Origin of the sequence: Rhodococcus sp. 06-418-5, assembly GCF_002258285.1 — a bacterium.
In the GTDB taxonomy this organism is placed as follows: domain Bacteria; phylum Actinomycetota; class Actinomycetes; order Mycobacteriales; family Mycobacteriaceae; genus Rhodococcoides.
On record NZ_NOYE01000016.1, the window covers coordinates 452,482 to 683,167 of the forward strand.

Annotated in this window: 225 protein-coding genes, 2 tRNA genes and 1 pseudogene (2 of these 228 running past the window's edge); 99 read left to right on the plus strand and 129 right to left on the minus strand. The window is 62.5% G+C overall.

The annotated features are described in order from the left end of the window. The 3 genes from CH274_RS14565 to CH274_RS14575 all read left to right on the plus strand — a co-directional run. Positions 1 to 234 carry the 3' end of an aldo/keto reductase gene (locus CH274_RS14565; protein ID WP_094631029.1) on the plus strand. 696 nt of this gene lie to the left of the window's left edge, so only the last 234 of its 930 coding nucleotides appear in the window; its start codon lies off the left edge, out of view; the stop codon is at positions 232 to 234. Positions 235 to 427: 193 nt separating this feature from the next. Continuing rightward, positions 428 to 790: an STAS domain-containing protein gene (locus CH274_RS14570; protein WP_094657832.1), complete on the plus strand. Its 363-nt coding sequence runs from the start codon at positions 428 to 430 to the stop codon at positions 788 to 790. Positions 791 to 942: 152 nt separating this feature from the next. Continuing rightward, the gene (locus CH274_RS14575; RefSeq protein ID WP_094657833.1) at positions 943 to 1,839 is read left to right on the plus strand and encodes a glucose 1-dehydrogenase; all 897 of its coding nucleotides are present in this window, start codon (positions 943 to 945) and stop codon (positions 1,837 to 1,839) included. Here CH274_RS14575 and CH274_RS14580 read toward each other — a convergent pair. Then, positions 1,832 to 3,451 carry an MFS transporter gene (locus CH274_RS14580; RefSeq protein WP_094657834.1) on the minus strand — a complete coding sequence of 540 codons (1,620 nt, stop codon included), beginning with the start codon at positions 3,449 to 3,451 and terminating at the stop codon, positions 1,832 to 1,834. The two genes, CH274_RS14575 and CH274_RS14580, sit on opposite strands and share 8 nt — an antisense overlap. Before the next feature lie 97 nt (positions 3,452 to 3,548). Continuing rightward, a complete protein-coding gene (locus tag CH274_RS14585; RefSeq protein ID WP_256993578.1) occupies positions 3,549 to 4,136 on the minus strand; it encodes a TetR/AcrR family transcriptional regulator in 588 nt (195 codons plus the stop codon). A gap of 119 nt (positions 4,137 to 4,255) precedes the next feature. Between CH274_RS14585 and CH274_RS14590 the strand changes: the two genes are divergently transcribed. The 5 genes from CH274_RS14590 (at position 4,256) to CH274_RS14610 (ending at position 9,561) form a co-directional block, all read left to right on the plus strand. After that, positions 4,256 to 5,944 (plus strand): nitroreductase family deazaflavin-dependent oxidoreductase, encoded by a 1,689-nt coding sequence (locus tag CH274_RS14590; protein WP_094657836.1) that lies wholly within the window; start codon positions 4,256 to 4,258, stop codon positions 5,942 to 5,944. A 41-nt stretch (positions 5,945 to 5,985) separates the two neighbouring features. Next, positions 5,986 to 6,939 (plus strand): ABC transporter substrate-binding protein, encoded by a 954-nt coding sequence (locus CH274_RS14595; protein WP_256993579.1) that lies wholly within the window; start codon positions 5,986 to 5,988, stop codon positions 6,937 to 6,939. 95 nt (positions 6,940 to 7,034) lie between these two features. Beyond that, positions 7,035 to 8,006, plus strand: coding sequence for an alpha/beta hydrolase (locus tag CH274_RS14600; RefSeq protein ID WP_094647474.1), 972 nt, complete (start codon positions 7,035 to 7,037; stop codon positions 8,004 to 8,006). A gap of 9 nt (positions 8,007 to 8,015) precedes the next feature. Further along, positions 8,016 to 9,065, plus strand: a complete 1,050-nt coding sequence (locus CH274_RS14605; RefSeq protein WP_256980506.1) for a helix-turn-helix domain-containing protein — start codon at positions 8,016 to 8,018, stop codon at positions 9,063 to 9,065. Between the two features lie 7 nt (positions 9,066 to 9,072). Then, a complete protein-coding gene (locus CH274_RS14610; RefSeq protein ID WP_094647472.1) occupies positions 9,073 to 9,561 on the plus strand; it encodes an SRPBCC domain-containing protein in 489 nt (162 codons plus the stop codon). A gap of 1 nt (position 9,562) precedes the next feature. Here the strand turns inward: CH274_RS14610 and CH274_RS14615 are convergent, their stop codons facing one another. Beyond that, positions 9,563 to 9,832, minus strand: coding sequence for a DUF7218 family protein (locus CH274_RS14615; RefSeq protein WP_032394647.1), 270 nt, complete (start codon positions 9,830 to 9,832; stop codon positions 9,563 to 9,565). A gap of 115 nt (positions 9,833 to 9,947) precedes the next feature. On the opposite strand from CH274_RS14615, the gene CH274_RS14620 reads away from it, so the two are divergent. After that, entirely contained in the window at positions 9,948 to 10,655 is a 708-nt protein-coding gene (locus tag CH274_RS14620; protein ID WP_045194528.1) for an enoyl-CoA hydratase-related protein, read from the plus strand. A 19-nt stretch (positions 10,656 to 10,674) separates the two neighbouring features. Here the strand turns inward: CH274_RS14620 and CH274_RS14625 are convergent, their stop codons facing one another. The 4 genes from CH274_RS14625 to CH274_RS14640 form a co-directional block, all read right to left on the minus strand. After that, positions 10,675 to 11,703, minus strand: coding sequence for an LLM class flavin-dependent oxidoreductase (locus CH274_RS14625; protein WP_094657838.1), 1,029 nt, complete (start codon positions 11,701 to 11,703; stop codon positions 10,675 to 10,677). Positions 11,704 to 11,785: 82 nt separating this feature from the next. Beyond that, the gene (locus CH274_RS29220; protein WP_176459068.1) at positions 11,786 to 11,956 is read right to left on the minus strand and encodes a hypothetical protein; all 171 of its coding nucleotides are present in this window, start codon (positions 11,954 to 11,956) and stop codon (positions 11,786 to 11,788) included. A gap of 341 nt (positions 11,957 to 12,297) precedes the next feature. Continuing rightward, positions 12,298 to 13,479 carry a lipase family protein gene (locus tag CH274_RS14635; RefSeq protein ID WP_179275744.1) on the minus strand — a complete coding sequence of 394 codons (1,182 nt, stop codon included), beginning with the start codon at positions 13,477 to 13,479 and terminating at the stop codon, positions 12,298 to 12,300. 109 nt (positions 13,480 to 13,588) lie between these two features. Next, the gene (locus CH274_RS14640; protein ID WP_200893158.1) at positions 13,589 to 13,912 is read right to left on the minus strand and encodes a putative quinol monooxygenase; all 324 of its coding nucleotides are present in this window, start codon (positions 13,910 to 13,912) and stop codon (positions 13,589 to 13,591) included. Between the two features lie 1,195 nt (positions 13,913 to 15,107). Between CH274_RS14640 and CH274_RS14650 the strand changes: the two genes are divergently transcribed. Beyond that, complete coding sequence (locus CH274_RS14650) at positions 15,108 to 15,491, plus strand: hypothetical protein (RefSeq protein ID WP_094657841.1); 384 nt, start codon at positions 15,108 to 15,110, stop codon at positions 15,489 to 15,491. A 112-nt stretch (positions 15,492 to 15,603) separates the two neighbouring features. Here CH274_RS14650 and CH274_RS14655 read toward each other — a convergent pair whose 3' ends face one another. The 3 genes from CH274_RS14655 to CH274_RS14670 all read right to left on the minus strand — a co-directional run bounded on the left by CH274_RS14655 (position 15,604) and on the right by CH274_RS14670 (position 19,917). After that, entirely contained in the window at positions 15,604 to 16,293 is a 690-nt protein-coding gene (locus tag CH274_RS14655) for a hypothetical protein (RefSeq protein WP_143546570.1), read from the minus strand. A gap of 106 nt (positions 16,294 to 16,399) precedes the next feature. Continuing rightward, entirely contained in the window at positions 16,400 to 17,206 is an 807-nt protein-coding gene (locus CH274_RS14660; protein WP_094657843.1) for a hypothetical protein, read from the minus strand. A 2,261-nt stretch (positions 17,207 to 19,467) separates the two neighbouring features. Beyond that, positions 19,468 to 19,917 carry a DUF488 domain-containing protein gene (locus CH274_RS14670; protein ID WP_094657845.1) on the minus strand — a complete coding sequence of 150 codons (450 nt, stop codon included), beginning with the start codon at positions 19,915 to 19,917 and terminating at the stop codon, positions 19,468 to 19,470. A 277-nt stretch (positions 19,918 to 20,194) separates the two neighbouring features. On the opposite strand from CH274_RS14670, the gene CH274_RS14675 reads away from it, so the two are divergent. From CH274_RS14675 to CH274_RS14685, 3 genes are all read left to right on the plus strand, one after another. Continuing rightward, positions 20,195 to 21,256, plus strand: coding sequence for a DUF3644 domain-containing protein (locus CH274_RS14675; protein WP_179275745.1), 1,062 nt, complete (start codon positions 20,195 to 20,197; stop codon positions 21,254 to 21,256). Between the two features lie 523 nt (positions 21,257 to 21,779). Then, positions 21,780 to 22,544 (plus strand): hypothetical protein, encoded by a 765-nt coding sequence (locus CH274_RS14680; RefSeq protein ID WP_143546571.1) that lies wholly within the window; start codon positions 21,780 to 21,782, stop codon positions 22,542 to 22,544. Between the two features lie 3 nt (positions 22,545 to 22,547). Beyond that, complete coding sequence (locus CH274_RS14685; RefSeq protein ID WP_143546572.1) at positions 22,548 to 23,477, plus strand: hypothetical protein; 930 nt, start codon at positions 22,548 to 22,550, stop codon at positions 23,475 to 23,477. A 69-nt stretch (positions 23,478 to 23,546) separates the two neighbouring features. Here the strand turns inward: CH274_RS14685 and CH274_RS14690 are convergent, their stop codons facing one another. Then, positions 23,547 to 27,689: an NACHT domain-containing protein gene (locus CH274_RS14690; RefSeq protein ID WP_094657849.1), complete on the minus strand. Its 4,143-nt coding sequence runs from the start codon at positions 27,687 to 27,689 to the stop codon at positions 23,547 to 23,549. A 1,717-nt stretch (positions 27,690 to 29,406) separates the two neighbouring features. Here CH274_RS14690 and CH274_RS28890 point away from each other — a divergent pair. Continuing rightward, positions 29,407 to 29,871: a hypothetical protein gene (locus CH274_RS28890; RefSeq protein WP_143546573.1), complete on the plus strand. Its 465-nt coding sequence runs from the start codon at positions 29,407 to 29,409 to the stop codon at positions 29,869 to 29,871. Between the two features lie 372 nt (positions 29,872 to 30,243). Here CH274_RS28890 and CH274_RS14705 read toward each other — a convergent pair whose 3' ends face one another. Further along, on the minus strand, positions 30,244 to 31,587 hold the full coding sequence (locus CH274_RS14705; RefSeq protein WP_094657852.1) for an MFS transporter: 1,344 nt from the start codon (positions 31,585 to 31,587) through the stop codon (positions 30,244 to 30,246). Beyond that, positions 31,587 to 32,681, minus strand: a complete 1,095-nt coding sequence (locus CH274_RS14710) for a zinc-dependent alcohol dehydrogenase family protein (RefSeq protein ID WP_094657853.1) — start codon at positions 32,679 to 32,681, stop codon at positions 31,587 to 31,589. Before CH274_RS14710 ends, CH274_RS14705 begins: the two co-directional genes overlap by 1 nt. A gap of 629 nt (positions 32,682 to 33,310) precedes the next feature. Between CH274_RS14710 and CH274_RS14715 the strand changes: the two genes are divergently transcribed. Further along, complete coding sequence (locus CH274_RS14715; RefSeq protein WP_256993598.1) at positions 33,311 to 34,279, plus strand: ROK family protein; 969 nt, start codon at positions 33,311 to 33,313, stop codon at positions 34,277 to 34,279. A 631-nt stretch (positions 34,280 to 34,910) separates the two neighbouring features. Here CH274_RS14715 and CH274_RS14725 read toward each other — a convergent pair. Beyond that, positions 34,911 to 36,266, minus strand: a complete 1,356-nt coding sequence (locus tag CH274_RS14725) for an MFS transporter (RefSeq protein ID WP_179275747.1) — start codon at positions 36,264 to 36,266, stop codon at positions 34,911 to 34,913. 149 nt (positions 36,267 to 36,415) lie between these two features. Further along, positions 36,416 to 38,062 carry a class I adenylate-forming enzyme family protein gene (locus tag CH274_RS14730; RefSeq protein WP_094657856.1) on the minus strand — a complete coding sequence of 549 codons (1,647 nt, stop codon included), beginning with the start codon at positions 38,060 to 38,062 and terminating at the stop codon, positions 36,416 to 36,418. A 212-nt stretch (positions 38,063 to 38,274) separates the two neighbouring features. On the opposite strand from CH274_RS14730, the gene CH274_RS14735 reads away from it, so the two are divergent. The 5 genes from CH274_RS14735 to CH274_RS14755 all read left to right on the plus strand — a co-directional run bounded on the left by CH274_RS14735 (position 38,275) and on the right by CH274_RS14755 (position 44,281). Continuing rightward, the gene (locus tag CH274_RS14735; RefSeq protein WP_094657857.1) at positions 38,275 to 40,251 is read left to right on the plus strand and encodes a flavin-containing monooxygenase; all 1,977 of its coding nucleotides are present in this window, start codon (positions 38,275 to 38,277) and stop codon (positions 40,249 to 40,251) included. Positions 40,252 to 40,312: 61 nt separating this feature from the next. After that, positions 40,313 to 41,641, plus strand: coding sequence for a histidinol dehydrogenase (gene hisD, locus CH274_RS14740; RefSeq protein WP_094657858.1), 1,329 nt, complete (start codon positions 40,313 to 40,315; stop codon positions 41,639 to 41,641). Between the two features lie 5 nt (positions 41,642 to 41,646). Then, positions 41,647 to 42,399, plus strand: coding sequence for an SDR family NAD(P)-dependent oxidoreductase (locus tag CH274_RS14745; protein ID WP_094658047.1), 753 nt, complete (start codon positions 41,647 to 41,649; stop codon positions 42,397 to 42,399). A gap of 14 nt (positions 42,400 to 42,413) precedes the next feature. Then, the gene (locus CH274_RS14750; protein ID WP_143546574.1) at positions 42,414 to 43,304 is read left to right on the plus strand and encodes an SDR family NAD(P)-dependent oxidoreductase; all 891 of its coding nucleotides are present in this window, start codon (positions 42,414 to 42,416) and stop codon (positions 43,302 to 43,304) included. Beyond that, a complete protein-coding gene (locus tag CH274_RS14755; RefSeq protein ID WP_094657860.1) occupies positions 43,301 to 44,281 on the plus strand; it encodes an NAD(P)H-dependent flavin oxidoreductase in 981 nt (326 codons plus the stop codon). The genes CH274_RS14750 and CH274_RS14755 overlap by 4 nt, the downstream gene beginning before the upstream one ends. A 23-nt stretch (positions 44,282 to 44,304) precedes the next feature. Here the strand turns inward: CH274_RS14755 and CH274_RS14760 are convergent, their stop codons facing one another. Next, positions 44,305 to 44,952 carry a carboxymuconolactone decarboxylase family protein gene (locus tag CH274_RS14760; protein ID WP_094657861.1) on the minus strand — a complete coding sequence of 216 codons (648 nt, stop codon included), beginning with the start codon at positions 44,950 to 44,952 and terminating at the stop codon, positions 44,305 to 44,307. Positions 44,953 to 45,109: 157 nt separating this feature from the next. Between CH274_RS14760 and CH274_RS14765 the strand changes: the two genes are divergently transcribed. The 4 genes from CH274_RS14765 (at position 45,110) to CH274_RS14780 (ending at position 48,143) form a co-directional block, all read left to right on the plus strand. Continuing rightward, the gene (locus CH274_RS14765) at positions 45,110 to 46,000 is read left to right on the plus strand and encodes an enoyl-CoA hydratase-related protein (protein ID WP_256993581.1); all 891 of its coding nucleotides are present in this window, start codon (positions 45,110 to 45,112) and stop codon (positions 45,998 to 46,000) included. Between the two features lie 57 nt (positions 46,001 to 46,057). Continuing rightward, a complete protein-coding gene (locus CH274_RS14770; RefSeq protein WP_094657862.1) occupies positions 46,058 to 46,564 on the plus strand; it encodes a nuclear transport factor 2 family protein in 507 nt (168 codons plus the stop codon). A gap of 2 nt (positions 46,565 to 46,566) precedes the next feature. Next, on the plus strand, positions 46,567 to 47,343 hold the full coding sequence (locus tag CH274_RS14775) for an enoyl-CoA hydratase-related protein (protein WP_094657863.1): 777 nt from the start codon (positions 46,567 to 46,569) through the stop codon (positions 47,341 to 47,343). Between the two features lie 128 nt (positions 47,344 to 47,471). Beyond that, entirely contained in the window at positions 47,472 to 48,143 is a 672-nt protein-coding gene (locus CH274_RS14780; protein WP_037189135.1) for a TetR/AcrR family transcriptional regulator, read from the plus strand. A 27-nt stretch (positions 48,144 to 48,170) separates the two neighbouring features. Here the strand turns inward: CH274_RS14780 and CH274_RS14785 are convergent, their stop codons facing one another. Continuing rightward, positions 48,171 to 49,037 carry a crotonase/enoyl-CoA hydratase family protein gene (locus tag CH274_RS14785; RefSeq protein ID WP_037189134.1) on the minus strand — a complete coding sequence of 289 codons (867 nt, stop codon included), beginning with the start codon at positions 49,035 to 49,037 and terminating at the stop codon, positions 48,171 to 48,173. A 659-nt stretch (positions 49,038 to 49,696) separates the two neighbouring features. Here CH274_RS14785 and CH274_RS14790 point away from each other — a divergent pair. From CH274_RS14790 to CH274_RS14830, 9 genes are all read left to right on the plus strand, one after another. After that, positions 49,697 to 50,830 (plus strand): sugar ABC transporter substrate-binding protein, encoded by a 1,134-nt coding sequence (locus CH274_RS14790; protein WP_179275748.1) that lies wholly within the window; start codon positions 49,697 to 49,699, stop codon positions 50,828 to 50,830. After that, the gene (locus tag CH274_RS14795; protein ID WP_143546575.1) at positions 50,827 to 52,332 is read left to right on the plus strand and encodes an ATP-binding cassette domain-containing protein; all 1,506 of its coding nucleotides are present in this window, start codon (positions 50,827 to 50,829) and stop codon (positions 52,330 to 52,332) included. The genes CH274_RS14790 and CH274_RS14795 overlap by 4 nt, the downstream gene beginning before the upstream one ends. Continuing rightward, positions 52,316 to 53,371: an ABC transporter permease gene (locus CH274_RS14800; protein WP_179275749.1), complete on the plus strand. Its 1,056-nt coding sequence runs from the start codon at positions 52,316 to 52,318 to the stop codon at positions 53,369 to 53,371. The genes CH274_RS14795 and CH274_RS14800 overlap by 17 nt, the downstream gene beginning before the upstream one ends. Positions 53,372 to 53,487: 116 nt before the next feature. Then, the gene (locus tag CH274_RS14805; protein ID WP_094657868.1) at positions 53,488 to 54,282 is read left to right on the plus strand and encodes an MBL fold metallo-hydrolase; all 795 of its coding nucleotides are present in this window, start codon (positions 53,488 to 53,490) and stop codon (positions 54,280 to 54,282) included. A 391-nt stretch (positions 54,283 to 54,673) separates the two neighbouring features. Beyond that, on the plus strand, positions 54,674 to 55,624 hold the full coding sequence (locus tag CH274_RS14810; RefSeq protein ID WP_094658049.1) for an aldo/keto reductase: 951 nt from the start codon (positions 54,674 to 54,676) through the stop codon (positions 55,622 to 55,624). A 108-nt stretch (positions 55,625 to 55,732) separates the two neighbouring features. Next, complete coding sequence (locus CH274_RS14815; protein ID WP_094657869.1) at positions 55,733 to 56,503, plus strand: SDR family NAD(P)-dependent oxidoreductase; 771 nt, start codon at positions 55,733 to 55,735, stop codon at positions 56,501 to 56,503. 93 nt (positions 56,504 to 56,596) lie between these two features. Next, positions 56,597 to 57,238 carry an NAD(P)H-binding protein gene (locus CH274_RS14820; RefSeq protein ID WP_094657870.1) on the plus strand — a complete coding sequence of 214 codons (642 nt, stop codon included), beginning with the start codon at positions 56,597 to 56,599 and terminating at the stop codon, positions 57,236 to 57,238. A 468-nt stretch (positions 57,239 to 57,706) separates the two neighbouring features. Further along, on the plus strand, positions 57,707 to 58,798 hold the full coding sequence (locus tag CH274_RS14825; RefSeq protein WP_094657871.1) for a PQQ-dependent sugar dehydrogenase: 1,092 nt from the start codon (positions 57,707 to 57,709) through the stop codon (positions 58,796 to 58,798). 768 nt (positions 58,799 to 59,566) lie between these two features. Next, positions 59,567 to 60,802 carry an MFS transporter gene (locus tag CH274_RS14830; RefSeq protein ID WP_256980240.1) on the plus strand — a complete coding sequence of 412 codons (1,236 nt, stop codon included), beginning with the start codon at positions 59,567 to 59,569 and terminating at the stop codon, positions 60,800 to 60,802. Between the two features lie 592 nt (positions 60,803 to 61,394). Here CH274_RS14830 and CH274_RS14835 read toward each other — a convergent pair. Further along, positions 61,395 to 62,099 carry a serine hydrolase gene (locus tag CH274_RS14835; RefSeq protein ID WP_179275750.1) on the minus strand — a complete coding sequence of 235 codons (705 nt, stop codon included), beginning with the start codon at positions 62,097 to 62,099 and terminating at the stop codon, positions 61,395 to 61,397. A 498-nt stretch (positions 62,100 to 62,597) separates the two neighbouring features. Here CH274_RS14835 and CH274_RS14840 point away from each other — a divergent pair, with 498 nt between their 5' ends. Both CH274_RS14840 and CH274_RS14845 read left to right on the plus strand, forming a co-directional pair. Next, complete coding sequence (locus tag CH274_RS14840) at positions 62,598 to 63,260, plus strand: SDR family NAD(P)-dependent oxidoreductase (RefSeq protein ID WP_037189116.1); 663 nt, start codon at positions 62,598 to 62,600, stop codon at positions 63,258 to 63,260. 98 nt (positions 63,261 to 63,358) lie between these two features. Continuing rightward, entirely contained in the window at positions 63,359 to 64,405 is a 1,047-nt protein-coding gene (locus tag CH274_RS14845) for an NAD(P)-dependent alcohol dehydrogenase (RefSeq protein ID WP_094657873.1), read from the plus strand. 126 nt (positions 64,406 to 64,531) lie between these two features. Here CH274_RS14845 and CH274_RS14850 read toward each other — a convergent pair whose 3' ends face one another. Both CH274_RS14850 and CH274_RS14855 read right to left on the minus strand, forming a co-directional pair. Continuing rightward, on the minus strand, positions 64,532 to 66,022 hold the full coding sequence (locus tag CH274_RS14850) for an NAD-dependent succinate-semialdehyde dehydrogenase (RefSeq protein WP_094657874.1): 1,491 nt from the start codon (positions 66,020 to 66,022) through the stop codon (positions 64,532 to 64,534). 82 nt (positions 66,023 to 66,104) lie between these two features. After that, positions 66,105 to 66,944: a hypothetical protein gene (locus CH274_RS14855; RefSeq protein ID WP_037189180.1), complete on the minus strand. Its 840-nt coding sequence runs from the start codon at positions 66,942 to 66,944 to the stop codon at positions 66,105 to 66,107. A gap of 147 nt (positions 66,945 to 67,091) precedes the next feature. On the opposite strand from CH274_RS14855, the gene CH274_RS14860 reads away from it, so the two are divergent. The 8 genes from CH274_RS14860 to CH274_RS14895 all read left to right on the plus strand — a co-directional run bounded on the left by CH274_RS14860 (position 67,092) and on the right by CH274_RS14895 (position 74,954). Beyond that, positions 67,092 to 67,913, plus strand: coding sequence for an SDR family NAD(P)-dependent oxidoreductase (locus CH274_RS14860; RefSeq protein WP_037189114.1), 822 nt, complete (start codon positions 67,092 to 67,094; stop codon positions 67,911 to 67,913). Between the two features lie 39 nt (positions 67,914 to 67,952). Further along, positions 67,953 to 69,407, plus strand: a complete 1,455-nt coding sequence (locus CH274_RS14865; RefSeq protein WP_094657875.1) for an aldehyde dehydrogenase family protein — start codon at positions 67,953 to 67,955, stop codon at positions 69,405 to 69,407. Between the two features lie 32 nt (positions 69,408 to 69,439). Beyond that, positions 69,440 to 70,231: an HpcH/HpaI aldolase family protein gene (locus CH274_RS14870; RefSeq protein ID WP_094639658.1), complete on the plus strand. Its 792-nt coding sequence runs from the start codon at positions 69,440 to 69,442 to the stop codon at positions 70,229 to 70,231. 23 nt (positions 70,232 to 70,254) lie between these two features. After that, positions 70,255 to 71,244 carry a ketopantoate reductase family protein gene (locus tag CH274_RS14875; RefSeq protein ID WP_179275751.1) on the plus strand — a complete coding sequence of 330 codons (990 nt, stop codon included), beginning with the start codon at positions 70,255 to 70,257 and terminating at the stop codon, positions 71,242 to 71,244. A gap of 45 nt (positions 71,245 to 71,289) precedes the next feature. Then, complete coding sequence (locus CH274_RS14880; protein ID WP_094657877.1) at positions 71,290 to 71,712, plus strand: nuclear transport factor 2 family protein; 423 nt, start codon at positions 71,290 to 71,292, stop codon at positions 71,710 to 71,712. Between the two features lie 194 nt (positions 71,713 to 71,906). Next, positions 71,907 to 72,239, plus strand: coding sequence for a cupin domain-containing protein (locus tag CH274_RS29695; RefSeq protein ID WP_141216753.1), 333 nt, complete (start codon positions 71,907 to 71,909; stop codon positions 72,237 to 72,239). A gap of 456 nt (positions 72,240 to 72,695) precedes the next feature. Further along, positions 72,696 to 74,132, plus strand: a complete 1,437-nt coding sequence (locus CH274_RS14890; protein WP_230596198.1) for a sugar porter family MFS transporter — start codon at positions 72,696 to 72,698, stop codon at positions 74,130 to 74,132. Between the two features lie 54 nt (positions 74,133 to 74,186). After that, a complete protein-coding gene (locus CH274_RS14895; RefSeq protein ID WP_037189109.1) occupies positions 74,187 to 74,954 on the plus strand; it encodes a glucose 1-dehydrogenase in 768 nt (255 codons plus the stop codon). An 89-nt stretch (positions 74,955 to 75,043) separates the two neighbouring features. Here CH274_RS14895 and CH274_RS14900 read toward each other — a convergent pair whose 3' ends face one another. Beyond that, on the minus strand, positions 75,044 to 75,895 hold the full coding sequence (locus CH274_RS14900; RefSeq protein ID WP_179275752.1) for an IclR family transcriptional regulator: 852 nt from the start codon (positions 75,893 to 75,895) through the stop codon (positions 75,044 to 75,046). 208 nt (positions 75,896 to 76,103) lie between these two features. Between CH274_RS14900 and CH274_RS14905 the strand changes: the two genes are divergently transcribed. Together CH274_RS14905 and CH274_RS14910 are read left to right on the plus strand one after the other, a co-directional pair. Next, positions 76,104 to 76,562, plus strand: coding sequence for a MarR family winged helix-turn-helix transcriptional regulator (locus CH274_RS14905; RefSeq protein ID WP_094657879.1), 459 nt, complete (start codon positions 76,104 to 76,106; stop codon positions 76,560 to 76,562). Next, positions 76,559 to 77,953, plus strand: coding sequence for an MFS transporter (locus CH274_RS14910; protein WP_094657880.1), 1,395 nt, complete (start codon positions 76,559 to 76,561; stop codon positions 77,951 to 77,953). The genes CH274_RS14905 and CH274_RS14910 overlap by 4 nt, the downstream gene beginning before the upstream one ends. Positions 77,954 to 78,037: 84 nt before the next feature. Here CH274_RS14910 and CH274_RS14915 read toward each other — a convergent pair whose 3' ends face one another. Further along, positions 78,038 to 79,537 (minus strand): aldehyde dehydrogenase family protein, encoded by a 1,500-nt coding sequence (locus tag CH274_RS14915; protein ID WP_094658050.1) that lies wholly within the window; start codon positions 79,535 to 79,537, stop codon positions 78,038 to 78,040. 238 nt (positions 79,538 to 79,775) lie between these two features. After that, positions 79,776 to 80,894: a tartrate dehydrogenase gene (locus CH274_RS14920; RefSeq protein ID WP_373453932.1), complete on the minus strand. Its 1,119-nt coding sequence runs from the start codon at positions 80,892 to 80,894 to the stop codon at positions 79,776 to 79,778. 158 nt (positions 80,895 to 81,052) lie between these two features. Here CH274_RS14920 and CH274_RS14925 point away from each other — a divergent pair, with 158 nt between their 5' ends. From CH274_RS14925 to CH274_RS14940, 4 genes are all read left to right on the plus strand, one after another. Then, positions 81,053 to 81,946: a LysR family transcriptional regulator gene (locus tag CH274_RS14925; RefSeq protein WP_094639652.1), complete on the plus strand. Its 894-nt coding sequence runs from the start codon at positions 81,053 to 81,055 to the stop codon at positions 81,944 to 81,946. Between the two features lie 182 nt (positions 81,947 to 82,128). Further along, a complete protein-coding gene (locus tag CH274_RS14930; protein WP_094657881.1) occupies positions 82,129 to 83,592 on the plus strand; it encodes an MmgE/PrpD family protein in 1,464 nt (487 codons plus the stop codon). 53 nt (positions 83,593 to 83,645) lie between these two features. Beyond that, positions 83,646 to 84,926, plus strand: coding sequence for a TRAP transporter large permease subunit (locus CH274_RS14935; protein WP_373453928.1), 1,281 nt, complete (start codon positions 83,646 to 83,648; stop codon positions 84,924 to 84,926). An 18-nt stretch (positions 84,927 to 84,944) separates the two neighbouring features. Then, positions 84,945 to 85,214 carry a hypothetical protein gene (locus CH274_RS14940; protein WP_141215359.1) on the plus strand — a complete coding sequence of 90 codons (270 nt, stop codon included), beginning with the start codon at positions 84,945 to 84,947 and terminating at the stop codon, positions 85,212 to 85,214. 58 nt (positions 85,215 to 85,272) lie between these two features. Here the strand turns inward: CH274_RS14940 and CH274_RS14945 are convergent, their stop codons facing one another. Continuing rightward, complete coding sequence (locus CH274_RS14945; RefSeq protein ID WP_094657883.1) at positions 85,273 to 86,394, minus strand: XdhC family protein; 1,122 nt, start codon at positions 86,392 to 86,394, stop codon at positions 85,273 to 85,275. Positions 86,395 to 86,739: 345 nt separating this feature from the next. Between CH274_RS14945 and CH274_RS14950 the strand changes: the two genes are divergently transcribed. Genes CH274_RS14950 through CH274_RS14960 form a run of 3 tightly spaced genes read left to right on the plus strand, consistent with a single transcriptional unit; the run spans position 86,740 to position 90,464 of the window. Continuing rightward, entirely contained in the window at positions 86,740 to 87,321 is a 582-nt protein-coding gene (locus tag CH274_RS14950; protein ID WP_094658051.1) for a (2Fe-2S)-binding protein, read from the plus strand. 3 nt (positions 87,322 to 87,324) lie between these two features. Continuing rightward, entirely contained in the window at positions 87,325 to 88,302 is a 978-nt protein-coding gene (locus CH274_RS14955; protein WP_094657884.1) for an FAD binding domain-containing protein, read from the plus strand. Then, positions 88,299 to 90,464, plus strand: coding sequence for a xanthine dehydrogenase family protein molybdopterin-binding subunit (locus tag CH274_RS14960; protein WP_094657885.1), 2,166 nt, complete (start codon positions 88,299 to 88,301; stop codon positions 90,462 to 90,464). Before CH274_RS14955 ends, CH274_RS14960 begins: the two co-directional genes overlap by 4 nt. A 481-nt stretch (positions 90,465 to 90,945) precedes the next feature. Here the strand turns inward: CH274_RS14960 and CH274_RS14970 are convergent, their stop codons facing one another. Continuing rightward, positions 90,946 to 91,605, minus strand: coding sequence for a DedA family protein (locus tag CH274_RS14970; RefSeq protein WP_094639643.1), 660 nt, complete (start codon positions 91,603 to 91,605; stop codon positions 90,946 to 90,948). A 286-nt stretch (positions 91,606 to 91,891) separates the two neighbouring features. Between CH274_RS14970 and CH274_RS14975 the strand changes: the two genes are divergently transcribed. Then, positions 91,892 to 92,761, plus strand: coding sequence for a helix-turn-helix transcriptional regulator (locus tag CH274_RS14975; protein ID WP_094657886.1), 870 nt, complete (start codon positions 91,892 to 91,894; stop codon positions 92,759 to 92,761). Positions 92,762 to 92,902: 141 nt separating this feature from the next. On the opposite strand, the gene CH274_RS14980 is transcribed toward CH274_RS14975, so the two are convergent. From CH274_RS14980 to CH274_RS15020, 9 genes are all read right to left on the minus strand, one after another. After that, positions 92,903 to 93,472, minus strand: a complete 570-nt coding sequence (locus CH274_RS14980) for a cyclophilin-like fold protein (RefSeq protein WP_255183337.1) — start codon at positions 93,470 to 93,472, stop codon at positions 92,903 to 92,905. Next, positions 93,469 to 93,927: a lipocalin-like domain-containing protein gene (locus tag CH274_RS14985; RefSeq protein WP_094639641.1), complete on the minus strand. Its 459-nt coding sequence runs from the start codon at positions 93,925 to 93,927 to the stop codon at positions 93,469 to 93,471. Before CH274_RS14985 ends, CH274_RS14980 begins: the two co-directional genes overlap by 4 nt. Positions 93,928 to 94,326: 399 nt before the next feature. After that, positions 94,327 to 94,728: a cupin domain-containing protein gene (locus CH274_RS14990; protein ID WP_094639640.1), complete on the minus strand. Its 402-nt coding sequence runs from the start codon at positions 94,726 to 94,728 to the stop codon at positions 94,327 to 94,329. Positions 94,729 to 94,772: 44 nt separating this feature from the next. Next, on the minus strand, positions 94,773 to 95,120 hold the full coding sequence (locus tag CH274_RS14995) for a carboxymuconolactone decarboxylase family protein (protein ID WP_094639639.1): 348 nt from the start codon (positions 95,118 to 95,120) through the stop codon (positions 94,773 to 94,775). Between the two features lie 174 nt (positions 95,121 to 95,294). Further along, positions 95,295 to 96,323 carry a zinc-dependent alcohol dehydrogenase family protein gene (locus CH274_RS15000; protein WP_094639638.1) on the minus strand — a complete coding sequence of 343 codons (1,029 nt, stop codon included), beginning with the start codon at positions 96,321 to 96,323 and terminating at the stop codon, positions 95,295 to 95,297. Between the two features lie 28 nt (positions 96,324 to 96,351). Continuing rightward, on the minus strand, positions 96,352 to 97,791 hold the full coding sequence (locus CH274_RS15005; protein WP_094657887.1) for an MFS transporter: 1,440 nt from the start codon (positions 97,789 to 97,791) through the stop codon (positions 96,352 to 96,354). 999 nt (positions 97,792 to 98,790) lie between these two features. After that, positions 98,791 to 99,642, minus strand: a complete 852-nt coding sequence (locus tag CH274_RS15010; RefSeq protein WP_094657888.1) for a class II fructose-bisphosphate aldolase — start codon at positions 99,640 to 99,642, stop codon at positions 98,791 to 98,793. A gap of 76 nt (positions 99,643 to 99,718) precedes the next feature. After that, positions 99,719 to 101,260 carry a four-carbon acid sugar kinase family protein gene (locus tag CH274_RS15015; protein ID WP_218829214.1) on the minus strand — a complete coding sequence of 514 codons (1,542 nt, stop codon included), beginning with the start codon at positions 101,258 to 101,260 and terminating at the stop codon, positions 99,719 to 99,721. 43 nt (positions 101,261 to 101,303) lie between these two features. Then, on the minus strand, positions 101,304 to 101,912 hold the full coding sequence (locus CH274_RS15020; protein ID WP_218828996.1) for an aspartate/glutamate racemase family protein: 609 nt from the start codon (positions 101,910 to 101,912) through the stop codon (positions 101,304 to 101,306). A 594-nt stretch (positions 101,913 to 102,506) separates the two neighbouring features. On the opposite strand from CH274_RS15020, the gene CH274_RS15025 reads away from it, so the two are divergent. Then, positions 102,507 to 103,751: an MFS transporter gene (locus CH274_RS15025; RefSeq protein ID WP_094657890.1), complete on the plus strand. Its 1,245-nt coding sequence runs from the start codon at positions 102,507 to 102,509 to the stop codon at positions 103,749 to 103,751. Between the two features lie 27 nt (positions 103,752 to 103,778). Here the strand turns inward: CH274_RS15025 and CH274_RS15030 are convergent, their stop codons facing one another. The 3 genes from CH274_RS15030 to CH274_RS15040 are packed head-to-tail and all read right to left on the minus strand — an operon-like array spanning position 103,779 to position 107,426. Then, complete coding sequence (locus CH274_RS15030; RefSeq protein ID WP_218828562.1) at positions 103,779 to 104,537, minus strand: SDR family NAD(P)-dependent oxidoreductase; 759 nt, start codon at positions 104,535 to 104,537, stop codon at positions 103,779 to 103,781. Between the two features lie 52 nt (positions 104,538 to 104,589). Continuing rightward, positions 104,590 to 106,071: an aldehyde dehydrogenase gene (locus CH274_RS15035; protein ID WP_094657892.1), complete on the minus strand. Its 1,482-nt coding sequence runs from the start codon at positions 106,069 to 106,071 to the stop codon at positions 104,590 to 104,592. Positions 106,072 to 106,124: 53 nt separating this feature from the next. Further along, a complete protein-coding gene (locus tag CH274_RS15040) occupies positions 106,125 to 107,426 on the minus strand; it encodes an MFS transporter (protein WP_179275754.1) in 1,302 nt (433 codons plus the stop codon). A 327-nt stretch (positions 107,427 to 107,753) separates the two neighbouring features. Between CH274_RS15040 and CH274_RS15045 the strand changes: the two genes are divergently transcribed. Further along, positions 107,754 to 108,587 carry an IclR family transcriptional regulator gene (locus CH274_RS15045; RefSeq protein WP_094657894.1) on the plus strand — a complete coding sequence of 278 codons (834 nt, stop codon included), beginning with the start codon at positions 107,754 to 107,756 and terminating at the stop codon, positions 108,585 to 108,587. Between the two features lie 33 nt (positions 108,588 to 108,620). Here the strand turns inward: CH274_RS15045 and CH274_RS15050 are convergent, their stop codons facing one another. The 3 genes from CH274_RS15050 to CH274_RS15060 all read right to left on the minus strand — a co-directional run bounded on the left by CH274_RS15050 (position 108,621) and on the right by CH274_RS15060 (position 112,318). Then, a complete protein-coding gene (locus CH274_RS15050; protein WP_256980235.1) occupies positions 108,621 to 109,967 on the minus strand; it encodes an MFS transporter in 1,347 nt (448 codons plus the stop codon). Between the two features lie 79 nt (positions 109,968 to 110,046). Next, entirely contained in the window at positions 110,047 to 111,552 is a 1,506-nt protein-coding gene (locus CH274_RS15055) for an MmgE/PrpD family protein (protein ID WP_218829215.1), read from the minus strand. A gap of 10 nt (positions 111,553 to 111,562) precedes the next feature. Continuing rightward, complete coding sequence (locus CH274_RS15060; RefSeq protein ID WP_037189051.1) at positions 111,563 to 112,318, minus strand: SDR family NAD(P)-dependent oxidoreductase; 756 nt, start codon at positions 112,316 to 112,318, stop codon at positions 111,563 to 111,565. A 1,349-nt stretch (positions 112,319 to 113,667) separates the two neighbouring features. On the opposite strand from CH274_RS15060, the pseudogene CH274_RS30075 reads away from it, so the two are divergent. Next, positions 113,668 to 113,978, plus strand: a pseudogene (locus tag CH274_RS30075) (IS30 family transposase); the annotation flags it as partial. Positions 113,979 to 114,025: 47 nt separating this feature from the next. Here CH274_RS30075 and CH274_RS15075 read toward each other — a convergent pair. Then, positions 114,026 to 114,985: an alpha/beta hydrolase gene (locus CH274_RS15075; protein WP_094657897.1), complete on the minus strand. Its 960-nt coding sequence runs from the start codon at positions 114,983 to 114,985 to the stop codon at positions 114,026 to 114,028. Between the two features lie 896 nt (positions 114,986 to 115,881). Next, positions 115,882 to 116,685 carry an exodeoxyribonuclease III gene (locus CH274_RS15085; protein WP_256993583.1) on the minus strand — a complete coding sequence of 268 codons (804 nt, stop codon included), beginning with the start codon at positions 116,683 to 116,685 and terminating at the stop codon, positions 115,882 to 115,884. Between the two features lie 738 nt (positions 116,686 to 117,423). On the opposite strand from CH274_RS15085, the gene CH274_RS15095 reads away from it, so the two are divergent. The 9 genes from CH274_RS15095 (at position 117,424) to CH274_RS15135 (ending at position 125,424) form a co-directional block, all read left to right on the plus strand. Next, positions 117,424 to 118,875 carry an NAD(P)/FAD-dependent oxidoreductase gene (locus CH274_RS15095; protein ID WP_094657901.1) on the plus strand — a complete coding sequence of 484 codons (1,452 nt, stop codon included), beginning with the start codon at positions 117,424 to 117,426 and terminating at the stop codon, positions 118,873 to 118,875. A gap of 135 nt (positions 118,876 to 119,010) precedes the next feature. Beyond that, positions 119,011 to 119,250, plus strand: coding sequence for a DUF3263 domain-containing protein (locus tag CH274_RS30000; protein ID WP_094657902.1), 240 nt, complete (start codon positions 119,011 to 119,013; stop codon positions 119,248 to 119,250). A gap of 30 nt (positions 119,251 to 119,280) precedes the next feature. Next, positions 119,281 to 119,685 carry an SDR family oxidoreductase gene (locus tag CH274_RS30005; RefSeq protein ID WP_094657903.1) on the plus strand — a complete coding sequence of 135 codons (405 nt, stop codon included), beginning with the start codon at positions 119,281 to 119,283 and terminating at the stop codon, positions 119,683 to 119,685. A gap of 15 nt (positions 119,686 to 119,700) precedes the next feature. Further along, complete coding sequence (locus tag CH274_RS15110; protein WP_094657904.1) at positions 119,701 to 120,837, plus strand: Re/Si-specific NAD(P)(+) transhydrogenase subunit alpha; 1,137 nt, start codon at positions 119,701 to 119,703, stop codon at positions 120,835 to 120,837. Positions 120,838 to 120,996: 159 nt separating this feature from the next. Then, a complete protein-coding gene (locus CH274_RS15115; protein ID WP_094657905.1) occupies positions 120,997 to 121,323 on the plus strand; it encodes an NAD(P) transhydrogenase subunit alpha in 327 nt (108 codons plus the stop codon). Next, positions 121,323 to 122,765 carry an NAD(P)(+) transhydrogenase (Re/Si-specific) subunit beta gene (locus tag CH274_RS15120; RefSeq protein WP_094657906.1) on the plus strand — a complete coding sequence of 481 codons (1,443 nt, stop codon included), beginning with the start codon at positions 121,323 to 121,325 and terminating at the stop codon, positions 122,763 to 122,765. The genes CH274_RS15115 and CH274_RS15120 overlap by 1 nt, the downstream gene beginning before the upstream one ends. 113 nt (positions 122,766 to 122,878) lie before the next feature. Continuing rightward, positions 122,879 to 123,082 carry a cold-shock protein gene (locus CH274_RS15125; protein WP_037192129.1) on the plus strand — a complete coding sequence of 68 codons (204 nt, stop codon included), beginning with the start codon at positions 122,879 to 122,881 and terminating at the stop codon, positions 123,080 to 123,082. A 467-nt stretch (positions 123,083 to 123,549) separates the two neighbouring features. Beyond that, on the plus strand, positions 123,550 to 124,365 hold the full coding sequence (locus tag CH274_RS15130) for an SDR family NAD(P)-dependent oxidoreductase (protein WP_094657907.1): 816 nt from the start codon (positions 123,550 to 123,552) through the stop codon (positions 124,363 to 124,365). 54 nt (positions 124,366 to 124,419) lie between these two features. Continuing rightward, positions 124,420 to 125,424, plus strand: a complete 1,005-nt coding sequence (locus tag CH274_RS15135; protein WP_094657908.1) for a GAF domain-containing protein — start codon at positions 124,420 to 124,422, stop codon at positions 125,422 to 125,424. Between the two features lie 95 nt (positions 125,425 to 125,519). Here the strand turns inward: CH274_RS15135 and CH274_RS15140 are convergent, their stop codons facing one another. After that, positions 125,520 to 125,996, minus strand: coding sequence for a helix-turn-helix transcriptional regulator (locus tag CH274_RS15140; RefSeq protein ID WP_255183334.1), 477 nt, complete (start codon positions 125,994 to 125,996; stop codon positions 125,520 to 125,522). A gap of 1,101 nt (positions 125,997 to 127,097) precedes the next feature. On the opposite strand from CH274_RS15140, the gene CH274_RS15145 reads away from it, so the two are divergent. The 15 genes from CH274_RS15145 (at position 127,098) to CH274_RS15215 (ending at position 145,473) form a co-directional block, all read left to right on the plus strand. After that, the gene (locus CH274_RS15145) at positions 127,098 to 128,432 is read left to right on the plus strand and encodes a hypothetical protein (protein WP_256993584.1); all 1,335 of its coding nucleotides are present in this window, start codon (positions 127,098 to 127,100) and stop codon (positions 128,430 to 128,432) included. 49 nt (positions 128,433 to 128,481) lie between these two features. Further along, the gene (locus CH274_RS15150) at positions 128,482 to 129,075 is read left to right on the plus strand and encodes a hypothetical protein (RefSeq protein WP_256993585.1); all 594 of its coding nucleotides are present in this window, start codon (positions 128,482 to 128,484) and stop codon (positions 129,073 to 129,075) included. A gap of 74 nt (positions 129,076 to 129,149) precedes the next feature. Beyond that, positions 129,150 to 129,806, plus strand: coding sequence for a hypothetical protein (locus CH274_RS15155; protein WP_094639814.1), 657 nt, complete (start codon positions 129,150 to 129,152; stop codon positions 129,804 to 129,806). Then, on the plus strand, positions 129,806 to 131,002 hold the full coding sequence (locus CH274_RS15160) for a MinD/ParA family ATP-binding protein (protein WP_256993586.1): 1,197 nt from the start codon (positions 129,806 to 129,808) through the stop codon (positions 131,000 to 131,002). Before CH274_RS15155 ends, CH274_RS15160 begins: the two co-directional genes overlap by 1 nt. Positions 131,003 to 131,135: 133 nt before the next feature. After that, positions 131,136 to 133,202, plus strand: a complete 2,067-nt coding sequence (locus tag CH274_RS15165; RefSeq protein WP_094657909.1) for a cutinase family protein — start codon at positions 131,136 to 131,138, stop codon at positions 133,200 to 133,202. 142 nt (positions 133,203 to 133,344) lie between these two features. Continuing rightward, positions 133,345 to 135,042 carry a peptidoglycan DD-metalloendopeptidase family protein gene (locus CH274_RS15170; RefSeq protein ID WP_094657910.1) on the plus strand — a complete coding sequence of 566 codons (1,698 nt, stop codon included), beginning with the start codon at positions 133,345 to 133,347 and terminating at the stop codon, positions 135,040 to 135,042. Continuing rightward, the gene (locus CH274_RS15175) at positions 135,039 to 135,638 is read left to right on the plus strand and encodes a hypothetical protein (protein WP_094657911.1); all 600 of its coding nucleotides are present in this window, start codon (positions 135,039 to 135,041) and stop codon (positions 135,636 to 135,638) included. The genes CH274_RS15170 and CH274_RS15175 overlap by 4 nt, the downstream gene beginning before the upstream one ends. A gap of 58 nt (positions 135,639 to 135,696) precedes the next feature. Further along, positions 135,697 to 136,110 (plus strand): hypothetical protein, encoded by a 414-nt coding sequence (locus CH274_RS15180; RefSeq protein WP_037172763.1) that lies wholly within the window; start codon positions 135,697 to 135,699, stop codon positions 136,108 to 136,110. Positions 136,111 to 136,178: 68 nt separating this feature from the next. Next, positions 136,179 to 136,913 carry a hypothetical protein gene (locus tag CH274_RS15185; protein WP_094657912.1) on the plus strand — a complete coding sequence of 245 codons (735 nt, stop codon included), beginning with the start codon at positions 136,179 to 136,181 and terminating at the stop codon, positions 136,911 to 136,913. An 8-nt stretch (positions 136,914 to 136,921) separates the two neighbouring features. Continuing rightward, positions 136,922 to 139,096, plus strand: a complete 2,175-nt coding sequence (locus tag CH274_RS15190; RefSeq protein ID WP_094657913.1) for a hypothetical protein — start codon at positions 136,922 to 136,924, stop codon at positions 139,094 to 139,096. 3 nt (positions 139,097 to 139,099) lie between these two features. Then, entirely contained in the window at positions 139,100 to 140,686 is a 1,587-nt protein-coding gene (locus CH274_RS15195) for an SCO6880 family protein (RefSeq protein WP_094657914.1), read from the plus strand. A gap of 14 nt (positions 140,687 to 140,700) precedes the next feature. Next, positions 140,701 to 142,185, plus strand: a complete 1,485-nt coding sequence (locus CH274_RS15200; RefSeq protein WP_094657915.1) for an ATP/GTP-binding protein — start codon at positions 140,701 to 140,703, stop codon at positions 142,183 to 142,185. Then, positions 142,182 to 142,991, plus strand: a complete 810-nt coding sequence (locus CH274_RS15205) for a hypothetical protein (RefSeq protein WP_094657916.1) — start codon at positions 142,182 to 142,184, stop codon at positions 142,989 to 142,991. The genes CH274_RS15200 and CH274_RS15205 overlap by 4 nt, the downstream gene beginning before the upstream one ends. Then, on the plus strand, positions 142,988 to 144,835 hold the full coding sequence (locus CH274_RS15210) for a type IV secretory system conjugative DNA transfer family protein (RefSeq protein WP_094657917.1): 1,848 nt from the start codon (positions 142,988 to 142,990) through the stop codon (positions 144,833 to 144,835). Before CH274_RS15205 ends, CH274_RS15210 begins: the two co-directional genes overlap by 4 nt. Further along, positions 144,832 to 145,473, plus strand: a complete 642-nt coding sequence (locus tag CH274_RS15215; protein WP_094657918.1) for a DUF4913 domain-containing protein — start codon at positions 144,832 to 144,834, stop codon at positions 145,471 to 145,473. Before CH274_RS15210 ends, CH274_RS15215 begins: the two co-directional genes overlap by 4 nt. A gap of 263 nt (positions 145,474 to 145,736) precedes the next feature. Here CH274_RS15215 and CH274_RS15220 read toward each other — a convergent pair whose 3' ends face one another. The 3 genes from CH274_RS15220 to mobF form a co-directional block, all read right to left on the minus strand. Beyond that, positions 145,737 to 146,420, minus strand: coding sequence for an HNH endonuclease (locus tag CH274_RS15220; RefSeq protein WP_179275755.1), 684 nt, complete (start codon positions 146,418 to 146,420; stop codon positions 145,737 to 145,739). Further along, positions 146,404 to 147,768 carry an AAA family ATPase gene (locus tag CH274_RS15225; RefSeq protein WP_094657920.1) on the minus strand — a complete coding sequence of 455 codons (1,365 nt, stop codon included), beginning with the start codon at positions 147,766 to 147,768 and terminating at the stop codon, positions 146,404 to 146,406. Before CH274_RS15225 ends, CH274_RS15220 begins: the two co-directional genes overlap by 17 nt. A gap of 103 nt (positions 147,769 to 147,871) precedes the next feature. After that, a complete protein-coding gene (mobF, locus tag CH274_RS15230) occupies positions 147,872 to 151,921 on the minus strand; it encodes a MobF family relaxase (protein ID WP_094657921.1) in 4,050 nt (1,349 codons plus the stop codon). A gap of 415 nt (positions 151,922 to 152,336) precedes the next feature. On the opposite strand from mobF, the gene CH274_RS15235 reads away from it, so the two are divergent. The 3 genes from CH274_RS15235 to CH274_RS15245 all read left to right on the plus strand — a co-directional run bounded on the left by CH274_RS15235 (position 152,337) and on the right by CH274_RS15245 (position 153,725). Next, the gene (locus CH274_RS15235; protein ID WP_256993587.1) at positions 152,337 to 152,654 is read left to right on the plus strand and encodes a hypothetical protein; all 318 of its coding nucleotides are present in this window, start codon (positions 152,337 to 152,339) and stop codon (positions 152,652 to 152,654) included. Between the two features lie 182 nt (positions 152,655 to 152,836). Next, positions 152,837 to 153,043, plus strand: coding sequence for a hypothetical protein (locus CH274_RS15240; protein WP_094657922.1), 207 nt, complete (start codon positions 152,837 to 152,839; stop codon positions 153,041 to 153,043). 319 nt (positions 153,044 to 153,362) lie between these two features. Continuing rightward, positions 153,363 to 153,725 (plus strand): histone-like nucleoid-structuring protein Lsr2, encoded by a 363-nt coding sequence (locus CH274_RS15245; protein ID WP_094657923.1) that lies wholly within the window; start codon positions 153,363 to 153,365, stop codon positions 153,723 to 153,725. Positions 153,726 to 154,439: 714 nt separating this feature from the next. On the opposite strand, the gene CH274_RS29230 is transcribed toward CH274_RS15245, so the two are convergent. Beyond that, the gene (locus tag CH274_RS29230; RefSeq protein ID WP_179275756.1) at positions 154,440 to 154,592 is read right to left on the minus strand and encodes a hypothetical protein; all 153 of its coding nucleotides are present in this window, start codon (positions 154,590 to 154,592) and stop codon (positions 154,440 to 154,442) included. Positions 154,593 to 154,965: 373 nt separating this feature from the next. Here CH274_RS29230 and CH274_RS15250 point away from each other — a divergent pair, with 373 nt between their 5' ends. From CH274_RS15250 to CH274_RS30010, 4 genes are all read left to right on the plus strand, one after another. Then, entirely contained in the window at positions 154,966 to 156,045 is a 1,080-nt protein-coding gene (locus CH274_RS15250; RefSeq protein ID WP_094658055.1) for a type IV toxin-antitoxin system AbiEi family antitoxin domain-containing protein, read from the plus strand. Between the two features lie 119 nt (positions 156,046 to 156,164). Further along, complete coding sequence (locus CH274_RS15255; protein ID WP_179275757.1) at positions 156,165 to 156,944, plus strand: nucleotidyl transferase AbiEii/AbiGii toxin family protein; 780 nt, start codon at positions 156,165 to 156,167, stop codon at positions 156,942 to 156,944. 290 nt (positions 156,945 to 157,234) lie between these two features. Next, entirely contained in the window at positions 157,235 to 158,437 is a 1,203-nt protein-coding gene (locus CH274_RS28895) for a hypothetical protein (RefSeq protein WP_143546578.1), read from the plus strand. Positions 158,438 to 158,783: 346 nt separating this feature from the next. Then, a complete protein-coding gene (locus CH274_RS30010; protein ID WP_373453933.1) occupies positions 158,784 to 158,867 on the plus strand; it encodes a hypothetical protein in 84 nt (27 codons plus the stop codon). Positions 158,868 to 158,951: 84 nt separating this feature from the next. Here CH274_RS30010 and CH274_RS15265 read toward each other — a convergent pair whose 3' ends face one another. The 11 genes from CH274_RS15265 to CH274_RS15315 all read right to left on the minus strand — a co-directional run bounded on the left by CH274_RS15265 (position 158,952) and on the right by CH274_RS15315 (position 166,750). Next, positions 158,952 to 159,911, minus strand: a complete 960-nt coding sequence (locus tag CH274_RS15265; RefSeq protein ID WP_143546579.1) for a hypothetical protein — start codon at positions 159,909 to 159,911, stop codon at positions 158,952 to 158,954. A gap of 31 nt (positions 159,912 to 159,942) precedes the next feature. Then, positions 159,943 to 160,332 carry a hypothetical protein gene (locus CH274_RS15270; RefSeq protein WP_094657927.1) on the minus strand — a complete coding sequence of 130 codons (390 nt, stop codon included), beginning with the start codon at positions 160,330 to 160,332 and terminating at the stop codon, positions 159,943 to 159,945. Positions 160,333 to 160,571: 239 nt separating this feature from the next. Next, entirely contained in the window at positions 160,572 to 160,907 is a 336-nt protein-coding gene (locus CH274_RS15275; RefSeq protein ID WP_094657928.1) for a hypothetical protein, read from the minus strand. Positions 160,908 to 160,961: 54 nt separating this feature from the next. After that, a complete protein-coding gene (locus CH274_RS15280; protein ID WP_094657929.1) occupies positions 160,962 to 161,240 on the minus strand; it encodes an urea amidohydrolase in 279 nt (92 codons plus the stop codon). Beyond that, on the minus strand, positions 161,237 to 161,770 hold the full coding sequence (locus CH274_RS15285; protein ID WP_094657930.1) for a DnaB-like helicase N-terminal domain-containing protein: 534 nt from the start codon (positions 161,768 to 161,770) through the stop codon (positions 161,237 to 161,239). Before CH274_RS15285 ends, CH274_RS15280 begins: the two co-directional genes overlap by 4 nt. Before the next feature lie 108 nt (positions 161,771 to 161,878). Then, entirely contained in the window at positions 161,879 to 162,184 is a 306-nt protein-coding gene (locus tag CH274_RS15290) for a hypothetical protein (protein ID WP_094658056.1), read from the minus strand. 175 nt (positions 162,185 to 162,359) lie between these two features. Further along, complete coding sequence (locus CH274_RS15295; RefSeq protein WP_179275758.1) at positions 162,360 to 162,926, minus strand: hypothetical protein; 567 nt, start codon at positions 162,924 to 162,926, stop codon at positions 162,360 to 162,362. Between the two features lie 440 nt (positions 162,927 to 163,366). Further along, positions 163,367 to 164,167, minus strand: a complete 801-nt coding sequence (locus tag CH274_RS15300) for a DUF2637 domain-containing protein (protein ID WP_256993588.1) — start codon at positions 164,165 to 164,167, stop codon at positions 163,367 to 163,369. A gap of 71 nt (positions 164,168 to 164,238) precedes the next feature. Next, positions 164,239 to 164,589, minus strand: a complete 351-nt coding sequence (locus CH274_RS15305; protein ID WP_094657933.1) for a hypothetical protein — start codon at positions 164,587 to 164,589, stop codon at positions 164,239 to 164,241. After that, positions 164,589 to 165,377: a ParA family protein gene (locus CH274_RS15310; protein WP_094657934.1), complete on the minus strand. Its 789-nt coding sequence runs from the start codon at positions 165,375 to 165,377 to the stop codon at positions 164,589 to 164,591. The genes CH274_RS15305 and CH274_RS15310 overlap by 1 nt, the downstream gene beginning before the upstream one ends. Before the next feature lie 1,175 nt (positions 165,378 to 166,552). Further along, positions 166,553 to 166,750 (minus strand): excisionase family DNA-binding protein, encoded by a 198-nt coding sequence (locus tag CH274_RS15315; RefSeq protein ID WP_032368532.1) that lies wholly within the window; start codon positions 166,748 to 166,750, stop codon positions 166,553 to 166,555. Between the two features lie 139 nt (positions 166,751 to 166,889). Here CH274_RS15315 and CH274_RS15320 point away from each other — a divergent pair, with 139 nt between their 5' ends. The 5 genes from CH274_RS15320 (at position 166,890) to CH274_RS15340 (ending at position 171,135) form a co-directional block, all read left to right on the plus strand. Continuing rightward, the gene (locus tag CH274_RS15320) at positions 166,890 to 167,522 is read left to right on the plus strand and encodes a helix-turn-helix domain-containing protein (protein ID WP_094657935.1); all 633 of its coding nucleotides are present in this window, start codon (positions 166,890 to 166,892) and stop codon (positions 167,520 to 167,522) included. A gap of 61 nt (positions 167,523 to 167,583) precedes the next feature. After that, on the plus strand, positions 167,584 to 168,714 hold the full coding sequence (locus tag CH274_RS15325) for a tyrosine-type recombinase/integrase (protein ID WP_179275759.1): 1,131 nt from the start codon (positions 167,584 to 167,586) through the stop codon (positions 168,712 to 168,714). A 591-nt stretch (positions 168,715 to 169,305) separates the two neighbouring features. Beyond that, a complete protein-coding gene (locus CH274_RS15330; protein WP_179275760.1) occupies positions 169,306 to 170,151 on the plus strand; it encodes a tyrosine-type recombinase/integrase in 846 nt (281 codons plus the stop codon). 15 nt (positions 170,152 to 170,166) lie between these two features. Further along, entirely contained in the window at positions 170,167 to 170,676 is a 510-nt protein-coding gene (locus tag CH274_RS15335; protein WP_094657938.1) for a DUF2637 domain-containing protein, read from the plus strand. A gap of 18 nt (positions 170,677 to 170,694) precedes the next feature. After that, positions 170,695 to 171,135 (plus strand): hypothetical protein, encoded by a 441-nt coding sequence (locus CH274_RS15340; RefSeq protein WP_094657939.1) that lies wholly within the window; start codon positions 170,695 to 170,697, stop codon positions 171,133 to 171,135. Between the two features lie 81 nt (positions 171,136 to 171,216). Here the strand turns inward: CH274_RS15340 and CH274_RS15345 are convergent, their stop codons facing one another. The 64 genes from CH274_RS15345 to CH274_RS15635 all read right to left on the minus strand — a co-directional run bounded on the left by CH274_RS15345 (position 171,217) and on the right by CH274_RS15635 (position 212,573). Next, on the minus strand, positions 171,217 to 172,320 hold the full coding sequence (locus tag CH274_RS15345) for an SGNH/GDSL hydrolase family protein (protein WP_094657940.1): 1,104 nt from the start codon (positions 172,318 to 172,320) through the stop codon (positions 171,217 to 171,219). Between the two features lie 40 nt (positions 172,321 to 172,360). Continuing rightward, complete coding sequence (locus tag CH274_RS15350; protein ID WP_094657941.1) at positions 172,361 to 173,347, minus strand: hypothetical protein; 987 nt, start codon at positions 173,345 to 173,347, stop codon at positions 172,361 to 172,363. 1 nt (position 173,348) lies between these two features. Next, positions 173,349 to 173,519, minus strand: coding sequence for a hypothetical protein (locus CH274_RS29235; protein ID WP_179275761.1), 171 nt, complete (start codon positions 173,517 to 173,519; stop codon positions 173,349 to 173,351). Between the two features lies 1 nt (position 173,520). Next, complete coding sequence (locus tag CH274_RS15355) at positions 173,521 to 175,008, minus strand: SGNH/GDSL hydrolase family protein (protein ID WP_094657942.1); 1,488 nt, start codon at positions 175,006 to 175,008, stop codon at positions 173,521 to 173,523. A 10-nt stretch (positions 175,009 to 175,018) separates the two neighbouring features. Further along, the gene (locus CH274_RS15360) at positions 175,019 to 176,482 is read right to left on the minus strand and encodes a hypothetical protein (protein ID WP_094657943.1); all 1,464 of its coding nucleotides are present in this window, start codon (positions 176,480 to 176,482) and stop codon (positions 175,019 to 175,021) included. 1 nt (position 176,483) lies between these two features. Then, positions 176,484 to 176,993: a hypothetical protein gene (locus CH274_RS15365; protein WP_094657944.1), complete on the minus strand. Its 510-nt coding sequence runs from the start codon at positions 176,991 to 176,993 to the stop codon at positions 176,484 to 176,486. Beyond that, complete coding sequence (locus CH274_RS15370) at positions 176,990 to 177,181, minus strand: hypothetical protein (RefSeq protein ID WP_143546580.1); 192 nt, start codon at positions 177,179 to 177,181, stop codon at positions 176,990 to 176,992. The genes CH274_RS15365 and CH274_RS15370 overlap by 4 nt, the downstream gene beginning before the upstream one ends. Positions 177,182 to 177,273: 92 nt before the next feature. Next, complete coding sequence (locus tag CH274_RS15375; RefSeq protein WP_094657946.1) at positions 177,274 to 177,660, minus strand: phage holin; 387 nt, start codon at positions 177,658 to 177,660, stop codon at positions 177,274 to 177,276. Positions 177,661 to 177,686: 26 nt separating this feature from the next. Then, positions 177,687 to 177,809 (minus strand): hypothetical protein, encoded by a 123-nt coding sequence (locus CH274_RS29700; RefSeq protein ID WP_256993589.1) that lies wholly within the window; start codon positions 177,807 to 177,809, stop codon positions 177,687 to 177,689. Further along, positions 177,806 to 178,513 (minus strand): peptidoglycan-binding protein, encoded by a 708-nt coding sequence (locus tag CH274_RS29705; RefSeq protein ID WP_094657947.1) that lies wholly within the window; start codon positions 178,511 to 178,513, stop codon positions 177,806 to 177,808. Before CH274_RS29705 ends, CH274_RS29700 begins: the two co-directional genes overlap by 4 nt. Before the next feature lie 8 nt (positions 178,514 to 178,521). Then, the gene (locus CH274_RS15385) at positions 178,522 to 180,072 is read right to left on the minus strand and encodes a Gp37-like protein (protein ID WP_094657948.1); all 1,551 of its coding nucleotides are present in this window, start codon (positions 180,070 to 180,072) and stop codon (positions 178,522 to 178,524) included. Then, positions 180,069 to 180,911: a hypothetical protein gene (locus tag CH274_RS15390; protein ID WP_094657949.1), complete on the minus strand. Its 843-nt coding sequence runs from the start codon at positions 180,909 to 180,911 to the stop codon at positions 180,069 to 180,071. Before CH274_RS15390 ends, CH274_RS15385 begins: the two co-directional genes overlap by 4 nt. Then, a complete protein-coding gene (locus tag CH274_RS15395) occupies positions 180,908 to 184,777 on the minus strand; it encodes a hypothetical protein (protein ID WP_094657950.1) in 3,870 nt (1,289 codons plus the stop codon). The genes CH274_RS15390 and CH274_RS15395 overlap by 4 nt, the downstream gene beginning before the upstream one ends. A gap of 90 nt (positions 184,778 to 184,867) precedes the next feature. After that, complete coding sequence (locus CH274_RS15400; protein WP_094657951.1) at positions 184,868 to 185,080, minus strand: hypothetical protein; 213 nt, start codon at positions 185,078 to 185,080, stop codon at positions 184,868 to 184,870. Between the two features lie 32 nt (positions 185,081 to 185,112). Then, entirely contained in the window at positions 185,113 to 185,646 is a 534-nt protein-coding gene (locus CH274_RS15405) for a DUF7426 family protein (protein WP_094657952.1), read from the minus strand. A gap of 3 nt (positions 185,647 to 185,649) precedes the next feature. Then, a complete protein-coding gene (locus tag CH274_RS15410) occupies positions 185,650 to 186,471 on the minus strand; it encodes a phage tail tube protein (RefSeq protein ID WP_094657953.1) in 822 nt (273 codons plus the stop codon). Positions 186,472 to 186,473: 2 nt separating this feature from the next. Next, positions 186,474 to 186,932 carry a phage tail terminator protein gene (locus CH274_RS15415; RefSeq protein WP_094657954.1) on the minus strand — a complete coding sequence of 153 codons (459 nt, stop codon included), beginning with the start codon at positions 186,930 to 186,932 and terminating at the stop codon, positions 186,474 to 186,476. Further along, positions 186,929 to 187,255, minus strand: coding sequence for a hypothetical protein (locus CH274_RS15420; RefSeq protein WP_094657955.1), 327 nt, complete (start codon positions 187,253 to 187,255; stop codon positions 186,929 to 186,931). Before CH274_RS15420 ends, CH274_RS15415 begins: the two co-directional genes overlap by 4 nt. Before the next feature lie 11 nt (positions 187,256 to 187,266). Then, positions 187,267 to 187,587 carry a hypothetical protein gene (locus CH274_RS15425; RefSeq protein WP_094657956.1) on the minus strand — a complete coding sequence of 107 codons (321 nt, stop codon included), beginning with the start codon at positions 187,585 to 187,587 and terminating at the stop codon, positions 187,267 to 187,269. After that, positions 187,587 to 187,997 (minus strand): hypothetical protein, encoded by a 411-nt coding sequence (locus CH274_RS15430; protein ID WP_143544349.1) that lies wholly within the window; start codon positions 187,995 to 187,997, stop codon positions 187,587 to 187,589. Before CH274_RS15430 ends, CH274_RS15425 begins: the two co-directional genes overlap by 1 nt. Continuing rightward, on the minus strand, positions 187,990 to 188,559 hold the full coding sequence (locus CH274_RS15435) for a hypothetical protein (protein ID WP_094657958.1): 570 nt from the start codon (positions 188,557 to 188,559) through the stop codon (positions 187,990 to 187,992). The genes CH274_RS15430 and CH274_RS15435 overlap by 8 nt, the downstream gene beginning before the upstream one ends. 61 nt (positions 188,560 to 188,620) lie before the next feature. Then, on the minus strand, positions 188,621 to 189,583 hold the full coding sequence (locus CH274_RS15440; RefSeq protein WP_094657959.1) for a major capsid protein: 963 nt from the start codon (positions 189,581 to 189,583) through the stop codon (positions 188,621 to 188,623). Between the two features lie 56 nt (positions 189,584 to 189,639). Further along, complete coding sequence (locus CH274_RS15445) at positions 189,640 to 190,260, minus strand: hypothetical protein (RefSeq protein WP_094657960.1); 621 nt, start codon at positions 190,258 to 190,260, stop codon at positions 189,640 to 189,642. A 140-nt stretch (positions 190,261 to 190,400) separates the two neighbouring features. Further along, a complete protein-coding gene (locus CH274_RS15450; protein WP_094657961.1) occupies positions 190,401 to 190,703 on the minus strand; it encodes a hypothetical protein in 303 nt (100 codons plus the stop codon). Beyond that, positions 190,700 to 192,814 carry a toxin glutamine deamidase domain-containing protein gene (locus tag CH274_RS15455; protein WP_094657962.1) on the minus strand — a complete coding sequence of 705 codons (2,115 nt, stop codon included), beginning with the start codon at positions 192,812 to 192,814 and terminating at the stop codon, positions 190,700 to 190,702. Before CH274_RS15455 ends, CH274_RS15450 begins: the two co-directional genes overlap by 4 nt. Continuing rightward, the gene (locus tag CH274_RS15460) at positions 192,786 to 194,282 is read right to left on the minus strand and encodes a phage portal protein (RefSeq protein ID WP_179275762.1); all 1,497 of its coding nucleotides are present in this window, start codon (positions 194,280 to 194,282) and stop codon (positions 192,786 to 192,788) included. Before CH274_RS15460 ends, CH274_RS15455 begins: the two co-directional genes overlap by 29 nt. A gap of 17 nt (positions 194,283 to 194,299) precedes the next feature. Then, positions 194,300 to 194,926, minus strand: a complete 627-nt coding sequence (locus CH274_RS15465; protein ID WP_094657964.1) for a terminase — start codon at positions 194,924 to 194,926, stop codon at positions 194,300 to 194,302. Further along, positions 194,898 to 195,962, minus strand: a complete 1,065-nt coding sequence (locus CH274_RS15470) for a terminase (protein WP_094657965.1) — start codon at positions 195,960 to 195,962, stop codon at positions 194,898 to 194,900. The genes CH274_RS15465 and CH274_RS15470 overlap by 29 nt, the downstream gene beginning before the upstream one ends. Further along, positions 195,949 to 196,443: a hypothetical protein gene (locus tag CH274_RS15475; RefSeq protein ID WP_094657966.1), complete on the minus strand. Its 495-nt coding sequence runs from the start codon at positions 196,441 to 196,443 to the stop codon at positions 195,949 to 195,951. The genes CH274_RS15470 and CH274_RS15475 overlap by 14 nt, the downstream gene beginning before the upstream one ends. A gap of 154 nt (positions 196,444 to 196,597) precedes the next feature. Beyond that, positions 196,598 to 196,774, minus strand: coding sequence for a hypothetical protein (locus tag CH274_RS29240; protein WP_179275763.1), 177 nt, complete (start codon positions 196,772 to 196,774; stop codon positions 196,598 to 196,600). Further along, positions 196,771 to 197,121: a hypothetical protein gene (locus CH274_RS15480; RefSeq protein WP_094657967.1), complete on the minus strand. Its 351-nt coding sequence runs from the start codon at positions 197,119 to 197,121 to the stop codon at positions 196,771 to 196,773. Before CH274_RS15480 ends, CH274_RS29240 begins: the two co-directional genes overlap by 4 nt. Positions 197,122 to 197,681: 560 nt before the next feature. Further along, complete coding sequence (locus tag CH274_RS15495; RefSeq protein ID WP_094657970.1) at positions 197,682 to 198,035, minus strand: hypothetical protein; 354 nt, start codon at positions 198,033 to 198,035, stop codon at positions 197,682 to 197,684. Between the two features lie 9 nt (positions 198,036 to 198,044). Continuing rightward, on the minus strand, positions 198,045 to 198,347 hold the full coding sequence (locus CH274_RS15500) for a hypothetical protein (protein WP_094657971.1): 303 nt from the start codon (positions 198,345 to 198,347) through the stop codon (positions 198,045 to 198,047). Next, positions 198,344 to 198,664, minus strand: a complete 321-nt coding sequence (locus CH274_RS15505; RefSeq protein WP_143546581.1) for a hypothetical protein — start codon at positions 198,662 to 198,664, stop codon at positions 198,344 to 198,346. Before CH274_RS15505 ends, CH274_RS15500 begins: the two co-directional genes overlap by 4 nt. A gap of 208 nt (positions 198,665 to 198,872) precedes the next feature. Beyond that, complete coding sequence (locus CH274_RS15510; protein ID WP_094657973.1) at positions 198,873 to 199,817, minus strand: hypothetical protein; 945 nt, start codon at positions 199,815 to 199,817, stop codon at positions 198,873 to 198,875. Then, positions 199,814 to 200,371, minus strand: a complete 558-nt coding sequence (locus CH274_RS15515; protein WP_143546582.1) for a crossover junction endodeoxyribonuclease RuvC — start codon at positions 200,369 to 200,371, stop codon at positions 199,814 to 199,816. Before CH274_RS15515 ends, CH274_RS15510 begins: the two co-directional genes overlap by 4 nt. Further along, positions 200,368 to 200,613: a hypothetical protein gene (locus CH274_RS15520; RefSeq protein WP_143546583.1), complete on the minus strand. Its 246-nt coding sequence runs from the start codon at positions 200,611 to 200,613 to the stop codon at positions 200,368 to 200,370. The genes CH274_RS15515 and CH274_RS15520 overlap by 4 nt, the downstream gene beginning before the upstream one ends. An 8-nt stretch (positions 200,614 to 200,621) precedes the next feature. After that, positions 200,622 to 200,888, minus strand: a complete 267-nt coding sequence (locus CH274_RS15525; RefSeq protein WP_441346939.1) for a zinc finger domain-containing protein — start codon at positions 200,886 to 200,888, stop codon at positions 200,622 to 200,624. A gap of 5 nt (positions 200,889 to 200,893) precedes the next feature. Further along, positions 200,894 to 201,229: a DUF7352 domain-containing protein gene (locus tag CH274_RS15530; RefSeq protein WP_441346937.1), complete on the minus strand. Its 336-nt coding sequence runs from the start codon at positions 201,227 to 201,229 to the stop codon at positions 200,894 to 200,896. Positions 201,230 to 201,526: 297 nt separating this feature from the next. Then, entirely contained in the window at positions 201,527 to 201,919 is a 393-nt protein-coding gene (locus CH274_RS15540; RefSeq protein ID WP_094657979.1) for a helix-turn-helix domain-containing protein, read from the minus strand. Next, complete coding sequence (locus CH274_RS15545; protein WP_256993590.1) at positions 201,916 to 203,298, minus strand: DNA-methyltransferase; 1,383 nt, start codon at positions 203,296 to 203,298, stop codon at positions 201,916 to 201,918. Before CH274_RS15545 ends, CH274_RS15540 begins: the two co-directional genes overlap by 4 nt. Beyond that, positions 203,298 to 203,624 carry a hypothetical protein gene (locus CH274_RS15550; protein WP_094657981.1) on the minus strand — a complete coding sequence of 109 codons (327 nt, stop codon included), beginning with the start codon at positions 203,622 to 203,624 and terminating at the stop codon, positions 203,298 to 203,300. The genes CH274_RS15545 and CH274_RS15550 overlap by 1 nt, the downstream gene beginning before the upstream one ends. Next, positions 203,621 to 204,136, minus strand: a complete 516-nt coding sequence (locus tag CH274_RS15555) for a hypothetical protein (protein ID WP_094657982.1) — start codon at positions 204,134 to 204,136, stop codon at positions 203,621 to 203,623. Before CH274_RS15555 ends, CH274_RS15550 begins: the two co-directional genes overlap by 4 nt. Further along, complete coding sequence (locus CH274_RS15560) at positions 204,133 to 204,624, minus strand: ASCH domain-containing protein (RefSeq protein ID WP_256993591.1); 492 nt, start codon at positions 204,622 to 204,624, stop codon at positions 204,133 to 204,135. Before CH274_RS15560 ends, CH274_RS15555 begins: the two co-directional genes overlap by 4 nt. Beyond that, positions 204,606 to 204,941: a hypothetical protein gene (locus CH274_RS15565; protein WP_094657983.1), complete on the minus strand. Its 336-nt coding sequence runs from the start codon at positions 204,939 to 204,941 to the stop codon at positions 204,606 to 204,608. The genes CH274_RS15560 and CH274_RS15565 overlap by 19 nt, the downstream gene beginning before the upstream one ends. Continuing rightward, positions 204,938 to 205,060, minus strand: a complete 123-nt coding sequence (locus tag CH274_RS29710) for a hypothetical protein (RefSeq protein ID WP_256993592.1) — start codon at positions 205,058 to 205,060, stop codon at positions 204,938 to 204,940. Before CH274_RS29710 ends, CH274_RS15565 begins: the two co-directional genes overlap by 4 nt. Then, on the minus strand, positions 205,060 to 205,212 hold the full coding sequence (locus CH274_RS29245; protein ID WP_179275764.1) for a hypothetical protein: 153 nt from the start codon (positions 205,210 to 205,212) through the stop codon (positions 205,060 to 205,062). Before CH274_RS29245 ends, CH274_RS29710 begins: the two co-directional genes overlap by 1 nt. Next, the gene (locus CH274_RS15570) at positions 205,209 to 205,514 is read right to left on the minus strand and encodes a hypothetical protein (protein ID WP_094657984.1); all 306 of its coding nucleotides are present in this window, start codon (positions 205,512 to 205,514) and stop codon (positions 205,209 to 205,211) included. Before CH274_RS15570 ends, CH274_RS29245 begins: the two co-directional genes overlap by 4 nt. Next, on the minus strand, positions 205,511 to 205,684 hold the full coding sequence (locus CH274_RS29250) for a hypothetical protein (RefSeq protein ID WP_179273091.1): 174 nt from the start codon (positions 205,682 to 205,684) through the stop codon (positions 205,511 to 205,513). Before CH274_RS29250 ends, CH274_RS15570 begins: the two co-directional genes overlap by 4 nt. After that, positions 205,681 to 206,439 (minus strand): hypothetical protein, encoded by a 759-nt coding sequence (locus CH274_RS15575; protein WP_094657985.1) that lies wholly within the window; start codon positions 206,437 to 206,439, stop codon positions 205,681 to 205,683. The genes CH274_RS29250 and CH274_RS15575 overlap by 4 nt, the downstream gene beginning before the upstream one ends. Beyond that, a complete protein-coding gene (locus CH274_RS15580; RefSeq protein WP_094657986.1) occupies positions 206,436 to 206,849 on the minus strand; it encodes a hypothetical protein in 414 nt (137 codons plus the stop codon). The genes CH274_RS15575 and CH274_RS15580 overlap by 4 nt, the downstream gene beginning before the upstream one ends. Then, on the minus strand, positions 206,850 to 207,212 hold the full coding sequence (locus CH274_RS15585; protein ID WP_094657987.1) for a hypothetical protein: 363 nt from the start codon (positions 207,210 to 207,212) through the stop codon (positions 206,850 to 206,852). It lies immediately after the preceding gene. Continuing rightward, positions 207,209 to 207,538, minus strand: coding sequence for a hypothetical protein (locus CH274_RS15590; RefSeq protein ID WP_094657988.1), 330 nt, complete (start codon positions 207,536 to 207,538; stop codon positions 207,209 to 207,211). The genes CH274_RS15585 and CH274_RS15590 overlap by 4 nt, the downstream gene beginning before the upstream one ends. After that, positions 207,535 to 208,608, minus strand: a complete 1,074-nt coding sequence (locus tag CH274_RS15595) for a recombinase RecT (RefSeq protein ID WP_094657989.1) — start codon at positions 208,606 to 208,608, stop codon at positions 207,535 to 207,537. Before CH274_RS15595 ends, CH274_RS15590 begins: the two co-directional genes overlap by 4 nt. After that, positions 208,605 to 208,874, minus strand: coding sequence for a hypothetical protein (locus CH274_RS15600; RefSeq protein WP_094657990.1), 270 nt, complete (start codon positions 208,872 to 208,874; stop codon positions 208,605 to 208,607). The genes CH274_RS15595 and CH274_RS15600 overlap by 4 nt, the downstream gene beginning before the upstream one ends. Beyond that, a complete protein-coding gene (locus tag CH274_RS15605) occupies positions 208,871 to 209,818 on the minus strand; it encodes a YqaJ viral recombinase family protein (RefSeq protein ID WP_094657991.1) in 948 nt (315 codons plus the stop codon). The genes CH274_RS15600 and CH274_RS15605 overlap by 4 nt, the downstream gene beginning before the upstream one ends. After that, positions 209,815 to 210,462, minus strand: coding sequence for a molecular chaperone DnaJ (locus tag CH274_RS15610; protein WP_094657992.1), 648 nt, complete (start codon positions 210,460 to 210,462; stop codon positions 209,815 to 209,817). Before CH274_RS15610 ends, CH274_RS15605 begins: the two co-directional genes overlap by 4 nt. Continuing rightward, positions 210,459 to 210,845 carry a hypothetical protein gene (locus CH274_RS15615; RefSeq protein WP_143546584.1) on the minus strand — a complete coding sequence of 129 codons (387 nt, stop codon included), beginning with the start codon at positions 210,843 to 210,845 and terminating at the stop codon, positions 210,459 to 210,461. The genes CH274_RS15610 and CH274_RS15615 overlap by 4 nt, the downstream gene beginning before the upstream one ends. Next, positions 210,842 to 210,976 (minus strand): hypothetical protein, encoded by a 135-nt coding sequence (locus CH274_RS29715; protein ID WP_256993593.1) that lies wholly within the window; start codon positions 210,974 to 210,976, stop codon positions 210,842 to 210,844. The genes CH274_RS15615 and CH274_RS29715 overlap by 4 nt, the downstream gene beginning before the upstream one ends. Beyond that, the gene (locus tag CH274_RS15620) at positions 210,977 to 211,489 is read right to left on the minus strand and encodes a hypothetical protein (protein ID WP_143546585.1); all 513 of its coding nucleotides are present in this window, start codon (positions 211,487 to 211,489) and stop codon (positions 210,977 to 210,979) included. Continuing rightward, positions 211,486 to 211,716 carry a hypothetical protein gene (locus CH274_RS15625; RefSeq protein WP_094657995.1) on the minus strand — a complete coding sequence of 77 codons (231 nt, stop codon included), beginning with the start codon at positions 211,714 to 211,716 and terminating at the stop codon, positions 211,486 to 211,488. The genes CH274_RS15620 and CH274_RS15625 overlap by 4 nt, the downstream gene beginning before the upstream one ends. Next, positions 211,713 to 211,871 (minus strand): hypothetical protein, encoded by a 159-nt coding sequence (locus CH274_RS29255; RefSeq protein ID WP_179275765.1) that lies wholly within the window; start codon positions 211,869 to 211,871, stop codon positions 211,713 to 211,715. Before CH274_RS29255 ends, CH274_RS15625 begins: the two co-directional genes overlap by 4 nt. Then, positions 211,868 to 212,125: a hypothetical protein gene (locus CH274_RS15630; RefSeq protein ID WP_143546586.1), complete on the minus strand. Its 258-nt coding sequence runs from the start codon at positions 212,123 to 212,125 to the stop codon at positions 211,868 to 211,870. Before CH274_RS15630 ends, CH274_RS29255 begins: the two co-directional genes overlap by 4 nt. A gap of 190 nt (positions 212,126 to 212,315) precedes the next feature. Next, positions 212,316 to 212,573: a helix-turn-helix domain-containing protein gene (locus CH274_RS15635; protein WP_179275766.1), complete on the minus strand. Its 258-nt coding sequence runs from the start codon at positions 212,571 to 212,573 to the stop codon at positions 212,316 to 212,318. Positions 212,574 to 212,704: 131 nt separating this feature from the next. Here CH274_RS15635 and CH274_RS15640 point away from each other — a divergent pair, with 131 nt between their 5' ends. Then, positions 212,705 to 213,019 carry a helix-turn-helix domain-containing protein gene (locus tag CH274_RS15640; protein WP_143546587.1) on the plus strand — a complete coding sequence of 105 codons (315 nt, stop codon included), beginning with the start codon at positions 212,705 to 212,707 and terminating at the stop codon, positions 213,017 to 213,019. On the opposite strand, the gene CH274_RS15645 is transcribed toward CH274_RS15640, so the two are convergent. Then, a tRNA-Lys gene (locus tag CH274_RS15645) sits at positions 212,985 to 213,058 on the minus strand. The two genes, CH274_RS15640 and CH274_RS15645, sit on opposite strands and share 35 nt — an antisense overlap. A gap of 92 nt (positions 213,059 to 213,150) precedes the next feature. Continuing rightward, a complete protein-coding gene (locus CH274_RS15650; protein ID WP_032375974.1) occupies positions 213,151 to 213,372 on the minus strand; it encodes a DUF3618 domain-containing protein in 222 nt (73 codons plus the stop codon). Positions 213,373 to 213,449: 77 nt separating this feature from the next. On the opposite strand from CH274_RS15650, the gene bcp reads away from it, so the two are divergent. Continuing rightward, positions 213,450 to 213,923, plus strand: a complete 474-nt coding sequence (gene bcp / locus CH274_RS15655) for a thioredoxin-dependent thiol peroxidase (protein ID WP_094657999.1) — start codon at positions 213,450 to 213,452, stop codon at positions 213,921 to 213,923. On the opposite strand, the gene CH274_RS15660 is transcribed toward bcp, so the two are convergent. Together CH274_RS15660 and CH274_RS15665 are read right to left on the minus strand one after the other, a co-directional pair. Further along, a complete protein-coding gene (locus tag CH274_RS15660) occupies positions 213,912 to 215,291 on the minus strand; it encodes a dipeptidase (RefSeq protein WP_094658000.1) in 1,380 nt (459 codons plus the stop codon). The genes bcp and CH274_RS15660 overlap by 12 nt on opposite strands. A gap of 74 nt (positions 215,292 to 215,365) precedes the next feature. After that, the gene (locus CH274_RS15665; RefSeq protein ID WP_143546588.1) at positions 215,366 to 216,727 is read right to left on the minus strand and encodes a hypothetical protein; all 1,362 of its coding nucleotides are present in this window, start codon (positions 216,725 to 216,727) and stop codon (positions 215,366 to 215,368) included. Between the two features lie 380 nt (positions 216,728 to 217,107). Here CH274_RS15665 and CH274_RS15670 point away from each other — a divergent pair, with 380 nt between their 5' ends. Then, positions 217,108 to 217,749 carry a TetR/AcrR family transcriptional regulator gene (locus CH274_RS15670; protein WP_371828362.1) on the plus strand — a complete coding sequence of 214 codons (642 nt, stop codon included), beginning with the start codon at positions 217,108 to 217,110 and terminating at the stop codon, positions 217,747 to 217,749. Positions 217,750 to 217,826: 77 nt separating this feature from the next. Here CH274_RS15670 and acpS read toward each other — a convergent pair whose 3' ends face one another. Together acpS and CH274_RS15680 are read right to left on the minus strand one after the other, a co-directional pair. Continuing rightward, positions 217,827 to 218,219: a holo-ACP synthase AcpS gene (gene acpS / locus CH274_RS15675; RefSeq protein ID WP_008715184.1), complete on the minus strand. Its 393-nt coding sequence runs from the start codon at positions 218,217 to 218,219 to the stop codon at positions 217,827 to 217,829. Continuing rightward, positions 218,219 to 227,524: a type I polyketide synthase gene (locus tag CH274_RS15680; protein WP_094658002.1), complete on the minus strand. Its 9,306-nt coding sequence runs from the start codon at positions 227,522 to 227,524 to the stop codon at positions 218,219 to 218,221. Before CH274_RS15680 ends, acpS begins: the two co-directional genes overlap by 1 nt. A gap of 436 nt (positions 227,525 to 227,960) precedes the next feature. On the opposite strand from CH274_RS15680, the gene CH274_RS15685 reads away from it, so the two are divergent. After that, complete coding sequence (locus CH274_RS15685; protein WP_094647407.1) at positions 227,961 to 228,692, plus strand: hypothetical protein; 732 nt, start codon at positions 227,961 to 227,963, stop codon at positions 228,690 to 228,692. Here the strand turns inward: CH274_RS15685 and CH274_RS15690 are convergent. Next, on the minus strand, positions 228,659 to 229,450 hold the full coding sequence (locus tag CH274_RS15690) for a TetR/AcrR family transcriptional regulator (RefSeq protein WP_094658003.1): 792 nt from the start codon (positions 229,448 to 229,450) through the stop codon (positions 228,659 to 228,661). The genes CH274_RS15685 and CH274_RS15690 overlap by 34 nt on opposite strands. Before the next feature lie 93 nt (positions 229,451 to 229,543). Between CH274_RS15690 and CH274_RS15695 the strand changes: the two genes are divergently transcribed. From CH274_RS15695 to CH274_RS15705, 3 genes are all read left to right on the plus strand, one after another. Beyond that, positions 229,544 to 229,625, plus strand: a tRNA-Leu gene (locus tag CH274_RS15695). A 65-nt stretch (positions 229,626 to 229,690) separates the two neighbouring features. After that, complete coding sequence (locus tag CH274_RS15700; protein WP_032394807.1) at positions 229,691 to 230,350, plus strand: maleylpyruvate isomerase family mycothiol-dependent enzyme; 660 nt, start codon at positions 229,691 to 229,693, stop codon at positions 230,348 to 230,350. An 89-nt stretch (positions 230,351 to 230,439) separates the two neighbouring features. Next, positions 230,440 to 230,686: the 5' portion of a glucitol operon activator gene (locus tag CH274_RS15705; RefSeq protein ID WP_032394656.1), read on the plus strand. Its footprint extends 155 nt past the window's final position; only the first 247 of its 402 coding nucleotides appear in the window; it begins with the start codon at positions 230,440 to 230,442; the stop codon falls past the right edge of the window.

Consider the following 230,686-nt stretch of genomic DNA (forward strand, 5'->3'; position numbering starts at 1 on the left):
CGCGAGAACTACCCCGAACTCAACGTGGCGCTCGACGAGATCGCCGACGTACACGGCTCCACCCCGTCGGCAGTGGCAACGGCCTGGATCACCCGGCACCCGGCCGACATCCAGGTCGTGCTCGGCACCACGAACCCCGATCGAGTCGTCGAGGCCGCCGGAGGTTCCGATCTACGCCTGACCAGGCAGGAGTGGTACCGCCTGTTCCGGACGGCAGGCCACACACTGCCCTGAACGATGCTCAGCGCCGTCACATCTGCCGTTACCTCTTCGTTACCGACTAGCTATCGATCCGTGATGATCAGTCTTCGATTCGGTGACGTTGCGCTGTCAGGATTACTGCACGGCATGCAACGGAACCTGTAGCCCTCGGGTTCCACCCAGCGCATGTCGGTCGTTAGGCCATCCGAACTGAGAGGTTCGCACCGTGACTGTCACCGACCACTTCGATTCCCGCTTCGCAACCGCCGAGACCGCCGATGCTCGCTTCTCGATCAGTATCGAGTCCTACTCGCCTCGCCTGACGGTGGTTCGTGCCGGCGGCGAACTCGATTTGACATCGCGCTCCAGCTTGGCTGGGGAACTCGACGAGGCGCTGCGCGGCGAATCGGTTGTGCTGCTGGACTTGTCGGCGGTGTCGTTCATGTACTCGGGCGCAGCGAGCGTGATCATCGACGCTGCCGCTCGCGCGGCAGACCGCCTCGAGATCTTCGCTCCGACGCGGCCCGCACGCATGGTCCTCGACGCGCTGGGTTTGGCGACGATCGTCGACGATCCTCGCGCAGCCTGACCTGTCGAGGTTTACCAGTTCGTCGTTTCGGTGACCCTGGGCTGACATGGACTCACAAACGGCTGCGGCCGTGAGTCGTCTCCACTGAACCGAAGCGGCTCGTTCGACTTGCCGCGTGGAGCATTTCACGCACACCGAGGCAAGGATCGACAATGTCCGACCAGTTCAGCAAGTCCGACCCGACCACCGCATTTTCGATGCCCGACCGGGCCGAGCAAGCTCGCCTCGAGCACCCGGGACTGACCCGCGACATGGTCTCCACTCCCGATCACGGCGAGAATTCCTACAGTGGATCGGATCGACTGCACGGCCGCAAAGCACTGATCACCGGCGGCGACTCGGGCATCGGCCGTGCTGTTGCACTTGCATTCGCACGCGAGGGTGCCGACGTGGTCATCGCACACCTCGAATCCGAAGGTCCGGACGCGCAGACCACTGTCGACCTCATCGAAGGAGCCGGGCGCGCCGGTAGAGCCATCGCCTGCGATCTCACCGACGAGTCCCAGTGCGTGCAGCTGGTCGACACCGCCTCCGAGGTACTCGGCGGGCTCGACATCGTCGTCAACAACGCCGCTTTCCAAATGGCTCAGATGGGCGGCATCGCCGATATCACCACCGAGCAGTTCGATCGGGTACTCAAGACCAACCTGTACGCCTTGTTCTGGATCTCCAAACGCGCTGCCGAAATCATGGACGCAGGATCGACGATCATCAACACGACCTCGATTCAGGCATCGAATCCCTCTCCGGAACTGCTGGACTACGCGACGACCAAGGCAGGAATCGTGGCCTTCACCAAAGGCCTCGCCGGCGATCTTGCAGAGCGTGGCATCCGTGTCAATGCTGTTGCACCCGGACCGATCTGGACGCCGCTCATTCCCGCGACGATGCCGGCCGAGAAGTACGAGAAGTTCGGTGAGACCGTACCGCTCGGACGCCCGGGCCAGCCCGCGGAGTTGGCTCCGTCCTATGTGTTCCTGGCATCGAACGAGTCGAGCTACATCACCGGCGAGACCATCGCCGTCACCGGCGGAACGCCGTTCAACTGACCCCGTCGGCGTCCTTGGATGCACGCCACGCCAGAAGAACACCGCTCCCCTCGGGGCGTCGCCACGGCAGGAACAGCGCAACAGCGATCGCGCACGTCATGGCAGCCGCGACGGTGACAAACGACGCGAGCTGGAAGCCCTCCAACGAGGCCGCCTTCATCGCGTGGATCAGGTCGGCCTTCTGCGTCGCAAAGATCGGGTTCGTGGGTGCTTTCACGATCTCGATGACGCTGACGACGGTCTCGCGAGCGAACGCCTTCTGATACGGCTCCATGATCGCGTCGGGAATCGCATCGATCTTCGGACTCACCTGTGCGGTGTAGACCGATGCGACGATCGACCCGAGCACGGCAACTCCGAGAGTTCCGCCGATCTCGCGGGTGGTGTCGTTCACCGCGGATCCTGCGCCTGCCTCGTCGAGCGTTACCGAGGACATGATCGACTCGGTGGCAGGGCCCTGCACGATCGCCAAGCCGAGGCCCATCAGAACCATCGATACGAGAACCGGCCCCAGATAGGGCGTTTCGACCTTCACCTGCCCTGCGATGAACATGCCGATGCTCATCACCACCAAACCGAAGACGATCACGGCCGTGGTTCCGATGCGTTGGGCAATGATCGTCGCCAGCGGCGCACCGATTGCGATGGATATCGCGAAGGGCAGAGAGTGGACGCCGAACTGCAGTGGGGTCAACTCCATCACACCCTGGAAATACTGGGTGATCATGAACAGGAAGCCGAACATACTGAAGTACGCCACGGCAATTGCCAAGGCGGGCAGTGAGAATCGCCGGTTCCGAAACAGGTTCAGATCCAGCACCGGAGACGGTGTTCGCAGCTCCCACCAGACGAATGCGACGATGGCAGCCGATCCTGCCAAGTAGGCTCCGATGCTAGTAGCAGACAACCAACCGTTGTGTGGCGCTTCGATGATCGCCCAGACCAACACCGTGATACCCGCCAACGACAGCGCGATGCCCAGGGGGTCGTACTTACCGACGTGCTCTGCTTTCGACTCCGGCACGCAAGCCAGCGCAGCCACCAGAACGAGCAGTGCCACAGGGACATTGATCCAGAACACCGAGTGCCACGAGAAATGCTCGAGTAGGAATCCGCCCGCCGTCGGGCCGATGGCGATGGCGAACCCGGCCATGGCAGTCCAGGCCGCGATGGCCAGCGCTCGCTCCTTGGCGTCGGTGAAGATGTTGATGATCAGGGCAAGGGTCGCCGGAAACACCGCGGCCGCACACACACCCATAGCTGCTCGGGCCGCGACCACCTGCCCGAGATCGGCGGCCACGGCACCGCCTACCGACATCACCGCGATACCGGCCAGCCCGACCACCATGATCTTCTTGCGGCCGTAGCGATCACCGAGATGACCGAACGCAAGCAGCAATCCCGCGAACGTGAGCGTGTAGGCGTCGACCACCCACTGCAACCCACTGATGTCGGCACGCAGCTGCAGCCCCATCGAGGGCAGGGCGACATTGACGACGGTGTTGTCCAGCACGACGAGCAGCTCGGCCGCGCAGATGACGATCAGCGCGAGGTATCGCCGACGAAATTGCGGCACATCCGCCAGATGACGGGAGGTGGTGGGTGACGACATCTGATTTCCTTCCACTATGACGATCGACATAGTTATTGAAGGAAAGTTAGCTGTAACTGTCAGTTATAGCAATACCGGCCGCCCATCCTGACCGACGTCAGCGGCCGGCCGACGCCTCCAGTACCGCCTCCAGCAGGGCCGACAACTCCCCCTCGGTCCGATCCAACGCCGCCGTGGATCGCTGCGCCTTGGCCATGATCAGCGCACCTTCGATGGCGGCGATCGCGAATGTCGCCAACGAGTACGATCGCTCGCGAGTCAATCCGCGCTGCCACAGCGACGCCGCGATCACGTCCTCCCAGGACGAGAAGGACTCCCCTGCCGCGGCCAGCGCCTGCGGCGCATGCAACCCCTCGAGCGCGGCAGGCGCGACAGGACAGCCCGCCACGAAATCCGTGGCCAGCAGTTCGCCGCGGAATCCGTCCAGAATCGCCCGCACGGTCGCAGACGGACCGGCCGAAGCCAGGCCGGCCGAGATCATGGCGCTCATCGCGGCACCCGCAGTACGGGTCGCCTCTTCCACCAACTGAGGTTTGCCGCCCGGAAAGTGGTGATAGATCGAGCCGCGCGGTGCGCCCGCGTGATCGATGACGTCCGCCAGCGACGTCGCGTCAACACCGCGTCGACGAAACAGGTGTGCGGCGCTGCGCAACATGTCGTCCCGAGCACTGCTTCGATTCGCCATCCCAACCCCTCCCGAGGACGCCACAATGATTGACGTGACGACTCGTTACATCTACAGTCCCTCTGTAGCTATGTTGTCCATCATAGCTGGAGCCGCAGTCCAGGAACCGGAGCAACGCCATGTCCCCTGACACCGACGTGATCGAACTGAGCAGCCCGCTCACCCTCGCCTGCGGGCAGATCCTGCCGAATCGCGTGATGAAAGCAGCTCTCAGCGAAGGACTGTCCACCGCCGAGCACGGCCCGGACTCGCGCCTCGAAACGCTGTACCGCCGTTGGGGTGCCGGCGGCTACGGCCTGGTGGTGACCGGCAACGTGATGGTCGACCGGTCCCATCTCGGCGAACCGGGCAATGTCGTCATCGAAGACGACCGCGACCGCGATGCGTTGGCCCGCTGGGCGAAAGCGACGTCCGACGGCGGTGCACCCATCTGGATGCAGCTCAATCACCCCGGTCGACAGGCCAATCCGCTCGTCACCCGCACAAAGCCCGTTGCGCCATCCGCCATCGCACCCAACATTCCGGGGATTCCGGCACCTCGGGCGTTGAGCGAGAACGAGATCCACGACATCATCGGTCGATTCGCCACCGCGGCGGCTGTGGCCGAGACGGCCGGCTTCGACGGCGTCCAGATCCACGGGGCGCACGGCTACCTGGTGTCGCAGTTCCTGTCGCCGCTGTCCAATCGACGCGACGACGCCTGGGGCGGCGACCTCGACGGACGGATGCGATTCGTGCTCGAAGTCGTCCGCGCAATCAGAGCGGCGGTGTCCCCGAGTTTCGCAGTAGGAATCAAACTGAATTCGGCGGACTTCCAACGCGGCGGGTTCAGCGAGGAAGAATCACGCATCACCGTCGAGCATCTCGTTCGGGAATCCATAGATCTCATCGAAATCAGCGGTGGCAGTTACGAATCACCGGCGATGATGGGCACCGCGAGCACCCGCGATCGCGAGGCGTACTTCCTGGAGTACGCGCGGACGGTGCGAGACGCGGCCGCAAGCGTGCCACTGGCGGTCACCGGCGGCTTCCGTACCCGCTCGGTGATGAATGCGGCAGTGCAATCGGGTGAGTGCGACATGGTGGGCCTCGGCCGTCCGACCGCCCTCACCCCTGCCGTCGCGAACTCTCTGGTCGACGGCACTCTCGACCGGGTCGAATCGCCGCGCGTGGCTCTGCGCGTCCCGTCGAAATCCAGTGCGTTCAAGCAGATCAACGGCGCTCTCGATCTGCAGTGGCACACCGACCAGTTACAGCTCATCGGTGCTGGGCGGCAACCGAATTCGAGCCGTCCGGCATGGAAGACTGCGGCTACGATGATGCAGCGCAACGGCTGGGACGCGTTCCGCAATCGCCGGGGCTCCGCTCGGGTCGAGACATCTGCTGCCGCGACGAAGTTTCGCCGCGAGCGCTGGATCGGCAAGCACATCGCGAATCCGGTCGTCAACGGACTCACGTCGATCGGCGTCCGAACCTCCCTGGTCACCGATATCGAGACCGTCGGCCGCAAGTCCGGCCTGCGCAGGCAGGTACCGGTGTCGGCAGTGTTCGACGAGACCGGAGCCTGGCTGATCTCCCAGCACGGAACCCGATCCGGTTGGGGAGCCAACATCACCGACGAACCCAGAATCAGAATTCGTGTGGGCAGCCGATGGCGTACCGGCACAGCAACGTTCGTTCCCGACGACGACGTCGCGCTCCGAGCGCGATCCTTCTCGAACAATCCGGTGCTCGGACGCCTCATCGGCGCGGGCTTCCGAGCGCTCCAGACCGACCCGGTGTCGGTGCGAGTCGAGTACGACGATTGACCGACTCTTCACCATCGACTTAGGTTTGGTTTACTTAATTTGTGAAGACACTCCCCCGCTTGCACGTCGTCCTCGGCGCGGTCCTTGTTGCATCCCTGCTCTCGTCCTGCGGTGTCGACACCGAACCGGCGACGTCGGACTCGGCGACCCATTCGGTCACCACGCAGTTCGGCACCGTCGAGGTACCGGATCGAATCGAGTCGGTCGTCGTGATCGACGGACGACGCGACCTGGACATCGCCCTGGCGTTCGACCTACCCATCGTCGGGATGCCGGTGGAAACCGAGGCTCCACCTGAAATTCCCGGCCCGCTGACCGAGCCCACCAGGATGCTGCTCGCAGACGGAGTGCCCGAGCTGTATCCGCGAAACACCGTCGACCTCGAGGCCGTCGCACGCGTCGATCCCGACCTGATCATCGGCCGCGACGAGGTGATCGAAGAAATCTACGACCAGTTGAGTGCTATCGCGCCGGTGTTGCCGGTGGGCTCCACCGGAACCGGAGTCAGCTGGCAGCAGGACGTGGCAACGATCGGCGCGGCACTGAATCTGCAGGCCCGATCCCGAGCAGTTGTCGACGAATACACTACTCGCGTAGACGAACTCACGACGCAGTACGCCGATGCCATCGCCGACACCACCGTCCTGCCGATCAGTACATCGGAGGAAGGAGGGATCTCGATAGGACGTGACCGGGTGACGTCGATCGCGCTCGAGGATGTGGGAGCCCGCTTCGGCTCCGCGTGGAGCGCAGCCGCTCCGGAGATCGAGTACGGACCTGAGAACGTCACCGCCGCATCCGACGCAGTGGCAATGATTGCCGCCATCACGTCCGAAGAGGACTTGCAGGCAATGAACGCCAACCCGCTCTGGACCGGATTACCGGCTGTTCGCGGCGACCGCATCGTCCGGACGGACAAGTTCACCAACGACGGGGGTCCGCTGACCGCGCTGTGGACCCTCGGCTTGGTCGAGAGGCTCTACACCCCGAGTTGATCGACGGCGGGCGTCCGACACCCGTCGGACGGCACCTCTTGCACTTCCTCCATACGACAAGTGACACAGGACACAATTGTGCCGACTATGGGTTCATGACCAATTTCCCCACTCTCGACCCCGAACTCGCCGCTGCCGTCACGATGCTTCCGAGTGTCGATTTCGGCGACCTTCCCGCAGCACGATCGACCTTCACCGCACTTGTCGACGCCATGCTCGCCGACCTGTCCATGGACGGAGTTTCCCTGCGCGAGCTCGCCGTCCCTGGACTCGACGGTGCACCGGACGTCGTCGTTCGATTCTTCACACCGGAGCACGTCGACGGACCGTTGCCCGTGCTGGTGTGGATCCACGGCGGCGGATTCGCCATCGGGACAGCCGCGTCCAGCGATCCCTACTGCGTGGACGTCGTCCGTGAACTCGGTTTCGCAGTAGCCAACGTCGAGTACCGGCTCGCCCCCGAGACGCCGTTCCCCGGGCCGCTCGACGACTGCTACGCGGCGCTGGCGTACATCCACTCTCATGCGGACGAACTGGGCGTGGACCCGGACAGAATCGCGGTGGGCGGTCAGAGCGCCGGTGGCGGCCTGGCGGCAGGAACGGTGCTGCGGGCTCGAGACGAGGGCGTGGTGCCGGTGGCGTTCCAATTGCTCGAGATTCCCGAACTCGACGACCGACTGCACACCGTGTCGATGACGGAATTCGTCGACACACCGATGTGGCACCGGCCCAACGCGATTCTGTCGTGGCAGTACTACCTGGGCGAGTCGTACAGCGGACCGGACGACCCGAACGTCTCGATCTACGCCGCTCCCGCTCGTGCCACCGATCTGGCCGGACTCCCACCGACGTACGTCTCGACCATGGAGCTCGATCCGCTTCGTGACGAGGGCATCGACTACGCGGTCCGGTTGCTGCAGGCAGGCGTGAGCGTCGAATTGCATTCGTTCCCCGGCACTTTCCACGGATCCGCGCTACTGGCGACAGCAGAGGTGAGCAAGCGCGGACATGCGGAAGCGTTGGACGCCCTGCGTAGGGGCTTGCGCCTTCGCGTACCCGCCTCGTAGCGTCGCTTCATGCAAGGACTGATGTACCGGCTCGCGGAGCTCGATGCCGACTCCGCGGGTCTGGTGCGCGTGATCGACTATTTCGACGCACTGATCAGACATGGTGCCGACACCACCGCGATGCTCCGCGCCAGCGCTGCTCTCGCCGATTGCGTGGTCGGAATAGACGTCGTCGGCACGTCCGGCGGACACCGCCAGCGTGCGCGGTGCGATCCGAAGGGCCGCTGGCTGACTCAGGCCGCGGGCGAGCGGTCGGCAGCCAAAGACGTTGTCGTCGACGACGTCGTGATGGGCTCGGTGTGGATCGAGCGCGCAGGTCCCGCGCTCGCTCTCGACGACATGCTCGTCGATCGAATGGCCCTGACCGCAGCCGTCATTCTGGTACCACGGCACAGTCCGTCCGCTGCCGAACACACCCGTTCGGTGTTGTTCCCTGTGGACGACATCGCACTGCTGAGCTCGCTGACCGCCTTGCACATCGAACCGACCGACCGAGTGAGAGTGGCCATGGCAGCCGCGGACTCACCGCCGGGACCTGCCTCGCCGACGGCTGGTCGGTCGGTGCCGATCACGGTCGACGACCACGTCCTCTACCTCCTTACGGACGAACCGCCCGCACCGCCGGTCGGCTGCTGCCATCTGGGTGTCTCCCTTGCCCTGCGCGCCGACGATCTCCATCGACACCTCGGGAATGCTCGATTCGCCCTGGCGCAGGCAAGTGAGTACCGACCCGTCGTGATCGCTGATCGGCTCGGTGCACTGAACCTGCTGGACAGGGGAAGTTCGTTGACACTCCGCGACGTTCCCGACCTCGTGCGCGCGAACGAACTGCGCGCCACGCCTCACGGCCGGGAGTTGCTCGGCACGCTTCGCGCGTACCTGGGATCCGGAAGCCTTCGGGCGACAGCAGACCGAACGCACCTGCACCACAGCAGCGTGGCGCACCGACTTGCGAAGGTCTCCGAAGCAGTGGGGTACCCGGTCGATTCGATCGAACACCGTGCCCGCGCGACCGCAATGATGATGGTGCTCGACGGCAGCGACACCGCAGTCGCATAATCAGTCGATGGAACCGACGCCCACGGGCACGCTGCGCAGCACCGACACCGGCTTCGCTCTCGAGCTGACCAGGACCATCGCCGCTCCGCGCGAGGACGTGTGGGCCAGCATCACCGAATCGTCGCGAACGGCAAGGTGGTTCGGGCCGTGGGAGCGCATCTCGGAGAACACCGTTCGCGTCACGATGCGGTTCGAGGAGGGCGAGCCTGCATCGGACATGGCGATCGAAGCGTGCGAGCCGCCCGGCCGGCTGGCCGTGCGAACGCTCGACGTGATGCAGTGGCCGCTCGAGGTTCGCCTCGACGACAGGGACGGCTCGACGGTCGTCGTTCTGGTGCACAGTTGTGAGAGCACGGACGGTCTGGGCGACATCGGTCCCGGCTGGGAGTACTACCTGGATATGCTCGTCGCATCCAGGGACGACGCCCCGCTGCCGAGTTTCGACGACTACTACCCGTCGCTGCAGGAGTACTACGCGTCGCTTCGCCCGCAGTGAATCAGTGACTGCGTAGCGCGTCGATGAGCTCTTCCTTGTTCAGCTTCGAGTAGCCCTCGAGACCCAATTCCCTGGCTCGGTCGGTCAATTCGTCGACCGTCCAGTCCTCGTAGGATCCGGATTCTCCGCCCTTCTTGCCGACCTGGTCTCGCCCCTTCTTCGCTGCGGCATTCGAGATGCGGGCGGCTTTCTCCTTCGAGTTTCCGTCCTCGCGCAATTTCTCGTAGAGATCCTGGTCCTTGAGCTGTGGTTGATCGTCGTTGGTCGGCATACCGGCCCTCCGTTCCGTCGATAGTGCTCGTACAGCTACCCGCTTCGCCCCCGGGCAAACACGGACGCTTCCCTCGTTGTGAGCTAGAACAACAGAAAATGGGTACGTTCGGGATATGCCATACCTGGAACGATTCGACGACGTATTCGTGCTGAACCTCGGCAGTCGAGGTGTGGACGATACCGAGAACCGCATCAGCCCGAACTGGGTTGCCGAGATCAACGCGCTTTTGGACGAAATCGAGACCGGAACGGGTCCTGCTGCGCTGGTCACGACGGCGACGGGAAAGTTCTTCTCCACGGGAGTCGATCTGTCCTGGGGTGCCGAGAACCTCGACCAGATCAACCGATTCATCGGGACGGTGCAGGAGATGTTGGTGCGCTTCCTGACATTTCCGATGCAAACCGTCGCGGCAATGCAGGGACACACCTACGGTGGTGCCGCGTTCTTCGTGATGGCGCACGACTACCGGATCATGCGATCCGATCGCGGATTTCTCTGCTTCCCCGGCGTGAACATCGGTGCGACGTACAGCCCGGGAACCGTCGACATGGTGCGTGCCAGGTTGGCTCCACATGCGTTCCACGAGGCTCTGACGACCGGCCGCCGGTACGGCGGTGGCGACGCCATGGCGCTCGGCCTGGTCGACGCGGTCTCGACGCAGGAGCGGGTGCGCGAGGACGCCATCGCGCGCGCAGCCGAGTTGGCCGGCACCCGCGGTGACGTCCTGGGCGAGATCAAACGCACCATGTACTCGGCCGAGATCCGTTCTCTTCTGACGCCTGTCGCAGGCGTCGACGAAATGGAATGGGCCTCGAACTGACCGAGCCGCCAGCGCAGCGCTAACTACCTGCGACCAGAGGAGCGACCTCGGTGCCGAGGAGTTCGATCCCGCGCAACAGGTCACTGTGCGCCAGTCGCGGATTGGTCATCTGCAACGACAGCCGGTCCACACCTCCCAGTTGATCGCTCACTCGCAGGATCTTGTCCGCCACCGTCTTCGGATCTCCCATGAAGAACGCACCGTTGGGACCGGAGGTGGCATCGAACTGCTGCCGGCTGGGCCGAGCGAATCCGCGTTCCCGAGAGATCTTGGTGAACATCTCGTTCCAGCCGGGGTAGATGGTGTCGGCTGCGGCCGTCGTGGTCTCGGCGACGAAGCCGAACACGTGCAGGCCCACCTTCAGCTGCTCCGGCGGGTGGCCCGTCTGCGCTCCGGCGCGACGGTACAGATCGACGAGCGGGGCGAACTGTCGAGGTTCTCCGCCGATGATGGCAATCATCAGAGGGAGCCCGAGAAGCCCTGCGCGAGCGAAGGATTCAGGCGTTCCACCGACGCCGACCCAGATCGGCAACGGATCCTGCAGCGGACGCGGGTAGATACCCTGGCGGGTCAGCGCCGGGCGGTGCCGACCGGACCAGGTGACCTCGACGTTGTCGCGGATCTGCAGCAGGAGGTCGAGCTTCTCGGCGAAGAGCGAGTCGTAATCGGCCAGGTCGAGGCCGAACAGCGGGAACGATTCGGTGAAGGATCCACGTCCCACGACCAGGTCGATCCGGCCCTTGGAGATCAGATCCAGGGTGGCGAACTCCTGGAACACCCGTACCGGATCGTCTGCGCTGAGCACCTTGACTGCGCTACCGAGTCGGATGTTCTCGGTGCGCGCGGCTGCCGCGGCAAGAATGATCGACGGAGCCGAATCGTAGTACTCGCTGCGGTGATGCTCGCCGATGCCGAACGAGTAGAGTCCGACCTGATCCGCGAGGGCGATCTCTTCCAGCAGGTGACCCATTCGCTCCTCGGGAGCGATCACCCGGCCGTCGGTCGGATCGGTCACGGAAGAGACGAAGCTGTCTACGCCCAGATGCATGGTGGGACCTTTCGATTCGGGTTGGTCGACTCCATCAGCATCGGTGAAGATTCAATTATTCCGATCTGGGTCGAGCCGGCGACTACTCACCCCATCGTTTCAGCTCGTCTGCCGCGTAGTACATCTGCTGGGAAGCGCCGAAGCGAACGAGCAACTGTTGCTTGTCCTCGTAGAACCAGACCACGGTTCCGTACATACCTGCCATGGGCCCGATCAGCGGTGTGACTCCGTCGCCTACCTCGAATCCGTCCATCCCTGCACCGTACCGACCGAGGGTGCCGAAATCGGACACCCACCGTTCGGCTTATCGCTGTCCGCGCTTGCGTGCGCGCCGTTCCTCCAGCTTTCGCTTGCCGTAGCCCCATGTGATGCGGCCGAGACCCTCGAAGAGTCGGCTGGAGAGACTTCTGCGGTTGCTCATGGTGTGGCCTCGTTTCCAATGGTGATCATGTTCTGTCGGTCCGCTATCTGATGCAGCAGGCTTTCCGGTACGCCCTGCACCTGGTAGCTGTCGAAAGTGAGTCGAATCGAACGCGAGCAAGCACACATCGGTCACGGGTGATCTACGTCACTTACCACCTGTTGCGCGTCGCATCACGCCCGAGCGACAAGTCGATCGATCCACCCGATCACCTCGGGGTAGGCAGCGACGTTCGTGGCCGTGTGGTCGAACTCCGGCACGAGCTCGGTTCCGAAATCGAACTCGCGGACGGTGATGTCCACGGCACCCGCGGCGCGCCAACGCTGCGCGAGCAGTCGGCTCTGCTCGATCTCGACGGACGCGTCGTGGACGCCGTGCACGATCATCACGGGCGCGACGGGCGCGGTGAACCCGACGGTGTTCGCCACGGTCAGTGGCCCCAGCACGGGCCCGGTCATCAGTTCTCCCAGGGACGAGCCGTCAGCAGTCAGATCCTCGGATCGCAGCGGTCCGTACGCGAGCGCGTCGGTGGTACAGAAGTCCTGTGCCGCATCGAGAGCCGCACGTCCGCGATCGTTGAAGAGGGCGCGGATCCGGTCGGCGAGGTCGGGGTGTGCGCCGATCAGACCGTCGATCGTGTACAGCATCGTCGCGGCCCATGCGGAGCCGTCCTGGCCTTCGACGCGGACCACCGGATCGGTCGGAGCGGCACCGACGAAGGCCCCGACCACGGACAACTCGGGCGCGTAGGTGGATGCGAACTCTGCGGCGGCGGCCGATGCGACGCCGCCCGCCGAGTATCCGTAGAGCACGACGGGCGCGCCGGTCTCATGTGCTGCGGCCCGTGCCGCGTCCAGCAGTGCACGGGCACCGGCGACCCGGCCCAGGAACTCGTACTCACCCGGGGTTCCGAGCCCTTGGTAGTCCGTCGTGACCACCTGGTACCCCTGCGCCAGCAGTGGGAGCAGTGCCGGCATCGTGGTTGTCAGTCCCTGCTGGGTCGACCCCGAGCAACGATCGGCAACCCCGTAACTTCCTGGCGCATAGGCGATCACGGGCCGGGGTCCGGCACCGTCCCACGCCCGAGTCGGTGTCACCAGAAGCCCCGACACCGCCACCGCACGATCGCGGGGATCGGCCGATCGATACAGAATGCGTTCGGTGCGTGCTCCCAGGAGGTCGAGCTGCGGCACTGGTTCTCGGCGCACGATGGACCCGGGTGCATACGCCTCCAGGCCGACGACGGGCGCTCCGTAGAAATCGGCAGCGACGGGAGCCGCCGAGACGGGTGCAGCCGACATGACGAGCGCCCCGGCAAGGGCGAACGAAGCGAAGGTGACCCGTGGGAGTTTCATCTCGCGAGCAAGTATGCGGCGCTGCGCACCAATCCGCATTCGCTGCTCCGCCGCAACAAGTGCGGTGGCCGCGTGCACGGATCGCCATCACGATCATGGCGCTACTTACCTACTTGATCCACGTCGGGACGAGGCTGCGCACCTGTGGTGCGCCGGCCAACAGCGGTGCCACTTCACGTTCGTACGCCCGGTAGGCGGGTTGCTGGAGAAACGTGAGCGCGTCTTCGGCGGTGCGGTAGTGCTGGAAGGCTGTGATGCCATCGGGATCGTCGACGTCGAGACCGTAGTAGTAGGCGAGATGTCCGGGGTTGTCGAGGACGGCCGGTGCCATGTGCTTTTCCCAGAGGGCTCGGACGGCGTCGCGTTGGTTCGGCAGGGTCTTGTGAGAGACGATGACGGTGACACCGGACAGGACGGCGGTTTCGGCTGCCATGGAGAGCTTCCTTTCGACTGACCATCAGTTGCGGTTCACGGCGATCATGCAGCATGGGTCGGACAATCGACGATGGTGCGGATCCGTGACGGACTGGGCACGCTACTGGCAGCCGCAGGACGAAGAAAATATTCGGTTCGCCATACCGGAAACTGTTGCCGTACTGCGCCCGAGTGCATCTGCGATGCGGGTAGCCGCAGCCGACTGCGACATGTGCAGGGTACCCGTTCGACCAGTCTCGTCAGCACTCCTCGTCTGCGTGGCAAGGACATTCGACAGCCCCACCCGGGATTGTCTTCGCCGCGCTCGACTTCACTTCATCGTGCGCAAGAGTCCACATCCCCGCTTGATCAGGACAGACGCGGAGCTCCATGTGGATTGTCTGAAAACGTCAACATGAGACCGTGTGGTATGCGATTGTTCGAGGATTACATGTTCATTCCTGCCCAGTACGAGGGCTGGATCGGAAGCGGATACGTCTCGACGATAGTGTGCGCGGCGTCGCCATCGGAAGCCATCCAGGCGCTTCAGGCCGACGACCGTGAACGTGTCACGGCATCGGGCGTCAAGGGTGTTCAATATGGTTGCCGTACTGGCGCACCCACAGAATCCCAGCGAGGGAGACCACGTGGCACTCAACAATCGCTTCGACAAGTCGTTGTGACGCACCGAGTCAGTCTGTCAGCCCAGTGGGTCCGCGCCCGACGTCGCGGGCGCACCCCCAGCCTGCCTCATTCCTCGCGAACTCGGAACAATACGACCGAACTTGATATGCAGCGTTACCTGTAAGCCCTGCATATACTGCGCCACAGCATCTTTCGCGCTGTCACCGTGCAACCAAGCTCCAGTTCATGCAGTACTCGAAAGCCATCCGAAGAACGAATTCTTCTGCCGCCGTGGCCACCCGGTAGGGAGAATCGACTGCGTGCTCCCGCCTTTCTGGTGTCATCGGCGAGCGTCTCGATTCGGTTCGTCGCGGGATTGGGTTTATGGCAAAGACACGCTTGGACACCAATCCCCGTGACAGCATCGAACCGATCAGTCTTGATCGCCCATAGCAAGGAGCCCCTGATGAATTTCGCCGCCCGCCGCCCGCCGCCTGGCTGCCGCCGCTGCCGTATCCGGCGCGACCGCCCTTGCCCTGATTGCCAACCCCGCCCTGGCTGGAGCCGTCGTTTTCGCAGGCAACGCCGAGGTGACAGCCGAAGGCAATGTCATCACCGTCCAGTTCGCCAACGTCAAGTCCGACGGAGTCCTCTTCGGCTGCGAAGTCTGGGTAACCGACGACCCCGCGACCACGGTGATCGTCGACCAGCAATTCGTGCCGGTTGTGGGCGGATCCTTTGCCCCGGCCGTGGGCGGGACGGCTACCTACACCACGACACTGCCCGACGGTGACTACCTTGTCGCCGCTCTCTGCAGAGACTCCGATACCGGTCTTACTCTGACCCCGGATATCCCGCCTATCGCTTCATTCAACCTCGGTGACGGCGTACCGGTCACCCTGGTCACGCCCCCGCCTCCCGGCGGCGGGTTCTTCGGCAGCGTGGAGATGGGGAACCTGTTCGGCAGCTCGTAGCCGCCCACACCCTCATCACCCCACCCGGAGACCGACACGGACGTGGGTGTCGGGTGGGGACGGTGGCTGATTGCCCACGACAGCGACAGCCGCGATCGTCTATTGTCTGCGCTTACGGATACGAAGGCCCCAACTCGGGTTGGAATAGTTTCTGCGCTAGGGCATTCAGACGCCGTCGCGGGCAGGTACGAAAATATCGACGCTGGCTACGCTGGGTAACGGAGAATGCGACTATCGCGTTGCGACGTAACGTCGAGAGAGGGCTACACCCGCCTGTAGTCCGGCCGCGCAGAGCGCGGTCGGCCGCGTTCGTGAGCCAATGCCAGCTTTCCCGCGGCCACGTTGCCGCCTCGGCGCGCGCATCTGCCACGGTCACCACGCCGGTGTCAGAGCGCCGAAGAATCACCGAGTCGTCGTCCCAGTCGATCGAAGCAGCGCGTGCATCGAGGGGTCCGTGGGCGGCGATGATGTCGAGGTCGGCGTCGATCGGAAATGACTCGTGCTGCACCCGTCGCTGAAACTCGTTATGCAGCATCTGGTCCTGAGTCAGCGACGCTACGAACCACGGCCTCACCGTGCCGGTTGTAGAAGCCCGGATCAGCAACGCCGTCACCGCGCCCACCGAACCCGATCCTGAGTTCGTCACCGGCGCAACCACAATCGCCACGTTCTCGTCGATCACCACCACCGGCGCTCCGCCCAGACCCACGGATCGATCGGATTCCGATGCCGTTCCGAACGTGTCGTCGAAATCGCCCGACAGCAGCTGCTCCAGCAGTGGGCCCGTCGCGCGGCGCGCCACCGCCCACCGATCCCCACGCGCGATTGCCTCGACCAGGATGCTGACGTGGGCGACCATTCCCCCACGGCCCGTGGCCGCCGCGAGCCGGTTCACAGTCACAGTGCGGTCACCGATCTTCGTGTCGCGGTCGCGCCTGCTCGTCGACCACACTGCGAGCGGGGTTGTCACTGGTGGCGTGTGCCTCGCGGCCGGTGACGCCGGCGCCTTCGGGTGGGTGTGCGTACCAGCCGCTAAGACCGTCCGTAGCCATGGGCGCGCGAACCCCCGACCAGCCGATAGAGCGTGCTTCGGTGAGGATGTCGCGCTCGACACCAGCACGTTCAACCGGGAATTGGCGCCACCGAGCGAGGAGCCCCTCAACGAGTTCGAGAACGGTGACTTCGGGGCCGCTGCCCGGGTGCGGCCGCGGAGCGGCAGGAACATCGCTCCAGATGTGCGCCCCGATCACAGGATGAACGAACCCATCTGCAATACGCGCGGACATCATCCTGCTGTGCGCTCTCGCCCCGGCAGCACGTGCGCCGTCCCCACGATCACCACCGAGACGGGTGAACAATTCCTCCGCAAGTCGGTACTGTCCTTCGTTGATGCGCGACCCATCCGCAACGCGCTCATCTCCGGATTTGAACGGTGTGAAATGTAAGAGCACGTCCGCCACCACGTCGGCGATGTCGGGAGGTATCAATGGCGGCACCAACGTGAGGTCGCCGTGCACGGCCGACATGTAGCCCAAGCAAGCGATGGGAAATCTGCTCCAGTCGCTTTCCCCCACCACTACGGCCGTGGCGGCAAACACGAAGTCGTCGAACAGATCTCGGTGCACCGGCGGTAAGCGACGCATCGCGTTCGCGTCGGCCAGCGAGACACCGTCGTAGATGAATTGTTCGAGGACTCGACCCTCTACTTCTTGCAACCACGTATGAAAACCCGCGAACTAGGAGGACCGCCAGACGAAGCCGACGGACGCGGGGTCACCGAGCGCCAGTAAACACGCCCGGCCGTTCCTCCACAAGCCACGGCCTGAGGCGTCGTGGTCAGCTCGCCCTCGTCAGTTGCCGCGCTGTTGCCTTCGTGGTGGCAGGCGAATCAGAGTTCGGGCGCGGGCGGGTTCACTCTGTCGCACACAGGCGTGACGGGATCGGTGGGAGTAGTCCGAACGGCCTGTAGGTCCACCTGGGTGAGTCGCCGCCTTGCACGGTTCACTTGCGTTCGATTGCGAGGGTTCAAAAAGATGAGTAAGTGATGACTGGAGCATCCACAGACGTCCATCAGCTACCCGGCGGTGCGAATCCGGCACACAACTCGCAGGTCAGCGGCATAGCAACCGGGACCTGACTCCCGGTATTTGCGATTGGGAGTCAAGTCTCTGAAACGTCCTCCGCCGCTTGAAAACCCGCAGGTCAGGGAGTTGCGATTTTCGCGAAGCTTGCGGTCGGCTACACATACCCAGACAACAAAAAGCGCCCCTGACCAGCAAATATGCTGTTCAGGGGCACCTGTTGTGCGCCATCAGGGATTCGAACCCCGGACCCGCTGTACAAGAGATAACAATTCACGTGGATTCACTCGCGTCCATCAGTAGCCCGCTGAGCTGGGTTTTCGGCGAATCGAGTGACCACCCACGTCCGCGTGAATCCACCCGGGCCCGCCCCAAAGTGATGAGTAAAAGATGACCACCGGCGACCTGCTCCCGGTCCACCGGAGTCCCGTAAGATCCTGCACGGTATAAACGGACCGCCGTGGACATTCGACTCCACCATTATTGAAAGTGATGAGCTCCCTCGAACTGCTTGCACCCCAGCATCGAGACGAGGACGCGCTCCGGACACGCCGCACCGAAGAGAGCTTGCCCGTGCAACGCCCATTGCCGCTGACCTGCGAACCGTAGGCTACACCAATCCCAATGACCGCCGTTCACGAAAGATCACGGCCGAAAAGGTATGCCGGATCGTCATCGAGGATCTTCGCGAACATCGTTCGGAGCGGTAGGACATTCGGCTCGGCCCGCGCAAGACGACACGCACGATCCGCTCCAGCCAATTCGGACGAAGTCATACGTCTCCGCGCGACGGCCGGGCAGGTCTGCGTTCGAGATCGAACTCAATCCGGCCCGCCGCGGGCACCAAAATGTTCGACAGAACGAGTCTCTCTTGAACGGCGCAATCGAGACCACCTGCGTGACCCTATTATGTCCTTTCCCGAAGCCTAAAAAATGGACCACAGAGGGACTCAAGCCACGCCTTTACCGATTCAGGGCGGTATTGAATAAGCAGCCCTTGATCCCCGTTCGGCGTGTCGATTGCCGCTTACCATGGGAGTCATAGCCTAGAGTCGCAAGGTGCCTGTCGCGCAAAGAGCTGGTCAGTCAATAACCGCAGATGTCTTGATAACAGTCAAAACGTACCCAAACCCGTCGGTGAAACACCAAGAGATCGTCTGCACGGCCGGCGCACGCATCGATGGCGATCGGCCGTCATGGATCCGACTGTACCCAGTGCAGTTCCGCACCAGAGGAGACAACGAGCAGTTCCGTAAGTACGAGGTGATTCGGCTTGACGCCGTAAGCCGCGCACCGGCGGATTCGCGAGTGGAGTCGTACTCACCAGCGCCAGATTCGATACAACGTATTCGTCAGGTCGACACCCGCGCGAAGTGGGCACGACGACGAGACCTTCTCAGCAGCCTCGTCGGTGAAACGACAACATGCAACCTAAGGGCCTCCGCAACGGCTAAACCGATGAGCGTGCCGGCACCATCCTTAGGTTTAATCAAGCCCAGAGTCTCGCGTGTTGTCGTTTCTCGCGGGCTACCCTGGTCCGCCGACCAGCTAGCAAAAGTGAAGCAAGCGGCCGCTCCATCATTATTCGGAGATGAGCTTCAGGAGTTGGAACCCGCACCATACGACGTCAGGTACGAGTACAAATGTATGACATCGGAGTGCCGCGGGCATGCACAGAAAGTTCTCGACTGGGAACTGGGGCAAGCGGGACGGCGTTGGAGGAGGGAGAAAGGCGACACGCGCGCGATAAGTATGGTGAAGGAAAAGTGGGAGAATCAATTTCTCGATCCCTCACTCGACTTGCACTTCTATATCGGCAACCAACACCTTCATCGTCAATCATTTTCAGTTCTAGGGTGCTGGTACCCGCCGGCGGATGACCAGCTCGGATTGTTCTAAATGTGCGAAACTGCCAAATTCGGGAGTAATTCACCTACGGCGCTCGCCACCAGATCTCGATGACACGACCGATGATCGCGTTCGAAGCACAAGAGCGCAACCACGGCATCGTCGAGCATCTTTACAACATGCCCCACGGCTGACTGCCCCTGTTCGGATTCTAGGACCGCACGGAACCGGCCAAACGATTCGGCGATCCCGCTCCTATATCCCTCTCGGTTGTCTTTCGGATTACCCAGGGCGCGGTGGTGAACATACGCAATTCCAGAGTCGGCCAGCGCGGCCGCGAGCTTCGTCTTAGAAAGGCCAGGCTTCCGCGAGAGCGGGGTCAGTCGAACATCGACCAACACGTCGACGCGTTCAAGCTTGAGTCGCTCCACCAGCTGCCGAACGTCGCGCCCCTCGTATCCAATGCTAACCAACCGGGGGAACCCTGCTTTCGCCATTCCTACATGATGCCCGGTCAAGCGGTCATCGGGAAATGGCTGGTCGTCGACGCGCCGACCCCCAACGCCCAGTGGCGACGCTGGACAAACCGGGCGCGAGCATGACTCCACATCTCGGTCGAATCCGCCAACGGATACAGGTGTGGCTCACTCGCGAATGGAGCTTGCACCAATCCTCTGCGGACAATCCGAACGCAGCGTCACGTGAGGCAGATCCGGAGCCGGTCCCCATGCCAATCCAAACCTCGTGGTACGCACACGTACCATGAGAGTCCTTATGCCAAGACCGCAACGGTGGGAGCTGCTACTCAAGGCGTCCCAGCAAGAATCCTTGCTCGCAGTCCGCCTGTTCAACGATCCAGGTCGCGAGCGGTCGCTCGAAGGCTTTGTGATTCACATGCACATCGCCTGGCTCTATGCATTCCAGTCAAAGTGGATGAAAGCGGGCCACAACTACCATGTACTGCGTTCGGAAAACCCCCGTCGCTACAAGTACATCAACGACGAACGGATGTCCCAGTCCCTGGAGTGGTTTGTAGGTCAGGAGCACACGACCACGAATTCCGCAGTTCGCGCCAATCTTGAATTCTTTATTCTTCTTCGAAACAAGATCGAACATAGGCACACCGGCACCGACGAAGGCCTCATGACCGCAGTCAATGGTGAATGCCACGCAATGTTGCTGAATTACGAAGAGTTCGTTACAGGTTACGCCGGCCACGGCTACTCACTGGCACATCGTCTACACTTTCCCGTCTTCATCGGTGGCTTTACAGACCACGGCAAGAAGGACCTTTTACGCTCCACTCAAGCGCTACCGAAGGATTTGAGAACGTTTCTAGCGGATTACGACGCCGGACTCGACGACTCAGTTTCTCGCGATCCCCGCTATTGTATGCGGCTCACCGTCCTGCTGGAAGCCGGGAACCGGAAAGGCGACCTTTCCCTACAGTTCGTGAACCACCACGACCTAACGGATGAAGAGCGCACAGTCGCCGAGGGGATTGCGAGGGACAAAGGCTACGTTATAACAAAAGCCAAGACTCGTCCGGTATCTAATGACGACAAGATGAAACCGGGCATGGTCGCGGAACGCGTTCAGGCAGCGATCCCATACGTGTTCAGGACATACGAAATGTCTTTGTACTGGAAGAAGCACAAAATTCGACCCCCGAACGGTGCGGGGCAGCCTGAGGAAACAAAACAAGACTTTTGCGTGTTTGACCGCGTGCATGGTGACTACTTGTACACCGAAGCATGCGTGAAGTGGCTAATCAAGAAGTGCCAAACCGAAGCCGGGTTCAAGGAGGCAACCGGCATCAAGCCCCGACGGAACTGAACCCGTCCGATGGCGTCCGACTCTTCGAACAGCGGATTTTAAGTCCGGAAGGGTGGATTATGATGGACTCCTATGAATCCAAATTCTCATGCATCACAACAGCTTTCGTGCATGAAGGTACACACTAGTCCAGCCCGATCCGCACCGACTTGTGTCACTCTCGTGTCAACGAGAACAAACGATTGGACGCACCCGGATCAGTATGATCCCTCCCGCATCTACGTGGACCCGGTGTCCGATGTGGAGAACACCTCGATCTTCTGCGCCCGTCCGATAGGGCCAACATCTGTGTCAACGAACTCCGCCGCCTGTCCCACGGATATGGCAAGGATTCGAAGCCCTCAATCGCGACCGAACGCGACGTTCCTACGGACCTCCTCACGCACCACCCAAACCTGAAATACGCAAACGACCGTCACCGCACCGGCAGGAGATGTTGAGAGAAGCCCCCGGTTTACAGAGGTGAAGTATGCTCCGACCAAAGTATTGCTTCTTCGAGTCGGTGATTGCGGAGTATTGGCGAATGGATCGCGAAGAACATGACCGCTGGTTGATAGCGGCGCGCCGAACCGTCGAGTTGGACCGTCGTTCTAAAATGTCCCTCTCAGTTGCTGGCGAGGACACCGTTCGTTTCCGGTCCATGTATCCAATTGCGCGTCACGCACTGGCACAAGTGGGTGCCGCTCTCACACTGCACGATACCGGACGTAGTTTTGAGGCGTCGGCCAACGCGCGTGTCGCTCTGGAACATGCTCTTCTCGCGCAATGGATCGTGTTGACGGCCGATTCCGAAACGTTGCTAGCGAACTCGATCGACAAGTCGCACAGCCTCATGCTGAGAGGGCTCGAGCCCTTCGCACAATCCATCCCGGCCGACCTCCGTCCTCTACTCGTCCTACCTACTGCCGCACGTGTGCCCCCGATGGATCAGATTTGCGGCCGGTTCGACCGATCCGGACTGCTGTACACGATGTATCGAGGCCTGACAGGTGCCGTCCACCTCTCTGGCGCGAGCGTCGCCGAGTACGTGTCAGTCAATGGCGAAACAGGTGCGATCGTATTGCACCCCAAGCCGCGATCCCGGATGCCACCGACAGATTTCGAGAAGGCGCTGGGATGGGCGGCGGTGCTGGCCAAGGCAGCTTTGGAGATGCTGCTGGACGACGATTCGGATCTCGTCGAAGTAGCTGCGATCGCGCGGAACGCTGGCTTGCCGCACGACCTTAGCTTCGACGACCGATACCCTGAGCGGCAGCCACAGAATCACCCTCAAAGTGAAAATATGTGACACGTGAATATGCTTACATCGGCTAACCGCCTCGAAGACCTGGCGCAGCTCGCTGAGGCCTGCCGTGAAACATTTCTGGCGGTCGCTGCCGACTCACACTGGGCGCCTGCTCCACGATCTGCTGCTAGCCAGGCAAAACGGCTCGCTTCCAGTCAAGACCCGGCGTCGACCTCCGTTGGCCATATGGCAGGTTTCGATCTTATCTCCGAGGTGCTCGTCACCTATCTCGAAGTCGCGGCCGGGCACCTTGCGGGCCTTGGGGCGCTATACAGGGGTGGAGAAGTCATGTTTCCGCCGCTGCCACTTGCGCGCTCGATTATCGAGAATTGCGCGGCGGTGATGTGGGTCATCGGGACAACCTCGCCTTCCGAGAAGATTTTGGCCCGCGCCTACCTCGCGGAGTTTGCCAGCTGCGAGTTCGCCAAGATCGCTGCTGGGCGTATGGGATCCGAAGACGATGATGCCTACAAGGACGCGAACCAGCGTTGGACAGTTACCCGCGCTCGCGCGATTGCGGCGTTTCCTGGCACGAGTAATCAAGACCTCAGCGACGAGAAGCCAGGCCGCACGTTGGCTGGCGAGATGTTACCTGGGCTTGAAGCATCAGTGGCTCGAATGTTCAAATTTGTGCACGAGCAAGCTCAGGGCTCGGTCTCAGAACGACAAGCGCTCGGCATCTACAGCTTCCTGTCTGCCGGGACCCACCCCTCGCTCTACCAAGCCCGACAAATGAGGATCGCAGTCGACCACGGCGACCACCACGGTACCGACCTGAAGATCGAGATAAGCCACGTCGAAAATATCGCTCGCACCGCAATCCTTGCATTCTACAATGCATTGTCCTACACAATAAGTTTCTACGGGCTCAGTCGCGAACCTCACGACAACCTTACCGACGCAATCGAACTGGTATTCCCTGGGAGCCTGACCTAGTGGGCCGTCGACATCGCTCACTTCGTATCGGATGAGGCCATCTTTTCGGACGGAGACGGTTCGAAATCTCTAAATGTCGGACTTCGACAGGTTCCATTCGACATCGAATTCCTTCCGTGGGCCGGGTGCGTACCGGGCTGCATAAGCGTCGATCAGTTCGATTCCACCGTCAGTAAGCAGGTACGACGCGCTCGCGCTGATCCACCGATACTCGGGGCCAGGTATGCCGACATCCCCCGTCGAGTGTTCGTGCCCGGCCAGAACAGTCCAGAACAGTGTGAATCCAGCACCTCTGAGTACTGAAACCAGATCGCGTCTCAGGAGTAAAACATTCGGCCCGCCCTTGGTGGGTGATGGATCGATGACCGCTACACCGGAGCCGTCTCGCCATACGAAGTCCACTCCTTGTTGCAGTCCAAGAACTTGGAACAGGGTCCGGCTCGGGACGAAGCCTTGCGTCTCGCGATCTGCCGAGGTGTCACGGTCGGTGCCTGTTCCGCCGTACCACGCGCCGGTCTGTGAGAATTCGGTCGGCGGAGTTCCACCCTTACCGTTGTTCCATTCATCCGGGTCGTCGATGTCTTGCCAACGAGGCCCAGTCGGGTGACTTCCGAGCAACGCGTTGGAATTTTCGGTGATGTCAGGCATCCACAGCCCAGACCAGTCTTTCCCGACGGCCCACCCTCGCAGAGCAGATGCTGAGTTTGCAGGAACCAAGTACGCGTGGAGTGACATCCACGCATCTCGCGTAGGGGGTCGTAACGCCTCCACCTCAGGCGGGTGGTGTTGTTTCCACTTCGGATAGCTCAAGAGGTTGAGCCAATGCGTTCCGTCGGGATCAGTTATGGCGAGCATCTTCACGGGGTCCGGGATCCCCGTCACGTTGTCAGGGTAGCCGTCGACGATGGTGTCAGGGAAGGTGGCCATGACGGGAGAGAACCAGTGTTCATCGTGGCTTGTCGCGCTCGTCGATGGTTGCCGCGCCAACACGGTGACGTCGAGGTCCCGCCAAATCAACTGTTCGGGATATTCATATGGTCTCGGCGATTCTGACGACCATGCCGGTTTCAGTTGGAAGTGATCAGCGAGGGCACCGAGCACTTCGTAGAGTGCGATCCACTGGTACTTCTTCCCTATCCGCTCGTTGGGCCCGTCGGATCGTCCGCGGCGAAGCCCGCGGTCAATCGAATCGAACCTTGCCGGCGACCATCCGAGATTGCGGACGCGGTCGAAGATTGTTCGCTCGACTAGTTCGAGCAACGCGGGCCGGTCTTCTACGGTCAGGTCTCGAATCGCCGGCTCAAGAATGTAATTCCCGAAATCGCCCATTCCGGAGATCGAGTGCCAGATCGAGCTGTAGAGGTACTCGGGCGGTGCAGTGAGCTGCTCGATCTCGTCATGAGGTGTGGCATCGACGGGCCACTTGGCTCCGTACGGCGGAGCGCCAGTAGGCCCTTGCCACCCCGTCTTGGCGGCTTCATCGAAGACCGACCGAATGTAGTCGCGAGTGAGGAGGTGCTGCGGCCATGTGTCTGCCACGAACGCGGCCAACTCATCGGCGACTGTGTGCACGTCGTGTGGAACCGAGTCGCGAAGCACGATTCCACATGCAGCTGCGCTGACCCGTTCGATGACGTAAGGATCGTTGGCTTCCAGTAGCAGTTTTATGGCATCGACGAAGGCGGGCACGTTCTGCTCACCAACGGCAACCATCGCCTTGGTTGCTTGGTCTCGTACACGCCGATCCGATGTGGTCAGTAGCCATCCGAGTGCCAAAATGGCCAGTGCCCCAGTCTCACGATCGGGTACGACGCGCTGACTCGAGCTCGGAGGCCACGCCCATTCGATGAGCGTCCTGACCGGGGAATGTTCATCGGGATCCGACGCGCCAAATAACCACACGGACCATGCCGAATCTCGTTCGGCCAGATCTTGCCGTGCGAGGGACTCGTGAAGCCATCGTCCGTTCATGGGGTGGCCTGGTACGCAAGCGAGGCGGAATATCTGTGACCAGGTCTCATGGGCGTATCGGTTGCTGTCCAGCAGGCCCTCTGCGATCTGAATCGTGCGGGTAGTGACAGATGTAGGGTCGCGCAGAATCAAACTTTCCAAGTAGCTGTCGATGGCGACCTTCGGGACTTTGTTGTCGACCGTGGCGACATCGATGAGTTCCCTGCCATGTGTTTCTGGCAGGATTACCGCGAGCGCTCCGAGCGTGCCGCGCTCTCGCCACGAAGACAGCCCCGACGACCGAACCCACTGCTCGATCTCGGTCAACGATCTGGATGCGATCTCCTTGGACCTGGACACATCACCCAACCGCTGGTAACCGAAAGCTATTCGGTCGGTGCCGGTTTCGATCAGAATGCTGTTGTCGAGCAGCCCCTTCATCAGAGATTTCGACCACGGTCGACCCGGCAGTAGGTTCGTAGTTATTCGCGCAACGTCGGCCCTGTCGAAGTGACCACCTTCAAACTGCGCGAGCTGCTGGATCGTCGCCTGGACGAGGTTCCGAGCTGAGTCGTAGTCGCAACGTTGCGGACCGGAGAGACGTTTGTTCGTCGCCTCGACGAAAGCATCGCACACCGTGGTGAGCCCAGCTGAACCAAGAACGAAGCGGGAGGTGCCGAGAGTCTCTAATGCCTCGCAGGTCAGGCGTAGGAACAGAGGATTGCCGAACTCTGGGTTGAAAACGGGAAATGTAGGGACGTCGAGGTTGTATTCGGATGCGAAGCGGCGCACTGCGGTGTCCGTCGCCTCTTCGAAGCCGTAGTGCTCCTCGGTAGGCAAGTCGGTTGTTCCGACTACAGGCTCGACGAATTCAGTTCGACACGAAATGACCAGTCCCACGTGAGGATACCGCGCAGCTTTGGTCCGTAGAGCAGGGATCGCATCCGCCCACCTATCGGCGTCGTCGCTCTCGTTGATCGCGTCGATCATCAGCAGCGCCTTGTTTCCGGTTGCTTCGCCGGCTGCATCCAGAAGGGACAGCAAATCGTCTGTCGTACCGACGAACTCACCCAGTTCGGGGATCTGAGTCATCAATGCGCGGTTGTCGAACTCCTGTCCGAGAATCAAAATTGTGGGTTGTGCATCTACGATTCGACGGCGCGCAACATCGCACAGCAGGTGTGACTTGCCGACACCTGCCCGGCCGGTCAACAGCAATTCGCCGCGGATCGCCGCACGAGTGGCCGTGGAAATCCAGAGAGTCCAAGCCGCATTCAGGGCACTGAGTGACTTGCGAACGTTGCCGTAGAGCGTCGCGGCATCACCAACGTAGTATCCGCCCTCAGAGCGCGAGTGCGTGTGCAGAAGTTCGTCGAGTGCTCTGAGAGCCGAGATCGCGTCGGTGATTTCCTTATCGACACCTGCAAGGTCCTCGCATGTCTGTGCAGACTCGATCAAGCGTTGTAAAGCGTGATCAGCAATAGGCAAAACAGCGTCGCTGGTAGCTAGGGCACTGTCGAATTTCTCTTCTTGACCTTCAGGTGCTCTCCATCCCCACTGACGAGCGGAACGAAGCTGCGAGAGTGCCTGCTGCCAGCGTTCGATGTAGCTCGAGGTGCGACCGACCGCGTCGACGACCTGGACGACGTCGACCTCGACGTGCAGCTTCGGGCTGTATCGACGCCCGAGCTTCGCCGCTGTGTCGTCAATGCGGGTCTGCTGGTCCGACTTGGTCAGAATATTCGCATCGAACCAGTACTTGACTCGGCCTGCGTTCCTTGGTTCTGTCAAGGCGGTGGCCATCTGATGCATTCCTACATACACGAAATCGACTGAAAGGCCTTGCTCGCCGGCCAACGCCTGCCAGTTTGCGACCTCCTCACCCCACAGCGTGAACGCAGACTTTGCCCGATCGGTATCCCCTGCAGGCAGGTCGATAGGGAGAGCGACGAAGTATCTCGTGAGTGTGGACTCGTTTTCCAGAGTCCGTGTCAGTGACTTCTTGATCTGGCCAGCAGCTGAGCCGTCAAAGCCATGCAGATACTTCGCCTGCCAGGCCCAGACATCACCATTGGGCAACACGCCCTTACCCTCGCGTCCGCCATCGGGGTTCCCGAACCGAAAGAACGTGGTGCCTGCTGGCCAGTCGTCACGTTGTTCGATCAAAATCGAGGTCAATTCCTCGAAAGCGTTCGGGCGCGTGGCGGGTTGTCCGAAGGGGCGAATGTAGCGAAAGTCGATGTCGGGTGTTGACAGCGGCACAGGCGGACTCTTTCGGCAGGTGTTCGGGTCGGTCGGTCGTCCATCCACGCAGCCGAGCGCAGGTCACCGACACATTTGCCGTCCCAAAATACGCTGAACTGGCACTCTGCACATGATGGTGCGGAAAATGCAATTTAGAAGGTTGACATCGGCCACTGGTAGGTCGACTGAATCACCCGGCAAAAGGGTGCAGATCGCTCGGTGCGAACGCGCGTGGCGAACCGCCGTCAGGGCTCGAACGGATCCCACAAGAGTTTGATCCGGGATTCGAGATTCACGCGGTCGAAGCGTCCGAACCCCCGGCTCAGTTAGGGCGGTCGATGCGGACGGCTGTGGACACCGAGAATCAACTAACGAACGGGTAGTGACACTGAGCGGCACGGGGCCCTACATTCAGACAAAAAGGCGGCCTCGAATCTCTCCGAGACTGCCTCTGAACTGCTCGGTGTTGGGCTGACAGGGATTGAACCTGCGACCCCTTGACCCCCAGCAAGATCAATCATATTTCGATGGTCCCACCCGGACGCACCGAACCAACCTTGACCAGGCGTTTCTGTACAAACCGGTTCAGGTCGATCCACCCCCAGTTGACCCGAGCAGTGGCACGCTCGAACATCGATTGCTCAATGCGGATCCACCGAAGTCCCCCCACACACCACACAGGTCCACCGCTGCGAAAAGTGACTGAACCACCAACCCACGACGGTCTCATATCCAGACAGCGGGGACACCTTGAGCAAGAAGGCGTACATCGCCTCCCCCGACAATGGTGCCGCCCATGGCACCAACGGCGGAGGAGCCTCGGTCAGCGTGCTGACCACCGCGCCGGGCCATTCACCGGGATCATGTGCATACCAACCGGCTCCTTCGGGGGGGGTAGCGCCACGACAACACGGTCGAGCATGTTTCCGTACCTATCCGTGGGCACCGCCGTGGATAGCAAAATGGCGTATTGCCAACTCGGCACAGCATCGCTCGGGAGACACTCGACCCCCAATCGTTCTTCGAGGTTCCACCGCCCGCAGGCGACCGCGGATCGCGGGGAACTTCTAGGGAGTGCAGATTCTTACACCTGCTTCCGCCATTGGCTCTTCAGAATTTCGCAGTAAAAGAAGGCATCACAAGGCGTATCCCCGATCGAGACCGGACTCAAGGTGCTCCCCGGTGATCGAGTCACCGTGCTCTCCAACGCTGCGGGTACACAGGTGGCTGAACGGCTGGAGCACTTCGAGCGCCTCTATTGCGGACCTTGTGATGTCGCTGATCGGTGGCACTCCAAGGACCGCCATCGAGAGACGGTTTGGAGAACCAGTCGACCCACCAATCGCAGCGACCTCGACATTGTTAACGGCCTTGACCGGGCCGTTGAGGAATATGTTCTGGTCCGACTTCACCATTCTATTGAACTAACCACCCCAAAATTCTGTTGTCTGCGATCTCATCAATTGGGAACAGCAATAAGTGTGGTAGGTGTCCCCTATTAAGCTGCCAGACTGCCCGAAATGGCAGCATGTAAATTAACGTTTAGTTCCGCCTGCGAGTCAAAAACGGACACAGGGTGCATCTGCATGTTCTCATCTACGAGATGGTGCCGTGCCCTTGAAGACCTTCAGATTGTTCGTGTCGCGCAATCTCCAGACTCCTGGGGAGGAAGACCGGACGGCATGTAAGCCATCGTTCCGATGGCTCGCACCAACCAGGAAGTAGAAAAGAGATCATGGACATGAGCAGATCGAAAAATCGCCGGATCGTCGTAGGCACAGATTCCCAGGGTCGGTCGGTTGTCCTTTCGGACGCGCGGGACATGGCCGAATCCCATCCGGGGAAGGTGTCAATCGAAGAGGTCTGGTGGCAGCCACAGATTCCATTCCGTCCAGAACACGGCCTAGCGAGCCGGGTAGGCGAAGTTGGAATCGAGCCACCTTCGAGCGGAGCAGTAGTTCGCTTGCTGTCTGTTCCACCCGTGTCCGTCGGCCATGAGTGGGTACTCGATCTTCACTTCGACGACGCGCTCCATGTCATCACGTTGACCTCCGGGGCGCTCGACATAATCCTCGAAACCGGAGAGGTTAGCCTGGAAGTGGGTGACAGTATCGTTCTACCTGGCAGTATGCACGATCTACGCAACCTCGGACAGGTCCCAGCAACCTTCGTCTACACCTCTTTCCCACTCTCGCGCTGAGTGCTCTTCCGGGGGTCGGAGACCGCGCACCAGCGGAGACAAGATGCAAGGACAGACCCAACCTGATCCATATTCACGCGCAATCATCACGTCATCGCTTACGTCCGTGATTTAAAAATAACTGGGTTCCGACCAAACGCACATCCGAACGCTTGCATCCGTTGACGTAGAAGTGAAAATTGCGAAAATGCTGTTAGGTGCTCTGATCACCGGGCAGCTCGCCCTGCGCTCATCAGCCCGCCCTCACCAGACAGTCCCTAGGAGCCGTCCAGCGAGGGCGGAATTGGGGCGCAAAGATGCACCTTCTTCTCTTACGCAGCGATGCGCTGTTCTTCGTTCAACACCTAGCCGTGCGCCTCGTGCCGTTGCGGTCTAGTTGCTGCTTGTGTCGACTGTGGATCGGTCGGACGAAGAGATCCTCCCGGTTGGTCCAGTCGACTGCACAGAGGTTCGCAGATCCGTGTCCTTGGTTTCCGGCGTCATGGCAATGCCGGCCGCACCGAGGGTGAGGATCAACAACATCGCGTAGAACGCAGGGGCAACCGGGCTGTCGAGAGAGCCGACGAGGGCGGTGGCGACGAGCGGTGTGGTCCCTCCGAAGATCGCCGCGGATAGGTTGAACGAGAATCCATGACCGGTGCCGCGCACTGCAGTCGGGAATAGTTCTACGGCGGTAACAAAATAGCCGGCGGCAAAGATGGCGACTCCGATCGCTAGAAGGCTCTGTCCGACGATTGCACCCAGGAGCGTTCCGGATGCGGCGAGCGAGAACGCCGGGTACGCGGTCACCGCTAACCACGACGCGCCCCCGATGAGCAGTGGCTTTCGACCGATACGGTCACCCAGCGAGCCGAAGAACACTGCAATCACCGCGAGGACCAGGATTGCCGCGGCGTTGGAGAACAGAGCCGGCTTTTCATCGAGACCGCCTGTCTTCACGACGAAAGTAAACATGTAGCCGACGAGAAGATAGGCTCCTACGGCCTGTGGAACTTGCAGAAGTATCACTCGCAGCATCGATTTCCTCGAAGCAGCTACTTCCCGAATTGTGCTCCGCGCGTCACCCTGATTGGCAACTGCGGCAGTATATTCCTCCGGATCGTCGAGCGTGCGGCGTATCCAGAACCCTGCCACTGCGATGAGACCGCCGAAAATGAACGGCACTCTCCAACCCCAATCCATATAAGCCTCACTACCCAGAGCTGCTTGAACGCCGAGGACAAACACTGCGGCGAGCGAAGTCGGGACGTAGATGAAGCACACGGCAAAACCGATCCAACGTCCGCGTTTACCGTCCGGTGCGGATTCCACGATGAAACTGTAGCCGCCCGACGATTCGCCTCCCATCGAAAGTCCTTGCAGGAGCCTGCACAAAACGAGGAGCGCGGGCGCCGCGGTACCAATTGTTTCGTACGTGGGAAGCAGCCCTGTGACGACCGTTCCTCCGCCCATCAGCAGAATGGTCAACGACAATATCTTGAGGCGGCCGACCCTGTCCGCCATAAAACCGAACAGAACACCGCCCACTGGTCGCGCGAAGAAGGCCAGCGCGTAGATTGCAAAGGTTCCGAGCAAGGCAGCGGTAGGATTCTCTCGCGAGAAGAAGTGCAGCGCGAGCGCCGGTGCGGCGAGAGCGTAGATCGAGTAGTCGAAGACCTCGCAGACATTGCCAATACACCCTCCGATGAGGCGGCGGCGAGGATTTACTGCGTTCATTATCGATCCTCTCCGAAAATGGCGGATTCGGCACCGACTCGTTCGACATCTGAATCCAGTGCGTCGAACACAAAAACACCTTTTCCTGCATTCTGCTTGTCGAACTCTTCGTAAGCTTCGGCAGCCTCGCTCAGATGCCAACGATGACTGAATAATTCGTCGATCGGCAGCTTCTCGCGCGCAACGAATTCGGCGCACTGTCGTTGTTGGACGATAGACATCGTCCACGACGTCATGACTGTCACCTGGGTTCGATAGAAATCAGTCACGCGGAATCGTGCCTCACCCGCACCCAAACCGATCAGACAGATTTTTCCCCATGGTCGCAGGCAGTCCATTCCAGCGGAGATCGCAGAGGAGTTTCCGGAGGTTTCCAGTACGAGCGGCACTCCCGCTCCGTCGGTCAAATTCCGAATCATGTCCGAGGCGTTGCTTTTTACCGGATCGACGGTGGCTACGGCACCGAACCGCTCGGCATGGACCCGGCGGGCCGGTTCTGGATCGACGGCGATGACACGTGCACCCCTTGCTGTCGCGAGCATCGTCGCCGACAACCCCACCGGACCTTGTCCGAAGACCACCAATGTCGATCCCCCTACGTCGCCGAGACGTTCCAGGCCACCCCATGCCGTGCCGGTGCCACATCCGATGGCCGCGCCTGCCTCGAAGCTCAGCGAGTCATCGAGAGGCACCAAGGTCGCTGCCGGGACCACAATGTACGGAGCGTGTCCTCCGTGCTCCTGAGTCCCGAACGCACGAAACGGAGCTTTCGTGCACATCTGCGGCCACCCGGACCTGCAACTGTCGCACGTCGTACAACCGATGTAATGGTGCACCATAACGCGGTCGCCCGGCGCCGCGAGCTGGTCTCCTACTCCGGGCCCGACACTATGGACTACACCGGCAGGCTCGTGGCCCGCAATCGCTTGTCCGACCGTGTCGTCCCCGTCCCGTGCGGCACGGTATACGTGGAGATCGCTTCCGCACATGCCGGACGCTCGTACGGCGACAACTACTTCACCCGGTCCGGGCTCTCGAACCGGAAAGTTGCGGATTTCCACCCTGCGGTTGCCTGTAAAGACGATGCCTTTCATGGCTTACTTCCTTCTGTCGTTTTCGGCAGCACCGGCATTCTGAGACTCGGATTGGTCTCCGGCACAGATGGTTTCGATGTCTCCTGGTTGGCGGCGGGTCGATGGCGACCGGGCTCCAATATCGAAGGTGTGCTCTACGACACTAAGACGGTTCAGGCCTATAAGTCAACGATTGACTAAAAGATTTCTCGGCGTCGATCCCGAGTCCATTCCCGATTTGTCCCAGGCTATTACCGTTATTGATTTCTGCGTCTTTGAGACATCCGGTGGCGGTGTGAGCCGTGAGCTAACGGCAAGAGAACGCATCGCCAGTACGCTTGGGCACGCGCCCTCGGATTGTGGAGTTCAGATCCGCGTCGGCCTCTCTTCCGCCCGGCAGCAGGCGTAGCGGACAATACGAATCCATGACAGGTTCTCCCGCACTTTCCTCTGACGTCGGCCGACACAACTTGTCTCTGGTGATGGCCGCCGCCGCAGAGAACGCGCCATGCGCGCGTATGGAGCTGCGTGAGCGGACCGGCTTGGTCAGCGGGACTGTAACTACCATGGTGGAGGACTTGATTGCGCGGGGATTACTGGTCGAGTCCGGCAACGTCCAAGGACGACGGGGGCGACCGCGAAGGCTGTTGATGCCTGCACCGGATCGTGTCCGCACAGTGGCAGTTCAGCTATTTCCCAAATCGGTTATCGGCGAAGTCCGAGACCTGGCGGGTCAAGTTCTGTGGTCCGCGCACAGAGCCCACACCATCGAGCCAGGCGATGGATCAGGTTTCGTTACGGCGCTGACGGACATTTTCGATTCCGCCATCGAACACGCAAACCACGCCAGCAACGCGTGGATCGCGAACCCCGTGGCTGTTCTGCCGGCGATCGTTGCGCACGACTCGAACATCGTGGCCGCCCTGCCATTGGGCTTACGCGCGTTCGACGTTCGAACACCGCTCCAAGAGGCTTTAGCGCAACCCCGGAGCATCGAAGTGATCAACGAGGGGCGACTGAGCGCCCTAGCCGAATACACAACCTACCCGAGCGATACTCGGCCTCGCGCCATGGCATATATCAGCGCACAACGTGAGGGAGTGGGCGGTGCCTTGCTGATCGAAGGCGACATCTACGGCGGGTCGCACGGACTGGCTGGACTCGTCGGACACGTCGGCGTCGACATGGCGGGTCCGCAGTGCAGTTGCGGGGCCCGAGGATGCCTCGGGTTGTACCTCAGTCTCCACGCGCTCCTCGAACGCGCAGGCCTCGACAGTTCGCAATCTGTTACGGAGCTGATCGATCTACTGGAGGCCGACAACGCCGCCGCGCATGCTTCATTGCGTCGTGGAGGCGAGGCGCTCGCATCTGCCGTCGGAACAATGAGCAACTACACCGATGTCGACGTCGTTGTACTCGGCGGTATCCTTCCTCCGTTGTTTCCATGGTTGGAGCCGTACGTCAACGGCCTCATCCGCTCACGATCCGAAAGGGTGCCACAGTTCAACCCCCAGATCACTTTGGCCACATACGGACTGGAATCTCCATTGACCGGTGCCTGGCATCACGCGCGCAGGACCGTACTGGACAACCCGACCATCGTTCCGTACCTGACCTGAGTGCCCTCGTCGACAATCCACATCTAAGGCAAGCGTGTACAAGGTCGCACGTATTGCTCCCTTCGCAACATCGGCCGCAGCAGCCCACCCGCGACGACACACGAGACGGACGCTGACCGGTCCCAGTCCCTTCGAGATCAAATCGTCAGAGTCGGACGAGCTGATGCTCGAGTAGAGCCTCACGGAGAGCGTCGAACTAGCCTGTAGACGTTGACTGTTCGGCTATCTAGACACCGCTCTGAACGACCTTCGGCAAGCACTTCATTGGCGTCAGCCTGTCCCCTCGCACGTTGGCGCGCACGCACGCATCCGCCTTGCCTTTAAGGGCACACACGATGCGGACCACCCAGGTATCGATGCACTGGTACTCCAAGCGAGCGCGCCCACACGTCGGACAACGCGACATCGACCGACGCATCGTCGAACCGCACGTAGGCGACAACTCGTTGAATGTCACGCATGATTGTCACGATGTCATCTGTGGCCCACGACGACCTGCGGAATGCGCTCGGCAGAAACCCGCTCGGGCCAAGGATCGACCAAGACTCGTTGGTTCTTGAACTGTTCTACTCTGCGGCGCCCCCGGACCGACTGTGGTCAGCCTGCCGGCGACGCCGTTATGTGTCTGCAGCTATTGAGCAGATCCCGCATGCAGGTCGGGCTTCTTGACCGCTGCACCGTCGGACGCGGAATCAACAACGGACCGGGAGAGTGCGGTGGCGAGAGCAACGTCCTTGGTCTCCGGCGTGTACCGCAGGACAACCATGCCTACGACTCCCGCGACGACAACCATTGCAGCAGGAGCAGACGGACTTACCGCGTCTATCAGGCTGCCGGCAATTATCGGTGTGAAGCCCCCGAACACTACTGTTCCCATTCCGTAGGACAACCCATGCCCTGAGTACCTGCTCGACGTCCGGAAGAGTTCGAGCATCGTCACGATCGACCCGGAAACGAACAGGGACGTAGCAGAGGCGAGCAGCAAGCTGCCGCCGAACGCACCCCAGAACGTGGCGGTATTGACCAAGAACATAGCAGGGAACGCAATAACCGTCATGTAAGCCGCACCTGCCCACATCAACGGCTTTCGGCCGACACGATCTGCCACCCGCCCCAAGACTGGAACCAGAATCGCAATGGACGCACCTGCGAGCGTGTTGGCCAGCAAGGCCGTGTTCGGATTCATGCCAAGGTTCGAGACCATATGGGTGTAGAGGTACGTGATCCCGAGGTAGTACGCGATCAGCGTGGGCGCAAGGAGCAGGAACACCCGAAGCAGGGCAGGCCATTCCTCGACAACTGCTGTCTTGAGCGGGTTCTTGCTCGCAGCTACGCGTTCCTTCTTAGCCTTGACGAACTCCTGAGGATCACTCAGTTTTAAGCGGATCCAGAGACCACCACACGCCAGAAGTGCACCGAGGAAGAAAGGTAGACGCCAACCCCAGTCGGTGTAGGCGTCGTCACCGATCGCTCCACGCAAGCCGATGATCCCGAAGCCGAGCACCAGGCTCGGCAGAATGGTCACGGCATAGATGATGGCAATCCATGATGCTCGCTTGTCCGACGGTGCCGATTCCAGTACGAAACTCAGTGCCCCAGAATGCTCTCCGCCAGTAGAGAATCCCTGGATCAACCGGAAGATCAAGAGAAGGATGGGGGCGGCCATTCCGATACTGGCATATGTCGGCAACAATCCAATTGCCCCAGTTGCCACGCCCATCAACAAGATCACCGATGCCATGACGCGAATACGACCGTATTTATCGCCGAGATACCCGAACACGACTCCTCCCAATGGGCGGGCAATGAAGCCGACAGCGAAGATCGCGAGCGTCCCCAGCACTGCCGCAGAGGGATTGGACTTCGGAAAGAACAGCAGTGCGAGCGTCGGTGCTGTCACCGCGTAAGTCACGAAGTCGAACCATTCCACGAAAGTTCCGACTGCTCCGCCAAAGAGACGACGTCGGGCCGTGGGTTCTTCGATCAAAGCGACTGCGGGCGTTGATTCCTGAATCATGCGAATTCCTCGGTTCAGAGAAGCGCCGGGCAACTGCCGCAGCGGGGGAATCGATTCGTGGGACCTTCGATGCGATCAACACTAGCGTTGCCGACCGTGACAGGCAACACATTCGTTGATCACGAACTGGTTGCGGCCACCTCGCGGAGGGCCCTCTTGTTCACCTTCGTGGCCGACCTCGGCCACTCTTCGGCGCCCAGAAAGAACACCTGACGTGGGACTTTGAAGCTTGCAATCTGTCCCCTGCAGAACGCAATGATGTCGTCGGCACTTACAGTGGCACCTTCGCGCAATTCGACGAACGCGACGGGCACCTCATCGAGTCGGCGGTCGCGCTTCGCGACGACCTGCGCAAGTACGACATCGGGGTGCGTACACAGATATGACTCGACCTCGATGGCGGGGACGTTCTCACCACCCACCTTGATCATGTCCTTCAGCCGGCCCTCGTAGCGAAGATGCCCACTACTCAACGTGCGGAACAGATCTCCGGTGTGCAGCCAACCTTCCTCGTCGATTGCGGCGGCGGTCTGCACCGGGTCTCGGTAGTAGCGGGTCATCATTGCGTAGCCCTTCACGTAAAGCTCACCCAGCTCGCCGAGCGGCACAATACCCAACGTCACCGGGTCTACGATCTTGACCTCTACCCCATGTACAGGCATCCCGGAGGTGACCGCCCTCAATTCGACGTCGTCTGTAGGCTTGGACAAGGAAAAGTGACCTGCCATCTCGGACATTCCAGATCCGTTGATGAGCAATGCTTTCGGGAATCGTAATTGGACGAAGCGCATCTCGTCGGCACTGCCGACCGTGATCAACGACGTCGCATCCCCCAAGTCGACTTCCCGGAAGCCCTGTGCGTCCATCAAAGTATCGAAGGCCGACTGGAACATCGGCCACAGCGAGGTCGGACGCCACTTGCGCACCATGTCCAGCGCCCGCCCACCGTCGAGATACACGTCGGTCAGATACGTTGATCCCATTGCTACACAGGCAATCAGGCCCTGCAGTGCCGCGATGTGGAACAGCGGTGCCGGTGACCAGAACACCCTGTTCTCACGCGGCTCAGGGAATGGGACGGCCTGCGCCGTGCGTCCGATGGGCCCTCGTGTCACGGCCTCATGCGACAACACGCAACCCTTGGGTGAAGCAGTGGTTCCCGAGGTGTAAATGATCACGGCGTCGTCGCGCAGTCGCACCCGTTGTCTTCGCACCTCGATGTCGGCCTTCGTCACCGAGTGAGCAAGTTCGTCCACCGCCGATGCACCGACGATCCCGGGTCCCCCTTCACCCTTCAACATGACGATTTCTCGAAGGTGTGGTGCTTCGTGGAGCGCCAGGCCCAACGAGTCGCTCGTCGCCACTCCTGGAAAAGCTGCAGTCAGTTCCGTTCGGAAGTCCGTGCGGGGTGCGAGTGCGTCCGTGGTGAGCACGACCGAAATCTCGGAATGGGCAATGATGTAACTCAGTTCGCGACTGCGAAGACGTGGGTTGAGCGGCACGAGTACTGCGCCTGCGAGCGCCGTACCGAACGCGGCCTCGACGAATTCGCGTGAGTTGGGCGCAAGCACCCCGACCTTGTCACCGGCCCGCAGCCCGAGGGCGATGAGCAGGCGGCCGATACGGACCGCGCCGGCCGTCATCTCCCGGTACGACAGAGTCTCGTTCGGCAGTACGAACGCGGGATGATCGGGAAAACGTTCGCCGGAACGGATGAGCACATCGCCGAGGGGCATGCATTCGCTGAACACGGACTGGTTGTACATGGACCTGATCCTTGCATTCGTAGATCGTCCCAAGTCGATTCTTTTTGGAGACGGGGCTTTACGAGCCGAATCCGAATACTAGGCCGGTCCCGCACGGTCGTCAACGCTCCCGTTAACGGTCACCCGTTTTGACGAAATTGGTTTCAACGCATGTGTTGACGAGTCGTTAACGATCATGTTGACTGATCGAGAAATCTCGATACGGAGGAACGATGACCAATACGACGACCAAGGTGCATCACAAGACCGAGTCGCACGGCGCACCTGCCTTGACAGAAGACGAGGTTCGCGAGGCGGTCGAAGGAGCCTCGGTACCGGTGTTGCTGATGGTCCTCTACCAGGTGACCGGAGACGAGTCCTGGATAGGACCGCGATTCGCTCCCAGTCATTTCCGCGGAGTCTCACCTCGCCCGACCGGCGATATTGCCGAGGCCGATCAACGCGTCGTCCGCGACGCAGCCGTCGACGCGATCGCGTCTTTGCTAGCGCACCGGCGCCTGGTGCTGGATCTGCACGACGTTCGCGACATGGAGAAGGCCGCGAGCTTTTTCCTCGGTGAACCGATCGACCGGCGATACGCAGCGATTCTGACCGAGGAACTCCGTCGACGCTCCGCCGACAGCGGCGAACTGGACGAATTACCGGACGTCACCCCTCCTGCGGGGACGCGCGCCATCGTCATCGGAATGGGGATCTCCGGGCTTGCCGCCATCCACCTACTGCAGCAACTCGGTATCGAGTTCACCGTGTTCGAGCGGGGTACCGATGCCGGCGGCGTGTGGCATCAGAACCGCTACCCCGGCGCGGGTGTCGACACACCGAGCCACCTCTACTCGTTCTCGTTCGATTACCGAGACTGGGATAGACATTTCGAGCTCCGGGACGAGCTCTACGAATACTTCAACGGCGTGCTCGACTCGTTGGATGCCCGTACCGAGGTCTCGTTCGAGACCGAGGTCGTGAGCGCCGTATACGACGACAACACCGCACTATGGACCGTCACCACCCGAAACCGGGACGGTGATCTGGACACCCATGTCGCGAACATGGTCATCAGTGGGGTGGGTTCGCTGAACCAGCCGAAACTACCGTCGATCGCGGGGCGCGAGAAGTTCGAGGGACTTCAATTCCACTCGAACAGATGGCCGGATGGCTTTGATCTCACCGGCAAACGTGTAGCGATCGTCGGGGCAGGCGCGAGCAGCCAACAGATCTCACCATCGATCGCTCCGATCGTCGAACACCTGGCCATCGTGCAACGGTCACCGCAGTGGGTTGCACCCTTCGACCAGTTCCGCGAGGAAGTGCCTGCTGCTGAACGCACACTCCTGCAACATCTTCCGCTCTACAGGGCGTGGAACTGGATCGGGCTCTTCTATCAGCACGGTGACAAGATCATCGACGCACTCAGGGTGGATCCGTCGTGGCCGCACCCCGAACGATCGGTGAACCGGAGAAACGACCGACAGCGCGAATTCCTGACGGAATACATCGAGTCCGCCTTGGAAGGACGACCCGATCTGATCGAAAAAGCCGTCCCCGATTATCCGCCCTTCGGCAAGCGAATGCTCCTCGACAACGGGTGGTATCGAACTCTCAAGCGCGAGAACGTCGATCTGTTCACGAGCGGTGTCTCGGATGTGACACGGACCGGACTCACATTGTCCACGGGTGAACAACTCGACGTCGATGTCATCATCTGGGCGACAGGATTCGAGGCTGCACGGTTCTTGAGTTCACTCGAGGTACGCGGCGAGGGAGGGCTCGACCTCAGCAAGGCCTGGGACGACGACGACCCCCGCGCCTACCTCGGCGTTTCCATTCCGCATTTCCCCAATTTCTTCATGCTCGGTGGACCGCATTCGCTGCCGGGTAGCGGAAGCTTCATGTACTTCATGGAGCTTCAAGCTCGGTACCTCCGTGACCTTCTGGCCGAAATGTTCCGCAAGAACATCACTGCTATCAGCGCTACCGAAGACTCTACGAACCGATACAACGAACTCGTCGATACGATGCACTCCAAGACGGTGTGGACCCATCCAGGATTCGCGACTTACTACCGCAATTCCAAGGGCCGAGTCATTTTCGTCATGCCCTTCCTGAACGTCGAATACTGGGAGATGGTCAGACGCCCCGACCTCGGGGACTTCGACATCCTCGAAGACGCAGCGGTTCAGCAGGCACGGTAGTGCGGTCACCGTCGCATCGGATATTTCCCAACCCCACCAGCACCACAGAAAGGCGGCAATCATGCCCGACACACTTCATCTGAAGACACCCGCAAAGGTCGACACCGCGACCACCGGTGACCCCTCGGTCGCGGACACCGTATCCACGGTCATCGCCGACATCCGCGACCGCGGCGACGCTGCGGTCCGCGCATATTCCGAGAAATTCGACAGGTGGAGCCCGGAAAGCTTCAGACTGAGCGCAGAGAGAATCGACGAGATTATCTCGACAGTTCCTGCCGAGGTCATCGCCGACATCGAGACCGTTCAGCGTAACGTCCGAGTTTTCGCTCAGCATCAGCGCGATTCCTTGCACGACTTCGAGGTCGAGACCTCGCCGGGTGTCCATCTAGGACAACGCAATCTGTCGGTGTCCGCGGCCGGAGCATATGCACCGGGCGGTAGATACCCGTTGGTCGCTTCTGCGCACATGACTACCGTGACGGCGAAGGTCGCAGGCGTTCCACACGTCACGGCGTGCACCCCTCCGATCCGAGGCGAAGTCCCTGCAGCAACCGTTGCCGCGTTCCATCTCGCAGGTGCGGATGACATCTACCTACTCGGTGGTGTGCAGGCGGTTGCTGCAATGGCACTCGGCACCGAAAGCATTCGGAAAGTCGACATGCTCGCCGGCCCTGGCAACGCCTTCGTTGCCGAGGCCAAACGCCAACTGTTCGGCCAGGTGGGAATCGACTTGTTCGCCGGGCCAACCGAGGTCTTGATCGTCGCCGACTCGAATGCGGACCCGTTCATTGTCGCAGTGGACCTTCTCAGCCAGGCCGAGCACGGTCCGGATTCGCCTGCCGTTTTGATCACAGATTCCGAAGCCCTCGCTCGCAGCGTTATCGAGCACATCGACGCGATCCTGCCCGACATGCCTACCCGCGACTTCGCAGGTGTCGCATGGCGAGACCACGGACAGGTGATCGTCACCGCCGACATCGAAGCCGCTTACGCCCTCGCCGACACATTTGCGTCCGAGCATGTGCAGATCTTGACCGACACGCCGCGTCAAGCACTAGAAGCTATGAGCAATTACGGTGCACTCTTCCTCGGCGAGAAGACATGTGTTTCGTACGGAGACAAAGTGATCGGCACCAATCACACCTTGCCCACGCGCGGTGCAGCGCGTTACACGGGAGGGCTGTGGGTAGGAAAGTACCTGAAGACCGTGACCTACCAGGAGATAACCTCGGAGTCAGCGAGCGCCCAACTCGGAACCCTCTGCGGAAGAGCTGCGCGGGTGGAGTACTTCGAGGGCCACGCCCGCTCGGGTGATGTGCGTGCAGCGAAGTACGGCGGCGCACCGCTGCCATGGGCTCCAGCCACACTCTCGGTCCGGCCGCGGTAGACACTGTGCTCACGTTCTCGCTTTCAGGAAAGACTGCTCTGGTCACCGGAGCGAACAGGGGTCTGGGAAAGGCCATCGCAGGAGCGCTCACCGAACTCGGTGCGACAGTCTACGGGACATCGAGAACCGATGCCGGTGTTCGGCAAATCGAATCCGAGCTCGGCACAACGGGTTTCGTTCTCGACCTGGAGGACGTGAGCTCGATTGCGCCCTTCGTCGAGCGTTTCAGTGCACGTCTGCGCGGCACCTCCCTCGACATTCTGGTCAACAACGCGGGGGTCAATCACCCCGCACGGGCACTTGATGTCACGATCGAGCAGTGGAATTCCATTGTCGACACCAATCTGCGAGGTACGTTCTTCCTCACCCGAGCCGTTGCACAGCAATGGGTATCGGCCGGTACCTCTGGTGCTATCGTCAATATCGGGTCTCAAGCAGGCGCGGTGGGGATCGAGGAACGCACGGTGTACTGCGCGACCAAGGGTGGCCTCGACCAACTCACCAAAGTTCTCGCAATCGAGTGGGCCCCACACAGCATCCGAGTCAACACCGTTGCCCCCACTTTCGTACGGACCGAGTTCACCGCTGACACCCTGTCGCGACCCGGGTGGGGCGAAACTCTGCGCGCTCGGATCCCGTTGGGCCGCTTCGGGGAACCCGAGGATATCGTCGGTGCCGTCGCCTTTCTGGCCGGGGACGCAGCCGGTCTGATAACCGGCCACACTCTGCTGGTCGACGGCGGTTACACCGCGTGGTGAAAGGTGAGGAACGCATGAACATGACCGGGGCATCGTTGAACAGCGAATCCGTCGTCGTCATCACCGGTGCCGCGACCGGGATCGGGCGAGCGATGACGCTATCGTTCGTCGCTCGTGGAGCTCGAGTAATCGTCGCCGACATCGACGAAGCGGCTGCCGACGGACTCGTCACCGAGGTGTCCGAGCTCGGCGGAACAGCCTTCGCCGCAAGAGTCGACGTCAGCAATGCAGATTCGGTCGACCTTCTCGCCGATTCGGTCTTCTCTCGGCACGGTCGTGTCGATGTTCTGTGCAACAACGCCGGAGTGTCGATGCGGCCCCACCGCGCATCCTGGAACGCGTCGATCAGAGACTTTGCGTGGGCGATGGAGGTGAACTATTTCGGCGTGGTGCACGGGATCGTCAGCTTCGTGCCCAGAATGCGCAAGCAGCCCGGCCACAAACACCTGGTCAACACATCGTCTGTGACCGCGCTCGACATCGCTCCTGGACACGCGCCCTACGCGGCCTCCAAAGCCGCAGTCACCGCACTGTCCGACGCATTGCGATACGAACTCGAGGACCATGGCGACGACTTCGGCGTCACCGTGTTGTACCCAGGCCTCGTCCCTACTTCGATCGCGACCAGTGAACGCCTCCGGCCCGGCTCCGATAGATCAGCGGTTCGCAATATTGTGGCCTATGAGCCCGAACGAGCCGCGACGCTCACGTACAACCTTCCCGTAGCAGCAGAGACACTCGGCGAACTCGCCGTCGAGGCCGTGTTGTCAGGCCAGAACGCAGTGCTCACCCACGGCTACCCCGATGCCGAGATCGAGGCGCGCTTGAAAGACCTCCGAGACGGAGCGTCGGACCGGACGCTTCAGCAACTCACTCGCCACCTCAGCAAGGAAGAACCACGATGATCTCCACCCGATTCACGCAAGAGTTCGATATCGAACATCCGATAGTGTGCGGCGGGATGACCGGAGCCGGGCGAGCTGTCTTGATCGCCGCCGTCGCCAATGCCGGGGCGCTGGGATTTCTTTCGGCCCTGACGCAGCCGACGCCCGCTGCCCTGGACGAAGAAATTCGAAGAACGAAGGCCTTGACGGATAGGCCGTTCGGCGTAAATCTGACAATACTCCCCACGATCGCGCCCGTTCCTTACGACGAGTATTGCCAGGTCATCATCGACAACGGAATCTCGATTGTCGAAACAGCCGGCTCGAGCCCGAAGGACCACCTACCGTCACTCAAGTCCGCCGGTATCAAGGTAATTCACAAGACCGTCGCCGTGCGGCACTCGATCTCCGCGCAGAAACTCGGCGTCGACGCGTTATCCGTGGACGGGTTCGAGTGTGCAGGTCACCCCGGCGAGGACGACGTATCCAGTCTTGTACTCATTCCGGCCGTCGCGGCACGCACAGACCTACCGATCATCGCTTCGGGCGGATTCGCCACCGGCGCAGGCCTCGTCGCGGCTCTCGCGCTCGGCGCGGATGCAATCAATATGGGAACCCGCTTCGTCGCTACTGCGGAAGCTCCTGTGCATCGCAACGTCAAAGATCGGATCGTGGCCAATACCGAACGCGATACCAATCTGATATTTCGTAAATTCCGTAATACCGCGCGAGTTGCCAAGAATGCGGTATCTGACGAGATCCTCGACGTCGAGAAGCGAGAAGGAACGACATTCGAGGACATCGCATCGCTGGCGTCGGGTGCTCGGGGGCGTCAGAACGTTCTCGCTGAAGGCCGGATGGATGACGGACTGTGGTGGGTCGGACAAAGCCAGGCGTTGGTCACCGACATTCTGACCTGCGCGGATGTCGTGAAGCAGATCATCAACGACGCCGAAGAATTGATCGACCGCCGATTGACGGGCCTCGTCGCTTTCTAGCGTCGAGTAGGCCAATGCACGCCCTACTCGACGCCGATGAAACTCGGAGATTCGGCACCGAGCCTCAGCGCGTGATCAATAGCTGCACGTCCTGCACCCATCCTGACAGCATTTCGTAGATGCATCCGCATCCCTGGTAGGTATCTATGCGCTGTCGCTGCATCCGACGCCATGCTGATGAGTTCTTTCGTGATGTTCGGAACCAACTGTGCCCGGAACGGTAGTCCGCAATAGGTAATGAATCCCTCGAACGCTTCGGGAGACATCCGGAGCAGGGACTCCAAGAAGCCTGGAATCTCCTCCTGCATGGTAGTCCAGTACTTCGTGCCACCGATATGTTTGTCCCACAAATGTTGCCGCTGCTCGTCCAGGGGTGGCCAACCACCCTCCGGGCACGCCGCCGATGCCAGGGCACGAGAACTCTCGAAGAATGCATGGACTCCGACGCTGGATTGCAGCGTAACGATCTCGTGCAGCTGGTCGAACGTCGCTCCCGCCGCAACTGCACGTTCCGCCCATCTCCTGCTTCCGAGGGTGTCGAGGGACGAGGAGGTGGCGCGGAGTGCGAATTGGATCAACGCAACTTGGATTTCGGTCAGACCGTCCCCGTCGGGAACCCCTTTCAACAGCCGTGCCGCCTGCATGTCGACCTGTTGCTGACTGACTGTCACGACTCTCCTCGTCGATCGAAAAACGTTGTCGAGCCGAGCTTATCGACCTCGCTGAAGTGTTGGCAACACATGTGTTGACGGCGTGGTACCGGCTGCCTAGTGTGACGAGTACAGAAGCGGAGTCTCGAACCGGACACGTCTCGAATCAAGGAGCCACATGCCCGAACATCCGGCAATGCCCGACTACGTCAACATCCGGGTCGAGCACGATTCACCCGTGTCCTGGATCGTGCTGAATCGACCGGACAAGGCCAATGCACTGTCCAACGAACTGCTCGACGAGTTCTCCGACGCACTTGCGCGGCTGAAACATTCGGGCGAACCGGTGATCGCCATCCGGGGAGAGGGTAAAGGCTTCAGCGCCGGATACGACCTTGGACAAGTCGCTCCGACCACGGCCGCGGACCCCGTGGCCGACCGCACCCGATTGCAGAGGAATATCGATCGGTATCTCGCCATCTGGGACCACCCCAAGCCGGTTATCGCAGCAATTCACGGATACTGCGTCGCCGGAGCAACGCAGCTGGCCACCTTCACCGATATCACCATCGTTACCGAGAACGCGAAAATCGCCGAAGTCACCATTCCGATCGGGGCCGGTTACGTCTCGCCCGTCTGGGCAACCCTCGTCGGACCGAAACGGGCCAAGGAATTTGCGTTCGTTCCGGGCAACAGCATCGACGGACGAACCGCAGTCGAGTGGGGCTGGGCGAATCACGCCGTCCCGGAAAGCGAACTGATAGCACGCGTGGCCTCGCTCGCACGAAGAATCGCTCAGGTGCCGCCCAGCCTGCTCACCATCAAGAAGGTTTCGATCAATCGCGCGATGGAGGCGATGGGAACTCGTAATGCGCTGGGAGCTATAGCCGATGCGGACGCATTGGCCCACATGACCCCAGAGGTAGCAGCCTTACGTGCCCGCATCGCCGAAGAAGGCCTGAAGTCGGTGATCGAATCGTTCCGCGTCGCACCGACTTCCGATCTCTCAGCACCGATCCAGGCTATTCCCTTCACAGGCAACGGTACCGTTGACGAGCTGTCAACATGACCGTAGACTGACATGAACCATGGAACCGGATCGACACCTGAGAATGAATGGAGCGTCATGACTTCGGTCAACGAAGACAACATTATGGAAGTCGTACAGCGTCTTGTAGACGAAAGGGATATCGAACGAGTCCTTTTCCAGTATGCGTTTCATCTCGACGCAGCCGACCCCCAGTCGATGCTCCCCCTCTTCGTCGAGGACCTGTACGTCGCTTACGGCCCCTCCCACGGTGCCACCGGCGCAGAAAGCTACCTCGATGTGCTTTCGAACGATAAGACTGGAATCGCCGCATTCTTCGCAGGCACGAGTCATCACGTCAGCAACATCGTGATCGACTTCTTGAACAAGGACACTGCGAAAGTGCGGTCGGTTCTCTACGCGTGGCACAAGTACTACCGAGATCGTCCGGACGGGATCGTGTACGCCCAGTACCACGACGAGTTCACCCGGACCGACGAGGGCTGGAAGATCTCACGTCGCGAACAGAAGACGGCCGGAACCGAGAATTACCACGCGAAAGCCCACGCGCTCGTCCCGACGCCACGCACACAGAAGACGAGCTGACCGTGTCCGACGAACTTCTCTACGAGGTCCGGGACCACGTCGCCTACCTCACCTTGAACCGTCCGAAGGTCCTCAACGCAATCTCGGCCGAAGTCGACGAACAGTTGGCAATTAGATGGGACGAGATCGAGGACAACCCAGATATCTGGGCTGCCGTGCTCGGAGCAACGGGCGAACGAGCATTTTGCGCAGGTGCCGACATCAGCGGCGGTACGGCTGCGAGCCCATCCCGGCGTGCACTCGGAGGCGGCCTGACCGGCGTGGGAGGACCGCTTCGAGTACTGAACAAGCCCCTGATTGCGACTGTCCAAGGCTACGTCCTCGGCGGCGGGTTCGAGCTTGCCATGTGCGCCGACATCATCGTCGCCGCAGACAACACCCAATTCGGCCTTCCGGAGGTCAAAGCCGGAATTATCGGCGAATCCGGCGTTGTTCATCGGGCAATTCGCCATCTCCCACATCGCATCGCCATGGCACTGATCTTGACCGGTGACCGTATGGGGGCGCAGGACGCCTTGACTCACGGCCTGGTCAACGAGGTGGTCCCGTTCGAGGACCTGGATGCGGCCGGGGTGAGATGGGCGAAGAAGCTCACCACCGCGTCGCCGTTGGCTCAGCAGGCGGCCAAACACGCCGTCCTTTCCCGCGCCTCGTACCCGTTGGAAGTGGCACTGTCGACCAAGTTCGAACTGATCGAGGCCTACGCCGCATCGTCCGACGTCCTCGAGGGCCGGAAAGCGTTCGAGGAGAAGCGCAAGCCACAGTGGGCGGGGAAGTGACGCCGTGAGCCCCTCGCAAGAACGGCGCGAGCGAGGCCGGTCAACAGTGGCCTCTCGTAGCGGAATTTGTCGAACCTATACTGGCTGAACCATCCGAGAAGCGACGGTCACGAAGGCGAGGCAGGGCTGTGGCGAAGTCACCAGTCAGCGGAATTGCAAAACGGCGTAAGAGCGCGCTGACCGAAAATTCGGCCGACTATTCTGCAAAGCGAGCTGGGCTCCTCAGGGTCGCCGCAGAAGTGTTTCGCGAAAAAGGTTATGCCGCCGCATCATTGAATGACGTTGCGGCGGCATACGGCACCGACCGAGCTTCGCTCTACTACTATGTCGGCAGCAAAGAAGAACTGTTCCAGGAGTGCATCACGAGCACCGTGGTGACCAACTTGTCACGAGCCGACGAGATCGTGGCCAAGAAGCTACGACCGCGGGAGACGCTCGAAGCTCTCATTGCGATGCTGCTTGCATCTCAGGTGGAGCACTACCCCTACATGTACGTCTATATGCAGGAAGACTGGGGCCGGGTGTCATCGCTCGACTCGAAGTGGGCCCAGGAGATGGTGGACAACACCCACAAGATCGAGAAGTATTTCCTGGACGCCATTGCACTCGGGGTTGCCGACGGTACGTTTCGACCCGATCTGTCGAACACGTTGATAGCAAACAGTATTTTCGGCATGACCCAGTGGACGCATCGGTGGTTCGTGCCCGGCAAGAGCCGGTATTCGGCAGAGGATCTCTCACGCGTGTTCTCGGCAATATTCTTCGACGGAATCATGGCGGAGGGCGCAGCCGAGGACTGACAAAGCAGCCAGTGCGCGAGAGTCCGTTCACCCGAGGTCGGGTACGTCTGCGGCCGTACCCGAGAACCTCGGCTTCCGTTTTTCCAGGAATGCGGCAACGCCTTCCTTTCCGTCACCCATCGAGGCGTGCCACATCGCCAAACTCTCCCGTCGATGCGCCTCCACGGGATGCGCCGACCCCGAACCGGAATAGACCAGTCGACGAGACAGTGCGATGGCTGACGACGAACGCCCGGCGACGAATTTTCGGGCCAGCTCGATTGCCGCAGAAAGCAATTCCTCGGGTGGATGCACCGATCTGAGGAGCCGACCCGCCAGCGCCTGGTCGGCATCGAGAATATCCGCCGAGTAAATCCACTCGAGCGCTGTTTGCAGGCCGACAATCCTCGGCAGGAAGTAGGAAGACGTGGCTTCGGGAACGATGCCGAGTCGACCGAACACGAAGCCGATCTTTGCATCGGTGGAGGCCATGCGAATGTCCATCGCAAGAGTCATCGTCGCGCCGATACCGACCGCCGCACCGTTGATCGCAGCAATGACGGGCTTGTCGCAGGAATGGATGGCAAGCGTGACTTTCCCGCCGGTGTCCCGAACACCGGATTGGAACGGCTCCTCGGCCAGCCGCTCGCGCATGTCCGACACCGTCGGACTCAGCGACTCGTCCAACCCGAAGACATTTCCCTCGACAGCCAGGTCCATGCCGGCACAGAACGCTCGACCAGCACCAGTCACCACGACCGCGCGTATCGCCGGGTCGATGCGCACACGCCGGAATGCGCTCTCCAATTCTTCTGCCATCGTCACCGAGAATGCATTCAGATATTCAGGCCTCGACAGTGTCAGAACAAGAATGCCGACTTCATCGACGGACCAGTCGAGTGTCTCGTAGTTCATTTGCCTCCTTGATTACTTGCCACCCTGGTGAACAGGCTCGACCTGGACCTCAGACTGTCCATGCCATCCGTCCAGTCGTTGGCGACGAAGTGCACGCTGAGTGCGTCCCGCGAGGCGGGTGCTGGGAAACTCTTTCGTCAGGGTCGACCATTATCGTCACACTCCCACCACAGCCTGTCAACAGTCGCGTTGCCGACCTCGATTCGACGCAAGCACGACCCTTGAATACTCGGCCGAAGTCAATGGCCGAACATCAGAACGTGTCGCAGTCGACGACTTACAGGGAACGGCGGAATTTACTCGCGAAGCGCGAGACAGCCCGAATTCCTGCCGAGACGATGCTCAACGTCGAATTGACCCCAACCGTTGCAACCATTGTGCATAGCCGACGGCTATATGCATGATTCAAGATCGGTATTGGACACAGAGACATCCGGGCGCGTTAATAGTCCTGCACGAATGTGACACAGAACACCACTTGTCCCACCGGGCCGTCGATTGGGCAGCGATCGACGTGCTGCCCAATGAATCTTCACGAACACGTGTCGCTGACTGGTTCATGTGCATCTGAACAATTTGCGATCCACGCTGGCTGCATTCCTCAAAGGACCCTCACCTGTCCGGTAGCTCTCCGGACCCATTTCACGAAAGAAGCCTCTGTGAAGATCAAATGGATCGTGCCGGTCGTCGGCCTACTACTACTGACCACCGCGTGCGACTCACAGGCAGCGTCCCAGGACCGGACCTCGACGCAGGACTTATCGTCCTTTCAAGCGGTCGTCGACGACGCGCTGGCACCGGTGACCGACTGGACAGGCCCGACCGAAACACCGACACCACCGACCGACATCTCGATAGCAGTCGTGGTCTGTTCCGGGTCCGTGTCGGGGTGTGTGCGGCAGGCAGACGGGGTGACACAAGCCGGTGAAGCCCTGGGGTGGACAGTTACCCGGTTCGACGGCAAGGGCGATCCGGTCGGACAGAACCAAGCGATGACCCAAGCAATCAATAGTGGCGTCGACGCCATCATCCTCGCCGCGACAGATCCCGTTCCGCTCGGTGGCGCAATCGAACTCGCTGCCTCTCGGGGAATTCCGGTTGGAGCCGCGGGTCTCGGCATTGCCGCAACCGATGGCGTGTTGTTCGACGTCGCTCCGGACTACACGTTGTGGGGTGACCAGCTCGGATCGTGGATTGTCACGGACTCCGGTGGCACGGCGAACTTCTTGCCGACCGTCGACCGAGAGTTCCCGAGTTCCCCGGCGATCGCCGATGCGATGGTCGCAGCAGTAGACCGCTGTGACGAGTGCGTTGTCCAAGACACGCAACAGTTTGTCGTGACCGACATCGGGAACGGCCTCGGCCAGCGAATTGCCAGCGCACTGCAGGCAGAGCCGAGCATCGACTACGTCAGCGGAGCGTTCGATTCGGCAGCAGCCGACATGGTGCCCGCAATGGGCAACACGGGCCTCTCCGATCGTGTCACGCTCGTGTCTTGCGTCGGCGCACCGCAGAACCTTGGGTTCATTCGCGACGGCAACATCCAGGCCGCCGATGTCGTTCAGGACGACGTCTTCCTCGGTTACGGTGCTGTGGATCAGATGATCCGGGTCCTGTCGGGTCAGCCCCTCTGGGAGACACCCGGTGTCACCGATGATCGTTTGCGATACAGCCAGGGCGCGCCATCGCGCCTTTTGACGATCGACAATGTCGACGAGGTCACCGACCAATACTGGGTCGCCGAGAACGGTTACGTCGACCGCTACCTCGAACTGTGGGGTGTCACGCCGTGACCACCCCAGTGCGATTGGCCGTACGGAACCTCACTGTCTCCTATGGTCAACACGAGGTAGTACACGGCATCGACTTCGATGTAGAGCGCGGTTCGATCGTGTCTCTGCTGGGCGCAAACGGGTCGGGTAAATCCACCACGGTCAAAGCATTGACCGGAGTCAATCCGCTGCATGCGAAGTCGCAGGTCACGTTCAACGACAACCCAATTCGCGCCAAAGACCTCACCCCCGTAGCCGCCCGGAAAATCGGAATCCGGGTTGTTCACCAAGAGTCACCACTGATCGCAAACATGACGGTTGCCGAGATGACCGCGCTGCACACGGGGTTTCCCCTCGTGGGCGCCACCTTTGTCCAGAGGAGGGCATTGGCGCGAAAGACCGAGGGCATACTCCGCGAGTTCGACGTCGCGGTCCACCCGAACACGCTCTGTGCGGACTTGACGGCGGGCGAACGGGCGTTGGTTTCACTGGTGATTTCGATGGCCGGCATCTCTCCCGAACGCGCACTGTTGGTACTGGACGAAACGACTGCTCCGTTGTCCACTCGCGAGGCCGCGCGACTACTCGATCGAGTCAGAGGTGTCGCAGATCGGGGATTGTCAGTATTGATGGTCACCCATCGCCTGCCCGAGGTACGCGAATACAGCGACAGAACGATCGTGCTCCGAGACGGCAATCTCGTCAGCAACATCGGTGCCGACGATTTCTCGGAGGCCGACGTGATCCACGCAATGGTCGGCGGCGCGGGCCACAGCGCTTCCTCGCACGACCACGACCGCAGCCGCGGTCGCGGTCGCACCGATCGTCCTGCACTCGTCGTCGAGAATCTGGCCGGAAACGTCAGCCGTGAGCTGTCCTTGGCAGTCGGCACCGGGGAAATTCTTGGTGTGACGGGGCGATCGGGCGAAGGAGCCTCCGAGCTGCTTCGTCTCATAGGCGGGGTCGAGTCCACACATGTAGGAACAACAAGGATAGACGGCAACGACGCACCGATCACCGGTGCACGGGACGCCATCAGGGCCGGGATTTTCTACCTTTCCCTCGACCGACTCAACGAAGGCGGCATCGCGCTGATGACGGTGCACGACAACGTCGTACTCCCCCGAGTGGAACGTTACGGTGCCAATCGGCGCCGAGCCGCGTCCGACGTCGACCGGATGATTCGCGAACTCGACATCCGTCCGGCCGACCCGACCGTTCCGTACGCAAGCCTGAGCGGCGGCAACCAGCAAAAGGTGCTCCTCGCCAGGTGGCTGCTTTTGGAGCCGCGGATATTGCTTCTCGACGATCCCGCGGTGGGCGTCGACCCAAATACTCGCGAGATCATTTTCGACACCTTGCGCGAACTGGCCGCCCGCGGGACCACCGTCATCATCCGCTCGAGTGAGCCGGAACATCTCGTTCGTCTATGCGACCGCGTCATCGTCGTCAACGGTGGGCGCATCGTCGAAGAACTAACTGATCTCAATCTGGAGGACATCAGCCGTGCAACCTACGCATAGTGACAACGCCGTGGCGGAGAAATCCGAGGACGCGGCCGTTCGTACACCCGGCTCGTCGTCGCCGCGAACCTGGAAAGTCTCGACGCTGTTTCAGAACCACAGCATCTTGGCCCTGATCATCGGACTCACAGCGTTGTTCTCGATCCTGCTTCCCAGGACCTTCCCCACTACTGCCAATCTGCAGGGGCTCGCGTTGGGCCAGGCCGTGAGTGCGCTTCTGGCACTGTCGGTTCTGCTGGTCCTCGTCGTCGGCGAATTCGATCTGTCGGTCGGATATACCTTGGGGCTGTCGGCGGTACTCACGGCGAAGCTCGCCGGTGAGTCCGGGCTTCCGGTGCCGTTGACCGTCACGATTGCCTTGCTCGCCGGTGCATTCGTCGGATTGGCTTCCGGATTGCTGGTGGCTCGCTTGCGGGTCGTCTCGCTCATTGCGACACTGGGAGTCGGCTTGGCTGTCAGCGGTGTCACCGTGGGAGTCAGTGGGGGAATGACACTTTCGCAAAACATTCCCTCGGTTTTCCGAACCTTCGTTCAGACCGAGATCCTCGGAGTTGGTTCTGCAGTGTGGATTGTCGCGCTGATCGCACTGGTCATGTACATAGTTCTGACGAAGACACCATTTGGCAGCAAGGTTTACGCGGTTGGCGGTTCCGAGCAGGTTGCTCGGATGGTCGGTATACGCGTTCGACTCATCAAGTGCGTGATGTTCAGTGCAGCAGGTGCACTGGCAGCCCTCGCCGGAATAATGCAGCTCGGATTGGCAGGCGCGGCGAACCCCAGCTTCGGAGCGAACCTGCTCCTACCTGCCTTCGCGGCAACCTTTTTGGGTGCCACCACCGTTCGTCCCGGATTCTTCAATGTCGCTGGAACGATGCTGGCCGTCGTTCTTCTGGCCGTCGGATTTTCCGGACTGAGCCTGCTCGGGGCACCCTTCTGGTTCCAACCGGTTTTTCAAGGCGCAGCATTGGTAATCGGTGTTGTTCTGTCACAGTCGATTTCGAAGTCCGGACGCAAGTCTCGAGCCAAAAATCCTGCATAGGTCCAGACCGACACGGAACGGGTCTCCCACCGCGCGCGGCCACCGGCCGTGTTCGCGTCCGGGAGACCCGTCGCGCATACGTAGTCCAGCGTCAGGCCCGACCGAAAGAGACCGCTATGAAAGTCGGCACCCACGACATAGTGCCCATCATCGATGGCACCGCACACGAACCGATCGGTAACGCGGTCACCCATCCCGACGGCAAAATCTGGGATTGCGTCGAGCATCCCACCGACGAGACCGGTCGCATCCGTCTGGACATCGGCTCGTTCCTGATTCGAGTCAGAGACCGTGTCGTCCTGATCGACGCTGGAGGTGGAGTTCATTCCGGCGCGGACACCACAACTGGAAGCATGCTCGACAATCTTCGAGACGCTGGAGTCGAGCCGTCCGACGTGACGGACGTCTGTTTCACGCACATGCACTGGGATCACATCGGCTGGTCTACCGTCGACGGCCGAATCACGTTCCCGAATGCGACCTTTCGCCTGCACCAGGACGATTGGACGTACTTCATGACCGGTACCACTTCGGACCCCCGGATACGCGAAATCATCGCACCCATCGAGGACCACGTCGAACCGTTCTCCGTCGAACACGAGATCATTCCAGGCCTGATCGCCAGGCCGGCACCGGGGCATACACCGGGCAGCACCATTTACATCGTTCACGACGGCAAAGAACGTGCCCTTCTCCTCGGCGACACCCTCCACACTGTCGGCGAACTCACCGAGCCCGAATGGATCGGCATGTGGGATGTCGACCCCATCGCAGCGGGAATAATGCGCAACCGCATCGCCGACGAGCTCGCCTCCACCGGCGATCCATTCGCTCCCGCACATTTTCCCGAACTCGCCTTCGGCCGCCTGGCCACCCTCGACGGACTCCGTCGATTCACCTGGGCGCAGTGAGCAGCATCAGATTTTCGAGTATCAGAACTGATCGCCGACCCATCCAAGAACTCGTGCGACGGTGAGGCGTGAGGCCATGATTACGGCTTGGCCGCAATCCACCCGGTTCATCGGAGGTCGCGGGACGTCGAGCTGAATCCGGACCCCCACATTTATGGCTCTCCGCCGGCAGCTGACCGCCGCCGGTGGCCCGGGGTGCCCTGTCAGGGTATTCCACCCTGCCTGCCGATCGTCCTACGGTGGAAAGCGAAGCCGGCGTAAGCGAACGTGCTTCTCGTCGCGGTGGCGTTTGCGAACACGAGATGGCATGTCGGCAGGCTCAACCGTCCGCAGATCCTTCCCCAACGAGGCGACGGGGCGGATCACCCTTGACGAGACCTACGGAGGATTTATGCGTACCGTCCGGTTCGGATCGACCGATATCCAGGTGTCCAACATCGTCGCCGGCATGATGCGGATTGCGGGCAGTACCGATGAGGAGATCCGGCAGCTGTACAGGACGGCTCGCGAGGCGGGGATCGACTTCTTCGACCACGCCGATCTTTATGGGTTCAACCACCCCGGCGGTGGTCCGCACCTATGCGAGCGCCGGTTCGCCGAGGCTCTACAGCTGAGTCCGTCGGAGCGCGAGCAGATCACTTTGCAATCAAAGACCAGTATCGTCGCCGATCCGTGTGGATACGACCAGTCCTACGAGCACATCGTGACCTCGGCAGAGAAATCCCTGCAAGCCTTAGGCACCGACTACCTAGATGTGTTGCTGTTGCACCGTCCCGACGCGCTGGTCGAGCCGGAGGAGGTTGCCCGTGCGTTCGATCACCTGGAATCCACCGGGAAGGTTCGCGCGTTCGGAGTTTCCAACCACACACCGCGGCAGATCGACCTCCTCGAGACTGCGGTAACGCAGCGACTCGTCGCAAACCAGGTGCAGCTGTCTTTGACGCACTCCACAATCATTGCTCAGGGCCTGTCTGCGAACATGGCCGGGGAAGCGGACTCCGTGACCCGCGACGGCGGCGGCATCGTCGACTACTGCCGGATCAAAAAAATCACCCTTCAGGCGTGGTCACCCTTTCAAAAGGGCTTTCAGGATGGTGTGTTTCTCGGCTCCGAGGACTATCCCGAGCTGAACGCCGAACTCGACCGGCTCGCAAAGAAGTACGGTGTCACCCCGATTGCGATCGCGACAGCCTGGATCACCCGCCACCCCGCCGGGATCCAGGTCGTCCTTGGAACGACCACGCCGCAACGGGTGTCCGACGCCGCGGCGGGGTCGGACATAGCACTGACTCGCGGAGAGTGGTACGGACTGATTCAGGCTGCCGGCCACAACGTGCCCTGACCACCCCGCGCGACCCCTGAGGCGGCCGAGCAGCCACGGCTACCCGGGGGCCTCTCACTCACCTACAGCGGGTCCGAAGATCTACCCCGGAAACACGAAAGGTAAATCATGCCAGTCACTTTCGACTTCACGAACAAGAACGTATTCATCACCGGGGCCGGAAGCGGCATCGGTCGAGCCACGGCGGAAGCCTTCGCAGCCGCGGGTGCCGACGTCGCCGTCACCGACACCACAAAAAAGCCTCTACATGAGACCGCTGAGCTCGTCGAAGCGCACGGCCGACGCGTGCACATCGCCATCTGCGACGTCACCGACAGCAAGAGTGTCGAGGACGCGGTGAAGTCCTCTGTCGACGCTCTCGGTCCGATCGACATCGGGGTGAACAATGCCGGCATCGAGCAACCGCCGAAGCCCCTTGCCGAGATCGGCGATGAGGAATGGGACCGTCTCATCGCGGTCGACCTGCGTGGGGTGTTCGTCTCCATGAAGCATGAAATCCTCGCCATGACAGAACGAGGCGGCTCGATCGTCAACATTTCTTCAGGTGCCGGGGTTATCGGCATCAAAGGCCAGTCCGCCTACGCGGCTGCGAAGCACGGCATCCTCGGTATGACAAAGTCGGCGGCCCTCGATTACGCGGCGCAGGGCATCCAGATCAACGCGATCTGCCCCGGCATCATCGAGACTCCAATGATGGGCCGGTTCTCTGGTGACACACCGGAGGGGCGAGCGCGGGTCATCGCCCAGGAGCCGATCGGGCGCATGGGCACCCCCGAAGAGATCGCCTCAGCCGTCCTGTGGCTCTGCTCAGATCTCGGGGGTTTCACGATCGGCCATTCCCTGGTCGTGGACGGTGGCCAGACCGTCGGCATCAGCTAGCACCCGTATCCGCCGGCCGGCCCAAGTGTGACCTGGCCCGTGGTGTGGCTTGCCAGTAACGCATCGAACGCGCCCGTTCAGAAGGAGTAACCCATGAAGAACGTCGTCATCATCGGAGCGAACGGCCGGTCTGCACGAGAGATCACCTCTCGCCTGGCCCAGCAGAAAGACGTTGCCCTCACGCTGTTCCTGCGCCGGCCGCATCGCCTCGACGGCATCGCGACGGACACCATGACGCTGGTGGAAGGTGACGCACACGACCGGGACGCGCTCCGTACAGCGATGATCGACCAGGACATCGTGATCGTCGCCCTCGGCGGCGAAGACCTTGATACCACCACGGCCGCAGTGGTCGACGCTGCGGAGGAGGCCGGCGTTCGACGAATCGTCACTATCAACGCGGGAGGCATCTACGACGAGCTGCCGGAGCCCTTCAACACCTGGGACTACCAGCGCGCCGGGGCGACCCGCCCCAGGAACCGGAAGTCCGCGGATGTCGTCGAGCAGTCATCGCTGGCCCACACCATCCTCCGCCCGGTCTGGCTGACGGACGAGACGGTGACGGATGTGGAACTCACCCGAAAAGGCGAAACCTACAAGGGCACGGAGACCTCGCGCGCAAGCCTCGGAAAGTTCATCGCGGACATCGTCACCGACCCCAACTCGTACGTCGGTGAGAATCTGGGGATCACGCAGCCGGGTACGGACGGGGACAGACCGACGGCGTACCGCTGATACCCGTCACTCGGTTCCGATCATGTGGCGCAGACCAAAGAGAACGTTGTCCAGTGTGTACAGGCATATCACGCGGGCCTCGGGTCGAGAATCCGCAACAGTCGAGTCACTCCCTCTATGCCCTGCCGAGATCGACTCGAGGGTTCACGACATCGCAATCGCGAGCGGGTTCAGCACGAACCGAATCGGAGGAGCTAACTCGGAGCTGGCGTTGGCACCGCAGGACGGTTCGAGTGCTTGGGGATGTCGGTCGTACCGCTCGCCCCTTCAGCGCGATCAATGCAAAGGAGCAATACCCATGCCGCACGACAGTTTGTTCAGCGCACTGGGTCGACCAGGTCGATCAACCGCATCGAGCGCAGTACTCGAAGACGCTGGACACTCCACTTCGGCTGCAATGACTGAACCGTTGAGCGCCGCAGAACCGGTATCCAGGACGTCTCGGATATGTGCGGGACGGAACACCCGATGAGAAGTACGTACCGTGCTGCATTCTGCGCCGCCGCGTCCATCGTCGCCGTCACCCTTTCCTCGTGCGCGTCGCCGTCAGCCGAGGACGAGACGGCACCTGGCGGGTCCGCTGCGTCCGTAGAAGCACCCGCGGCGTCGGACTTCGGTGAGGCTTCAGTCGTGACCGATGGCTTGGATGCACCCTGGGCGATAGCTTTTTTCGAGACCAGCATGCTGATCAGCGAACGCGACACCGGACAGATCATCGAGCTCGGCGCAGACGGCAACCGCAGCACTGCGGGAACAGTTGATGTGGCCCCTGCGGGCGAAGCCGGGCTCTTGGGGCTCGCGGTCCGCGAAGGTGACCTTTACACATTTTCGACGGCCGCAGATGGAAACCGCATCGACCGATTTGACGTCCTCGGCGCACCCGGCTCCCTCACCTTGGGTGAACGAACCACTGTACTCGACGGCATCCCGGCCGCCAGCTATCACGACGGCGGCCGGTTGGCTTTCGGGCCGGACGGGATGTTGTATGCCACAACCGGGGACGCCGGACAACGTGACCGGGCCCAAGATCTCTCGTCGCTTGCCGGCAAGATCCTGAGAATCACCCCCGAAGGGGCTGTACCACCGGACAATCCCTACCCGGACTCATTCGTGTACAGCTACGGTCACCGTAACCCTCAAGGCATCACATGGGACGCAAATGGCGTGCTGTACGCAAGCGAGTTCGGTGCCAACACGTGGGACGAACTGAACCGCATCGAGCCCGGAAGCAACTACGGCTGGCCACAGATAGAAGGCATCGGGAATACCGAGGGCTTCGTCGATCCGATCCACCAATGGGCCACGAGTGAGGCCAGTCCGAGTGGCATCGCTATCGATGGTTCCACCCTGTTCATGGCGAATCTCAGGGGCGAACGCATGATCGAGGTGAATCTCGACGACCCCGCCTCGGTAGTCGATCGACTCGTTGGAACATACGGGCGGCTGCGAGACGTGACCGTCGCCCCGGACGGCTCACTATTGATACTGACCAACAACACCGATGGGCGCGGTAACCCAAACGCCGGCGACGACAGGCTTCTCCGCTTCAGCATCCGATGACGTGAATGCGCGCCGATGCCGCAGCTTCGCAGCGGTTGGGAAGAGGAAGTGCGTCGATCCGCAAACGTCGACAAAGGACAAAACATGGACAACGAAAACCGGCGCGGTCAAATACCCGGACCCGCCCCTCAGATGCCCACCGTTGTGCTCTTTGTCGTGCTGATAGTTCTGCTGGGGGTGCTGACTTACCTGGACGCGTGCGGTAGTTGAAACGACCGTGTAGCTCGATAGTTCGGATGACGGCGACCGTTGGAATGTGGTGTGGTGCCAACCACTCCTGTCCCGGCCGCTATCAGTCGCGGCTCACCTAAGTTGTTTCCGAATGCAATCGATGTCACTGAATCCTGACATCGAGATCTGTGTCACTTAAGCTTCATTCGAGCGAGCAGCCGCACAACGATTTTGGCAAACCCTACCTCCCGTCAATGATCGATAGATCGTCGAGAATACCGTCCTCGTTCGGTCAAAACCCTTTAGTGCGAATAGCTTTGGCACGCCCACGATCGCGAACGCATGAGGCGTACTCGAACTTCGGGCATTTCTGCCACAACCGTGCCGTACTCCATTTCCCGATCGACCCTGATGGGGTTCCCTGTCCGTGCCTTCCACGGATGCTTCGTAGCAAATAGTGTCGAAGACGGACCAGGTCAAGGCATATTCCTGTCCTAGGGGGCAAGTCGGTATCGCCACCCCAGGACCCGACGCCGATCTCGCCCGCGCCTGGTCCGAACTCGACACCTATACGACCCCATCCGAGAGAATTCAGCTGTGTCTATTTCCACCAATAAACGAAAGTCCTTGCCGTTCCTCGTCTACGTCCTCGCAATGGGTACGTTCCTCATGGGCACGTCGGAATTCGTCGTTGCCGGACTCCTGCCCGATATCGCCTCCGACCTCGCAATCGGCATCTCCGAAGCCGGACTGCTGGTCACTGCGTTCGCGATTGGCATGATCGCCACCCCGTTGATCGCGGTGGCGGTACTCAAGATGCCCGAACGGACGACTCTTCTGCTCGCGCTCGCCGTCTACTCCGCCGGACACATCGTGGTTGCACTCACAGACGACCTCTCCATCGTCCTCGTGGCCCGCTTCGTGACCGCGCTCGCAACGGGCGCATTCTGGTCGATCGCTGCATCTGTCGCGTCCCGCGTTGCGGGTCCGGACGCCAGTGCGCGCGCCATCGGCCTGGTCCTCAGTGGCGGCATTCTCGCGACGGTGATCGGCGTGCCCCTTGGCTCTGTCGCCGGCCAGCTGGTGGGTTGGCGCGGTCCGTTCTGGATCCTCGCGGTACTTGCCGTACTCGCATCAGTGCCGATTGCCCGCTTCGTTCCCGGTGGTCGTTCGTCGTCGACGGTCATCCCTCTGCGGTCACAACTCGCATCGATCGCCACCGCGCGACTCTGGGTGGTCATGACAGCATGCGTGCTGATCTCGACTGCCGTCATGTCCACCTACTCGTTCATCGCGCCCCTACTCACAGAACGCTCCGGCCTGTCCGCCGGACTTCTTCCCGTGGGTCTCGCCGTCTTCGGCGTGGGTGCCGTCACCGGCACGCTCTACAGCGGTCGGTTCGCAGACCGCGCGCCCTATGCAACCGCGCTGACCGGTGGCGTCATAGTCGTGATCGCACTCGGGTTGCTGAGCGTCTTCTCGTCGTTCGCTGCGCCATCGATCGCCCTTCTCGCACTAGCCGGGATGGCCGGTCTGGGCACGAACCCCGTGCTCATGTCGATGGCGGTCCGATTCGCAGAGGGCGCGCCGACTCTGGCCACCTCACTGTGCACATCGATGTTCAACCTCGGAACCGCCGTCGGCACATGGGTAACCGCACAGGCGATCAGCGGATACGGACCCGCCGCGATTCCTGTCGTAGGTGCACTGTTCGCGGTGCTACTCCTCGCTCCGCTGGCGACACTCGTGATCATGGACCGGGCACGTCGGGGTATCCATGGTGCGTCTGCATCGAAGCAGTCGGTGGCCCGTGACGAGGTGTCGGTGTGCTGACCGATCCCGTCGTCAACGCATCGCGGTGCCACGGTCGTTCGGAACGGTGAGCACACCGTCGACGATCCCAATTGTTCAGCGACGTCGGGCGTGGTGTCGAACCACACCCGACGTCGTGTCCAGAGCGCTCGAGAGCGTTGCATGCCCGCCGCCCACGGCCGAGGCGCGACCATTGAACTGTTCACTTCACCCCGATCTTCAGCGCGCCTATCGGCAGCGAAATGCGACATCGGCAGGAGCCGACGTACCCCTCGATTCCAATCCACGGTTCACCGATGGTCGCCGACACAGAAGCACCGAGAGACGTGCAGGCCCGTCGCTTGCGCAGGCTCACCGACGAGAAGACGTAGGTCGGTGTACCTACCCGGGCGGATCGGCTCGGATCACCAAAGGAATGGACCCGGCGTTCGAGTTGCTGGTCCTCGAATCGTGGGGCCGATGTTTGAACTCGCCCGATGTCCGGGACTGCCGGTCCTCTTGCCCTCGCTGCGGAGAAGTCCTGAACGCAGTGATCGTCCGCTCCCAAAGCCGAGAACTACTCGAAAACGACGAGACCACGCGGAGTTGAACTCAGGGTGTGACCTTGGGGGTTTCAGCGCAGATCGATTCGGCCCGAGGGAAACAGCGCGGACGCCGTCGCGGTCATGGTCCGGCGAGCATGGTCCGCACCGACCGAACCTCCGCCGAACGTGTTCGCGGACTCACGAGAGGCGATTGCGACGACGTAGCGATGGTCTGGACCGACGAACCCGGTCGACAGATGGATCCAGTCACTGCCCACGCAGCACATCCACCCCTGCTTGACCCCGATCTCGCTCTCATCTGGCAACGCGTCGGGAAGTCCGAAACGCTGGTAGTAGCCGTCCGCACCCAAACGCGTAAAGTTCTCCAAGTTCGAGAGAATCGCAACCGACCGAGAGGGCGAAAGACCACCAGCACCGTCGATCAGTGCGGAGTAGAAGGTGACCACATCGTTCATCGTGGTTCGAGTCCGCCACCATTCGTCGCCCGGCCGCACCGATGTGAAGGGCAACCCATAACGAGCAGCCACGCGCTCGACGATGTCGTTGCGCCCGAACCGGTTCCAGAGTTGCTCGGCCGCGGAGTCGTCCGAGGAGCGCAACATGGCGTCGATTTGCGCCATGTCACTTCCGCTCAGATCGACCTCACCTCGATCGTCACGGAACAGCAGATCGTCCGCGATGAAGAGCTTCGACACCGATGCGGTTTCGATGGGCTCCTCGTTGCCGTTGGTGGCCCGGCTCCTGCTGACACGGTCCATGAAAGCGATAGACACTCGCGCACCGTTCAGCGCCCCGACCTCGGTAGCCGTGCGCATTCGCACTTCGAGGCGAGCCGCGTCGAATCCTGACACTTCGGTGGCCGTCGCGGCAGATGGTCCCGCACTCTCGACAGCGCTCGGAGCAGTAACCAGGTCGGTTGCAGTGCAGTGCATCGGCGCCGATACAGACAATGAGAGGACGACGACTGCAGTCACAGCAGCACGGCCGACTGCAATTCGAGACCCGGCCCGAGCGAACCGCTGGCGCGGCACCTCAGCGCTCTGCACGAGAAGTCCTCATGGAAGGCGTTTGTCGTAGGGGCACGGGGTCGAGTAAACAGCGGGAACGGTGACGGCGGGAGTCCCTGCTGTGGGGTGTACTGACAGGGAACCACTCAGTGGACGAAAGACCAGGTCACCGCCGGCATCGAACTTGCCACTCGGCCGTCGACACGACAGTGTGGGAAGGACAGGAATCGGTACTCACAACCCCAACACGAGGAGTTAAGACAAATGACCACGATCGCAATCATCGGTGCGGGTGAAGGTCTCGGCTCCGCCGTGGCTCGCCGCTTCGGACGCGAAGGACTCGCAGTAGCGCTGATTTCCAGGAACCAGGACAACGTCGACCGCATCGCCGCCCGACTTGTCGACGAAGGGATCACCGCCCGTGGCTTCGCCGCCGATGTACGGGATGCTGAATCGCTTACGGCAGCACTGGATTCAGCAGTCGAGCATTTGGGCCCGATCGAGGTACTGCAATACAGCCCCGTGCCGGCCAAGGAGTTCATGAAGCCCGTCTTGGAAACCAGCGCCGAGGATCTGGCCGGTCCGGTGGAGTTCTCGATCTACGGTCCTGTCACGGCCGTGACACACGTGCTGCCCGGAATGCGCACGCTCGGGCGCGGCACGGTGCTGTTCGTGAACGGGTCGAGCGCTGTTCGCCCCGGAGCCTCCGTCGCGGGCACCTCGATCGCGTTCGCCGGGGAAAGCGCCTACGCGCAACTGTTGCACGATGCCCTCGCACCCGAGGGTCTGCACGTCGGTCAGCTGATCATCCCGCGGGGAATTGGTGCAGGTGAGCCCTCGCACGAGCCGGATGCCCTCGCACAGTCTCTGTGGGAGATCCACACCGAGCGTAAGGAATTCCGGATCTTCGTCGCGCCTCTCGACTGAGCCCGGAGCCGGCGGTCGAGCGTCGACGAAGGGCACCTTGCCGGTACACCCTTTCTCAGAGACTCCCTCGATCGCCGTCCACGGTGTTCGCTGATCACATGACTACTTCCGTGAAGGCCTACGCCGCCACCGCAACCGACCAGCCCCTGTCCCCCATCACGATCGAGCGCCGCGATCTCGGACCACACGACGTCCTTATCGACATCGAGTTCGCCGGCATCTGCCACTCCGACATTCACACCGCACGAGGCGAATGGGGCCCGGTGTCGTACCCGCTGGTCGTCGGCCACGAGATCGCAGGAACGGTAGCCGAGGTCGGATCCGAGGTCACCAAGCACGCCGTCGGCGATCGCGTCGGAGTCGGCTGCATGGTCAACTCGTGTGGTGAATGCGCCCAGTGCGTCAAGGGTCTCGAACAGTACTGCCTCGTCGGCAACATCCAGACCTACGGCGGCACCGACCGCGACGGCACGACCACGCAGGGTGGCTACTCCCAGCAGGTGGTCGTCACCGAACATTTCGTCGTAAAAATCCCAGCGGGCATCGCACTCGACGCCGCCGCGCCGCTGCTGTGCGCCGGGATCACCACCTATTCACCGCTCCGCCACTGGGGAGCAGGTCCCGGCAAAAAGGTCGCGGTGGTCGGCATGGGCGGATTGGGCCACATGGCCGTCAAGATCGCCCACGCCATGGGTGCCGAGGTGACGGTTCTGTCGCAGTCGCTGAAGAAGCAGGAGGACGGACTTCGACTGGGAGCCGACCACTACTACGCAACCAGCGACCCGGACACATTCGACAAGCTCGCGTCCACATTCGATCTGATCATCAACACCGTCAGCGCCTCGATCGATCTGAACGCACACCTGTCTCTGCTCGCCGTCGACGGCGCGATGGTCAATGTGGGCGCTCCCGCAGAACCCCTTCCGCTGCAGGTCTTCTCACTCATCCCCCACCGCAGAACGTTCGCAGGATCGGCCATCGGATCGATCGCCGAAACTCAGGAAATGCTCGACTTCTGCGCCGAGCATCATCTCGGAGCCGACATCGAAGTCATCTCCGCCGACCAGATCAACGACGCGTGGGAACGAGTGCTCGCCTCCGACGTTCGCTACCGATTCGTCATCGATACCGCGACATTCGTCTGAGTCCCAATCCGACTATGTGCCGGCCGTCGGTGCAAGCCCGAAAGGTGCTTGCGCCGACGGTCGGTGCCGTCGTCTCCGTGAAGTCGGCACTGCAGGTTCTGCGTGCCGGACGGATTCCGGTGCCGTTCAGGCGCGCGGTATCGCCATGTATTTGTACTCGAGGAACTCGTCGATCCCTACCCGTCCACCCTCGCGCCCCAAACCGGAGGCCTTGACGCCGCCGAACGGCGCAGCAGGATTGGACACGATGCCCGTGTTCAGACCTACCATGCCGACCTCGAGGGCATCCCCGACCCGGAAGCTTCGATCGACATCCTGGGTGAACAGGTACGCAGCGAGACCCCACGGGGTGTCGTTGGCGAGACGCACGGCTTCGTCCTCCGAGTCGAACGGAACTATGGCAGCCACGGGCCCGAAGATTTCTTCGGACATGAGGTCCGCGTCGGCAGGCACGTCGGCGAGAACAGTCGGCAAGTAGAAGTAGCCCGGACGGTCCGGCCTCGTACCGCCACAGATCACCTCGGCTCCTCCGCGGACGGCATCGCCGACGAGATCCTCGACTTTCGCCAGGGCTTTCGCATCGATGAGAGGGCCGACTTCCGTACCCGCGTCGACGCCGTCCCCGAGCGTGAGCGCGCCCAACCGCGCTGCCAGCCGCCTGGCGAACTCATCTGCGACCGATCGTTGCACGAGAATGCGATTGGCCGCCGTGCACGCCTCGCCCATGTTCCGCATCTTGGCCGCGAACGCGCCTTCCACGGCTCGATCCAGGTTCGCATCCTCGAACACGATCAGCGGAGCGTTGCCGCCGAGCTCCATCGACGACCGCATGACGTGCTGGGACGCCTGCTCGAGAAGCCTGACACCGACCGCCGTCGAGCCTGTGAAGCTGATCTTGCGGGCAATTCCACTGGCCATCCACGGCGACACGACAGCCGAAGCATCGGTCGTGCACACGACGTTGACGACGCCCTTGGGCAGGCCGACCCGAACAAGAATGTCCACTAGTGCGAGGGACGCGAGCGGTGCAAGATTCGCGGGTTTGAACACCACGGTGCATCCTGCCGCGATGGCCGGCCCGATCTTGCGCGTAGCCATCGCAAGGGGGAAGTTCCACGGCGTGATGAGAACGCATGGTCCGACAGGTTCACGAGAGACGATGATGCGACTCTTTCCGTCACCCGTCGTTGTGACGTCGCCGCCGATGCGAACGGCTTCCTCCGAGAACCACCGGAAGAACTCGGCTGCGTAGGCGACCTCGTCTCTCGCCTGCTCGATGGGCTTGCCCATCTCGCTGGTGATGATGTGTGCGAGGTCCTCCTGCTCGAGCAGCATCAGTTCGTACGCCCGGCGCAGGAGCTCGCTCCGCTCGCGGGGAGAGGTCCTGGTCCACTCCTTCTGGACGCGGCCCGCGGCCTCGATGGCACGACGCGCGTCCCCCGGCCCTCCGTCCGCTACCGTCGCTATGACGTGCTCATTTGCCGGATTGATGACCTCGAAACGGTCACCGGATGCCGCTTCTCCCCATTCCCCACCGATGAATACACCGGTGGGGACTGCGGCGATAGCCGCCCTTGCTCGTTGGGACGAACGGGAGTCGCCGAGTTGAGTAGTCATGGTGTTCTCAGCCTACTTTCCGGTGATGGAATGTCGTCCCGTCGCCGGCCGTCCAACTCGCGAGCATGCGGCGCATGCAGGCTCAGAAGGTATGCAGTACCGCGCGGAAGAATTCTGTGGGCTCGACAGCTTCGATGGTCACGGGCCCCTCGTTGGCCAGGAACTCGTAACCTGTTTCGGCACCGTACTTTTCGCCGCCGACAAGCACGTTGCCGTCGAGCTGGAAGAGAATCTCGATCGACGAGAATTGTCCGGCCCCGTAGGTCGCCCCTGCGTCCAGGCGGACGAACCCGAGGCGGAGGTTGCGTTCGGTGAAGTTACCGAGCCACTTGTCCCACACGCCCGAGTCACCCTGCTGGATCCAGTCGTACGCCTCTGGGTTCATGGCGATTACGTCGGTGTACCGCGGAGGAGCAAACTCGAGCTTGCGGCCGGTGGCGTGCTCGAAGATCGCCTGCGAACCGTCCGAGGTCTGCTCCACGCCATTCTCATCGGTGTAGTGGTAGAGCCCCTTCTTGAAAACACCCTTTTCGTTCAGCTCGGCGTTGGTCGCCTCACGCTGCGCCACAGAGAGATAGCCGTTGCCGCTGGCTCCACCTGCCTGCAGAACCAGTGTGCGCAAACCTTCTTCACGTTCCTGCGGTCCGTAATGGACACTCTCCGGGAAGTAGCCGACCCAACCCTGTTCCAGGTAGTCGGTCTCCGAGTACGGCAGCCGACCCTCGACGACGTAACGGACCTGATCGAAGTCGTGCCGGTGACGCGGGGTTCTCCACCCACCGCTACCGGTGTAGCCGGTGTTCAGGTCGTAGTTGTTGGGCGAGCCGTCCACACCGAACAGTAGATGCTTCTGTTCGAGCTTTCCCTCACGCATTGTGCCGACGGCTTCCTCACCGGTCTCCGATGCCCTACTCACTCGCATGTTCTGCTCCTTCACCACGTGGATGTTCGATCCGAACTCCGTTGACAATATCCCACAGTTCGGGATATTGTCCAATAATAGATAGATGCGGGTCACAATCCCGCAGTCACCGAGACACAACACACCGCGACTTCGACAAGGAACGACATGACGACAGCGCTCACACACGCCCCACAGGATTCGGGAGTTCCCGCTTCGGCGCGCGACTTCAGCGTGGAAGATCGGGTGGTCATCGTGACCGGTGCGGGACAAGGCATCGGACGTGAGATCGCACGACAGTTCGCTGCAGCCGGGGCTCTGGCCGTCGTTGCAGATCTCGACGAAGCCAGGGCGAAGTCTGTCGTCGGCGAGATCGAGAACGCAGGCGGAGTCGCGTTGGCCGTGCGGGTCGATGTCGCCGACGAGCAGGCCGTCGGTGCCATGGTGGATACCGTCGTCGCGAAGTGGGGCCGTGTCGACGTACTCATCAACAACGCATCCGTGTTCGCGACCATCGAAAAGGGACCCTTCGACGAAATTCCCGTCGCACAGTGGGAACAAGTATTGCGGGTCAATATCACCGGGACCTACCTCTGCGTCCGGGCAGTGGCGGCTCACATGCGCAAGGCGGGCTTCGGTCGCATCGTCAACATCTCCTCCGATGCGGTGACCCGCGGCACGGTGAACTACCTGCACTACGTGACTTCGAAGTCCGCACTGATCGGTATGACCAATTCGTTGGCGCGCGAGCTCGGTCCCCACGGAATCACCGTCAACTGTATTCGTCCCGGGTCGGTCGCCACCGAGGTCGAGCGAGTCATCAACCCCACGGCCGAGGTGCGCCAGCGCGCCCAGTCGCTTCAGTGCATTCCACGCGGAATGGTGCCGACCGATCTCGTCGGAATCATGTTCTTCCTGGCTACACCTGCGTCCGCATTCGTGACAGGGCAGACGATTGCGTGCGATGGGGGCTACACACACAGCAGCTAGGCCACCCGACGTGACATCTACCCCGAGGAAGGCTCGACCATGAGGCAGTACCCGCACCTGTACATCGACGGTCGATGGGTCGAGCCCATCGCACCCAGACAGCTCGAACTGATCGACCCCACGCGCGAGGAACCGTTCGCCACCGTCGCACTCGGTGGCGTTGCAGACGCTGACCTCGCGGTCGAGGCCGCGAGGCGCGCATTCGTTACCTTCTCCGAGACCTCTGTCGAGAGTCGAATCGCGTTGATCGACCGCATAATCGAGGTGTACGAGTCGCGCCTCGACGAATTCTCGGAGCTCATCGCACAGGAGGTCGGCATTCCGGTCTCGAACCGTGCACAGGTCGCAGGACCGGCCGATCATATGAAGGTTGCCCGCGACATCCTGCGCGACTATCCGTTCGAGTCGAGGGTCGGCACAGCGATCGTTCGTCGCGAACCGATCGGCGTGTGCGCGTTGGTCTCGCCGTGGAACTGGCCGGTTCAGACGGGCGTCATCAAAATCATCTACGCCTTGGCGGCCGGGTGTACCGTCGTCGCCAAACCGAGCGTCGAATCCGCTGCCAGCGGCGTACTTTTGGCCGAGGTGCTCCACGAAGCCGGTGTCCCCGCCGGCGTGTTCAACCTGGTGAGTGGTACCGGTCGCGAAGTAGGTGACCGGCTGTCCCACCACCCCGACGTCGACATGATCTCGTTCACCGGATCCACCGGTGCCGGCAAGCTCGTGGGAGCTGCAGCGGCGACAAGCACTGTGAAGCGGGTATGCCTCGAACTGGGCGGCAAGTCTGCGAACATCGTCCTTCCGGACGCCGACCTCGAGAAGGCCGCACGATGGAACATCCAGCGATGCTTCGTCAACACCGGCCAGTCGTGCCACGCCCCCAGCCGAATGCTGGTGCACGAGAGCCAGATCGAGAAAGTCATCCCGTTCCTCCTCGACGAGGCGGAACGCTTCCGCATCGGTGACCCACTGGACAGTTCGACCACCATGGGACCGGTCGTCAGCGCTGCCCAGTTCGCATCCATCCAGGATCTGATCCGGACCGCCATCGACGAGGGCGCCGTGCTGGAAACGGGCGGCCTCGACCGACCGAAGGGCATCGACCGCGGCTACTTCGTGCAACCGACGGTGTTCACCGGAGTCACACCGAAGATGACGATCGCCCGCGAGGAGGTATTCGGACCCGTTCTGGTCGTGCTTCCCTACCGCGACCAGGACGAAGCAGTGAACATTGCCAACGACTCCCCCTACGGCCTCGGTGGCTACGTGTTCGGGGGCGACCTCGTGAACGCCAAGAAGGTGGCGAACCGCATTCGCGCCGGACGCATCAGTGTCAACGGCGCAGCAACGGACTCCCACACACCGATGGGTGGCTACAAGCAATCCGGAATCGGTCGCTCGATGGGCAGGCTCGGCCTCGAGGAATATTTGGAAGTCAAGTCTGTCTACGGGTTCGACGACGAAGCGAGCGACTTGCCCGCCTTGTTCGGCTGAACACACACAGATCAAACAGGAGACCACAGCACATGAGCGACGAAACCCCAGTTCTACTGCACAATTTCGCCAAAGAGAAGCTCTCCAGAGGCGAACCCGTCTACTCGATGACCGTACGCCTCGTCCGGACAATCGACATCGCGTCGATCGCATATACCGCGGGTTTCGACACCGTCTACATCGACCTCGAACACAGCAGTTTCTCACTTCAGGATGCAGGCCAGATATGTATGGCGTGCAATCATCTCGGTGTCACCCCTCTGGTCCGCGTTCCTGACCTCGATCCGGCGCTTATCGCACGCGTGATGGACTCCGGCGCAATGGGAATCGTCGTTCCGGGTGTTGCGTCTGCCGACGAGGCGCGGGCCGCTGTTCGAGCCGTCAAGCACGCGCCGCTCGGTGAGCGCTCGCTTGCCGGGGCAGCCCCCCAACTGCATTATCGAACATTTCCCGCTGAACAAGTCGTGCGCGAGTTGGACCAGGCGTCGATGGTCATCGTCATGATCGAATCTCAGGCGGGTCTCGACGCGGCCGAGGACATCGCGGCCGTCGAGGGAGTCGATGTGGTGCTCGTTGGCGCCAACGATCTGAGCGTCGAACTGGGTGTCGCTGGGCAGGTGGATCATCCGAAGATTCACCAGGCGTACCTGCGCGTCATCGCTGCATGCAAGGCCGGCGGAAAGACTGTGGGAATCGGTGGTATGGGCGGTCGTCCGGACCTGATTCGTCAGTACTTGGAGATGGGTGCCGGATATGTCTCGACCGGCAACGACATTTCGTTCCTCGCCGGTGCCGCCGCACAGAAGCGTCAGCAGTTCTCCTGACGCGAGAAAGCAGCTACATGCCCATGAAAGTATGCATTTACGGAGCCGGAGCCGTCGGGGGACACCTCGCGGGCCGTCTTGCCGCAGGCAAGGGCGGACCCGAGGTCTCGGTTATCGCGCGAGGCCCCCATCTCGCAGCTGTGCGCGAACACGGCCTTCGGGTGCAAACCCACGACGGTGAACTGCACTCGCATCCGTTCGCGACCGAGCGCCCGGGCGATCTCGAGCCGCAGGACATCGTGTTCGTCACGGTCAAGGCCCCTACGCTTCCGTCCATCGCCGCAGACATCGCGTCGCTGCTGCACGACGACAGCCTCGTCGTGTTCGTCTCCAACGGAATTCCCTGGTGGTACTTCCACTCCCACGGTGGACCTCTGGACGGCACCGACCTACGACGACTGGATCCCGATGGCTCCCTGTTCTCGCTCATCGGTCCCGATCGCACAGTGGGTGCCGTGGCGTACACGGCGGGAACCGTCGTTGCACCAGGCGAAATCGCTGCGGTCAATCCACGCAACAGGCTGATACTCGGCACGCCCGATGGTCGAGTCGACAGTCGCGTGAATGCCATTGCGTCGCTCTTCGACTCGAGCGGTCTCGAAGCGACCACTACATCGACGATCCGCGACGCCGTCTGGGCCAAACTGTCGATGAATCTGGTCGGTGGCGCGCTGGGCGTACTGAGTAGCTCCGTGATGAAGGATGTCCTCGACAAACCCTCTATCGCCGCGACCGCGTTGACGATGGCGACGGAAAACAGCGCCATCGCCCGAGCGCTGGGATGCGAACCGGCCGATGCGGAGGACGTTCTACGAAAGCAATCGGCGTCGACTCATCTTCAGAGCGTTGTCCAGGATCTGCAGGCCGGCCGACCCATGGAGATCGACGCCCTGTTTCGAGTCCCTCTCGAGCTGGCCGCACTGGCTCACGTACCGACACCGACGTTGTCTTTCGTGATCGAACTGGTCACTCAACGAGCTCGTGCTTCTGGCCTCTACCGCGACCCGGCTTGAACCGTTGGACGTCACCTACCACTGTCAATTACGGAGATCGCACCCATGCGCGCAACATCCGACACGATCGTTCTGCTCACCGAGTACTACACGGCCATGCAGAAAAACGATCCTCGACAATTCGCAAAGTACTACGCAGAGAACATGACTCTGACGTTCGGGAACAGCCCAGAGATTGTCGGGCGGGAGAACGTCGTCTCGGCCTTCAGCGCCGCGCTGGACAGGGTCGAATCACTCGCACATGATCTCGTCAACGCTTGGGAAGAGGACGGCGGTGTCGTCTTCTTCGAGTCTCTCGGTCGTTGGACCCTGCGCGGCGGCGAGGTCGTCGAGATCAAGGCCGCCTCAAGGATCACCATTGTCGACGGGAAGTTCGTGGACCAGAGAATCTATGTGGACAATGCACCTGTAGACGAAGCACTGCTGCGCGAGTCGGCGACATTCGACAACGCAAGGAAGGGTCACTGATGACCGGAGAGCACCGCGAGTTTCAGTCTCGCCTGATCGTCACAGGCCTTGACGACGAAGGCCTGTCAACTATCACGAGTGATGGTCCTACGACCGACCGACTGGTAGCCGACGGCTACACCCGGAACCACCTATGGCAGGGAACCGAGGTTCCGACTCCGGTCACGGCTCCGAACGGCCCTCCAAGTGCCGCCGTGATTCCGCCCCCGCCGGCCGGATACAACTACGTCATCACCGCTTTCGCCCCAGACAACGAGTGGGACTACGAAGGCGGCTACGCGCGAATCCTGGCGGAATCGGGCGCAGGAGATGCGATCGACTCGACAGATCCCCCGGGTATGCACACGACGGACACCATCGACATCGTCACCGTCATCTCGGGTGAGGCATGTGTCTTACTCGACACCGGCGAGACGATCATGCGGCCGGGCGACACCATCATTCAGCGTGGAACCAAGCACGCGTGGCGAAACCGGACCAACGAATTCTGCGTGGTCTCCGCAGTGCACATCAGCGCGACTCGCTGACTCCCGCCGACCGAAGATTCCGGTTCCCTTGCCGCATCGGCCGCTGAACCGGAATCTGTTGTCCGTCAACATTACCGAAGCAGTCGCATCCTGGGCCGATGTCCTACACCCTGGATCCTGCTCCTTCAAGAGACGCACGGCGACGGCGCGCGACAGTTCTTACCAAACTGTTGACTATTTCCCATATGGCAGGATATCTTCAATTATGTGAGTGCGGTCACTTCGGGCAGCAACTGCACGATGCGGCACTCCATCGATGCGTAGACCACCAGGCAGCGCGGCCACTACCGCCCGCCCCGTGGCCCACGCCGCGCCTTCCACACCATAGAACCTGCCGCTGCCGTGCCAACCACGGATGCACCCACACTGTTGCCGAAGACCGACCGCAAGACCGGACATCGACCGAGACATGCGAACTTCCGCGGCACAGCCCGTTCATCAAGAAGGAGAATTTCTGTGTCCGACAAGTTGGACTCCACGCGGGTCTCGACCGACCAAGGTAGTCGCGAAGACCCCAGAACGTTTCTGTTCCGTCTGACGCTGATCGCCAGTATCGGCGGGTTGCTCTTCGGGCTCGACACCGGCGTGATCGCGGGTGCACTCGTGTATCTGCGCGACGACTTCAATCTCACCGCCGTCAGCGAAGGGTTGGTGGTCACCTCGCTACTGTTCCCCGGCGCGACAGCAGGTGCACTCCTGGGTGGCCCGATCGCGGATCGCTTGGGACGCAGAAAGTCATTGGTCATCGCTGGCTTCATATTCATTGTCAGCACCATCGTCTGTGCTCTCGCTCCGACAGTCGCAATTCTGGTCGCAGGACGAATTGCCTTGGGTTACGCGGTCGGAGTCGCATCCGTCGTCGTGCCGCTTTATCTCGCCGAGATGGCACCGGCGTCGCAGCGGGGCCGCATCGTCACGATGAATCAGTTGATGATCACCGTCGGACTGTTCCTTGCCTTCGTACTCAACGCGCTGCTGGCAAACCTTGTCGACAGCTCGGTGGTGTGGCGCTACATGATCGGCATCGCTGCGATCCCTGCCGTCGCCTTGTTCTTCGGCATGCTCGCGTTACCCGACACCCCGCGTTGGTACGCGAGCAAGCAGAGGTGGGACGAAGCGAAAAACGTGCTCCGACGTGCCCATGTGGCGGAACGGGTCGAAGCCGAGTACGAGCAGATTTCTTCGATCGTCGAAGACGATCAGATCAAGGGAAAAGTATCCGTCCTCGCCGTGCTTCGCAACGAACCGTGGATGAAGCGCTTGATCATGGTCGGCATCATTCTGGCGGTCGCTCAGCAGACCACAGGAATCAATGTGGTCATGTATTACGCACCGACAGTCCTGGAAACGTCCGGCCTGACCAGATCCGCCGCTCTACTCGCATCCGTCACGGTAGGTATTGCGATGATCATCTTCACGATCATCGGAATGTGGATCCTCGGCCTCATGGGACGACGCAAGATGATGATGTTCGGCTTCATCGGTGTCGCGGTGTCACACTTCGGGCTCCTGGTCACGTACATGATGCCCGAGTCCACCGTCCGTTCGTACCTGATTCTGCTGTTCATGCTCTCGGTCACGGGTTTCATGGTGACATTCCTCGGAACGACGGGCTTCCTGGTGCTGTCGGAACTATTCCCCCTGCCTATCCGTGGGTTTGCTATGGGTGCCTCGCTCGGCGGGCTCTGGATTGCGAACTCACTCATTTCGTTCCTTTTCCCGATCCTCGCGGAGCGGTTCGGGTCCGTGGTGGTGTTCGGCGGATTCATGGTGCTGAACGTTCTTGCCGCACTGTTCGCGTTTCGGTTCATCCCCGAGACCAAAGGCCGAACCCTCGAAGAAGTGGAAATCGAGATGCGAGCTCGCGGCACCGCGTCGGCAGCCGGTTCGTAACCGGACGCAGAGCAGACCTCTCTCACTCACCTAGCAGAATGCGATTACCCGAAAATGACTGAACGCAGATTCGCCGGAAAAGCTGTATTCGTGACCGGAGCCGGCAGCGGAATCGGCCGCGCAACCGCCTTGGCCTTCGCGAGCGAAGGTGCGGACGTGGTTCTGGCTGACATAGATGCCGTCGGAAACGACGAAAGCGCCAGGCTCGCAGCCGAACACGGCGGTCGAGCGGTAGCGATACGCTGCGACGTTTCGTCCTCCAGCGACATTCGTAACGCAATCGAGCGGACCGTCGAGGAATTCGGTCGGCTCGACATCGCGTTCAACAATGCCGGCATCGAACAGCCGGCCGCACCACTGGTCGACATCGAGGAAGACGAGTGGACACGGCTGATCGACATCGATCTGCGAAGCGCTTTCCTCTGCATGAAGTACCAGATTCCCGCGATGCTCAAAAACGGTGGCGGATCCATCGTCAACACGTCGTCGGGAGCAGGTGTCATCGGGATTCGAGGGCAGGCTGCATACGTCGCTGCGAAGCACGGATTGATCGGACTGACCAAGTCTGCCGCGCTCGACTACGCCGACCAGGGCATTCGAGTCAATGCGGTCTGTCCCGGAATCATCGAGACGCCCATGATGGACAGGTTTTCGGGCGGCACTCCGGAAGGCAGGGCTCGTGTGATCGGCCAGGAACCCGTCGGACGCATGGGAACCGCCGCCGAGATCGCGTCTGCGGTTCTGTGGCTCTCGTCAGACCTCGGAAGTTTCGCGACAGGTCATGCAATGGTGATCGACGGAGGTCAGACCGTCGGTCTCTGACCGACCTTCCGGTACCGGCAAATCGCCGTCAGACAGTGTGAGAGCACCTCGTCTGGCGGCGATTTGCCTTGTCTGCTTGGGAGATTCGATCACAAGGAACTCGAGACCGGTCCCGCCCCGTCGGCAGCGTCGGCGCGACGTTGGATGTCGGCCACTCCGTCCGAAATCTTCGACGCTGCGAGCTTCACGGCCGTCACTGCCCGCTGCACGTCGACATCGCGCCGCTCGTTCACATCCCACGCCACCCCAACACTTCCCAGTGCCGTCTTCTGTCCGGTGAGAACAGGTGCCGCGACTCCGCAGACGCCAGGGTTGAACTCCCCCACCGTGACGACGAAACCGTCTTTCTTGAATGCTCCCAAAGTCGTACGGAAAGCGCTCCACGAATCTCCCAGACCCGCCTGCTGGATCTGCTCACGTTGACGCGGGTACAACGCCTTCAGACGGTGATGTGGAAGGTACGCCAGGATTATTTTGGACACCGCTCCATGAAACAACGGACGCCGTTCGCCGCGAGAAAAACGGTTGGCCGGACTGAGCGGAGCGCGGTACTCACCGACACAGAGGACCGAGTCGCCGAATGGTCGACACAACAACGCGGAGTGACCGATGTTGTCGACAAGATCCTCCAGCACACCGCGGCTGGCCAATAGAAGTGGATCGGTCTCGCGAATCTGGCGATCCATCTCGATGATGCGGGGACCGAGAGTGTATTGCCCGTTACGCACCGCGGCGATCAACCCGGCATCGTTCAACGTCTTGATGTACCGATACCCCGTCGATCGAGACGTATCGAGGTATTCGAGGATCGCGGCGGTGGACCACATCGGCTGGGCTTCGCTGAACAGTTCCAGAATGTGGAGCATCTTCTCCAGGCTGCCGGCCGTGTCCGGGCTTTCCGCCACCTCATCGAGGTCATTCGATGCATGAGACCGTGCCATCGTTCGAGTCCGACCCATTTCTTCCGTCGTTCGCCGCGTACCACTCATCCTAGTGCTCCGGCCCACCATGATGCGTCACACCGCACTGACGCCCGACCGACCGGATATTAGCCAGTGATGCTGGCTACTTATCCGCCATCTTACATCCGAAAACGCGCTTACGGGCGTATGTTGATAAGCATTGCTGGCTATCAATAAGGAGGGTCACGTGGACGATCGGGTCGATGGACTCCGAGAAGACATCGTGCTGTTCAACCGCGCTATTCGAGCGAACGTTGCTGGCCACCTACTGACGCCCACCCAGCTTCAGACACTTGGGAATCTCGACCGCATCGGCGCAATGAGCGCCCGTGAACTGGCAAATGTAGAGCGGGTGACACCGCAGACCGTGGCTCGGACGGTCACACTCCTGGAAGAGCGCGGACTGGTTACACGCATCCAAGACCCCGATGACGGTCGCGCGCAGATTATTTCGATCACGCAGGAGGGCAAGGCGAAGCTCGGAGCCGACCGCCGCAAGCGCGACGAGTGGCTGGCGAACGCACTCGATACGCATTGCAGTTCGGTGGAACGTGACGTGCTCTTCGCTGCCGGTGCCCTGCTGCGTCGCCTGTCGAGCGCACCCGTCGTCGACGACAGCGTCGACGATCGGGCGGTGCGCGAATGACGCGGAGTACCGAAACGGAGCCGACGCGAACATCAATTCCCTTCAGCGTCCGAGGAGCGGCTGCCACCGGAACCGTGCTTCAACCGCTCAACTCGTCCATGATCGCTGTGGCCATTGTCGGAATCGCAGCTCAGTTCGGCCCAAGCGCCAACGTCTCGTGGGTCATCTCGGCCATGTACATCACAACCGCCGTCTGCGCGCCGATGGCGGGTCGCTTGGGATCGATGCTCGGCGCGCGCCGAGTGTTTGTGGCAGGTTTGGCTTTCGTGGCACTGGGTTCCGTCTGCGGGGCCTTCGCACCGAACATCGGGACGTTGATCGCGTCGTACGTTGTTCTCGGGATCGGGATCTCGGCGCATATGCCCAACGCCATGACCATGGTGCGCGCATACGGAGAACTCCACGGGCAGCAAACGCGCACTGCGCTCACCACCATCGTGATGTGCGGCCAGTCCGTTGCTGCGCTCGGCCCGACCGTCGGCGGGCTTCTGGTCGGAACGTTCGGCTGGCAGTCGATCCTGTGGGTGAACCTTCCCGTCGTGGCCATCAGCGCGATCGCAGTGTTGTCGGTCGACGTCGGAAACGAAGGTCGGTCTACGGTGTCCGTGCGAGAAGCTCTCGGAGCCATGGACGGAATCGGTATCGCGTTCTTCGTCACCGCAGTGGCGTCCTTGATGGTGTTTCTGGTGTCGATCGGAGACACCGTCCGATGGTGGATACTCCCCGTCTCTTCGGTCGCGTTCGTGCTGTTCGTCGTGTGGGAACGTCGCACGGACCAACCGTTCTTCGACGTGCGCGCTCTTGCCCAGAACCGTGCGCTGGCTGCGACCCTGGGCGGTGCACTCATCACCTACACGTGCTTCTACTGCGTGTTCTTCGGCATTCCACAGTGGCTGCAGGCTTCTCGGGGAATGACACCCATCGAGACCGGTCTGACCATGCTGCCGGTCGCCGGCGTCACCGTCCTGTCGACGGTCATCGGAGCCCGCGTGTACGGCCGGTTCGGCGCGCGACGCACCCTTCTCGCCGGCACGGTCATGATGCTCGTCGGCGGCACCCTGATTGCCACCGTCGAGTCCAGCACCGCCCCGATCTACGTTCTGCTTCTGGTCGCTGCCGTACTCGGAATCCCCAACGGCTTCCACAACATCGGCAATCAAAGCCTCATCAATGCGACGACCTCGGTCGACGATGTCGGCACCGCTATCGGGATGTACCGGACGATCGCCTTCGTCGGAGCAAATCTTGCGGTGGTCGTCTTGCAGATCACCGCAGGTCCGGTCGTCGACGACGACGGCCTGCACCGGACGGGCATGTTCATCATGGTGTGCGCCGCAGTCGTTCTCGCGGGGTTGCTCGCTTACCGTCGAGCGGCGACGTCGCGAGGGTGAGACAAGAAAGTGGGCCCCTTCCGTTGATTGCCCAGTAAGGCAACACAATCGAAGAAGGGCCCACTTTTCGGGGTCAGCGAGTCGTCACAGCTCCATGTAGACGCATTTGGTGTAGAGGTAGTTGTCCATGTGGGCAGCGTTGCCCTTGGCTCCGTATCCGCTCAACTTGGTGCCTCCGAAGCCGACCATGGGATCGATGTATCCGTAGCAGTTCACCCACATCGTGCCCGTGTGCACTCCACGGACCACCCTCATGGCGGTCGACAGACCTTGCGACCACACTGCACCGCCGAGTCCGTAGTCGCTGTCGTTGGCAATGTGAATAGCCTCGTCCACGTCGTCGAAGGGAAGAATCGAGAGCACCGGTCCGAAGATCTCCTCGCGGGCGATACGCATATCGTTCGACACACCGCCGAACACGGTCGGTGCCATGAAGTAGCCGCTGCCGAGATCGCCGCCCAACCGCTCGCCGCCACGGAGCAGTTCGGCTCCTTCCTCACGGCCGATGTCGGTGTAGGCCATGACCTTGTCCAACTGGGGCTGCGAGATGATCGGACCCAGGGTGGCCGCGTCGTCGAGGCTGTGTCCGACCCGGATCTCGTCCATGTACTTCAGGAGTCGCTCGGTGAATTGATCGACGATGGACCGCTGAACCAACACACGCGTTCCGGCGAAGCAGATCTGACCGGAGTTGGCAAACACACCCATGGCTGCTCCTGGTACCGCCTTGTCCAAATCTGCATCGGCGCAAACGATGTCGGCGGATTTGCCACCGAGCTCGAGCTGTAAGCCCTTGATGTTGACAGTCGAGGCCTTGATGATGCTGCGGCCGGTCTGCGTCGATCCGGTGAAAGCAATCCGGTCGACGTCCGGATGACTGGCCAGCGCGTTGCCCGCATCTTTGCCCAAGCCAGTGACCACGTTGACGACGCCGGCGGGAACGCCGGCCTCGTGCAGTATCTCTGCCGTTCTCAGAACGGACAGCGACGCGTCCTCGGAGGGCTTGAGTACGGTGGTACAGCCACTGGCCAAGACCGCACCGATGATCCAGAACTGGCCGCCCAACGGGCCGTTCCACGGGATGATCCCCCCGATGACACCCACCGGAGCTTTCAACGTCATCGTGGCGATGTCGCCAGGGATGCCATTCATCAATGTCTCACCCGAGATGTTCCCCGCTTGCGTCGAGAAGAACGACAACATCTTCATCAAGGCCGCCTTGGAGTTGCGCAACCTCGTGACCGGGGCACCCATGTCCAGTGCTTCGATCTGGATCAGTTCGTCGAAACGGTCGTCCATGATGTGCGCGATACGTGTCAATAGAGCTTGACGTTCGTAGGGAGACCAGGTGCTCCACTGACCGTGGAAGGCGCGGCGGGCCGCGACCACCGCCCGGTCGATGTCGGACTCGCCGCCTGCACCGATCCGGGCGAGAACCTCACCCGTAGACGGATTGACGGTCGTCAGAGTCTCACCGGAATCAACCGGAACATTGCGCCCGTCGACGAAGGGGTGGTGCACCTCCCGCGCCAGGAAACTCTGCGCACTGTCCAAAAGTACAAAATTCTGCAGATCCGTACTCACTTGCATCCTCTCGAAAATTATCGACGACACCGCATCGGTCGGTGGAGCGTCAACCGACTTGACGGTTCTTGTGTTTCAAAGCGCGCTCTACATCCATGAGCCGAAACTGATTCGCGTACAAGGATTTCACACCCGGTGTGCCCTCGGACAAACTACGCGCACGCTCGGGTGGAACTTCGTTGGAACCGGTCGGCTCGACAAGGGCCATATCGAGCCGACCGGGGTCTGATGCGCCGGGTCACACTGGCGTGAGCGCGGTCCGTAGCGCGTTGACGATGGCATCGGTGACGGTTTTGGTGTCTGCCGTGCCACCGATGTCGCGGGTGAGGACTCCCCCAGCTGTGGTTGCTCGAATGGCGTCTTCGATCTGCCTGGCCTCGGCGTGGCGTCCGAAGTGATCGAGCATCAGGGCTGCGCTGGCGATCGCGCCGATGGGGTTACTGATGCCTTTGCCTGCGATGTCGGGGGCCGATCCGTGGACAGGCTCGAACATGCTCGGATAACGACGTTCGGGGTTGAGGTTGGCACTAGCTGCGATCCCGAGGCTGCCGGCGAGTGCAGATCCGAGGTCGGAGAGAATGTCGGCGTTTAGGTTCGACGCGACGACAACGGACAGTTCCTCTGGGTGGAGGATGAATTTCGCGCTCATCGCATCGACCAGAACGCTCTCCGTGGCAACGTCGGGATAGTCCGCTGAAACTCGATGGAAGACCTCGTCCCACAGCACCATGCCGTACTGCTGGGCGTTGGACTTGGTGACCGAGGAGACCTTTGCGACAGTGCGAGTGCGCGCCAGATCGAACGCGAAACGCATGATCCGCTCGCAGCCCTTGTCGGTGAACAACGACGTCTGCAGTGCCACCTCGTTGCCAGGGCCGCGTCCGCCGAGGTTGCGTCCACCGAGGCCCGCGTACTCGCCCTCGCTGTTTTCCCTGACGACAACCCAGTCGAGTTCTGTGTCGTCCGCTTTGCGTAACGGGGATTGCACTCCGGGCAGAAACTTCACCGGTCGCACATTCGCCCACTGATCGAAGTTCTGTGTGATGTTCAGGCGCAGACCCCACAGACTGATGTGGTCCGGGACGTTCTCCCACCCCACGGCACCGAAATAGATGGCGTCGTAGGCTCTCAGAATCTCGAGGCCGTCGTCGGCCATCATTTTTCCTGTCCTCGCGTAATATTCGCTACCCCAGGGAAACTCGTCCCATTCGAAGGCGAACGCACCCCCGGAGTGCCCGGCCACGGCGTCCAGTACCCGTCTGCCCGCGTCCACCACCTCTGCCCCGACACCGTCGGCGGGGATCGACGCGATCCGATACGTGGTCGACTGCGAGCCCACTACTACCTCCGATGTCAGACAGATCACGCTTTGAGTCCATCAATTAAGACCTCGCAAGCTCCCCCCCGTCCAATACCAAGTTCCGATGTCACTCATAGGCTCGATCAATAGGAAGGGTTCGGCCGCAGCTAGACTGCATCGAACTCACGACGCTCACAACAAGGAGACAGGTTCGAGTGGATGCACGAAAGCTGAAGTATTTCCTGGCTATTGTCGATGAAGGAAGCATCAATCGCGCGTCCGAGGTGTTGCTCATCGCCCAACCCACTCTCTCTCAGGCCATCGCCGGACTGGAGCGCGAACTGGGGGTGCCCTTGTTTCATCGCATCGGTCGGCGACTCGTACTGAGCGCCGCCGGCGAAACCTTGGTGGGGCCGGCTCGAGTGGTATTGCGCGATCTGGACGACGCGGAAGCAGCCGTGCATGGCCTGAAGGGACTTCGAGGAGGACGCCTCGACCTGATCACGATGCCATCACCTGGGATCGAGCCTCTCACCACTATCCTCACCGCGTTCGGTCGGCTGTTTCCGGCCGTAACCGTCAATGCCCAAGCCGCATTCACCCCCGAGGAGGTCCTCCGAGCGGTTCGCACCGGCGTCAGCGAGATCGGCATTCTCGGCTCACCCCAGGCCGTTCAGGCACCGGACCTGCAGGTGGTGACATTCAAGAGCCAGCCTCTATTGCTGCTGTCGAGCCCCGACGCGGATCTACCCGACCGGCCCGAGATTCAGCGGTCAGAGCTGGCAGGGCTGAGGTTGATAGCTTCTCAACAGGGGTCGCTGATGCGATCGCTGGTGGACGACATTCTCGCCAGCGGGATCCCCGCCACTATCGCCGCCGAGGTCGCACACCGGACGTCCATTCTCCCCATGGTGCTCAGCGGCTTTGGCCACGCAGTCACTCCCTCTGCCTGGGCGGCGTCGGCAGAGCAGGCTGGTGCCCGAGTTCGCCGCATCGTCCCTGAGTCCTACCTGCACGTCGCCGCCGTGTGCCGACTGACACACATGACTCCCCCGGCACGAGTGCTGATGGACGAAGCCCAAAAGTACGCCGGCGAAGTACCGAATTGAGCATCACCGAGATTTTTTCCACATCCGAACATCGGCGTAATCGATAACTTCAATTGGCAAAACGTATTGGACATTTGAGGCTGCGTAACCCCTTAATAGATCGACTCGAACTGTGACCCAAGCGACAACGCGTGTCCGAAGCCGGACGCTGTCATTCGAGGTAAACGCGATAGGGGTTTTATATGCCGACCGAAACCGACGACCTGGTACATCACCTGGCGTACGCAGCTGCCAACACGACGTTCGAGACACTGGCACCGGAGGCGATAGACGCCGCCAAGAAAAGCATCCTGGACACTCTCGGGGTAATCCTTGCCGCCAGTGGCGTCGAACCAGCAGTACGCGCAGCTATCGACCTGGTCCGAGAGGGTGGTGGTACCCCAGAGGCGTCCCTCCTGGCTTTCGGAGGAAGAGTCCCGGCCATCGCGGCAGCGTTCGCCAACGGTGCCTTGGCCCACTGCCTCGACTACGACGATCAGACTCCCTGGGGCCAACATGCTTCCAGTTCCATCATCCCCGCCGTTTTCGCAGTCGCCGAGCGCAAGGGCGGAGTGACCGGCCAGGACCTCATCGCGGCGGTTGCGACGGGTCAAGACTTGTTCGCCCGGCTGCGATGCAACGTCGGTTGGCGTAAGGACTGGAACCTGTCGACGGTGGTGGGGGTGTTCGCTGCCACCGCAGCAGCAGGTCGCGTACTCGGCCTTTCCGCCAGTCAGCTCGCCCATGCACTGGGTATCGCGAGCATGCAATCGAGCGGTGTCATGGAGGTAGTGGCTGGAACCGGAAGCGACCTTCGTGGCATGTACGCGGGCTTTTCTGCCCGAGGCGCGGTGACGGCCGTTCTTTTGGCCGAGAAAGGCACCACGGGCGTCGACACCCTGTTCGAGGGCGAATACGGCATCCTGAAAACATACTTCGGCGGCGTATACGACCGCGAGAAGATTCTCGAGGGTCTGGGAACCGATTACCTGGGCAGCGGAACTCTCTACAAGAAGTGGCCGGCCGTCGGTACCGCCCACAGCCACATCCACGCGACCATCGAGCTACTGAAAGAAAACCACCTGACTGCGGACGATCTCAGCGAAATTCGTGTATTCGTCGGCGACTACCACGATCTCATGTGCCGTCCACTCGAAGCACGCCGAACTCCGACGACGCTGGTCGACGCGAAGTTCAGCCTCCCGTTTCTCGTCGCGGTCGGCGCAGTTCATGGGACCGTGAAGATCGCGCACTTCAGCAGTGAATCTCTGAAGGACACATCTGTCCTGGCCGTCGCTCAGAAAATAGTCCCGATAAGTGATGCGTCCCTGGACTGGACTCTCGAGTTACCCCCGGGACGAGTCGAGATCGTCACTCGGGACGGTCGGCGATACGAGAAGACCGGCACCGGGGTACCAGGAAACGACGATGCGCCGCTCTCCTGGAGCGATTTGGCCGAAAAATTTATCGACTGTGCGGCGGTCGCCGTTGTCAGGCATTTGGACGACAGTCTGGACGAGGTCGTGGACTCGATCAAGAAATTGGAATCGCTCGAGGACGCAACAGTGGTACTGGGAATTCTCAGTCCTGCTGCAAGCAATAGTTGTTCACCGGAGTACGAAACATCTTCGCAGACGACGTCGCCGAAAACCGGGGCGCGGTTGTGATCGCCATCTGGGCGCTCGTAGCATTCATTGGCACGATCGTGGTGTGGAATGCAGTGCTCAAACGAAATATCGGCGAGGCGATGCTCGTCGGCTTCGTCGTAGTCGGCGCATTTGCCGGCCGAGATGCGCCGAGGTATATGGCGAACGGCTTCGTCGACGCGATTCAGGCCGAAATTACTTTTGCGGCTCTGGCGTTCATCTTCATGAGTTTCATTCTGGCGAAGACACCGGTGCTCGATCGGCTCATCGATATTCTCAACTCATTCCTCGGGCGAATGAAGGGAGGACCGATTTACACCACGACTCTGGCCGGAGCGGTTTTCGGTGCGGTCGCCCACGTCGGCGCATCCATGGCCGCAGTAGTGGGATCGGTGACGGTTCCATGGATGAAACGTTCCGGCGTCAGCGGAGAGTTGTCTGCCACCGTCGTAGCCGGTTCTGCAGGTATGGGTTTGACGTTTCCATTCAGTGCCACGATGTTCATCCTGGTCGGATCGGCCACTGTCAGCGGCATGATGGACGCGGACGAAATCATCGTCCCCCTCGCCATCGCAGGCGTGTGGTGTCTCGTTTACCGACTTGTGCTCAATTTCTATCTGATACGCAAGAACGGCTTGCAGCCGATCGCTGTCGAGGACCGAATCCCTGCCCGACGCAGTCTTCGTGCTGGGTGGACCTCGGGCCTTCTACTCATTCCGCTGCTCATCCCCTTGTTCCTCACCCAGGGGCCGATCGCGAACGCACTCGGTCGATACACCGACTTGGTGATGTCGAGAGCGATAAGCATCATCACCTGGATCCCCGTGCTGATGATTCTGCTCGTCCTTTTTCTCGGACGTCGACACCTGCCCAGAGACGGCAAAGGCTGGTGGAAGATACTCGGCGAATCGGCACCTCAGTTCGGAATCATCGGCACGACGCTCGTCGCGGCGTTCTCCGCGTCCGCTGTTCTCGGCCAGCTGAGGCTACCCGAGCAATTGACCTCGATGCTCGAGTCATTGGCCGCACCGAAGTGGCTGATGGCAATCCTGGTCGGGATCATCATCGTCGTCATCGCGATCCCCCTGACGGCATCGGCCACCGTCGCAACCGTCGGACCGGTGGCCGTCGCAGCATTGGCCGGTGCCGGCGTCCCTGTACCGATTGCGGCCGCCGCGGTGCTGGTCTTCGCGTCGACCGAGGGAGCGTCACCACCGTCCGGCGCGCCGATCTACATCGCCGCAGGAATAGCAAGAATCGATCCGTCGAAAATCTTTGTGCCGCTGCTCAAGTACTACTGCATTCCAATTCTCGCCATCGGTGTGCTGATCGCGCTCGGCATTCTCCCCGTCTGAATGGATAGGACATCGTTCATGTTCCGCACGGCCGTATCGACACTTTTCCGCCTCAGCACCGTCGTCTTTCTGCTCGGAGGGCTGGTCATCGTCCTCTGCCAGGCGGCCGGACTGATCCTCGGCAGAGGGGAATTCGTTACTCAGACTTTCGCCTTGATGAGCCCTTACGTATTCGGCAGCGCGGGAGTAGCCGGGTTGCTTGCATTCGTGATGTCGTATCTCGGCGATCCCGAGGAAGACTCTGTGACCGAATCCAGCGTTCGTGACGCGGCACCGGATGCAGCATAGACCGCACGGCAATGAAAGTGGCCTGCGGACCCCACCGAGTAAAGCGCAATTGCACCGGCTAGACAACCGCATTCATCGACACGCGCGCGTCAACGCCGACACCCTCGTGCTGTCGATGTATCGGTCCGTCCAACTGCCGCAGCCGCTGTCCCGAAGCGCCACTTCGGTCAGCTATCAGTTGGGCCAGAATCGAGATTGCTGTCTCCTCGGGGGACCGCGCATCGAGGTCCAGTCCGAGGGGTGAGTTCACACGCGCGAGCACATGCTCGGAAAGCCCTGTAGCCCGTAATCGTCCTAGTCGCTCGGAATGCGTCCGACGTGAACCGAGCGCACCCACGAAGGCGAGCTCGTCCAGCTCCAATGCCGCCACCAACATCGGGACATCGAACTTGCTGTCGTGTGTCATCACGCATACGACCGTGCGAGCGTCGAGTCTGCCGGCAGCGTCTTCGGCTTTCAGATATCGGTGCGGCCAGTCGACCACTACCTCGTGCACGTTCGGGAAACGTTCGGTGGTTGCGAAGACAGGTCTGGCGTCGACGACGGTCACCCGATACCCGAGCAGCGTGGCAGACGCCCCCAATGCTCGGACGAAGTCATTGGCACCGGCCAGGATCATCCGCGGCGGAGGAGGGAAGGTATGAACAAACACTCGGGCACAGTCCCCCGCGTCTTCGACGATGCCGGTCGATCCCGACTCGTACACAGCAAGGGCACTCACAGGCAATTCTCGCGCCCAACCGTTGTCTAGCGACGCCTTCGGGTCGCCCAGTACGAAACGTCGCGGCTGATCACTCAGCACCGTGACCAGGGCGAACTGTCGTTCCTGGTCCCGGGCCACGATCAACCGATCGATCAATTGTCTGTGCGAGGGGTCGATTCGTTCGATAAAGACCTCGATCTCGCCACCGCACGGTAGTCCGATCTCGATTGCGTCGGGATCGGAGTAGCCGAACAGCTCGCGCGCGGACGTTCCGGTTCTGATGACCTCAACAGCCGTATGGATCACAACTGATTCGACGCATCCTGCCGACAATGAACCCAACGGTTCCCCGTCTGCGGTCACGACCATGCTGGCTCCGACAGCGCGCGGTCCCGCCCCGGACGTTGCCACGACACGTGCCAACGCGACAGGAGAGGTTTCCAGAAGACTACTGATGTCATCGAGCAATTCGTGCATTCAAGGGCCCTTCCCGGATCGCCGCGCGATTGGGCTCTCGGTATACGAGACCGCGTGCGATGCAAAATAGCGAAGTCGCTGATGCCGCTGTGTCGAAGTACGAACAATCAACTTATGATGCGGCGTTGGCTCGACGGTACGCCGCAATGACGGCCCTTGCCGTCAAACGTGCAGGCAGAGGGGTTCCCTGCCAGTACGTGCCTAGCCAGTGCCTGTCCGATCCACGAATTCGCTGCAAGCATGGGCCCAACAGTCGCGTCCCCACGTTCGTACAGTGCCTAGGAGAGTGCAATGGCCCCACAGCACGACACCGGTTCGCCCGAAGAAGCTAGCGTTCCACACACCATGACGCGCCGTACCTTCGTAGGTACCTCTATCGCTGCAGGTGGCGCGATTGCGGCCGTTTCTCTGTTGAACGGTTGCTCGAACGACGCAGGTGCCCCGGTCACCCCATCCGAAACGTCGCCGGTGCGATTGACGGTGAACGGTGCCGAACGTGAACTCGCCGTTGACAATCGCACGTCGCTGCTGGACATGTTGCGGGAGCACACGGAGCTGACGGGAACGAAGAAGGGCTGCGACCAAGGCGCGTGTGGGGCCTGCACCGTGCTGTCCGACGGTCAGCGGGTGTTGTCCTGCTTGACTCTTGCCGTTCAAGCAAACGGATCCGAGATAACAACCATCGAAGGTCTGGAGACCAATGGCCAATTGCATCCACTCCAGCAAGCATTCATCGACGAAGACGGCTTCCAGTGCGGATTCTGCACCTCAGGCCAGATTCTCTCGGGAATCGGCTGTATCCGTGAAGGTCACGCCGGCTCTCCCGAAGAGATCCGAGAATCCATGAGCGGCAACATCTGTCGATGCGGTGCGTACACCAACATCGTCACCGCCATCTCCCGCGTGGCGGAACAGGGAGGTGCGTGAACCATGTTTCCTTTTCAGTACGACACGGCTGCCGATGAGGCAGCAGCGCTGGACGCAGCCGACGGCGGTGCCCGTTATCTTGCCGGAGGGACCACCCTCGTCGACCTGATGCGTCAGACCGTCGAACGGCCCACCCGAGTCGTCGATATCAACGCGCTGCCCTACCGCGACATCGAACTCGACTCGAACCGCCTGCGCATCGGTGCCCTCGCTCGCATGTCCGAGGTCTCGGCCGATGAACAAGTGCAGGAACAGTTTCCGATGCTCGCCCAGGCGCTGGATCTCAGCGCCTCGGCGCAGCTGCGCAACATGGCTTCCATCGGCGGGAATCTGCTGCAGCGGCCACGTTGCCTGTACTTCCGCGATATCAATGCCAATTGCAACCGTCGCGAGCCCGGATCCGGTTGCGCCGCAATCGATGGCCGCAATCGCACGTTGGCGATCTTCGGAACCAGCACGGAATGCGTTGCAACCCACCCGTCCGATCTCGCCGTCGCGCTGACCGCACTGGACGCCACGATCGTCACCCGAGATCGAGACGGAGAGCGAACGATCCCGATCGCTGACTTTTTCAGGTTACCTGCGGACACACCCGATCGCGAGAACAACCTCGCGCCGGGAGCACTGATCACCGCCGTCGAGATCCCGATCCGCCCTGACACCAGACGATCCGGATACTTGAAGGTGCGTGACCGCTCGTCCTACGAGTTCGCGCTGTGTTCGGCTGCCGTCGCGCTCGACATCAGTGGCGGTACCGTCCGTTCGGCCAGAGTCGCTGCCGGCGGAGTCGGCACGGTGCCGTGGCGTCTGACCGGTGTCGAGGAACGACTCATCGGTCAGAGGCCGAGCCCCGAGTTGTGGACTACCGCGGCAGACGCTGCGGCGGAAGGCGCGCAACCCCTCTCCGAGAACGGATTCAAGGTGATACTGCTCCAACGCACCGTCCGACGTCAGCTCTCCAGAGTGGCGGCCCTGTCGTGACCACCCCACTGAATGCGAGACTGTCCGGTCAACCCCTCACCCGCGTCGACGGCCGTCGCAAGGTCACGGGAGCTGCGCTCTATGCTGCAGACAACCCCGTACCGGACCATCTGCACGCAGTCCTGGTGTGCAGTACGGTCTCTCGGGCAACCGTCGCGTCGATGGACACCGACGCAGCCAGTGGTCATCCCGACGTGGTCAATGTGATCACGAACTTCCCTGGTATCGAACTCCCCTACGACATCTCTCGGGTCAATTTCTTCGGCCAACCGCTTGCGGTGGTCGTCGCGAATACTTTCGAGGCCGCGACGCACGGTGCGGCTCTGGTGTCCATTCGGTACAACGAGGAACCGCAGAGCACCAATCTCGACGACGCAGCAGTAATGGGCCGCGAACCGAGCAGAATGGGTGCCCCGTACTCCCGCGGAGACGCCGACGCAGCACTCCGCACCGCACCTGTCGTCGTCGACCGCGAGTACTCCATTGCACGCAATTATCACAACCCGATGGAGATCCCCGCGACTATCGCGTCGTGGGACGGCGACCGCCTGACGGTGTGGGACAAGGTGCAAGGAATTCACTACAGCAGGGCCGCATACAGCGGCGCTCTCGGAATTCCTGCCGAGAACATTCGCGTCATATCCCCCTTCGTAGGTGGCGCATTCGGAAGCGCCGGCGAAACCTGGCCACATCAGTTCCTCGCAGCAGAGGTGGCGCGCCAGCTTCGCCGTCCGGTGAAGCTGTCACTGACGCGACCTCAGATGTACGCTGCGATCGGCTATCGCCCCACGAGCCGTCAGCGCCTTGCTCTCGGTGCCGATCGTGACGGAAGATTTCTTGCCACCGTGCACGAGAGCGAAGTCGAGGTATCGCGGTACGGCGGCTACGAGGACTTCCCCACGGAAGGGACGAGACTGATGTACACGTCGCCGGCATTCCGGACGGCCGCCAGCGTCGTTCCCCTCGATACCAGCGAGTCAACCTATATGCGAGGACCGGGAGCCGTCACGGGCGCATTCGCGCTCGAATGCGCCATCGACGAAGTCGCGGAGCAACTTCGACTCGATCCGATAGAAATCCGGTCGAGGAACGAGCCCACCGAAGACCAGACCACCGGAGCTCCGTTCTCGACGCGCCGACTTACCGAATGCTTTCAGCAAGGCGCACGGACGTTCGGGTGGTCTCGACGCAACGCGACCCCCGGTGCCGTACGTGACGGCGACCAGCTCATCGGCATGGGTACCGCATCGGCGCTCTACCACACCCTTCGCTCACCGTCTTCGGCGACGGCGCGAGTGAACTCCGATGGGACAGCCGAAATTTTCGCCGCCGCTAGCGATATCGGGCCAGGTACCTACACCGCGATGACTCAGCTGGCTGCCGATGCGCTGGGCTTGCCGCTCGACAGGGTCACATTCTCCCTCGGCGACAGCAACTACCCGGAGGCCGCAACCCAATACGGGTCACAAGGGATGGCGAGCGTCGGATCGAGCATCGAAATCACCGCAAACATGCTGCGTGATCGCATCATCAGAACCGCCGTACTCGATCCCGCATCCCCCCTGAACGGGGCTCGGCCGGACGAGATCGACATCGTCGACGGCCAGATGCAGTTGCGTGGCGACCCGGGCCGAGCAGAGACGTACCGGGACATGTTGCGCCGCCGCGGCGAACCGAGCATCGAAGCGTCCGAGACCTACACTCCTGAGGACGTAAGTGCCCGATTCTCCATGCACGCATATGGAGCCGTGTTTGCCGAGGTGGCAGTGGACGAGCTGCTCGGAACCGTGAGGGTGCGGCGAATGTACGCCGTGTACGACGCCGGCCGAGTCATCAACCCCAGGATGGCGCACAGTCAAGCCCTCGGCGGCATGACGCAAGGCATCGGTATGGCGCTGCTCGAATCTGCAGAAGTCGACTATCGCGATGGACGTCTGGTCAACGCGAACCTGTCCGACTACCTCGTACCGGTGAATGCGGACGTCCCCGTTCTGGACGCTGCGTATCTCGACGCCCGCGACGACATTGCAGATCCGATCGGCGTCAAAGGTCTCGGTGAAGTAGTGATGGTGGGAGTTCCCGCAGCGATTGCCAACGCTGTGTACAACGCCACAGGGCGCAGGGTGAACGATCTTCCCATCACCATCGAGAGCATGCTCTAACCCACGGCACGGAGCAGGTGCGGCCGGTAGCGCGTGCTGTCGGCCGCACCTGCTTTCATTCTCGGACTGTCACCTTTACTACCAATCGGCCGGATCCCCGACAGTGAAGACGCCGATCAGGTCTCCCCATTGGGGATTCGCGACCGATGATCGCGAGGCGGGTAATCCCTCCGCCGTCCCCAACCTTGGCCGAATAGTCCTGTGCTGCAACCATCCGCATCACCTCGACGAATGGTGCCCGCCGGAAAGCGTTGACTGCATTGTCCGTGACGATGCGGCGCTGCGGTCCCCCGTGATCAGCTCCATCGTGAGCCCCTGCTTCGGATTCAAGATGACGATCCTGGAAAAAATGTAGCTGGATCGAAGTACGTGCATGGGCGTGCGGAGCGGCAACGATTGGTCGTCTTCAAACGCGTTCCGCAATACCCCCAGTTACCATGTTGGAGTTCGTTACTGGGTTAGCCAGGAAGCGACGCCCCCGTTAAGGAGACGTCGCTACATCTAAGGTCGGTCCTGTATCTATCTGCCCTGCCGAGGACGTACGTGCCCGGCGCCGTACGAACCCCACGCCGTACGTGATGGACATCAGGCCGACACCGGCAGCGATGAAATACGGTGCGACGTTCGGGTTGGCACCGACGGTGCTACCCACCACCAGCAAAATCGTTACCCACAGCGCCGCGGCAGCAAAATTACACAGCGCGAAAGTCCGGAACGACATCGGGGAGGCCGCCGCCAAACGCGGACCGAAGGTTCTGGTGCCGCCGAACAGATGGCTCGCAATGGAGGCGACAGTGGCGTGGCGATCGAAACCACTCTGTGCCCGCCTGACAAACCTCGCTGAAGACATCTTCTTCGGAGGAATGGGCGTCGAACTCGCTCCGCCGCCACGACGGCGTCGTAGCAAGAAGGCTGTCTGCGCACCCCCGGACGACGCCACGACCATCACCACTGCCGCAATGATCGGATCCACGCGGCCGAGCCCGACGACCGACCCGACGATGAGCACGGTGCTGGTTCCCGGAAGGACGAGCCCCACGAGCAGCGCAGACTCCGCTAACAGGACGACCCCGGCTGCACCGAGAAGATACGGCGCACATACTCCGGCCAGGCAGACGAGAACAAGTCCGATATCGGGCACGGCCCCAACCTTCCTCTTACGTACGAGTAGCGGGTACGAGGCATCGAGCGCTACCTAGCGGCGATGCCGTTTATGAAGGTCACCGCACTGGCCTGTCGGCGCGCTCAGCAAGGACGGCGGACTAAGAGAGTCAATCGAGCCACGTTGCAAGAGCTGAACCGGTCGTATTCGTGATGGGAACAGCATTGCACGCGAAGCCGAAATATGCGACGTTGCGGCAGTGCCCCAACGAAAGGTGTACCGATAGGGCATCGTTCATTATCGCAATTGGCTCTAGGCTCATCTGATGGACAACAAAGCGGAGGTACGCGAGTTCCTGATGACCCGCCGCGCAAAGGTCTCGCCTGAGGAGGCAGGGATAACAGGCGGCGGGAACAGGCGCGTGGCCGGTTTGCGACGTAGCGAAGTCGCTGCTCTCGCCGGTCTGTCCGTCGAGTACTACGCCCGCATCGAGCGAGGCGCGATCGGCGGTGCGTCGTCCTCCGTACTCGACGCGCTATCGCGCGCACTGCGACTCGACGATACCGAGCACGCACACCTTCTCGACCTTGCGCGTGCTGCGGATGGCGTCCCCACCTCCGGACGCCCACGCCGAAAGACCGTGCGCGCCGCTGCACCTCGGATAAGCCTCCAGTGGGCACTGGATTCGATCACCGACGGCGTCGCTTTCGTACGCAATCAGCGACAGGATCTTCTCGCCACGAACAATCTGGGCAAAGCGTTCTACGCGCCAATCATCGGAGACGGTGGGCGAGTTCCAAATCTTGCACGTTTCCAATTTTTGGACCCGGTATCCCGCGAGTTCTACCCCGATTGGGATGCATTTGCTCAGATGTGTGTGTCGATCATGCGAGCCGAAGCCGGACGCGATCCACACGATAAGGGCCTGCAAGATCTGGTGGGAGAACTCTCGACACGAGACGAAACATTCCGGACGCTATGGGGCGCACACAACGTTCGCTCGCACGGCGCTGGCAAGAAGCGCTTCAATCACCCCATCGTAGGCGAGGTTCACCTCGCCTACGAGGAACTCGTCATCACCGCTGATCCCGGTTCCATCCTGATGGTCTACACGGCGGAACCAGGTTCTCCGAGCGCCGAACGACTACACCTCCTCGGCTCCTGGGCCGCCGAACACATCCCGAGTAGCAGTTAGTCCTGACACTGCCGATCTAGACCGCTGCCGGTTCGTCTCGTGCTCTGCGTCTTGGAAGGCGAACCGCCGAAAAAGCCACGCGTCGAGCACCCGCCCGCCGACTGGCAGGCGGGTGCACCGAAAAGCCTCACTGTCCGCTAGTCATCGGTCCGATCGAGTAACTGTCACCGTCACGCTGCCATCGATCGCGCCGACGACGTCGGGTCCGATCTCGTCCATGCTCCCCAGGATCACGATTCCCGGGAAGTAGCTTTGGTCGCCGTAGTACAGGACAAGATCATTTCCCGGCGAGTAGTACCCGATGTCCCCCGGATTCGGGTCCGCTCCCGAAGGTGAACCCTCAGTTGTCAATTCAGCAGGTAGCGGTCCGGTCTTCTCGACAGAACCGTGATCGGACAGTGTGATCGTCAGTGGAAGCTGCGCCAACAGGTCGCGACTTGCCGCGCTGTCGTTCAGCGTTCCACTGACCGTTCTGTCGCCTACCTCGATTTCGACGCGCATGCTATCTCCATTCCGTGGTGTAACAATCGGCTCGCCTACCGCACCGGTAGCTGGAGTCAATTGCTCTGCAGCAGCTTCCGATGTAGGTCCATCGGCTGAATCGGCCTCCGCGGAACATGAGGCGAGCGCGAGAACGCACAGCAGTCCAGCCATGGACGACGCCCCAAGCATTTTCAATTGTGTCCAGGCCGTCGTGCCTGTCTCGCTCACGAGCTCGAGTGGCGTTCGTAGGTCACACGAAACCCGTCGGCCGGATCACTCGGCGTCAGGACCAAAGTGTCGCCATCGACCTCGTAGTTTCGATCGAGGGTCTGCCCGATCAAATCGCGCGCCAACGCTGATTCGACTGTGACGGTGAAAGTTCCGGCATCCGGATCTGTGGTCAGGTCGCCGTAGAACGCCTCATATCCCTGCACCGTCAGAGCCGTGTCAGGTGCCTCGGTGTCCGGGTTCATGGCCTGGACGGACACGGTGTCGCTGGTGAAGGTGATCTGTCCCGAGTACGGAACCGGCTGTAGATCACCTTCGGTGCCGACCTCGAGCGAGGTCATGCGCCACTCTCCGGTCAGAGGGTCGCTACCCGCATCGTCCGAGCTCTGGGAACACGCGACGACCGAACCTATCAACCCCAATGTGACGGCCCCGGTGAGTATTTGCTTCTTCATTGTCCTACCTCGAGTGTGAGAAACGTTGTCCCGACAAACGGTAGGTGTACAAATCGGACATTGGGAGTCCCTGCCAGGGCACCTATCGCGATCTTCGGTCCGCTCGCGTACCGACCGATCAGGGGCCGGCGGGGTCGTGTCCGTCAGTAAAGGCCGGCCGACCGGGACATTCGAGCGTCGGTCTCATCGGTCCGGTGCGGTCAATGGATTGATATCTGGCGGCATCGGACCACGGTCGCCGGCACCGGCACCGGCAACCGCCCTATCCGGCAGCCAGATGCCGAACATGCCTTCCGCGCCGATACGTGCAGGATCCAACTAGCGTTCGACGAAAGCACCGGATCGATTACGCTCCGTGGCCACTAAAGCAGTGACCGAGCGATTGATTGCCCAACTAGCTCAGCGACCCTCGTACTCGTCATCGGTGATGTGTTCGGCCCAGGTCGTCGTAGTGGCGGGATCCTCGCCATTCTGAAGCATGGCGATGTGCTCCATGAACACGCCCGGAGCTGCAGCGTGCCAGTGCTCTTCACCGGGAGGGGTGTACAGAGTCTGCCCGGGGTGCACCTCGATGATGGTGCCGTCGCGGCTTCCGAAACGGGCGATTCCTTGCGTGACGCGCAGGTATTGACCGTTCTCGTGGGAGTGCCATGCCGTGCGAGCTCCTGGGGCGAAACGAACCGTCGCGACGACCATGGTCTGACTCGACTCGTGCGGGAGCGCGATCGGATCCAGCCAGACATCACCGGCGAACTGGGCTGCGGGGTTCTTCGTGGTGGAAACTGGCGGTTCGATATTCACAGTTCTACTTCCTATCGATCGGTTCGGCCGAATACGTTTGCAGTTCAGTTATTTTCGGCACCCGCAGGGTCGTCGAACAGCTTCTTCGCAACACCCATCGCCGCCATCCCCTTGGGCCAGCCCGCGTACAGCATGACGTGCGTGATCGCCTCGATGAGCTCGTCCTGCGTCACGCCGTTCTCGATGGCGCGGCCGAGGTGGAACCCGAGCTGCTCGGTGTCACCGCCGGCGGTGAGCACCGCTACCGTCAGGAGGCTTCGATCACGGGCGGCGAGTTCGGTCCTGTTCCAGACGTCGGCAAAGAGCACGTCGTCGGTGAGTTCGGCGAGCTTCGGGGCGAATTCTCCGAATATCGCCCGCCCACCTCCCATTTGCTTCGGTTGGTCTGTCACGGCAATCCTTCCTGGTCGATGTCACCAGCATGGCGCGAAAGGTCCGAGAAGGGGAGGCACTACCGAAGAGCGCACCGACAGGGAACTGTTCATTGCCGAGACCGAAGAGATACGAGCCCGTCAAGCTCTCGAGCCCTCCGACCAGCGCCCTGCCGCCCGATCCAGACAGCTGCGTCAATCGAAGACGAAAACGCCCTTGCCGATTTCACGTCGATCGAACAGCCGGTATGCACGTTCAGCTTCCGAAATCCGGAACTCGTCTGTGAACAGTGCCTCGATGTCGAGGCCACGCTCCGCCACGAACGCTGCGCACTCCTCTTGGAGGTTCTTGCTGAACGTGAGCGACCCCACGATCGTCTTGTGAAGGTGAATCAGTTCGTCACTGCTTATCTCCAAAGGTCCGAATACACCTACCATGCACGCAGTCCCCCACTGCCGAATAGACAGGACTGCCTGTTGTCGCACGGTCGCGTTGGCGCTGCACTCGATCGACTTGTCTGCACCTTCGCCGTCGCTGGTCAGCGCACGAACGGCGTCCACCGCGTCCACTTCGGCGGAATTGACGGCGAAATCGGCACCGAACCGCTTCGCCATCTCGAGTCGTGCAGGATCGATATCCACAGCAATGACGCGAGCACCGAATGCTTTGGCCAGCAGTGTCGCACTCAACCCGACCGGACCCTGACCGAAGATCGCGACCGTGTCGGTAGCGTTCAAATCGATCCTTTTGATTGCCGCGAATGCGGTACCCGTTCCGCACGAGATTGCAGCTCCGGTCTTGAACGACAACGATTCGGGCAGTTTGATCAGCGTGTGCGCAGGGACCTTCATGAAGTCAGCATGTCCGCCGTCACCGTTGAGACCCCCGTACACGATGCGGCCGTTCGGGCAGTACTGCGTCCAGCCCGAGCGGCAATACCGACATGCGCGGCACCCGTCGTAGTGATGCACCATGACACGATCCCCCACCTGTGCCTCGGTGGGTCGAACCGCATTTCCTACCGACTCGACGACACCGCTCGGCTCATGACCTTCGATCACCTGTGCGTCCGCGGGCCGCTGCGGGCTGTGCAAGTGATGCAGGTCGCTACCGCACATACCGGAGGCCTTGACCCGAATTACCACTTCGTCCGGACCTGGCACTGGATCCGGTAGGCGACGAACCTCGATCTTGTTCTCGCCCAGAAAAACTACAGCATCCATTTCGTGGCTCCCCTGTGTGGTTTACGGTTCAGTGGCCGGTTCGCGTGCGTACGACCGACACGTCGGTATCCTTTGCCGGCCCAGAGTCGGCTTCTTGACCATCGCCGGACCGAGCCTCCTCGGCTATCTGGCTGAGAGCCTCTCGAGAAGTGTCGACGCGGGCAACGGCGTACATCAGGGTCGCGATCACATACAAGCCAGAAAGAGCCAGGATCACCCCGACGATTCCGAAGTGGGAGTACAACCAAAGAACGATGAACGGGGAGAAGATCAACCCCACACGACCGACGGTCTGAGTCAATCCGCCGCCCCGAAAACGGAAAGCGGTCGGAAAGAACTCAGGCACTGTGCCCAGACACATCGTCAAGAACGATGCAGCCATCGCGACCAGGATGAATCCGATGACAACGATCAGCGCAGGCTGCTGCATGAAGGGATAGATACCGGCGAAAATCGCAGCTAGCGTTCCGAAGATCACGATGCTGTTTCGACGACCGATGCGGTCCGCGATCAGAACACACAGCAACGGCCCCACGACATACCCGGACATGATCGCAGCGTTGAAGCCTAGTGATCGAGACACGGTAAGCCCCTGTTCGACGAAGAACGTGGGCATCCAACCCGTGATTACGTTGGAACCGAACAGGCAAATGACAGTGAGGAACAGCGCCATTGCCGTCCGTGCGACCACTGGTCGGGAGAACAACACCGTGATCGGCACCCACTCCGCCTTCTCGCTGACCGGGGTCGACGCCGCATTGGAGCTCGACGATGAGTAGATCAGGGTATTCGGGGTGCCGTTCTGCCTTTCGATCTCCTGCATGACCGCTTCGGCTTCCTCGTACCGCCCGCGTGACTCCAACCACCGCGGCGACTCCGGCATCGAACGGCGTAGCCACCACGCAACGAGCGCACCGACGCCCCCGATCACGAACATCGCGCGCCACGAGAATGTGGGAATTACCAACCAACCCAAGACAGCGGACACTGTCACCCCCAGTCCGCCGAAGAAACCGAGGATTCCCAAATACCGACCACGACGAGCACGCGGAATGAATTCGGTGATCATGCCGTAGCAGATGACGTATTCAGCACCCATTCCTATACTCATGAGGAAGCGCAGGGCTATGAGAATTTCCATGTTGGGTGCCAATGCGGCGCACAACGCCAACACCGCGAACAGCCCCAGGTTGAACTGAAATGCGAAGCCTCGGCCGACACGGTCACTGAGCCAACCCGCAAACGCTGCTCCGATTGCCAGTCCCGCGAACGTGAACGACAAAAACAGAGAATTCAGTTGCAGCGTCGAAAATCCGGTCGGCAGCATCGAGGCAAGCACTGCAGCCGAAAGCTTGTTGTCAAACGCATCCCAGAACATTCCGAGCCCGACCAGAATGATCATGCGTCGATGAAACTTTCCCATCGGTAGGTTGTCGAGGCGTCTGCCCGCATCCATGCGTGTACTCACTGCCCCGCTCCCCTCAGCACCGGGTCGGTACCGAGACCGAGGAGCCACGCGCCTCGCATGGCTTGATCGACCGGACATGTTCGAAATTGGGTTTCCACAGCAACATACCTTTGGTTGGTGTTTCTATTTGTCGGGCGCAAACCGATCGCCGGGTGTTCCTCGCCAACTCGTTCAGCAGCACCATCCCGCCGACCGAATCCTGTTGCAAAGAGCACCATCGATCGAGAACCTGCAATCTTCCGCGATTCGTTCCTGATCGAACTCCGCTGCAGACGGGTTCGCCGCACAGCACGACCTACGAGTACAACCTCTCCGCCGATACGCTCGGCAAAAACCGGCGCGAGGTCACACCTGGTCGCGTGCAATGTCATGGTCCTTGATGTTGTACGAATCACTCTGGGCTCGTTGACCATTAAGTCGTCACAGCTCGCTCATGTCCAATACCGAAAGCCGATTTGACATATAGATCAGAGCGATGATTAGCGGCGAACTACTGGTCGAGTGAGGTACCGAACGCAGCGGATGCGCTTCACATCCTCTAATTTCGGGGGGGGTCATAGCCGCTGATTCGATGGATCTGTCGTATCGACTGCCGACCGAACACAGGGCTCGGCCGGCGATCACCCACACGCGATTCAGCCACTTCCGAGTAAAGAAGCGCGGATTTGCGAGCAGGCGTGCCGACCGGGTCCGCGCCCGACTTCTCGATCACCGGACGATTCACCCGAAGGCAACAGCTTCATTGCGAGGCTAATGCCGCACGTCCGTCTCGCACACGGTGGCATCGACATTGCTCGCTCGGCTGCATGGTGCATCCAGTCGCCATACTCGAGCGAGAACTCCTGCCGGACGTTCCATTGGAATACCGTCGAATTAGGCGTGGATGTACCCGCGTGGTGCCAAGCAAGAAGGATTGCCCCGAAAGATGTTCAGCTGCTGAGCTTTCGAGTTTCGACTGCTGCTATTCGAGAGGCTGCAGCACCGACGCCACTGCAGGACTCAGCGGGTGAGGGTGCCAAGGGTCGCGACGGCGAATGCCTGGGCGGCGTGATCCCACTGCCCCAGCAAACCGAGCAGGTTCTCCCCGTCCGCACGATACGACGGCAACTCACGTTCCAGAACCTCCAGAACGCCAGTTCGCAGCTCCGTGTTGAAGTTGATTTTGCCAACGTTCATCGTTGTCGCCCTGACCAGATCGTCTGCGGGGATTCCCGACGCCCCGTGCAAGACGAGTGGTATCGAGGTGCGAGAAGCGACGTTGCGTAGAACGTCCCATCTCAACTGTGGATCGCCGCTGTATCGGCCGTGAACGTTGCCCACTGCAACGGCGAGTAGCTGAGCACCGGTCCGATCCACGAAGTCCGCGACCAACTCCGGATCAGTGAGGCGGGCATCGGACGCCTCGGTGCCGGACGCGACGTGAGCACGGTCCTCGTCGCCGACAAGACCACCCAACTCTGCCTCCATCACGATGTTGGGGCCGATGAGCTCGCGTGCCGCTCGAACCAACGCAATGTTGTCCTCGTACGCCAGCGAAGAACCGTCTACAAGAACGGAATCGGCTCCCGCCGCCACGGCGGAGGCGATCATCTCCAAGTCTCCTGCGTGGTCCAACTGTATTGCGACAGGAACGCATGCTCCGTCTGCGAGACCTCGAAGCGCCGTTATCAGCCGGCGACCGTGCTCGGTCGCTGCCGATTTGGGGGCGACCAACAACGTCGTTCCGCAGCCGGAGGCCTCCGCAGCCGCAACAACGGCGAGCGCCGTCGTGAAGTCGTAACAGGTGAAGGCCGGCACAGCCGACCCATGCGTCAGGCTTGTGGAAACCAGACTATCGAGTCGAGTACGCATCAGAGGATGCCTTCCCAAGTCCCGGCAATCGAACCCGGTTGTAGACCGACCCGTAATTTCGTTCCGCGATACGTGCTCACGCTCGCCCCCCGACTTCTTGGTGGAACTTGCTACTCAGCTTTCGAGTGACATCGACCAGTGACAGATCGTCGCCGACGTTGCCAGGGAAGACGACGTACGGGATACCCCGGCCAGGCCCCTCGGCTGGCTCCCACAACGAGACAATGCCGGGCAGCATCGGCCCACGAACGATCGCGTGGCGGATCTCCATCCCGTGTGCAGCAACGTCGGAAGATGTAATGCCTCCCTTGGCGATGACAAATCGAGGTGGAAAGGCTTCGAGGGTCCGCTTCACCACAGCAACCACCGCCGCCGAGACGGTACGAGCGATTTCCAAACTCGACGACGCGTCGTCGGTCTTGACGAGCGATCGGCAGGTGTGGACGATGACATCGCTGCCGTGCAGGCCATCGACAACATCGGCGACGATAGCGTCCACATAAGGGTTGTCGAGCGATTGGCGACCGGCAAGCAGTAGTTGCTCGACACCGATTTCGATGACACGAGCCGAGCCATGAGCCGCTGTGAGGGCGTTGAGCTGACGTGTGGTGATAGCGACATGCGAGCCCACCACGATCAATCCGCCAGCGTCGGCGGAAGTGTTGCCCGCGTATACATCGTCCGAGACCAGTGCGGAACGAATCTCTTGGCCGATGCGTGCACGGACGAACGGCGGACCGACTCGGTAGAGCAACTTCTTTCCGCGGCGTTCGGCTTCCAGCAGTCCCAACGCGAGCGCTCGAAGGTCGTTCTCGGTGACGACGTCTGCGACGATCGGAGTCGAATTCGTTGCAGGCTCGATTGCATCGGCGATAGCGTTGGCCGAGATGAGCGGGTCCTGCGCTGCCGCACCCGCTCGAATCACATTCAAATCCAGAACGATCACGGACTGTGCGGGAAGTCGACCGTCCGACTTCTCTTCGATGTACTCGGGCAACGACGAGTGGACGAAGCCGAAGCTGGCATCGTTGGCGAACTCCGTTTCCCCTACGGGAATCAGTTTTCCGGTCTCGGTACCCGTAGCGCGCATGTAATGAACTCCACCGATGGTTATCCGCCCTGCGTCGGGAAACGCGGGTACCACCACAACGCCATCGGTGCCATCACCGGTTACTGCGGCCACGGTGGCGGCGATGACGTCGGGCTCGAGCGGAAAATGTCCGCGCAGGGTCGAATCACCCCGACTGACGAACGACAGAGTCAAGTCTCCGCCGACGGTGGCCGCTGCTGTCAGCGCGTTTCGTACCGCCTCCTCGTTCCGAGCAGCGGCCTCAGCCGGGCTCAGGCTGCGAGTGTTGGTCAGTACGTAGACGGCGGGCTTGGTTCCCTCGTCTCGAATGCGGTTGAAGGCCCAGTCGAAATCACTCGGTTCCCAGCTAGTGAGTACCGGTACGTCCCACACGGACTGAGTACCTGTGGGGTCATCGTCAAGAACAACCAACACGCGAGGACTATCGCCGTCGTGCGCAATGTTCTCCGACACTGTCGAGGCCGAAATAGCTACCTCGTCGGGAAAAGCTGACAACACTTCATGTTCGAGCAACACTGCGCACCCCATTGTGACGGTTAGTTCGGTTTCGAGACAGACCAACTGGAATCTGTCAGACGGCCAATTGAGAGACACGTTGAGCCAGGTAGCCAACACCCATCCGCGGACTGGACAACACCGTAACGCCGGTCTTCTCCTGCAATACCTCGGCGAGGCGGTTCATGGAAGCTTGCGCCAGGACGATCAAGTCGACCTTTTCGGCGAGGTTCGTCGCCTGCTCGATGATCAGCGCGTCGTGCTTTTCGCGGTCTCCCGCCATCAGAACCGCGAAAGCGCCTTCGCACAACCGCTGTTCGATCTCCACATCGCGGCCGATCTCGACTGCCTTCTTTTCGATCAGATCGGACGTAGGGCCCAGAGTGGTCGGCACCGTTGCCAGCACGCCGATCCGTCGACCGTCGCTGGCTGCTTGCAAAGCCATTGCCTCGTCGATCTTGACCACGGGCGTCCCGACGTTCTGCGCAGCAACGTCCAAAGCCGGGCCGAGCGAAGAGCACGCGGAAAAGATGATGTCGGCACCAGCGGCCTCTGCAGCCTGAGCAAGACGCGTCATTCGCACTTCACTGTTCGGCGAGATTCCCTGTTCACGAACAACTGTGGCCAAAACATCGGAGTCCACGAAATGCATCACCTCTGCACCGGGGATCAACTCGGCGATCAAGTCGTTGATCACAGGCTCGACGGAGACGAAAACGAAACTCGTGTGAAGAATTGCAATCTTTTTGGTCACGATATCCTCTTTCTTGGTGGAACCTGATTCTGAATCGGCGCGAAGTGGGCGAACACTTCGTGGGACAACCAGCCATATCCACAGGTCGCGAGGCCAACACCGTGTCGCCCCCGAGCAGCGGGCCGGCCGTGACCTCACCAGAAGCGAGACCGGACCGACGGTCAACGCGCTTGCGAAGCGACAGGTCCGCGGATACGGGCGACTGCATGGGCGCAGTCCGATCGATGTTCGAGCGCGATGCCACGATTCCCTTCGCCTTGGACGTCCGGTAGGTCCACCACCATTAACAGGCATCGACTATTCGATGTCCAATATCGGTTTGTGATCAGCCATATAGCCTGCCACTATCGACTCGTGCTCTGTATCACCACACGGGTTTAGTAGGACGGCCGCGCGCGATTACTCAATTCCCTCGCGTACAACATGTTTGACGATCGACGTAGAGTGTAGTCGACCGCCGGGGCACGGCGCGGTCCCCGATTAGCCTCACCGACGAGTATTCGACGCCCAGAGCAAGGATTAAAATTGGCATCGGCATTACGAGAACGAAATTGGACCATCCGTCTGCTTATCCTCGCCCTATCGGCTTCCATTGCAGTAAGCATCATCTATCTTCCACAGGCGCTCCTGACCGCCATGGCGGAATCGTTCGGTGTCTCACCGTTGGTCACCGGTGCAGTGGCAACCGCGGTCCAACTCGGATATGCGATCGGAATATTCCTGTTCGTTCCACTTGCCGACCGAGCACATCCGCGTCGACACATTACGATTCAGTCGGCTGCGCTGGGAGTGGCACTGGCAGTTTGCGCCCTGATGCCCAACGTCATTGCGCTCGCGGTCAGCTTCTTCGCGGTTGGGCTGGTGGCAAATATTGCGCAGGTCCTCATTCCGGTGGTCGGTAAATTGGCTCCGGGTGACAGACGATCCAGGGCGACCGGGACCATGGTCGGCGCTCTTCTGGTCGGGGTCTTCGGAGGCCGAATCATCGCCGGCCTGCTGGTCGAATGGATCGGATGGAGGCTCGTCGTCGCCTGTTTCGCTGCGACAATCCTCTGCACCATTCCGCTGACTCGGCGAATTCTGCAGGTGCAGTGGGTAACTCCAGCGCCGGGCAAAAAGTATCGCACGCTTCTGGCAGACACTTTGAGGCTCACCACGCGCAGCCCCGAACTCATCGGGTCCTCGTGCATACAGTTTTTCGCGTTCGCGACGTTCAACATGTTCTGGACTGTCAGCGTGATACACCTGACCTCGGAGACCCACGGCTGGTCTATTGCATCCGCGGGACTATTCGGACTGGTCGGGCTCTCAGCGGTTGTCTTCACCCCACTGTTCGGTCCAATCATCGACCGATTCGGATCTCTTGCAGTGATCGGAGTGAGCCTACCGATCCTGTTGTGCGCGTGCATATCTGTCGCATTCGACTCCAATCACATCGCACTGTTTGCGGTGTCGCTGTTCGTCGTGACAGCCTGCAACCAATCGCTGCAAGCGGCGAACCAGACGAGGGTGCTCTCTGCAAACGAACAGTACGAAGCGCGCGCCAACACCATGTTCATGGTCGCCGTCTTCGCGGGCGGTTCGACGGGCGCTGTCCTCGCACCTCTTGCGTACGGGCTCGGCCGCATGCCTGCCGTCGCGGTGATCGCAGCGATACTCGTCGTGCTCGATATCGCAGTGTGGTCCGCGGTCCGCGCGCGTCACAAGCGACGCACCGCGGGCCCATCGAGCGATCTGGAGCTGGTCGACGAGTCGACCAGCTCCAGATAGTCCAATACAATTGGCAGGCAGCTTATTTCAGTGGAAGGACCGGCCACCATCGGTCGCTAGCGCTGAGCCTGTGACGTATGACGACTCCGAGCTGGTCAAAAAGAGAATCGACCGAGCAATTTCGATCGGCTCAGCCAATCGGCCCAGCGCATAGTTCCCAACGTTGTTTCGGTGTCCATCCGCCATCGCGGTGTCCACCATCCCGGGGCACACACTGTTGACTCGCACTGTCGGTGCAAGCTCGGCGGCAAGAACGCGGGTCAGGTTCAACACTCCGCCCTTGGAGGCGGCGTATGCGGTGTATCCGGGAGCATTGGGTAGCAAACCTTGCGCTGACGCGATGTTCACAATCGTCGCGGTCTCCTCCTTCTGCAGCCAGGGGATACAACTACGCAGAACTATGTACGCACCGGTCAAATTGACCTCCAGCACGTGCCGCCAGTCACCCGCTGTGACATCGGATGCCAAGCCGCGAAACATAATTCCAGCGGCATTGACTACACCGTCGATGCCGCCCAGCGCAGTGGCCGCCCGATCGACTACGTCCGTGACCGCCTCCTCGTCCGTGATGTCGACTGCGTAACCGGTTCCGCCGGTGAGTTCGGCAGACCGCAGTACGCCATGTTCGTCACGATCCAGTAGCGCGAGCGAAGCGCCCTCACTAGCGAAGAGCTGGGCAGTCGATTTTCCGATCCCCGACGCCGCGCCGGTCACAACAATTCTGCGCCCGAGCAGTCGTTGCCCAGGCGTCGTCAGATGAGCTTCCATGGTTTCCGAAGGCGTCATGATGCCGCGTCTCTCTCTTTCGTATTCCGATCTCAACGATCAACGATCCGACTCAGCGCATCACGAAAGCATTGGATGGTGCACCGTCGTCGGTGGCGATAACAATGCTTTTGGTATCGAGATATCCGTCCACGGCTTCGATTCCGTGCTCGCGACCCAAACCGGACTGTTTGGTACCGCCGAATGGAACCATGTAGCTGTACGTACGGTAGGTGTTCACCCACACGGTGCCGACGTCGAGGGCCTTCGACATTCGTAGCGCGCGCCCGACGTTTTCGGTCCACACGCCAGCCACGAGGCCATACGCCACGTCGTTACCGAGGGCGATCGCGTGCTTCTCGTCCTCGAATTCGATGATCGAAAGGATGGGGCCGAACACCTCCTCCTGCGCGATCCGCATGTCGTTGGTGACGTCTGTGTAGATTGTCGGCTCGATGAACTGACCACCGGTCAGATCCGAGCCACTGGCCGGCTTTCCGCCGAGAAGGCAACGAGCTCCTTCGGCGTTTGCAATGTCGATGTAGTCCAGTACTTTTCGATATTGCGGTGGCGTAGCGATGGGGCCCACATTGGTCAGTGGATCGTTCGGATCGCCGAGTCGGATGCTGCGGGCAATCTCCACCAACTTTTCGGTGAACGCGTCCTTGATGGAACTGTGGACGAGCAACCTCGACCCGGCGGAACACATCTGGCCCGAAGCACCGAAAATCCCCGAGACCACTCCTGTCGCAGCCTTGTCCAGATCCGCATCCTCGAACACGATGTTCGGTGATTTTCCGCCCAGTTCGAGCGACACGCGCTTCATCGTGCGGGCGGCGCTCTCGTACACCTGCGCCCCGGTCGTATCGGACCCGGTAAAGGTAATCTTCGCGACATCGGGATGTTCCACGAGCGCCGAGCCGACGTCCGGGCCGAGTCCTGTCACGACATTGAACACACCGGCAGGGAACCCGGCCTGCCTGGTCAGCTCGGCGAATTCCAATGTACTGGCAGAAGCGAATTCCGACGGCTTCACGATCACGGTGCACCCGGCGGCCAGAGCCGGTGCACACTTGACCGCCGCGAACCACAGCGGCGAATTCCACGCAGTGAGAGCTGCGACAACCCCGATCGGCTCTCGGTACGTGAAAGCAACCGAATCGGACTTCTCTATGGGAATAGTCGATCCCTGAATTTTGTCAGCAAACCCGGCGTAGTAGTACCAAACCTCAGCAAGCGACGCCAACTGTCCGTTGACTTCAGCGAGAAGCTTTCCGTTGTCACGAACCTCGACGGCTGCCAAGTGATCGGCGTTCGCGAGGACAAGATCACCCAACCGGCGCATGATTTTCCCGCGCGCCGATGCCGACATCGACGACCACGGTCCATCGGTCATCGCGCGGCGCGCTGCCGATACCGCCCGTGTGACATCGTTCTGATTACCGAGAGGGATCTGTGCCCACGCTTCACCTCGATAAGGATCGACGGTGTCGGTCCATGTCCCTCCGTCGGGGTCGACCCAATCTCCGTCGACGAACAGCTGATACTTCTTCATAGTCGGTTCCCTTCGTGCGATTTGTCATGCGAGAAATGCCCATGCGAGTTCGATCACGGCGCAGGTCGAGCTCCGGCCGCACCGTGCACTGTGACGGCAACTCCGTCGGTCGTGTATTCGGCCAGCTCGATGTGACGGCCCTCGTCGAGATTGGACACCGCGTATACGGATCCGACGATCACTGCCAAGGTGAACACCATCACCAAGCTTGTGCCACCTACGGCGGCGAGAGCTGCTGCAACGAATGGTGCCGGGGCCGAGAAGATCAGGTTGGCGAACGTATGCGACATGGCAGCGCCTGAGAAGCGCACCTCGGTCGGAAACTGCTCCGCGAACAGTGCAGGCTGAGCGCCGCTGAGGAATTGAATGGAGCACAAGACCAAGGTCACTATCAAGCCTGTGACGAGTGCGTTCGCGCTGGCAAGGGTGAAGAAGAGCAAGATTCCGGCGAAGCAGCTTGCAAGTCCGATGTAGAAGACTTTTCTACGTCCGACGCGGTCACACACCCATCCACCGGCGATCGAGAAGAGGATGGATACGCCGTTGGCAATCATCAGGATCACGAACGCCGTCTGCGAGGACATCCCCGTCTCACTCGGAAGGTAGCTCAGCCCGTACACCGCGATCAAGTAGAAACTGAGTGACGAGCCGCCCCAGGCCAGAGTCAGCATGAACACCTTGCGGGGGTGCGTCTTCAAGACCGACAGTCCGGCACTGCGGGACTTCTCGATTTTTTGCTCGACAGCACTGTTGACGACGAACGCCGGGGTTTCCTCGAGCTTCGTTCGAATGAAGACGGCTACGACGACGATAAGGATGCTGCCGAGGAACGGCACCCGCCAACCCCACGACTCGAATTGCTGCTGGCTGAGTGTTGCACTGAGAACGACCAAGGCGAGGTTCGCGAGTACCTGACTGACCGGTGAGCCAACGATGATGAACGAGCCCAGTAGTCCTCGCCGGCTCTTGTCGCCGTGCTCCATCGTCATGAGTTGGTTTCCGATGGCTTCGCCGCCCAACGAAAATCCTTGAACGAACCTGAGACCCACGAGCACAGCGGCAATACCGAACCCCTGTCCCGTCGGCAAAAAACCGATCAGGATCGACGAGCCGCCCATGAGAATCAGCGTGGCGAACAAAACGGGCTTACGCCCATGTCGATCACCGAGATGGCCGAATACCACCGCACCTACCGGTCGTGCGACGAACCCGACGCCGAACGTCGCGAACGACGCCAGGAGCGCACCAGTGGACCCCAGACTGTGGAAGAACAGGACCGGGAACAGTGTTGCGGCGAGAGCGCCGTACACGGCAAAATCGAAATACTCCAGAGCAGACCCCAGCGTGCCACTCACGACGGCGCGAGTCTCCATCGTTCTGGGATGCGTACGCGCGGCCGGGATAGGAACCGCCGACTCCGGTTGACTACCTGTGGTCACTTCATTCTCCGAATCTCTCCATTGAGTCGCCAGGCGGTCGCTGCGGGTGGACCGGGGCCTGAACGTCCCGATGCGGAATAGCTGATCGATTTTTGGGTATCGATGTTGCTTCGATCACAACTCCCCTGATCCCATTAACCCCTGTCCGTAGACCCACGTCCAATACCGACATCCGAACACCCAGATAGCCGCTTCCTATTGCCCGCGTATCTTCGCGATGCTTCTTGACCCGACGTTTCATATATGAAACTATTCGGAAATCACGACGACTACCGCGAAAGTTGGGCTAGGGAATTGAGCGCAGAAGCACAGGATCAGAAGTACCGAGCGCCCGCGCTGGCGAAGGGTCTCGACATTCTCGAGCTTCTCGCTTCAACCGAAGACGGTCTTGCTCAGGCCGAAATCGGTAAGCAACTGGGAAGAACGACATCTGAGATCTTCCGAGTTCTGATGGTGCTGCGCGAGCGAGATTACGTCCAGGTCGATGAAGCCGACCGATACCGACTGACGACAAAGTTGTTCGAGATGGCGCACCGCACCCCTACCATTCAGCGTCTCACTGCAATTGCAGGGAGCGAGATGCAAAAGCTTGCCAATCGTATCGGCCAGAGCATTCACCTCTGCATCCTTCATTCTGGTCAATTACTTGTCGTCGCTCAGGTCGATTGCCCCGATACCAACGTGCACACCGTTCGGCTGGGCGCGCTCATTCCGATCGATAATTCCGCATCCGGCCGGGTACTTGCCTCGCAAATGGATCCCGGCGACCTCGACATTTTACTTACCCTTGCCGGGCCCGGTGACAATGACCAACGCACCAGGTTTCTAGCAGATCTCGCCCAGGTCCGGGCAGCAGGCTATTGTCAAGGAAGATCCCTTACGATCGAAGGTATCACCAACATTTCTGCACCTGTCTTCGACTTCACCGGCAATGCCGTGGCTGCGATGACCACCCCGTTCATACACCGACTGACGGGAACCGGAAATGTAGATCCAGACCATGCTCGGTCGTTGTTGGTACAGACTTGCGAAAGCCTTTCCCGCAGAATGGGAGCTGGAGCAAGCTGGAAACACTGACCTTGAATCGGATACCGGTTCAACTCAATCGGCTCAGCTCCGCTGCGCCTTTTCGATCCGGTTACTACGCGAGGGGTCTCGCTGCGGAACCTTGACGAAAAGCAATAGAATGAAGGCCAGAGATAGTGCAACCAACGGGACGCTCATTCCGACGATGATGTCGCCGGGGGTCGCTATCTTACCGATGAGGAACGGTCCGAAAAACCCGCCTGCGGAGGCGAGCGAGTTGATCACTGCAATACCGACAACGGCCTGGCGCTTGGTCAGAACCTCGCTGATCAAGGCCCAATATGTCGGAATGTTCCCGATGACGCCGCATGCAAGCAGTATCAATCCGATCATCCCCAGCAGCGGCGAGTCTCGGAAGACACCCGTTGTGACAAGACCTACTATCGCAGTGGCAAAGCAGAGCAGAACAATCGGCTTTCGTCGACCGCTGATATCGGCGTACCGAACCAAGAGCAACATCACGATGGCACCGCAGACGTACGGAATAGCTCCGTAAATTCCGATGCTGGTGGGTGAATATTGCGGATTCAGCTGGGACACAACCTGCGGGAGGAAGAACGTCATGCCGTACGTGGCAACTCCGGCAAGGGCATTGATGAGTCCGAGGTAGAGAACCTTGCGATTCTTCAGTGTCTTGAGCTCGCTCGAGTGCTCCTGATCGTCGTCCGGCATTGCCGCGTACTCGTCCGCAATCGAAGTCTCCAGCCAATTTTTCTCATCGTCGTTGAGCCACTTCGCTTTGTTCGGACGGTCCGCCAACGTCAGCAAGATCCACACTCCGAGCAGGACTGGGGGCAAACCTTGCAGGATGAAGATCCAGCGCCATGAACTGAGCCCGAACCATTCGACGTGATCGAGAATTAGCCCACCGCTGAGGCTACCGACGATGAGGGCGAACGGCATTGCAAGTGCCATCACACCTATCGCGCGGCCGCGATCGTTGTTGAGGAACCAAAACGTCAAAAACAGAATTAGCCCCGGGAACAACCCCGCTTCAGCGATGCCGAGCAAAATTCGTGCGACGTACAGTTGGGTAACGGAGTGTACGAATCCGGTTGCAACAGTGACCATGCCCCAGGTAATCGCGATACGCGCCAGCCATACCCTCGCACCGACCCGAGCGAGGATGATATTGCTCGGAACTTCCAAGAGCACGTAAGCGAGAAAGAAAATTGCCGCAATTGCACCGTAGGTTGCCACATCGATGCCGAGCTCACTACCCATCGTGAGTTGGGCATAGCTGATCGAAGAACGATCCATATAGTTGAACGCATACAGCAAAAAGACAATCGGCAGGATCGTCTTGCGTACTTTCCTGACAACGGCCTTGCCGTCGACCGGTGAACTTACCGGCTGGGGATTTGTAGTCACCGCGCTACCTCCATCTTGATTGGACCAGAATGGTTTGAACAGGAATTTCGGAAATCAATACTTCTACGACAACGACCGCTCAGCGAACGAGCTCGATGATTTCGGTCAGGTTGTTGCACTCCTCCAACCCCCAGAGCAGGGTCGTCACTCGGTCGATGTCATCCGTCGGTAATGGCCGAACAGACACACGTGCACAGTCATCGAACTTCTTGGCCAGCTCTTCTACAGTCATCGGTCGCTCCGGCGTGCCAGGAACATCGGAACCCCGGCGGGTAAAGATTTGTCCGTTACGAAGTTGCACCTCAACTTTGCCATCCGGCAATTTCAGATCCCAGTTGAGTTCGGCATCCTGTACCGGAACCACCTTGCTCGCCACCGAAAGGACTTCAGCATCTTTCAAAGTGTCAATAGAGAAGTCGGACAGAAGCATCGATCCCTTCACCAGCGCTACTGCGACTGTGAACGGTAGCGAGAACTTAGCGTCCATCATGGTTTGAGGTGCTTGTCGAGCGTGGAGTGGGAGAGCCATCCGTTCTGCGAAGTTGCCCACGTACACTCTGACCTCGGCGATGTCGGCAGCGTCGAAGGGGTTTTCGCGTACCAGCTCGATTGCGGCATGAATGTATGTGTGCGCGTTTCCGACCGCTGGCCAGTACTTGTACGTCATGCCTTCGCTCAGGTAGTCGACTCCCAGGCCCGCAAGCATTTTCGCACGGTCGAAATTTCCACCGAAGTAGACATTGAAAATTCCGGCCTCCCCCTCGAAGAGGTTCTGCATTCCATGCATACCCTTCTCTGCCAGGAGAGTTGCATTCACACAGCTTTGAGCAATGAATCCCGCGTACAGACCACGGACATCGCTACCGACACCGAATATCTGCTCCATGGTGCCGCCCGCGGTGAGGCTCGAGATGCCCAACGAGTGGGCTATTTGCTCTGCGGTCAACCCCATCAAGGAGCCACAGGCGGCAGTGCCCGAGTACGTCCCGACGACACTCGACAGATTCCAGTCCATGTTCCATCCGACATTGCAACGGAGCCGGATGAACAACTCTTGCCCGATCGCCACCGCAGTGATGAGGTCCTTGCCGGTCACGGAGCCCTTGCGTTCGGCCAGAGCGAGGAGAGCCGGCACAAGTGAGCTGTCCGGGTGCGCACCCCACGGAGTCTGACTGTCGTAGTCGAGACCGTGTGCGAGAGTGCCGTTCGCGAAGGCCGCGGCCGCGGCGGGGACGCGGCCACCGAAGCCGAGGATGCTTGCTTCTTCCTTACCACCCGCATCGGTGACAAGCTCGACGATCGGTCTGACAGCGGGCTCCATTCCACTTGCGCCCAGAATTACTCCAATTGTGTCGAGAATGCTCTTCTTGGCGGCCTCGACCGCGGCAAGCGGCAAGTCCACATATCGGGTGTTTGCAGCGAACTCTGCAAGGTCCTGAGAGAGGTCACGATTCGTCATCGTCAGTTTTCTCCAATTGAGTGATTGGTGTTTTCGGGTTATCGGGTTGGCCGTTTCGGCGGCAATGCAGATCTCGAAACAGCAGACCGCCGATACAAAGTGTCGGGGGTGGCCAATGACCACCACGTCCGTGCCCCTAGAGGCAAGCGGTCTGTCCGCCGTCCACCGAAACGACTGAGCCCGTCATGAAGCTGGCGTCATCGCTGAGCAGAAAGACGATCGCCGCCGCAATTTCTTCGGGATAACCGATTCGACCAATTGGATGTTTTGCGTTGATCGATGCAGCCTTCACCGGGTCGTTCATCATGTAGTCGGTGAGCGGTGTTCTGGTCATTCCGGGGGCCACCGCATTGACGCGTATCCCTAACGGTCCCAACTCTGGGCACATCGATTTCGTGATTCCGGAGATCGCGAACTTAGACGCGACGTACGAGAGCCGGTTCGGCACACCGAGAATGCCTGCCCCTGAGGAGATATTCACGATCGCCCGCGGTCCCTGGGCGTCCTTCACGGCCAGCACGAAGGCCTGGCACATGTTTATAGTGCCGTCAAGATTCACAGACATGATCTTGCGATGCGCCTCAGGGTCAAGGTCGACGATTGTTCCTGCACCGGTGATCCCGGCGCAATTGACGAGCCCATTGATACCGCCGAGCTTCTGTCGCGTCGTGTCGAGAAGATTCACGGCTGCGGCGTGATCGCAGACATCCAGCACCGCTCCGTGCACGCGGTCTGCGTTGGACACGTTGGCGATTGCCGCGTCGACCGCCTCCTGCGTCACGTCCACGACGACAACTGTCGCACCCTCGTCGATCAACCGAGCCGAGGTCGCAGCACCAATTCCGCTACCCGCGCCTGTCACAACGACAGTCCGGCCTTCAAATCGCAACATCACTCAATCTCCTACTGATCGGCAGAGGCGCTCAAGCTCACACCTGACACTGGATGTGATGAGACGCACTTTCGTACATGAAAGAGCGTTTCATATATAGAGAATGCCGTCAAGGCCCGGAAACCCACCGGCTGGGGGCGGTCGCTTCAGATCGAGAACCACGACCAGCGCGAGCAGGTCGACTGGGCAGCGGTTCCGTGCTTGCCAGCGCTGGCGTTGTAGCGCAGCTCGTTTCGGCTAAGCCGTCGGGGTCGACAACAATCGGCGAGTTCTCTTGGGGTTGGCATATGCCGACTTCGGTCAGGCAACGATGACGAAGCGGTTATGCGCCTGAACCACATCGAGGACCATCGGTGAAGTCCGGTATTTACCCCAGCCCGGGTTACACGGCCTCGCTGACATTTCAAGCTGTCTCTCAACGCGAAGAATCCACAGCACCGACCGGCGACGGCAGCGAAGCCTCGGTCCGGGGTACGCATCCGGGCGAACCGGATCCGTTCTGCCCCCACTCCCCCGGGAACACAGCGCAGCTACGGGCGGACTCGAGCGGCGGTCGCAACGTGCCTGATATCTGCGAATATGCGTGTTGATTCACCCAGGTTTCTCACATCAGGTTCGGATGCCGCTCTGGTCACCGCGTAGCACTGGTGTGCGGCCGCGGTCGACACCTCGGTCGAGAGGCCGCTTCTTGTCGTTCGAGGAACTCGAGTTCATCGCCAACGGCGTCCGGGACGAGTGGACAATGCCCGCCATCGCGCCGCGCCTGGGCCCAGCAGTGCCGATCCTGATTCGAGAATTCGAACAGGACAGCTATTCAGTGGTCCTCACAAGGATCACCGGGCCCAGCGTGCTGCCCGTAAATCAGTCAACAACCCAAAATCTCGTAGCTGGCATCGACCAGCTGCTTCGGGAACGGGTGCAGGTGCTTCTCGAATGGAGAACTCGCCGAGCAGATCTCGGCGACACTGAGGAAGGAAGTTCCCCACTCGGCGAAGGTGCGTGCATCGCACGAAAAGATCTACCGAACCCGCTATGGTCAAAGTGAAGCCGGCCGCCCCAAGGAGCTGCGCAGGCAATCCCCTGACGGGCGAACCTGTGAAACTTACGCACGTGCGTACCACCGAGCGCGAATCCCGCGGACGCTCAACATCTCCGACCAGCCTGCCGATGTCGCCGATCGAAGCGTTCCCGGCCGCTAGGAGGATGATCTGATCATCGAGACCAAGGGCGGGTCGACGATCTGGACGTTTGGTCAAGCGGACGTTTCAAGTGGTGATGTTGGTGTATTGCCCATCGCTTATTCGGCGTCGTGGGTCAAAGATGCGATGAGGGCAAAGATCGCGGAACCGCCTGCGAACCTGGACCCTTCGCTTGACAGGGATCAGGGTCGGGGAGATGGCCAGACATGCCGAGATCAAAATCGCCACGGGAGCGCAGATCCAGTTCTGCGATCCGCACTCCCCGTGGCAGAGGGGCAGCCACGAGAACACCAACGGTCTGCTCCGTCAGTACGTCAAAAGGTACCGACCTGTCAGCGCACGACCCCGAGCGATCCGACGTGGTCGCGGTCCTACTGAACCCCCGCACCTGCGCAGCCCTGGGATGGGCTACTCCGTTCGAGGAGCAGGAGAGACGAGGGCTCGTTGCGACCACCACGTGAACGCGTCGCGCTTCCCGCACCAGATCGACGCGCCCGTCGTCAGTGGATTATCGGACAAAGCTTTCGCTGAAGAATTGTGAAATCTTGTCGAACGGGATGAGGTCTGTGCGATCGTAAAAGTCGATGTGTCGAGCGCCAGGGACCACGACAAGCTCCTTCGGCTCGGCAGCCTGCTCGTAGACTGTGTCACTGAAGTATCGAGAGTGAGCATGCTCGCCTGTGATCAGCAGGATCGGCCGCGGCGAGATGTCCGGCAAATGAGCCAACGCGCCAAAGTTGATGTGCGAGGGACTACTTGTGACAGTGAATCCGCCGATCGACCGAGGGTGGCGACCGCGGTCGGTCACGTAGTACTCGTGGAATTCCGCCGTGACCGGATCGACGGCGTCGGGATTGAACTCGGAGGGAAAGACCCGCGTCAGCGCCGGCTCACCTGAATCTACGTCCAACCAGCGCTGCGCGGCGATGGCTTGCAGTGCTGCCCGACGCTCCTGGTCGGTTTGGGAGTCGAGCCATCCGCCTCGCGCGATGCGGTTGATGTCGTACAACGCGGAAGTTGCAACAGCTTTGATTCGAGGGTCGACCTGGGCTGCGTTCAGCGCGAAGCCCCCACTTCCGCAAATGCCGACAGCACCGATTCGGTTGCGATCGACGTAGCCGAGCGATCCCAGATAGTCGACTCCTGCACTGAAATCCTCAGCAAAGATTTCGGCCGACGACGCGTGCCGTGATTCACCGCCGCTTTCCCCATTGAAGGAGGGATCGAATGCAAGGGCGACGAACCCGCGTCTGGCGAGTTCATTGGCGTACACACCGGGGCTCTGCTCTTTCACTCCACCATAAGGCGGTCCGATCACGATTGCCGATTGCGGAACCGACCTGTCGACGTCCTTCGGCGTGTACAGGTCGGCGGCGATGACGATCCCGTATCGGTTCTTGTACCGAACGGGAGTTCGCGTGACCTCGGTCGATGGAGAGAACGTGAGATCGCCTTCTTCTTGTGCCATGGCGACTAGAGCTCCTTCTTGATCGGGTTCCGATCAGCCAGACCCGACTGACCAGCGATAGTGAACGTGAAAGCGTGGTTTCGAGTGGGGAGGCAGGCCGGGACTACGGGGGTGCCCGACACACCCCGCTGATACGAAGCTCGCCGTGTTGTGGACAGGTGAACGAGGTAGAAAACAGATTTGCCGTGCAGAGCTTTCTGACGACACGGCGGGCTCGTTTAGGCTCCGAGGACGTTGACTCCATGCTGGTGCGGGGCTACGCCGCGACGAGGTCGCAGTCTCGGCTGGGGTGAGGATCGAGTGGCATATCCGGCTGGAAAGTGCACACATCAACCGTATGTCGGATGAAGCAGATGTCTACCGATCGATGAAGTTGACCCTAATATCCCGACAGAATTCCTCGCCGAGGCGGACCGTTATTAGGTCACGGCGTCCGCATCATTCCTGCGGACCGTTCCGGATTGCTTGACATCGATTGTCCACGTTCCAGACGCATACGAACCTACCCGCACATGATCCTCGTCCAGGATCAGAATATCCCCGCCTTGCATTAGGCGAACGAGGCATGTCATCGGGTAGCAGTCTGCTGCCCCATCGCTGATCACGTGGATACAGCTGCGGTTCGAACCCGAGTCGTAACGCCCTGAGACCTGACAGTCTTCTGCGATCGTTCCTCTCGTGTTCGTGGTCATTCAGCTGCTTTCGAGATCGTGTGAGTATCGGCTGACGGTCGGAGATCGGACTTCCGAAAACGACCTCGGACCAATTTGACAGCTTTCCCAGAGCCAAGTCCAGTATCGAAAGGCAATACGACTTATAGGCAAAAAGAGTAACTTCTCCTTGACGTCGCTCTCCGTGCGGTGCTGCAGGATAGAGTCCGCTGTGCAACGGCAGCTTCACCTTGCGTCCGAAGGGGGTGGGACCATCGGACCGAGGTCTCCATCGGGAGCCACATCCAGGTCCATCAGCACTGGGGCGTGGTCGCTGGGTCGTGATCCTTTTCGGGCACCGCGATCTACCCAGGCCGCACACACGCGTTGTGCCACAGGAGCACCCGACAGGATGATGTCGTAACGCACCCCAAGATTCTTGTGAAACATTCCGGCTCGATAATCCCAATAGGTGAACACACGCTCGTCAGGCCACCGCTGACATACCACATCGTGTAACCCCAAAGACGTCAGTCGCAGAGCGACAGCGGCTTCTTCTTCGGTAGCCGCCACGCCGACCTCGAAGGCCTCGGGTCCGTACACATCAAGCAGAGACGGCGAGACATTCAGGTTGCCTGCCAGCACCACCGTATCCGGACCAGTTGCAACCAGTTCACACAAGGCAGCCAGCCATTCGAGCCTGTAACGATGTTTGGGAGACGCATCGCCAGGCCCGCTGGGAACGTACAGAGAATGAAAGCTCACCCCGGCACACGTAGCCATGACGGCCCTACCTTGCGAACCCGCCAATCCCGATGCAACGTCATCGAGTCCGACACGAGAGAGGAGGGCTACGCCGTTTCGCCCACCCTCCCCTGTATGCGAGTACTCGTATTCACGTTCGGACAAATCGACGTCGAGCAAATTTGCAAAATCAGTATCCGAGACCTTGGTTTCCTGCAAGCAAACTACATCGGGTCGCCGCAAATCGAGCCAATCGACGAACTGAGTTCGTCGTTGCCTGATGGAATTGACGTTCCATGTGCCCACACGAATTTCTGTTCACCTCACCAAAGTTGCATTGCCGTCTTCTCGTCGAGTTGATGGGTGAACCCTAGTGCACTTTCGCATCCGACAATCGATCCATCACCGAGCGGACTGCCCAGATTCATTCGACTCACGTCGTACCGCAACGAGAATCCTGGTCGGTACCGATCCGAGGGCCGAACCGTCCACGACTGCAACCCAGGCGGATAACTGCCCGATGCCGCCGAACACAGCCTTCGCAACGCTGCACGTCGTCGTCGACGGCACCTAACGACCACCGGCACTCGTTACACGTACGCCTAGACGCAACCATCTTCTGCTCCGTCATGGTCTTGACCCGAAACGGCATACCCGTATTAGTTGATTCCAGCTCGAGTCCCCAGTCCACGCTAAGCGATCCGTTTCGCTACGGCGTCTGGCCATTGGAACACGAAGTACAGGGCACCCCGCGCCGGGGCTGGTTGGACGCGTGGGACAGTCTCAGTCATCGAGTACCAGCTCGAGATGTCGAGGCACCGTGGTCGCGGGCAAGAGCTTCTGCATCAGTCTGAATTGCTGAGATCAATAAGCGGTATCGAGTTTCGATATTGGACTTGACTCGCCGGATGGTGGATAAAGAAGGCGTATCTGTGACAGCACCTACCACTGCAGCGGATGCGCACAGTAGTGACCCCGACGGTTTCCTGATTCGGCGAATGCTCGACTGCCGTATCCCCGTCCCGGATATGGAAGGACACCACAATTCTCGTATCTGACACGCCCGAGCTCACCCCTGCTCTCGCGCAGCGCATCCACAGACACCACGTCGTCATCATCGGCTCCGGGTTCGGTGGATTGTTCGCGGCGAAACAGTTGCGTAAGGCCAATGTGGACGTCACTCTCATCGCGAAGACCACCCACCACCTTTTTCAGCCCCTGCTCTATCAGGTGGCCACCGGCATCCTCTCGGAGGGCGAGATCGCTCCATCGACACGGCTGATCCTCAAGAACCAGCAAAACGCGTCGGTCGTCCTCGGCGACGTCACCACCATCGACATCGAGAACAAGGCCGTCACCTCACGCTTCCTCGAGCGGACCACCGTCACCGAGTACGACAGCATCATCGTCGCCGCGGGCGCGGGCCAGTCTTACTTCGGCAACGACCACTTCGCCGAGTACGCACCCGGAATGAAGACCATCGACGACGCCCTCGAACTACGCGGACGCATCCTCGGCGCATTCGATCAAGCCGAAGCCGCCACCGATCCAGCCGAGATCGAAAGGCTGCTCACCTTCGTCGTCGTCGGTGCCGGACCTACCGGAGTCGAAATGGCAGGCCAGATCGCCGAACTCGCACACAGGACCCTCGACGGCACCTACCGCCACATCGACAGCCGCAACGCGCGCATCATTCTGCTCGACGCGGCCCCGAAGGTGTTGCCGCCGTTCGCGGATTCCCTCGGTCAGGCCGCCGCGAAGCGGCTGTCCAAGATGGGCGTGGACATTCAGCTCGGGGCGATGGTCACCGATGTCGACGCCGACGGTCTGTCCGTCAAGCACGCCGACGGAACGATCCGACGCATCTCGGCGCGCACCAAGGTGTGGTCTGCCGGTGTTGCCGCCAGCCCCCTCGGCAAGCAACTCGCCGATCAGTCTGGAGCCGAGGTCGACCGTGCCGGGCGCGTGCTGGTGGGCAAGGACCTCACGCTTCCCGGTCATCCAGAGGTGTTCGTGGTCGGCGACATGATGAGTCTCGACAAGCTCCCCGGTGTCGCGCAGGTTGCTATTCAGGGCGGACGTTATGCTGCACAGGTCATCGAAGATGGCGTCGAAGCTGTACGGGCGGGCCGAAAAGTGCCTGCGCGCAGTGACTTCAAGTACTTCGACAAGGGCTCGATGGCCACGGTGTCTCGTTTCAGCGCCGTCGCGCAAGTCGGTCCGATCAAGATCACCGGGTTCATCGCCTGGGTCATGTGGCTGCTCGTCCACCTGCTTTACATCGTCGGCTTCCGCAGCCGACTGACCACCGTGATCTCCTGGCTGACGGCGTTCTTCTCCAAGGGGCGAGGTCAGCTCGCAGTGACCGAACAGCAGGTCGAGGCGAGGGCAGCAATGGTCTACTTCAACGCGCCGGATACGAACGATGCAGGCATCGAAGTCACCGCACCGGAACCAGCGCTCGCCGCGCACCCACTGCAAGCGACCCGCGCGTAAGCCAGTAGAAACACGCACGATTCCGCCGAATGCAGTACTGCAAGCTCTAGGAAGAGGTAAAGCATTTGCCGTTGATCGGTCGGACTTCGCACATTTCTGATCGATTTTATGAAACTATGACCCGAAAGAGTAAACATGCTCCTGAAATCAGACAGAGCTATTTTGGATTTCGCTTTGAAGTGGCTCCCGTGGGGAGGGGGGTCTGACGAAGACATTATGGTCGGATTCGGACTATCGGCTGTGCAATTCTACTCACGCTTGCAGGCGTTTCTTGATTCCGGAGCGCGTCCGCAAGATCTGAACGAGGCAAAAGTGGTCGAATTATATCGACTGTGCAATTCACATCTTGCACAGGTTCGACGCCTACGAAAGTAAGTCGATTCAGCACACACCAGATCTCGCACAATATTTCACACTGGGCTCTGCCTCCTTGCACATACTACATGCGTTGCGTCGGAACATGCCCTCGTCGGTCTGTATCGAACGGCAGCTTTGGACGACACAGCCAATAACACCCTAGTCAATTCCGTGGGTACCAGATATTTGGACCGTCCGCCCCTCGCGAACAGAGATCCGGCCAAGCTTGATGCTGCGGCTGCAATCCAGCCGCTAGGCCGATTGGCTCGATCAATGGAGATAGCATCCATGATCGTCTTCCTGTGCATTTCAGCGGTGGCCTTCGCAACCCGGGGCACATGTTCCCGTCGACGGTGGATACCTGGACCGCTGACTTCATTGCGGACATATGCCGGCCTAAATGAGCTCCCTCAAACATTATTTCGTTCCTACATTTCTACAAACTCGCTCTGATCAGAAAGCAACCCTATGACCGCTGATCCAAGAATTACGAGACACACCAAAGTCGGCGTCCTCCGCGAGTCATCGGACGGTGAACGCCGTGTGGCTCTGGTTCCCAAGATTGTTGGCTCCTTGATCGGCAGGGGTTTGGCGGTTGTTGTGGAGTCGGGGGCCGGCCTGTCCGCCCTCATTCCGGATCAGTTGTACGTCGAAGCAGGAGCCGAGATCGGCGACCCGTGGTCTGCCGATGTGGTGGTGAAAGTTGCCCCTCCCACCGATGCCGAAATAGCGAAATTGTCGCCGGGTACGACGTTGATCGGCTTCCTCGCACCTCGTAACGCCGACAACAAGATCGAGGCGCTCGCCGCAGCAGGAGTGCAGGCATTCGCCGTCGAGGCAATTCCGCGTATCTCTCGCGCCCAGGTGATGGACGCGTTGTCCTCGCAAGCGAACGTCGCGGGTTACAAGGCAGTGATTCTGGCGGCGTCGGAGTCCACTCGGTTCTTCCCGATGCTCACCACTGCCGCGGGCACGGTGAAGCCGGCGACAGTGCTCGTGCTCGGCGTCGGTGTCGCCGGTCTGCAGGCACTGGCCACGGCGAAGCGTCTCGGCGGTCGACCGACCGGGTACGACGTGCGTCCCGAGGTTGCCGATCAGGTGCGTTCGGTGGGTGCTCAGTGGCTCGATCTCGGCATCGATGCCGCTGGCGAAGGTGGGTATGCGCGTGAACTGACCGAAGACGAGCGCGCCCAGCAGCAGCAGGCTCTCGAAGAGGCCATCAAGGGCTTCGATGTCGTCATCACCACCGCATTGGTGCCGGGTCGTCCCGCGCCTCGTCTGGTCACTGCCGCAGCGGTCGAGGGCATGAAGCCCGGAAGTGTGGTCGTCGACCTCGCAGGTGAGACCGGTGGCAACTGCGAGCTGACCGAACCGGGCCAGACCGTCGTCAAGCACGACGTCACGATCGCCTCGCCGCTGAACCTGCCCTCAACGATGCCCGAGCACGCAAGCGAGCTGTACTCGAAGAACGTATCTGCACTGCTCGAGTTGCTGCTCGACGAGAACGGTGCCCTCGCACCCGACTTCTCGGACGAGGTCATAGCACAGTCCTGTGTGACCAGAGCGGAACCGGACGAGCAAAGCGAGACCGGAAATGCTGGCTGAAGTGACTTCTCTCGGACGTCCCGCGAACGCAATGGCCGACCGGTTGACGTCACTTGTCGGCCACCTGGTTTCTGCCCTCAGCAAGCCCCTCGAAGCTCGGCATCTCAGCCTTGAATTGGACGCGGCATCGCGTTCCCTGATTCCGGACAGTGAGTATTGATGTACACCCCACTTCTCGCGAACATCGCGATTCTTGTGCTGGCCGGCTTCGTCGGCTTCGCGGTCATCTCCAAAGTTCCCAACACTCTGCACACGCCGTTGATGTCGGGCACCAACGCCATTCACGGCATCGTCGTGCTCGGCGCGCTCATCGTCCTCGGTCGCTTGCCGGAGGACGCGTCGTGGGGCGTGCGCATCATTGCGTTCGTCGCGCTGATCTTCGGCACGCTCAACGTCGTCGGCGGGTTCCTGGTCACCGATCGGATGCTCAGCATGTTCAAGTCCAAGCCTTTGTCCGTCAAAGCAGCGAGGGGTGACGACTCCTGATGAACAACCTTGTCAACATTCTCTACGTCGTCGCCTTCGGCATGTTCATCTACGGCCTGATTGGTCTGACCGGTCCGAAGACCGCCGTGCGCGGCAACTGGATCGCCGCCGTCGGTATGGGAATCGCTGTGATCGCAACGCTGATCGAGGTGCGCGACGCCGCCGCGATCAACTGGATCCTCATCGCCGCGGGCCTGGCGATCGGTGTGCTCCTCGGAGTTCCACCGGCCAAGCGCACCAAGATGACGGCAATGCCGCAGCTAGTGGCACTGTTCAACGGTGTCGGCGGCGGCACAGTGGCGTTGATCGCGTGGGCCGAGTTCATCGAGACCGACGGATTCTCGGCATTCCAGCACGGTGAAGAACCGACGGTCCACATCGTCGTCGGATCCTTGTTCGCTGCCGTGATCGGTTCGGTGTCATTCTGGGGCTCGCTGGTGGCGTTCCTCAAGTTGCAGGAACTGCTCAACAAGAACGTGGAAAAGGCGTTCGTCAAGAACGCACGAACCTTCCAGCTGACCAACATCGTCCTGCTGATACTCGCCGTGGCGGTCGCGATCTACATAGGAATCGAATCCACCCCGGGTCATGGCACCTCGGTCCTGTTCATCGTGCTGCTGCTCGTCGCTGCCGGTCTGATGGGCCTGTTAGTGGTCTTCCCGATCGGCGGCGCCGATATGCCCGTGGTGATCTCACTGCTCAACGCTCTGACAGGTCTCTCCGCTGCGGCTGCCGGTCTCGCACTCGACAACACAGTGATGATCGTGGCAGGCATGATCGTCGGTGCCTCGGGCTCGATCCTGACCAACCTGATGGCAACAGCAATGAACCGGTCCATTCCGGCGATCGTGTTCGGATCGTTCGGAGGCGGCGGTGCCGACGCCGCTATCGGAGCAGACACATCCGGCGGCGTCGTCAAAGCAACGTCAGCAGCGGATGCAGCGATCCAGATGGCCTACGCCTCGCAGGTCATCGTCGTCCCCGGTTACGGCCTTGCCGTCGCGCAGGCCCAGCACGCAGTCAAGGACATGGCGGCAATCCTCGAAAGCAAGGGCGTTGAGGTGAAATACGCCATCCACCCCGTAGCGGGCCGTATGCCAGGGCACATGAACGTGCTCTTGGCCGAAGCCGACGTCGACTACGACGCGATGAAAGAAATGGACGACATCAACGGCGAGTTCTCACGCACCGACGTCACCATCGTGATCGGTGCCAACGACGTCACCAACCCGGCCGCGCGCAACGACCCGTCCAGCCCGATACATGGCATGCCAATCCTGAACGTCGACGAGTCGCGCTCGGTGATCGTGCTCAAGCGCTCGATGAGCTCCGGCTACGCAGGCATCGACAACCCGCTGTTCACAGCCGACCGCACCTCCATGTTGTTCGGCGACGCCAAGAAGTCGGTCAACTCTGTGATCGAGGAGCTTAAAGCGCTCTAAACACCATTGTTGTAAGTGAAATGTAGGCCGGCTATCTCTTCGAGGTGCTAGACCACTCCGCAGAGATACCCGAAAGGTGATGACGCGACTTTGAGCACGAAGGGTAAGTGGTTATGGCGAACGGCACCGTGAAGTGGTTCAACGGGGAGAGGGGCTTCGGCGTCATCGAGCAGGAGGGTGGCGGATCCGACGTGTTCGTCCATTATTCCGAGATCGAGGGGCAAGGTTTTCGCAACCTGGATGAAGGTCAGCGCGTGGAATTCGAGATCGGTCAGGGCATCAAGCGCCCGCAAGCAACCGGCGTTCGCAGCCTCTGATAGCGCGGAACACGCACCAGGGCAACCGCATCGAATGATTGGGCACGCACGTGGCCGCACCCAATCCGTCCTGAGCGGCAGCACCATGGCGGCTGTCAGATCGTCACCAACGGGCAACTCCTGCAGACACTCGCATTCCCGTGTATGCCACTCGCGCGTCACTGCCTCTTCCGTTTCAGGGTGTGTGAACACATCAGCATGCCACGGCGGGCGGTAACCGCAGGTAGTGATCTCGCATGGCTTGTCGGCAGAGTCGAAGGCGAGCAGGTCGATCGAGACAACAGTGGCGCTGAACTGGTGTTCGGTCCCTCTTCGGGCTTCTTGCGCTGGCTGCCGAGGCGATTACAGAGCCGGTCCGATACTGGATACAGACCGTTATACAGACCAGCTGGTTGCTAGCGCGACTGCGGACAGTTCGTTACTGTGCCTAGTTACCAAGGGCAGCGAGGTGCGGGAGGCGCGGTTAGATGCCAGGGGAATGGAGAGCAGCGGTCACCGGCGCAAGTTCTGGGGTCGGCCGCGAAATTGCGTTGCAGCTCGCAAGCCAGAACTGGTCTCTTTCCCTCGCAGACAAGAACTTCGACGCCCTCCTGGACGTCCAGTCACAGTGTGCGGCTACCACCAACGTCACACACGTGACCCGTCTAGACGTCGCCGACCGGTCTGAAATCGACTCGTGGGCAGCGTCTTCACGCTCCGCCTTAGGCGATATCGATGCGGTCTTCAACGTCGCGGGCATCCTCTACAGCGGCGACGTCATCGACACTCCCCCAGCTGACTTCGATCTCGTGATGGCAACCAACTTCGAGAGCGTGGTGAACAGCTCTCGCGCCTTTCTGCCGGATATCATGAAGTCACGTCGAGGTCGAATCATCAACGTGTCGTCCGCCTTCGGTGTCATGTCTGCACCCGGCTACTCGGCGTATAACTCATCCAAATTTGCCGTACGAGGTTTCACCGAGGCCCTAAACCAAGAGCTGCGGCTCGCATCACGAACGGCCCGTGCGACATGTGTCATCCCTGGTGGACTCAAGACGTCGATCGCGCGGACGGGACGGGCGGCACCCGGAGTTGATCAGGCGCGGACTGCCGAACTATTCGATAACCACGTAGCCCGAACCACCCCTGAAGTGGCCGCCCGCAAGATTATCGCGGGTGCGTGGAAGGGAAAGTCGCAGGTGACAATTGGGAATGACGCTCGCCTCATCGACGTGACCACGCGCGCGCTCGGCCCTCATTACCAACAACTGCTACCTGCGCTCCAAGCACTGCGGCGGCGCTGACAAGCCGTCACCAACGGACAATTCACTCACCAGACCTGCGGGGGTCGGTCAACCATGTCGAATAGCTGGATCTTGATAGAGACGTTCGGAGACGAAGAGCCATCGGTTATCGGAGTTGGGTCTTCGCCCAAGTCCTTTGTCTCACCTCGTAATGTTCTACGCAGCTCCTCCAGCCGCAACGAGGCAATGGCCGCGGTAGCGGAAGCATTTTCCACAGGGGCTGTGGTGGATCGGCTGTCTAAAGACCGCTACAGGCGAGTACTGGCCGAACCACTGCACACCTTCGCGGGCCGCACCCATGGCGTGTGGGTGTGGCTCGGCCATCGCGACGAGACTCCACCTCGACGAGACGCCGCTGGGGCGTGGCAGTTCAACCTCACCAAGAGCACCGCAAGCGGTAGCAACGATCTACTCGACCTTTACCGCGTTCCGCAGGACGAGCGCGAGACCCAGCGTGCACTCGCGGGCGCGTTCACCCGACTTGTCACCAACCGTGACGAGAGCGAAGCTATGGCCAAGATCGTTCAATCAGCGCCTGGCACCACTCATCAGGCGGTCTGGACCGTCAGGACGGACGATAGCGAGCTTCGGGCCGCGCACTTCTCGTGCCGGATGATTGCCGAAGACGGGGTTTCGGGCACCGAAGTGATCCTGAGGGGTATCACCCACGACATCGGCCCCGCAGGGGAAATCAATATCGCTCCCCCACCCACGATTCTCGAGCATCGCGTTCTGGAGGCTTCCACCAAGGAGGGCGAGTACCGCGCACTGGTCAACCTCAGAACTCTCAACCTGTTGCGCTGGTACAACTCTGACCCCGCACCGAATATCTGCTGGGAGAACCTTCCGGATGAACCGTTACCGGCGATTCATCCGGACGACGTACCAATTGCGAAGCAAATGTCGAACGCACTCGCACGCGAACGCACCAACGGCGTGCTTCGCTTCAGGACTCTCGACGGAAATTGGAAGCCAATGACAGTCGACGCGGTTTTGGTCTCGCTCGATCAGCACACCACAGCCGCGCTCGTCACTCTGACCGAATTGTCCGAGGAGTAAATAAGTTCGCGGATACGGACGAATCCACATAGCCCGTTTTGGACTCCGAGCGGTCGAAGTACACGCGCATAGATTCAGTTTTATAGTTGCGTCTTTCACAAGGATTGCGCGCGTGTCGTGCGGGCATCGCGGGTTCGACTCCACGCAGCCGCCACCGTCCGAATCGACACCCCATATGCATCGGCGAACAGTTCGATGCGCTCCTCGTTCTCGGGCTTGCGCCCACGTTCGATGTCAGCGAGAACGGTAGTCGACATCCCAAGCAGCTGCGCAGCGTCGCCTTGAGACAGCGCCGCGTGCACCCTCAAGTCGGACAGTTTGAGCTGGGACTCCGGGATCGGAACCAGCGCCGCGACCGACGTATGTAGGGCGTTCGCGATCCGGCCAAGCGTCGCAGGCGGTGGCGTCGAGCGCCCCGTCTCCCAGGTCGATACCGCCTGCCTCGTTGCACCCACTTTCGCCGCGAGGTCGTCAGCACTGAACCCCGCCCGTACCCTTAGCTCACGCAACCGGTCGGCGCGAAACCCACGAACTCCGCTTCGCGGCACTGTCCCCAACTCCCTGTCGATCATTCAAGACGGTCCCATCTTCCTCGATCCGGCGTGACCTTGAGCTCTTGTGCGTTTTATAGTTGCGCGTTACAGTTGCTACCATGCACCCATTCGATTTCGGTTCTACGAAGCTGAACCAATTGCGCGGTGCACCGAACCTGTTCTACAGTCCTGATGCGCGCCCAAAAGGGATTCCTCGGTGCTTGTCCATCTCGGCACTGCTTGTAGCGCGGGACATCAGGTCGGTCTGTTCACAGAATCCGTCCAATCATTCCTGTCGGGAGTTCCACATGTTCGCGTCGCTCGCCCTTGCCGCATCGCAGTTGCCGTCGACGGCTGAGACCAGCAATTACCATCGTCGAACTTCAGCGCTGGGCCATGACGGACGAGGTGCGACGGCAGGTGCATTCAGCCGACATTGCCGCTTTCGCCGAAGTTACGGGGACGAATCAAAGTGAGTGCCGCACGGGATGCGATGGTGCCAAATCTTCTCTCACTGAGTGAGTTCTGCGCATCAATTGTCGTAAATCGGACACACGGCGACCTGATTGCATGCTCGCTCGACCATGTGCATTCCGGTCGCCATCAATACATCGGTGACGACGGAGCCCTGCTAGCCGAGTGGGGTCCATCCGCATCATGCAATAAGCGGTCCACTCCTACCCCTAAGCCGTAGACCTGGCAGCTCGGACTGCAACCCGACCCGAGTGGGCTTTCGCTGATAGTCCCACTCGTGAGCTACAGGAGCTCCCCCACGCCCTGTAGCTCGACCGGTGGACCGGCGCGAGGGTCGCGCAGTGAGCGCATTTCATCATGTTCAGCGCTGCGCGGCCCCGCCGGGACATCACCCCTCGAACTCACACCTGTTCGCACAGAAAGGATTCCGATACCCGATGTGGATTTTTCAGCAGCCGTGGTTCTGGTCGGTGGTCTTCGGCTGGCTCTGAGCCTCTAGCACGTGATGGGTGCGTGCGACTGGCCCACAACCTATGGATCGCACGCACCCATCCACTTCTCTCGACCGACTTACCTAAAACCAAGTGTCGCCAGAACGGTTGCTCCGCAATCGCATTCACCAGCACGACCCGATCGCCGGGTCGCACCAGGAAGGGATCGACACCAATGCCAGCATCACAGGGCACCGTACACCACCGCCCATCGAAGAAGCGAGGGCGGGTGATCAAATCGCTGCCCGCCGTGGCCGCGGTGACGATCGCCGGCCTGACCATGCAGGCCGCTCCCGCGCAGGCTGCACCATCTCAGCCGGGAGTTACCAGTCCTCGAGGATCACAACCGGGGGTCACGAGCACACCGCAGACGGCACCGGTCACCCCGCCGCCGCCAGCTCCGAAACCGCGTGAGTACTTGGACGGCTACCAGCCCTCACCACAGGTGCAGCAAACCCCGTCGCGTAGCTACGACGACTACCTGGCCGGTAACCAGCAGTCCTCGAACTACCAGAACACCTACTACGAAGCCCCCGCTTCGCAGGCTGCCCCGAGCGAAGCACCCCCGGCGCTACAGGCGACTCCGCCGCCACCGCCGCCGGTCCCGACGGTGCAGCGCAAGGTCATCGCCCCGATCGAGGCCCCGCCCGGAACCTTCATCGCCGGCGGCACGTTGGTGCCGGTCGATACCAACATCGTCGACCAGAACCTGCTCACACGTACCAACAACACGTTGCAGGCGATACAAGCCGATGGCGGAAACTGGCTCGTGGACAACGGTTTCGCCGACGCGCCCCGCGCCGACCGGATCGCAGCGGGTACCGCGACCGGTGTCATCACCGGTGGCGCTGTCGGCCTCGCGGCATCGGTGGTCCCGGCCGCGGTGATCACCGGCACCGCTGCTGCTATCGGCGGCGGACTCGGATTGGCTGCGACGACCGCGGCTACACCCGCGGTCATCTGGGCCGGGCCGGTGGGGTACATCTTCGTTCCCGGCGCGGCTGCACTTGCCGGTGCCGGCGTCGGTGCTGCCCTGTCGGCACCGATCGTGCTGGGCCTGACCGGCACCGGCGCTGTCATAGGCGGCATCCTCGGTGCCACCGTCCTCGGCGGCGAGCAGCAGATCATCGAAGAGCCGGCCCCCGCCCCGGCGGTTGTTCCCCCGGCCGTCGACAGCGTCCCGGCGATTCCGCCGGCCGCGACAGTCGATCTCCCCGGACCCGTCGGGCAGGTTCGCGACACTCTCGCTGCCGACCCAAACGGCCGCCAGGTTCTCGCGGCGGCCGACACCGCAGTCCAGAACGCGGCTTCGATCGTCGACAAAGCCGTCAACGATGCGTCGGTGTGGACCGCACCGGCGGCCTCGGCAGTGCAGGGCTTCACCTCGAAGGCCCTCGAACAGCCGCAGGTGGCTCAGACCGTCGAGACGGTGCAGTCGGCTGCAGCTCCTCTGGTCGATCAGGCCACTGCCGCTCTCGGCGGCTTGCAGGCGGCGTTCGCACCCGCCTGATTCGCCCTACAGCCAGCTAGTTGAACAAGCCAGGAAGGACAACATCCAGATGATCCGCCGTTCGACGACATCTCCGATTGCCAGTGCCACCGGCCCCGCCCGGTCAGGGGTGCCGTCGAGCTCGCCCCGTGTGCCGCGATCGCGCCGACGCGCGGTCGCGGCAGCCGGGGCTGCTGTGGTGTTCGTGGCCGTCGCCGCCGCTGTGTTGTTCAGCGGTGGCGACTCCGAGCCGGACACGACAGCCACCGACACCATCGCCTCTTCCTCGGTCGCGCCGACAACCGTTGCGGTCGGACCGGATTGCTCGATGCCGTCCGGTGATCAGAACAGCGGCCCAGGGGTCATCGCCGCGTTCGAGCACGCCTACTACGTCCAGCGATCGGGCGCGGCCGCGCACGTTCTGGTTTCACCGAACGCCCCGGCGAGTGCCCCGTTCTCCGTCGAAGCCAACCTCGACGCAGGTATCGCCACCGTCCCGGTCGGCACCACCTACTGCCTCGACATCGACCCGCTGCACACCGGTTCCTACACCCTCACTCTCACCGAGAGCGGCCCGAACGGGCCTGGGACGCAGTACCGCCAACGGATCACCACCGACCAGGTCGACGGTCGCTACGTCATCGCCGCCATCGAGCAAGCGTGATCACCCACCGCCGCCACAGCGCGAGATCGCCGCAGCACCGCGGCGAACAGCCACCACGAAAGGAACGCCAGGACATGAGCGATGCAGCGAGCGAATGGGCCGAGGCCGCCACCGCAGTACGACAGGCACGCGAGACCCTCGAGGCGTCGACCGCGAGCGAGATCCGCGCATGGGCCGAAAAGTCCAGGCTGACCGACTGGTCGATGTGGCAGAAGATCAAACGCGAGCTCTACAAGCAGCTCGACCTCGACTACGACGGATTGCGCGCCAGCGAAGCCGAGCAGGTCACCGACGCGGTCGCCTCCGCGGCGTCGGCCGCACCGGTGGTCGAGCTCTACGCCGCAGGCGATGAGCGCGGCAGCTTCGCCGTGGTCGGAGACGGTGACGAAACAGCCTGGTACGGAACATTTCACGCCAAGGACGCGGTGTTCCGGCAGGGCGATCAGACCTCGGCCGACGACTCGGCGGCCGGCAAGGCAGCCTTTCTCGCCGGCAAGCTACGCGAAGAGCTCGACGCCCCCGCGATCCGGCTGATACTGCACATCTCCAACCCTCACCTCGACGGCACACGGCTCGCCGCTCTAGCCGCGCGATACGGAGTGCACCTCGAACGCCTCGAGATCGACGACGAGAACCCGGCCACCGTGTGGTGCGAGGTTCCCGGACACCGGCCGTGGCAGGCCATCCGGCTCTCCGATCTACTCGTCGACGATCAAGCCGAGGTCGGCTGATGGCCGAACAGCACCCGCGCCCAGACGACGACAACCCCGTCGCGGGCTACGAAGCCGAGGACACCGTCAACCTCCGAGCTCAACGCCTACGCCGACCCGAATCCGAACCGGACGAACAGCCTGCAGAAGAGCCGGCCGACGACACCGCACCGGACCCGTACGGGGTCGGGCAGGACGCATTGGCAGCGGTCGAGACACCCGATGTCGACCCCGCAGCGTTCTACCGCGCACGACTGTTCGACCGCCAGGAAGAAGACCCGACCGCCGAGCCCGCCGAAGCAGGCCTGAGGGGCCGGATCAACGCCGCCCTGGGAACTCACCTCAAACCCAAGCCCACCTCTGCCGAAGTCAGACTGCGTCAGTCGATTCGCGTTGTGCAACAACCCCTTCCCGGATGCTCGGTGGTCTCGGTCATCAATCCCAAGGGCGGAGCCGGCAAAACTCCGACATCGGTCATGCTCGGTTCGACGTTCGGCAAGCACCGTGGCCACGGGGTGACGGTCTTCGACGCCAGCGAATCACTCGGCAGTCTCGGCGATCGCGCCGCCCGCACCACCGATCCGGAGCTCACGGTGTGGGATCTGCTCGACCATGCACACGAGCTGGCGTCCTCGTCGGCGGTGTCGGGATCGCTCAATGCGTTCCTGCGGCGTCAACCGACGATGGAAGACATTCTCGCTGCGGACAATTCGGCCGACCGTGAGCGCAACCTGGGGTGGGACGAATGCGCCGCGGTGATGGCAGTGCTGCGCCGACACCGGGACCTGATCGTCATCGACACCGCAGCCAATCCCTTGGCCGAGAGTTGGCAGTGGGCCGTGCAGCATTCCGATGCCCTGGTCGTTCCGCTCCCGCTACGCCTCGACATCGCCCGGCAGGTCTACCAGATGCTCGAGGGCATCATTGCCCGCGGCTACGGGCACCTGCTGGCGTCGACGATCGTCGTGACCTGTGCAACACCCGATTCCAACCCGCAGTTGGCGTCGGCGGTCTTCGAGGACCTGCGCAATCTCGGTGTCCAGGAAAGCAATTTCATTCAGGCCCCGTACGAATCAGCTCTCGCCCGCGGCGATCAGATCGTCTACAAGGACCTCCCCCCGGACACGATCGAGGCCTACACCAATGTCACCGCCCTGGTCGCCGACAACGTCGCCGCGGCACGAGCCGGCGCGGCCTATCAGTTCACCGATCCGTAGTCCCCGCAGCCGGCGAACCGACAGCCCGACAGCGCACCACCCCCACAGCTCTCGCAGTGGGAGCGGCGCAGCCGCGACCGTCGCGGAGCCTGACCCGTCCCCACCCCCGCTCGACGCACACGAGGAGAACACCATGACCGGCCAGAGAACGCACACCACCCCGCGGCGACGACAACGCCGGACACTGTCGGCGCTGACCGTCGTCGTCTCCGCGGTGGTCCTGGCCGCGGGCACCGTCCCCGCATACGCCGCACCGGCAGCGACGGCGGCGACCTCGTGCGCGAAGTACGTCGCGATCATGGCCCCGGGTACGTGGGAGACCAATGCCGCCGCGAATCCGACCACACCGGTCGGCATGCTCGCCACCGTCGGCAACGCGCTGAAACAGAAGTACGGCAACGACATCGAGGTCTACTACCCGGCATACGCGGCCTCGGCATTCGACCAGGGCCGCACCTACGCCGACAGCAAGGAAACCGGCAAGAGCGCGATCAACAACATCCTCACCTCCGCGTGCGCCACATCGAAATTCCTGCTCTCGGGCTACTCCCAAGGCGCGGACGCCGCCGGCGACATCGCCGCCGAGATCGGCAACGGTCGCGGTGTCGTGCCCGCGGCCCGCATCCTCGGCGTCGGTCTGGTCGCCGATCCGCACCAGGGCACCGCCGGCGGCACCGTCGTCGGGCCGAAGGTCGACGGCCAGGGCATCGGCGGGGTCCGGCCGGAAGGCTTCGGCTCTCTCGCCCCGGTGGTCAAGCAGCTCTGCAATCCCACGGACCTGTACTGCTCGACGAACGCAGGCAAGGACGGTCTGCTCGCGGGCCTCGGCAAAGTCTTGGCGAACAAGCCCGTCGACCCGGCCATCACCGGCGGGCAAACCGGAAGCGGATCGACCGTAGCAGCGTCGACGACCGCGCAGGGAGGCGTCACGGGTGCCGGGACACAGCCCGGGACGACACCGTCACAGTCGGCTTCGGTCAGCGATTTCTCGTCGTCGCTGGTCTCGGACTTCTCCCGCGTCGATCTGGCCGGTGCCGCGAACACCGCATCGATTCTCGGGGAGCGGGTGGCCACCCTGCCCGACTCGGTGGGAACCAACCGCACTCAGTCTCAGGTCGCCAGCGTCGGGGCCTCGGCGTCATCGCTGCTCAACACCCTCGAACCAGTCGCCGATGTGCAGTCGGTGATCGCCGCGAACCCCGGCATCCGCTCGACTCTCGACACCGCACCGGAAGGATCGCCGGAAGCGAAGACCTCCACGGTTCTCGACGCACTCGACCAGATCGACATTCCCGCAGTCCTGAGCACAGCGACCTCGATCGCCGACACCGCCTCGTCGGTACTCGGCGGAACCGGCACCACCGCAGGCCTGACCGATACGGCCGCAACGCTCACCGGGCAGGTCGCACCGTTGCAGTCCGTGTCCCCGGATGCGCTGACCTCGGCAACTCAGGTGCTCTCGCTGCTCAAGCCGAAGACAGTGGTCAACCAGGTCGTCAACGTCGCGACCGGCTTCACGAGCCTGGACTACCAAGGCATCGTCGACAACCTGATTGCCCTGCCGCAGAAGGTCGCTGCTCTCGACGTCGCGGGATCGCACAAGATCGCCGGGGACCTCAACAACCAGTTTGCGCCGATCGTGAAAATGGCTGCGGGAGTGGACCTGCACACCCTCGCAGCGTTGGTGGCGATGATCCCCGACCCCAGCGGCTCGGCGCAGATCGCATCCCTGGTGCTGAGCTTGCTCGGCAACGTCGACGTGATCCGCCTGGCCAACGATGTCGGCGCGATTCAGGAAGTCGCGTGGAAGATCCTCGACACCGGCAACCTCGCCGCCACCGCCGAGCTGCTCCCGATCGGGCTCGACCTCGCCTCGGTCGCGGTCGGAGTCCTGACCGGCTCGGCCGCCAAGACCAGCCCCGACCAACTCGGCGCTCAGACCCAGGTCACCGGTCAGTCGGCAGCGATCGGTCAGCAAGCCTCCAGCGGCGATTTCGCCGGTCTCGCAGGCAGTCTCGTCTCACTGGCCTCGTCACCAGGCGCCGGCGATGCCGCCGAGCTCGTCGGTGCCGGTATCGACGCCGCGACGTTCTTCGCCTCCGGCGCGCACCAGTCCTACGGCGACTTCAAAGTCGACTCCACCGGCCGCAGCGCCCTGCAATGGCTCATCGACTTCTTCACCCAGAAGATCGGGGGCTGACCAGCCGCCGAGCAGGCTCTGCAGCCGGGCGGGCATGACGCAGAGCAACCGAAAACTACTGCACCACAACCGAACTACACGTACCACCACAGGTGTCCGGGCGGGCACTGATCATCGTTTCGATTCGTGAGGACATGCACCGATGGCAGCATCACAACAGGGCAGCAAGGGCAGTGCCGGCGCACTGAGCCTGCTGCTGATCGCCGCCGTTGCCGCGATCGGCCTGTTCGGTGTCCTCTCGGGCGATCGCACACCGCCGGCCGACGAAGGCACCTGTCTGCCAGCCGGATCGGCCGTGGTGGCTCCGCATTCGGGCACGGTGGTGATGCCGCTGCGTGAAGGCACATATCAAGCCACGAGCGGTTTCGGTGCCCGCACCAATCCGGTCACCGGCGAGGCCGAGGGTCACCAGGGCCAGGACTACTCCGCCCCGATCGGGACCCCGATCTATGCGGCCACCGACGGCACGGTCGTCAAGGCCGAACACGCCACCGGGTTCGGCAACTGGATCATCATCGACACCACCGTCGACGGCCAGTCACTCTCGACGGTCTACGGACACATCAACGACGACGGTGTCGGGGTGACCGCGGGCCAGACCGTCAAGGCCGGTGACCCGATCGGCGGGGTCGGCAACGCCGGTCAATCCACCGGGCCGCACCTGCATTTCGAGGTCTGGCCCGGCACGCGCCTCGCGTCCGGAACGAGCCCGGTCGATCCCATTGCCTGGCTCGCCGCCGCCGGTGCCACCGCCCCGACCCCGAGCGCGGACATTCTCGCCGCAGCCCCAGCCGGCACCTCCCCCACGACCCCGACCACCGGTGCCGCGGCGCAGGGCGTATCGAGTCGATCGGTCAAACTCGCCGCCGCGATCAAACCCGGGTGCGGAGTCCCGGCCGGGTCGACCGGCCTGCGGCCGGGGTCGGTGCCGGCGGACTTCGAGCCGTGGATCGTCAAGGCCGGCACCGTGTGCCCCGAGGTCACCGCCCCGGTCGTCGCGGCGCAGCTCGAACACGAGGGCGGCTTCGATGTCAACGCCCACAACAACGGTTCGGGCGCGGACGGGCCTGCGCAGTTCATGCCCGCCACGTGGGCGGCGAAAGGCGTCGACGGCGACGGTGACGGCCGCAAGGACACCCGCAGCATCGCCGATGCGGTGATGAGCCAAGCCGCCTACGACTGCGAGCTGGCGGGCATCGCCAAGGACTCGCTCGCCGCCGGCAAGGTCAGCGGCGACCTGACCGAGCTGTACCTGTCGATGTACAACTGCGGTCCCGGTGCGACCCTCTCGCAGGGCCGGGTGTGCCAGAACGCCGAGACCCTCGACTACACCGCGAAGATTCCCCGCCGCGCCGCAGAGGCGTTCTCCGTCGCCGTCCCCCAGGCCACACCGGGCATCGTCCCCGGTGGCTCGTTCGGTCAGAACGTCGTCGCGGCCGCGATGCGCTGGCTCGGCACCACCTACGCCTGGGGCGGAGGTGACCGCAACGGACCCACCAAGGGAGTGAGTGACGGCGGTGGCCGCGCGGACATGATCGGCGACTTCGACAAGGTCGGCTTCGACTGCTCCGGACTGGTCCTCTACGCCGTCGCGCAAGCCTCCGGCGGCGCGATCGTGCTCCCCCACCAGGACTCGGCGCAGATCGCCGACGGCCGCGGCCGCGTGATCGCCACCCCCGGCGAGCTCGCTCCCGGCGACATCATCCAACCCCACTCGGGCCACATCTTCATCTGGCTCGGAGGAAACAAGGTCGTCGAGGCACCGCAGTCCGGCGACGTGGTGAAGGTATCGGACTGGACCCCGCCCGCGAGCGGCCTGACAGCACGGAGATTCGGATGAGAACCACCCGCACAACCGCCCTGACCGGATTGCTCGTCGCCGCAGCGGTTCTCACCGCGTGCGGTGGACAGGACACCGGCAGCGCCAACACCGATGCCCCGTCGATCCCGGCGCAGCAGTGGACACCGGGTACGCCCCCGCCGAGCGGCAGCGACCCCACCCGCACCCCGCCGCCGGCCGCGACCTCGCTCCCCGACATCGCGGCAGGGGTGGACCGCCAGGACCCGGACTCGGTGGCCACCGCGGCGTTGACGGTCTGGTTCACCTGGAACACCGCCGTCGACGCCGGACCCAACGATGCCGCCGCCCGCACCGCGCCGCTGCTCACCGCCGAGTACGCGCGTGAGATCACCTCCACCACAGCGCAATCGAGCCCCGGTGCGCAGTGGCTGGGCTGGGCCGCGAGCGGCGCGGTGCTGACCCCCGATCTCGCCGCCGACGACGAACCCGTTCCTCCGCAGACAGATTCGACGGCCTACCGGTCCTACCGCGTCACACAACGCATCGACGGGGCACCGGTGGGCGAGAGGGTCGTCGCGACGATCCTGCGGCGCAGGTCCGGCGGCTGGGAGGTGAGCCGCATTCAAGACAAATAGCCCCGCCTCGTACATCCACTGGCACTGCAGAACAACCCGTTTCGGAAAGGAACCCCCGATGGACACAGAATCCGTCACCACACCCACCACCCGTACACCGCACCGAGCACGCCGCGTCCTCGGCGTCCTCGCTATCACTGCCGCGCTGACCGTCCTGGCCGGCGGAGTCGCCGCCGCACAGGCGGTCAACCCATACGACGGGGTCAACCCGGACATTGGCTTGTTCGGGCCCGCCCTGAACCAGACTTGGAAGCGCCTGCTCGCGGCGATCTGGGGAGCCAGCATCGCCCTCGCTGGCCTCTGGGTGCTGACCTCGTTCCTCGCCTCCAGAAAGGCCCGCAAGCGCAACATGTCCAGCGATCTGAGCGAAGCGGGCGAGGATCTCAAGCTCTCCCTCATCATCTTGGGCGGTGTGGCCGCTGTCTCGCCGATCGTCGGCGCAGTCCTGCTTCTCGTCCAGCCCGGCGCGTAGCCGACCCGGCTCTACCCTCCATTTTCTTTGCCCCGACGCGGCACCGTCCGCAGAAACGAGCACTCATCATGGCCATCGACTACCGCAACGTCGGCTCCGAACCCCCCAGCTCCCCCAACACCGGCACCGTCTCCGGCGATCAGCACTCCGACAGCAAGTCCGGGTCCAAACGCTGGATTATTCTCGGGGCCGTCGCCCTGGCGATCCTCGCCGTCGTCTCGGTGATCGTGGTCGGTCTGTCGGGCGGTTCCGACGAGACCGGCGGCAGCGATGCCATCCGCGCAGTACACGGGCCCACGACGGTGAACAACGGTGTCCCCAGCGGCTACACCCGCGACACCCAAGGCGCATCGACGGCCGCGGTGAACGTGCTCCAGGCGTTCGATCAGGCCAGCCAGGGCCGCATCGACATGAACGATGTCCGCTCGACGATGATCGCCGCCGACCCCGGTGCCGAACTGGCCCGCGAGATCGAACTCGGCAGCAACCGCGACGAGAGCAGCGACGTGATGAACACTCTGCCGGCCGCGGTGCACGTGTCCTCGTTCGCCGCCGACGCCGCGCAGATCTCGGTGTGGTCGATGACCACCACCCAGTCCGACATCAACAACACCGGCACCGTCGCTGTGAGCACTCTGTGGGCGACCACCGACATCTCGTTGGTCTGGCAGGACGGGGATTGGAAGGCCAAGGACTGGTCCTACCGCCAGGGCCCGCGACCGGAAGACGCCTCTTACCCGGCCGCTGATTCCGCGCTCGGCGGTCAACTGACCGCCGGGTACTACACCTTCTACATCGACTAGGAGAGAACATGATTCGCCGTCTCGTTCTCATCGCGGTCACCGCCGCACTGGTGGCACTGTTCGGATCACCCGCTGTTGCGCTCGCCCAGCCTTCCGCCGTTCCCGCCCCCGCACCGGGGGCGGTCACCGCCCAACAACCGGCATCGAGGCTGCCCGCGCACTTCCCGGACGATCTCAAGAAATTCATCGGCGGCACCGAGGAATTTCGGAGCGGGCCCTGGTTCACGGGCAACTGCGCAGACCACGGCGGCGACCTGGGAACCTATATCTCCCAAGCACTCACGAACGAAAACCGGCTCCTGTACTGGACGGCGTCGGACGAGAACAAAGCCGTCATGCTCGGCGGTGCGGGCGCGGTCGGCTCCGACCCGCAGGCCCAGGCCACGGCCGAGATCACCCGCCAGGCCGTCGCCGACGGGACCGAACCACCCGCCGACGCTCTGCCGACGGTGTTTCCGGCCGGGGACACCAGCTTTCACCCACCGACCGGAACCTGCGCCGAGGACCTTGCCCGGTGGGGCACAAAGGAATGGGGCACATGGGGCTTCGCCTGGGCGCAGAGCCCGGACGCGGACTCGCTGACCGCGATCAAGGCGCTGCCCGGTGCCGACAAGGTGCCCGACGCCGCCTGGTCGGAACCGTGCTCGCAGGGTTCGGGCGACCAGTACTGCATGCACGCGTTCTTCGTCGATTGCTCGAAAGCCGAACGGGCAGATGCCAGCCGCTGCCAGGACTGGAACCTGTCGATCGGACGATTGTTCGCCGGCAACGCGAACTGGATCGACAAGAACACCTCGTTCACCGAGCGCCTCGAGGACACTCTCGGCAAGGTCATCGCGGCCACCCCTCAGTACAAGCTCGGCAAGGCCTACCTGCAGGCATTCTCCTGGATCTCGGGGGCAGCGAACGACGTCGTCGACTTCGTCACCGATCCGACCACCGTCATCGACGACTGGGTCAACGCCACCAAGAGCGGGGCACTCTCACTCACCGACGCCGTACTCCGTGGGCTGACTTCGACCGGCGACTTCGATCCCACCCAGCAGTGGTTCGTGACCTACTACGCCGGATCGACGGGTCTGGGAATCATGGTCATGTCGCTCGCGGTCCTGCTGGCGATCATGCGATCGCGGCACAAGGGCTCGCCGTCGGAGCTGGTGGCCAACGTCTTCGGCTACATGCCCGCCGGGGTGGTGATGATGCTGTTTTCCCTGGCCCTGGCTCAACTGCTGATCGAGTTCGCGTCAGTGCTCACCGAGGGCATCGCCAGTTTCAGCGGCTCCACGATCACCGAGATGGTGCAGAACATCTACGCCACGATGGGCACGCTGAACAAGGACACCGTCGTCGGCGGCTCGATCGTCGGCCTGGTCTTCTTCGGGATCCTGCTGCTCGGTGCGATGTCGGTCTATCTGGGTCTGCTCATGCACCAGATCGGGCTTCCGCTGACCGCGTGTGTCGCCGGAATCGGCTACGGCATGTGGGTGCACCCGACGTGGCGGACCAAGGCGCTGCGGCCACTGTTCACGTTCGTCGGCATCGTGCTCAGCAAGCCGATGCTGTTCCTGCTCATCGCGATCGTGCTCGCCGGGGCCAACAACGCTCTGCTCTCGGGCGGCGGCGGCTCGGGAGACCTGACCTCGCTCGGCGCTCTCGTGCTCGTCGGTGCCTCGATGGTCGTCGTCGGCCTGGCACCGTGGGCGATGCTCAAATGGGCACCGATCCTGCCGACCAAAGCCGACTCCGAAGGGTTCGGCGGTGGTGGTGGCTCCGTCGCCGGTGGTGTCATCGGAGGCGTGGGCAGCTCGGCAGTGTTCCGCAGCCGGAGTGGCGGAGGTGGCGGAGGCGGGTCGACCGTCAAACCGCGCTCGACCCGCTCCGGCGACGGCGTCGACAAGGCCACCCGATCGGCGCATACGGCACCGTCGAGCAATTCCACCCCCGGCCACACCACCGGGGCCGCCCACAGCGGCGGCACCGACAAGAGCGGGGCCTCGACACCGAAGCGCTCGACGATGGGCATGGCCGGCCGACTCGGCGGAAAGCTCGCGACGGGCTCGGCCGCAACGGTCGCCTCGGCCGGTGCCGCGGCGGTACCGATCGCCGCGCAGTCCGCAGCGGCGGCGATGAACAAAGCCAAATCCAGTGCCGAGTCCGCTCCGTCCGAAGCCGAAGGCAGGTAAGCGATGTCGACCGAGACCGTCGAGCACGACAGCGAGCAGAGGACCTCGATCCTGGGCGGTGAGATCGCACGCCGGGGTATGACCGGGATCTCGGCACCGGTGCTCATCACCTGGACCGCGGCTCTGATCATCGGTGTTGTCTACTACTTCGCTGCAGGCGGCGGTGCGATGACCGTCGGGCTCGTGGCCGTGTTCTACGTCGGGGTGTTCGCCTCGACGTACGAATTCGGCGACACCTCCCTGGCGGCGCGGCGGCTGCACCGGTTGCGGAACTGGTCGCGGATGCGGCGCGGGGAGCACCTCTACCGCAACGCCGACGACCCTGCCTACGGGATCGCCGATCTCGACCCCGGCTGGGAGTACCCGGTCCCGCTCGGGCGGACGGCCCCGCTCGACGTCGCCGGCACCGGCCTGGACGAGATGTTCATCGTCCGCACCGCGAACCCCGGCGAGCGGGCCTACTACACGGTCGTACTGTCCGTGCAGGGCCTGGCCGGCGGGCTGCGCACCGACGCGGCCTGGGCGACGACATCGGAGAAGTTCGGTCTGTTCAGCGCCTCGATGGCCCGCAAGACCTCGCTCATCCGCGGAGTGCAGCTGATCCACCGCTCCATTCCCGCGGATCTGACCATGCACGAGGACTGGGTCGAGCGAGAGGTCGAAAAGCTCGGCGACATGCGTCTGCGGGCACCGGTGGAGTCCTACGGCGACCTCATCGACACCATCCGGCCGCACTCGGAAGAGCACCGGGCGTACGTGGTGCTCAAATTCCCCCAGACCGACCACTTCGAGGCCGAAGCCGCGCGGGCGGCAGGCGGGAAAGGTGCCCGATTCGAGGGCGGTGTCGCCCAAGTGATCCGCGATGAGACGATGCGCGCGGTGAGCAAACTCGTTGCCGCCGGCATGGGCCGCGTCCAGGTCCTCGGTGAGCAGCGCACCTGCGCGCTGATCCGCGCGTTCGTCGACCCGTCGAACCCACTCGATCGTCACCAAGGGGCGCGGTGGTCGAACTGCTGGCCCTCCTATGTCGGTGGCCACGAGTCGGTGGTGGTATCCGGACGCTGGCACACCCGTGTCGGGTTCCTCCCGCCTGCGACCATCGAACCCATTCCGCTGGGCCCGTTGTGGCTCGCGCCGCTGCTGACCGGGGTCGCCCCCGACATCGGCGACGACGAGAACCCGCCCTCGCCGACGATCCGAACCGTCAGTGTCCGCGTCGATTTCGTGCCCGACGCCGTCGCCCGGGAAGCGGCGAGTCAGGACTTCACTCAGGACCGCGCCTCGCAGGAAAGCGCCCTCCGCAAAGGCATCATCGGCGACGGCTCGGCCGAAGTGATGGCCACCGCGTCCGGGCGTCGACGCCTGGATCTGATGCCCGGCTCGGGCCATCACGGCACCATCTACTCCCTCGCCGTGGCGGTCACCGGCCGCGACGAAGACGACCTCGAGCGGGCCTGTATGCGCGTGGAGGAAGCCGCCGACGAATCAGCGATCAAAACCATCACCTGGCAGGACGACACGCACGACGTCGCCCTGTTCACCACCCTTCCCTTCGCTCGCGGTCTCGCCGTGACGCGCTACACCAAGTAGGCCAGGAGATTTCGATGCCGCAACACACCGCCCATCGCCCCTCCAACCGACCCGCCGCAACCGATCAACCGTCCCGATCGGCACGCCCCCGCCTGGTCGGCGGCGACACCGCCGTCCTCGAGGCGGCTGAGGCGATCCCCAAGCAGATTGCCCGCCGCAAGCCACCTCGGCGGTTCACGCTCCTCGACCGCTACGGCTGGTACGAACCCCGCACCGAAGGCGCGTGGAGTACGACCAGGCAGTCCGAAGCGCTGAACCTGGCCATCAGCCGCCGCAGCGCCCGCCACCAGGGAGCGGTGACCGGGTTGAACCGGATCTCCCAGGACCTGGTGATCACCGATCCGTTCGAGCTCTACGGCACCGACATCTCCAACATCAATGTCTGCGTCGTCGGGGACATCGGCAAGGGCAAGTCCTCGATGATCAAGACCGCGTTCCTGTGGCGGCAGATCATCTTCGGCCGACAGGTGGTGGTCATCGACAAGAAACGCCAGGGCAGCGAGGGCGAGTACTCCATCTTCTCCCGCACCCTCGACGTGGAATCGGTCCGGTTCAAAACCGGTGGCGGCGGCGCCAGACTGAACCTGCTCGACCCGGCGATCACCACCGGCGGTGAACACGCCGGCGGGCTCGACGGTGTCACCCCGGCCGGTCAGGAAGCCCTCGTACTCGCCGTCCTCGCCGACACGATGGAACGCCCGCTGACCACACCGGAGAAGAGCGCCGTCGGCCGAGCGTTGGAGCTGGTCAACGCCGACGCCGCCGCGACCGGTCGCGCACCGGTGCTCAAGGATCTCGCCCGCCGCCTCGTCGAACCCTCCACCGACGACGGCACCTACTTCGGTGACCGTTGGTCCGAGCGCTCCCTTGAATGGGGCTACGAGCCGGGCCTGGCCCTGCTGCGTCTGGTCGACCGGGACCTCAAAGGCCTCGTCGACGCAGAAACCTCCCCGGAGGTCCGGGCCGCGCTCGAGCATCCGTTCGCGCACTTCGACGTCTCCGCGCTGCCGACCGAAGGGCCTGCGCTGCGGGTGGTGATGACCGTGATCAACACCTGGCTGGCGAATCTGCTCGCTGCGCGCTCGTCGGTGTCCAAGCAGACCATCCTCATCGTCGAGGAAGGCTGGCACGTCGCCGAAGGATCGACCGGCGCGGTGTTCCGGTCGAACATGAAACTCTCTCGCGGACTGGGTCTGTCGACCGTCTCGGCCTTCCATCACCCCTCGGACATGTCCCACGACTCCCCCGCCCGGGCGCTCATGCAGGAAGCGGGAATCGTCTTCCTGTTCGCGCAGGAACGCTTCGACGACGCCCGCGAGACAGCCGAGATGTATCACCTCCCGCCCGGGTCCATAGACATCATCATGGGCCTGGGCCAGGGCGAATGCCTGGTCAAGATCGGCTCGTCCGACCCGATCCTGATGGAACACGTCCGCTCCCCGCAGGAAATCGCCCTCACCGACACCGACGCCGCCGTCAAAGGAGTCAAGCCAGCGTGAGCACCTCATTGCCCTCCTCGTCAGCGGCCCGACGTTCCCGCACCATCGACGTGCGCGTGCAGCGCTCCGCGGCCTCGATCGAGTACGCCGACGACACCTGTTCGAGCAGGGAGGGGCGGTTCGCATCCCCCTCCGCTGCAGCACGATTCGCCGTCAGCCATGCCGCCGGCCTCGACTGGCCCGACATCACCGTCACCATCACGCACACTCCAGTCTCCGACGGTGCCGACGACGTCTGTGTGTCCGGTACCGCGGGCGAGATCGCCTGCGCGCTCGCCGCCATCCCGGCCTACAGCGCCGGCATCCGCACAGCGCGGATACCGGCACCGGGCTACCTGCATGCCGCCGTCGACGAGGTCGCCCTGCCGATCCAGGGGCAGGGCGGCGTCGGCCCCGATGGCGGCGTGAGTGCTGAGGCCGGCGTCGATGTGCGTGTGCTCTCGACTCGGCCCGACCCGCTGCCGAACTCGACGCTCCCGCTCGGGCAGTGGGCACCGGACCTCGCGCACCGCCTCGCGCACGACCTTGCCCGCTCGATCACCGAGCGCAGTGGTCAACGCACCCCGGCCACCGTGACATACCTCCCCGACCAGGGGCGGTACGAGATCACTCATCCCGCCCCGGTCTCCGATACCGACGCCGCCGCGGTGGTCCGGTACATCCGGATCACCCGACTACGAGCCAACCTCGCCGCCCTCGACCCGGTGGCCGACGCGGACTGCGCTGTCGGTGCCGCCGCCGAGCTGCATGTGCTCGAAAGCTATTCCCGCCGTGTCCCTTCCACCGACGACAGGACAGTTCGATGAGTGCGATGCAATCCCCTCCCCGCAGGCCCAGCAATCCGTTCGTTTCGTCCGAAGTCTGGGTCGGTGCCGCTCTGATCGTGGGTGTGGTGTTCGCTGTCGCCGGCGGCGGCTTGGTCTCCTCGCTGGTCTCGGGCAAGGTGATCGCGATGCCCACCAGCCTCGGTGAGCTGTTCTCGATCTTCCGTGGGTTGGTCACGAACCCGTCGGACCCCGCGGCTGCGTGGCCGGCGAGCGCGCAGCCGGGCACGGCGTGGGTGACCTGGGTGTGCATTCTGGTGCTCGGTGCGCTGTATACCGCTGTGGCGCTGTGGATCAGCTCCGAGATCGACGACTGGCAGCACCACCGCGGTCAGGCGCAACGTGGTTTCGCCGGACGACATGAGCTCGCCCGGGCGGGTATCGACGAGAAGAGTGTTCGCACCGCTGCCGTCGCCACCCGTTCGTCGTTGAAGGGCTCGCGGGCCTCGAAGCTGGACGCGAGCGAGGTCGCGATCGCGTTGGGCCGCAACATGGTCGACCCCGACAGGGTCGTCTACATCAAGCAGAACGACTGCATGCTCGTCGAGGGTGTCACCGGCTCGGGTAAGACCTGGCGCGTGGCGTATCGGCGCTGTATGGACGCACCCGGTGCACTGCTGGTGACGTCGACGAAAGTGGATCTGATCTCGGCGACGTACGAGCACCGCGCCGCGCTCGGGCGGGTGTCGATCTTCGATCCGGACAACATCACCGGATGGCCCGACCCGATCCGCTGGTCGATCCTCTCCGGTTGCCAGGATCCGGACGTGGCGATCCGCCGCGCACAGAGCTTGGTGTCGGCAATGCCGATGGGAGACGCCAAGAACGGCGGCTACTGGGAGGACAAAGCAGTGGTGCTGCTGCGCTGCTACCTGCACGCGGCTGCGATCAGCGGTGCGGATCTGGCCACGCTGCGCGTGTGGGTGAACTCGCGTAAAGGCCGCGAACCGCGCGAGATCCTGATGAGGACGATGCCCGGCTGGGAGGCCGAACTCGGTCAGATCCTCGACTCCGGATCTGATTCCTCCGACGACATGATCGGCGCGGCCAGCAGACTTCTCGCCCCGCTCGCCTCCCCCGCACTGCTCAAGGCCGTCGATGTGCCGATGAGCGAGTCGTTCGACATCGACGAGTTCATTCGATCCGGCACGGACACGCTGTATCTGGTGTCCAAGGGCAAGGACAATTCTGCGGCACCGTTCATCGCGGCCCTGGCCAGTGAAGTGCACTACCTCGCCGACCGGCATTCGCAGAGCTTGCCCGGTGGCCGGTTCGATCCCCCGATCCGGTTCGAGCTCGACGAAGTCAACAACGTCGCCCCGATCCCGGGCCTGCCGGATCTGATATCGGACTCGGGCGGCCGGGGCATCACCATTCACGCCTACGCGCACAACGAAGAGCAGAACAAGCTCCGCTGGGGTGCGGTCGCGGGCAAGATGTTCGCCGACAACTCGCCGGCCCGGCTGATCCTGCCCGGCCTCAAAGGCGACGAGCTGCAGGCGATCTCGAAGATGCTCGGCGATCGATACGAGTGGCAGCCCTCCGGCAATGCCCAGTCCGGCCCGACGCTACGAGAGGTGCCGGTGATGTCGCCGGCGCAGATCCGTCAGATGGACCCCGATCAAGGCCTGCTGATCTACCGGACCGCGCCGCCGATCCTCGTACACCTGCCGACGGTGTGGGACGAGAAGGAATCACGTGCCGCCGTACTGCAGTCGCAGCAGGTGTTCGACGAGATCGTGGCATCGGGTACCGCGCCTCGTGCCGAGGTGCAATCCGGCGCGGTGGTGCTCGACAAGGTCAGTGACGGGACGACACTGTCGTGACCGCACCAGTCAGCGATCAGGAAGAGTTGGTGCCGTCGCGGTTCACCTGGCGCTATCTCGATGCCGAGCAAGCTCGGGCCCTGTGGTCGGAGCTGATCGACTGGACCACGTGGCTGCGGGAGCGCTACGAGCTCGGCACCAAGATTCCGCAGTGCTGGTACCGCCACGATCCCGTCGTCGAGGAACTGAGCGCCCTGATGGCGGCGTGGACCGATGCCTACTACCGCGGTGACGAGTACCGGGACGACCTCACCGCCTGGCACACCCAGTGGTTCCGGCCGCTCATGGCGCGTATCCGGGACATCTCGGACTTCGACAGTTGCACCCACGATCGGTGCGCGCATCGCCCGTTGCCGCTGGCCACGCTCGCCGGCATCGAGGAGTTCGTCGACGCCGACGTCGACGCCCGGCCCGAACCACCCCTGCCTGCCACGCCTGCACCGGTCGTCGACGTCACCGCGGCCGAGGAAGTGCGCACCATCCCCGCCGACGACATGGACATGGCCATCGACTCCGGCCTCGCCGAACCGCTCGACCCCGCCGACCCCGACAGCCCCGTGAGCTTCGAGGGCATCGAATGGACCTTCAACGCCCGCGCGCACGCTTGGGTTCGAACGACTGTATGCACTGTCGGCTAGAAACGAATGAGGCTGCGATGCCCAAACCTAATTTCGCAACACCCAATCTAGTTGGTCACCAGGCCCGAAAACCTCGCTGTAGAAGAAGATGAAAGCTCGGGCAGTTCAGCTTTGAACGGCAAGAGCACCTTCAAGAGTTCGGATTTCAATGTCTACATAGGCACAGCAAGCGAAATGTGCTAGACGGCGACGGGCCGAACTACCGGAATGATCGCCAAGAATCCGGCCAAATTTCATCTAACGTCAAATACATCAGCCACAGATCAACTCTTTGCAATTGGAAGCTTAAGCCTCCCCGCCGGTACCCCAAACTCCAAAAGCAACGATCGGATTGTCATTTGATATGGACCCGTCACAAAGTCTTCAATCATTATATCGAGAAGAGTTTCAGACATTACTGGATCGACCGCACGCACCCATCGGTCCAGATAAAGCATGAAGTGTTCAATCCTGGCCCGGCGAAGTCCGACTAATTGCACTCGAAATAACCCATACTTGCGGACCGTCATAATTGCGCGATCCGAGCCTGGGATTGGGAGTACAAGGTCACCTATGAAGCGCAGATAATCTTCCGGATCATCGATGTACGGATTTACTAGCGGTGTTATTTCAGAATGATAATCCAACTTCGCGTTATTGCATCGCTCACAAGATAGCGTCAGATTCTCCCAGTCCACAACTTTTTCGGGGTAAATCACACGGGGTTCGATGTGTTCAATGTGACCAAACGCAACGGCGAGGAGTTCAGACTCACAGAATGCGCAACGCTCGAATGTTTCTTTGGTCAGCACGCGGCGGATTTCTTTGTTCCGCCAAGGGGCTGGTAGCGGTTTCCTTCCTTCAAGCTTGGCGGCAACATAACGGCGAGTCCATTCGTCCTTTTTTTCAGCTAGCACAGGTGGGATGTCAAGCTTTTTTAGACTACGCAATTTATTTATCGCCTTCACCCAGAAAACGATTAATGCCGAGAGGCACAGAACTCTTCAAACCCCGACTTATCAACTCTTCTTTAAGTCGTCGCACTGCCTCAGGTGTGATTGGCCGACTGAGATATGACTCCATTATGGAGTCAAACTCGTCGTCAGCCCAGACTGGCGTCGTACTCGGAAGGTCTAGCACCTGCGTGAGCGTGGCCTCTGCAGACTGAGCTTTGTTGTCAAAGTCCAGTTCAACCGAGTCGACTAACCTCTCATCGTTGTACTTTAATACAAACACGCGCGCATCACGAGAAGCTGTAACGATGAATGGGCTATGTGTAGCAACGATGAACTTGACCCGCGGAAATGCTTCCAACAAACTCGGAATTAGTGTTCGCTGCAGCGACGGATGCAAATGATTCTCCGGCTCATCAAAGCACACCGTGAACTCTTCGCTCCCACTTGATCTCAGGTGAATCTGCCAAGCCAGCTCAAACAACGCACTCATCCCGCCAGAAATCGAATCTATCGTGAATTGACCCGATGATGTTTCCAGCACAATCTCAGGCGGGTCCGCTCGCAGCTCCTGAAAACCAAGCGATTCCGGCAAAATCAACTTAAGAACTTTCTGGAAGCCACTCCATACCTTTTCGGCTTGAGGATCTGGCCGTACGGCACTGTTGCCTTCGCCGTAGACGGCCGCAGCCAAGAGAGCCTCTTTCATTCTTAGCATGCTCGATTTTTCACTACGCCCACCCGTGAAAAAAGACCGGATTTCGTTTATATACTCCGCAAGAATCTGATCGGCCTGCGCGAACTCCGCAGGAATGCTTGTGACTGGCTGATAGATGCTGGCGGTCCGGTGTGAGCCCAAGTAAAGACCAGTAACACCTAACTGCGGATTGATCGACAGGCTGTACTGGATGCTGTAGCTCGCTTCTGGAACCAACAACTGAGAAACCCCGCCGTGCGCGTACTTCAGCTCGCCCACAGCACGCTGGGGGATACCCTGGTAGTAGTCCGTCCCCGGTCTCCGGTTCAACAACTGCAGGAATTCAGCGAGGCGTTCCGGGCTAAGTTCCCCCGCCAGCCTATCCAAGTACTGCGGGTCCAGATTTCGAACGTCAAGTGAGTATAAATCTGCCGAATGACGTCCAGATTTTGGTCCCGCAAGTAAAGTAGAGTGCCAGCTAAAATGCTGGCCGAGGATCCCCAGCAGCGTGGTCTTACCAGCCCCATTTGCCCCCGTAAGGACAGTAAGCCTGCTCGAGAGATCGATGTCCACAAGTCCGAACTGACGAAAGCCGTATACAGTTAAACGCTCGAACCCGCTCGCAGATGAGTTCGGATCCATGTTCATGCCCGGGTAGCCTGCCATGCTGGGACTGTACAGGCCAATACACGCAACGAAGCTACTGTGCTCCCATCGCGAATGCGGATCGACGCTACCTTGCTACAAGTATGCGACTTCATTTCGGAGACTACTTCGGACCGTACCCAGTACGCCTATCAATTGCCACCGCCTGCTGAACGCGCTGGTGGGGACGTCTCTTTCTCCGACGGATCTCAGGCGTTGCTGCCTGTTGTTCCACTGCGCGCTGTTCAGCGGCTTCCCGTCGTGCAAGGTCTGTGACGACGATCGGATCGGGCGACATGGGTAGCGGGGCTGGTGTCGACTGCTGTCCGGGGCCTGCGTGTGCGGGCACCGACGCGGGTGCGGTGACTGTCTTGATGCGGGCGTTGACCTGATCCCACGCGCGGGCAGCTTCGCCGTGTTCGGGTCGGTCTCCGATGAGGGTGCGGTCGGTGTCGATGCCGAATTGTTCTCGGTAGGCCCCGACTTGGCCGGCGGTGATCTGCCAGCGCAGTCGGGCCCCGCCGGAGTCGGGAACCTCGCCGAGGTGGCGGGTCCAGGCGGGTTGTTCGTCGACGGCGTGCTGTCCGAGCTCGCGGGTGCGTTCGGCGATCTCGGTGTATCGGCGTCGTGTCCAGGCGACGAGTTCGGGGTCGATTCCTTCGCGGTCCTGAATCGGCGGCAGGACCCAGCTGGGGGCACTGTGGTCGCGTGCTTCTCGGCCGAGGGGCCAGCGTCGTTCGGCATCGTTGAGCAGATCCGCTGCGCTCGAGTCGGGGTCGGTGACACCGCGGCGCAGTTCCACGATTGCGGCGTGGGGGTCTTTGCCGGCGCGTTCTGCATTGCGTAGATGGGCGGCGAGGTCGGGCCACGCCCCGTCATCGCCGAGGATGGTCTCGGCGTGCTCACCGAACTGGGTCCGCAACGTCGGTTCGATGCTCTGCGCCCACGCGTGCATCTCATCGGCACCGTTCTCGATGTGCTTTTCGAGTCGCCAGTGCATCACGGCGGAGACGGAGTCGGCGCTGGCGAGTTCTCGCTCCGAGCGTGCGGCGGCCAATGTGGGGGAGGCGTCCAGACCGAGCTGCTCGGCGCGGCGGTACTGGTGGACGAAGGTGTCCCATTCGGCTTCGGCGATCATCGTGTTCGCCAACTCCGGACCCATGTTCTCGCGCACGATCGCTTCGATACGGTGCGCATCGATGAGCTCGCCCGCGTACTCGTATCCGCCGACGTTGTAGTCGAGCTTGCGGTGCGCGACGGCGGCGTCGCGCTGCTGTTCGGTCGCCGAGACGTCCGAGCCGTCGCGGCCGATGATGGTCCGCACGACTTCGTCGGCGATCTTCTTGTCCGGATGCACGTGGATCAGGTGCGGGTCGACGATCCGGTCGATGGGCACGTACAGCTGGCTTCTCTCGCGGCCGCGCGTGAGAGCGACGTAAAGGGCTTGCCGGTTCATGGTGTCGTCGACGAGGACGTAAACCTGGTCGACGGTCATGCCTTGCGACCGGTGGATGGTGGCGGCATAACCGAGCTCGCAATACTCCTTGACGTAGTCGGCCGGCAGTCGGATGCGCCCGCCGTGTTCGAGGTGGCGCACGGTCAGCGATCCGTCGCGGTGCGCAGTCTTGACCGTCCACAAGTCGCCGTTGCAGACTCGTTCGCCCCGGGTACCGGTGACGCGCAGGCTGGTGTCGTTGCGGCGGGTGACGATGAGATCTCCTGCGCTGGCGCGCAGTCCGTCGGACAGGTCGTTGCCGCCTTTCTTGACCAGTCCCTTGGCGAGTCGTTCGGTGCGGGCCCGGTCGTTGAGGTCGCGGACGGCGTGGTTGCTGCTGGCGATCATCAGCGACGTCGTATCGGTGTCCGAGGTCTTCGCCCAGGCGGTGAATACTTTCTCGGCGAGGTCGTCGGCCATGCCGTGCTGGACGCGGTCTTTCGCGGCGTACCAGGCGGCGACGGAGGTATCACCGTCGCGCAGTCGCAGCGAGATCTCGGCCTCTTCCTTGTCGCGGAAACGGTGAACGTCGACCAGCTCCGGTGCCGCGCTCGATCGAGCAACCAGGCGCAGTGCACCGCCCGTATCGACGGCGGCGAGCTGCTGAGGGTCGCCGAGTAGACGGACCACTGCGCCGTGCTCGGCTGCGATGTGAGTCAGCCGGTCCAAATTGTGTGTGGAGGCCATGCCTGCTTCGTCGACGAGAATCATCGCCCCCGGGGTGATGCCGGTGTCGAGTTCGTTCTCGTAGCGGGTCAGGACGTCGTCGATGGTGCGACCGGTGACCCCGAGTTCGTCGCCGAGGACGTCGGCGGCTTTCGCGGACGGTCCGAGGGCGATCACGTCGTATCCGGTACTGCGCCACGCATCGACGACGACGCGCATGGCGGTGGTCTTGCCGGTTCCGGCCGGACCCACACCGGCAGCCAGGAGCGCACCCGAGAACAGGAAGTGCTCGACGAGTGCCTTCTTGTCCGCGCCGAGGTCCCAGCCTTTGCGTTGGGTGTGCGCGGCCAGGGCTGCGGTGTAGGCGTGGGCAGGTGCCATCACCGCGGTCGGGGTGTGGGCGGCACCGACGAGACGTTGTTCGGCGGCGAGGATCGCTGCGCTGGTGTAGGTCTCGTTGCCGTGCACGGTCAGGATCGACGCACCGTCGCTGCGCTGCAGCGCCTTGGGTGTCGCATCGACCTGCCGGGTCAACCGGATCGACTCCCCGCCGAGCGCGGCTTCGGTGACCTTCTCGGCGACCGCGTCACGCTCGGCCGCGGTCGCGAACACCAGTGGCCGCAGTTGTCGTTGGACTTCGGCTTGGATGTGCCAGCGGTTCCAGCTCGAGCGTTGCTGTGCGATGCGCGCGACCGCGGTGCGGGCGATCTCGCGATGGTCGAGCGCGGCGGCATCGGTGACGGTGATCGTGGTCCCGATGCTCTTCTTCAAGGCGGAGTTCAGGGCGCGTCGGCCGACGACGTCGAGCGCGCGTTCGCGCCATTCCGCGCGTTGGGCACCGAGCGATTTCGGGGGTGCTTTCTCGTTGCGGGTCTCCAGAGTTGCTTGATCGGCGAGGCGCATCTGCATCGCGGTCGAGGGGTCTTTGCCGTGGGTCTTGCGGTAGTCCGAGACGAGCTTTTCCAGCCGTGACTCGATGGCGTCGCGGCGGGAGAACTCGCTGAGCAGTTCGGCGGGTATGCCCTCGATTTCGCGGACGGCGCGTTTGTTGATTCCGGTGCCGGGTCGGTCGGCGAAGACGGTGCCCAGCTCGCGGGTGACGTACTCCTCGATGAGGGTGTTGTAGCGCTCGGATGCGGCGACGGCGAGCTTGTGCAGCACGCGTCCATCCAGGCTGCGCCACTTGCCGTCGACGCCTTGCACCTTGGTGGAGATCGCGACGTGAGTGTGCAGATTCGGGTCACCGTTACGGTTGTCGCGGTGATCGAACCGGGTGTACATCAAGCCGGTCGATTCGATCTGTCCGACACCGGCTTTGCCGACGCGGGTGTAGGAGGCGTTGTCCTCGACCCAGCCGATGGCATCACTCACCGCAGCGCTGTGTGCGCGCTCGATCGCCACGCGGGTGTCGTCGTCGCCCAGGCCCCAGAGAACGGACACCGATTTCTGTGGAGTGAACACGCAGTCGTAGCCGGCGACAGGTTGACGTTCGCGGCGTTGCTGCGAGGCGATGTAGCGGACGAGCTCTGCTTCACTGGCCGGTGATCGGCCGACTTCGCGGTGGAACTCCTCGGCTCCGACGCGGTAGCGGATCTGCTGGCACTGCTCGGCAGTGAGCGGCTTCCCGCCGGCGGTGCGGTCGTTCTCGATCTCGGCGCGGATGCGCTTCATCAGCGGCACCTCGTTGCGGAAGCTTGCGAACTTGCGGCCCAACCGCACGCTCTCGATCGCCGCGTTCGCCTTCGTGCCGTCGAGGACCGCGGCCTCGATCAACGCCTGGGCTTCGGGGTGCAGACCCTCACCGAACAGCGCCTTCATCTGGTCCTCGCGGACGTACCCGGACACCCCGAGCTCGGCCGCGGCCCGCCCTCCCCAGATGCCCGGTTCGGTGCCTTCCGCGGCGTAATAGTCGGTGAGGTCCTGGCCGCGTTCGAGGCGAATGTCGGCGCTGGCGACCTCACGGGTGAGGTAGGTGTAGCCGTCGCCCGCGTGGAGCGCGTGCACGGTCATCATCGCGGGCACCGCCGCCGACGAGCCGGTCTGCGACGAGATCTCACGGGCCGATCTCGCTCGAAATCTGCTTCTAAATTGCGCGACACAGTCGCGATAGTACGCAGATTCCGCCCATGAACACTAATAGTGCAAGAGGTGTGTGGCGTTTAGTTTGGAATTTCGCAAAGAAATGCAGAGGATTTACAGTTGATCGCATCAGGATGTCGGACGAATCAGAACGTACATGGACCTTAGGGGACGAAAGTTACAGCAGGACAGATGAATCAGGGCGCGGATGGGTACGTAGCACTCTTCCGCCGGCCGGCATGTCGGCGGTAGCCTGTCCCGTATGACTCCCTCAAACGGTGGACCGATCAGCGCTCGGGAACGGGCTCGGCGGGCGAATGCGCAGCGATTATCGGACGCACAGTTGCGTTTGAAGAATCAGGAGCAGGATTTGATCTCGTATTTCGATGCGACCCGCGACGAACAAAAAATCAACGACGATGTGACCACGAGGATCGAGCGATTGCGGCGGGACGCGGAAACCAAACTTGAAGCGGCGTATGAGAGACGCGCAAGAGCACTGGCCGAGCTCAAGAAACGCGGGGAAACATACGCCAGCATCGCTGCCTTGGTGGATCTCTCGGTGCCCGAAGCGACGCGGTTGGTCAAGTCGACGATGACGGCACGTACGACCCTCAGGCCCGATATCGGTCCGGATGCAGAGAATGACGCGGGCAGCATCGCCTGACGAACGAGTTGAGCTAGCGCCGCAGGCTTGACGCCCGCCACATCGAAGGTTCTAGCTCGGTGCAACCACAACGGTAGTTCGAGAACGCAATGGGAACGCACGACCACTGCACATGGCTACGGCGAAATTGTTATGCCGTTGGCTTCGTGTTGAATCCGGCTCGAGGTAGGAGGTCAACGATCGTGATCGCACTTGTTGCCATCGGCTTAATCGTCGGAGGAGCGCTGTGGCGCGCTGGGAAGTCCGAGTCAGGTTGGCGGTTCGCTCCCCTGCGGGCAACGGGAGTCATCGCCGGCGGCGTGTTTCGCATCGGCGTGGTTGTTGCGTCGATCATGTTTGCCGTAGTCGTTGCTGTTGCCATCGGCGCGTTGCGCACCACCTTCCAATAGGTCGTCGAAGCTGCATCATGTGGCTAGCTTGCGGCATGGCCTGCCTGTTGCTCGACCCGTCTTCACGGCTCCGCGCCATTTCAGCGTCGTAGCGCGTCTGTGCTCATGCGCTTTTGTTGTTCTGGTCGAGCTGCGGCGTGCGTGTCAGCTCAGAAGGCCATCCGTTCAGTCGCACACCCAGCGAAGCAACGCAGGTGCGTGAAACGGTGCGGTAGCGAATGGCCGTGTCGCTGAAGAGCGCGGATGTCGGTGCTGGTTACGCTCATAGATAAGAATGCGGTTGCGCATAGCGAATGTGTCGATGAAAGGTTTTCCGGCTGTGGCCAAACGAGTGACAACCCAATTGGTGGACGATATCGACGGGTCGGTCATCGACGACGAGTCCGGCGAGACGATCGAATTCGCGATCAACGGCGTCGAGTACTCGATCGATCTGAAAGCGAAAAATGCGAACGAGTTTCACAAGAAGCTCGACTACTACGTCGGACACGCGACGCGAGTCGGTGGCCGCAAGCGTAAGCCCTCCCCCGCTGCCGCGTCGACAGCGGCCGGCGGATCGGTCAAGCGTGATCCGGAGCAGACGCGGGCGGTCCGGCAGTGGGCGTTCGACCAGGGCTACGAGATCAGCGAGCGTGGCCGGATCCCGGCCGACATCGAAGAGGCGTACAACGCCGCTCACTGATTTCGGTGAACCGCCTGCGTCGACGTGAGCAGGCACCCGTGGCGGTGGTGCGCCGAGAGGGGGAGCTCAAGTGGTTCTATCTTCTTCGCAACAAGAAGATCCGTCGCGACCCACTGGTGAGATCAGCGCGAGCCGCTGACACTTCATCGCGGTGGCATCGCTTTGAGAAGTTCGTTGATGTGCTCGACGAGTTCCCCACTTGGGGTTTAGGCGACGTGCCTGTTCCTGGGCAATGTCGCCGCGGCCCCATCGGGTGAGCTGTAAGTAGTATCGCGTCCCGATCGGTCCATACCCAGGCAGATCGTGGCTATCATCGCTCTCGTGAGCTGCGCCGGACTGCCGGGAGGTTGCCTCAAGTGTTCGAGCTCCGAGATATTTCGCGCCGAGCAGGGAAAGACGGTTGAAATCTGCTCGGCGAGTCGACCTTGGGAGAGCAACGGACTGCCTCCCTTGCGTCGACGATGAATCCGGCGGCGCGTCATCTCCAGATACAAGCCCCAGGGGTTTCAGGAACGTACGAACTGGGTGGTCTGGGGCTACCAGAGGTTGTGGTCGATGCGCCGGCGTCTTCCAAGAACTGTCGAAGGTCAGCAAGGTAGGCCACTTCTTCGTCGACGATTTTCGGTTGCGCATCGAGTTCGCGGCGAAGCTCGTCAGCGGAGGCAACGAGTGCCTCGAAGTGGTCGAACGCCGCCCTCAGTCTTCCCTGGTCTGCTAGCACGACGTGCCCGGTGATTGCTGCCAGTGGGGCGGCGAAGAAGGCCCCGTGGGCGAGACGGCGCGCCCGTCGGAGGTGAGCGCGATCGCGTGGTGGGCGCTCTTGCCGACGCCGATTCCGCAGTAGATGTCGTAACGCTTGCTGTTCACATACCCTGCGCATCAATATGTTTCGCGGTGGTCCGGTATCGGTTTCCGGCCTTCACTTTAGGGAGCCGTGCACTCCCCCGTCGGCGACGCCTCGATCAGCGGTCATCCGAAGCCCGCTGCTCCGGCGGCAGCACTCAAGGCATTCGACTTCGATCTAGATGACCCTGCAAAGGTTACACCTAGTAGTAACTTTTGCAGGCCGAGCAGTATCTTTGCAGGTATGGTGGCGTGCATCCAGCGATCTGCACAAATCTGAACGGCGGTCCGGCGGCGGTTCGCGCGGGTGACTTAGATCCATATCAGCCTGCAAAAATAACAACCATAAGGTGACTTTTGCAGGAGAGGGCCTATTTAGGTGGGTACTATGGTGTGTATGGCTAGCGATTCTCGAATCCTCGACCTTGCTGATCTGTCGTCGGAGCAGTGGGGTCTGTTCACCATGGCGCAAGCAAAGGGCCTGGGGTTCTCCGCTCAGCAGATTGCCCGCATGGCCAAGTCTGGAACTGTGGAGCGGATCCGCCATGGTGCTTATCGGGTCGGTGGGGCGCCGAGCGTTCCGTCTGAGCAGCTCCGGGCTGCCTGGATGATGATCGAGCCCAGTGCGACCGTGGGTGAGCGTCTGCGGGATGAGTCCCCGGCTATAGTGACGCACAGGTCCGCTGCGTGGCTCCACGGGCTCGGCGACGTCGATGCTGATGTGATGGAGTTCGCGACTCCGAAGCGGCGGCAGTCTCGTCTGCCCGATGTTCGGTACCGCGTTGCTTCCTATGAGAGGGAAGCGTGGACACTCGCGGATGGGCTGCCGGTCACCACGGTACTGAGGACCATCGTCGATCTCGCCGCGGGGCATCTCGATGGTGGACACCTGGCGGGCATCGTTCGCGACGCTGTTGTCACCAATCGTGTGGACTCGGAGAGTGCGAGTGAGGCGCTGCGGCCGTACGCCCACAGATACGGGCTGCAACTGGGCGATGGGGAAGGTCTTCTGAATCGCTTCCTTAACGAGGCCGGGATTCCCCAGTCCACACGTGCGCTAGGCCAGCGTCTGGCCGTGCAAGGGGCACTCAATCTGACGAACACCGACTTCCTGAATTCTCCGGCGCTGCAAAATCTTCGAGATTCAATGACAATGGTCAGTTCTCCGGCTGTGCAAACTCTTCTGGGTTCGATGACAGTGGCCATTTCTCCGGCGATGCAAAATGTTCGAGATTCACTGGCACTGGTCAATGCTCCGGCGCTGCAAAGTCTTCTGGATTCACTGGCACTGGTCAATGCTCCGGCGATGCAAAATGTTCGAGAATCGATGGCACCGGTCAATGCTCCGGCGCTGCAAAGTCTTCGAGAATCCATGACACTGGTCAATGCTCCGGCCATACAAAACATCCAGGATAAGGCCGCTGCCGTGGTCGCCGAGACTCGCAAGACCGCCGACCGCGAGCGGCGTGCGCAGTGACGAGAATTCGAGGTGCTGCGGCGTTCCAGCGGTCCCTGAAGGACCGACTGAAGACAGAGTCCAAACTTCGAGGGCGGCCATACGAGTATTTGCACCGGGAGTTCTATCTCCAACGGTTCTTGGCGCGGATCTTCTCGCAACCGGAGGGGCGGTGGCTGCTCAAAGGCGGTGCATCACTGTTGGTGCGGCTTCCAGATGCGCGCTACAGCCAGGATATTGACCTTCTGCATACTAGGGCCGGCCTCAAGGAGGCGGTCGAGGATCTTCGGGAGGCAGCAGATCTGAGCGAACTCGATCCACTTCGCTTCGCTATACGCGATGCACCTACTGCGATGACTGGTGGTGTCGATGGCGCGAAATTCAAGGTTGACGTCTATTACGACGCACTGAAGCTCTTCACTTTTCCGATAGACCTTGCGACTGAGCTTGTTGCGGTAGGTGACGTTGATTATCAGTATCCGACACCGATCGTGGTCATGGACGACCTGGCTGCTATGCCGGAGTTTGCGTTGTACCCGTTGCCGGCGCAGATCGCCGACAAGGTGTGTGCGATGTACGGGAAGTACGGGTCGAATGGTGGTCCGTCGTCGCGGTATCACGATCTGGTTGATCTGGTACTCATAATTTCCGCTTGGCGTTTCGCAGCGGATGTGTTGGCGCGTGGCCTGTCTCAAGAGTCCGAACGTCGAGGTTTGGAATTGCCGCCGGCCATGTCAGCTCCTTCCTCTGGGTGGACTGCCGGTTATGAGGCGCTAGCTCGAACGGTGTCGGGATTGCCTAGCTCGGCGTTGACTCTTGAGTCGGCGTTGGTGGCTGCAGGGCGGTGCCTTGATCCTATTTTGTCGAATCAGGTTGTTCGCGGGTATTGGCACCCGGACGCTGCCGAGTGGGCTGAGTAGTTCGCAATCGGGAAGCCAGAAAGACAAAGAGATGAACGCACTTCGTCAGGGAGACCGCAACGAAGCTCAATTCGGGCGGCACGGTAGGTGGCCGGCCGCCGGGCAGGTGCGATCACACTGCCTGGCGAAGGAATCATTGGGGGAACCTTCCACTGGTTCGGTCGAGATGGATCTCAATGCGGGAGCGCAACCCGACGTCCCGCGGGTCGCGGTGACAACTATGACGAAGCTTGCGGTCCGGTTTTGCTACCGTAGACCAAAAGGAGCGCCAGAAAAATGGGGGAACTAACATGAATATGCGCCTGAACAAATCGCGTGCATTGTTCTTTGAACAGACGGGCGAACCGCAGGTCAGCTACTGGTCCAATCCACATATGTCAGCCTTAGTCAAGGCGGCTAAAGGACGCACTGTACCGAGATGGATGACAAACTGGAATCCCCTGAGTAGCGACAGTAGGTCAAACTGCCCCATCTTAAACGAAAACCTCAAAGAGGTAGTCGCTATGGTTGATCCTAGATGGCATTCTCAGATTGCCAATGTGTACGCGGGGAGAACTTACTCTAGAACGGATATGGGCGAGTCGTACAGAACCTTTCGCGGCGGGATTGTGACCATTTCCCATGAATTCACGTCAGCGATAGCGGCGTATGCCTCAATGTATGGGAAGTTTATTTCGAGCCTGGACATGGCACAACGTATGTCTATCGATGATTGCGGAAGAATGTGGCGCGGAATGCGCACGCAGTTCGATGAGGACATCGAGGCTTACAAAAGCGGTGGCGTGTTATCCCTGAGGGGAACGGCAGCAATGCTATCACCCAGTCAATGGTTTGAGGACGCGACGTTCGCAGTTTGCAATGCGGCAGAATCATGGTTCATCGCCCACGAGCTTAGCCATCACCTCGCGCGTGACCTATCAAAGAGGCCGGACAAGCAGGTCTGGAAGGCCTTCAACGAATTGCTGTCGGACAGCTCGTGCTGGCACCAGGAACTGGCACGGCTGGCACCTTCCCATCACAGCGAGGTGAAAGCAGACCTACTCGCGTTCCTTATAGTCAGTGGCCATTTCGCGCCGGAGAAGCGGAGACCGATGGCTCTACCTGCTTCACTTACTGGAGCTGCGGTGGCGCTCATTACGATTGCTCATCTGCGGGGCGAGTGGGAGACCGACCTTACCGATTCACATCCCGGGGGCCTCGACCGGTTACGTATCTTCCTGACCGTGGTGAGCGAGTTGTACGGGAACTCCGCTGTTGATCCCGGAAATTACGATAATGCTCACATGAACATTTATCGCCTATCGGCCCTATTGTTGACATACGGCAAGTGGGCCAAAGATGGATTTCCGATGAACGAGGTTTTGGAAGAAGATCCCGCAACCTTGTATGCCACACTACCTCACGTATTTTACATGGAACGCGCAGTAGACTTCGGCCTTCTTGCGGATGCATATAGCGCTAAGCGCACAGCAAGTAATTCACGCAATCTATAATGTTCCGTCACTTTCGAGGGATCATAGCAGGGAGGTAGATTTCAATGGTGGACCGAGTTAAATGGTCGGCGTCAGGGATAATCTGGTGGTGTGGCGGCTCGATCGGCTCGGGCGATTACTCCCCCACCTTATTGCAGACGTTCCAAGATCTCGAGTCCGATGGTATGGGGTTTCGGTCGTTGACAGAGTAGATCGACACCACGACGTCAGGCGAGAAGTTCATCAACGCAATTTTCGGGGCACCGGCGGAGTTCGAACGCAATCTGATTCGCGAGCGCACTCAGCTCGGCCACCTGGCCGGCCGGCCGCGGTCGATTCAGACGCGAAGATCACGCAGGCCAAGCGAATGCGTAGCGGCTGCATATCGTTGGCCGATATCCGAGACGTGGTCGGTGTCTCGCTGTCAACGATGTACCGGTACCTGAAGTAGCTCAGGTGAGGGTTACTCATCTTTCGGCTGTCCAACCACCCGTTGAGCCGAGTGTCGCTGCGTTCGTTAGTCACTTCGCGCTCCTCAATCGGAGTTCAGTTCATCCCCTTCGGAATGGCGTTCGGAGATCATGCGGACAGCTCGGGCCCATCGAGCATCGAACAACCGATCGTCTTTTCGCCGATGAAATCCCCAGGTTCCGTGATATTCCCGATAGAAGAACCCCATGGCGTTGAGGTAGTGGCGTTCAACGGTCATAAGTTTTCCCACAAGCCCCTGCAGTTGGTGTGCCGAAGCAGGTGTTGCCGCGTCCGGAGCTGGGCGATACCCAGCCTGCCTATGTGACCAACCGCTTTTGAGGTAGTCCGTCCAGTCCTCCAGATACTCAGCTGGCACGCGAGGTGGTTCGACCAACGCACCACTCGTAACGGCTGCCGCAGTGTATGCCAGCTTCTTTGACGACCAGTCGTGAACGGCGGTGATGTCACCGGCGAGCTTCTCGGGGTCGTTCTTGTTAGTCTCATCGACGACTGCACTCATCACCTGCAAATTCACTTCTGTGGCGACGTCGCCCACAGAAGTCCAACCGACTTCGTCGGCGAGCGGAAAACCGTTTGCATAAAGTGCTTTTTCGACGCGGTACTCGTCTAGCGCGGTGGCAGCTAACGAATGCAGAACCTGTTCGCCCATCCAGGTGGATCGAGTGTCAGGATGACCCTCCATACGCGAGTCGATGAGCACATGGCCGGCTTCGTGAGCAAGCAAGCGGCTGAGCTGCTGGCAATCCATCGCGCTCACGGGTTCGGCGTTCACCACGATAACTTGGCGGTTGGCCGCGACGGGGATTGTTTTTGCAGCAACGATCCCGGTCCCCCGATCAGTGCCGTACGTCGCGGACCCCAAGAAAGCACGCACATCGGAAACAAAATTGTCCGAGATGACGACCTCGGCAGACTCGGGGCAGTCCATCCGCTTCAGTCCCTCGGACATGGCACCGAGCTGTTCATTCGAGTAGCCAGCTCGGTTGTCTATGCGTACACCCATCCACGAAGGATATTCGCAGCTCCAGACACTGTCACTTCGCGTTTGTGAGCTCGGGAGCTCCAGCCGTCGATTCGTAGCTGCGGTCTCTGTCGTCGTGTTCTGGTTCCAGCTCGGCCAGCTGTTGCCTATGTTCGGCCGCGTTCTTAGCGGTGGCCTTGTTCACCAGAGCGGAGTGCCTGTCGTATCGCCTTGCGACCGTGGGCGAAGTTATCCCGAGCCGGCGGCTCACGGCGGCGAAGTTTCCCTTCGTTTCTGGGTTGTTCTGGTAGAGGTAAATTATTCGCCAGACTTCTGGTTCCAGGGTTCCGAGCTGAGCGAGCGGTGCCAATAGCTCATCAATACCGTCGTACACTGTTTCCCGCTCCGCGGTTTCGCGAGACCCGGATTCGACAACAATGGCCGAGACGAGGGGTTTGGTCACGTCGATACCCCGACGAGGGGTGATCCAGGCTTGTGCTGGCACGGGCCCGGTTCCTTAGTGTGGTGGATTCACGGCGCGTTGCGCAGCTGCTTCCGACACCCCGTCACAGCTCCGGCACGTGGCCGAGCTTGCGGCGTGGGCCGAACGTTGCCTCGGCGCACGTGTCTGCACCTTTTCAGCGTCGTAGCGCTTGTGCTAAACCGCATCTGGTGTGGAACGGCCGAGCTGCAGCGTGCCTGTCAGGTCAGTAGGTCATACGCCCACTCGTATACCCAGCGAGGCAACTCGGGTGCATCGAACGGTGCGGTAGCGAAACTCGATCCGAAGCGCAATGCGCACTCGGGGATCGCATCGACGGTGCGGGAGCCGAAGGACCTGGCTGCGACAATCCACTGTCCGCGGTGATGCACTCGGATCGCGGTTGACACGGTGCACCGCCCACCGGAGTATCCGGCGGTCAGCTGGTGGCATTCCCATTCGACGTACTGATTCTGCCCGAAAAAGTGCGTCAGCGTCCCGGCGAAGGACGGCCCGTAGAGGGTCCCTCGGTCGGTGTCGATGCGGATGAAGTTCATGGTGTTGGCCTTTTCGGGTCATGGCGGCAATGCGAGGTGTTCGTTGAATGTTGCTCAGAACAGAGGAATTTGGTTGCGCGCCGCGAGACTCTCGCGGAGCTCTCGGAACTTGCCCAGAAGATCTGAGGCGACTGCCTCGGTGTAACCAATGGACCGCGCGACCTCGCTGAGCGTCTTGCCGGCTGCGAGCGCTTCAGCTATCTCACTACCGGCGTCGAGGTCCTCGACTTCGTCAGTATCTAGATGCGCGACATCGTCGGCGGCGAACCCGACAGAAGCGAGGGCAGCTCGACGCCGCTCATCGCCCGACTCTGTCTCTCCCCGCGCCGTCACTGTGCGCTGCCGCTGCGGAAGGCGTTCAGGCGGTTCGTCGCTTCACGTTGCGCCCTTCCAATTTCGACGAGCTGGTCGAACAGGAATTCTTCCGGCGCTTCCTCGGCGAGCTGCTGAATTCTGATCCCAGCGTCGAAAAAACTACGTCGGTAGCTTTCCGACAGGACCATGCCGGCGTAGTCGGTCGCCGATGCTCCGCATGCGTTCGCTGCGGTGACGTCGGTCAGTGTTCGACGCAGCCGTGCACCGCGGTGTCCGCTGGCACCCGACCGGACGAGGACGCCCAGAACACTCGCGGGGTCGTGTGGGAGGTTGTCAATGATCAGGTCCTGCACGATGCCGTACAGCTCGCGGTAGACGGGATCATGGAAATCGTTAGCCTGCAATGTCGCTGCGACGCGGGCGGCCTCGTCGGTGTCCTGCAACCACATCGTTGCGCAGATCGCCAGTGCTTCCGGCGCCGTCTCCGGATGGTCCGTCAGATCAGCGTGATCGTCGTCGGCGGGTTCGACTGCTCTCAACGGGGTCATCTGTTCACCTCGTTTCTTTTTGCGGGGTCAGTGGCGGGAGAACTGGATTCGGTACTCCGATGGCGCTGTGGTTGTCTACCGAGTTCATCGTCATTGCAGAGGTGCGGGTCAGATGTAGAGCAGGTTCGGTGGTGCGGTGCCGTCGAACTGCTCGAGGCTGTCGAGGACGGCGTTGTAGTTCCCGGGCCTGCAGGTTCCGAGTCCGATGATGAGGGCACAGGCTCCATCGAGTGTGACGAGGTAGGACGGCGGGGTTCCGTTGCCGGACGATGCGTGCTCGCGTGCGTCGAGGAGGGCGGAGCGGACGGCATCGGCGGCGGCGCGTTTCGCACCTTCGAGGCTGGGTTCTGCTCCGGTTGCGGTAAGGATTTCGGGATCGTCTTCGGGGTGTGTGGTGACTGTCCAGGTGATCATCGTTGGTTCCTTGTCGCTCGTGCCCGCCAGCTGCTTGTTGTCGAGCGTCACACGAGGTCCGGAACAAGGCGTTCGCTGCGGAGACTGATTAGGCGAGGGTGTGGATAACTGTCGTGTCGAGTCAGCCTGTGGATAAACGACGTTCGGCCCCGGGGTTGGGGCCGAACGTGTGGTATTAGACGTCGTCGAAGACATCTAGGAGTTTGGCGGGGTCGCGGCGGTAGCGGCCGCCGTCGAGAAATACTCCGACGGCAGCACGGTGAACGCGTCGGAGTTCGGCCATCAATGTGTCGTACCCGATGCGGTCGGTGATGCGCCAAGTCACAGGTCCCATGTGCAGGTCTACCCAATGGATGGTGCGACGTTGTTCGGAGCTGTAGCGGTGGTGCGGCACTGCGGTGTGTTCGGGGCTATCGAGCCACAGGACAGAGATCGCGGCGGCCCCGAATTCAGCGCCTGGTTGCGCGGGGTGAGGGGCTTGTCCATCGGCTCCGGCGAGTGCGGCCCGGACGGTGGCAAATCCGGTGATGACTGCGGATACTGTTTCGGCGCTGCGAAAGGTCATCATGACGTGACCCAGTGCGACGATCATCTGCGCTTCGTCGGTGGCTGCGCAGGTAGCGGTGATAGTGGCCTGTTGAGGTCCGGAGACCAGGACGGTTGTGTGAGTGACGATTCCGGTGGCCCGGGCGTTGTGCGCGGCGGTGGTCCGTCGTCCTGTGCTGGAAGTATTCTGCGGCATGTCGGGCTCTCTTTCTGGTTCGGGACCGGCTCCCCCGGCCCTTTCGCTCTGCCAATTTCTTTCGCCGTCATCTGGCTCGAAGGAGAGAAGGCGGCGCACTGGACCGTCGTCCTGGCCCTGATCCGGAAAGTTTTCAGCCGCAGGCGCTTTGAAAAGTTTTCGGAGCCCATCGGGCCGGAGCAACGCGGAGTCAGGGTTGGGTAAGACGGGTCAGGGTGTTGCATGCTCGATCGGAGCCAGATGTGCGAAGGAAATTGTTCTTTCTGCTGTGCGAGCGCAGCGGAGCTCTATCCGGAGACCGCCGGAGGTGGTCCCAGGGCAGCGCGTGCCTCGACGCAGACTGAGCCATCCGGGCGCGACCACCTCCCAGCCATCAACAGCCTGGGGTGATTGCGCGGGAGCGACGGAAAGCAACCAGGCTCGATGTCGCGGTAGCACTTCTATCCTGCGGATATGCGGTCACGCTCGCTGGCTGGCTTGTCACCAAACTCGGATTGCCCGTCCTGGTGGCCATCGACGATCCCTGCGGTGACTTCTTCCCACTTCCGATATCGGCGCATCGCGGTCGATGCAACGGAGCCGTCCGTTTCTCTACCGATTCGTGCCCACGACCATTCGCGGTGTGCGTGTCGAAGCCGCGCTGTCTCTTCAACTTCCGGTGCGAGGTCGTCTACTTGCAGTCGGGGCGAGTCCGCCGTGTCGACCTGTTCTCCACAGGAGCCGTCCTCGCCTTCTGGCTCATCCGCACTCAAGTTCCGGCCTTGATGGGCGAACTCAGCATCTGCCCAATCCGGTTGTCCTGTCGCAGCACTTGGAGCAAATTCCGCCCTGACGGTCCCACGGGGCGCACGAAGTATGACGGCCAGCACTTCGGTCATAGCGAGGAGCGCAATAGGTGCAATGGTGGCGATACCCGCAGAGACTACGGCCGGAAGCAAGGTCGCACTCAACACTGCATGGTACGAGTTACCCGCAATCGACGCCGATGCGGCAACACGCAAGATCGTGACGACGAAGCGACGGCCCTTGATCGTGCGGTTGTCCGTGTGATTCGACAGCGCAATGGCTGTCACTGTTGTCGAGACAATTGCGCCGTCCAACACCACTGGAATCACCCACGCCTCGCCGGGACCTATCCCAGCCATCACCGCGAGATCACGCAACACAGCGAAACTGAGCCAGAAGGACGCCCCGGCAATGCCTACTGTCAGCGCAACGGCCGTTGCGAGGGCCCACTGCAAGATCGCTGGATGGAGCGCAACGACGTCTGACGGCTTCGTTGTCAACGGGGTTGCCGCGGAGTGTGATCGGCTCATCGGATTCTCGGTCCTCGTGCGAGAGGGCCCGTTCGTTGCGGGAACGGCGCACCGTCGTTGAATCTGTTGCGCAACAACTCCAAGTAGTTTTCGATTGCCGCATTGACGAGATCCGACGGGCCCCGCGGCGCGCCGGGCGTTGCGGAGAGCGCTTCGGCTGCGTTGAGAAGATCGTCGACGGTGGACTGGTAGAGGTAATACGACCGCTTCTGTTTTGCGTTGTCCGGCGACGGTTGCGCACCGGTCTCGGCCGACGAAACGGTGTCGTGGGGCTGCCGCGAGTTCTCCGGCGGATCGACCGGGCTCGATCCGGCGAGTGCGCTCTTCATACGTTCGGGCCGGGCCATCACAGGCGTCCCTTCGTGAGCAGCGCAAGAGTGTCGCGATAGATCGTCGACAGGCTGCGAGACTGTGTGGTCCCCCAGTCGACCAGGCTGGTTTGGGCCTCCATCGAGTCTTTGATGACAACCCGTTTGGGAACGGCGTCACCGAGGATGTTGATGCTCGCGGCGATCTCGATCAATTGTTCTCGGCCGCTGATCGTCGCGATCTCGTGAAGGTTGACGATCGCACCGAGCATGTCGAGGTCCGGGTTGTAGCTGCGCTTGACTGCATCGATGGTGCGCAGCAATCGCGCGAGTCCATTGGCTGAGAACAGCGCGGACTGAGTCACCACAACGGCGGCGCGCGCAGCCACAAGCGCGTTGATAGTCAGCAGATCGAGGCTAGGTGGGCAATCGATGAGGATCACGTCGTACACGCCTCGTACGACGTCGATTGCGTCGCGAAGCCGCCGTTCCCGGCCGGCACCGGCGACGACCAATTGATCGCGGACATAGGCCAGGGACTCGTTTCCCGGTGACGTGGGTACCAGGTCTACGCCATGCCAGATGGTGGGGACGACAGCATCGGCGATGGTCGCGTTCGATGACTCGGCGAGTACGTCGGCGACACCGACATCGTCGCTCTCTAGCCCGGTTCTGGTCAGGACTGTGCTGGCGTTGCCTTGCGGATCCACGTCGATAACGAGTGCTCGCTTCCCCGCTTGTGCAACGGCGTAGGCGAGGTGAAAGACGGTGGTGGTCTTGCCCACTCCGCCCTTCTGGTTGCAGAACGCAAAGATGTCAGCGGGCATGGTGGGTCTCACTTTCCATGGATGAATGGGACGAACTGGGGGTATAGCGGGAATGGGATGTCATGCACGCCTTGGAAACGAGGGATGTGGCGTGCCCCGTAGAAGTGTTAGATGTATTGCAGGTAAGGGGCACGAGGCGTGATTCGCGTGCCATTGGCTAAATGCGCGCCATAGGGGCATGAGAAGCATTTACTACCAATACATCCCGAGTGTGAGTGACATCCCTTGTGTGCATGGGAGGTGTGACCACCGCAGGACGTATGACATCCGTCGCCAGCGAGTCATCTGAGGCACTCTTTGCGGGTAATTCAGGTATGGGACCGGCGGGCAACGCCGCCGAACCGCTAACGGGAGCGGCCTGCACCGGCGAACTTCTGCGCTGGCGTCCGAGCAGCCAAATGTGTTGCTCTGGTCTGATCTTCGGGGAATCGACGTGCACAACGGACAAGAACAAGAGAGCGGCACGGACTGAACGATCGAGGTCTGAATGATGGTTCGCCGCGCCAGGCAACTCAGTGATGTCAGCATTGCAGATGGGTCGAGAACTCAATTGGTACCTCCATAGTGGTGACGTAGGACAGACAAGGGACTTCGTTCGTTCCGTCCGGTCCGGACCCCCCATGGCCCCTGAGCCAATTTCCGCCCCCACGTTGTCCGCTCCACGCCCGATAGCCCCGCGCCTCGGTAGGCGCGCGGCTAATCGGTATCGCCACCCGTACGATGATCAGTCGAGCTGGTGGTGCCTCGGGGCCGGTCTCCGAGGATTTACAAAGGGTGCACAGGCCGGCGGCAGGCTGGTTGTTCGTCGGGCTCTGCCAGAAAACGACGCTGCAACAACGACTGCGGGCGATCTTCAACGGCACGCGGGACCCACGCAGGAGTACGGCGTGACGCAGACGATCGCGTAAACAGTGTGTACGCAGATGGATTCACCGACACATGGGTAAACCCAGCCTCCACTCATCCTCGCTTCACGTCGACAACAACTCGAAGCACAGCGAGGTCATGAGTGCGGCAAAACGCCTTGTGAGGCGCATCAGGACCGATTAGTATCCGAGGGCGAAGCTCCTTCCTGCAAGGTGGGGATTTCGAGGACGCCCTCGGCACCGGTGCTCGTAACACCGGAATTTGCCGGGGGCGTCTCTAGTTCGTACGCGTCTGCGGTGAGAGGCATGTCAGGCAACGCCCGAGCTGACGCGTGCCGCTTCCTCCAGTCCGACGATGTATTCGTCAATGGCCGTGTCGGGAATCAGTCGGCGCTTACCGACCTTGACACTGCGAATCTCACCGGCCGCAAGCTTGTTGAACAGGTTGGAGCGTCCGAGACCCGTCCGAGCCATCGCTTCCTGGACCGAATACAACCGTCGAGACATGGTGTTTCCTTTCCGCATTCTGTGTAGCAAAACCACAATCGCTTACTCGATTGAGTCCCGTCCATGTGGTTCCACCACAACGTAGCAATTCAGTAGCGTTGCCACAACACATGCGAAAAATCGGCTAGACTGCGTGCTTATGACACAGTCTTGGGCTGAACAACTAGTGGCCCGCGTCGCCGGCGAAGTTCGGCGGCTCCGAGGCAAGGAGCACTCGGCACTGTCAGCGGCGAAGCTTGCGGATCGCACCGTCGATATCGGATTCGGGATCTCGCGTTCGGTGGTCGCCGATCTGGAGACAGGGCGCAAGAAGAGCATCGATGTTCCCGAATTGCTTGTCTTGGCAGCAGCACTCGGCGTATCGCCGGCTCAACTTCTCTACCCTGACTTACCCAAAGGCCCGGTCGAGATCCTTCCTGGGCTTGAGCAAGAATCGCACGACGCTCTTCGATGGTTCAGCGGCGAAGCAGGTCTCATGAAGCCGTCGCCAGACTGGACCGAAACCAACACCGAAGAGTCGGTCGGGATGTGGGTACGTGAGCAGTTCGACCCTCGAAACGACCGTGTCGGCATCACACGCGAATGGCTCCAGTCGCTACAGACGATGCGGCGCGCGCGAGTTCAACTGCGCAACGGTTTGTCGAAGAGCGAATCAGCGGAGCACATCGAAACCATGCAAATGGCCTACGAGGATGCGCGCAGGCGGTCGGAGGACCTGTTTCACAAGATGACCGAACTAGGAATGGCGGTCGGAGACGAACTAGATGGCTAGGGACCCCTTTAAACTTGGCGAGTGGGGTCGAATCTCGACCACGACGTCGGGTGGCGTCAGCGTGGCGCGCGTTCGCATCAGAGATCAGGACGGTAAGCGACGACTGGTCGAAGCTCGTGGAAAAACCGCAGCCGAAGCGCGGCGGAAGCTTCAGGAAAAAGTTGCCAACCGCGAACCACCCCATCCTTCTCAGCGTGCTGAACTGAGCAAGACGTCCACGATGTCGGAGCTGTTCAGCTATTGGATAGCGCAGAAGGCGAAAACTGTTTCGCCGCAGACAATAACGGGCTACAGGCAAGCATGGAACGCCTACTGCGCGGCAGCTGTAGGCGAGGTCTTCATCCGTGAGATGACGGCAGGGAAGGTTGACTCTTTGATCAATTCGATCGGAGAGAGGACCATGAGTGGCGCTCGGATGTCGCGGATCGTGATGTCCGGCATGCTCGGTATCGCCGTACGGTTCGACTTCCTCAGCCACAATCCAGTTCGCGATACGCCGAGACCGACCCCAAAGAAGTCCGCGGTCCGCGCGCTGACTCCCGACGAGCTCGACGAATTGCGCGAACGCGTGCAGAACTACTCTCGCCACCAGACCGTCGACGAATATGGGGTCGTACGGCCGAAGCTCGGACAACGACCCGGTGCCGATCTCGAGGACATTCTTATGCTCCTGATCGCCACAGGTGCTCGCATCGGTGAGCTCTTGGCTTTGAAGTGGGACCAAGTCGATCTGGACTCGCCGATCCCGACCGTCACATTCAGCGCAACTCTTGTTGTTCCGCGAGCGGCCGGCGAACGCCTCTTCCGTCAGAACTTCCGAAAGGGTGATGCACCTCCGCTTACCGTGGTGCTCCCGCCGTTCGCAGTCACAGCACTCCGACGTAGGCGCGCTATGCCAACGTTTCAGAACCCGGAGAACGCGCTGTTCGTGACGGGCACCGGCAATTGGGTGTCGCCGGCGAACGTTCGGAGATCGTGGCGAGCTGCACGCGGCGACAACTTCGACTGGGTAACTCCTCACACCCTCAGAAAGACCGTGGCCACTCTGGTGAAGGAGACTTACGGGGTCGAAGCAGCTCAGGTTCAGCTGGGACACGCCAATACGAGGGTCACCGAGGCGCACTACATCCAGCGAGTGACCTTGGCCCCAGACATGAGCGACGCGCTGAACAAGTTTGCGCCTAAGGCTTAGGCCTCCCCGTGCATCGAGGTCCGGCTGAGCCGGTCGCGTGGACAGTTGGGCCTGGCCCCATCATCGGCAATTCTGGCCAGATCTCGGCAGGCGGGACCGATCCGGCTCGCCGCAACCTGGAACCGATCTGTCCTTGAAATTTCGAGACCGTAAACGGACCGCAGGCGCGAAGACGACCTTCATGGGTCGCGCGGAGCTCCTAGCAGGAACGGAACGAGCAACTCATCACTTTGCCCTCAAAGTGATGAGTAAGTGATGAGTTGGGGCGAAACCCCGCAAAAGCAAAACACCCCGCCTCCAGCTTTACGCTGGTGACGGGGTGTTTCGGTGTGCGCCATCAGGGATTCGAACCCCGGACCCGCTGGTTAAGGGACATAGCCCCTGTGACCAGCATCGGAGCGAAGCGGCGCTTTTCGATGCCCGATTCGATTCCGGCATGATCGCGGGCATGTTCGGATTGGTACAGGCGTGCAAGAACCGCGGATCGAGTTTGTGTCACTTCACAACTCAACGTCACGTTGAGGGATAGAGATGGTTACGAACAAGTCATTCCGCCCGCTATCTGTCGCGCGCCCTGTACCTATGTCCGGCATGAAGATGCTCATTGTGAATCATGTTTGGGCACAAGCGATCCTGTCGTGGGACGAGTGGTTGCGTGCGGCCGGGAAGTCGGCCGAGACGCGATACACCCGCACGTACCACCTTCGTCGACTGGCCCACGACCACCCCGACGTACATCCCTGGATGATGACGGATCAGCACATCATCAGCTGGATGGCCCGCCACGATTGGAAAGCGGAGACACGGCGCAGCTACCGATCGAGCCTGCGAGTCTTCTTCCGCTGGGCTCAAGCGCGAGGTCACATCACCGTCGACCCGGCGCACGAGCTCGAACCCGTCAAGATCCCGCGAGCTCGGCCGCGGCCGGCACCCAACGACGTCGTCGAGGACGCCCTGGACACCGTCGATCCGCGTGTGAAGCTGATGCTGCTCATGCTCGTGTTCACCGGTATCCGGCGCGGTGAATGCAGCCGACTGCACACCAATCAGATCGAGCGTGACCTGCACGGATGGCAGCTCCGAGTCATCGGCAAAGGCGGGCACGAGCGGATCATCCCCATCGATGACGAGCTCGCCGCCACCCTGCGCCTACTCCCCCGCGGCTGGTTCTTCCCCGGTCAGATCGACGGGCACTTGTCGGCCAGCTACGTCGGAAAGCTCGTCTCGCGCGCCATGGCCGACGGGTGGACGGCCCACAGCCTCCGCCATCGGTACGCCAGCCTCGTCTATTCCGTCGAACGCGACATCCGAGCAACGCAGGAGCTGCTCGGTCACGCCTCGGTGACCACTACCCAGATCTACACCTACGTCCCAGAAGACTCGCTCCGCCGGGCTGCCTCCGGAGCGGGACTCGGACTCACCCGTCACGCTGCCTGAACTCAGGAGATAACCATGACCCGACCTCGCATCACTGCCCATAACGTCGCTGTCGCTGTCGCGGTACTGGTGGCCACCGGCTCGTCCATCCTGTCCTTCACCGCGCTCGCAGACCTGGCCGCGCACAACGAGGTGCCCGCGTCGTTGGCCTGGATCGTTCCGCTGATCGTCGACGCGACAGTGCTCGGCGCAACCCTTGCTGTCGTCGCCCTGGATGAAGGCAAGGCCTTCGCCTGGTCGCTGCTCGCGCTGTCGGCCGCGCTCTCGATCTCCGGGAACGTCGCTCACGTGTGGGACTCGGGCCCGATCGCCATTGCCATCGCCGCGGTGCCGCCGATCCTGCTGCTCGCGACGACGCACCTCGTGGTGCTGCTGTCGAGAAAATCGGCGCCGGTGGCCGAGGAGCACGAGCTGTGCAAGCCGGTCCCGCTGTGGCCGGCCGATGTGAAGAATCACAAGTCGTCGGTACCCGACCTCGCGGGCAGCTGGAAGATGTCACGGGAACAGGAGAGCGCCGCTGCCTGATCTGGTACAACACCGGGCATGGGATTCGGTGACTGGGCGGACAAGCATCAGCTCGACGTGATGGTGACGGGGCACTGCCAGCTGTACGGCGACACCGTCAAGCTGGACGGGAAGTCGTACCCGGTGGCCGACGCGACCGCGACGTACGAGCCCGGGTCGACGATCGCCAGTCGGGTGACCGCGACGCGCGTCGTGGCGGGCGGGCTGCTGCTCGGTCCACTCGGTGCCGTCATCGGCGGCATGGCCAAAAAGGACATGTCGCGCATGTACGTTGCCGTGACTCTCCGCGACGGCCGGGTGATCACCTACGCCGCTCCCGCCCGCAAGGAAGAGAAGATCCGCGAGTTCATCGCGAGCGTGAATGCGGCCGGCAGGAAGTTCGGCACGCCGCAGCCGCGGAAAGCGCCAGTCGCTCTACCCGACTCGCCTGCCAGTCGGGCCGCGCGAAACCGTTCCTGAAACGCGAAAACCGCCCCACCTCGGAGATAGCGAGGTGGGGCGGTTTTCGTGCGCCGGGGGGACGCTGCGATCGATCCTAGATCAACGCGGCCACAGGACGGGGCTGATTGCGTCGGAGACCGACCGCGCTCCGGAGAGTGTGAAGTGCACGCCGTCTCCGACGAACAGTCCTTCGCCGCCCGGAGGCGTCGTGTACTGGGTGTCGACGACAAGGCTGCCGGCCGCGGTGCTCGCTGCGTTGGCGATCGCCGTTCGGTAGTCGGCCCAGGCGATCGGCGGCGTCGCGGCCGAGTAGTCGTACTCCATTGCCACGAACAGGAATTCCGAGTCCGGCGTCTGGGCGTTGACGTTGGAGGCGATGGTGACGAGGTCGGCTTCGAGCTGCGCCGCAGTGCGGCCCTGTTCCGCGTCGTTACCACCGAGCGCGATGATCACCAGATCGGGTGCGAGCGCGGCGAGCAGCTCGGGCAGGACGGTGCCGAGGCCGATGTCGGTGTACTGCGCGAAGTCCGCCGCGGGCTTGCCGGCGAATCCGAAGTTGTAGACCTCGATCCCGGTGCGGTCGTCGATGTCGTCGCCGCTGGTCTGGCGTTCCAGTACGCCGAGCACCTGGATTCCGTTCACGGCGTTGTGGACCTTCACCGATGCGATCCCCTTGGCGTCGGTGTACGAGAACACCTCGACATGGGTCGTCGGCGTGACCGTGTGGTGCACGAGCGTGTTGTCGCCGAGGGTGAGCGAGATCGTGACTGCCCCGGTGCCGTATTCGGGGTAGCCACCGAGGAAGACGTCGATCGCGTAGGTGTCACGGAGCTCCCAGGTCAGCGACTTCGTCTGTCCTGCAGTGTTGTTCTCGTTGAGCCAGACCGAGCCCGGGACGCCGTTGGTGTCGCCAGTGCGGTCTGCGGTGGTCGAGCCGTCGAACGAGGTGGGTCGGAAGTTGTAGTTCCAGTGGTCGGCGTTCGGGGTGTCGGCCTGCAGCCACAGGCTCGCACGTACTCCGGCCTTGCGCGCGAAGTCCTCGGCGAGCAGTGCCGGCCAGGTCTTGCGGACGTCGGGTACGCCGTATGCGTATCCGGCCGCGAAGCCTTCGGCCTGGGAGTCGGATAGTACGGCGATGCGGATCTCGCGTTCGTCCCGGCGGACGAGACGGTTGACCCAGTGCGGTGTGACGAGTTCGGGCATACGAGTGAACCTTTCGGGGGTGGTTGTGTAGCGAGGGGGCTCAGGTGAAGCTGGCCGAGAGCTGGATTCCGGCCGCGATAACTGCGGTGTCGGTCGCGGCCGCGGCTGCGGTGAGAGCGGAGGCGATACCGGTGCCGAGGCGCTTGCCGAGAGCGCCGAACTGGAGCTGTGCGAGCGCACCGGCAGCGACGGGGATTGTGAGGATCGGTACGTCCGTACCCACGGTGGGCGCAGAGGCCTTGTTGTAGATCTTCCAGAACACCGCCGAAGCCGACGGATTGAAGCAGCTCATCTCGAAGAGGTTTCCGCCGGAGGCCTTCACCACTGCGGCATTCGTCGTCGCGGCTGTGGTGAGCAGGTACTGGCTCGGCGTGACCGGCGTGGTGGTGAAGACTCCGGACTGCGAGACGGGGTGCGTCTGGATCGCTGGCGCAGGCTCGGTGGCATATGCGCCGCGAATGAGTGTCCAGGTGGCGATCGAGTTTGCGGTGACGGCCGTGGTGCACCGGACACGCACGTACTTGTACGCGTTGACCGAGGCTTCCCAGGCGTACCCGCTGCCGACGCCAACAGCGAGTGCCAGTGCGGGCGTGGCCGACTCGACCGTGCTGGCGTTGGTGCGCGCGGCGAGGATCGAGAACCACGTCCCGTCTATGCCGTTCGTCGAGTCCAGTGATGCCTCGAATGCACACACGCCCGCGGCCATCGCTGCGGTCCCGGTGTTCTTGACGTGAAAGACGATGTTCGATGCGCGCGAGACGTCGACGACAACGACGTCGTTGACGGCCGCGAGATTGCCGACGGTGGCCGGGAACGAGGCGGTCATTCCGGCGACCTTGAGTCGTCCGGCTTCGTCGGTCTGGAGGGCAGTCCAGTCGCCGTCTGCCGGGACCGCGCCGTCTGTGTCTCGTCGGACGCCGAGTGCGGGAATTCCCTTCGCATTGGCGGATGCCACGGCATCGCGCTCGGCGATCGCGGCTGCGATCGCGGCGTTGCTTGCTTCGAGGTTCTGGAAGACGCTCGGCATGTCAGTTCTCTCCTGTGTGTAGGTCGATGAAGTTGCCGTTGCCGTCGGTCTCGACCCACGCGTACTCGCCGGGTGCGGTCGGCGCAGTCGGGCCGACTGTGACCGGGAGTTTCTTCTGGACGTCGACGGGCAGTGTGGAATCCGGACCGGTGGTCACGAACGCTCGCGCCATGTCAGGCACCTACTTTCATGTAGTCGAGGACCAGTTCGGCCATGGCGGCGTTGCCGGCCTCGTTGAAGTGGACGCCGTCTGCGACGTACAGGCTGGAGCTGGTGAGCTGGCCGCGTAGATCGAGCGAGCGGACGCCGAGCGTCGCAGCGGTCGAGACGATGTTGTTGCCGTATGCGGTCCAGGCCGAGTCCGAATCCGGCCGAACGATGAACACGAGTTCCATCTGGGCCGAAGTGGATCGGAGTCGATCGACAATCGTCGTCATCGCCGAGGACATCTCGGCCTGTGTGCGGCCGGTGCTCTTGTCGTTCGAGCCGAGCGTGATCAGGGCGACGTGCGGGTTGTATGCGGCGATGAGGGGCAGGGTCGACTTGTCGGACCCCGTCAGCCATCCCGCGACCTCGAAGGCGCGGACCGAGGCCTGCGACAGATTGACCTGCGTGACGCCGGCACCTTCGTCGCCGACGTGCTCGATGATGCCGAGGATCGCAAGACCGACCCCGACATCGCCTCGAATCGACAAGGTCGCACCGGGATTGGTGATCCTGGTGATGACACGGTCACCGACCGAGGACTTGGTGATCGAAGACCCGGCATTGGCGGCAGTGATGACCATGTTGCCGCTGTAGCCGGTGGTGAGAACGTCGACCGCCGTCGCCCCGGCCGAGAGTGTGTAGAGGACTTCGTCCGCGTTGCTGGCGTGGCCACGCTGCAGCCATAGCGACCCGGGGATGCCGGTTTGGAAGGTCGGTACGTTCAGTGCGTCGAGGCTGCGTCCGGCGGGCAATTGCTGTGCCGTGTTGAACGAGTAGCTGCCCGGTCCAACGGGCGGCGATGGCGGAATCCATCCGAGACCGCCGGCGGGACGACCGAGCTGTGTGCGGAGCAGCTCGGCGAGGCGCTGCGGCCAGACCTTCGCCCACGAGCTCGGGCCACCCGGAGCACCGAAACCGTCGTTGGTCGAGTCGCCGAGGGTGAGCAGCTTGAGCCGGGTCGTTCCGGAGGCGAGCGCCGCGCTCTTGTAGTAGCTGCTCGCGGCCGCCAGTGCCCCGTCCGGATTCGGCTCGGGCACCTCGTTCGAGAGGTAGAACAGCCCCGGGCGGGCGGAGTCCTCGACGAACGTGATCCCGGGATTCGTCGCGAAGTAGGCCTCCGTGGCCCGGGCAATCAGATCGGCCGGAGTGTCCTCCGGAATCAGGATCGCGGCCGCGATGACGTCCATGACCCGGGCCGTCGCGGTGTCCGGTATGACGATGCGCCCTTCGATCGACTTGCGCATCGCGCCGAGCTTGAGCCGGAAGTGGGCGGGCCCCGGGATGAGATCCGGCGTCGTGATGCCGGCCGACGTGATCGCAGTGTGCACGGGTGTGTCGGTCAGGATGCCGTCTGCACCACCGTCGCGCACGCTCGTCCACACCTCCAGGTATCCCGAGCCGTCGAAGTCTGCGATCTTGGCCAGGTTCTTCACCGGGTCACTGAGTACGGTCATTGCTCTCCATTCATGCTGCGACGGGGGTCTCGACGTCGGAGATGTCGTTGGCCAACCAATCGGCGATGCTGCCGCTGGATTGGAAGCTGCTGCGGCTCAGGTAGACGCCTTCGTAGAGGTTCGTCGGGCCGTACGCGATGGTCGGGAAGTCCTGATTGATCACCCCGGAACCGTTGAGCTCGACGATCCACTGAGCGTCGCGAAGCTCCCACTCGAGCACATCACCCGTTGCCGGTGTCACCGGCAACGTGAGCAACTTCGAGAACGTGTTGGGCCCGGTGCCTTTGATGACCGAGTACTCGTTGTTGTCGTAGAACAGGCCACCCCACGACGTGCGGTTCGCATTCGAGCGCATGACCGCGCCCGCGAAACGCTCGCTCGCACTGGGATTGACCGATCCGACGGTCATTCGGCCGTGCGTCTTCGTCGTCGTCAACGGCGTCGTGTGCAGAGCGTGCGCATACCCGTCGTTCGTCGTCGTCCACGCCGCGGCGTTCGACGCGATGCCCAACCCGCTGCCTGCGCCCATCACCGAGTACATGGATCCGAGACCGAGTCCGTTCGGGCGGTCGTAGAGATCCTGCAGAGCGCGTTTGACCGACTCTTGGCCGATCGACCGCGAGGCCTCCATGTAGGTGATCCAGCCGGAGGTGAAGTCCATGGCCGACTGAGAGACGGTGGAACCGGGCGAGGTGGTCGCCAGCACCGCTCCATCCTTGATCGGGTGGAAGCCGGGTAGCGGTGACGGAGCGAACCTTTCGACTCCCGCAACCGTCACCGTCCCTTGAACGGTGAGCGCCATCGCAACGTATTCGCCCGCCTGGAACAGCGATTCGTCCGGAAATGTCACCAACTGCGTCGAGTACGTCGAGAGGATGTTTGCGGCCAGATCGCCAGAAGTGCCGAGCAATTCGACCAGGTCACCGGCCGTGTTCATGCGGTAGAACCGCGCGACCAGCGATGTCGGGGATCCCTTGGCGAAGAAGTACATCAGTTTGATCGCGTCATCGGCGGTGATGCGCGCGAAGCTGATGATCGTCGTGTTGGTGAAAGCCTTACCCGGTTCGCGAGTCATAGGCATTGTGTGCGAGTGAGAACCGGAGTCACCGGCGTTGGTGGATCCGGTCCGATCCGCCGGGAGCATGTCCAGCCGGTCCCGCGCAAACGACGAATAGCCGAGCGGGGTGATCGTCGCCCCACTCGGCCGGTTCGTCTTCACATCGAACGCAGTGACCTGCTGCTGCACCGTGGTGACGATGCTGATCGCCGTGTTCGCGTTCGTGTTCGCGTTGCTCGCAACGGTTTTCGTACCGCGCAGCTCGTCGGCCAGGTCGTCGAGGTTGAAGATTCCGAACGAGATCCCGTCGAGCCCGTCCAGGATCGCACCCGCGACGTGACTGAGCAGCCACTTCGGAACGTCGACCTGATTGTCCGGATCACCCTGCGGGGTGCGGCTCGGTAGGCGGAATGCCATGTCAGCAGCGAGCTTCCGGGTAGGGGTTGTCCCGACGCTGCTGCTCGAGATCGTGCCGTTCGGCGTTCAGGACGGCGCGCTCGGCGTCGTTGCCGGCGACGGCGTTTCGATATCGCTGCAGGGCCTCACGCTCCTGCTCCCGCGAGACGTCGCCACCGCCGAACAGTTCCTCGAACAGGTAATCCTCCGCGTTGTCTCGGGCGTCGCGGAGGTCGTCGTCTCGGACTTCGAGTGCTCGGTCCTGCGTGCCGATGGCCGCGTTGTTCTTGAGCGAGCCCTGGTAACGGCCGTTGCACTCGCGCTGTGTGTACGTCGACCAGACCGTCATTCCGAGCGAGACCACGAACATGATCACGAGCGCGAGGTTGAGTACTCGCGACCTAAATGGGCGGGTGTCGAGCTCCGGCTTGAGCAGGGCTCGTCCTTCGATCTCGACCCGGCGAAACCTGATGAACTGCCCGACAAGCAATCCCAGAACGAACCCTGCAACCGACCCAACGAATGCGCTCATTCCTCGTCACCGTCCTTCGGGTTTTTCGCCTTGTTGTACAGGGTTCCGAAGATGCCCACGATGGCCATCACGACGATGTTGATCTCCGGGGCCGGTCGGTATCCCTCGGAGAAGATCGGGGCCAGCACGACCCCGACCGTCCATCCGAGCAACACGATGATCGCCACGGCGGCAAACAGTCTCGCCATGAATTTCTCGTCCACTACTCACCGCCTTCGGGTGTGCCATCGTGATCATCTCCGTGAGTTGGCACGGGTCGGGCGATCGTCGGGTTGGGGCATCAGTACTCGGTGTCGGTGACCGAGACGACTTCACCGTCGATGGTGGTGGGCGTCTTCGCGGCAGCCGTCGCGGTACCGAGCAGGGTTGCGGCCAGGGCGATGATCGCGGCCCACAGTGAGCCGTTCAGGATGCCGTACAGCTGCGCGATGCCCTGCACTGCCAGGAGAAGGCCATACAGGGCGGTCCGCCACGGCGACGTCGAGTAGAGCAGCGCAAACGCGAGGGTGATCGTCGCCACGACGACCGAGGACCACGCTGCGGCGGTTGCCTGGTCGAGCACCTTGAGGCCGACCAACAGGGTGACTATGACACCGGAGATGACGTACCAGCGCTCGCGCGCCGATGCTGGAATGGTGGACCGAACGCGGTCGAGGAATGTGGGCATGATGGTTTTCTCTTTCGTGTTGGTGTTCAGGACTTTTCGGTGAGGGTCTCGGCGTCGGACTGAATGTCGACGGCGAGGACGTAGGCGATCGCGGCCGCGCCGGCCGAGAGGATCACCGCTGCAGCGAGGAATGGCCAGCGGTAGTTCACAGGCCGAGCGCCTTCCAGGTGGCGGGCCCTACGATGCCGTCGACGGCGAGGCCTCGGCGCGACTGGAAGTTGCGGACGACCGACTCGGTTGCGGGACCGAAATCGCCGTCGACGGTGAGACGTGAGTACGCCGGGTACACCCGATTGAGGAACTGCTGGAGGAACTGCACCGTCTCGCCAGTCGAGCCGCGAAGAATCGTCGGACGTCCGCTCGGGGGTGCCGGAGCGGGTGGGAGCTGCGGAACACCAGCATCGGTGATGCGTCGGACCGCGGCGTCGTTGCGGGGGTCGCCCTCGCGGTAGCGCATCTGGAAATGCATCTCGTCGGGCTTGCCCCACGCGGCACCCCAGAACACTTCCGGAAAGGCGTCCAGTGCTCGATTGACAGCGTCGATCTCGTTGCGCGGCATGGTTCTCATGCCCCACGGCCTGATCGGTGCCCACGCATCAAACGAGGTGCCCGCCAGGTGGTTCGAGTTCTTCACCAGGTTGTCTCTCGACCACCCCCAGACGGGCGAGGTGAAGTTGCGGACCGTCCGATGCAGCACGCCCGCGAACGCTCCGAGGATGATCGCCGGTGCACCCTTCCGGAGCGGAGCTGTGTCCATGTACGGGGCGGTATCGACGGTCACGCACTCGTCCCGGTTGCACATGCGCCAACCGTTCTCCGACCAGTCGTTCCCGTAGACAGTTCTGAATGACATCACGCCTCCTAGACGCTGTTGGAGTTGCCGCGCGAGTAGCTCACGAGGCTCTGTTGCCCGACGACGAGCCGTTCGTAGGCACCGCGAATGCGGTTGCCCTCGCCGAGGATCGGCTTTTCGAGAATGCGGCCGTCGCGCTTGTCGGTCACGGTCACGCTCGAGATGTATTGCTCGATCGTGGTTCCCTGGTCGTAGAAGGTGTGAATGTGACCGAGCTGGTAGCGGCGTCCGGATCCGTTGTCGACTCCGAAGCTCATGCCGCGACCATCTGCACCGCCCGACTGGACGGTGAGTTCTATTGCCTCGCTGCCGGAATGCTCTTTGAGCGCACCCTGAGCTGTGGCGTACGCGTCGAGGCTGTACGCGGCAGTGTTGTCGGCGAAGATGTCGGCGAACGCGTCGTCGATTCCGATCTCCGCTTCGAGGTCGTAGTCGATGAACTGCTGGTAGGCGAAAAAGATGTTGTCGAACAGGTCTCCGACGACCAGGCCGAGACCGAGACCGGGAGCAATTGCGTTGAGCAGCAACTGAATCGCGAAGTTGGCACCCCACTCGATCACTTGGTTCAAGATCTCGGGTGCCTTGCCGCCGACCACAGCCCGCGTCGCGGTCGCGTGCGAGCTGTCGTAGTTCATGTCGAGCACCTGAGTGCCGTCGGTGCTCCACTGCACCTGACGCTTGTCCTGCTTGGCGACGGTGTCGAAGACGTAACCGGCCCTGGGCATCCGACCCCAACTGCTCGGATCGGTCAGGCCGAGGTAGTTGTTCGGGTTGGTGAAGTTCAGGAAGTTGTCGCTCGTGACGTCGAGGATCGATTGCAGCTGCGAGAGCGTGGTGGCGTTGAACACCTTCGGTGACGGACCGACTCCGTCCCAGAGGTCCAGCGTCCACCCGAAATCGAGGCGATCGCGGGTGAGCGAGAATCCGTCGTTGAGCTGGGTGAAGCGCATCGAGATCACGGCGAGCTCCTCGATCGCGTTGCCGACCAGATCGAGCAGCGAATCGAGCGAGTTGAACGACGCGAGGTCCGGATAGTCACTGGTCACTGTGTGCAGCGGCATCGCCGCGCAGATCGGCCGGCGCGTTCGCACCCACGTCTTCGTGCCGAAGTACTTGAGCACGAAATCCGGGTTGCCGAACATGACGTCCTGCTTGCCGGTGAGGCCGATCTGGAACTCCGGAGGGAACATGGAATTGACCCAGGCGAGACCGCGCTGCAGCCAGAACTTGTAGTCCACCCCGGTGAAGCGGATCGTCGGGTTGCGCGGATTGCCGGACGTGTTGTGCGTCATCAGACGCCCGGTCCATGGGATGCCGTTGCGGATCACGCGAATGTGAATCGCTCTGCGCCGCAGTGCGCGTAGACGTGGAATGAGTCGGTGACCCGGCTTGAGCTCGAAGCTGATGGTGCCCGGGAGGTACCAGTGGTACATGATCTCGGCCTGGGTGTACGAGCCGAGCGGTGTCCACTCGATGATCGATCCGGAGCGCGTGCCGAGCTCGATGTTGAGTATGTCGACGTCGACGGTGTTCGGCCGCGCCCAACCCGGGAGGCTCATGCCGCCTCGTAGTAGAGCTGTGGAAGAACGACTTTCAGGCGGGTCGCGCTACTGGTCCCGGATCCGGTGATCGTCACGGGAACGGGAACGGGATTGTTCCGGTCGCTGGCCGGAGCTCGCTTGTACCAGCGCCGGCCGATCGCGGACCGCTCGACGCCGAGGTGATCGCGGATCTCGAACCAATCCGGATCGGTCTCGATCGTCCACTTCTGGCCCGCGCCGATGCTCGGTAGTGCGACGGCCTCGCCGTCGAGTCCGAGCGTGGGGTTGGTGATCGGCCCGGTGAGCTCGTAGTACGCCCACACGCGCTCGTCGGAGACGTTCACGACAGTGGCCCCGGCGAACTGCGAGGCAGTGAAGGTGCGCTCGTACGGCAGGGTGCGCCACCAGGACTCGTCCGATCGCAGCATGACGCCCTCGTACTCGAAGCAACCGAGGTAGTGAGTGCGCGTGTAGTTCGGGCTGGGGAGCAGCTTGGCCTTGCGCCAGAGCTGAAAGCGTTCCTCGATCGTGCCGTCGGAGAGACGGGAGCGCGCGGTGAACCGGCCCAGATCCTTGCCGTTGCCGATTGCTCGACGAAATGCCTTCTCGACTTCGACGGCGAGGTCGCCCGGGAAGAGCTGCGAGCGCAGAAACATGGTGATGAAGTTCGGGTCGTACATCGTCGCGTTCCACGTCACGCCGTGCTCGTCGACGTTTTGGACGTCCGCGTGCGTGAACTCCGCCCCGCCGAGCCCGTCGAGCTCCACGATGCGCATACGCGCGGTCGGGTGTCCGAGGCCTCCGAACGGCCATGACGAGCCGTCGACGCCGGTCAGCTCGTACTCGATCGGGGTCACGCGAAGCCGGCCTTCATCAGCGCCAGATCGGCTGCGCCGGAATTGGTATCGAGATCGATCTTGGCCTGCACCAATCCACCCGCCTGCAGCGTTTTGATCATCTCCTGCTGTTGCTCGACGAGCTGATTGAGCGCGCCGATGATCGCCTCGCCGCCGGGAATCGTGTTCGAGCTCGTGTCGAACTCGGGCTTGACGAGCTGGCCGAGATCCCACTGGCCGGACTGCGCCATGCCGATCAGTCCGCTCGCTCCGGAGAGCGCCGCGAAGCCCATGCCGATGCCGAGCGACGCGGCTTCGTAGAGGTTGCGAGGCTTCATCGAGTCGGACCGGTCCGGGCCGCTGTAGCCGCCGAAGCCCGGGTTGACGCCGCCGTTGGCGAACGCGGTCAGGCCGTAGCGCTCACGCGCGCTCTTCGCGTCGACGAGCGCGAGGCCTCGACGTCGGGCCCATTCGGCGCCGATTGCGACGTGTTGCCGCTGGTCGGTGTCGGGGATGAAGAACTCGTCGTTCTGCTGCCGGTCGCCGACGACGCGCCAGGTGTTCGGAGGCACGACCTTCGCGTCCCGTCCGGACATGGGAGAGAGTCCGCCGGCGGCGTACGCGCGAATGATGTTGCCGTTCGCGTTGGCCGCGACCTGTGCCTGCAGGCTGGCGTACGCCGCGTCGTCCATGCCGAACTGCATGCGACTCCGACGCTCCTCGACTGTGACGACGTGCGTCGAGCTCGTGTTGAGGCCGTTGAGGCCGTCTACGCGGGCCCGGACGACGTCGGTGTTGTCCGAGATCGCGAACGAGCCGTCGGGCAGTTCGATGACCTTCGCGCCCACCGCTGCGAGTTTCTGGATTGTCTCCGGCGAGTTGTCGGTGATGACGATGTTCTTGTCGTTGTTGATCGTCGTCTCGACTCCGACCTCGCGCAGCTTGTCGAGGACCGTCTGTGCGCCCGGGGCGTCGACCGTGATCGGGACCACCGGAGGGAACCCGTCGATGACTCCGCGAGCGGCGTCGAGTGCCTGCTGCGCGGGAACGGTGTTGGCTTCGAGCGTGAAGCCCTTCTTGTCGGGCAGCTCGGTGATCAGGAATCCGGCTTCCTCGAGTCCCTTTCGGGCGTCGTCGGTCAGTGAGGTGACCTCGATCGTCTTCGAGTCGGGCATGCCGACGATGGCATCGCCGAGCAGCTCGGAGATCCGAAGGGCGTTCTCCATGCTCTTGGTGTCGAGGTTCATCGCGACGTTCTTCGGAAGCATGTTCATCTGCGTCGCAACGGCTTCCGCCTGTGCACGCGTGAGACCCATGCCTTCGGCAACGCGGAGGAACTCCTGGTACTGCGGCGCGAGTGCTGCTTCGACGGCGGAGCTGGAGTTGGTGACGGTGTACATCGCCGCGGCGAGCTGGTTGTAGCTGTCCGCGTAGGACGACACGGCGTCCTGCGCCTTCGAACCGGCTTCGGTCTTGGTGTCGATATTGCCGCGGTCGTCGACTCCGACGTTGCCGAGAGTGCCCTTGAGGCCTTCCAAGTCGCGCGTGGAGTCGTTGACGGCCTGCTCTGCCTCGGGCAGTGCCAGTCGTCCCTCCTTGAGTCCGGAGAGAGCCTTCGCGAGGGTGTCGACCTGCTTGGCTGCGTTGCCTGCAGCGTCGTCGAAGTCGGTCATGGCCTCGGTCATGGCCGAGATCTCGTCGACCCCGGCGTCGGCCCAGGCGACCGGAGCAGCTCCGGCGTTCATCTCGTCGCGGATCGATTCCTGCTTCGCCTTGATCGCGGCCGCTGTGTCATCGAGCGTCTCGAGTGTCTTGCTGGTTTCGGTCTCGTAGTCGGTGACCCACTCGCTGCCGTTCCACTTCTGGCGGTCCTGAAACTCGCCGGTGAATGCGCCAGAGAGTTCCTGCCAACGCTTTTCGAGCCAGCTCAGGTCTTCCTTCTCGGACTCGTGGATCGCTTCGAGCTCGGTCCGCGTCTTCTTGAGTGCGTCGGCATTGCCCGCGAGTCCGCGCGCGGCATCATTGGCAGACACACCGACGTCGTCGAGCGCGTCGCCGAGGGTCTTCGATCCGTCGCGGAGCTTGATCGTCTCCAGGGCTGCGGCAGCGGCCTGCTGTCCCTGTGCGGAGAACCGACCGCCACTGGTCTCGATCGCTGTTGCGGTGTCGACGACCGAGACCTTGAGGTCTTCGGCGTAGCGCTTGGCGCTGGCGCTCTGCTGCATCCAGATGGCCATGCCTGCGGCAGCGGCTGCGAAGGCGACGCCCCAGGGTCCACCGAGGAAGCTCACGAGCGAGCCTGCACCGGCGCGGAAGGCCGACATGCCCATCGTGCCGACATTGCGCATGGTGCTGCCGAGCGTCGTCACGCCGCCGTTGGCGTTTCGCGTGGCCTGCTGCAGGTACCCGAACTGGGTGCGCATCGCACCGACCGTCGAGGCGGTGGTGGTGCCCAGTCCCATGATGGCGGCGCGGCCTTGACCGATGCGCGCCACGAGACTCTGCCCGATCTGGCTACCGGCCAGCATGGAGGCGAGCTTGAGGGCGACGAGCGCGCCGATTGCAGCCTGGATCGGTGCGGGCAGGCCTGCGAGGAAGGTGGCGAGCGCTCCGACGCCGTCAGCGAGGAATCCGACGACGTCAGCGGTTCCGGACAGCGCCGCGATGCCCGGTCCGGACAGCAGCGACACGAGCGCCTGAGCGGCCGGCATGAGCTTGTTGCCGACGGCGACCGACTGCTCCTCGAACATTGCCTTGAGTGTCTTGAGTCGGTTCGACAGCGAGCCGGACGTCTTCTCGAAATCGCCTTGCATGTAGGACGTTTGGGCGAGCACCTCGGCGTAGGCGACCTGGACTCGAATAGCCGGTTCAAGCGCTTCGGAGGTGTTCTCGATCAGACCCATCTTCATGGCTCGGGTCTTGAGAATCGTCTCGTTCATGATGACGCCGTAGGCCTCGATTGGGTCCGACTCGCCGCGGAATGCCGCGCCGATGGCCTGGATCGCCTGCTCGGGGCTGGTGTTCTTGAAGCTGGCCATATCGCCTGCGAGCGTGGCCATCTGGACCGAGAACTTCGCGTTCTCCTCCGCTGCGAGGTTGGCCTGCTTTCCGTAGGTGCCGAACGTCGCCGCGGCCTCGCGCGCGGAGAGCTCGGTCATGCCGATGGCCTTGCCCGCGCCCTCCGCGAAGGTGTAGATCGTGCCGTTCGCGGTGCCGAAAATAGTGTCGATGGCGTTCATGGATTCGTCGAGATCCGATGCAGCCATGACCGATTCCTGGAAGAACGCCAGCAGGCCCGTAGCCGAGGCGGCGAGGCCCATTGCGCCGAGAGCTTCTTTCGCTCGATCGGCAGCCTGCGAGAGGTCGGAGACACCACCCTCGGCGACGTCGGCATCGTCGGCAGCCGATTCGAGTCCGGCCGAGACGCCGACCGTGGTGGCCACGAGATCGCCGAACGACGAACCGGTCTGCGCCGCTTGCTGTTCGGCCTTCTCCCACTGAGATGTGACCGAGCTGGTGGCGTCGCCCGCGCTGTTCATCGCTGTAGCGGCCGCGGCAGCCGACTGAGCGAAGTCGCTCATGTTCCTCGATGCGCCGCCGGCCGCGCGTCCCGACGCGGTCAGTCCGCCGCCGGCGGAGACTCCCGCGGTGCCGGATCCGGTCAGCGTCGAGACCGCCTGCTGGGTGGCGGTCTGCAGCCCGGTCATCTCGCCCGCGGTGGACTTCGCGGCGCTTGCCGCGGTGGCGAGTCCGGAGCTCGCACCGGCGGCCGCGGTACCGGCGTTCTTCACGTTGCCGGTGAACTGCAGAACCTTGCCACCGGCCTGCTCGAACCCGGTGCCCGCGGCCTTGGTGCTGCGCTGCGCCTGACCCTCGAACGTCTTCACATCGGACTGGGCACGCGAGAGCGTGGACTTCCAATTCTTGTCTACGAGTTCGAGATTCGCGCGGATCGTGCCGACGTCGAGTGCGATGGGTCAGCCCTCCTTCCCGGCGGTCGCCTTGAGTACTCGGTGCAGCCGAGAGTCGGAGTCGGTGATGAGCCCGACGATGCGGGTCTGGAGCCAGCGCCAGGAACGCTGGAGAAGAATTCCGGAGTCGAGATCGATCCCGTAGATGCTCTGGTCCTGGAAGTCGAGCTCGACGGCGGTCCAGGCAGTGAAGACGTCGTGCCACGTCCACTTCTCCACGACCGCCGCCGGCCGTTTGTTCGGCTGCTTGCTCAGGTCGTGGTACCAGGCTCGGATGCCGAACTCTTCCTCGTACGGCCCCCCGCCTGGGTCTTCGGGGCCGTACGTGCCCGGGGCGCACGTGAGCGCCCCGTTGCACTCGCCTTTGCAGGTGCAGCTTTTTTCGCCCCCGGAGCCGCTTTCTTGCTCGGCTCCGGGGGCCTCGGGTTTCCCACGTCACCGACACCGGTGTGCCAGTTGACCTGTGCGAGGCTCGCGCTCAACCCGTAGTGCATCAGCGCAGTGCGGCCAGCGTGGAAGATCTCGGCCCACGACAGCCCGTCGGCATCCATCTCGCCGTAGACCCCGCCTGACCACACCTCAGTTTCAGGGTCTTTGGTGGCACCCATGAGGCCGAGAACCTCGGCGAGCTCTTCGGCGTCGGAGAACATGCCGTTGCTGGCCATGATCTGCCGAATCCGCAGTCCTTCGGCTGCGTTCGGCGACACGATCCGATACGTCTTCCCCCTGATCGGGAGAAGCAGATCAGGGTCGAAGAAATCACTGAGGTTGTCGTAGGCGACCACGGACTATGCCGCCTGGCCGTTGATCAGGGTGGTGACCTCGCCGCCCTTGTCGGCACTGCCGGTGAGCGCCGACGTGTCGAGCACGAGCGGCGGTACATCGATGCCTGCGAGCGTGCCCTGGAAAGCGACGTCCCACGCGTTCAGACCAGCCACCGCGGTGACGGCAACGTTGTTCGCCCCGATGGTCGACAGCCCGGTGAGCGCGGTCTGCATCGCCGCCGCCGTCGCCGTCGGCGCGAGACCGGATGCGGTCTGGCCCAGGAACTTCACGCCGATGGTTCCGCCCAATCCGGTGCCGATGAGGCGGATGCGCTGAACCTCGTTGATCGGCGTCGTGGTCGGGCGAGCAATCCTGGTCGGCTTGCCGCGCCCGGAGAGCGTGGCCTGGTAGTTCTGCAGATCCTCGTTGCCGCCACCGACGTCGGTGTACTCGACCGCGAAGTTGCACCGGTAGCCCTCGTCGATGTCATCGGTTCGCCAGTACCGGATGTCGGCGACGTTGTCGTAGCCGACCTGGGTGCCGAGTGCTCGCAGGAATGTGGTGCCGGGATCGGGCACGACAGTCGATAGTGACCGCTCGCCCTTGACCTTGCCCTCGATCGCGATGTCGAGCTTCTGCTTGGTCACGAGCTCCGAGCCGTAGCCGTCCGAGTCGTTGTCGGAGTCGTCCTGCTTGGTCGCCGTCGTCTTCGGCTCGATCTTCGACGTACCGCGCAGCCACGCCCAGACGGGCGACGCGTAGGTGCCGGTGTTGATCTGCATCGCCCACGCTGCGGCGCGGAAGGTGAACAGCAGACCGGAATTCGGGGGCTTGAGTACAGGCATTGTCAATCTCCTGGGTTGAGGGTGATGCGATAGGTGTCAGCCCGCATGTAGCGGCCCGTGGTGTCCGGAGTGGACTCCGTGCTCACCGTCCGAAAACAGGTGAGTACGTTCACGCCTCCGGGCCACCGCTGGCGATCTGCGGTCGACTCGAAGGTGTGAAGGTGGTTGAACACCGCGTCCGCCGGGTCGTCGACGGCACGGACAGATCGGCCGGCACCGCGGAATCGGAGCCGGACGTAGAGATCGGGATTGTGGGCATCCCGATCGCGCCTGTCGTCGATGACGGAGATGGTGACCGCGGTGTCCGGGGTGTCCGGCATGACCGCGCGGAGGTACACCGCCGGCTTGACCGGATCGTTGGTGGTGCCGTACTGCTCGGACTCGTCGTAGCGAGCCAGGCCGGCCGCGGCGAGGTGTAGCGCCAGGGCCGACCGGAGCTGGCTGCGGGTGGTCTGGCTCATCCGCCGAGTACTCGCGACATCGCCTCGGCGACATGCTGTTCGAGCTGCGGGCCGAACTTCTCCGTCGGCTCCGAGAGGAACTTCGCTTGACCGCGTTTGTGCTCGAAGTCCTCGCGCTCGTGCTGCTTCTTTCCGTAGGCCTTCGTGAATCCGACGGACGCCTGCAGACCCTTCGCCTTGGCCATGCCGCTGGCACTGAGTGCGCCGGACTTCACCGGGATGTACACCGAGCGGACCTCGTCGAGCAGTGCTTCGGCCGCGGCCGCTACGCCCGCCTCGGCTGCCTGCTCGGCCTGATGAGCCCTGGACCAATCGATAGGCACGATGGAACCTCCTAGACGATTTCGAGCGCCTGGTATGCGACGGTGACGTTGTCGCGCTTGTAGACCAGGCGGGATTTCTCGACGATGCAGACGCGGTTCTGCTCGCCCTCGGGGAGAGTCAGGCGAGATCCGGACGGGACGACTGCGACACCGGCGGGAAAGAGCACGAGCGTGTCCGAGACCACCTCGGAGCTCTCGGAGTCGGCCGAGGTCCGAGAGCGGCTTGTGCGCCGCCCCGGAATGACCACCTTCGGCGCGAACTCGTTCTCGATCGCGTTCTCTCCAATGAGCCGCTCGACGCCGATGGGCGTCCGGAACGAACTGGGGCGCATCAGCCCGACAGCGACACGATGTACGCGCCGGCCGATCCTGCGAGGGGACCGTTGGTGGACGTCGGGTGGAGCTTCGAGGTCTCGGCCGCGGTGAGGTAGATGAATTCCTCGGGCGCGGCCGCGAACCGGGTCGTCACGTCCGGATACGTCTCCTCGGTGACGCGCCATCCGATGCGCATGTTTTCGATCGCACGGGTGACGACGTCGACCCCGACCCCGCGCACGAGCACAGGATCGAGCGCGGCCGCGGTGAGGTGCGCGTTGATCGTCGGCACCGCCCGGAGCATCTCCGAGCAGGCACGAGCGATGAACACCTCCACCTGGGCCCGTACAGGCTCAGCGAATTCCTCGCCGAGCTGAGCCTGTACGGCCTCCACGGTGACCAGCAACTGGAGTGGCGTATCAGCCATCGAGTCGCTGGCCTCCCACTGCCCCTGTCTCGGTGCGCAGGACCACCGACTCGCCGGTTTCCAGATTGCGGCGAACCCAGACCTTCGAGCCGTTCGGCGCGGTGGACTCGAACTGCTCGAAACGGTCCTTCGACTCGTCGCGCTGCGGCTTGGTCGGGAACTGCGCGGGCACAACGGCGTTGACCGTTCCGACCGCCAGCGCCTCGGCACCGGGGATCGGCGTCACGCTCTGGGCGCGTTCGAGCGGATCGGTCGTGTCGGCCGGACCGTCGCCCGGAGCAGTCACCGACGGCTTCGTGAAGTCCGAGTCGAGAGTGGTGCTCGCGGTCGACGTCGACGGAGCGATACCGAGCTCGGCCGCGACCTCTTCGACCACGGGCGACTCCTCGGTCGTGGTCTCGGGTGCCGCTGTCGCCACGGGCACGGGCTCGGTGATCGACGACTCGTTGTCGGCGTCGAACTTGGCGACGGCGGCGCGCTTGTCGTCGGCGTTGCCCTCGCTGGGGAGCCCGCGTGCTGCGAGCGCCTCTTCGAGGGCGGGTCCGGTCAGCTTGTCAGCCATGGTGTTTCCTTTCGATCGAAGTGCGTTGGGGGATAGCGCCCGCGAGGGCACTATGACGGGTTCAGAGGTTCCGAACGCCGCGCAGTCGAGCTGCGGCCTTGCCGCCGAAAGTCGCGACGCCGCAGTAGAACTCGATACGAGTCCGGTATGCGGGCTTGTCGGGCAGTTCCTTGCCGTCGTTGACCTGGTACGCGTCGACTCCGCCGTTGGTCAGCCCGGTGACAGCTCCGTCGCTTTCGTCCTCGCCGTACCGCACCGCGTACACCGACGCTGCGTCGGTTGCCGAGCCCTGAGTCTCGGTCTGCGGGATGACGTTCGCGCCGGAAGCGGTCAATCCGGCATCGAGCAGTGGGATTCCGTTCCACGTGACCTCACGCTTGCCGGTGAGGTCGCTGCGGACCATCTCCACGCCGCCGATCCGCCGGCCGGCGGACTTGGTCTTCGCGATGATGTTGGAGTTGGTGTACAGCGCGCCGTTCGTGGCGTTCAGCCCGGGAACGGCGGCAACCAGAGAATCGAGCGCGTCGAAGAATCCGTGACGCGTCGAGTCGTCGACGTTGATGCCGGCACCGTTGGTGGCGTAGTCGATCACCTGGTTGCCGGTGAGCCGCTTCCTGATTCCGTCGAAGCCCTTCGGGGTGACCGCGACGTCGCCGTTGAAGAACTGCTCGGTAAAGTAGAACGATGCAGCCTTGATCTTCATGCCGGTCTGGATCGCGCGCTGGTCGTTGAGATCACCGCGCGTCTTGACGATGAAGCGGTCGACGTCGGCGTCGCCACCGAGAATGACCAGCGACTCCGAGGCCTGGACGACCGTGCCCGTGGACTCGGTGTAGGCCTCGTTGACCGAACGGAAGGCAACGCCCGGGAGGCTCGCTTCCTTGTTGTACGCGTACGCGTTTCCTTCGATCGACAAGAACGGGATGCGATCGAGGATCGGATTGAGCTGGATGAACGTCTCGATGACGCCCCTCTGCAGCTTGGTGGTGGACAGCTTCGCTGCCTCGACCAGGGTTACGGCCATAGCCGACCTGCCTTTCTGTCGTTCGGATGCCGCCGGCTACTGGCCGCGCGGTGTTGTTACTTGTTGAGTTCCTTGTAGGCAGCACGCAACGTGCCCGCACCGGGAGTGGTCGCTTCCTCGACGTCCGAGCCCCGAGCGCCCGCGCCCGGGGTGTGGTCGCCTTCTCCGGAACTACGCAGGCTCGCCTTGATTTTCTTGGCGTCGGCCAGCATTTCCTCGTCCGTTTCCCCGCGGACGCGGTCTGCCCAGTCGACGGGAAGTCCTTCGGTGAGAGCTGCACGCAGACGGCCGTTTTCGAGCGTGAGCTTGCCGTTGTCGGCTTCGAGCTGGCCCACCTTGGTCTTCGACTCCTCGGCATCGCGCTGGAGCTTCTGATCGGCGGTGAGCTTTCCGTCCTCGAATTCCTTGAGCTTCGCTTTCAGATCGGCGTTCTCGGTCTCGGCCGACTTGCGAGCGGTGCGTTCGGATTCGAGAGCCTTCTTGCCGCCCTCGCCGAGCTTGTCGTCGTCACCGTCCGGATCGCCCGAACCGGAACCGGCACCGCTGTTGTCGCCGCCTGCCCCGCCCTCGGGTTCGTTGAAGAACCGAAGTCGGGGGTACCGCTCCTCGAATGCCGTTGCCGCCGTGCATCGCACACGAGCGGGACCGGTGAATTGAGGGAGCTTGTTGACCTGCATTTTTCCTCCATCGCGGAGTCGCCCGCCTCGGATCGCCCTCGGCGGTGGAACATCCCAGCCGTCGCGGCGGGGAAGAATGAGCGCACGAAAAAGGCCCCGGAGCGAATTGCTCACGGGGCCTTGCTGTCGTGCGGGTTGGTCTAGCTGGTAGGTACCTCGGTCGAGTGGACCGGCGTCATCTTGTCGAGGCGTTTGAAGTTCAGGATGACCGGCTCGAATGTGACCATCCCGCTCGACTTCTCGACGAATATCACCGGAACGTCCATCGCGGGCATACCGGCGGCGTCGAGTGCAGGCTTCTCGCTTCGGATCAGGAACGACTGGCCGTCTTCGGCTCCGTCGACGCTGGCGACGAACGGTTCCATCGATGGGAAGTGGCCGGCGTAGTCGCTTCGCGGGAACTCAAGCTCGACGCGGTGCCGCGCGTCGTCGAATGTGATCATCGCGGTACCTCCTCGATCGGCTTGATGAGCTCTGCTGGTGTGACGAGTGTACGCGTGCTGTCTACGGGCAGCTTGTCGTCGACTCGGTAGATGCGCGCGCCTTTGCGCGGCCCGTGGAAGTCGATGCGCGCAAGGTGATCGGAGGCGTCGAGGTCGCCTGGCTGTGCGTCGTAGAACCGGACCTTCCCGTTCTTGCCGACCTCGAAGTTGAAGATGTGCGCGCCGCCGGCCTTCCATTCGGCTGTGATCCATCCGCGCGTGCCCGGACCCCATGCCTGTGCAATGGAGGCGAGGTTCCCCGCCGACTTTGCGGTGAGGTAGTTCTGCCCCGACGACGGGGCTTGGCCGGTGTCCGTCCAGCTACCGAAGATCATTTCGTCGGTCAGTCCCTGGTCGTCGGGCTTACCTGGATGATTCCGGTAGTTCGGGTTCGCGGTGACGTCGTAACCGCGAGATCGGAGCTCGTAGGCCTGCGCAACGCGCTGGCAGTTGATCTGGTATTCGGTCCCGGACAGGTAGTTCGGGTTCGTCGCCCGAACGTCTCGCTCGATCGAGGTGCGGTGCCGATCGAGTGCGCCCTTGCGCTTGAGTCCCGGTAGCGGCCACTCCGAGGTCGGAGCGACGTTAATTTCGCCGGCCAGATGTAACGCGTCCTGCAGATTGCGCCGCCACTCGGCGCGATACTCGGTTGCCCACTTTGGCCCAATCTCGCTGCTGAGATAGAAGATGTCGAAGTCCGGATCGTTGAGCTCGTCTTCGACCTTGAGCAACTTGCGTGCGATCTTCTCGACGTCGTCGATCTTCGCGCGCTTGCCGTCCCGGAGGTCTCTCAGGTTCGCTCGATCGACGATCGCCCGGGCATGCAACGGCATGACGTCGATCGCGGTCTTGTCGGCTACGGCATCGAGCGCGGTCGCGGACTTGGTCACCTTGTTCTGCGCGGTCTTGATCTTCGCCGCCGCCCGCGCTGCCTTCTTCTCCTCGGCCGTGAGCTCGGGCTTTTTCGGCGCCGGTTTCGCATCGAGGTCGATCGACGGTTTCGGCTGCGGGCGAGGCTTCGGCGGTGGTGGAGTCTTGCCGGTGAGCGAGCCACGATTGCCAGGCTTGCTGCGGTCGAAGGCGTAGCCGTTGAGTTCGAGCAAGCGGAGGTATTCCTCGCGTGACTCGGCAATCTCGGCGATCGCTTCGGGCATGAGCCTCGGCGACGTCGCAGGTGTTTGCCCGCGTGAGCGAATCAGCTTGCCTGCGAATCCGCGCTTAGTGGTGCCCTCGGTGGAGATGAACAGGTCTTGGCCGTAGACGTTCGTGCGCGTGATCCGTCCGGCCCCGGTGGAAAGGCCGGCGTTTCCACGGCGGACGTTGACCACCTGGCCGATGTCGGATCCGGAGCGGATCGCGTCGGCACCGTTGCGGGTGTAGATCTTGTTCTGCTGCTCCTCGGACAGCGCGTCGAAGGCCTCGCGCGGATCCGTGATGAGCTCCGGCGCGGCCTTCTCGGTCGTCGGGATGTGGCGGCACATGCACCGCGGGTGGCGCAGGAATCCATCCGACCAGCGGTAGAACCGGCCCGCGAGGACCGAGCAGCGTGAACAACCACCGACACGAACGAGCCGGGTGTATCCGATGCCCGGGCGCACCGTCAGCTCCAGCATCGTCGACGAGCGGCCCGCGTCGGCCACCTGCGTCAGTACTCGTTCCTCGAGCGCGGTCCTGCCCTTGCCCCAGGCCTCGCGCACGACGGCGTCGTTGACCTCGTCGGCCTGTGCGATCGCCGACTTCGCGGTGATCACCGCGCCGTACAGCAGCGAGTCCAGGGGCCGGCCATCGGAGGCGACACCGACCAGCCTGGACGGGTCGATCGACGCTTCCGGATCTCGGTCGGCACCGATCTCACTCAGTGTGCTCTTGACGTAGTCGCCGCCGCCACTGACCGCGCGAGCTTGCGCGGCGGTGAGTACTCCGACGAGCAGGTCTGCGTTCGCCTCGAACCATCCGTCGAAGTCTTCGGGCGGAGTGGTGCCCCAGAGGTTCCCCGTCGCGTAGATCGCCGCGGCGGTGACCTTCTGCTGGTCTCGGTAGTGGTCAGCCGCCGTCGTTGGCTGCGTTGCCATCGTCCGTCGGCTCCGGAGCGGGTGTCAGCGCCGCCATGGCCGCCATGGCGACCTCGTTCTGCTGCGTGCGTTCTTTGTCGACCAGCGTCATCCAACCGTCGACCTTCGGCGGTGTGGCGTCGGGCAGCATCTCGAAAGCCGCCTGCTTCGGGAACCCGGCACCGATGAGCTTCACGACGCCGTCGATGATCTGGGAGAAGCTCTTGGCCTCGGTGTCACCCCAGATGATCTCTATCGAGTAGTCGTCTTTGCCCTCTTTGCCGCGGGCGATGTTGGCGAGTCGGACGACAGTTTCGAGAGACTCGCCGCCAGCGCGTTTCATCTCTGCGACAAGAGATTTCAGTGTGGATTCGGCACCGGTGAGCGCGTCTCCGGAGAGGTTCGCCATGCGGGTGAGCAGGTATTGGGGCGGAACCTGGCCGGTGGCGAACAGGCTGGTCAGAAAAGTGTCGTACACGCTGATGTAGTTCTGCAGGTTCGACTCGTCCAGGTCGTAGACCTTGGTATCGACGCCGGGAAACACCAGCGCTCGATCGACGCCGATTCTGCCCGGTGAGCGAAGCATCGGCTGCTCGTGCCCGTTCGCGTCGAGAATCGGGCTGCCGTTCTCGTCTCGCTTGACCAGCACGTTGCCCTGCGCGTCGCGCATCACGGGGTCGTAGCCGGAGAACACGCGCTGCCGGAACGCCGAGAACTGCATCGCGAGCAGGGTGTTGAAGCGGATGGTGTTCACCGCGTCCTGCTGCGGCATCAGCGGCTCGATCGCAGAGCGCGGGATTCCGTCGGCGTCGACGTTGAAATCGCAGGCCACGAAGGGCAGTTCGCCGAGGCCGTGCTGGCCCTCGCGGGTCATCGTCCACTCGCCGTTCAATCCGCGTCGCTCGAAGCGCTTCCAATCCGTGGCGTCGTAGACGTAAGTGACCCAGAGGGTTTCGTACGACGCCATGAGCGAGCTCGGCAACACAAGCGAGCTCGGGGACCTATCGGGGTCCTCCGAGAATGTCTTGATCGCGAATTTTCCGGTGAACGGGTCTTCGGGATCGGGCTCGATCCACACGCGCTTGCTGTTCTCGACGGAGATCTTCGGGCGGTCCGGGTTCGCCGGGTTCTTCGACACCGACCAGATTCCGCGGCCGTGAATCTGGGCCTGCAGGAACACGATCTGCTGCCGGGCATCGATGTGGTTCGGCTGGATGACGTTGCGCCACATCTCCAGATCGACCTTGCCGTCACCGCCCATGATGCCGTCGGCGCGCATGCGCTGGACCGGTGCCTTCATTGCCAGACCGAGCCAGTTGGCGATCGACTGCTTCTGCAGCGAGGCGTACTCGGCATTCACACCCTCCGGCGCGAACGGGTCGTCCTGGATGCCCTCGAAATACTCCTGGCGGCGTTGCCACTGCGGGAGCTGCTGCTTGAGCCGCTCCAATCCGATATCGAGGTATCGGCGCGCTGTGCGATCGTCCACGCCACCTCCTGGTGCTCTCAGTTGAATCCGTACATGACGTTGGATGTCTTGTTGGCGTTCGCGTTCGGCCAACCTGCTGCGCGAGCGTCCGACGCGGCCTCGTGCGCGACGACGGACGCCTGAGCGCAGTCGATCTTCTGATGGTTGGTCGGTTTGCCGAGCACGAACCTGTCGCCGGGTTTGGCGACCTTGCGGGCGTTGGCGAAGTGGATCTTGGTGTGCGGGCAGCCGTCATGGGTGATTCGGCCGGCCTTCAAGTCGGTCTGGAAGCGCACCAGCGCGGCGTGCATGCGCGTGATCTTGTCGTTCGGCCACTCCGACACGACGTCCTCGCCGTACTTGAGCGCCCACGCGCCAATCTCGGTGTACCAGCCAGACGGGTCCGGGTAGAACCGCGAGACACGCCACGTTCGGAAGATCTCGTCAACCGCGGCTTCGACCTCACCACGCGGGATCTCCCCGCCCCATTCGGCCGGATTCCAGATCGCAGGTCGCCGATCCGGACCGTACCGCGGGGTGAACAGGAAGCCTGAGCGGGTCTCCAGCCGAATCGCAGTCCAGTCGTCGTTCTCCGAACCATCGAACGCGCCCGCGACCTGCGTACCCTTCGGCGGGTTAGGAAGCCAGGGTTGCGGTTTGGGCATAATGCTCGTCCCACAATCCATCTCGCAGCCACACGCCGGAGCCGTACGTGTTGCGGTTACCGAAGAACCGCTCCGCCTGATCCGGATCGGTCTCGTTCAGCTCCGCAGCGTCGGCCTCGATCGAGTCGAGAATCACCCACGGCGAGCCCTCGTAGACGTACTGGAGGATCTTGCGGCGTTCGAGCTTGTTCTTCCAGGACAGGTGCGCCGGGGGCTTGCGATAGAACTTGAAGATGTCCTCGCGTACCGAGTCGAACGTCTGCTGAGCAGTCGAATTTTGCGAGGTGTCGAAGCAGTTCGTGTACTCGATCGAGCGGCCGCCCATTCCGGCAGCGTTACGGCGCTGAGTCTGCGCCACGGAGACCATCTTGTTCGACTTGAGGTACAGGCCGCTCTCGTCCTGGAGCACCCACGAGACGGGATTACCGACGCGGCCCGACGCGCTCGACGTGACGGCATCGATGCGGTCGAAATCTTCGCCGCCGACGTCGCCCGATATTCGGATCCAATTGTCGTGCGGAAACAGCAGATCCTTCAGCGGACCCAACCGAATCATCGCGGTCAGCGGCTTCCAGACGTTGCCGACCTGGTCCTGGTTGACCGCGGTGAGCTGAATGACCGGCGACGGGTGCCGGACACCCATCGGCTCGCCCTCGAGGTACGGGTACTCCCAACCGCAGCCACACCCGTGGTCGAGGCAGGCATAGCCGTCGCCCTTGCCCGCCCAACCGCCGAATTCCGACGGGCCCACAGCATGCAGACACGTCATCGAGGCCCCGTGAGGCCCCTTTCCGGTCTTCTGCGGCGCGATAATCTGCGCTCGCCGGTACCTGAACGCCTGATTCAGCAGCAGATCGCCCGTTGACGGCAGCTCGGCGTGCGCCCGAATCTCGAAGTACTTCGCCGAGATCCAGAACTGCCAGTCCGACCATACGAACGGATCGCCGCGGCGCATCTTGTCGGGCACTCGACAGTGCTGGCGCACCCATGCCTCGGCCAGATGACCGAGAGTCGGAAAGCCGTCAGGCCCCGCCATCGAGCCCTGCCAGCGAGCGTCGAGGCTGAGGTGGAAGGGGCTGCAGATCAGCGCTGGCCGCGGCAGCCTTCGCGCGCTCGCGCGCCGCGCCCACCTCGTCGGTAGCGATCTTCCAGCCGTTCTGAAGCATCCCCGCCGGAGTGAGGCCGAGCTGATCGGCAAGCCTGTTGACCTGCGTCAAGATCGACGCCGAGCAATCCGGCTGCTCCGCGCGCACCGACCATCGAACGAACATCGCGATCGTCCGCAGACGCCACAGCTTCTCTTCGGACCAGACCTTGGCCTGAGGCGTCTTCCACACCTCACGCCACACCACCTTCTCGCGATCGGACTGTCCTTCGAGCGGCCACTTCGGTGCCCGACCCTTCCAGCCCGCGGCGGGCAGAAGCAGGTACTTGATGCCGAGACTCTCGGACCTCTCCGAGTTCGGGTCGCGGGTCGGGCCCGAGTTATTGCGCGCTCCGCCATGGTTGCCGGCCATCTGATTTCGATCTCCTTCAACGGCATCGCGCCGCCTCGGATTCGGTGAGCATCGCGCTCACCGACGTTTCTTGAACCCTCCGCGCAACTCAGCGCCCTCCCCCGCGGTTCGTCCCCCCAGGCTCGAAGGGGGTACCCCCCACCCCCTGAGCGCGTCAGAGAGAGCGGATCAGAACGACCCAGCCCTGCCACAGCAGGCGGGCGAACTCGGTGCGGGAGTACCGAACTCGGAAGGTCTCTTTGTAGGCCGATGCGAGGAACACATCGATATGACCCTCGGATCCGTCGATGACAACCTCAGCTTCGTCACCGATCTCGTCGCGCTTGGTCATCGACGTGCACCGATCAGTGCTTTATCCCACGCGTTCGACCAGCTCATGGTGACGAGCCGCTGGATGTACGTCTTCGAGAACGTCAGTCGAGGAACCGTGGCGTTCGGGTAGTCGAGCGGTGAGTACTGCGCATACTCACCTGGATTCCAGGTGTAGTTGATAGCTCGATGCGGGCCATCGTGTCGGGCCTTGAGACCGCAGCGCCAGTGTCCGTATCCGGTCAGATCCTTTGCGCAGCAGTAGCCGTCGATGCGGTTGCGTATGTCGATCCACTGCGCATGCAGCTCGCCCTTGATCGGCAGCAGTAAGCGCAGGACTCGGCGCGCCGCTATCAGTCGTGCACTCATCGTCGTCCCGTCGTCGCTCGATTGCAGGCCTCGTGCTCGGGCCCCGTCCACTTGGTTCGGTCGTGGTCGTCGTGTCCGAGATCCCATGGCTCGCTCGCTGCGATGAGCTTCGAGCAGCGAGAGCAGCGCACGTTCCCGGTTGCGACTCGTGGCTTCCACTGGGCGCGCAGACGGTCGTGCTCGACGCCGTATCCGCGCTGCTGCCTAGTACCTCTGCCCCGCTCACGTGCTTGCCGGTGGGCGGGGCAGAGACTCTCGGGCTGCATCAGTGGGCAGCCGGGGATGGAGCAGACGCGGTTACGTGCGCGGACCATGAATCGAATACACCCACTCGAGGCGGCCGTCCGGATGTACGCGCCTGCGTAGGAAGTAGTGGGTGAGGTGGACCGGTTTGGAAACAAGAGTCGGGTCGTTTGCGTCGGCTTCGGACATGCCCGCCAGCCAGTAGGCGACTACCTCAGGACGAGGCAGGCTGACCTCCTCGCACAGGCCATCAGCGGGCCCGTCCACGAAGTTGACGAATGCGTAACCCGGGCGCGCCTGGAGTGGGATTGGTGGCTTCACTTCGGTGGTACAGAGACGATCTGGGGCCCAGTGACGATGTATCCGCACAGCAGGCATTCGAGACTGGGGTTGTCATCACCGTCATATCCGCACACAACCCGATCGGTGTGCGGGCACTCGGTGTACTTCGGCCGCTCCACCTCAATGCGAGTGGTCACCGTAGCGAGCTCTTCGCGGCCGTATCGGTAGGTCATTCCACCGCTGCCGGGTTGCGTCTTGCGAAGCTGCACCACTTCGATCCCACCGGGGATGATGGTGACCTGCTTGACGTTGCTAGCCGGGTCGAGGCCGAGCTTGGCGAAGAACTCGTCCACGACACTGCGATCGACCTTCGGGGGAATCTCGGACACGATCGTCTCCTACTTCGGTGGTGCGAACACGGTCTCGGGATCATGGCCACGCTCACGCAGGCCTTGCTCCACCAGGGTCAGTGCCGACTCGGGGCTCACCGCGAGCTCACCGCGGGGCTTCCAGTCAGCGCCCATGACCTCGGCGAGCACTGTCTTCGCGCCCACGATGGACTTGGTGACCCGCATGGCCGTGAGTTGTGGAACGAGCTTGCGCTGGAGTTCCTCGAGCTGCTCGGGTGTGGCTTCCTGGCGTGCGGCCGCGACGGTGGCCACGAATGCCACGATCTCGCCTATCTGGCCGGTGGCGCTCATTCTGGCTGCTCGTAGGTGCTGGTGAGCACGGGGCCGATCTGGGTACGCCTGCCGTTGACGCGGTCGGGTCGCCAGTCGTCGACGTCGCCGGAGCTCGCTTGCGATCCGACGATGAGCAGCAGTGCGTCGAAGGCCTCGTTCGCGCTCTTGCCTGCGGCGTGGAAGGTCTCGATCAGGTCGACCATGGGTGCGGGGTCGATGCCGTTCTGCGGGATGAAGCCGAGTGCGCCGTCGTCGGTCACCCAGAGGATGCCGACTGCCGGGCGTAGCACTGGGGTCCAGCGGCCGTGGCCGGCGCGCTCGCTCGGGTAGGTCATCGACACCTCTCAGGTTGGGCCCTCGACTGGAGCGCGGCGCAGCGGACGCTTCGTGGTGCGCGTGCTTGCCCGGAGGTGCGTCATGACGGCGGAGCGCAGGTTTGACGCCGAATCGAGGGGGTTCGAGTGGCACGAAAACGGGGCTGCATCCGGAAAATGGGTGCCCTCGTCAGTGCGGGATTTGAGTCCCACTGTACACACGCCCTGGTCAAGAGCGCACACGTTCCGTGCGGGTCGCCAGATCGAGGACGTCGCCGAGGCGGTACACGGCCGGGTCGTTGCGGTGAATCCATCGCTGGATGATTCGGCCATCGCGCATCCACCCGCGTGGCGTCAGCTTCCGCTCGTTGATCCAGCGATACAGGGTGGACTTCGGGACGCGTTTGCCGAGCTCGCGGAGCAGGGACTGTAGTTCGACTGCGGTGTAGTTCATTTCGCGCATCTGGGCGAGGATGTCTCGATCGAGCTTGGCCACTGCGTAGCTCGCTCGGCACCGCGGGCACTGGACCCATTCCTCACCCTTCTCTGCGTAGAGGTCCGCGTTGCAGCGCCTTTCGCGACCCTGGTCGTATTCGACGTACTGGCAAACACCCTTGTAGCGCAGTTCGGGCAGTTGGTCGATCGCCTTGTTCACGATCGCAATGACGTCGCTCAGGCTGTCGAACATCTCGTCGATCGCCGGGTGCATGCGGAGGTCGTGCGGATGGCACGCGAGCCAGACCGCGAACTCCTCGAAAAGGCGCGTCGGTTGCGTGGACAGTGTCGATTGGTCGTGCCGACGTCCGGTCTTGCAATTCAATGTCATCTGCAGAAGGCCGGGACGTTCGATCGCCGCCAGCAGACTGCCCGCCGGCGAAATGCGGGACTCGAAGTCGCGCGACCACGTGGTTATCTCGTTTTCCAGCAGGTCGAACGGTCGTCGGATAGGGACGTTTCCGCTCTTGTCGATCGAGATGGGAAGCGGTGTGTCCGCACTCTTTCCACCGACGCGGCCGCGGCTCATGCGGTCGAGTCGGGCCTGCGTGATCGTCATGTCCGCGACGAGCCCGGGCACGGACTGGAGCATCCGGACGAGAATCTCGGTGCACTTGGTGCAGATCGGGAGACCGTCGCCGGTTGGCCGGCCGCAGTGAAAGCAGGCGATCGAGCTCACCCATTGACTCCTGTCCAGTCGATCTTCGGTGCGTAGTGGCATGGGAGCTCGGGTTCGTACCAGCCGAGCTTCTGGGCTCCGATGGTGGCGATGGCAAGCGCGTCGGACTCGTTGTCGTTGTGGATGTTCGCGTCCGGCCAGAGCTCGCCCATTGCCTTCTCGACGTCCTCTTTCTCGGCCTGGCCGTTACCGGTGGCGAAGTACTTGATGGTGGTGACCGAGACCTCGATGACCGGAATTCCCCGGCGCGCAAGGAATCTCGTGACGCTGTACAGCAGGGCGCAGCGCTCCTGGTACAGGCCGCTGAACTTCGGCTGCCGGAACGGCATTCCCTCGACGAGCACGAGCCGGATCCGATCGGGCAGTGCCTCGACGATCCGATCGCCCTGAAGGCCGATCCGGAGCGCTCGCTGGCTGATGGTCCCGCCGGTGTTCGCGCTCGCGATGGTCTTGAGCTCGGGACGGTTCCTGCCTTCGACGACGCGCGGGTTGCGCAGGATTGCCATGCCGGCCGCGCCCATCGATGGGTCGAGACCGACAATCGCGCCGCTCACAGCGCCCTGTTCAGGATGATGTCCTGCACCTTGCGTATCGCGTGCTGGATCTCCGGAATGAGTTCGAGCTCGCGAGCTTCGGCCGCGGTCGGCAACCGAAAGCTGTCTTCACCGAAGAGTGAGACACCGGCGCAGTAGACGCACACGTTGACGTCCCCGGGCCTTGGTCTGCTTGCAGGATCACCCATCGCCGCCGTCGCGTCGACGACCGATTTGCAGTGCGGGCACGGCCTCCCGGGCATCCGCGCGCTCATATCGGATCGACCATCGTGGACCGCATCACGCCGTAGCCGTCGACGATGCAGGTGACATCGGGCTTCGGAGCGTCCTGCATGCGCTGAAGACGCTCGGCGCGGTTCAGGCGGGCGTGGTGCGCCGGAAAGTGCTCCAGCTCATGCCATTCGCCGTCACGGCCTCGCACGCGGCACGGCTGGCCGATGGGTGCCTTGCAGCCTCGGCACGGGATCGTGAGGGCGAGGTCGCGCTGTTCCAGCCACTCGAAACTCCGTTGCTCCATGACGATCACGCCTCCTCGACCACGGGATACTCGACGTACACGTGCCAGACGTACAGGCCGTGGTGCGTCGTAACGGTGCCGAGGTACTCGGCGTATGTCGGTCCGGTGCGGAACGTGATCGGGCTGCCGGTGCCGACGATCCGGAACCGGACTTTCGCCAGCTCCGACTCGTGAGGGAACGCGTTGCGCTCGTACCAGACCTCGAACGCGTTGCCGGACTTCTCGTGGTTTCGATGCTCGGCCACGTGAAGCATTCTGCGGAATCCCGGGAGATGAAATTCGACGGTGCCTTCGAGGGGCAATTCGAGTCGGTGGATAACTCCAGCGGTCAATTTATTCATCGTCAATTCCCCTTCGATTCCGAATTCGAGAGATTTCTTTTTCTGCCCGCCAGACCCCGCGCCGTAGTGAGTTGAGTTCGAAGGCGAGTTCGGTGGGTTGGTGTTGTGGTTGGTGTAGTTGGGTTGGTGTCTTTGGGTTGGTGGGGGATCATGGGTGATCCCCAGACTTGCCGAAATGATCCCCAGACTTTCGCCAGATGATCCCCAGACTCGTTCCAGACGATCCCCAGACTTTTCGCCGGGTGGTCGGTCTGGGGATCATGGGTGATCTGTAGACCGGGGCCTGTGGATAACTCTCTATGGCTCATCGATGATCCCCAGACTTTCGAGGCTGTCGCTTTCTCCAGGCTCCAGCATTTGCAGATCGAACAAATTCGGCGGCACCGTCAATTGATATTCGTCGGCTTGATGCGCCCACCGATTCCCTTGCTTCACGCGCTGAATGAATCCGGTTTCGCGCAGAGTTGCCAGACCCCTTTTCACCGTCGGCACCGAGACACCCATGACGCGCGCGAGACGGTCCGTACCGGGCCGCACACGTGAGCCGTTGGTGTCGGCGTACGTCGCGAGGGTCAGGCCGAGGAACATCGCCGCAGAGGGCATCGAGACGCGTCGGATGACTCGCTCCCAGTCGAAGCGATCGATCGGCTGAGCGCCGTCCTCGAGGTCGAAGAGGGGGGATGCAGTCACGAGCTCGATACCTCGCCGAAGTCGAAACCGAGCTCGATCGGCTTGGTGATGCGCTTGACGATCAGCGGTAGATAGTCGTCGTCGCGCTCGATCGCGATGCAGCGCATGCGCTCGTGAATGCACGCCTCGGCGGTCGTTCCCGATCCTGCGAACGGTTCGAGGACAACGCCGTTCGGGGGCGTCACGAGCCGAACGAGCCAGCGCATCAGGGCGAGAGGCTTCACTGTCGGATGCTGGACACCGTTGACAACCGGCCGCTCGCTCGTGGGTGCCTTAGCCTCGTAGCGGAAGGTGGGAAAGAAGCGCGATGCGCCGCCGGCGTCGTGCTCAACCCTTGATGCCGGTGGTTCCACTGTTGCTGTACTCTCCGTGAATCCGATGCCCTGCCTGTTGGCGGGTATGGAACCGGCGCGACGCGGACCCGCGTCGCTATCGAGCGCAGCGGCCTGACTTTCGTCGAGCAGGACGTTGGCCGGCCACCGACCGATGACATCAGTCGCGGCCACGCCGGCGGGCATACCGGCGACACTCATGTTCAGTGCCGCACCTCCGGGCGTATTGGCGGCGGCCGGATTGGTACGAGCCGCAGATCCAATACGGCAGCCGTCGATATTGAGCGCTCCGGTGCCGTGCTCAAGCACGTTCGCGGGCACAGTGCCTGCCAACGGTTTACGACCGACGACGATGGGCTCGAACGCTGGTTTGAGAGCGGTCCCCCAGCCCTGCCACCGCTGCGCGTCAACGGTCAGCTCGAGGTTCTGGTCCAGCAACCCTGTGTCGCGTCGTCCCGCGCCGTCACGGTTGCCCTGGCGGCCAGACTCGACATAATCCGCGCCCATCGTGGCCCGCCGAATAGCGCCTGAATTCGACCCGAACCCGAGCTGCGCTCCGGTGATGGCCTTCGCGACGTCGACCGACTTCGGAAAGCCGGATCCGTACAGCCACGCCATCGAGTCGCGAATCTCGAATCCTGAGTCCTCGACGGCCGACGCGAGCCGGTGCCAGGTGCGCGAGCCACCGAACGAGACGATATAGCCGCCAGGCTTGAGGATGCGTAGGCACTCGGTTGCCCATGCCTCGCACCAGTTCTGGAAGTTCTTCATCGCACTGGGTGATAGGTCGTAGCGTCTGGCTTCCATCGCGCCGCCGGCGGAGATGGGCTTGAGCTCACGATCTGGCCCCCGTCGATGCGGTGACGGCGTTCCGTTCTTGACGGTCGATCCGAACTGCCCGGGCTGGTCCCACTGCTTGCCCATGAACGAGATTCCGTACGGCGGATCGGTCACCACGGAATCGACGGAGCAGTCGGGCAATTCGCGAAGAACGTCCAACACGTCGCCGTGGTGCAGCGTGACCGTGTCGTCCTGGTAGTAGGGCACTATGCACCTGCCTTCTCGCGCTGCCTACGGTCGTAGATCGCGTGAGCCATGTGGAGTTCCATGCGCGAGCACTCGGTCAACTTCGCTGCGCGGCCGATGCGGTTCGGCGAAAGGCAGTGGTTCAGCTCCAGCAGGAACTCGTTGGGCTCGATATCCCAGCACGCGGGGCAACGCCATCCGAGCACGACGTCACCCTTCTTGAGACCGCTGGCAGTTTCGTACGGTGCAACCCAGTCGGCGCGCTCGAAGTTCTTCCGCCACTCGGCGAGCTCGCGCTCTTTCGCCTCGACTTCCTCGAAGTCGAACAGGCTCGGCTCTCGGCTCACTGGGCATCACCGCCGCCGGCGAACAGCTCAGGGTGTGCGGCTTTCCATGTCGTCCACCGCCTCGCCGAGTAGTGGGCGGAGTCGAGCACCTGGAGCAGCGTGAGGGGCTCGGCCGTTTCGAGCGCGTGCCAGGTGTATCCACCGCGCCACGTCCGCTTCCGGTAGGTCCATCCGCCGTCGGGCCTCTTGCGGAAGTAGGTGCCGTTCGCTCCGCCGTCGATGTCGTAGGGCGCGAAGTCGGCCATCAGGTGGCGGAACCCGGGGTTGTACCAGCTCTCGCAGTACTCCTGCAGCGAGGATGCGATCAGCGTTACTTCGTCGTCGGTCGGGACTACGCCCTCGGCGAGGTACGTGTCACCGCCGCCGCCGACGTAAATGCCGATCAGGTAGTTCCAGTGCGGATGGCTCGACGTGATGAACGGGACGCGTAGGGACTCGGCGTGTTCGGTCTGATGCGCGGAGATATCTGCCGGCTCCCACGTGCGACGGCGGTACTCCTCGAACAGCGTCATGCGATCAACTCACTCAGCTCGGCCGGCGGCGTCCACAGGCCGAGCGCGCCCCTGCATGGAAACGGCTCGGCCAGCGGGCGTGGGTTCTCCAGGACCAGGTGCACGATGCGTCGGCGCTCACGGCCCCCGTGCTCGACGTACGCGGCCTCGCCCCACGGCTTGCAGCATCCGGACTCCGGGTGGACGTCGACCAGATCTACGACGCCGAGGATCGCGCCGAGAGGGAAGACCCAGCGAACCATCTTGCCGCCGACCCACCTCCCGACGCCGGGCGTCAACGGAGCGAGTGAGGCCATGTACTCCTGGTACGCCGCCGAGACGAGCGGTGACTGCTCACCGCGGTCCGACCACCGCTGGCCGGCATGGATTGCGAGCGGCCCGCGGTAGTTCCAGTTCTGGGTGCGGTTCTCGATCACTTTGCTGCCGTGCATGATTGCCCATGCCCACGGCTGCTGAACGGTGAGCGCCTTCATCGCTTGCTCTCGCATGCGCGTGTCCATCTGCGACCCTCACGCGTCCAGCGGCACCGACTCTTCGAGAACCCGTTCATCGAGACCGTCTTGCCGCAGTGAGTGCAGTGCGCGCCGTTGAGGATGCGGCGCGCGAGAGCCTCGGCTGCTTCGACGGGCCCGGTCTTGTCCTCGACGGTGATGCGAGCTCCGCGGTACTGGGCGTGTGCATACCAGCCCGCCTCTTCCACTGGCACATTCTCGTGCAGGTGACCGAGCTCGAATCCGGTTGCACCAGAACGGCCGACGAGGTCGACGGCGGCGTGCAGGGCGTCCTCGTCCAGGGTGTCATTCATGGTCGTAGTCCTTCCAGTGTGCGGCGCTCGTACGGGCCCGGGCGCAATGCGATCCCGATGCCGAGGAGACCGAGCGCGATGACGGCCGAGGCGGCGAGATAGAAGATCGTTGCTGCCATCAGTTCTCCAGCCGTTCTTTCGACACGACGACCCAGCCCAGTCCGTCGAGATCGCGGACGAGCTGCTCGACGACGTCGACCGAGCTCGGGACACCGGGCGCGGCCGGCCAATCCCAGCCGAGAACCTCGGCCAGTGCGTCGTTCGCGGTCACGAGACATCCTCGCCGCAGTCAGCGCAGCGCCATTTAAGCAAGCTCTCGTCACCGAATTTCGATGTGTGAGAGCACTTCACGTCGGGCTCAGGTTCCAGTAGAACCACCGGCATCTGCTTGCCCATACTGCGCACGAATCCGGTAGCGACGGCTAGCGCCTGCTCGGGCGTGTAGTCGATCTGAGCAAATGTCTTGTGTGAGCCATCGGGTCGCAACTCAATGACGTCGACGCGGACGCCTGGGGCGTCCGTTCGCGGTCGTGGTCGCAACCCCATGGGAACCTGATCGATGTTGTTCTTCACGTGATGTCCCCCTTGTGAATCCCGCGCGCCTCGACTGCGGCGTCGAATGCGCCGAGGCAGGCTGCGAGGTAGTTGGCGAGGATGTAGTCCGGTGTGTTCGAGTGCTTCTCGCGCGAGTGGCGATTGATCACCTCGGCGAGCTCGGTCCGGAATTCGCGTTCGGTGCTCACCGCAGGCCTGCGATCAGCGTTCCGAGACGCTCGACGTACGTGTAGGGCTGCCCGGGCATCCGCTCGACGTGGTAGCTCGTGTGGCGCTTGTCGCGGGTGTAGCCGAGCGACCACTTGTAGGCACCGGCCCAGTCGATCGAGTGGTCCCACCACTTGAGTCGACCCATCAGGGCCTTGCGCGTGAGGTCTCGTATCCAGGCGTTCGGATCGACGAGCGACCAGAACTCGACGAACTGCGCGAGCTCGGCGAGGCCGTTGCCGATGGGCAGATCGGAGATCGGGTCACCGGGTGCCGATAGCTGCCAGACATGGAAGCCGCCCGTGATCAGCCGTCCGCCCATGATTCCCTGTGTGTCGATACGGTCGAGCCCGACGAGCTGGCTCTTGTGCCTCGACGGGTCCGAGAGCAGTCCAACGGCGCGAATCCACAGGCCCGGGTGCCGGCCGAGGCCATGCGCTGCGGCGACGTTGCCGGCCACCTGAGCGCCGCCGCTGTATCCGACGATCACCGCGCCCGGGTACGCGCGGATCAGCTCGAGCAACGCGGTCTCGGCCGCGTGAACGCTCGCGCCGAAGCTCTGCCCGTTCCATACCGGGATCGCGCCGAACTGCGCGGACCACTCCAGCTCGACGACCAGGAACCTCTTCGGATCGAGGTTCCTGGTCGCCAGCCACAGGGTGTTCTTGCCGTACGGCTCACCGATACCCCGGCACAGGATGACGACGATTCTGCCGTCGGCCTTGGGGTAGTTCACTCGTCGTCACCACCGGAGAACTGAGGGCCCGCGGCCTTGGCCTTGATCGGTGTGACGTTCTCCGGCTCGACCGCGGCCTTCTCTTCGGTCTCGCCTTCCTCGTCCGGATCGACGTCGGGCACCTTGCCGTCGTCGTCGAGCATCGAGCCTTGGCCGTCGTCCTCCTCTTTCACCTTCTCGCTGATGCCCTCGACGACCTTGAGCACCTTGCACGCCGCGGATCGGCGCACGCCGGACTCGGCCATATCGACTGCGCCGAAGCCCTTTACGCGGACCTTGACGGTGAAGTATCGGATGTCGCCGATGTTCTGCTCGCCGAGATCCTCGAAGGATTCCTCGGACATGCCGCTGAAATTGACCCGCGCGGTATCGATGAGCGGGCGGGGGTTGCTGGCAACTTTCTTCGTCATCTACTTCTCCATCCAGTCGAGTGCGGCTTCGGCCAGGATCGGCCAGTGAGGGGTGACAGTGATCCGCGCGTACGTCGCCTCGAGGTGCTCGGCGAGCTGCTCGATGAGGTAAGCCCGGGCGGCAGCCGGATCCGGCACCGGTGCGAACGGCACGGGCTTCTCTGCTTCGAGATCGAGATCGATCCCGATGTCGCGGCCGTCGAGGACTACGCCGACTGCCTTCGCGCCCAACGCGACGAGCTCGGTCAGTTGGGCTTCGATGCCGCGCAGATGCGTTGCGACGGCGACCTGTCCGTGGGCGAGCGACGAGCTGATGTCGGTCTGGTCGAGCGCCTCGAGCGAGGCCTTGATGTGGTCGGTCATCTCTGCGCCGCCGATCCGCCGGCGGGCTCGATCACGTTCTCGACGAACCACTGATCGGAACGGAGGGTGCGGCGCAATTCAGAGATCCACGGCCGTGAGCGGAACTTGACCTCGTGACCGGCGAGATGTTCGGTCGAGATGAGCCGCCATTGCAGCTCGTCCGTAGTGAGGACTGTGAAGAACGAGATCAGCTCATAGTCTTGCCGCACCATCCGAGCAAGCGGGTCATTACCCGGCACGATGAACTCACCGTCGACGAACGGGGCGACCGCGTACCCCACCGGGTTGTGCCGCGCATCCCACGCGCGGATGACGACGGCGGTCACTGCAGTGTCTCGATCGCTACGGCTGCCTGTGCACCGTTGAGGCCGTCGAGCCCGGTGATGTCGTCCTGGACGATGGCGTTGCCCTGGAGCCACTGGAGCTGCGCCGCGAAGTCGTCGTAGCCCTCTTTCTTGAACAGCTTGCCCAGCGCGGTGACCTGCCCGGGCGTAGCCGGTGCATCGTGTGGGTCCACTTTCGCGCCCTGATTCGAGGCGCTGGCCTGCGAGGATGCACTACTGGCCCTGTTTTTCGTCCGTTCCGTCGTCCGCTTCACCGGCGCCGGTTCCTTCTGTGCCTCGGTGTGCGTCGCCGTGATGTCGACCGGCTCCGGACGTTGCTCGAGGCCCATTGCTGCGCGTGCGCCCTTCGCACCGTTGCCGACGCGCTCGGACTCGACGGTGACGCGGTTGCCTTCCTCGTCGATGACCTGTGCGGCGTCTTCGAGGACCAGGTCCGAGAAGTCGTCGGGGTAGGCCTTGCGCCAGCACGCGGCCTCGGCGCACTTGGCGATCTGATTGGCCGGCATCTTGGCCCACATCGAGTTCGGCCGCTGACTGTTGCCGGACCCGACGTACTGGACGTACTCGTGGTACATCGCTGTCGCGGTGAAGGTTTCGCCGTTGACGGTGATGGTGAACCGTGCGGCGAGCGGTGGGTGGTCCTTGTCGAGCCAGACGTCGTCCCATCCGCCCTCGCGGCCGCGCCAGGTCGGCGAACCGATCGAGATCTTGTCCCCTCGCTTGCGCGCTGCGCGCATACCGTTGAGCCGGTAGCCGTCGATGCCGGTCTGAATCGTGTACTTGACGACCCAGTTGTCGTCGTACTCCCTGGTCGCCGGGTTGTACTTCTTGTCGTTGGTCTTGCGGCCGATCATGTAGATCTGGCGCGAGAACGGGTCGAGCTTGGTGACCTGGCACCGATGGAAGAACAGGTCGATGTCGCCCTGCGGTGCGTTGCTGATTCCGAGCTGCTCCAGTGCCGCAATCTGTTTCGGCGTGAACGTGCTCTGGTCCGAGGTGATCGCCAGATCCGACTTCGGGGTCGTGTTGACGGGTGAAACGTCGGCGGTCATGCGTGCTCCTTCAGTGCGATCGCTCGGAGGGTGTCCATGCCGAGCTTGTGGTCCTGGGCGAGGTGAACGGCCATGCTGTAGTCGGGAAAGGCACGCGTGAGGCGGTGCGAATTCACCGGATCCGCGACAGCGAACGCGTGCACGATGTGGTCGAAGAACGAACCGGGTGCGTGGCCCTCGGTCGGGTTGAAGTGGTGCAGGACGTGCGCTGCGCACTCCGGCTTGACGATCGCGAGCGCAGCGAACTCGCACAGTGCTGATGTCATGAAATTCCCCCTGTGATTGCGGCCAGGTCGGCCTTCTTGTTGACGTAGAACGAGACCGAGCCGTGGCTGTTCTTGCGACGGTCGGCGACCTTGACGTCCTTCTTGTGATCTCCGCCCGGGTCACGGACGTAGAGGTACTGGGCGTTGCCCATCTGCTTGAGCGCCCACGACTTTCGACCCATCGCGAACGACTTGGCAGCGTCGAGATCGGCTTCGGAGTCGAGCAAGGCCTGCGCGTCGGCAGCCTCGATGTACACCGCGGTTCCGTCGATATCCGGATGGAGCTCGCGGATGGTTTCGTACGTCGGTTTCGTGTCGTCGAGCTCCGGTTCGATCCCCTCGGCGAGCATGGCGTTGAACTTGCGCGCCGCCTCGAGCAGGAATGCGAACACCTCGGCGTCGAAGGCGACCTCGAACAGGCGACGGGCGAAGAACGACATACCCAACATCAGGTGCGCCGGGTGCCGGGTGTAGCCGGTGACGCCCATCTGCCAGGTCTGCTGGATGAAGTAGTCCGCGGGTATCTCGTCGGTGCCGTCGACGCCGAATTCGTTTGCGTCCCGGGCAGTCTTGAATTCGACGACGCGGCGCGAGCTGCCGCGTGATGCGCGTCGATCGAGCGTGGCCATCGCGGGCACACCGAGATCTGTTCGTACGTACTGCACTTCGCCTGGAGACAAACGCCAGCCGGGGTGCAGTTCGCGGTAGAGCGCGGCCAGCATGAGCTCGGCCGCGTGCCCGACGGTGAATTCGTCCTTCGGATCTTCGGGCTCGAGGTGGCCGGCCATCCGATGGAACAGCGAGAACGGCGACTCCCACCGCGAGACGCCGCGCGTGTACTCCCCGCGCTCGTCGAGCTTGATCGGCAGTGCCGCAACCTTGCTCGCCGAGAAGTACCGCAGCCACTCGGGTGAGCCGGGGAGGATGAGCGTCGAGGTGGTCATCGGAGTCTCCCGACTGAATTGAGAACCTCGGCAGCAGCTTCGACCTTGTTCCAGAACAATCGATCGCCACCGTGTCGGTCAGGGTGCGCATTCCGCCTCGCGCGGCGGTAGACCTGAGCAAGCGTGCCGAGCTCTATTCCAGAGTGGTTGTCACCTGCGATTTGTCGGAGCACCGCTTCGGCCGCTTCGACGCTGAGCCGCGTCGCGCTGGGTGCCGAGTCGATTGCCTTCCATCCGACGTACTGCTCGGCGTTCTGAGTGACGCCGTGTCGGTCGATCGCTCGCAGGTCTTCGAGCGAGAGTGCGATCGCACGGAGGTTGTCCTGCCATCGGTCGTACTTGTCGCACGGGAACGACAGCGGGCCCTTGAGCGAGTCGGTGATCGCGAGGATGACGCCCGGGTGCTCGGGTCGTGCATTCGCCCGCGGCATTCCGTCCTGGCGAAAGTCCTGCTCGCGCATGGCGATCTGTAGGACTGCGGGTGCGTTGCGCGCCCCTTTGCCGAGCTTGGACAGCTCCCGGTCGAGCAGCGAGAGCGTCGAGCTCCACGTTGCCGAGAACTTCGATCGCTCACGGACGGCGGTCGGCTTCCCGGGCCACATGACGATCGGGCGGAGGGTGAGGCTGGCCGGATAGTCGCTCACGACGCCACCGCCTGGCCGGCCTCTGCCGCACACCAGATCTGCACCCGGGTGCCGCCGTGGAACCGAGGCCTGGTGCCCATCGACCGGATTCGGCCTTCGCGCGCGGCCCGTCTCAGCGTGTTTCCGAGCAGCCCGGGCTCGAACTCAGCAAGATCGGACGCGACGAACGGTCGACCGGAGGCAATGAGCCGATCGAGTGCGGCCCGCAGCTCGACTTCGGACTTCTCCGGAATGTAGATGCCGGTGCGCATGCACCGACGCAGCAGCGACTCGCGCTTGACTCCGAGCACCTGGGCGATGCGGTCGTGAGACAGTCCACGCGAACGCATCTCCGTGTACTCCTCGCGGAACGCATCCGGTCCGCAGATCTTCGACGCCGTCATGACGCCGCCCACACAACGAACCCCATCATCGCGACTGTGGCGATCAGGATCACCGCGCACCAGACGTCGAGCGTGGTCTTCGGATTCGGGGCGTCGACGATGCGGCCGTGGTCGACCTGGATGTAGTCCACTCAGATCACCGCCTGCGACGGCGTGCGCATGTAGCCGATCTGGCTGGCCAGTGTCTTTGCTGCGTCGCGAATGGCATCGACCGTCCAGTACTTCGCGTTCGGTAGAGACTCCGGGACGTATCCGCCCGGAAACGGAACACGGGTGAGGCCGACGCGGGCCAGTTCCAGGTCATCCCAGTAGTCCCAGCTGTGCCCGGTATCGAAGCCGACCCATCCGCCGATCTCGGCGAGCGTGCGGCCGGGCAGCATCTTGCCTGCTAACTCGAACGGCGTGATCGGACCCCAGGTAATGCCGCCCGGTGTGCGGACAGCGTCGTCGATGGTCCGAAAATGGTCGACCGTCGAGAGCGGGTGACCTTCGGCCGGAATCTGGGCATATCCGCAGAGGGCGGGCATGTAGGGGTTTCCGTTCTGGGCAATCGCCCAGGGGATGCCGTTCTCGATGCCGATCTCGATCGGGTCGGATTTCATCGGCCACACATTGCGTGCGGCGATCAGCAGCGCTTCGCTCACCACTCCGCCCCCGCTCCGGATGCAACCAGCGAGTCGAGCTCGTCGGCGATGGCCGCGTACTGCTCGGCCTTCTCGCGGGCGTACGCGGCCGAGTTCGGGAGACCGCGCAGTGTGAGGTTCACCCAGGTGCCCGCGCCGAGCTGCTCGTCGAGGTTCTCGCGGTCGGCGCGGATCATGACGTTGCCCGACAGGCGGGTCTTGGTCAGGACGATCTTCTGTGCGCTCACGGAGTCACCTCGCGGCACTGCGAGCAGGTGAGGGCGACGGAAGGGGCCGGTGGGTGCACGTGCGCGACGACCTTGCCGCAGACGGAGCACGCGAGCGGGATCTTCTCGGCCGCCTCGGTGAAGGCTCGGACGAAACTCTCTACGAGGGCGCTCATTCGTTGCACCCCTTCTCGGCGTGCACGCTCATCAGCGTGTCGGCGAGATCCCTGAGAATCCGAGCTGCCTTGGCGTAGCAGACGGGCGTTGTTCCGGGCGCGGTCATGAGCTGCGATTTGAGCTTCGTGGGGTCGTCCGGATCCTGGCCGATCATCACGTGGATGTGGTCGTACTTGATGTGATCGAGGGTCTGCGCCCTGAGCTCGGGTGTGAGCTCGAAATCGGTCGTCACTTCGACGTGATCGCCTTGCATCACAACCACCCCGCGCTCTGGGATGCGGCGTAGAGCATGCCGAGCAGAAGGCCGGCGAACAGCAGTCGCCGTCTCATGTATCGGAAGGCCGTAGAATCTGGGTCTGACATCTTCACTCCAATTCAGTGGGTGTCGCAGGGCCCCGTCGAGCACGCACTCGGCGGGCCTTCTTGATTGGGTCGGGCGGAAATCAGGCGACCGAGCTCGGAGTGATCTCCGCGAGCGAGTCGAGCGGGCCGAGTAGCGCACTGGCTGGAACTTGAAGCAGCTGCGCAGCGTCGACGATCTCGTTGACGGTGAAGGGCTGCGTTCCGAGAAGTCGTCTGTGCATCGACGACATCGAGATTCCGATATGTGCCGCGAGTTCGACCTGCGAGACCCTCCGGCGTGCGAGCAATGCCCGCACCTCTTCGCCTACGAGTACTGCTGCTGGGGTTGTATCGGTCACCTGTGCATCTTCTACCCCATATGGGATAGGTGTCAACAGTAAGTTACCCCGTATGGATTGGAATGTGCATTCGTGGGAAGACCTAGTCACCAGAGATAGACAATGTGTCACTGGTGGGTATAATTGCTCGCATGACAGTCCTGGACATGCCCGACCGCTCTAGCGCTCGGGGACGCGTAGCAGCAGAGGTTCGCGCGGAAGCAGCGCGAGCGGGCGTAAGCCAGAACAGGCTTGCCCAATTGACAGGACTCTCACAGTCGAATCTGAGCCGGAAGATGAAGGCGCTGCGGCCGTTCGATATCGACGAGCTCGAGGCAATCGCAACCGTCCTGGGCGTCGACGTTGCGTCATTCTTCGGCGGAACACAAAAAGACCCCCGCCCGGATGGAGATCCGAACGGGGGTCTGAATGTGCGCCATCAGGGATTCGAACCCCGGACCCGCTGATTAAGAGTCAGCTGCTCTAACCAACTGAGCTAATGGCGCCGATCCGCACCGCGTGTTCTCTGCGGTGCGGGAGAAACATTAACAGCAGATACCGCCAGATGTGAAATCGGCTGGTCGGAGCGCCTGCTGACTCAGTTGAAGATCCGGCGAACCACGAGAACTGCCACCACTGCGCCGACTCCGAGGAGAGTGAACTTCACTGCCGGCTCGTTGAGCTTGGCCACCACGGACTGCTTGGTATTGGCGACGATGTTCTTTGGGCTGGCACGGACGCTCAGCTCGTCCAGGGTGCTGGCGAGCTGATTGCGAGCGGCCTCGATCTCGCGCTCGATCCGGTCGGTGTCCTTGGCCACGTGTCCTCCAACTTGTTGCAAATAGTCTCTGTCGCAGTCGAGCCTAGAGCACGACGACATTTCGATACTCTCGTGCGGTGACCGAATACAACAAGCTCGAGCCGGGCGACACCGCTCCGGCGTTCACCCTGCCCGATGCCGACGGCAACGACGTCTCTCTCGCCGACTATGCAGGCAAGAAGGTGATCGTGTACTTCTACCCCGCCGCGAGCACCCCCGGCTGCACCAAGCAGGCCTGCGACTTCCGGGACAGCCTTGCCGAGCTCAACGGAGAAGGCCTGGAAGTCATCGGCATCTCCCCCGACAAGCCAGCCAAGCTCGCCAAGTTCCGCGACAAGGAAGAGCTGACGTTCCCCCTGCTCTCCGACGAGGAGAAGACGACGTTGCAGGCGTGGGGCGCATTCGGGGAGAAGAAGAACTACGGCAAGGTCTACGAGGGCGTCATTCGCTCCACGTTCCTCGTCGACGAGGCAGGCAAGATCGAGGTGGCGCAGTACAACGTCCGGGCCACCGGCCACGTCGCCAAGCTTCGCCGCGATCTAGCTGTCTGAGTCCTCACTGCCGGACCCGGCCAGTCGCTGCAGGAACAACGCCTCGGCGACGGCCATCTTCTCGATTTCCGACGGATCCACGCTCTCGTTGGGAGCGTGGATCCGACACCGAGGTTCCTCGACGCCCATCAGCACGATCTCGGCGTCCGGCAGCACCTGAGCCAGCGCGTTGCACAGCGGAATAGACCCACCTTGGCCGGCCGTCCCCATGGGATGCCCGAATGCCTCCTCCAACGCCTCGGACAGCGCCGCATATCCCGGCCCGTCGGTCCCGGCTCGAAACGGCGATCCGATCGCTTCACGCTCGACGGTGACGCGCGCATTCCACGGCGTACGCGCCTCCAGATGAGCCACCAGGGCATCCTGAGCCCGCTTTGGATCCGTTCCAGGCGGTACCCGCAGATTGAGCCGTGCCGACGCACGAGGCGAGATCGCAGCAGCAGACCCCACCACCGGTGGACAGTCGATCCCCAGAATCGTCAGAGCGGGCCGCGCCCACACCGCCTCCGCTACCGAGCCCGAGCCGGCCAGCCCGACGCCGTCGAGCACCCCGGCATCGGCACGGAACTGCTCGGCGTCGTACGGGACCCCGTCCCAGGTCTGCGTTCCGTCCAGACCGTCGACCACGGTGTCTCCCTGCTCGTTCCGCAACGTGGAGAGCACCTGCACCAAGGCTGCGAGCGCATCGGGAGCAGGACCGCCGTACATTCCGGAATGCGCTTCTCCTGCAAGCGTTTCCACGTGCACTACTACATTCGCGATACCGCGAAGCGTGGTCGTCACCGTCGGCGATCCCACCTTCGTGTTCCCGGTATCGCCGATGACGACCATGTCTGCGACGAACAGTTCGGGTCGCTGCTCCACGAGCGCTTCCAACCCGCCCGTGCCCATCTCTTCCGAACCCTCGCAGATGATGCGCACGCCGACGTCGAGTGACTCCCCCAGTGCCCGTAGCGCCAGCAGATGCATGATCACGTTGCCCTTGCAGTCCGCCGAACCCCGCCCGTACCAACGGCCGTCCCGTTCGGTCAGCTCGAAAGGTTCACTGTTCCACAGTGTTCGGTCACCCGGAGGTTGAACGTCGTAGTGCGAGTACAGCAGAACGGTCGGCGCTCCCGCGCGGGCCGGCCGCGAACCGACGACCGCCAGTGAGCCGTCGACCGTCTCGATCAGTTGGACGTCGGGAATTCCCGCGTCGACGAATGCCCGTTGCACCCACTGCGCCGCACCGGTGCATTCCTCGACCGGAAACTGCCGAGGATCGTGCACCGAGGCGAACCGGACCAACTCTGCCAGCTCCGATTTCGCTCGGGGCATCTGCGATGCGATTGCAGATCGAACGTCGACGGGTCGCGAATCGGCGGGCATGAATCCTCCAAACGAGAAAATGACAGACGGGCCGTAGCCAGTCTGTCATCACTCGTCATACGAACCGTTCACCGTCAGCCGCCGGAGAGCTCCTGATGAATCCACTCACCGGTTTGCTGCCAGTGCCGATCCCACGCTTCCTGTTCGAGCTGTTCGGGCGACTTACCCGGCTCCGGAATGGGAACGGGAACGGTGAACTGCGGAGGGGCAACCGTGGTCGTCGGCGGCTGCGGAGCCGCCACGGCCTGACGTGGCGGATCCTGTGTCACCCAAGGCTCAGTGGTCGGTGCGGGCTCGACAACCGCCCACGGGTCCACTGTCGGGGGAATCGCCTCGGTCGGGGGCGCAATATCCGGTGCCGGTGGAACGACGACCGCAACCGGGTCGGACGTGGTGGGGTCCGCCTGCCGAGTCGCCCCCACCAGATCCGTACCGGCGTCGCGTCGATCGACGCTCTGTTCGGCAGTCGTCTCCGATTCATCCGGCAACGTCGCAGCGACCGCGACACCTGCGGAGAGCACCCCGGCCAGCAGCACTGCGGCGAACACGAGCTTGCGCCCGGAGCCTGCCGACCGGACCGGCTCGGCCCCGACGACCGACCGCACGGCAGGCACCGGAAGCGGCGCTACCACCCTGTCGACATCCGCGTCCGCCGCTACCTCTGGATCGGACTCCGCGGCCTCGACGACGGCGATCCGGGCGTCGATCTCGTTCGCTTCCACGACCTCGGTCTCGACGGCCTCGACCTGCTCCGACTCCTCGGTCGCCACCGGCGGTGCGGCCACTGCTGTCGGCTCCTCCTGATGCGCCAGCAGCGCAGCTCCCCGCGCTGCGACCTGGTCCGCATCACCCACGCGCACCACGGGAACGCCGAGTCCGAGGGACAGGATGTCGACCAGGTCTCGACTACTGGACCGGTCGCCGAACAACGCAACGAACTCGGGTTTCTTGCCGGATTGATCGACCACTTCCCACGCCAGGGGGATGGTGCTGCCGATGCGCTCGGGCGACATCGAGTCCAGCGCAGCAGTCTTCGCCGGCGTGATCGAGGCGTCGGCTGCGTCGGCGAGAGAAATGGAGACGCCCGTGTCGCCCATGTAGTACAGAAGCACGGTCTTCGCGTCGGCGAATTCTTCCGAGGTTGCCAGCCAGCCGAGGAACGACTCGGTCACCGACGACAGCACTGCGGGTTCGTCGCCGAGGGCATCCGCGAACTCCGCGCGCTCCTCCTCGGTTCGATACACCACTCCCACTGCGTCCACGTCTTCGTCGAGCGTCGCCGCCTCGCTGCGCATCGTCTCGATCGCGGCGGTGAGAACCGAGGCGGCGTCGGGATCGAGCGGGGTCGTCCGGTCGGCGAGAACCTCGCCCGAGGTCGGCTCCAACAGCACTGTCTGCATCGAGCCAGATTCGATCGCTATACCAATAATTGCCATGGCAGTCTCCCTGTGCTCAGGGTGGAGGCACCCGACCATGAACGTCGTTCAGCGGTTCCGAACGACGATCACCCTGCACGGAATTTGATTCTGTTACCTAAACCATACCTGTTGACGGTTACATTGGCCGAGATCGGTCTTGGAGTTTGTCACAGTATGAGGATCCGGCGTTTGTAATCGGCCCCAGGATTCTTCGAAGCCCTAGGCTGGAACCCGCCTGTTCGAGCCAGATGCGCAGCCTGCGGGCGTGACCTCGCGGACCGTTGTGGATATCGAGCACCCGCGCCGGATAGCCTGACCGGGTGGAATCCTCTGCTCGTGCCCAGTCCTCGCGCCGTCTCGACGCCGCGCTCGAGTCGACGGCACAGACTCAGGAGCTCATGCCGCGACGGCGTCCTACCCAGGAACGCAGCCAGCGCAAGTTCGACGCGCTGCTGCAAGCCTCACGCGAGTTGCTCAGTGACGTCGGTTTCGAGTCGTTCACCTGCGAGGAAGTCGCGTCGCGCGCCGAACTCCCGATCGGCACGCTGTACCAGTTCTTCGCCAACAAGTACGTCATCGTCTGCGAGCTCAACCGCCAGGACCTCGTCGGGGTGCAACAGGAGCTGGCCGAGTTCGACGGCGAGGTGCCGTCCCTGGACTGGGTGCGCTTCCTCAACAACTTCGTCGACCACATGGCCGGCATGTGGATGACCGATCCGTCGCGCCGCGAAGTGTGGCTCGCCATGCAGTCGACACCGTCGACCCGCGCAACCGGGGTGATCCACGAGCGGGAGTTCGCCGAGCAGGTCTCGCGCATGCTCGGACCGCTCACTCCGCGCACGCCTCGGCATCGCCGCAACCTCATGGCTCAGGTGCTGGTGCACATCGTCTACTCGATGCTCAACTTCTCCGTGCAGGACGGCCAGAGCCACGAGGACGCCGTCGCCGAGCTCAAACGCATCATGATGGCGTACCTGCTCGTCGCCGAGAAGGAGAGCAGGCGCTCCGGCGGCTCGGCGAGCGACACCGAGCAAGCCTGAGCAACCCGAGCCCGCACAGACGAAAGGCCCGCCCGATCACCTGGATCGGACGGGCCTGACTCGTTGTCGGAGCGAACTCACTCCTCCAGAATGGCCACGGCAGCGGCGATGTCACCGTCGTGCGTCAGCGACAGATGAATCTTCACCGTCGGCAGGAACTCCTGCGCCATCCCGTGCAACTTGATGGACGGCCGGCCCCACGCATCGTTGACCACCTCGATCAGCGGATACGGGTTGTCACCGATCTGCGGCGGCCGAGCGAATCGCGATGTCGCCCATGCCTTCAGCACTGCTTCCTTGGCCGCCCACCGTGCTGCGTAGTGGCGGGTCGGATCGGAACTCTTCGTCGCGGCATGACGGCGCTCGCCCGCGGTGAAGCTGTCGCGGATCATCGTCGTGCCGACCTTCTCCATCTGCTCGGCGAAGTCGGACACCGTCACCAGGTCGAAACCCACTCCCAGGATCGCCATCAGATGGCACCCGGCAGACCGGAGGAGTAGACGTCGTCCTCGCCGAGGCGAGCGGACTCGTTGAGCAACACGTTCGCCTCCAGTTCACGTGACGTCTTGGCCGGCGTCCCGTCATGTCCGAGCCGTCGATCGTCGGGCCGCTCGTAGAGGGAGTCTCCCCCCACCATCGCGGAGATCAGCCTGCGTTGACCGGCGATCCGGCGCTCGTTCGCCTTCGCGATGTACTCCGCACGCCGGTCCGCCGGAACGGCCTCGACGAATGCCTGCGGGTGCACCAGGGCGATGAGTCCGGACACGTGGCCGAATCCGAGGGACGTGAGCAGACCTGCCTTGAGCGGCACCGAGTCACCGAAGCGCAGCGGCTCCCGTGCCCACACCAGATGCTCGAACGCGGTCATCTTGTCGTCGACGCAGTCGAGGCTGCGGTTCGGCGGGATGACACCGTTCGCCAGCACCTGGCACAGGCCGATCAGCTGCCAGGCAGCCGCTCCACCCTTCGAGTGTCCGGTGAGGCTCTTCTGCGAGACGACGAACAGCGGAGCGCCGTCCGAACGGCCGATGGCCTTGGCGAGGCGGGTGTGCAGTTCCGCCTCGTTGGGGTCGTTGGCTGCGGTGGAGGTGTCGTGCTTGGAGATCACGGCCACGTCGTCTGCGCTGACGCCGAGTGCGTTGAGCGAGAGTGCGAGCGCCGAATCCTTTCCGCCGCGACCGGCACTGAGCGCACCGAGTCCCGGAGCCGGGATGGAGGTGTGCACTCCGTCGCCGTACGACTGTGCGTAGGCCACCACTCCGAGGACCGGCAGGCCCATCTCAAGTGCCAGGTCGCCGCGAGCGAGCAGAATCGTTCCGCCGCCGTGGGATTCGACGAAACCACCGCGCCTGCGGTCGTTCGCCCGCGAGAACCGCCGATCGCTGATGCCCTTGGCGGTCATCGCTGCCGAGTCCGCCGTGGCCGACATGTCACCGAAGCCGATGATGCCTTCGTTGCTCAGGTCGTCGAAGCCGCCGGCGACCACGAGCTGCGCCTTGCCCAGCTTGATCTTGTCGACGCCTTCTTCGACGGAGACGGCCGCGGTGGCGCAGGCGGCGACGGGGTGAACCATCGCGCCGTAGCTACCGATGTACGACTGGACCACGTGCGCAGCAACGACATTCGGCAGAGCCTCCTGCAGGATGTCGTTCGCACGAGCATCACCGAGCAGGGTGTCGATGTACAGCGAGCGCATGGACTCCATGCCGCCCATGCCGGTGCCCTGTGTGTTGGCCACCAGCGTGGGGTGCACCCAGCGCATGAGTTCCGACGGGTTGAAGCCCGAGGAGATGAACGCGTCGACCGTGGTGACGATGTTCCACAGTGCGACACGGTCGACCGAGCTGGCCATGTCGGGCGAGATGCCCCACTTGGTCGGGTCGAATCCGGTCGGAATCTGCCCACCGACGGTGCGAGTGAGCTTCATCTTGCGCGGGACGCGAATCTCGGTGCCCGCCTTGCGGGTGACCTGCCAGTCGCTCGAATCCGGGACCGGCGTGATCAGCGTGTGCTCGGGATCCGCTGCTGCGAACGACCGGGCGTCGATCTCGGTTCCGACCACGAACGTCAGGTCGTTGTCGAGGAAGACCGAGGTCATCAGCGGAGCGGTGTTGCCGACCATCGCGCCGTCGTCGCCGTAGGTGCGGATGCCGCACTTCTCGACCACGATGTCGTGGTACTTGTCGGCGATGTCCTCCTCGGGCACCAGGTCACCGGACTCGATGTCATACCAACCCGGCTTTGGATCGTTCTCCCAGGCGATCAGGCCGGTGTTCCACGCTAGTTCGAGAACGCCTGCGGCAGAGAGCTGCTCGTCGACCTCCATCTCGAAGCGGGTACGTGCCGAACCGTACGGTCCGAGCTCGCCCGCACCGACGATGACGACGAGGTCTTTCGGGTCGACATCGAGTGTCGGCCACGCCGGAGCGGTGGTCGTCGTCGACAGCCGCGGCGGTGCGGGCAGTGCCGCGATAACCGAACTGTCCACGACCTCTTCGGTCTTCTCAGCCACGGCCGCAGCTGCGTCTCGAGCGAGTTCGACGAGGTTGAGCTTGGTGTTGGCCAGCCCGCCCGTGAGATCGGCGACGATCGGCTCCTGCGCAGCCTGTCGGCGAGCGGCAGGCGTGCACAGTTCGAGCAGCTCGGTCGCCATCTCGTCGGTGGACCAGGTGCGTACACCCTCGGCCTCGACGGCCTCGACGATGGGATCGTTGCCACCCATCAGGCCGGTGCCGCGCACCCACCCGATGTGAGCGTGGGCGATGGACACCCGCTCGGCCCAGTTCTTCTCCGAGCCCCACTTGGCGACAACAGCATCGAGTGCAGCCTTCGATTCACCGTAGGCACCGTCGCCACCGAACATTCCGCGGTTCGGCGATCCCGGCAGCACCACGTGCAGGTGGGTGTCGATGTCGGTGTCGTGACCGACCTTGGACAGTCCGCCGATCAACCGTTCGACCGACCAGAGCAGCACGCGCATTTCCATCTCGGCGCGAGCTCCGGCGTCGGACATCTCGCCCATGACCCGCGGTGCGGCGAACGGGAACAGCATCGTCGGCGTCGCTGCGGCCTTGACCAAGGTCTTCGCGCCACCAGCAGTGTCGACGAAGTCGCTGCCGATCCACTCGATGAGCGCATCGACGTCGGTGTACGACGCGATGTTGGCCGGAACCACCCACAGCGATGCTCCGCTGCGTGCGTTGTCGCGGTAGAGGCTGCGGTAGAAGCCGAGTCGCTCGTCGTCGAGCCTGGAGGTGGTGACGAAGACCGTCGCTCCCCCGGCCAGCAGCTTGGCTGTCACCGCAGCTGCGATGGAGCCCTTGCTGCCGCCGGTGACCACTGCGACCTCGTCGGACCACTGGCCCTTGTCCTCGGATGCGACCGCGATGCCGGAGATGCGTCCGAAGGTCTCGGCGAGCACGGTCTTGTTCTCGTGGTCGGCCTTGGCCTTCCACCACTGTGCCTGCGACGCAACGGCATTGCCTGCGCCGGCGAAGGACTCGACCGAGATGTCGCCTGCGGTACCGAGCCACAACCGGGCCAGATCCTCACGGGCGGTTGCCCATCGGTCGTCGATCAGGACGGCGCGCTTGGCGTCGAACGCCGGGGCGACGAGGCGAGGCCAGTCGGATCCCAGCTCGGCCGAAACCAGCTCGACCAGAGCGGCATCGGGATTCTCGGCCAGCACTGCGTTGGGAGCATCGGCGAGTCCGAGCTGCTCGAGTACCAGCCGGGCTGCGGAGGCGAGGACGCCGTCGCGGCCGGTGATGTGCTCGGTGAACTCACCGAGAGCAGCAGCGTCGACGGTTCCGCCGGCCCCGCCGCCTGCCTGCGGCATCGAGACTGCGACGCCGCGGCGTGCGGCCACCGCGGCCACGGCCGCGTCGATGACGTTGTCGACTGCGTTGCCGTCGGCGAGAGCGCCGTCGGCCAGGCCGCCGAGTGCGCCACCACGAACCGAGGCACCGTCACGGGTACCGAGAGCGACCTCGGCGGTGACGTGGTGCGCCCAGCCGTCGCCCAGTTCCCAGGTCTTCTTGACGCGATCGGCGATCGAGGCCGGGCGTCGACCCGAGGGGCCGAAGACCTTGCGGAGGTGGTCGTTGATGGAGTCGCTGAGCACCGGACCGAACGGCTTGTAGGTACGAGCCAGCTTGTTCACCGTGCCCGAGAGCGCACCCATGTCGGCATCGGCTGCGCCGTCGATGGCACCGAGCGAGAGCTCGGAACCGAGGTCGACGAGCAGCTGGTTACGACGCGAGGACACGCCGTCGCACAGTGCCTCGATGGTGTCGGCGGGCCCGATCTGATCGAGCTGCAGCTTGGTCCACAGACCGATGAGGATCTTGGTCGCATCGGCCGCGACGAACGCGATGTCGTCCGGACGAGGTCCGCCGGACGGTGCTGCGGCCGGAGCGGGCGCGGGTGCCGCGGCAGGGGCCGAAGCTGCTGCCGGAGCAGCGGCCTCCACCGGTGCCGACTCTTCCTCGTCGGCCGGAGCCGGGTCGGTGTCGGTGCCGTAGATGATCGCAGCCTCGCGCTCGAGGTTCAGTACCTCGACCGGGTGGCCAAAGCGGCCCGGCAGCTTGAGGGTCTGCGACGCGAGGTTCGCCACGGTCGGAGTTGCACCGAGGCCGATCTCGACGAAGCGCTCGACACCCATGCCACCGTCGGACTCGTCTGCGAACAGCAGGTCCTGGGTCTCGATCCAGCGCACCGGGCTGGCGAACTGCCAAGCAAGCAGCTCGGTCAGAATCACGCGGCACAGGTCGCTCGGCCGAGCAGCCCACGAATCGAACTCCGCGAGAACGGCGTTCAGCGGCTCGGACGGAACCAGATCGGCGATCTCCTGAACGAACTCGCGCTCGAGCGAGAACGGCTTGGGCACCAGGTTCGGGATGTAGCGACCCACCAGGATCGCCGGATCGATCTGCTCGGGGAGCAGAGTCTGGAGGCGATTGCGGAAGTCGTCGACTCCGCCACGCAGCACCGTGGAGTGGAACGGCACGTCGATGCCGGGAACCATGATGTAGGCGGCCTTGCCACCGAACTCGGCACGGCGGATCGCGATCTTCTTCTCCAGCTCGCCGAGGCCGGCAACCGTGCCTGCGATGGCGTACTGCGAGCCGCGCAGGTTGAGGTTGACGATCTCAAGGAATTCACCGGATTCTGCCGCGACACCGGCGACGAAGCCCTGTACGTCCTCGTCGGCCAGGCCGATCTGCGACGGGCGGATCGCTGCCATGCGGTAGTCGCTGCGGCCGCTGGCATCACGCGGAACGAGCGCGTGCATGGCCGATCCACGCTGGAAGACGACCTCGAGGACGGCTTCGAGCGGGAGCACGCCGGCTACGGCTGCGAGGGCGTTGTACTCACCGACGGAGTGGCCGGCGAGGATCGAGTTCTCCACGAACGCACCGGATTCACGCAGTTCGGCCACCTGTGCGACGCCGAGAACGGCCATCGCGACCTGGGTGAACTGGGTCAGGTGCAGCACACCGTCGGGATGCTTGTGCGTGACGCCCCGCGCCCTGAGCGACGTCGGGTTGTCGCGCACCACAGCGAGAATGGAGAAGCCGAGCGCGCTGCGGGTGTGCTTGTCGGCACGCTCCCACACCTCACGTGCGGCCTTCGAGCGAGACCGTGCGTCCAGGCCCATGCCCGCACGCTGGATGCCCTGGCCCGGGAAGGCGTAGACGGTCTTCGGCGGCGCGGTGCGAGCGGTGGCGACCATGACCAGTTCTCCTGCGACACGGCAGGAGACCTCGATCAGTTCGGCACCCTGGTCGAATCCGGTGCGGTCGACGCGAACGTCGATCTCGGCTCCGGGTCGAACCATGCCGAGGAAGCGTGCGGTCCATGCGGTGAGGCGACGCGGCGGAGTCTTGGTGTCCGCGTGGTCGACTGCGGTGACCGTCTGCTGGGCAGCGGCCGAGAGCCACATGCCGTGCACGATCGGGCTGCCGAGACCGGCGAGCAGAGCCGCGGCGTCGGAGGTGTGAATCGGGTTGTGGTCGCCCGAGACCTGAGCGAACGCGGCCATGTTGCGAGGGGCGACGATGGTGGCCTGACGACGGCGACGACGCGGGGTGTCCTGTGCGTCGGCGCTCACCGAGCCACCGGCGCGAGCCGGGTCGACGAGCTCGCCCTTGCCGGTGCGTCCGCGAATGGCGAAGCGCTCCACCAGAGTTGCGACGGCGGGAGCGTCGAGCCCCTCACCGAGCATGGCACCGATCTCGACGGTGACCTCGACGACGCGGCCGAGATCGGTGTCGAGCACCTCTCCGGCCGCGGCCTTGACCACGAGAATGGAGGTGTCGGTGGGCAATTCGCCGACCAGGGCGACGCTGTGATCGAGGTGCACCAGGTCGAGCATGCCTTCGATGACGTCGATGCCTTCGGCGTTGCGAGTGGCACCCAGGACGGCGAAGACGGCGGGCCAGCAGGCACCGACGAGGACGTCGGGAACGGCCTTGCCACTGACGGTCAGCGAGTCCGGCAGTCCGGATCCGGTGACGCCTGCGTGGTCGGCGATCAGATCGGGGATCCACGCGATGTTCAGCCGGGCAACGCCGCTCTTGACAGCCGGAAGTTCCTGGCCTGCAGCAACTCCGAGCAGAGCCGACATGGCCTGCTGGGCGTCCTGTGCGGTGACGACGGGCGCGCCACCGTCGATCGTCGAGGCCGGAACCGTCAGGCGGATGCGAACTTCCTTGCCCGGAGCGAGCGGAACCAGCAGCTCCACGTGCTCGGAATCGAGCACGGTGAGCGACGAGCCGGTCTGCGGGTGCGCCGCGACGGTCTCGGATTCCACGGTCCAGTCGGCCGGATCACCCAGGCGTGCAACGGGGTTCTGCGTCATGCGCGAGGCCCAGGTGACGTCGGGAGCAGCCAGCACGATACCCAGCAGTCCGGGTGCGATCTCGGCGTGGCGACGGCTGGCGACGGCCGTGGGCTCGATGCCCTCGGCGAGCAGCTGATCTGCGGTGGCCTTCTCGAAGCGATCGAGAAGCTCGCCCACGGGCTCGTCGACGCGAGTGATACCCGCGACGGCGACGGTACCGGGGATGATGCAGACCTGATCGGCCGAGTAGCGGGCGTCGTGTGCCTGCCACAGCGAGTCACTGCGCCACCAACGACGCACATCGCCGTCGACGACGGGGACGAAGTTGACCGGCTTACCGGGCATGCGGCACAGCGAGGTGAAGAAGGTGATGTCGGCCGGGTGCAGAACCACGTCGGCGGCGTCGGGGAACTGCGCGAGCAGCGACTTCAGTGCGGCGCGTGGGCGTTCGAGAACCTCGGCGTCGGCGAACAGGGTGGGGATGGGTCCGCGATCGACCGGATGCAGGCGAGCCTCGGCACGCTGCAGCATCTCCAGGAAGCGTGTCCGCCAGGTGATGTCGAGCCACACGGATTCGCGTGCCTCGGTCACGGCATCGGTGAACTCACCGCCGCAGTCGAATTCGCTGCGCGAGTCGGTTCCGACGGCCAGGTCGAGGTAGCGAACGAGCCACTGCTGGTACGTCATGTCGGCGACGTCACCGAAGAAGGGCTTCGCGGTGCCGTCGAGTGCGGCGATGATCTCGTCACGACGCTCGGCCACGGCGTCGGCGTTGCCGGCGACCTCGTCGAGCAGTCGGCCGCACCGAGATGCCGCATTGTCGATCTCGTGGATGTCGGCACCGAGCTGACTTCGGCCCGAGGCCATTCCGCCGTTGGCGGTACCGGCACCGACCCAGTCGGGGGTTCCGGGGGTGTCGACCAGAAGCTGCTTGACCTCGGGAGCCGTCGTGGCCTCCAGGGTCGCCATCGCTGCGGTGCCGACGAGGATTCCGTCGAGCGGCATCTTCGGGTAGCCGTGGACGGCCGACCAGGTACCGGTGAGGTACTCCGCTGCCCGCTCGGGGGTGCCGATGCCGCCGCCGACGCAGACGACGAGGTTGGGCCGTGACCGCAGCTCGGCGTAGGTGGTCAGCAGCAGGTCGTCGAGGTCCTCCCACGAGTGGTGTCCGCCTGCGCGGCCACCCTCGATGTGAACGTTGACCTGGTAGGACGGAACCTCGTTGGCGATGCGGATGACGGCGCGAATCTGCGCGACGGTGCCGGGCTTGAACGAGACGTAGCTGATTCCGGCCTCGGACAACTCTTCGATGAGAGCCACGGCCTCGTCGAGCTCAGGGATGCCTGCGGTGACGACGACGCCGTCGATGGCCGCACCCGCTGCGCGAGCGCGCTGCACGATACGGCGTCCGCCGAGCTGCAGCTTCCACAGGTACGGGTCGAGGAAGAGAGAGTTGAACTGGATGGCGCGGCCGGGCTCGAGGAGGGTGGAGAGCTCGGCGACACGATCGGTGAAGATGTCCTCGGTGACCTGGCCGCCACCGGCCAGCTCGGCCCAGTGGCCTGCATTGGCGGCTGCGGCAACGATCTTCGCGTCGACCGTCGTCGGCGTCATGCCTGCGAGCAGGATCGGCGAACGTCCGGTCATCTTGGTGAACGAGGTCTCGACCACGACTCGGCCGTCGGGCAGCGTGACCGGCGTGGGGGCGTAGGCAGACCATGCGGGCTGGACCTCGGGAGCAGCTCCCGGGGTGAGCAGGTTGCGGTGGCCTCCGCGTGAGGACGCGGCGATGATGCCGACGCCCTGTCCGCGCAGTGCCGGAGTGGTCATGCGGGTGAGCAGGTCGCCTGGGCCGAGATCGAGAATCCAGTCGGCACCGGCGTCGACGACACCGTCGATGGCGTCGACCCAATCGACGGAGTCCACGAGGATCTTCTGCGCGAGGTCGCGTGCGAGCTCGACATCGAGTCCACAACGCTGTGCCCAGGCGCTGACGAGTTCGACAGCGTCTGCCAGGGCGGGATGATGAAAGCCGATCTCGACGGGAAGCTGCTCGAAGACCGGGGCGAACACGGCACCGCCACGCTTCTTGGCGTCGCGGTCGCGCTCTTCCTCGGCAGCGATCTGCTCGCACTTCTCCTGCACGCGGGCCAGCTGGGCGGGAGGTCCCGAGAGCACGACGCGACGGCGGCCGTTGCGGATGGCGAGGGCTGCGGATCGCTCCGGCGCTCCGGCGATCGCGAGTTCGGCGATGATCGACTGCAGTCGTGCGGGTTCGACGTTGGCAACCGAGACCATCGGCGCGCGGTCTCCGGCACCGATGATGCCGCGGCGGCGGCCGACGAGACCTGCAGCGGCACCCACGAGCTGGGCGATCGCGAGGAAGCTCGCGTCCTTCGCGCCGTCCGCTGCGACGGATTCGGCGGCGATGAGACCCTGCGAGTGTCCGACGACCTTGACCGGCGGGCTCTGGGCGGGATCGAGTCCCTGCAACTTCAGTGCGCGCAGTGCCGCGACCTGAGTGAGGAACACTCCGGGCAGCGAGACGGCAGCGGAGGTCAGTGCAGCCTCGGAGGGTCCGTACGAGCCGGCGGTGTCGTCGTCGGCGAGGTCCTGTTCGAGCATCCAGCCGATCGGGTCGAAGCCGACCGAGCGTACGACCAGCAGCTCGTCGGCAACGGGTGCGAGAGTGACTGCAGCCTCGTTGACGAGATCGGTCAGTTCGGGTTCGAGCGCGGAGTCGCGAGCCAGTTCTTCGAGGGAGCTGAGCCACGGTGCACCCTGGCCACCGAAGGCCAGTGCGTACGGCTCGCCCGCGGCGAAACGATCTGCCAGAGTCCGAGAGCCGCCATTGCTTCTAGGGGATTTGTCTGCGTTGCCGGTGCTTCGCGAACCTCGTCCGTGTGATGGTGTGCTCTCGTTGATCGTCAAGGCTGAAGATTCCTCTCGTGGACGCCTCGGGGGTCGGGGCGTTCGCTGTGATGACTGCCCTGGCGCGTCGTGGGCAACAGGGTCGAAGCGGTGAGCCGGTCCTCGTCGACAGGTCTTCTCCGCGCTGCTCAAGGTTGACACAAAATCATGAGGAAATCCTCAGGTTTGCTCGGACGTCCGAGTGCTACCAGCGAGTACGTCGCTCGAACCGGCTTTACTTTTTGTTTACCCGACTCATCGGTAACCCGCATCCACGCTGGCGAGAGCATCGGGAGCGACGTCAGAACATGAGGAAAGCCTCGCATTTTTCGTTATCTTTTCGTGATGTGATCTCGAGCACAGACGAGCGCCACGCGACCTTGTCGGTGCGGTCCTCTACCTTGTGCGAACGAGCCGCTCATCGCCGAGAGCGGTCGACGAACTCCGGGGGGAATTCATGTATTCATCGGTAACGGACATCTGCACCGTGGACGAACTCGACGCGATGATTCTGCACATCGAATCGCATGTGCCGCAATCGCGTTCGCCGCATTGGACACCGGGATGGCGCGGCGAGAGCGAGGCGGCGTTGCTGGATGCGATCTTTTCCGCACGGGCTCCGTACGGGAGCCCGACCAGCGGGGTCCGCGCGGTGGTCCAACGATGGAGATCGCATCGCGGCGATAACCGACTCGACGACTTGACAACCCTCGCCGAACTGACCACTACTCCGGATCTACCCGTGGAGATTCTGTCCAACCGTCAACTGGTTCCGGGAAACAGTCGAACCAAGGCAGCTGCTGCAGCCGTAGCGGCACAGACGTTGATCTCGGTGGGGTTGAGCTGTTCGACCGACTTCGAGCAGCACACGAAAGAACAATTCGAGGCGTTCCGCGCGATCCCCGGTCTCGGCGAGACCACCTGGGAGTGCATGCTCGTCAATCTCGGCGTGCGTACCGACAAGGCGACCGCCCATTCGAACTCGTTCGTCGCCGACGCTCTCGAACCCCTCCACCGGAACCTCGCCGCCGGAATCGCCGAGGACCGCTCCCCCGTGATCCTCACAGCGGCAGCGAACGCACTCGGCACCGATCTCGCCTCGCTCGAGCATGCCGTGTGGCGATACCAGCACAAATCACGCAAGCCGAAGCAGCGTCACTCCGAAGCGGAACTGCGATCGGCATCCTGACCGCGAGACACCAGTGCCTCCACGCCGTCGAGAATGCACTCCAACCCGAACCGGTAGGCGTGCACGGGGTCGCTGGCGGCGTCGTACGACGTCGCCGCGGCCGTCCCGATCCGAGACGACACCGGAAATCGTTCGCGCTCCATGACCCGTTCGAGGATCGGCGCGGTAGCCGCCCACCACTGGGCGTCGGACATGCCCGACTGTTCCTTGACACGCGCCACGCCGGCGAGGGCTCGCGCGGTTCCGGAGACGTGAGTGAGTACCAGCGTGAGAACGGAGTCGATCTCGACGTCGCTCAGGCCGATGCCGACCAGGGGGCGCAACTCGGCCTCGTATTTGTCGTTGGTGTGCGGACCGAGCACGGGGCGTGCACCCTCCGCTTCGAGGAGCCACGAATGCCGTTGGTACAGAGTCCAATTGCACTCGGCGACGAAGTGCATCGCGGAACGCCATCCGCCGGCTACGGAGGACGGCTCGTCGACGCGAGAGTAGAGACCTGCAAGCGCTCGATCGATCATCAGATCGGCCAGGTCCTCCCGACCCGGCACATGCGTGTAGAGCGACATCGCGCCGACCCCGAGATGCTCGGCCACGTTCCGCATCGATACCGACTCGAGGCCGTTCGCATCGGCCAGTTCGATGGCGGCGTCGACGATCGCATCCACGCTCAGTCCGGTGCGACTCGGCTTGGCGTCGACTCGCCACAGCAGCCCGAGGGTCCGGGCCGGGTCGAAGGGGACGTCCTTTTTCGATGCCACTCGCCGAGTGTAGCGGGCGCCGTACGGTGTACACCTGCAACGTTCGCCCGCACCGGCGACGGTGACCGCCCAGGTTGTAGACTTCATCGGCACGCGCGAGTGGCGGAATTGGCAGACGCGCTGGATTTAGGTTCCAGTGTCTTCGGACGTGGGGGTTCAAGTCCCCCCTCGCGCACGACGGTCGTTCGACCCGGATTTTCTCGAGACTTCTGCAGGTTCCGACGTGTGAAGGCGGCTCGAATGTCCAGCAACCCCGACGACGACGCGATCTTCGCCGAGATTTCCGACGAACGACGTTCTCTCGCAACGACTCTCGAGACTCTCACTCCCGAACAATGGGACACACCCTCGCTGTGCGAGGCCTGGACGGTCCGCGACGTCGCCGCCCATCTGGTGGTGCCGCTGATCGTCCCGCTCTGGCAGTTCGGACTGGTCATGGTGCGTACGCGCGGCAATTTCGACCGCGCCAATCAACTGATGACCACGCGCGTTCGTCGCGAGCACGAGGACGACTTGCCCGCCTTGCTCACCGCTCACGCAGACAAGAAATTCACCCCGCCCGGCCACGGTCCGCTCGCCCCCTTGTCCGACGTTATCGTGCACGGACTCGACGTGTGCAGGCCGCTGGGCATCGAACACCACGTCCCCGAGCAACGCATGATCACCATGCTCGACTCCCTGGTACCCGCAACCGGCGCGGCACCGTTCAAAGGCCCCGAACTTCGGCTGCAATGGCGCGCGACCGATCTCGACTGGAGCCGTGGCGAGGGCCCGGTCATCGAAGGAACGGCCGGCACCCTGGCACTGGTTCTGACCGGACGGAGCAGCGCTCTCACCGACGTGACCGGGCCAGGGGCCGAGCAACTCGCCCAGGCACGGGCCAACCGTCGTCGGGCATGAGTCGCACCCGAGCCGTCCATGGTGAGAATCACCGCCGGGCCGCAGCACGCGACTACCTCCAGTAGTAGTACCTCCGGTACCGTCGAAGGGTGACTTCTTCCCGCCCGAACCGTCGGCCAGCACTGATTGCGCTGGTCATCGTGTCCGCGGCGGTGTGCCTGGGACTCGGCTGGTGGCAGTGGGAACGCTTCGAGGCAGTAGGCGGCAACGGTCAGAACCTCGGATACGCGTTCCAATGGCCCCTGTTCGCAGTGTTCGTGGTCTACGCCTACCGCAAGTTCGTCCGCCTCGAGGACGAGGACTCCGACGAGGCGGCTGCAGTGCGGCCCGACGGAC

What these genes read in the sequence shown, in the direction of transcription:
- CH274_RS14575 (WP_094657833.1), top strand. Translation starts at nt 943, where the DNA reads ATGTCCGACCAGTTCAGCAAGTCCGACCCGACCACCGCATTTTCGATG.
- CH274_RS14580 (WP_094657834.1), bottom strand. Translation starts at nt 3,451, where the DNA reads ATGTCGTCACCCACCACCTCCCGTCATCTGGCGGATGTGCCGCAATTT.
- CH274_RS14585 (WP_256993578.1), bottom strand. Translation starts at nt 4,136, where the DNA reads ATGGCGAATCGAAGCAGTGCTCGGGACGACATGTTGCGCAGCGCCGCA.
- CH274_RS14590 (WP_094657836.1), top strand. Translation starts at nt 4,256, where the DNA reads ATGTCCCCTGACACCGACGTGATCGAACTGAGCAGCCCGCTCACCCTC.
- CH274_RS14600 (WP_094647474.1), top strand. Translation starts at nt 7,035, where the DNA reads ATGACCAATTTCCCCACTCTCGACCCCGAACTCGCCGCTGCCGTCACG.
- CH274_RS14605 (WP_256980506.1), top strand. Translation starts at nt 8,016, where the DNA reads ATGCAAGGACTGATGTACCGGCTCGCGGAGCTCGATGCCGACTCCGCG.
- CH274_RS14610 (WP_094647472.1), top strand. Translation starts at nt 9,073, where the DNA reads ATGGAACCGACGCCCACGGGCACGCTGCGCAGCACCGACACCGGCTTC.
- CH274_RS14615 (WP_032394647.1), bottom strand. Translation starts at nt 9,832, where the DNA reads ATGCCGACCAACGACGATCAACCACAGCTCAAGGACCAGGATCTCTAC.
- CH274_RS14620 (WP_045194528.1), top strand. Translation starts at nt 9,948, where the DNA reads ATGCCATACCTGGAACGATTCGACGACGTATTCGTGCTGAACCTCGGC.
- CH274_RS14625 (WP_094657838.1), bottom strand. Translation starts at nt 11,703, where the DNA reads ATGCATCTGGGCGTAGACAGCTTCGTCTCTTCCGTGACCGATCCGACC.
- CH274_RS29220 (WP_176459068.1), bottom strand. Translation starts at nt 11,956, where the DNA reads ATGGACGGATTCGAGGTAGGCGACGGAGTCACACCGCTGATCGGGCCC.
- CH274_RS14635 (WP_179275744.1), bottom strand. Translation starts at nt 13,479, where the DNA reads ATGAAACTCCCACGGGTCACCTTCGCTTCGTTCGCCCTTGCCGGGGCG.
- CH274_RS14640 (WP_200893158.1), bottom strand. Translation starts at nt 13,912, where the DNA reads ATGGCAGCCGAAACCGCCGTCCTGTCCGGTGTCACCGTCATCGTCTCT.
- CH274_RS14670 (WP_094657845.1), bottom strand. Translation starts at nt 19,917, where the DNA reads ATGGCGAAAGCAGGGTTCCCCCGGTTGGTTAGCATTGGATACGAGGGG.
- CH274_RS14675 (WP_179275745.1), top strand. Translation starts at nt 20,195, where the DNA reads ATGCCAAGACCGCAACGGTGGGAGCTGCTACTCAAGGCGTCCCAGCAA.
- CH274_RS14680 (WP_143546571.1), top strand. Translation starts at nt 21,780, where the DNA reads ATGGATCGCGAAGAACATGACCGCTGGTTGATAGCGGCGCGCCGAACC.
- CH274_RS28890 (WP_143546573.1), top strand. Translation starts at nt 29,407, where the DNA reads ATGGACATGAGCAGATCGAAAAATCGCCGGATCGTCGTAGGCACAGAT.
- CH274_RS14705 (WP_094657852.1), bottom strand. Translation starts at nt 31,587, where the DNA reads ATGAACGCAGTAAATCCTCGCCGCCGCCTCATCGGAGGGTGTATTGGC.
- CH274_RS14710 (WP_094657853.1), bottom strand. Translation starts at nt 32,681, where the DNA reads ATGAAAGGCATCGTCTTTACAGGCAACCGCAGGGTGGAAATCCGCAAC.
- CH274_RS14715 (WP_256993598.1), top strand. Translation starts at nt 33,311, where the DNA reads ATGCCTGCACCGGATCGTGTCCGCACAGTGGCAGTTCAGCTATTTCCC.
- CH274_RS14730 (WP_094657856.1), bottom strand. Translation starts at nt 38,062, where the DNA reads ATGTACAACCAGTCCGTGTTCAGCGAATGCATGCCCCTCGGCGATGTG.
- CH274_RS14735 (WP_094657857.1), top strand. Translation starts at nt 38,275, where the DNA reads ATGACCAATACGACGACCAAGGTGCATCACAAGACCGAGTCGCACGGC.
- hisD (WP_094657858.1), top strand. Translation starts at nt 40,313, where the DNA reads ATGCCCGACACACTTCATCTGAAGACACCCGCAAAGGTCGACACCGCG.
- CH274_RS14750 (WP_143546574.1), top strand. Translation starts at nt 42,414, where the DNA reads ATGAACATGACCGGGGCATCGTTGAACAGCGAATCCGTCGTCGTCATC.
- CH274_RS14755 (WP_094657860.1), top strand. Translation starts at nt 43,301, where the DNA reads ATGATCTCCACCCGATTCACGCAAGAGTTCGATATCGAACATCCGATA.
- CH274_RS14765 (WP_256993581.1), top strand. Translation starts at nt 45,110, where the DNA reads ATGCCCGAACATCCGGCAATGCCCGACTACGTCAACATCCGGGTCGAG.
- CH274_RS14770 (WP_094657862.1), top strand. Translation starts at nt 46,058, where the DNA reads ATGACTTCGGTCAACGAAGACAACATTATGGAAGTCGTACAGCGTCTT.
- CH274_RS14785 (WP_037189134.1), bottom strand. Translation starts at nt 49,037, where the DNA reads ATGAACTACGAGACACTCGACTGGTCCGTCGATGAAGTCGGCATTCTT.
- CH274_RS14805 (WP_094657868.1), top strand. Translation starts at nt 53,488, where the DNA reads ATGAAAGTCGGCACCCACGACATAGTGCCCATCATCGATGGCACCGCA.
- CH274_RS14810 (WP_094658049.1), top strand. Translation starts at nt 54,674, where the DNA reads ATGCGTACCGTCCGGTTCGGATCGACCGATATCCAGGTGTCCAACATC.
- CH274_RS14815 (WP_094657869.1), top strand. Translation starts at nt 55,733, where the DNA reads ATGCCAGTCACTTTCGACTTCACGAACAAGAACGTATTCATCACCGGG.
- CH274_RS14820 (WP_094657870.1), top strand. Translation starts at nt 56,597, where the DNA reads ATGAAGAACGTCGTCATCATCGGAGCGAACGGCCGGTCTGCACGAGAG.
- CH274_RS14825 (WP_094657871.1), top strand. Translation starts at nt 57,707, where the DNA reads ATGAGAAGTACGTACCGTGCTGCATTCTGCGCCGCCGCGTCCATCGTC.
- CH274_RS14840 (WP_037189116.1), top strand. Translation starts at nt 62,598, where the DNA reads ATGACCACGATCGCAATCATCGGTGCGGGTGAAGGTCTCGGCTCCGCC.
- CH274_RS14845 (WP_094657873.1), top strand. Translation starts at nt 63,359, where the DNA reads ATGACTACTTCCGTGAAGGCCTACGCCGCCACCGCAACCGACCAGCCC.
- CH274_RS14850 (WP_094657874.1), bottom strand. Translation starts at nt 66,022, where the DNA reads ATGACTACTCAACTCGGCGACTCCCGTTCGTCCCAACGAGCAAGGGCG.
- CH274_RS14855 (WP_037189180.1), bottom strand. Translation starts at nt 66,944, where the DNA reads ATGCGAGTGAGTAGGGCATCGGAGACCGGTGAGGAAGCCGTCGGCACA.
- CH274_RS14860 (WP_037189114.1), top strand. Translation starts at nt 67,092, where the DNA reads ATGACGACAGCGCTCACACACGCCCCACAGGATTCGGGAGTTCCCGCT.
- CH274_RS14865 (WP_094657875.1), top strand. Translation starts at nt 67,953, where the DNA reads ATGAGGCAGTACCCGCACCTGTACATCGACGGTCGATGGGTCGAGCCC.
- CH274_RS14870 (WP_094639658.1), top strand. Translation starts at nt 69,440, where the DNA reads ATGAGCGACGAAACCCCAGTTCTACTGCACAATTTCGCCAAAGAGAAG.
- CH274_RS14875 (WP_179275751.1), top strand. Translation starts at nt 70,255, where the DNA reads ATGAAAGTATGCATTTACGGAGCCGGAGCCGTCGGGGGACACCTCGCG.
- CH274_RS14880 (WP_094657877.1), top strand. Translation starts at nt 71,290, where the DNA reads ATGCGCGCAACATCCGACACGATCGTTCTGCTCACCGAGTACTACACG.
- CH274_RS14895 (WP_037189109.1), top strand. Translation starts at nt 74,187, where the DNA reads ATGACTGAACGCAGATTCGCCGGAAAAGCTGTATTCGTGACCGGAGCC.
- CH274_RS14900 (WP_179275752.1), bottom strand. Translation starts at nt 75,895, where the DNA reads ATGGCACGGTCTCATGCATCGAATGACCTCGATGAGGTGGCGGAAAGC.
- CH274_RS14910 (WP_094657880.1), top strand. Translation starts at nt 76,559, where the DNA reads ATGACGCGGAGTACCGAAACGGAGCCGACGCGAACATCAATTCCCTTC.
- CH274_RS14930 (WP_094657881.1), top strand. Translation starts at nt 82,129, where the DNA reads ATGCCGACCGAAACCGACGACCTGGTACATCACCTGGCGTACGCAGCT.
- CH274_RS14940 (WP_141215359.1), top strand. Translation starts at nt 84,945, where the DNA reads ATGTTCCGCACGGCCGTATCGACACTTTTCCGCCTCAGCACCGTCGTC.
- CH274_RS14945 (WP_094657883.1), bottom strand. Translation starts at nt 86,394, where the DNA reads ATGCACGAATTGCTCGATGACATCAGTAGTCTTCTGGAAACCTCTCCT.
- CH274_RS14950 (WP_094658051.1), top strand. Translation starts at nt 86,740, where the DNA reads ATGACGCGCCGTACCTTCGTAGGTACCTCTATCGCTGCAGGTGGCGCG.
- CH274_RS14955 (WP_094657884.1), top strand. Translation starts at nt 87,325, where the DNA reads ATGTTTCCTTTTCAGTACGACACGGCTGCCGATGAGGCAGCAGCGCTG.
- CH274_RS14975 (WP_094657886.1), top strand. Translation starts at nt 91,892, where the DNA reads ATGGACAACAAAGCGGAGGTACGCGAGTTCCTGATGACCCGCCGCGCA.
- CH274_RS14985 (WP_094639641.1), bottom strand. Translation starts at nt 93,927, where the DNA reads ATGAAGAAGCAAATACTCACCGGGGCCGTCACATTGGGGTTGATAGGT.
- CH274_RS15000 (WP_094639638.1), bottom strand. Translation starts at nt 96,323, where the DNA reads ATGGATGCTGTAGTTTTTCTGGGCGAGAACAAGATCGAGGTTCGTCGC.
- CH274_RS15010 (WP_094657888.1), bottom strand. Translation starts at nt 99,642, where the DNA reads ATGCGTACTCGACTCGATAGTCTGGTTTCCACAAGCCTGACGCATGGG.
- CH274_RS15015 (WP_218829214.1), bottom strand. Translation starts at nt 101,260, where the DNA reads ATGGGGTGCGCAGTGTTGCTCGAACATGAAGTGTTGTCAGCTTTTCCC.
- CH274_RS15030 (WP_218828562.1), bottom strand. Translation starts at nt 104,537, where the DNA reads ATGACGCCTTCGGAAACCATGGAAGCTCATCTGACGACGCCTGGGCAA.
- CH274_RS15035 (WP_094657892.1), bottom strand. Translation starts at nt 106,071, where the DNA reads ATGAAGAAGTATCAGCTGTTCGTCGACGGAGATTGGGTCGACCCCGAC.
- CH274_RS15045 (WP_094657894.1), top strand. Translation starts at nt 107,754, where the DNA reads ATGAAACTATTCGGAAATCACGACGACTACCGCGAAAGTTGGGCTAGG.
- CH274_RS15060 (WP_037189051.1), bottom strand. Translation starts at nt 112,318, where the DNA reads ATGTTGCGATTTGAAGGCCGGACTGTCGTTGTGACAGGCGCGGGTAGC.
- CH274_RS15075 (WP_094657897.1), bottom strand. Translation starts at nt 114,985, where the DNA reads ATGGCACAAGAAGAAGGCGATCTCACGTTCTCTCCATCGACCGAGGTC.
- CH274_RS30000 (WP_094657902.1), top strand. Translation starts at nt 119,011, where the DNA reads ATGCTCCTGAAATCAGACAGAGCTATTTTGGATTTCGCTTTGAAGTGG.
- CH274_RS15110 (WP_094657904.1), top strand. Translation starts at nt 119,701, where the DNA reads ATGACCGCTGATCCAAGAATTACGAGACACACCAAAGTCGGCGTCCTC.
- CH274_RS15115 (WP_094657905.1), top strand. Translation starts at nt 120,997, where the DNA reads ATGTACACCCCACTTCTCGCGAACATCGCGATTCTTGTGCTGGCCGGC.
- CH274_RS15120 (WP_094657906.1), top strand. Translation starts at nt 121,323, where the DNA reads ATGAACAACCTTGTCAACATTCTCTACGTCGTCGCCTTCGGCATGTTC.
- CH274_RS15125 (WP_037192129.1), top strand. Translation starts at nt 122,879, where the DNA reads ATGGCGAACGGCACCGTGAAGTGGTTCAACGGGGAGAGGGGCTTCGGC.
- CH274_RS15130 (WP_094657907.1), top strand. Translation starts at nt 123,550, where the DNA reads ATGCCAGGGGAATGGAGAGCAGCGGTCACCGGCGCAAGTTCTGGGGTC.
- CH274_RS15135 (WP_094657908.1), top strand. Translation starts at nt 124,420, where the DNA reads ATGTCGAATAGCTGGATCTTGATAGAGACGTTCGGAGACGAAGAGCCA.
- CH274_RS15140 (WP_255183334.1), bottom strand. Translation starts at nt 125,996, where the DNA reads ATGATCGACAGGGAGTTGGGGACAGTGCCGCGAAGCGGAGTTCGTGGG.
- CH274_RS15145 (WP_256993584.1), top strand. Translation starts at nt 127,098, where the DNA reads ATGCCAGCATCACAGGGCACCGTACACCACCGCCCATCGAAGAAGCGA.
- CH274_RS15150 (WP_256993585.1), top strand. Translation starts at nt 128,482, where the DNA reads ATGATCCGCCGTTCGACGACATCTCCGATTGCCAGTGCCACCGGCCCC.
- CH274_RS15155 (WP_094639814.1), top strand. Translation starts at nt 129,150, where the DNA reads ATGAGCGATGCAGCGAGCGAATGGGCCGAGGCCGCCACCGCAGTACGA.
- CH274_RS15160 (WP_256993586.1), top strand. Translation starts at nt 129,806, where the DNA reads ATGGCCGAACAGCACCCGCGCCCAGACGACGACAACCCCGTCGCGGGC.
- CH274_RS15165 (WP_094657909.1), top strand. Translation starts at nt 131,136, where the DNA reads ATGACCGGCCAGAGAACGCACACCACCCCGCGGCGACGACAACGCCGG.
- CH274_RS15170 (WP_094657910.1), top strand. Translation starts at nt 133,345, where the DNA reads ATGGCAGCATCACAACAGGGCAGCAAGGGCAGTGCCGGCGCACTGAGC.
- CH274_RS15175 (WP_094657911.1), top strand. Translation starts at nt 135,039, where the DNA reads ATGAGAACCACCCGCACAACCGCCCTGACCGGATTGCTCGTCGCCGCA.
- CH274_RS15180 (WP_037172763.1), top strand. Translation starts at nt 135,697, where the DNA reads ATGGACACAGAATCCGTCACCACACCCACCACCCGTACACCGCACCGA.
- CH274_RS15185 (WP_094657912.1), top strand. Translation starts at nt 136,179, where the DNA reads ATGGCCATCGACTACCGCAACGTCGGCTCCGAACCCCCCAGCTCCCCC.
- CH274_RS15190 (WP_094657913.1), top strand. Translation starts at nt 136,922, where the DNA reads ATGATTCGCCGTCTCGTTCTCATCGCGGTCACCGCCGCACTGGTGGCA.
- CH274_RS15195 (WP_094657914.1), top strand. Translation starts at nt 139,100, where the DNA reads ATGTCGACCGAGACCGTCGAGCACGACAGCGAGCAGAGGACCTCGATC.
- CH274_RS15200 (WP_094657915.1), top strand. Translation starts at nt 140,701, where the DNA reads ATGCCGCAACACACCGCCCATCGCCCCTCCAACCGACCCGCCGCAACC.
- CH274_RS15210 (WP_094657917.1), top strand. Translation starts at nt 142,988, where the DNA reads ATGAGTGCGATGCAATCCCCTCCCCGCAGGCCCAGCAATCCGTTCGTT.
- CH274_RS15225 (WP_094657920.1), bottom strand. Translation starts at nt 147,768, where the DNA reads ATGGCAGGCTACCCGGGCATGAACATGGATCCGAACTCATCTGCGAGC.
- mobF (WP_094657921.1), bottom strand. Translation starts at nt 151,921, where the DNA reads ATGATGACCGTGCACGCGCTCCACGCGGGCGACGGCTACACCTACCTC.
- CH274_RS15250 (WP_094658055.1), top strand. Translation starts at nt 154,966, where the DNA reads ATGGCTAGCGATTCTCGAATCCTCGACCTTGCTGATCTGTCGTCGGAG.
- CH274_RS28895 (WP_143546578.1), top strand. Translation starts at nt 157,235, where the DNA reads ATGAATATGCGCCTGAACAAATCGCGTGCATTGTTCTTTGAACAGACG.
- CH274_RS30010 (WP_373453933.1), top strand. Translation starts at nt 158,784, where the DNA reads ATGCGTAGCGGCTGCATATCGTTGGCCGATATCCGAGACGTGGTCGGT.
- CH274_RS15265 (WP_143546579.1), bottom strand. Translation starts at nt 159,911, where the DNA reads ATGGGTGTACGCATAGACAACCGAGCTGGCTACTCGAATGAACAGCTC.
- CH274_RS15275 (WP_094657928.1), bottom strand. Translation starts at nt 160,907, where the DNA reads ATGAACTTCATCCGCATCGACACCGACCGAGGGACCCTCTACGGGCCG.
- CH274_RS15285 (WP_094657930.1), bottom strand. Translation starts at nt 161,770, where the DNA reads ATGACCCCGTTGAGAGCAGTCGAACCCGCCGACGACGATCACGCTGAT.
- CH274_RS15290 (WP_094658056.1), bottom strand. Translation starts at nt 162,184, where the DNA reads ATGATCACCTGGACAGTCACCACACACCCCGAAGACGATCCCGAAATC.
- CH274_RS15295 (WP_179275758.1), bottom strand. Translation starts at nt 162,926, where the DNA reads ATGCCGCAGAATACTTCCAGCACAGGACGACGGACCACCGCCGCGCAC.
- CH274_RS15305 (WP_094657933.1), bottom strand. Translation starts at nt 164,589, where the DNA reads ATGGCCCGGCCCGAACGTATGAAGAGCGCACTCGCCGGATCGAGCCCG.
- CH274_RS15310 (WP_094657934.1), bottom strand. Translation starts at nt 165,377, where the DNA reads ATGCCCGCTGACATCTTTGCGTTCTGCAACCAGAAGGGCGGAGTGGGC.
- CH274_RS15315 (WP_032368532.1), bottom strand. Translation starts at nt 166,750, where the DNA reads ATGTCTCGACGGTTGTATTCGGTCCAGGAAGCGATGGCTCGGACGGGT.
- CH274_RS15320 (WP_094657935.1), top strand. Translation starts at nt 166,890, where the DNA reads ATGACACAGTCTTGGGCTGAACAACTAGTGGCCCGCGTCGCCGGCGAA.
- CH274_RS15330 (WP_179275760.1), top strand. Translation starts at nt 169,306, where the DNA reads ATGAAGATGCTCATTGTGAATCATGTTTGGGCACAAGCGATCCTGTCG.
- CH274_RS15335 (WP_094657938.1), top strand. Translation starts at nt 170,167, where the DNA reads ATGACCCGACCTCGCATCACTGCCCATAACGTCGCTGTCGCTGTCGCG.
- CH274_RS15340 (WP_094657939.1), top strand. Translation starts at nt 170,695, where the DNA reads ATGGGATTCGGTGACTGGGCGGACAAGCATCAGCTCGACGTGATGGTG.
- CH274_RS15345 (WP_094657940.1), bottom strand. Translation starts at nt 172,320, where the DNA reads ATGCCCGAACTCGTCACACCGCACTGGGTCAACCGTCTCGTCCGCCGG.
- CH274_RS15350 (WP_094657941.1), bottom strand. Translation starts at nt 173,347, where the DNA reads ATGCCGAGCGTCTTCCAGAACCTCGAAGCAAGCAACGCCGCGATCGCA.
- CH274_RS29235 (WP_179275761.1), bottom strand. Translation starts at nt 173,519, where the DNA reads ATGGCGCGAGCGTTCGTGACCACCGGTCCGGATTCCACACTGCCCGTC.
- CH274_RS15355 (WP_094657942.1), bottom strand. Translation starts at nt 175,008, where the DNA reads ATGACCGTACTCAGTGACCCGGTGAAGAACCTGGCCAAGATCGCAGAC.
- CH274_RS15360 (WP_094657943.1), bottom strand. Translation starts at nt 176,482, where the DNA reads ATGGCATTCCGCCTACCGAGCCGCACCCCGCAGGGTGATCCGGACAAT.
- CH274_RS15365 (WP_094657944.1), bottom strand. Translation starts at nt 176,993, where the DNA reads ATGAGCGCATTCGTTGGGTCGGTTGCAGGGTTCGTTCTGGGATTGCTT.
- CH274_RS15370 (WP_143546580.1), bottom strand. Translation starts at nt 177,181, where the DNA reads ATGGCGAGACTGTTTGCCGCCGTGGCGATCATCGTGTTGCTCGGATGG.
- CH274_RS15375 (WP_094657946.1), bottom strand. Translation starts at nt 177,660, where the DNA reads ATGCCCACATTCCTCGACCGCGTTCGGTCCACCATTCCAGCATCGGCG.
- CH274_RS29705 (WP_094657947.1), bottom strand. Translation starts at nt 178,513, where the DNA reads ATGTCATTCAGAACTGTCTACGGGAACGACTGGTCGGAGAACGGTTGG.
- CH274_RS15385 (WP_094657948.1), bottom strand. Translation starts at nt 180,072, where the DNA reads ATGAGCCTCCCGGGTTGGGCGCGGCCGAACACCGTCGACGTCGACATA.
- CH274_RS15410 (WP_094657953.1), bottom strand. Translation starts at nt 186,471, where the DNA reads ATGCCTGTACTCAAGCCCCCGAATTCCGGTCTGCTGTTCACCTTCCGC.
- CH274_RS15415 (WP_094657954.1), bottom strand. Translation starts at nt 186,932, where the DNA reads ATGAGCCAGACCACCCGCAGCCAGCTCCGGTCGGCCCTGGCGCTACAC.
- CH274_RS15425 (WP_094657956.1), bottom strand. Translation starts at nt 187,587, where the DNA reads ATGCGCCCCAGTTCGTTCCGGACGCCCATCGGCGTCGAGCGGCTCATT.
- CH274_RS15430 (WP_143544349.1), bottom strand. Translation starts at nt 187,997, where the DNA reads ATGGCTGATACGCCACTCCAGTTGCTGGTCACCGTGGAGGCCGTACAG.
- CH274_RS15435 (WP_094657958.1), bottom strand. Translation starts at nt 188,559, where the DNA reads ATGGCTGACAAGCTGACCGGACCCGCCCTCGAAGAGGCGCTCGCAGCA.
- CH274_RS15440 (WP_094657959.1), bottom strand. Translation starts at nt 189,583, where the DNA reads ATGGCCGTAACCCTGGTCGAGGCAGCGAAGCTGTCCACCACCAAGCTG.
- CH274_RS15445 (WP_094657960.1), bottom strand. Translation starts at nt 190,260, where the DNA reads ATGCAGGTCAACAAGCTCCCTCAATTCACCGGTCCCGCTCGTGTGCGA.
- CH274_RS15450 (WP_094657961.1), bottom strand. Translation starts at nt 190,703, where the DNA reads ATGATCACATTCGACGACGCGCGGCACCGCGTCGAGCTTGAGTTCCCG.
- CH274_RS15455 (WP_094657962.1), bottom strand. Translation starts at nt 192,814, where the DNA reads ATGGCAACGCAGCCAACGACGGCGGCTGACCACTACCGAGACCAGCAG.
- CH274_RS15465 (WP_094657964.1), bottom strand. Translation starts at nt 194,926, where the DNA reads ATGCCCAAACCGCAACCCTGGCTTCCTAACCCGCCGAAGGGTACGCAG.
- CH274_RS15470 (WP_094657965.1), bottom strand. Translation starts at nt 195,962, where the DNA reads ATGGCGGGGCCTGACGGCTTTCCGACTCTCGGTCATCTGGCCGAGGCA.
- CH274_RS15475 (WP_094657966.1), bottom strand. Translation starts at nt 196,443, where the DNA reads ATGGCCGGCAACCATGGCGGAGCGCGCAATAACTCGGGCCCGACCCGC.
- CH274_RS29240 (WP_179275763.1), bottom strand. Translation starts at nt 196,774, where the DNA reads ATGACCAAGCGCGACGAGATCGGTGACGAAGCTGAGGTTGTCATCGAC.
- CH274_RS15480 (WP_094657967.1), bottom strand. Translation starts at nt 197,121, where the DNA reads ATGAGTGCACGACTGATAGCGGCGCGCCGAGTCCTGCGCTTACTGCTG.
- CH274_RS15500 (WP_094657971.1), bottom strand. Translation starts at nt 198,347, where the DNA reads ATGAGCGCCACCGGCCAGATAGGCGAGATCGTGGCATTCGTGGCCACC.
- CH274_RS15505 (WP_143546581.1), bottom strand. Translation starts at nt 198,664, where the DNA reads ATGACCTACCCGAGCGAGCGCGCCGGCCACGGCCGCTGGACCCCAGTG.
- CH274_RS15520 (WP_143546583.1), bottom strand. Translation starts at nt 200,613, where the DNA reads ATGCCCGGGAGGCCGTGCCCGCACTGCAAATCGGTCGTCGACGCGACG.
- CH274_RS15525 (WP_441346939.1), bottom strand. Translation starts at nt 200,888, where the DNA reads ATGGAGCAACGGAGTTTCGAGTGGCTGGAACAGCGCGACCTCGCCCTC.
- CH274_RS15530 (WP_441346937.1), bottom strand. Translation starts at nt 201,229, where the DNA reads ATGAATAAATTGACCGCTGGAGTTATCCACCGACTCGAATTGCCCCTC.
- CH274_RS15555 (WP_094657982.1), bottom strand. Translation starts at nt 204,136, where the DNA reads ATGACGCTGTTCGAGGAGTACCGCCGTCGCACGTGGGAGCCGGCAGAT.
- CH274_RS15560 (WP_256993591.1), bottom strand. Translation starts at nt 204,624, where the DNA reads ATGCGAGAGCAAGCGATGAAGGCGCTCACCGTTCAGCAGCCGTGGGCA.
- CH274_RS15565 (WP_094657983.1), bottom strand. Translation starts at nt 204,941, where the DNA reads ATGAATGACACCCTGGACGAGGACGCCCTGCACGCCGCCGTCGACCTC.
- CH274_RS29710 (WP_256993592.1), bottom strand. Translation starts at nt 205,060, where the DNA reads ATGGCAGCAACGATCTTCTATCTCGCCGCCTCGGCCGTCATCGCGCTC.
- CH274_RS15580 (WP_094657986.1), bottom strand. Translation starts at nt 206,849, where the DNA reads ATGACGAAGAAAGTTGCCAGCAACCCCCGCCCGCTCATCGATACCGCG.
- CH274_RS15585 (WP_094657987.1), bottom strand. Translation starts at nt 207,212, where the DNA reads ATGACCGACCACATCAAGGCCTCGCTCGAGGCGCTCGACCAGACCGAC.
- CH274_RS15595 (WP_094657989.1), bottom strand. Translation starts at nt 208,608, where the DNA reads ATGACCGCCGACGTTTCACCCGTCAACACGACCCCGAAGTCGGATCTG.
- CH274_RS15600 (WP_094657990.1), bottom strand. Translation starts at nt 208,874, where the DNA reads ATGACATCAGCACTGTGCGAGTTCGCTGCGCTCGCGATCGTCAAGCCG.
- CH274_RS15605 (WP_094657991.1), bottom strand. Translation starts at nt 209,818, where the DNA reads ATGACCACCTCGACGCTCATCCTCCCCGGCTCACCCGAGTGGCTGCGG.
- CH274_RS15615 (WP_143546584.1), bottom strand. Translation starts at nt 210,845, where the DNA reads ATGACGGCGTCGAAGATCTGCGGACCGGATGCGTTCCGCGAGGAGTAC.
- CH274_RS29255 (WP_179275765.1), bottom strand. Translation starts at nt 211,871, where the DNA reads ATGAGCGCCCTCGTAGAGAGTTTCGTCCGAGCCTTCACCGAGGCGGCC.
- CH274_RS15630 (WP_143546586.1), bottom strand. Translation starts at nt 212,125, where the DNA reads ATGCAAGGCGATCACGTCGAAGTGACGACCGATTTCGAGCTCACACCC.
- CH274_RS15640 (WP_143546587.1), top strand. Translation starts at nt 212,705, where the DNA reads ATGACAGTCCTGGACATGCCCGACCGCTCTAGCGCTCGGGGACGCGTA.
- CH274_RS15660 (WP_094658000.1), bottom strand. Translation starts at nt 215,291, where the DNA reads ATGCCCGCCGATTCGCGACCCGTCGACGTTCGATCTGCAATCGCATCG.
- CH274_RS15665 (WP_143546588.1), bottom strand. Translation starts at nt 216,727, where the DNA reads ATGGCAATTATTGGTATAGCGATCGAATCTGGCTCGATGCAGACAGTG.
- CH274_RS15670 (WP_371828362.1), top strand. Translation starts at nt 217,108, where the DNA reads ATGCCGCGACGGCGTCCTACCCAGGAACGCAGCCAGCGCAAGTTCGAC.
- acpS (WP_008715184.1), bottom strand. Translation starts at nt 218,219, where the DNA reads ATGGCGATCCTGGGAGTGGGTTTCGACCTGGTGACGGTGTCCGACTTC.
- CH274_RS15685 (WP_094647407.1), top strand. Translation starts at nt 227,961, where the DNA reads ATGTATTCATCGGTAACGGACATCTGCACCGTGGACGAACTCGACGCG.
- CH274_RS15700 (WP_032394807.1), top strand. Translation starts at nt 229,691, where the DNA reads ATGTCCAGCAACCCCGACGACGACGCGATCTTCGCCGAGATTTCCGAC.